Below are 226,781 nucleotides of genomic sequence, written 5' to 3'. Positions count from 1 at the left end.
TGGCCGGCGGCGCATCGGCCGCGACGATGATCGCCGAGGCATCGGTCCCGGCATCGGTCGCCCCGGTGCGGCCGGACGTGGTCTACGTGCGCGGCTTCGACGCCGACGCGCGGCAGGTGAAGGTCGACGACACGATGGTCCACCGGCTCAAGGCGATGGCCACGGGCGACAACGCCGGCAGCGAGTCGACGCAGGCCGCCGACACCGCGCGCAACGCCACGGCCGACGAGATCGTCAAGCAACTCCAGGCCCGGGGCCTGCACGCGGTGCGCCTGGACGGCTTGGTGCCGGCCGACGCCAACGCGGTGATCGTCGAGGGCCGCTTCGACCGGATCGACGAAGGCATGCAGCGCCGCCGCACGCTGATCGGGCTGGGTGCTGGCCAGAGCGACGTGTCGGCGTCGGTGCAGGTGCTGTACCAGCCGGCCAACGCCGCCGCCGTGCCGCTGGCGCTGTTCGACACCCATGCCGACAGCGGCCACATGCCCGGCATCGCCGAAGTGGCCGGCGTGGGCGCCGCCGCCAGCCACGTGGCGCTATCGGCCGCGTCCGGCGTGGGCGTGCATGGCGCCACCGAACTCAAGCGCGACAGCGTGCAGGCCGAGGCGCGGCGCGTGGGCGATGCGGTGGCCACCCAGGTGCTGGCCGTGCTGGGCCAGGCGCCGGCCGCAGGTGCCGCGCGGCTCTGAAACCCGCGCCCCGGCAGGCAAAAGGGACGCCCCGGCGTCCCTTTCCTTTTCCTGATCGCTCAGATACATTGGCGTCTCGTGATCTGTCTGAAATGCCGTGAAACACTACACACGCGAAAATTTCCAGCTTACGCAAAGTGTTGGCTTTCACCTGAACCGGGCGCGCAACGGCCTGCTGATGGAGATGGATGCCGCGCTGCGCCCGCTGGACATCACCGCCCAGCAGATGGGCATCCTGCTGTCGCTGCTGCGCGGGGTGGCCAGCACCCCGCTGGAGGTCAGCCGGCTGCTCGGCATCGACACGGGCCTGATGACGCGGATGCTGGACAAGCTGGAAAACAAGGGCCTGCTCAAGCGCGAGCGCAGCGAGGACGACCGGCGCGTGATCCACCTGATCCTGTCGCCCAAGGGCAGGGCGGTGGCCGCCCAGGTGCCCGAGATCGCGCCCGAGGTGCTGAACCACCGGCTGCGCAATTTCTCCGTCGACGAATTCAACGAGTTCATGCGGCTGCTGCGCAAGTTCGCGGACGGCGAGTAGGCCGTCCGCACGCGGTCAGGCTGCCGGGGCGGGCTTGCGCACGGTGAAGTCGGCCGCGAACGCCACCGCCATCGCCACCGCGCCGCAGGCAAAGATCAGCGCGTGGTTCTCGTGGGTGTGCGAGAACAGCCAGGCGTAGCCATAGCCGCCCACGGCCTGGAACAGCGCGAACGACGCGGTGGCGCGGCTCCACGCGGCGCGTTGCGCCACGGGGTCGTGCGGCAGCAGTTCCTGCACGCGGCCGAGCACCATCGGCACGATGCCGGTGGTGCAGGCGCCCAGCACCAGCGTGGCCGTCCAGAGCGCGGCCGGCGCATGGCACAGCGCCAGCATCGCGGCGGCCAGCCCCTGCAGCGCCATCGCGATGCGGTAGCCGTTGCGATAGCCAAGGCGCGGCCCGATCCAGCCGGTCAGCAGCGGCCCCGCAATGGCGGCCACGCCGTACAGCACCCAGTAACGCGCGCCCACCGCCGCACCCTGGCCCAGCCCGCGCGCGACGAAATCCACGAGCAATACCATCGCCGGCACCAGCCCGAGCGCGTTGGCCGCGTACTGCACGTAGATCACGCGCAGCGCGTGGCGCTGGCCGGACAGCGCGCCGTCCGCCGCATGGTGTCCGGCCGCGGTGGCGGCGGGCATGGCCGGCGGCGTATCGGCGGCGAACCAGCCCGTCCAGCTCAGCGCGGTGAGCACCAGCGCGACGGCGCCGAGCCCGAACCACGTGGCGCGCAGGCCGAGCGTAAGCAGCTCCGGCACCAGCGTGCCCGACGCGGCAATGCCGAGCCCCAGCCCCAGGAAGATCATCCCGCTGACCAGCCCGCGCCGGCCCGGGGCGATGTGCGGCAGGATGGCCGTGGCCACCAGCACCATGATCGCGCCGCCCGACAGCCCCGACAGGAAGCGCCAGACGAAGAACCACCCCACCGACACCGGGAACGCGCACGCAAAGAACGCGGCGGTGGCCGCGACCATCAGCCAGCGCAGCGCGTGGCGGTTCGACAGCCGCGCGGCCAGCGGCCGGCCCAGCAGCGCACCAGCCAGGTAGCCGGCAAAGTTGGCCGCGCCCAGCGCGACCGTATCGGCGGCGCTGAACCAGTGGGCCTGGATCAGCGACGGTATCAGCGGGGTATAGGCAAAGCGGGCCAGGCCGATGGCGACAAGGCTGGCGCACAGGCCCGCAAATGCGGCGTGCAGGGCGCGGGCGTCGAGCGTGCGGCCATCGGGCACGGGTGGATGGGAAGCGGTGGCGGGGGCATCGGCGGACATGGGGTTCCTTCGGCTGGGTCGGGACGAGTGCCCGCGCCACGTGGCGGGTGGCCGCGCGGGACGTGCACGTCGGGATAGGGGGAGTGGAGGCTAGCGGGCCGGCAGGCCCAGCGACGCCAGCGCGGGCCGCACCGCCGCCTCCAGCAGCGCGCGGTCCGGCATCACGCGCGACAGCACGCGCATGCCCACCTGCAGCGACAGCAGCATCGCGGCCGCCTCGTCGGGGTCATGGCCGGGCGCGATGGTGCCGTCGGCCTGCGCGCCGCGCACGGCGCGGGCAAAGAAGTCGCGCAGCAGCGACAGCTCCTGCGCCACGGCGGCCTGGAGTTCGGGATCGTCGTTCGAGGCTTCCAGCGCCGTGTTGATCAGCATGCAGCCCCGGTTCGGCAGCTCGGTGGCGCCGCGCTCGACGCTTTCGGCAAAGAACTGCACCAGCGCCTGCGCCGGCGCGAAACCGGCCTCGATGCGCGCGATGCGCTCGCGCAGCGTGCGGTTCAGGTAGTCGTCCAGCGCCTGCAGGAAGAGCTGGCGCTTGTCGCCGAACGCGTTGTACAGGCTGGGCTGGGTCAGGCCCATCGCCTGCGTCAGCTCGCGCGTGGACGTGGCGTGGTAGCCCTTGGCCCAGAAGGTGTGCTGGGCGGCCGACAGCGCGGCGTCGGCGTCGAATTGGCGGGGTCGTGCCATCGCATCCCTCGTTTTGTATCGATCAGTATGAAACCGTGGAAGCGATTATAGATCGCTCGATACAAAACGCAAGGCGGAGGCAGTGACCCCGCCGGCGGCAGGGGCAAGGCAGGGTCAGCCGCCGATGGCCACCTGCCGCGCGGCCACGTTGCGCGCCAGCGCCGCGTCGTGCGTGACCAGCATCAGCGCGCAGCCGCGTTCGGCCGCGGCCTCGACCATCAGGTCGATCACCTCGCGCTGCGTGAGCGGGTCCAGCCGCGACGTGGGCTCGTCGGCAAACAGGAAGACCGGGTCGACCAGCAGCGCACGCAGCAGCGCAAACCGCTGCAGCTCGCCGCCGGACATGGCCGTCGGCCGCCGCTCCAGCAGCGCCGGGCGCAGGTGCATGCGCGCCATCAGCGGTGCGATCCGGCTGGGCGGCATGCGGTGGCGCGCGCACAGGTCGTGCAGCGCGCGGCCCATCGTGCGCGCCGGCGCAAAGGCCGAGGCGGGGTCCTGGTACAGCTTCTGGAAGCGCTCGCGCGCCACCTGCGGCGCGCGGCGCACGGTGCCGGCATCGGCGGGCAGCAGGCCGAGCAGCACGTTGCCCAGCGTCGACTTGCCGCTGCCGCTCGGGCCCGTCACGGCCAGCCGCTCGCCGGCGCGCAGCGTCAGGTCGATCTGCCGGAACAGCGGCCGCCCGCCAAGCTGCTTGGCGAGGCCGCTGGCGTGCAGCACCGTGTCGCCCGTGGCGGGATGGGGCCGCGCCGGCCACGCGTCGGGCGCGGCGGCCAGCAGCGTGCCCGTGTACGGATGGCGCGGCGCGCGCAGCAGGTCTGCGGCGGGCCCCTGTTCGACGATCTGGCCGTCGCGCAGCACGGCCACGTCGCCGCCCAGCGCGCGGGCCACGGCAAGGTCGTGGGTGATGGCCAGCACGGCGCAGCCGTCGCGCAGCGCGGCCTGTAGCTGGGCGATGACCGCGTCGCGCCAGTGCGGATCGAGCCCCTTCGTCGGCTCGTCGACGATCAGCACCGGCGCGCGGCCGGCCCGTGTGATTGCCAGCGCCGCGCGCTGCGCCATGCCGCCGGACAGCGTGCCCGGCCAGGCGTCGCCGGCCTGCGGCATGCCCAGCGCGGCCAGGTCGTGCGCGGATTGCTGCCACGCCGCGCGCCAGGACTGGCCGCCGACCAGCGCGTGCGTCTCCGCCAGTTGGCGGCCCAGCCGCATGGTCGGGTCCAGCGCCAGCGCGGGCTCCTGCGGCAGCAGCGCCAGCCGCCGGCCCCAGGCGGCACGGCGCGCGCGTACGTCCATCGCCGCGAATTGGCGCTCGCCCAGCGTGATCCGGCCGTCCGCGCGCAGCCCGCGCGGCAGCGTGCCGAGGATGGCGTGGGCCAGCAGGCTCTTGCCCGCGCCGCTTTCGCCGATCAGCGTCAGCGCGCGGCCGGCCACGAGGTTGAACGAGAACGGCCCGATGCGCGGCCCGGTGGCGCTGCCGACGGTGAGCGCGTCCACGCGCAGCAGGATGTCGGACGCCGGCGTCATGGCACGTCTCCCTGCGCGTCGTCGCGCCCGCTCAGCATCACCAGCGCCAGCGTGGCCAGCGTCAGCACGACGATCGGGCTGGCGATGATCCACGGCGCCTCGGCCGCGTAGGGCAGCAGTTCGGTCATCATCAGTCCCAGTTCGGCCTGCGGCGGCTGCGCGCCGAGCCCGACAAAGCCCATGGCGGCCAGCGCCAGCACCGCCGCGCTGGCGCCAAAGCACATCAGCGTGGCCAGCAGCGGCAGCAGCGCTGGCAGCACGTGGTGGCGCAGGATGTAGGCCGGCCCGAAGCCGAGCAGCCGCGCCGCTTCCACATGCGGACTGGCCAGCACCACGCGCGCGGTGGCGCTGGTCAGCCGGAAGTATTCGACCCAGAGCACCAGCGACAGCCCCACGTAGAGCGGCCAGTACGCGCCCGGCGCAAACGCGCTGAGCAGCAGCACCAGCAGCAGGCCGGGCAGCGCCAGCACCGTGTCGGCCAGCCCGTTGGCGATGCGCAGCAGCCAGCCGCCGCGCCACGCGGCAGCCAGGCCCAGCAGCGTGCCCGGAATGGCCGCCGACAGCGCGCTGGCCAGCGCCAGCCCCAGCGACAGCCGCGTGGCACTGGCCAGCCGGGCCAGCATGCTGCGGCCCAGGTGATCGGTGCCCAGCGGCTCACCCCACGCCGGCCCCTGCAGGATCGCGTACAGGTCCTGCTCGAACGGCGCGCGCGCCGCCAGCCATGGCGCGGCCACCGCGAACGCCAGCAGGCAGAGCAGCAGGCCGATGCCCAGACGGCGGCGCGTCACCATGACGCCCCCCGCGCAACGCGCACGCGCGGATCGATCCACGCGCAGGCCAGGTCGACCAGCGCATTCAGCGCGACGAACAACAGCCCCATGACGATGGCCGTGCCCTGGATCATCGGAATGTCCCGCCCGAAGATCGCGTGGACCAGCGCATGGCCAATGCCGGGCCACGCGAACAGTGTCTCGATGACCACCACGCCCTCCACCAGGTAGACGAGCTGCACGCCCAGGTAGGCCACCAGCGGAATTGCGGCGTTGCGCACGCCATGGCGGTACAGCGCCTGCGCGTCGCCCAGGCCCTTGGTGCGGGCAAACTGGAAGTAGGGCGCGGCCGTGACCGACGCCATCGCGTGGCGCGCCACGCGCATCGCCGTGGCCGACAGCCCCAGGCCCAGCGTCAGCGCCGGCAGCAGCAGCGTGCCGTGGGTGTCGTGGCCGCCGGCCGGCACGAGGTTCCATTCGATGGCCAGCACGCTGACCAGCACGATGCCCAGCACGAATGGCGGCAGCGCGCGCAGCAGCACCGACGCCACCAGCGTGGCGCGGTCCGCCAGCCCGCCCGCGCGCAGCCCGGCCGCAAAGCCCAGCGGCACGGCGATGGCGCACGACACGGCCAGCGCGGCCAGCGCCAGTTGCAGCGTATGGCCGAGCTGATGCGCGATCTCGTCGGCCACGCGCGCGCCGGTCACCACGGACACGCCCAGGTCGAACCGCAGTAGCTGGCTCCACCATTGCAGCAGTGCGTGCGTCCACGGCTGGTCCAGCCCCAGCTCCGCGCGCACGGCCTCGGCGGCGGCCGTGGTCACCATGTCGTAGCCATAGCGGCCGGCGGCGATGCGGTAGGCGATATCGCCCGGCAGCAGCCGCATCATCAGGAAGCCCAGCGTGCCGACCAGCGCGGCCACGACCAGCGCCTGCATCGTCCGCTGCAGCACGATGCGGCCGACCAGCGATCCGGGCGCCGCCATGGCGCGCGGCTGGTCCGAGGGTTCGCCCGGCAGGGCCGCCACGCGATCGGTCATCGGTTCCACTCCATCTGTGTCAGGCGGTACGTGCGTTCGAACGGGTCGATCGACACGCCGCGCAATTGCGGGCTGGCCGCCAGGGTCTGGCGATACCAGACCACGGGAATCAGCGGCAGGTCGCGCTGCAGCGTGCCGGCGACGGTGCGGCGCAGCGCGGCCGCGTCGGCTTCGCTGGCGGCGGGCAGGGCGGCCAGTGCATCGGTCACGTCGGGTGCGCGCCAGTGCATCGGGCCCCAGTCGCCGCCGTCGCCGGCCGGGCCGCCGAGGTCCTGCGCCACGGTGCCGAATGCGTCGGGCACCACGCCGTAGTTGCGTGACATCAGCGCCATCTCCAGCGAGCCGTCGCGGTGGCCCAGCGGAATCTCGCTGGAATTGCCGACCGCCACGCGCACGGCGATGCCGACCTGGCGCAGTTGCTCCTGGATGGCCGTGGCGATGACCGGCAGTTCGGGGCGGTCCGGGAACGAGCGCAGCGTCAGGGCGAAGCGATCGTCACCGCGCCGCAGCGTGCCGTCGGGCCCCGGGCGCCAGCCGGCGGCGGCAAGCAACGCGCGGGCGCGGACGGGATCGGTCGGCAGCGGCGGCAGCGCCGGGTCGTGCCAGCCGGGCAGCGCGGGCGGGAACAACTGCGCCGCCGCCAGCGACCGGTCGCGCAGGATGGCCGTGGCGATGCCGGCACGGTCGAGCGCGAGCGACATCGCCTGCCGCACGCGCACGTCGGCCAGCAGCGGGTGGGCCGCATTGAGCTTGAGCACGGTCGTGCGCGGCAGTGTCACCGCGTGCAGCCGCACGCTGGCGCGCTGCGCCAGCCGCACCACGCTGCCCGGATCGAGCCCGTAGGCCAGGTCGGCCTGGCCGCCCTCGGCCATCAGCGCGCGCATCTCGGCACGACCGACGGACAGGTAGCTGGCCCGCGCGATGGCCGGACGCGCGCCCTGCCAGCCGTCGAACGCGGCCACGGCAAAGCGCTGCGGCGGTTCCAGTTCGACGATCCGGTACGGCCCGCTGCCGACGATCGTGCGCACCGTGCCGTCTGGCCCGAACGCGGACGGCGCCAGCACCTGCGTGCTGCTGTGCGACAGCAGCGCCGGCAGCGGCGCGAAGGGCCGGGTCAGGCGGATGCGGATGGTTTCGGCGGGCGTGTCTGCCGCCGCGATGGCGGCGATCGGTGCCACGCCCAGCACGCCGGCCGCGTGGCGGGCGCGTTCCAGCGCCGCCGCCACGTCGGCTGCACGCACCGGCGCGCCGTCATGGAAGCGTGCGCCGGGGCGCAGCGTGAACGTCCACAGCAACTGGTCGGCGCTGACCGTCCACTGCCGGGCGAGCCCCGGCGCGGGGCGTCCGGCCGCGTCGTAGTCGACCAGCGTCTCGGTGACCTGCATCCGCGAGAACAGGTAGCCGTTGCGCAGCGGGTCGAGGCTGGACAGCTCCCACGGGCCGATCACGCGCAGCGTGCGGTCGGGCGCTACCGTGGCGCGGCCCGGGGCTGTGGCCAGCCACGGCGCCAGCGCGGCGGCGCCCAGCAGGCGGCGCCGCCGGGGGGATCGGGGCGGCATCGGCATCAGTAGCTGAGCCGCAGGCCCAGCCGCACCGTGCGGCCTTCGCCGGGGGCGATCCAGACGTTGCTGTACGAGCTGGCGTAGTAGGTGCGGTCGAACAGGTTGTTGACGTTCAGCGTCACGCGCACGGCCTTGCTGTACTGCCAGTAGGCCAGCACGTCGGCCAGCGTGTAGGCGGGCAGCGAGAAGGTGTCCTGCGTGTCGCCGCTGCGCGCGCCCACGTAGCGCACGCCGGCGCCCACGCCGTAGCGCTGGCCCACGGGCGCGCGGTCCTCGTAGATCGCCATCAGGCTGCCGCTGGTGCGCGGCACGTTGGCCAGCGGCGTGCCGGCGGCCAGCCGGGCGTCCTGGGTGACTTCGGCATCGGTGAACGCAAAGCTGCCGGTCACGCGCCAGTGGTTGCCGATGCGGCCGGCCACGTCCAGTTCCACGCCCCGGCTGCGGGCCTCGCCGGCGGCGATCTGGAACGACGTGTTGGCCGGATCGGTGGTCAGCACGTTGCGCTTGCGGATGTCGAACAGGGCCAGCGTGGCGGTGGTGCGCTGGTCGGCGGAGACGTACTTGACGCCGGTTTCGGCCGCGCGGCCGTGCTCGGGCGAGAACGCGTCGCCGCTGGCGTCGCTGCCGGGGTTGGGCCGGAACGACTTGCTGGCGTTGGCGAACAGCGACACCGTGGGCGTGGCCAGGTAGGTCACGCCGATGCGGGGCGAGAACGCGGTCTGGTGCTGGCTGGCGGTGGTGGCGCGCAGGCGGTTGTCGAGCGACTGGTTGTAGATGTCGAAGCGCGCGCCGGCCAGCACGCGCCACCGGTCGCCCAGCCGAAGCTGGTCCTGCGCGTACAGGCCGACGTTGGTCTGGCGCTCGTAGGTGCTGGTGTTGGGCAGCAGCGACGGCGGCGTCTGGCCGTAGACCGGGTCGTAGATGTCGATGGCGTACGGCGCGGCCGCCGTGGGGTTGCGCCGCAGCATGACCTGGGTGTTGCTGAAGCGGTAGGTATCCACGCCCAGCAGCAGTTCGTGGCCCACCGGGCCGGTGTCGAAGCGGCCGGTCACGTCGGCCTGCAGCGACAGGTCGTCGGACTGGAAGTCGCGGTAGCGGCGCTGGCGCGTCAGCGTGCGGTTGTCGGGCAGCAGCGCGGTGGCCTCGGTGGAGTAGCCCTCCAGCGAACCGCCGCGGTAGGCCATGGCCACGCGGCCCTTCCACCGGTCGGAAAACTCGTGCTCGACCGAGAGCTGGTGTGACTGGCTGTCCAGCCGGATGTCGCCGTCGCCGGGCTCGCCCAGGAAGCGCGAGCGCGGCAGCGCGTCGAGCCGGCCCGCGACGGCCACGATGCCGCGGTCCAGCGGCACGGTGTAGCGCTGGAACTCGGCGGTGTACTGGATCACGGTGCGCGGGCCGAGCATCCACGTGAACGACGGCGCCAGCAGGAAGCGGCGGCTGTTGACGAAGTCGCGCGTGCTGCCGTCGTGCTCGGCCACGGCGATCAGGCGGCCGGCCACGTCCTGGCCCAGCGCGCCGGTGACGTCGGCCGACGCGCGGTAGCGGTCGTGGTTGCCCACCTCGAAGCCATAGGTCTGCGCCGGCTTGAACTGCGGCGTCCTGGTGACGAGGTTGATGACGCCGCCGGGGTCCGCGCTGCCGTAGAGCGACGATGCCGGGCCCTTCAGCACCTCGATGCGCTCGATGGTGGCCGTGTCGCGCGGGGCGGTGTAGCCGCGGTTGGCGGCAAAGCCGTTGACGAGGTAGCCCGCGCCGGTGTTCTCGTTGCCGGTGAAGCCGCGGATGGCGAAGTTGTCCCACAGGCCGCCCAGGTTGTTCTGGCGCGACACGCCGCTCACGTAGTCGAACGTGTCGTCGAGCCGCGTGGCCGCGGCGTCATCGATCAGCGTGCGCGGCACCACCTGTACCGACTGGGGCACCTCGCGCAGCGGCGTGTCGGTGCGCGTGGCGCAGGTGGCGTAGGGCGTGGCGGCGGCGCGGACCGATACCTCGGGCAGGGTTTGATCCTCCGCGGCGCCGGCGAATGGCGAGGTGGCGGCGGTGGCGGCAAAGAAAAAGGCGGGCGGGAGGCGGCGTCCGGACATGGGCAGGCGAGGGCGTCGTTATTGCAACAGTGTTGCATTATTAACGAGACGCCCGCGTCACGCCAGCTTTTTTTGTCTTCAGCAAGGCCGGCATCGCGCCGGCCTTTTTTTTGCCTGTCACCACACAGAAAGATCAAGCAAATGTGACGTTGTGGGAATTGTCTTACGAATGTTTCAGCAGCGGACTTCTGCTTTGGCAAGGTCGCAAAACATAACCTGCAACTACAGCAGGGCCACAACGCAATCCAGTGCAAGTCACACGGAGATTGCCGGGCCTGATCAGTATCCACCTCGAGAAAAGGAGCACGACATGATTGCAAAGAAGTGGCTGAGTGCAGCAGTTTGTTCGCTGATGGTTGCCGCCCCGGTGGGCGTGGCGTACGCACAGGCCGGCTCCAAAGCCGACTATGACGCCGCCGTGAAGCAGGCCGACGCGGACTACAAGACCGCCAAGAGCCGTTGCGACGGCCAGTCGGGCAACGCCAAGGACGTCTGCAAGGCTGAAGCCAAGCGTGACCACGACGTGGCCAAGGCCAACGCCGAAGCCAAGCGCGACGGCACCGAGAAGGCCCACGCCAAGGCCCTGAAGACCAAGGCCGACCGTGACTACGACGTCGCCAAGGAAATGTGCGACGACAAGAAGGGCAACGACAAGGACGTGTGCGTGAAGGAAGCCAAGGCTACCCACGAACGTGCCCTGAGCAGCGCCAAGGTCGAGAAGGCTGCCGCCACCGGCACCAGCACCGACGTGGCCGAGGCCCGCGCCGACGCCCGCAAGGACACCGCCGACGCCGCCTACAAGGCTGACAAGGAAAAGTGCGATGCCATGTCCGGCGATGCCAAGGACAAGTGCCAGGCCAACGTGAAGGCCAAGTACAACAAGTAATCCGTCATCCACAGTCCATCGCAAGGCGCCAGTCGGACGGCTGGCGCTTTGCATGATCCGCAGTCCACTGACACGAAGGAGCCAGATATGAACTGGGACCAGATCGAAGGCAAATGGGACCAAGCCAAGGGCAAGGTCAAGGAAAAGTGGGGCAAGCTGACCGACGACGACATCGCGGTCATCAACGGCAAGCGTGACCAGCTCGCCGGCCGTATCCAGGAACGCTACGGCTACACGAAGGAACAGGTCGAGGACGAGATGAAGGCCTGGGAGCGCGACACGCGCTGGTAAGCCACCGGGCCCGCAAGGGCCGGCTGGATGTCGTGCGCGGACACGCATGGCATGCACCAAGGGCGGCGGAGCTTCGGCTCCGCCGCTTTTCGTTTGTCTCCGCCCATGTCAACGGCTTGTCAAATTTGTAACGGCGTCAACGCGGAATATTTCGGCGCGTTACGAATGATTACGAGCGGGCCTGCTTCCCCACGACAAGAAAAAACGGCAGGCCGCCGGCTGCACCCGGCTTCGGGTCGCGGCACGCAGGGTCTACACCACGCGACCAGGTTCCGCAGAAGGACCGGCGCGCCAGACAGGGGAGCAGTCAGTCGTGCATGGGCCAGTATCGTGTCTGCAAGGGCTTGCAAAAGCCCGGGCAGGGGGAATCTTTGACTTTTTTCCGAGCCAGTACGTCCGTTACCTGACAGCCGTGGCGTCGGTTTCCAGGTTTTGTTATCCGGTGGGCAGCCGCAAATGGCTGTCGCGCCGCATCAAGCTCGTCGCGCTGTCGGCGCTGCACGGGCGGATCGCGCGGCCGTGGCTGCGGGCGGCGGCGTCGTGCGCGCTGCTGCAGCGCGTGGTGACCGCGCGGCCGGTGCTGCTGGAACGGCCTTACCGGCCGCTCGGCGCCAACGGGCTGTGCTTTGCCGAGCGGGCGCGGCTGGTGCTCGATCACTACGCGGCCGTGCGCGACACGCTGCCCGTCTGCGTTTGCGACAGCGTCTACCTGTCCGGTGGCATGACACGGTCGTTTGCCGAGGGCGCCTACACGCTGCGGCTGGCCGATGCCGGACAGAACACGCGCGAGGGCGAGCTGGCGTTCTACTGGACCGATACGGCGACCGGCGCCTGCCTGTCGCAGCTCTCCTTCTATCTGCGGCGTGGTGCCGACGGCCCCGAGATCTACATCGGCGGCCTGCAGGGGCCGATGCATGACGCCAGCCTCGACTGGATCCGCGCGTCCACACGTGCCTGCGAAGGGCTGCGGCCCAAGGATGCGGTGATGCAGGCGCTGTTCGGGTTTGCCCGGCGCATTGGCGCGCGCCGCATCGTCGCGGTCTCGCGCGCCAACCACGTGGGACGGCACCGGCTGCACGCGCGGCAGATCCAGTGCGACTACGAAGGCTTCTGGGCCGAGTACCACGGCGTGGCGCTGCCCGATGGCAACATCGAGATGCCGGCGCAGCCGCCCGAGCGCGACATTGCCGAAATCGCCTCGAAGAAGCGGTCGGCGTGGCGGCGCAAGCAGGCGCTGGCGGCGTTGATCCGCGATACGGTGGCCGATGCGCTGCACCCGGCATCCCACGCCGCCGGCAACGACGACGGCCTGCCGGCCATCGTCCCGGCCGCCTGATCCCTGGCGGCCTGCAGGGCGAAACGGCGCGGCGTAAACCCTAGTAGTCTAGCTACCTAGACTTTTACTAGAGTCCGGTATCGGCCCTCCCGCCACGCGTGCCGCGTGCGGCGGGGGGCTGCCTGCCGCCACCGATGCCGGACGCCAACGAACTCCTTTCCCGCAGCCGCGAACCCGTCTACCTGCAGCTCGCCACGATCTTTCGTCGACAGATCGAAAGCGGCGCGTGGCAGCCGGGCGAGCAGATTCCGTCGCTCGACGCGCTGTGCCGCCAGTACGGCGTGGCGCGCATGACGATGCACCACGCGCTGTCCCAGCTCGATGCCGAGGGCCTGGTGGACCGCGCGCGCGGCCGGGGCACCTTCGTCAAGGCCGCCGGCCGGGCGCGCCGCCCGATGGCGCTGCCGACGAGCTGGCACGAAGCCGTGGCCGTGGGCGGCCAGCTATCGACCGAAGCCATTGTCGAGTCGACGGCCGACGTCAGCCTGCCCACCGACCTGGGCATGCCCTGCGACTTTCGCCGGGCCGACGCCTACCACTTCCTGCACCGCGCGCACCGCGTGGACGGGCGGCCGTTCGCCGTGGGCGAGGTCTACATTGCCGCCGATGTCTTTGCGCGCGAGCCCGAGGCGTTCCGGCAGGGCGCGTCGGTGCCGGTGCTCGACCGGTTTCCGGGCCTGACGGTCAGCGCGGCGCGCCAGCGGCTGACCATCGTGCCGGCCGGCGCCGAGGCCGCGCGCGCGCTGGCGCTGGCCGTGGGCGCGCCGGTGGCCGAGCTGCGCCGCTTCGCGTGCGTGGACGACGTCATCGTCTATTACGCACGCATCGAATTCCCCACCGAGTACGTCTGCCTGGACTTCGACCTGCTCGCCAACCCTTCCTGACACCGCCAACCCGTACGGATACCCAGATGGAGACTCAAGACAAGATGAACGGCGCGGAAAGCCTGGTGAAGACGCTGCTGGCCTGCGGCGTGGACACCTGCTTTGCCAACCCCGGCACCAGCGAGATGCACTTCGTGGCCGCGCTCGACCGCATTCCCGGCATGCGCTGCGTGCTGGGGCTGTTCGAAGGCGTGGTCACCGGCGCGGCCGATGGCTACGCGCGCATGGCCGACAAGCCGGCCGCCACGCTGCTGCACTGCGGCCCGGGGCTGGCCAACGGGCTGGCGAACCTGCACAACGCGCAGCGCGCGCAGACGCCGATCGTCAACATCGTCGGCGACCAGGCCACCTACCATCGCCCGCTCGATGCGCCGCTCACGGCCGATACCGAGGGCTGGGCCCGCCCGGTGTCGGTCTGGACGCGCACCGCGACGCACGCGGCGTCGGTCGGTGCCGATGCGGCCGCCGCCGTGCAGGCCGCGCGCGGCGCGCCGGGCGGCATCGCGAGCCTGATCCTGCCGTCCGACGTGTGCTGGGACGACGGCGGCCAGGTGGCCGGGCCGCTGCCCGCGCTGCCGGTGCCGAAGGTGTCGCCCGATGCCGTGCAGAAGGCTGCGCGCGTGCTGCGCAGCGGCCAGCCGACGCTGATCGTGCTGGCCGGCGCGGCGCTGCGCGAAGCGGCGCTGGCCGATGCGCACCGCGTCGCCGCCGCCACGGATGCGCGGCTGATCACGCCGATGTCGAACGCCCGCGTGACGCGCGGCCGGGGCCGGCTGGCCGTTGACCGCATTCCGTATTCGGGCGACGCGGCGCGCCAGAAGCTGGCTGGCATCCGCAACGTGATCCTGGTGGGCGCGCCGCCGCCGGTCACGTTCTTCGCGTATCCGGGCAAGTCGCCGCGCCCGTATCCCGAGGATGCGGTGATCCACGTGCTGGCCCGCGCCGAGGAAGACCTGGGCGAGGCACTGGCGCGGCTGGCCGATGAAGTGGGCGCACGGGGCGCGGCGCTGCCCGCGTCCACGCCCCCGGTCACGGAAGTCGCGCGCGGCGCGATCACGTCGGAAGCGGTGGCGCAGTCGCTGACCGCGCTGCTGCCCGAGCAGGCCGTGGTGGTGGAGGAAAGCGTGAGCTTTGGCCGCGCGTTCTATCCGGGCACGGTGCACGCGGCGCCGCACGACTGGCTGCAGCTGACTGGCGGCGCCATCGGCGCGGGCCTGCCGCTGGCCACGGGCGCGGCCATCGCGTCGCCGGGCCGCCGCGTGGTGGCGCTGCAGGCCGACGGCTCGGGCATGTACACGCTGCAATCGCTGTGGACCATGGCGCGCGAGCGGCTGGACGTGACCGTGGTGCTGCTGGCCAACCGCAAGTACGCCATCCTGCTCGGCGAGCTGGCCGGCGTGGGCGCCAATCCCGGCAAGACGGCGATGGACATGCTGGACCTGGGCAACCCGGACCTGGACTGGGTGGCGATGGCCAACGGCATGGGCGTGGAGGCCGCGCGCGCCGATACGATGGACGCGTTCAACGACCTGTTTGCCAGCGCCAACCAGCGCAAGGGGCCGTTCCTGATCGAACTGGTGATCTGACCGCGCGCCGATCCACCTGATCCAGCGTCTTCCATTGTGGCAACCGTTGGCGCCCCCCAGCATGGGGGCACCCCAACGGCCACAACGGAGGTCATCATGAGGCAGGCATGGATTGGCTTGGCGGCGCTGGCGAGCCTGCCGGGCTTGCCCGGCTGCGTGCACACGCCACCGCCCACGCAGACGCTTACCGACGGCAGCAACAACATCGTCTGCAATTTCTCGCACCGGCTGCCCGACGACCCCATCGTCTATCCGGGCCAGCCGGGCATCTCGATGCAGCACGACTTCTTCGGCAACACCACGGCCAACGCGTACACCACGGCCAGCACGCTGCAGCGCGTGTCCGGCACGACCTGCGAGAACGCGGCCGATGCGTCGGGCTACTGGGCGCCGTCTCTGCGGCTGCCGGACGGCACCGTGGTGGCGCCGATGTACCAGAAGACCTACTACACGAACCAGGCCGTGCCTTCGAGCCGCCGGGTGACGGTGCGGCCGTTCCCGCTGGGGCTGCAGATGATGGTCGGCGACCATTCCGGCAGCGGGCCGAACCCGCGCGTCTCGTTCCTGTGCACGGGCCGGGGCTACACCAACACGATCCCGACCAACTGCAAGCCCGACCCGGAGACCGGCACGCAGTTCAACATCGGCATGAACTTCCCCACGTGCTGGGACGGCCGGACGCTGGCGCCGGTGATGGGCGGCCGCGACAACATGGCCTACCCGGACAACGACGGCAACTGCCCGGCCGGCTACCCGGTGCACCTGCCCGAGGTGAACATGAACATCGCGTACCGGCTGGGGCAGATCACGGACCTGACGAACGTGCAGCTTTCGCTCGATCCGGAGCTGGATGCGCAGGGCAACGTGGTGCGCCAGCGCTGGGGGTCGCTGTACACGGCCCATGGCGACTTCTTCATGGGATGGCGCGAGCAGGCGGCGCGGTTCATGGTCGAGTACTGCATGAACAAGGGCCGCGTGTGCAACCGGGAGGTGGCCTACGCCTATGACGAGGTGGCCGAGGATGCCACCGTGCGCAGCGGCGACGCCACCAACCGGGGCGGGGAGCCCGCGCTGTACGCCGAGCAGGCCAGCGGCACGACGCCCGAGTCGACCATCTACATCAAGGTGCGCTTCCCGTCGGGCGCGGCGGCGCTGCCGCCGGACTTCGCGGCGCGCTACGTGCTGCTGGTGGACGGCGGCAACGTGACCGACACGTCGGCCGTCAACATCCACGCGTACAGCGTGTCCACGGCGTGGTCGGAGCAGACGATCTCGGGCACTAACGCGCCGGCGTGCAGCGGCACCAGCGCCGCGCTCTACCTCGACAACACGATGCAGTACCGGGGCTTCACGGTCACCCAGGCCGTCAACGAGGCGCTGGCCGCCGGGCGGAACACCGTGGCGTTCTGCATCCGCGGCGCGGGCGCGGGGCGGGTGTTCCAGTTCAGCAGCCGGGAGAGCGCCAACAAGCCCGTGCTGTACCTGATCGCCGTGAATCCGCTGCCAAGCTGAGCGTCAGCGGTCGACCTCGGCCCAGGCCGACATGGCCTGGCCGCCGGCGTCGTCGCCGGTCCAGAGCACGACCTTGCCCGGTGTGGCGGGGTCGTCCATGCCGCCGACGGTCACCGTGTCCTGGTGGAACAGCGGCGCCACGCCCCGGAAGCCGAAGCGGCGCACGCGGGCGTGGGGCCGGGCCTGCCGCAGCAGCTCCAGCGTCAGCATGGCCTGCAGCGGGCCATGGACGATCAGGCCCGGATAGCCTTCCACGTCGCGCACGTAGTCGAGGTCGTAGTGGATGCGGTGGCCGTTGAACGTCAGCGCCGAGAAGCGGAACAGCATCACCGGATCGGCCTGGAGCGTGCGGCCGAACTGCGCCGCATGCGGCAGGCGGGGGCGCGGCGGCTGGGGCTGGCCGCGCTCGGGCATCGCGCGGTAGACGATGTCGTGGCGCTCGGTCAGCCGGGTTTCGCCGTCGACCGTGTACTGGTGGTCGATGCCCACGAACCACAGCTCGCCGGTGCGGCCCGACTTGTGCTGGACATCGGCAATCGTCGACGTCTTGGTGACCGTCTCGCCGACCGACAGTCCCCGGTGGAACGTCAGCTCGCCGCCGGCCCACATGCGGCGTGGCAGCGGGACGGGCGGCAGGAAGCCGCCCAGCGCCGGGTGCCCGTCCGGGCCCAGCGTGTGCTGCGGCGCGCGCGGCAGGAAGTAGAGCCAGTGCCAGAGCGGCGGCAGCGGCTGCGCGGCGATGGCGGGGCCGTCGAGGTCGAAGGTGGCGGCCAGCGCGTGCACGGGTTCGGCGGCGAGCGTCTCGGTGCGCGTTTCCGAGCGGCCGATCCATTCGCGCAGGTGTTCGAGCGTAGGGGTGGTCATCGTGGCTCCAGAGGTCATTGGGCGGCGGGCAGCCAGTCGTTGACGTGCGCCTCGCGGTCCAGGCGCCAGACGCGCGCGATGATGGCGCGCATCTCGGCCTCGCTGGCGCCGTGGCGGAACGCGCCAAGCTGCACGGCCTTGGCTTCCAGCTCGGGCCGCGACAGCGTGTTGTCGGGGTCGCCCTTGGGCACGTCCACGCGCGCTTCGAGCGTGCGGCCGTCGGTGGTGCGCACGGTCACGCGGCCAATCCACTGGCGCGGATAGGCGGCGTTGATCTCGTCGTCGAGCGCCATCGACACCCGGTTGCAGAATGCGGCGATGCGCGGGTCCTGCAGCGCGTGCTGCTCGAACTCGCCCAGGCCGGCGTGCGCATGCACGGCCACCAGGCCCAGCACCGTGCCCATCGAGAACTTGGCCTGGTGGATCGTGACCGGGTTGACCACGGGGCCGAGCACGTCGATGGCGCCCTGGTGCACGTGGGCCGTCACGGCGTCGATCTGGTCGGCCTGCAGCCCCTCGCGCAGCATCAGCGCCTTGAGCGCGTCGGCGGCGGGGTGGGTGTGGCGGCACGACGCGAAGAACTTGAACGACGTCTCGGCCGTGGCCCAGCGCGTGCCCAGGCCGTCGGTCAGCGCGGCGGGGTTGGCGTCGCTGGACATGCCGGCGGCCATGCCCTGCGCGCCTTCGAGGATCTGCTTCGCCCCGGTAAAGCCGGCGCGCGCCAGCCAGGCCGATTGCAGGCCGTCAGCGGCGGCCTTGGCCGTGTGGAGCTGCTTGGAATCGGCGGCATCGCGCAGGAATTCCCACAGGCCGGCGGCCTGCGTGCCGGCGGAGCCGAGCGCCTGGTTGATGCCTTCGGCGTCCAGCCCGTAGAGCTTGGCCACCGCCGCGGCGGCGGCCAGCGTGCCGACGGTGCCCGTGGTGTGGAACACGCGGTAGTGCGAGCGGCCCATGAATTCGCCGATGCGGATGCCGGCCTCGTAGCCGGCGATCGAGGCCAGCAGCACGTCGGCGCCGGTCTTGCCCTCGGCCTGGGCCGCGGCCACCACGGCCGGGAACACCACGGCGGCCGGGTGCAGCACCGAGCCGTTGTGCACGTCGTCCTGCTCCACCACGTGCGACGACGCGCCGTTGATCAGCGCGGCGAAGTAGGGCGAGGTGCGGCGGCGGTCGACAAAGACTTCGGCGTCGCCGGTGGACGGACCCATCGCGGCGGCGAATTCCTGGATGCGGCGGATGGCCGGGGCGTCCTTGCCGGCGATGGCGGACGCGATCCAGTCGAGGAACAGGTCCTGCGTGCGCGCCACCACGGGCGCGGGTACGTCTTCGAGCTTCAGGCGCGCCAGGAAGTCGCAGAGCTGGCGGGTCGGGTAGAGGTCGGTGGGCATGGGCAGTGGGGCGGAATCAGAACGAACGCGGCAGGTCGAGCACGTGCTCGGCCACGTAGGACAGGATCAGGTTCGTCGAGATCGGCGCCACCTGGTAGAGCCGGGTCTCGCGGAACTTGCGCTCGATGTCGTATTCGGCGGCAAAGCCGAAGCCGCCGTGCGTCTGCAGGCAGACATTGGCCGCTTCCCACGAGGCATCGGCCGCCAGCAGCTTGGCCATGTTGGCTTCCTTGCCGCAGGGCTTGCCGGCGTCGAACAGCTGCGCTGCCTTGTAGCGCATCAGGCTGGCCGCTTCCACGTTGACGTAGGCGCGCGCGATCGGGAACTGCACGCCCTGGTTCTGGCCGATGGGGCGGTCGAAGACGATGCGCTCGCGGGCATAGCCGCTGGCGCGCTCGACGAACCAGTAGCCGTCGCCAATGCACTCGGCGGCAATCAGGATGCGCTCGGCATTCAGGCCGTCGAGGATGTACTTGAGGCCGCGGCCTTCCTCGCCGATCAGGTTCTCGGCCGGGATTTCAAGGTTGTCGAAGAACAGCTCGTTGGTCTCGTGGTTGACCATGTTGCGGATCGGCTGCACGGTCAGGCCGTTGCCGATGGCCTCGCGCAGGTCCACGACGAACACGGACAGGCCCTCGGACTTCTTCTTCACCTGGTCCAGCGGCGTGGTGCGGGCCAGCAGCAGCATCAGGTCAGAGTGCTGCACGCGCGAGATCCACACCTTCTGGCCGTTGATCACGTACTTGTCGCCCTTGCGGACGGCGGTGGTCTTGAGCTTGGTGGTATCGGTGCCCGTGGTGGGCTCGGTGACGGCCATCGACTGCATGCGCAGTTCGCCCGAGGCGATGCCGGGCAGCCAGCGCTGCTTCTGGGCGTCGGAGCCGTGGCGCAGCAGGCATCCCATCACGTACATCTGGCCGTGGCAGGCGCCGGAGTTGCCGCCGTTGCGGTTGATTTCCTCCATGATCACGGACGCGGCCGTCAGCGGCAGGCCCGAGCCGCCATACGCCTCCGGGATCAGCGCGGACAGCCAGCCGGCCTGGGTCAGGGCCTGGACGAATTCCTCGGGAAAGCCGTTGTGTTCCTCGATCCGCTGCCAGTAGGCGGAGTCGAACTGCGCGCAGAGGTCGCGTACGGCCTCGCGGATTTCGGGGTAGAGCTGGTCGGGGTCCTGCGCTGCTTGCATGGCGATGTCCGGTCGATGTCGGGGAGTGGGGGCCATTATTCCCCGAGCCGCCCCGGCCGCCCTATTCGGATTTGCTGAAGCGCGGCTTTTGCGGGGCTTAGGGTTTGCCTGGGCCGGTCAGGGTTATCCCGTGGCTTTTCCGGCGCCGTGTCCAGCCTTCGGCAAATCGGAATTGTGTGCGGCGGCGTTTGCTTTCACGCTGGCACCTGGATGATTTCGCAGCCCGAACGAGAGACGCGCGACACGCGCGCAGACCGGAGACGACGCATGACCCGCATGATCCGCATGATCCCTTTCCCCACCCTGATCCCCCGGATGCCCGCCTGGCTGGCCTGGGCCGCCATGAGCGTGGCCGCCGTGGCGGTGACGCCAGGCACGGCGCGCGCGGCCGACCCGTATCCGTCGCGGCCCATCACGATGGTGGTGCCGTTCGCGGCCGGCGGCCCCACCGACGTGGTGGCGCGCTCGGTGGCCGCGGCGATGTCGAAGTCGCTGGGCCAGAGCGTGGTGGTCGAGAACCGGCTGGGCGCGGGCGGCACGGTGTCGGCCGCCTACGTGGCCAAGTCGGCGCCGGACGGCTACACGATCCTGATCCACCACAACGGCATGGCCACCGCGCCGGCGCTCTATTCCAAGTTGCCCTACAAGCCGCTGACCGATTTTTCGTTCGTGGGCCAGGTGGCCGACGTGCCGATGACGCTGCTGGGCCGCCACGACCTGCCGGCCAGCACGCTGCCCGAGCTGGTCAGCTACATCAAGCAGAACCAGACCAAGGTGAACCTGGCCAATGCGGGGCTGGGCGCGGTGTCGCAGTTGTGCGGCATGCTGTTCCAGAAGGCGATCGGCGTGGACCTGCAGACCATCCCTTACCAGGGCACGGCGCCGGCGCTGACCGCGCTGCTGGGCGGGCAGGTGGACATCCTGTGCGACCAGACCACGCAGACGCTGCCCCATATCAAGTCCGGCAAGGTCAAGCTGTACGGCGTGACCACGACCGAGCGGATTCCGGCGCTGCCGGACACGCCGACGCTGCGCGAGGGCGGGCTGAAGGGCTTCGAGGTCAAGGTCTGGCACGGCATCTACGCCCCCAAGGGCACGCCGCCGGCCGTTATCGACAAGCTCAACGGCGCCCTGCGCGCGGCGCTCAAGGACCAGGCCGTGGTAACCCGCATGACGGAACTGGGCGCGGTGATCGTGCCGGCCGACAAGCAGACCCCCGAAGGGCTGCACACGTGGCTGGCATCGGAGATCGACAAGTGGTCGCCGATCATCAAGGCCGCGGGGGTGAAGGCGGATTGATGGGTTGAACCGGCCAGGGAGCAACGAGGCAGCGGCAGCCGGTTTCTACACCGGCTGCCTTGCCGCTTCCGCCAGGTACTGGATCAGGGTTTCCGCGAACTGCGGCAGCTCGCGGCCGGGGCGGCGCACCAGGCGCAGCTCGCGGCGGGCCCAGTCGTCTTCCAGCTTGATGAACCGCAGCACCTTGCGGCTGGCGTAGCGGCGCGCGCAGCTGTTCGGCACGATGGCGATGCCCGCGCCGGCTTCCACCATCCGGCACACCGCGTCGAAGCTGCCGACCTGAATGCGCAGGCTGATGCGCTTGCCCATGCCGCCGGCAATGCGGTCCAGAAACGACTGGATCGCCGATGACTGGTTCAGGCCCACGAAGCGGCAGGTATCGAGCAGATCGGCGAAATGCAGCGCCTTGAACGCCGGCAGCGCGTGGTTGACGGGCGCGATGACGATCAGTTCGTCGGTGCACAGGTGCATGGCGTCCAGGTCGGCCGTGGCCACTTCTCCGGCCACGATGCCCAGGTCGGCGGCGCCGGCGCCCACCGCCGAGACGATGTCGGCCGACAGGTGTTCTTCCAGCTCGACATCGACATCGGGGTTCTCGGACAGGAAGCGCGACAGCCCGTGCGCCAGGAACGAGTTGGTGGCCGTGGTGTTGGCCAGCAGGCGGACGCGGCCCTTGACGCCCTTGGCATAGGGCCGCAGGTCGGCGTGCAGGCATTCCAGCTGGCGGAACACCTCGCGGGCGTGGCGCAGCAGTTCGTCGCCAGCGGGCGTCAGGCGGACGCCCTTCACCTGGCGGATCAGCAACTGCGTCTGGAACGCTTCCTCCAGTTGCTTGATGCGGGAGCTGGCGGCGGGCAGGGACAGGAAGCTGCGTTCCGCGGCGCGGGTCAGGTTCTCGGTTTCCCCGACATTGAGGAAGAGGCGCAGGTCGGTCAGGTCGTAGTGCATGGGTTCAGCGGGCGTGAAGCCCGCTTTTGTCATTCGAGAATTCCACAAACGGCGCCGCCAATTTATCGTATCCGCCTCGGCAATAGAACGGGGGCCAGTCCGGACCCCGGTAATCCGGCAGCCAAGGAGGCAAAGATGAGTGGAATGATGGCAGGCAAGGTCGTGGTGGTGACGGGCGCGGGCGGCGGCATTGGCCGTGGCATCGCGCTGGGCATGGCCGCTGCCGGCGCGCGCGTGGTGGCGAACGACCTTGGCGTATCGATGAGCGGCGAGGGCGGCGACGCCGGCCCGGCGCAGCGCGTGGTCGAGGAGATCCGGGCCGCCGGCGGCGAGGCCGTGGCCAGCACCGACAGCGTGTCCACGTGGGCCGGCGCCAATGCCATCGTGCAGTGCGCGATGGACAATTTCGGCCGCATCGACGCCGTGGTCAACAACGCCGGCAACCTGCGCGACCGCATGTTCTTCAAGATGAACGAGGAGGAATGGCGGTCGGTGATCGACGTGCACCTGCACGGCACGTTCTTCGTCAGCCGGGCGGCGGCCAGCTATTTCAAGGACCAGGAGGGTGGGGCGTTCGTGCACATGACGTCGACCTCGGGGCTGATCGGCAACCTGGGGCAGGCCAACTACTCGGCGGCCAAGCTCGGCATCGCGGCGCTGTCCAAATCGATCGCGCTGGACATGCAGCGCTTCAACGTCCGGTCGAATTGCATTGCACCATTTGCCTGGAGCCGGATGACCAGCTCGATCCCGGCCGAGACGCCCGAGGAAAAGGCGCGCGTGGCCCGGCTGCAGAAGATGGAGGCGGGCAAGATCGCCCCGGTGGCGGTGTTCCTGGCCAGCGACGCGGCGCAGCAGGTGAACGGCCAGATCTTTGCCGTGCGCGCCAACGAGATCATGCTGATGAGCCAGCCGCGCCCGGTGCGCTCGGTCCATACCAGCGAAGGCTGGACGCCCGAGACCGTGGCCGAGATCGCCATGCCGGCCATGCAGGGCAGCTTCTTCAAGCTCGAACGCTCGCCCGATGTGATCAACTGGGATCCGATCTGATCCACCGGAGTCACCCCGGGCGCCGCAGCCGCCGCATTCCACGTGCGGCACCACACGCTGCGGCGCAACAACGCCAGTGCGTGGCACGCAACCTGCTCATTCGGCCCTCATCCGGGCTTATTCGACTTTCGTGATGTCGGCCAGGCGTTTGGCGCCGGCCCCGCGCACCTCGACTGTGCGGCGTGGCGGGCCGGGACGCATGGCGGTGCATGCGCGCGCCAGGCAATGTGCGTGACGCGGGCTGGCACTCTCGCGCCGACAGTGCTGGTGCGACGCGCCGCGCGTGCGGCATCGGGTCGCATGCCGCGATGACGCCGGCGGCGACGTTGCCGGCCGGCAGACTTTCCATGTCGCGCACAGGGTCATGCGTGCATGATGGTGCGGCGGCGAACATGCCGCGACGCTGGCTCGCCGCGCATGCGCGGCGCGCGCTTCGATATGCGAAAAGCGGGGGAAATCATGCGTTTGCACGATGTCGGCGGCGGCATCGTTCATGCATCGCGCCGCGCTGACTGTAGGAGCGCAGCCGACAGTTGCTGTCAGATGTTTCCGGATTTGATGGGCCGTTACACAACACGCTGTGCATCATCCGCGCTTAAGGTGTAATGTGTGTCACAAGCATGGTCAATGGCCCGTCGCAGCGGGGTGATGACGCGAGGGTTCGGTGAACGGCGTGCACGTCATGAGCGTGCGTGTCGGCGACCGAACCGACCGGCAACAGAAGCGGTCAACTCCGGATTCACGTTCGCCGTTATTTGACTATGATGAAGTAAAGACTTCGCAACTTGGCAACTCCACCAGGCCGGGGTGGTGGACCAGCAAAGTTGCCGCGAAGATCTTAGGGGAGTAGAACTACCTTCGCCTCGGACGTGGGACTCTGACGGGAGTGAGGTATGGACATTTTTGGCCACTACGCCACGCGCTTCGAAGCTCGCAAGGAAGAGGAATACAGCATCCAGGAGTACCTGGAGATCTGCAAGAAGGATCCTACTGCCTACGCGACCGCTGCCGAACGCATGCTCGCCGCAATCGGACAGCCCGAACTGGTGGACACCCACCACGATCCGCGCCTGTCCCGACTGTTCTTCAACAAGGTGATCCGGGTCTACCCGGCGTTCCGCGACTTCTATGGCATGGAGGACACGATCGAGCAGATCGTCTCGTTCTTCAAGCACGCGGCGCAGGGCCTGGAAGAGCGCAAGCAGATCCTCTATCTGCTGGGGCCTCCCGGAGGCGGCAAGTCGTCGCTGGCCGAGAAGCTCAAGGCGCTGATGGAAGAGATTCCCATCTACGCACTGAAGGGCTCGCCCATCCATGAATCGCCGCTCGGCCTCTTCTCTCCGGAAGAGGACGGCAAGATCATGGAGGAAGACTATGGCATTCCCATCCGCTACCTGAATACCATCCCGTCGCCGTGGGCCGTCAAGCGGCTGCACGAGTTCAACGGGGACATCACCAAGTTCCGCGTGGTGAAGCTGCGGCCGTCGGTGCTGGCGCAGATCGCCATCTCCAAGACCGAGCCGGGCGACGAAAACAACCAGGACATCTCGTCGCTGGTGGGCAAGGTCGACATCCGCAAGCTGGAAGACTTTCCGCAGGACGATCCGGACGCGTACTCGTATTCGGGCGGGCTCTGCCTGGCCAACCGCGGCCTGCTGGAGTTCGTGGAAATGTTCAAGGCACCGATCAAGGTGCTGCACCCGCTGCTGACCGCCACGCAGGAAGGCAACTACAAGGGCACGGAAGGCTTTGGCGCGATTCCGTTCGATGGCGTCATCCTGGCCCACTCGAACGAGGCCGAATGGCAGACGTTCAAGGCGGACAAGAACAACGAGGCATTCCTGGACCGGATCTACATCGTCAAGGTGCCGTACTGCCTGCGGGTGTCCGACGAGGTGAAGATCTACGACAAGCTGTTGCGCAGCAGTTCGCTGTCGGCCGCGCCCAACGCCCCGAACACGCTGAAGATGATGGCGCAGTTCGCGGTGCTCACGCGGATCAAGGAGCCCGAGAACTCGAACATCTTCTCGAAGATGCGCGTCTACGACGGCGAAAGCCTCAAGGACGTGGACCCGAAGGCCAAGTCGTACCAGGAGTACCGCGACTACGCCGGCATCGACGAAGGCATGAACGGGTTGTCCACGCGCTTCGCGTTCAAGGTGCTGTCCAAGGTCTTCAACTTCGACAACACCGAGGTGGCCGCCAATCCGGTGCACCTGCTCTACGTGCTCGAACAGCAGATCGAGCGCGAGCAGTTTCCGCCGGAGCAGGAAGCCAAGCTGATGTCGTACATCAAGGAGTACCTGACCACGCCCTATGTGGAGTTCATCGGCAAGGAGATCCAGACGGCGTACCTGGAATCGTATTCCGAGTACGGGCAGAACATCTTCGACCGCTACGTGGTGTTTGCCGACCTGTGGATCCAGGACCAGGAGTACCGCGATCCGAACACCGGTGAAATCCTTGACCGTAACGCACTGAACGACGAACTCGAAAAGGTGGAGAAGCCGGCGGGCATCTCGAACCCGAAGGACTTCCGCAACGAGATCGTCAACTTCGTGCTGCGGGCGCGTGCCAACAATGGAGGCAAGAACCCGGTCTGGACCAGCTACGAGAAGCTGCGGATGGTGATCGAGAAGCGCATGTTCTCCACCACGGAGGACCTGCTGCCGGTGATCTCGTTCAACGCGAAGTCGTCGCGGGAGGACCAGGACAAGCACGAGAACTTCGTCAACCGCATGGTTGAGAAAGGCTATACACCCAAGCAGGTTCGGCTTCTGGTGGAGTGGTATCTGCGCGTCAGGAAATCGTCGTAATCACACCGGACGCGGTCTTTTTCCACGGCGCTGACTTTTCTGGCGTCTTAACAGGCGGGCGAACGGCATATGGCTACGGTCATCGATCGGCGCGAGAACGGCGGCAATAAAAGCGCCGTCAATCAGCAACGCTTCATCAAGCGCTACCGCGAGCAGATCCGGCAAGCGGTGGCGAAGGCGGTGTCCGGCCGGAAGATCATGGACATCGAACAGAGCGGGCAGGTGTCCATTCCGGTCAAGGACATCTCCGAGCCGATTTTCCATCACGGCCAGGGCGGCAAGCGGGAGTGGATCCACCCGGGCAACAAGAAGTTCGTCAAGGGTGACAGCTTCGACCGCCAGCAGCAGGGCAGTGGTGGGACCGGGTCGCGTGCCAGCGACAGCGGTGAGGGCGAGGATGAGTTCGTCTTCACGCTGTCGCGCGAGGACTTCCTGAACTTCTTCTTCGAGGACATGGCGCTGCCGGACCTGGCCAAGCGCCACCTTGCCAAGATTGCCGAGGTGCGCAAGGTGCGCGCCGGCTACTCCATCGACGGCACGCCTTCGAACCTGTCGATCCTGCGCACGATGCGCAGCTCGCTGGGGCGGCGCATCGCGCTGTCGAGCCCCTACATGAAGCGCCTGCACGAACTGGAAGCCGAGTACGGCGAGGTGCTGGAGAAGGAGGGCCCGTACTCCGAACGCGCCGAGGCGCTGATGGAAAAGATGCGGCACCTGCGCGCGCAGGTGGACCGCGTGCCCTTCATCGAAAAACTGGACCTGCGGTACAACAACCGTGTGCTCAAGAAGCGGCCCCAGGCCCAGGCGGTGATGTTCTGCCTGATGGACGTGTCGGGGTCGATGGACGAAAGCCGCAAGGACCTGGCCAAGCGCTTCTTCATGCTGCTGTACCTGTTCCTGAAGCGGAACTACGAGCGCATCGACGTCATCTTCATCCGGCACCACACGGTGGCGAAGGAAGTGGACGAGGAAGATTTCTTCCATTCGCGGGAGTCCGGTGGTACCGTGGTTTCGAGCGCGCTGAAGCTGATGGTGGAAGTGATCCACGACCGCTATCCGCCGAGCCAGTGGAACATCTATTGCGCCCAGGCGTCGGACGGCGACAACTGGGCCGGCGATTCCGAACTGTGCGGCAGGCTGCTGCGCGAGTCGATCCTGCCGCTGGTGCAGTACTACGCGTATGTGGAAGTTGCATCGGAGGAACCGCAGAACCTGTGGGAGGAGTACCTGACGGTGAAGAGCCAGTTCGAGCACTTTGCGATGCAGCGCATCATCGGTGCCGACGAGATCTACCCCGTCCTGCACGACCTCTTCCAGAAGCGCGCGGCGTGACACGTCACTGGGGAAGTCCATGGCTTATCTATCGACGGGCTCGGAGTGGACCTTCGAGCTGATCCAGCGTTATGACCGGGAGATCGCCCGCATCGCCGGCGAATTCGGCCTGGATACCTATCCGAACCAGATCGAGATCATCACGGCGGAGCAGATGCTGGACGCCTACGCGTCGGCCGGGCTGCCGGTGGGCTACAACCACTGGTCGTACGGCAAGCACTTCCTGTCGTCGGAGCGCAGCTACCAGCGCGGCTACATGGGGCTGGCCTACGAGATCGTCATCAACTCGAACCCGTGCATCGCCTACCTGATGGAGGAGAACACGATGCCGATGCAGGCGCTGACGATCGCGCATGCCTGCTACGGCCACAACTCGTTCTTCAAGGGCAACTACCTGTTCCGCACGTGGACCAATGCGGACGCCATCATCGACTACCTGCTGTTCGCCAAGAACTACGTGGCCGAGTGCGAGCAGCGCTACGGCGAGCAGGAAGTGGAACTGCTGCTGGATTCCTGCCACGCGCTGCAGAACTACGGCGTGGACCGCTACAAGCGGCCCAAGAAGCTGTCGATCACCGAGGAGCAGGCCCGCCAGGCCGAGCGCGAGAACTACCTGCAGATGCAGGTGAACGACCTCTGGCGCACGCTGCCCAAGCACCGCCCCCACGCGCTGCGCGAGGAGGAGGAAGCGGCGGAAATGGAGGCCAGCTTCCCGCCCGAGCCGCAGGAGAACCTGCTGTACTTCATCGAGAAGAACGCGCCCAAGCTGCAGCCGTGGCAGCGCGAGATCGTGCGGATCGTGCGCAAGATCGCGCAGTATTTCTATCCGCAGCGCCAGACCAAGGTGATGAACGAAGGCTGGGCCACGTTCTGGCACTACACGATCATCAACAAGCTCTACGAGGAAAAGCTGGTCAACGATGCGTTCATGCTGGAGCTGCTGCAGGCCCACACCAACGTCATCTACCAGCCGCCGTACCACAGCCCGTACTACAGCGGGCTGAACCCGTACACGGTGGGCTTCCTGATGTTCCAGGACCTGCGCCGCATGTGCGAGGACCCCACCGAGGAAGACCGCCGCTGGGCGCCCGAGATTGCCGGCAGCGACTGGCGGGAGACGCTCGACTTTGCGATGCGCAACTTCAAGGACGAGAGCTTCCTGCTGCAGTTCCTGTCACCGCGCGTGATCCGCGAGCTGAAGCTGTTCTCGGTGCTGGACGACGACCGCGAGGGCAAGCTCCGCGTGACGGCGATCCATGACGATGAAGGCTACCGCGAGATCCGCCGCCTGCTGGCCACGCAGTACGACCTGTCGAACATGGAGCCGAACATCCAGGTGACCAACGTCGACATCGGCGGCGACCGCTCGCTGACGCTGCGGCACCTGCAGCAGGACCGCCGGCCGCTGGCACAGAACTTTGATGAAGTGGTGCGGCACGTGACCCGCCTGTGGGGCTTCACGGTGCGGCTGGAAGTGGTTTACGAAGATGGCCGACGCGAACTCAAGTACGAGTGCAAGCCGGAACGCCGGCACCACCAGCATCGGAAGGCGGCGTAGAGGTAGGTTTGCTACGTGATTGTTGCTCCCCTCTTCCACCTGTGGGAGAGGGGAGAAAGCATCGAAACGGTACCGAAGCCCGTTACCGCCCCCGCTCCTGTCCCCGCGGCCTTGCCGTCGAGCATGCGCCCGCCCGTTCCAGATCCACGCCAGGCAGCAGATGCAGCAGCCGCACCAGTTCCGACTGGCGGTGCGTGCCGGTCTTGCGCAGCGTATCGCGGATATGCACGCGCACGGTGTGCGGCGACAGGAATTCGCGTTCGGCGATCTCGTTGAGCGTTTCGCCGGCCGCCAGGCGGATCGCGATGATGCTTTCCTTGCGCGACAGCCCGAACAGCGACGTCAGCACGCCGGCGTCAAGCACCGAGCGCGACTCCGAGTTGCCGAGCAGCATCATCGCCATCGGCAATTGCCACGGCCCCTCCACGGGCTGGCGCGACACCAGCGGCATGACGATGATCGGCACCGGCTGGCCGCCCGAGGTGATGTGCATCCACGACCCCGCCGCGGCGCCGCCATGGCGGCCGCCGTGCACGGCGTTGTCCAGCAGCTTGCGCAGCGTGGCCTGCAGCGATTCGGGCTGGGCGCACAGTACGCCGTTGTCGAGCGCCAGGTTGGCGTCGGCCTGCACCAGCGCCTCGGCCCAGCTATTGGCGTAGCGCACGCGCATGTCGGCCTGCAGGGCCATGACGCCAAAGTCGAGCGTGTCCAGCCCGGCCAGGCCCAGCGACGCCAGGCCGCTCAGTTCGAAGTTGCGATGCTGCATGCGCGCCGCGCGCGCCCAGTGGGGCATGACCTGCGCCACGCGGCGGTTGCAGTCCAGGCCGTGGCAGTCGTCGCAGCCGGGCGTGGCGCTCATCCAGACGCAAACGTCATGGGTATCGAACAGCCGGATGCCATGGGCCAGCCCGTTGCAGTCGAACGGCATGGCGTCGGCGGGATGGGTGTCGACGAGCATCCCGGCGGTGGCGCGCGGGGCGATGGCGGCGTGCGATGGCAGCGTGCGCATGCTTTCGGGCATGTTGCCGGCGCTGGTGTAGCAGCCGTGACGCGTGACGCCCAGGCGGGCCTGCCCGGCGAGCTTGTCCCATATCAGGTAGCTCGGGCTGGCGGAACACGTGTAGCGGGAAAACAGGTCCAGGGCGGCCGGCATGGCGGCCACGTCCATGGCGGACTCATAGATGCGATCGACCAGACGATCGAAGACGTCGTCGGCAGACAAGTGTTCGCCCATTTCTTTTTTCCCCGGTGGCAAACGCCTTTTCCTCAAGGCCGCTGCGTCGGTGCGCGACCCTTCTTTTGTTGTGGTGACAGTGCCGTGCTCCCGTTGTCCGGGATCGCCTCCACGACGGCCGTCCGTGCAACGATGATCGCGCATGAACTGGCCGGGGGAATATCCCGCCAAGGGAGGGGGCATGTCCGGCATTGCGGCGCCACGCCTGCCTTTCCGGCCGTCCGGCGTGGCGGCGAGAGCCGCTGCGACAGATGGCCGAGATAGTAATGCCGTGACCCGCGTATTTCAAACGATTCGGCGCCCCGGGCCGGCGTCCGCATTGCGCAAATGCGACAACGGACGCCGTGGCGCGCATCGCCCGGCACATTGGCCGACCGTTATCGTGGTCTTCCCTGAGCCGAGGTGACGAGTTCGGCGCCCGCGCCGGCGGCCGCGCTCAGCCCCGCTTCGGCGGCAGCCTGAGCGGCCGCGCCATTGCCGCCATCGACCTGCACGGTCACGTACGGCGCCGCCATGCGGATGCCCTCGGCGTCGAAATTGCGCTTGAGCCGGGCGTTGAACGCGCGCGAGATCTCGGCCTGCGTCAGCGGCCGGGTCTTGAACTGGGCCAGCACGACCTGGCCGTTCGGATCGAAGCGGTCCAGCCCCAGGATGTCCAGCCCGGACAGCAGGTTGCGCGAATAGCGGTGGTCGCGCGCTACCTCGGCGCCGGTCTCGCGGATGATCTCCAGCGCGCGGTCGAAGTCGCTCTGGTAGGCAATGGAGATGTTGAACACCGCGAACGCATAGTCGCGCGACAGGTTCTTGACCGCCTTGATCTGGCTGTACGGCAGCGTGTGCAGCGCGCCCTTGCCGTCGCGCAGCCGGACCGTGCGGATGGTCATGCCCTCCACCACGCCGGCGTGGTCGGGCAGTTCGATCGAGTCGCCGATCGCGATGGAATCCTCGATGACGATGAACAGCCCGGTGATCAGGTCCTGCACCAGGCTTTGCGCGCCAAAGCCGATGGCCAGGCCGACCACGCCGGCGCCGGCCAGCAGCGGCGTGACGTTGACGCCCAGGTTGGCCAGCACCGCGATCATCGCCACCACCAGCAGCGCCACGAACGACGCATTGCGCACCAGCGGCAGGATGGTCTTGGCCCGCATGCTCGGCTGCGCGGCGCGCGTGGACGACGGCGTCAGGGACTGCGTGATGGCCGTATCGATGACCAGCCATACCAGCCACGCCAGCAGCACCACGCCAATCACGCTCAGCACGGACTCGGTGATGTGCCGGCCCAGCACGGTCGAATCGGCAAGCTGGATCAGCGACGTGCCCCAGATACGTGCATTGAATTCCAGGAACGCCAGCCAGATCACCACGCGCATCAGCGCCACGCCAAAGCGGGCAAAGCGCTGCAGGTAGGCCGAGCGGCGGCGGTCACGCAGCCGGGGCGCCCGCACGGTGGCCTTGGGCGAGCGGCCCGCTACCAGCGTCAGCAGGATGGCCGCCACGAACAGCGCCACGGTGACCACGGCGCGCCGCAGGAATTCGTCGGCCCGGCCGGTGGCCATGACCGTGCCGATGACGGACGCCGCCACCACGGCCAGCATCGGCAGGTACCACGCCTGCCCGGCCATGCGCAGCAGCTCCATCAGCGCCGGGTGTTCCTGCCGGAACGCGAACGGCCGGAACGCGATGAGCTGGCCGATGGCCCGCCGGAACCGCACGGCAAACACGCCGATCAGCATGGCGGCCAGGATATTGGCAAAGGTGCTGATCAGCGCCGACAGGTTCACGCCCAGCGCCGCAATCACGCGCGTATCGTTATTGGCCTCGCCGAGCGCGGCCAGCGCGCCGGTGACGAACAGCAGCATCGGCGAATGGAGCAGCAGGTCGCGCACCGCGTGCTTGCGATGGCCGGACTGGAACAGCGCGAAGATGACCTGGCAGACCGCCGACATCAGCGCGCCGGCCAGGATGGCATAGGCCACCAGCACCGCGCCCATGCTCGCGGGCGTGCGGCCGAAGACCTTGTAGGCCAGCAGTATGGTCAGCGCGAAGGCCGCGATCCACGGCCCGATCCGCCGCAGGAAATAGATGCCGACATCCACCCAGGACGGCACCACCGGCAGCGCCGTGGAGCGCTTGGGCCGGATGCGGCTGCGATGGAGCCGCCGCGACAGCTCGAACAGCAGCCAGCCCGTGAGCGCCCATCCCGCCAGCACGATGCCGAACTCGCGCCACGACTCCATCGCGGCGCGCGTCTTGCCCACCGTCACGGCCTCGCGCAGCTCCTCGCCGGCAAACCGCATGCGCCAGCGCCAGTACTGCCATGGCCCGCGATCCTTGTGCGGGCCATTGTCGATTTCCTGCAGCGCCTGGGCGACGGCGCCGATCAGCCCCGTGGCCGGCTCGCTGGCGGCCGCGGCTGGTGCCGACGCGTCCAGCCCCTGGCGCAGCGTCTGCAACTGCGCCACCAGCGCCTGGCGTTCGGCATCGTTCTGCAGCGTGCCGATGACCTGGTCCAGGGACTTGGCCAGCGCCGCGCTGGCCGGGGGCGCAGAGGCGGCGCCGTTGGCCGGGGCCTTGACGGCGTTGAGCAGGGGCGAGCCGGCGCCCCATGCCGTGCCGCTGAGCAGCAGCATCAGGCACAGGGCTTGGAACCAGGCCAGAACCAGTGGACGGGGGCGCGAGCAATACATGAAGAAAGGGGCGCGGGCGGTGGATGTCGCCGTCAGATAGCCAGCATGCGCGTCACTGTAGCGCATTGGCCATGCCGGCTGCAGCAAGTCGGCTCGGGAGCGCTTTCGCGGACTGGCAACGAAAATCAAAAAATTTGAATAACTCGTCCGCGAATGCGTCACTAACAGGCCGGGGCTGAAGCCTATAGTTCTGTTCATGGACAGCGCGCAACGCTGAACCGGCCAGGCAGACGAGCAGCGACGCAGCCGGGACCATTCACAACAACTGAACAAATTTTTGATCGAATTCGGAGAGAAATCATGACCAAGACCACCGCCCTCAAGATTGCATCGACCCTGGTTCTGTCGCTGGCCGCGCTGGGCGCCGCCCAGGCCGAGACGGTTTCCGCAGACAAGTATGGCTACACGTTCCGCACGACGGCCTCGGCCGACACGTACGGCTACGGCTTCCGGACGCACGACGCCTTCACCGACGGCGCCCGCACCGGCAAGCCCGACGCCTTCACGGACGGCGCCCGCACGGTAGCCGGCCTCGACAGGGCAGGCGTGTCGGCTGCCCCGGGCCGCACGGCCGATCCGTACCTGGACGGCGCCCGCAACGCCGATCCCTATACCGATGGCGCCCGCTTCGTGGCCGGCCGCGATCGCGTCGGGGTGTCGGCCGAACCGGCCCGCAGCTTCGACCCGTACCTCGACGGCGCCGGTGCATGATCGATGTCACCCGCATCCCGCAAGGCGTTACGTAACCCGTAACGCCTTTTTTGTTGGCGGAGCGCCTGCCGACCGGCCCGTCCGGCACTGTTTTGCGCCCGACTGAAGTGGGGTAACGCGGCGTGGAACGTCCGCCTGGCGCGGGCTGGCGGCCGGCCGATTGAAACGGGGGTATGGCAACGCGCGGCGCGTGCCGATATTGGCATGTCGTTTGCAGACTATCCCGGCAAACGCGGCGCCACCGTTGCGCCAGACTTGCCGACCGGGAGACCACCATGTTCCAGAACCTCGCTGCCTCCGTCCATGATGTGATCGTCCGCGATGCCGCCATCGTCGCGGCCATCGACGCCGCCATGCTTGGCCGTCGCGCCGACTATGCCGGCCAGCCGATGGCGTGGAAGATGTTCTGCGAGGCGTCGCACGTGGCGACGCTGAACGACGTGCTGCGCCACGCCTTCATCGAGCGCGTGGCCAACGAGCGCGGCGCCGACGTGGCGCTGCGGCTGAAGGCCAAGGCCGAGTCGATCCGCGCCGAAGCCATCGCGCGCCTGCGCTGAGGCGCCGGCCCGGCGGCATTGGGCTACCATGGCGGCTTTGCCGCCGGAGCCGCCATGCCGCCGATCGAGACGCTGCTGCCATTCCTGGGAATCGCCCTGTTGCTGAGCCTGGCGCCGGGGCCGGACAACATCTTCGTGCTGCTGCAATCGGCCATGCACGGCACGCGCGCCGGGCTGACCGTGGTGCTGGGCCTGTGCACCGGCTTGCTGGTGCATACGGCCGTGGTGGCGGTGGGGCTGGCCGCGCTGTTGGCGGCGTCGGCCGTGGCGTTCACGATCCTGAAGGTAGCCGGGGCGCTCTACCTGGTCTATCTCGCCTGGCAGGCGTTCCGGGCACCGGTCGGGCAGGTTGGCACGCCCGGGCACGCCGCCCGGCCGGTCCGCAACATGTATCTGCGCGGCGTGGTCATGAACCTGACCAATCCCAAGGTCGTGATCTTCTTCCTGGCCTTCCTGCCGCAGTTCGTCAACCCGCAACAGGGCCACGTGGCGGTCCAGCTCATGGTGCTGGGCTTCGTGTTCATCGTGGCCACGCTGCTCGTGTTCGGGTCGATCGCGTGGTTTTCGGGCGTGTTTGGCCGCGTGCTGATGCGCTCGGCGCGCGTGCAGCGGGCGGTCAACTGGTTCGCGGGCACGGTGTTCCTGGCGCTGGCCGGCCGGCTGGTGCTGTCCCAGCGCTAGCGACGCCGTTCAGGCAAACGTGATGGCGCGGCGCCGCTCCGGGTGTTCCAGGTGCGGCACATTGTTGAAGCTCAGCAGCCGCTGCGTGCCGCGTCCCACAATCAGTTCGCAGAAGCCGGTGTTGCGGAACTGCAGGTTCAGCTCGATGGCCGTCTGCGTGGGCGCGCCGAGCAGGTCGGCAATAGCCCGGCCAATCGCGCCGCCCGAACTCACCACCAGCAGGGCATCCTCGCGCGCGGCGCCCTCGGTGGCCGTGGCCAGCGCCGCCTGCATGCGGGCGCCGAACGCCGCCCAGGTCTCGGGCATGCCGGGCAGCCCGTCCTGTGTCCACGCCGCAAACGCGGCCCGGAACGTGCGCCAGTAGTCCTGGTAGTCGCCGTTCTGGTGGGCGCGATGGTCGGCGCCGTTCGTAAAGCTGCGGTAGAGCGATTCGCCGTCGTACTCGTTCAGTCCGGCGTGGGTCTCCACGGCCACGCCGCCGGCGCCCATCCCGGCCAGGATTTCAGTCGCCGTGTCCTGCTGGCGCACCAGCGACCCGGCCACCACGCGCCGGAACTGCAGCCCGCGGTCCCGGAAATACTCCCCGAGCCAGCGTGCCTGCTGGCGGCCGACGTCCGACAGGCAGTCGTAGTTGGCGGCGCCAAAGGAGGCTTGTCCGTGACGGACGAGGAAGAGCGTGGCCATGATCGGGTGGGGGCGTGGGGAAGGAATGCCGCGATTCTAGATCGGGCGATTCCGGCGGAGCCAGCAGGCCCCGCCGGAATTCATGACGGCCATGGTTTCGCTGCATGCCGTGCAGCGGCGCGCCAGGCCGGGCGAGGCGAAAGTCAGTCCAGCGTCACGCCGGTGTCGGCGGTCAGCTTCAGCACCACCGGCAGGTAGGCCTTGTACGCGCGCTCGGCCTCGGCCGGCGTGTTGCCCACCGGCTCGGCGCCCATCTCGTCGATTCTGGCCTGCATCTCCGGCGTGCGAATCAGCGCGGACACCTCGCGGCCCAGCCGTTCGATCACCGCATCGGGCGTCTTGGCCGGCGCCAGCAGCGTGGTCGGGCCGACGATCTTGTACGCCGCGTCGCCATAGCCGGCTTCGGCAAACGTCGGCACGTCGGGCAGCGCCCTGGCGCGCGTGGTGCCGGCCACGGCCAGCGGACGCAGCTTGCCGGTGGCCAGGTGCTGGCGCAGCGTGGTGATCGACCCGATCGTCACGTTGACCTGCCCGGCCAGCAGGTCGCTGACCATCGGCCCCTCGCCACGGTAGGGCACATGCAGGATGTCGACGCCGTAGGTCTTGTCCATGTACGCCTGGATCGTGTGCGGCTGGGTGCCGGGCCCCCAAGAGCCCATGCGCAGCTTGCCGGGTTCCTTCTTCGCGTAGGCCAGCAGTTCGTTGACCGTCTTGACCGGCACGCTGCTGTTGACGGCCAGCACCGTGCGCGCCAGGGCCACGTCCGAGATCGGCCGCAGGTCGGTGCGCGGGTCGTACGGCAGCTTCTTGTAGAGCGCCAGGTTGGCCGTGATCGGGCCCGGAATCGTCATCAGCAGCGTGTAGCCGTCCGGCGCCGACTTGGCGACGAAATCCGTGCCGATGATGCCGCCCGCGCCGCTCTTGTTTTCCACCACCACGGGCTGGCCCAGCCGCTTGGACAGCGCGTCGGCCACCTGGCGTGCCAGCGTGTCGGTCAGCCCGCCGGCCGGGTAGGGCACCACCAGCCGGACCGGCTTGGTCGGGTAGTCGCCCTGGGCCGATGCCGCGAACGGCAGCAGCGACAGCGCCGCGCAGGCAACGCGTGTCGCCCACCGCCGGCGGGGCGGCGTGGATTGCTTCATGGTGTGTCTCCTCTTTGGAGCCCGGCCTGTCAGGCGTGCCGCTTTTGGCTGCGGCTGTGCGGGCGGTTGGTGGGTGTCGGGCGAGGGATCAAACGCTTCAGTTGTCGATGCCCAGGTAGCCGCTGACGATGCGCGCCATTTCCACGGGCAGGCGCTCGTCGTCCAGCCTCAGCGGGCCGGGGTTGTTCAGCACCGCGTTGACCAGCATGCCGAACACCATCTGCATGGCAAACCGCACGCGCAGCTCGGCCTCGTCGGCCGGGCCGGCCAGCCGGGGCACCAGCAGCGTCACCAGCCGCTCGATCAGCGCCTGACCGTTCTGCTGGTGCGGCAGCCATTGCTCGGGATGGGTCGTGGCGTGCTTGAGCGACGCGCGGATGATGCCGCGGTTGTTGCGGCAGCCGTTGACCATGAAGCGCATGGTCTTCTCGATGATCTGGCGCGCCGGCGCCTCCTGCCAGCGGTGCTCGGCCATGTAGCGCGCCACCGACTCGTCGGATTCGGCCATCACGGACGCCCGCAGCGCGTCGAAGTACGCCATCTTGTCTCGGAAGCGGCCGTAGAACGCGCCCACCGACACCTGGCAGGCGGCCGCGATCTGCGCCACCGACACCGCCGTGAAATCGCGCTCGGCCAGCAACTGGCGGCCCGCCGACAGCAGCGCGTGCTCTGTCTCGCGGGCGCGGCGCTGGCGCGGCGGCTGGAGGATCGACGTCGTGTCGACTTGCGGAAAGCCGGTAGCCGCGGCGGGGGCGGCGTTGTCGGCACTTTGGGGCGAGGCTGCTTGCATGGTGCGTTTCCGTATTCGAATTCGGATTCGGTTTTGCACCTTACTTTTGGCCCTGGAATGCCGTCAAGTCAGGGTTTACGCGCCGGATTTCCAATATCTGGAAATTGATTCCACCTTTTGACACTATCGCCGGCAGGCGCCCACACTGGAATCAGGAGACGACATGCCCATGAACACCCCGGTCGAACAATTCATTGCCGAACGCCGCCGCGAAGATCCTTCGTTCGGCGGGCTGCTGGCCAAGGGGTTTGCGCTGCTGCGCTGCTTTGTCGACGATCCGCGCCCGCTGGGCAACGGCGAGCTGTCGCAGCGGCTGCAACTGCCGCGCGCCACGGTGTCGCGCATCTGCCGCACGCTGTTCGAACTGGGCTACCTGGACTGGGACCCGAAGCTCGACAAGTACTTCGTCGGCGCGCAGGTGCTGGCGCTGGGCTATCCGTACCTGGCCGGGCTGCCGGTGCGGCACCTGGCGCGCCCGCTGATGCAGGCGCTGGCCAACGAGGTGGAAGGCGCCGTGTCGCTGGGCGTGGCCCACCGGCTGGACGTGACGTACCTGGAATCGTGCACGCACCTGGAAGGCACCTCGGCACGGCCGGCGGTGGGCGCGGTGCGGTCCGTGATGACCACGGCGATGGGGCGGGCGTTCCTGTGCACGCTGTCCAAGCGCGAGTTCGAGCAACTGATGATGCAGGCGCGCACCGAACGGCCCGACGAGTTCGCCGTTTGCTACGACACCGTGTGCCACAACGTCGCCCATTACCCCAAGCGCGGCTTCACGCTGAACGAGGGCGACGCCGGCGAGGGCATCCACGGCGTGGGCGTCTATTCGCGCATCACCTACCTGAACCGGCCGCTGCTGTTCAACTGCGCCATCCCGGGCCTGCGGGTACGGCGCGGCATGATGGAAAAGCGCGTGGCGCCGCTGCTGCGCGAGATGGTGCGGTCGATCGAAAACATGGCTGGCGTGGGACGCTAGCCGCCGGCGCGGGCCCGGTACGCCCGCATGGACAGAACGCCGTGGCACGTACCCGGCGTCATCAACGGAGACACCATGCTGGATCTGCAGCCCCTGCTGTGCCCGCGTTCGATCGCCGTGGTCGGCGCGTCGACGCAACCCGACAAGGTGGGCGGCGTGCCCGTCCGCCTGCTGGCCGAACTGGGCTATGCCGGCCCGGTGTACCCCGTCAATCCCGGCGCCGCCACCGTACAGGGCCTGCGCGCCTACGCCTCGGTGGCCGATATCGGCGCGCCGGTGGATCTGGCCATCGTGGCCGTGCCGGCGCCCGCCGCGCCCGACGTGATGGCGCAACTGGGCCAGGCCGGCACGCGCGCCGCCGTGGTGTTCACCTCCGGGTTTGCCGAAGTCAGCGGCGGCGACGCGCTGCAGCACGCGCTGGCCAGCCAGGCCCGCGCACACGGCGTGCAGTTGCTCGGGCCCAACTGCCTGGGCGCGATGAACCTGCGCGAGCGGATGTTCGCCACGTTCTCTCCCATCCCGTTGAGCGGCCTGCCGCCGGTGGGCGACGTCGGGCTGGTCAGCCAGAGCGGCGCGTTTGGCGCCTACGCGTTCGCGCTGGCCCGCGAGGCCGGGCTGGGCCTGAGCCATTGGGTCACCACCGGCAACGAGGCCGGCCTGCAGGTGGCCGACGTGATCGAGTGGCTGGCCGACGACCCGCAGACGCGCGTGATCCTGGCCTATATGGAAGGGGCGCGCGACGGCCTGCGCCTGCGCCGCGCGCTGGCTGCCGCGCGCCGGGCCGGCAAGCCGGTGGTGATCGCCAAGGTGGGCACCACGGCGGCCGGCGCCAGTGCCGCGCAATCGCACACGGCCAGCCTGGCCGGCGAGGACGCGGTCTATCAGGCCGTGTTCGACGAATACGGCGTGCATCGCGCGCATACGCTGGAAGCCTTCTTCCGGCTCGGCTACACGCTGGCGCGCGGGCGCCGGACGGCCGTGTGGCAGGCGCCGTCGGGCATGCCGGCCGATGCGGTGGCGCCGCTGGCCATCGTCACGGTCTCTGGCGGGGTCGGCATCATGATGGCCGACAGTGCCGAATCGCAGGGGCTGCCGCTGCCGCCGATGCCAGACGCCGCCGCGCAGGCGCTGCGCACCGCGATTCCGTTTGCCAGCACCGCCAATCCCATCGACGTGACCGGGCAGGTGGTGGCCCAGCCGCAGGTGTTCGTCGATGCGCTGGGCAGCGTGGCGCGCTGCGGCCAGTACGGCGCCGTGGCTGCCTTTGTGGCCGGCGCCGCCAACGCGCCGCGTGTGTGGGGGCCGCTCCAGGATGCCGTCACCGCGCTGCACGCCGATCCGCAGGCCGCGCCGCTGCTGATCTCGGGCGTGATGGACGACCAGAAGCGCGCCTGGCTGGAAGCGCGCGGCTGCCTGGTGTTCCGCGAGCCGGCGTACACCGTGGAAGCCGTGGCCGCGCTGGCCAAGGCGGCCGCGCTGGAAGCCGCCGCGGGCGCGCCCGATGACGCCGACGGCTCGCCGCTGGCGCCCGTGCAGGTGCCGGCCGAAGCCAGCGCGCTGTCCGAAGCCGAAGCCATGGCGCTGCTGGCCGATGCCGGCGTGCCGGTGGTGCGCCACGGCGTGGCCGGCGATGCCGATGCGGCGGTGCGCATTGCCGAATCAATCGGCTTCCCGGTGGCGGTCAAGCTCTGCTCGCGCCACATCCTGCACAAGAGCGACGTCGGCGGCGTGGTGCTGAACCTGCAGGACGCCGCCGCGGTGCGCGCCGCCTTTGCGCGCGTGCAGCAGGCGGCGGCCGAAGCGCGCGATGCGCAGGGCGGCCCGGTGCCATTCGAAGGCGTCATCGTCGCGCGCATGGCGCGGGGCTGGGGCGAGATCATGGTGGGCGTGCGGCGCGACCCCGTATTCGGGCTGGTGGCGCTGGCCGGTATCGGCGGCACGGCCGTCGAGATCTTCCGGCAGATGGCGTTCGGCCTGGCGCCGCTGTCGCGCCCGCGCGCCCGGACGATGCTGGAACAAAGCCGCGCCGCCGCGCTCTGCACCGGGCACCGGGGCCATCCCGCGCTCGACCTCGATGCCGTGGCCGACGTGCTGGTGCATGTGTCGCGCGCCGCCGCCGCCATCGGCGACCGGCTCGACACGCTCGAAATCAACCCGTTCATCGTCGGCCCGGACGGCCTGGTGGCGGCCGACGCGGTAATCACGCTGCGCTGAACGGGCCAGCCCGCCCAACACGGAGACAACCGATGCGATCGATCTTTCGCAGGATGCGCCACGTCATGGCGTTCTGGATGGCCGCCGGCATGGCCGGCGCGACGCTGATGCCGGCCGCGACGGCGGCGCCGGCCTGGCCCGACCGGCCGATCCGGCTCGTGGTGCCGTTCCCGCCCGGCGGCGGCACTGACGTGATCGGCCGCATGCTGGCCGCGCGGCTGTCCACGGTGCTCAAGGGCACCGTGGTGGTCGAGAACGTCGCCGGGGCGACTGGCACGATCGGCGCCGCGCAGGTGGCCCGCGCCGCGCCGGACGGCTACACGCTCGTGCTCGGCATCTCGGCCACCCATGCCATCGCGCCGGCCATCTTCCCGAAGCTGCCGTACGACCCGCTGCGCGACTTCGTGCCCATCGGCCGCATTGCGTACGGCGGCAACGTGCTGGTTGCGAACCCGACGTTCCCGGCGCATGACCTGCGCGCGCTCGTCGCCATGGCCCGCCAGCCCGGCGCGGACCTGGCCTATGGTTCCTGGGGCCAGGGCTCGGGCGGCCATCTCGCCGGCGAGAGCATCAACGTGTCGGCCGGCATCCGCCTGCGCCATGTGCCGTACAAGGGCGTGGCGCCGATGCTGAACGACGTGATGGGCGGCACGGTGCCGCTGGCCATGTCGGACCTGGCCGGCACGCTGCCGCTGATCCGCGCCGGCAAGGTGCGGCCGCTGGCCGTGACCGGCTCCGAACGCTCGGCGGCGCTGCCCGAGGTGCCGACGCTGGCCGAATCGGGCATCGCGTTCAAGGTGGATAGCTGGTTCGCGCTGTTCGCCCCGGCGCGCACGCCGGCCGCCATCGTCGAGCGGCTGGAAGCGGCCACGCACGAGGCGATGCAGGACGGCGCCATCCAGGCGCAGATCGCCACCATGGGCATGCGCTACGCGCCGATGTCCCGCGCGCGGTTCACCGAGCAGATGCGCGACGACGCCCGCGCGTGGGCCGCCCTCGTCAAGTCCAGCGGCGCCGCGCTGGAATGAATCCACGACACCAACCAGAGGCTATTCCATGAACCATCCCGCGACGCCCCCCTTGGCCGCATCGCTGCACACCAGCCCGCAGGAGGCGCTGGTCGCCGCCGCCGCCGTGCCGCTGGTGCTCTACGGCTATCCGCTGATCGAGACGCTGCGCACGTGCCGGCTGCAGACGTCGGTCGACGCGCCCACGTGCTACGGCCGCGCACCCATGAACACGCTGTCCGCCAGCGAGCGGCCATGGACGCACGAGGACCGCGACATCGTCACGCCGGCCAACGACCTGCTGTACTTCTGCGGCTGGCTGAACCTGGCCGATGGCCCGGTGACGCTGCGCGTGCCCGCGCTGCCGGACGCGGACCGCTACTACGTGGTGGAACTGCTGGACGCCCACACCAACAACTTCGCCAACCTGGGCCCCCGCAACGTGCCGGCGGCCGGCGCCGACGTGCGCATCGTCGGCCCGGGCCAGCAGGCCGACGGGCCGCACGTGGTGCAGGCGCCCACGTCGCTGGTCTGGGTACTCGGGCGCGTGCTGGTGACGGGCGCCGAAGACCTGCCGCAGGCCCATGCCTTCGAGCAGGGCTTCGAAGTGGTGCAGCACCCCGGCACCGCGCAGCCCGCCAGCGTGGCGCGGTGGCAGGACACCGGCGACGCCGGCGTGGACTTCTTCCAGAACCTGTTCCGGGCGATGCGCGACTTTCCGCCCGCTCCGGCGGAGGCCGGCCTGTTCACGCTGCTGCGCAAGGTGGGGCTGCGGCTGGAGGACGAGGTGGAGATCGCCACGCTGCGGCCGGCCATCGTCGACGGCCTGCGCAGCGCCTACGCGCAGGGCATGGCGCTGATCGAGGCCCATACCCGCAGCCAGGGGCACAAGGCGTGGGGCTACAGCCTGCGCCTGGGCACCTATGGCGACGACTGGATGCTGCGCGCCTGCACGGCCATGAAGGGGCTGGGCGCGCTGCGGGCCGACGAGGCGGTCTACGCGATGGCCGATTTCGATGCCGGCGGCGAGCGCCTGCACGGCCGGCATCGCTACGTGCTGCGCTTTCCGGCCGGCATGCTGCCACCGGCCGACGCCTTCTGGTCGGTGTCGCTGTACGGGGAGGACCGCTATTTCACGGCCAACGCGATCGGCCGCTACGCCATCGGCGATCGAACGCCGGGCCTGCGCCGCGAGCCGGACGGATCGCTCGCGATCGACATCGGCCACGCCCGGCCCGCCGACGACACCAACTGGCTGCCGGCGCCCGACGGCGTCTTCTACCTGATCCTGCGGCTCTACCACCCGACGCCGGGCTTCATCGCCGGCGAGTACCGCATCCCGGCCGTGCAGCGGATCGGCTGAAGACCCCTCTAACAATAATCAGGAGACACGAGACATGCCGCACCCCACCGACGACGTCCAGCAACTGGCACGCGACGCCGTGCTCTACACGCTGCCGCTATACGAGATGGCCCGCATGCGCGCGGCCACCTGCCCGCGCCGCGACCGGGCCGGCCGCTTTGCCGGCGACGGCCCCGAGAGCACGCTGCGCTGGATCAACCACCTGATCCACACGCGCGAACTGCTGGGGCCGCAGCATCGGCAGGTAGTCACGCCGAACAACGACACGCTGTACACGAACGCCTGGCTGGACTTGTCCCGCGAGCCGGTGGTGCTGGACGTGCCTGACTTCGCTGGCCGCTACTACGTGCTGGGCCTGCTGGACGCCTATACCAACCCGTTCGGCTACATCGGCAGCCGCACCACGGGCACCGGTGCGGGCCAGTTCCTGCTGCACGGTCCGGGCTGGCATGGCGAGGTGCCGGCCGGCATGCGCGCGGTGCCGTGCCCGACCGACGCAGTCTGGATGATTGGCCGGCTGCTGGTCGATGACGACGCCGACCTGGCGGCCGCCCACGCGCTGCAGAACGCCATCGCGCTGAAACGGCTGGACGGTGCGCCGGCCGCGTGTGCCTTCGACGTCGGCATGCAGCCGCGCGAGCACCTGGGCGATCCGGCGCGCTTTGCGGCGGTGGTCAACGCGATGCTTGCGCACAACCCGCCGCCGCGCGACGAGGCCGGCATGGTCGCGCGCCTTGCAGCGGTGGGCATCGGCGCGGGGCTGACGCCCACGGCGGCGCAGGCCGAGGCGCTGGGCGCCGCGCTGCTGGCCGTGCTGGACGAGCTTGGCGCGCCGCAGGCGTCGGACATGGGCGGCGGCTGGACCATGTCGGTCGACGTGCGGGAATCGTATGGCCGCCACTACTTGCAGCGGGCGCTGGTGGCGCGCAACTACATCGGCGCGCTGGGCGTGCAGGAGGCCATGTACATCATGGCCGACCGCGACGCCGACGGCGCGCCGCTGGACGGCAGGCGCGCCTACCGGCTGCATTTCGCGGCCGACAACCTGCCGCGCGTGGACGCGTTCTGGTCGCTGACGATGTACGACAAGAGCGACTGCATGCTGGTGCCGAACGCGATATCGCGCTACTCGCTTGGCGACCGCTCGCCCACGCTGGCGCGCAATGCCGACGGCAGCCTGACGCTCCATCTGTCGGCCACGCCGCCGGCCGACCACGCCCGCCACGGCAACTGGCTGCCGGCACCAGCCGGCTCGTTCTACGTGGCGCTGCGCCTCTACGTGCCGCAGCCCGCGCACCTGGACCGCACCTACCGCTATCCGGCCATCGAGCCGGTCAAGGAGCCATCATGACGCCCTCGCAACAGACCCGTCGCCGCCTGCTGGGCGCGCTGGCACTGGCCGGCATGGTGCCGCGCGCGTTCGGCGAGGCATGGCCCGCCAAGACGGTGCGGCTGGTGTCGCCATACGGGCCTGGCGGCTCGAACGACACGTCGGCACGCGTCTGGCCGAAGCGCTGAGCCGCAAGTACGGCCAGCAACTGGTGGTCGAGAACAAGCCGGGCGCCGGGACGCGCGTGGCCAGCGAGTCGGTGGCCCATGCGCCAGCCGACGGCTACACGCTGCTGTGGGCCGCCGCGCCGTTCGCGATCAATACCGGGGCCGGGCTGAGCCAGCGGTTCGACATCCACAAGGATTTCGTGGCCGTCGGGCCGCGCGTGCTGGGCCCGATCTTCCTGATCGTCAACGCCGCGTCGCCGGTCAGGACCGTGGCGGACTTCGTCAAGATGGCAAAGCAGAAGCCGGGCGGCGTGACGTTTGCGTCGCCGGGCGTCGGGTCCGGCCCGCACCTGACGGCCGAACTGTTCGCCGCGCAGGCGGGGTTCAAGGCGCTGAACGTGCATTACCGCGGCGATGCCACGGCGTACACCGAGCTGCTGGCCGGCCGCGTGGACGCGACGCTGACCGCCATCACCACCGCGCTGCCATTCATCCAGGCCGGCAAGCTGCGCGTGATTGCGGTGGCGGCCGACGTGCGCACGCCGGTGTATCCGGACGCGCCGACGTTTGCCGAGCAGGGCGTGGCGGAGGTGGTCGGCTACGGCTGGTTCGGGATCGTGGCCCCGGCTGGCACGCCGCCAGCCATCGTCCAGCAGATCAACCACGATGCCAGCCAGGCGCTGGGCGACCCGCAGGTCAGGCAGAAGCTGCTGGGACTGGGGCTGCAGCCGGCGCCGGGCAGCAGCGCGGACTTTGCCGGTTTCATCGACGCCGAGGTCAAAAAGTGGGGCGCGCTGGTCAAGGCGCGCGGGATCGTGCTGGAGTAGCGCGCGTCAGCCCTGGCCAGCGGGCTTGCGGGCCAGGGTTGCGCACTGGCCGATCACGCGCTGGACGCAGCAGGCGGTGCCGCTCCATTCGCCCCGGCTGACGTTGCCGTCGGCGCCGGCTACCAGCTTGCGCTGGCATTGGGCCACGCGGGCCGGCGGCTCCAGCCCGGCGTCGCGCGGGCCGCTGCCGGGTGGGCGTGCCACCGGCATCTCTTCGGTCCAGACATAGGCCGTACCACCCGGCACGGTCTGCACGGCCTGGGGCGGCCCCCACTGGGCCTTGGCCTGCTCGACGGGCGCGCCTTTCCAGGAATCGACGATTCCCTGCATGGCGTTCGACTCGATGCTGGCGCAGGCCGCCGCCAGGGCAACGGTGCCGGCGGCGAGCAGAATGGCGAGGAATGAGGGCGGGCGGGGCGACGCGGGCATGGCGGCTCCATCGAGAGGGCGGGGCTCCCGTGGCAGCCTAGCTGACGCGGGCGGCGGATGGCAATGTCTGGATGTGCGCAGCCGCACCGATTTTTCAGCCGAACAGCGACGGCTGGCCGAGCGCGCGGGGCGGCTCCCGGCGGGCGGCCGGGCGGGGCAGGGCGGATCGGTCGGCACGCAGCGGGGCGGGCTCGGGGGCGGTCAGCGCAAATTCGCGCACGGCGGCCAGCGGCACGGCTGTGGCCTGCAGCCGTGCCAGATGCGGCGCCAGTATCTGATAGGTATCGATGTCGAAGCGGGCCGGGGCGGCCGTCAGCGCCTGGGCGTCGTCCAGCGTCGCGGCCGTGCCCAGGTAGCACCAGTCCTCGATGACGTGCCATGGCTGCCCGGGCTGCTCGCCTTCGCGCCACGCCACGGCGCCGCCGAACGGCCACGGCGTCAGCGCCAGCGCGTGCATCGCGGCAGCCAGGCGCAGCCGGTGGTCGGCGCGCGATTCGTGGCCCGTGCACGCGCCCGCGCAGCGGTGAAGTTGCCGGGCGAAGCACGGATTGCCGCGCCGCGCGGTGGGTTCCATCATCAGCGTGACCTGGCAGAGCTGCTCGGTCTCGGCCAGCTCCCGCAGCCGGGCCTGGGCGCCGGTACGCGTGGCGAATACGCCATAGAGGGCGGCATGGCGGCTGAAATCGACGTGGCGGTCCGAGCGCAACCGCGGCGCGGGCAGGCCATCGACCAGTTCCCAGGCGAACAGTTCGCCCGCGTGGCGTAGCTGCTGGTTGTGCAGCGGCCGCAGGGCCTTGACCAGATGGGCCTCCAGCAGCAAGGCGCCGATCTCGCCGCCGGTTTCGCGCCAGTCCACGCGGCGCACGGTGCGCGCGATCCGCATTTCCTTCGGATTGGCATGGTCGCCGGAAAAGTGGGCGCGGATGCGCTGGCGCAGGTGGATGCTCTTGCCGACATAGAGCGGCGCGTCGTCGTCGCCATAGAACAAATAGACGCCGGGGCGGTCTGGCACGTCGTCGAGCGCCGTCTCGCTTAGGCCCGCCGGCAGGCTGGCGTGCTTGACCAGCGCCTTGACGGCCGATTCCACCAGATCGACCGAATAGAGACCGTGGATCTTCTGCCAGAACTGCCAGAGCAGCTCGGCATCGGCCAGCGCGCGGTGCCGGCCCTTGGGCACGAGGTTGAACCGGGCGATCAGGGCGTCGAGGCCGTGGCGCTCCACCGACGGGAACAGCGAGCGGGACAGGCGCAGCGTGCACAGGACGTCGGCCCGGAAGGTCACGCCGGCCCGGCGGAACTCGTTCTTCAGGAAGCCGTAGTCAAAGCGGGCGTTGTGGGCAACGAAGAGGCGGCCCTGCAGGCGCTCGGCTAGCAACTCCGCAATCGACGCAAAGGTGGGCTGGCCGCGCACCATGTCGTCGGTGATGCCGGTCATCCCCTGGATAAAGGGCGGGATGCTGGCTTGCGGGTCGACCAGCGTGTCCCACTGGTGGATGCCGTCAGGGCCCACTTCGACCACGCCGATTTCGGTGATCCGGTCGCGCTGGGCGTCGGGGCCGGTGGTTTCCAGATCGACAAACGCAATGGGGCGCGCAAGCGCGGCCGCCAGCGCGTGGGCGTCGAGGGCGCCCGCGTCGCGGCTGGGCAGGCGTTCGGGGAGATAGGTAGCGGGTTCCGCGGGCGTCGTCATGCGGCGATTCTACGGGATCGGAAAATTCTTTTGCGAAACCCCTTGCGCAGGTCGCCGGGCTCCTCTAATATTCGCCCCCTCGCAACACAAACCGCGCTGCAAACGCAGCAGCGACAAGGGTTGCGGGGTCGGTGGGGGTTGGAGTTGGCGGGGTTTGCCAGCGCCGGCCGGCAGAAAAAAGTTCTGCGAAACCTGTTGACGAAACGTTGAATGCTCTGCATAATCTCGTTTCTCCGCTGCGACGAAATACGCAGCGACAGCGAACGGCGAAGCCGGCCCGCTGAAGTTCTTTAACAACCAAACAACCGATAAGTGTGGGCGCTTGATGGCGAACGCCGCGGCGGACTTCGGGTCTGTCGTGTTGCTTCAACAGTATCAAGTGCTCGCACAGTAAAACATGTTGGTTTGGCTCTTCGGAGTCAAGCCAGTCAGTTTTCTGAGAGTGAGCGACCGCTCGAAAGAGCGAGCCCTTCGGGGCACACAGAGATTGAACTGAAGAGTTTGATCCTGGCTCAGATTGAACGCTGGCGGCATGCCTTACACATGCAAGTCGAACGGCAGCGCGGACTTCGGTCTGGCGGCGAGTGGCGAACGGGTGAGTAATACATCGGAACGTACCCTGTTGTGGGGGATAACTAGTCGAAAGATTAGCTAATACCGCATACGACCTGAGGGTGAAAGCGGGGGACCGCAAGGCCTCGCGCAGCAGGAGCGGCCGATGTCTGATTAGCTAGTTGGTGGGGTAAAGGCTCACCAAGGCGACGATCAGTAGCTGGTCTGAGAGGACGATCAGCCACACTGGGACTGAGACACGGCCCAGACTCCTACGGGAGGCAGCAGTGGGGAATTTTGGACAATGGGGGCAACCCTGATCCAGCAATGCCGCGTGTGTGAAGAAGGCCTTCGGGTTGTAAAGCACTTTTGTCCGGAAAGAAAACGTTCTGGTTAATACCTGGGGCGGATGACGGTACCGGAAGAATAAGCACCGGCTAACTACGTGCCAGCAGCCGCGGTAATACGTAGGGTGCGAGCGTTAATCGGAATTACTGGGCGTAAAGCGTGCGCAGGCGGTTTTGTAAGACAGGCGTGAAATCCCCGGGCTTAACCTGGGAATTGCGCTTGTGACTGCAAGGCTAGAGTGCGTCAGAGGGGGGTAGAATTCCACGTGTAGCAGTGAAATGCGTAGAGATGTGGAGGAATACCGATGGCGAAGGCAGCCCCCTGGGACGTGACTGACGCTCATGCACGAAAGCGTGGGGAGCAAACAGGATTAGATACCCTGGTAGTCCACGCCCTAAACGATGTCAACTAGTTGTTGGGGATTCATTTTCTCAGTAACGTAGCTAACGCGTGAAGTTGACCGCCTGGGGAGTACGGTCGCAAGATTAAAACTCAAAGGAATTGACGGGGACCCGCACAAGCGGTGGATGATGTGGATTAATTCGATGCAACGCGAAAAACCTTACCTACCCTTGACATGCCACTAACGAAGCAGAGATGCATCAGGTGCCCGAAAGGGAAAGTGGACACAGGTGCTGCATGGCTGTCGTCAGCTCGTGTCGTGAGATGTTGGGTTAAGTCCCGCAACGAGCGCAACCCTTGTCTCTAGTTGCTACGAAAGGGCACTCTAGAGAGACTGCCGGTGACAAACCGGAGGAAGGTGGGGATGACGTCAAGTCCTCATGGCCCTTATGGGTAGGGCTTCACACGTCATACAATGGTGCGTACAGAGGGTTGCCAACCCGCGAGGGGGAGCTAATCCCAGAAAACGCATCGTAGTCCGGATCGCAGTCTGCAACTCGACTGCGTGAAGCTGGAATCGCTAGTAATCGCGGATCAGCATGCCGCGGTGAATACGTTCCCGGGTCTTGTACACACCGCCCGTCACACCATGGGAGTGGGTTTTGCCAGAAGTAGTTAGCCTAACCGCAAGGAGGGCGATTACCACGGCAGGGTTCATGACTGGGGTGAAGTCGTAACAAGGTAGCCGTATCGGAAGGTGCGGCTGGATCACCTCCTTTCCAGAGGCTTGTGTTCACAAGTCAAGCGTCCACACTTATCGGTTTGTTTGAGTGTTACAGCCAAGGGTCTGTAGCTCAGGTGGTTAGAGCACCGTCTTGATAAGGCGGGGGTCGTAGGTTCAAGTCCTACCAGACCCACCAAGTTATCCGGGGGATTAGCTCAGCTGGGAGAGCACCTGCTTTGCAAGCAGGGGGTCGTCGGTTCGATCCCGTCATCCTCCACCACTTACCTTGGGGTAGTTGTCAAAGAGAAGCGCTCGGTTGCGAGTGTTTGTCTTTGGCTGTTGCCATCGAGCATGTTTGCTCGGCTGTTCTTTAACAATATGGGATGTAGTAAAGGTGTCGCGAGTGCGTTGATGAGGCGCGCTGCAGTACGCGATACCGGGTTGTGATTGTATCAACCAAAATGTATTTAAGTGATCGAAAGATGACTTGGAATACGGCACAAACGCGAGAACTCAGACCTGTAATGGATGTGGAGACACACTCGTTATAGGGTCAAGCGAACAAGTGCATGTGGTGGATGCCTTGGCGATCACAGGCGATGAAGGACGCGGTAGCCTGCGAAAAGCTTCGGGGAGCTGGCAAACGAGCTTTGATCCGGAGATGTCCGAATGGGGAAACCCGGCCCGTATGGGTCATTCCTTGCTGAATACATAGGCAAGGGAAGCGAACGCGGCGAACTGAAACATCTAAGTAGCTGCAGGAACAGAAATCAACCGAGATTCCCAAAGTAGTGGCGAACGAAATGGGAAGAGCCTTGTACTCTTTAGCAGCATTGTTAGCAGAACGGGATGGAAAGCCCGGCCATAGCAGGTGATAGCCCTGTATGCGAAAACAGCGTTGTGGAACTAGGTGTACGACAAGTAGGGCGGGACACGTGAAATCCTGTCTGAAGATGGGGGACCATCCTCCAAGGCTAAATACTCGTGATCGACCGATAGTGAACCAGTACCGTGAGGGAAAGGCGAAAAGAACCCCGGGAGGGGAGTGAAATAGATCCTGAAACCGCATGCATACAAACAGTCGGAGCCTGGCAACGGGTGACGGCGTACCTTTTGTATAATGGGTCAGCGACTTACATTCAGTGGCAAGCTTAACCGATTAGGGAAGGCGTAGCGAAAGCGAGTCCGAACAGGGCGTTGAGTCGCTGGGTGTAGACCCGAAACCAGATGATCTATCCATGGCCAGGTTGAAGGTGCGGTAACACGTACTGGAGGACCGAACCCACTAACGTTGAAAAGTTAGGGGATGAGCTGTGGATAGGGGTGAAAGGCTAAACAAATCTGGAAATAGCTGGTTCTCTCCGAAAACTATTTAGGTAGTGCCTCGTGTCTCACCTTCGGGGGTAGAGCACTGTCATGGTTGGGGGTCTATTGCTGATTACCCCGCCATAGCAAACTCCGAATACCGAAGAGTGCAATCACGGGAGACAGACATCGGGTGCTAACGTCCGGTGTCAAGAGGGAAACAACCCAGACCGCCAGCTAAGGTCCCCAAGATTGGCTAAGTGGGAAACGAAGTGGGAAGGCTAAAACAGTCAGGAGGTTGGCTTAGAAGCAGCCACCCTTTAAAGAAAGCGTAATAGCTCACTGATCGAGTCGTCCTGCGCGGAAGATGTAACGGGGCTAAGCCAGTCACCGAAGCTGCGGACGCGCGCAAGCGCGTGGTAGGAGAGCGTTCTGTAAGCCTGTGAAGGTGTCTTGTAAAGGATGCTGGAGGTATCAGAAGTGCGAATGCTGACATGAGTAGCGATAAAGGGGGTGAAAGGCCCCCTCGCCGTAAGCCCAAGGTTTCCTACGCAACGTTCATCGGCGTAGGGTGAGTCGGCCCCTAAGGCGAGGCAGAGATGCGTAGCTGATGGGAAGCAGGTTAATATTCCTGCACCGTCGTATGATGCGATGGGGGGACGGATCGCGGAAGGTTGTCCGGGTGTTGGAAGTCCCGGTCCCTGCATTGGAGAAGGCGCTTAGGCAAATCCGGGCGCGGAATTCAAGGATGCGGGGCGAGCGGCCTAGTGCTGCGAAGCAATTGGAAGTGGTTCCAAGAAAAGCCTCTAAGCTTCAGTCATACGAGACCGTACCGCAAACCGACACAGGTGGGCGAGATGAGTATTCTAAGGCGCTTGAGAGAACTCGGGAGAAGGAACTCGGCAAATTGGTACCGTAACTTCGGGATAAGGTACGCCCTGGTAGCTTGACTGGCCTGCGCCAGAAGGGTGAAGGGGTTGCAATAAAATGGTGGCTGCGACTGTTTAATAAAAACACAGCACTCTGCAAACACGAAAGTGGACGTATAGGGTGTGACGCCTGCCCGGTGCCGGAAGATTAAATGATGGGGTGCAAGCTCTTGATTGAAGTCCCGGTAAACGGCGGCCGTAACTATAACGGTCCTAAGGTAGCGAAATTCCTTGTCGGGTAAGTTCCGACCTGCACGAATGGCGTAACGATGGCCACACTGTCTCCTCCCGAGACTCAGCGAAGTTGAAGTGTTTGTGATGATGCAATCTCCCCGCGGCTAGACGGAAAGACCCCATGAACCTTTACTGTAGCTTTGCATTGGACTTTGAACCGATCTGTGTAGGATAGGTGGGAGGCTTTGAAGCGTGGACGCTAGTTCACGTGGAGCCGTCCTTGAAATACCACCCTGGTTTGTTTGAGGTTCTAACCTTGGCCCGTGAATCCGGGTCGGGGACAGTGCATGGTAGGCAGTTTGACTGGGGCGGTCTCCTCCCAAAGTGTAACGGAGGAGTTCGAAGGTACGCTTGGTACGGTCGGACATCGTACCTAAAGTGCAATGGCAAAAGCGTGCTTAACTGCGAGACCGACAAGTCGAGCAGGTGCGAAAGCAGGACATAGTGATCCGGTGGTTCTGAATGGAAGGGCCATCGCTCAACGGATAAAAGGTACTCTGGGATAACAGGCTGATACCGCCCAAGAGTTCATATCGACGGCGGTGTTTGGCACCTCGATGTCGGCTCATCTCATCCTGGGGCTGTAGCCGGTCCCAAGGGTATGGCTGTTCGCCATTTAAAGAGGTACGTGAGCTGGGTTTAAAACGTCGTGAGACAGTTTGGTCCCTATCTGCCGTGGGCGTTGGAATCTTGACGGGGGCTGCTCCTAGTACGAGAGGACCGGAGTGGACGTACCGCTGGTGTACCTGTTGTCTCGCCAGAGGCATCGCAGGGTAGCTATGTACGGAAGAGATAACCGCTGAAAGCATCTAAGCGGGAAACTCGCCTGAAGATGAGGATTCCCTGGAGGCTTGACCTCCTTGAAGGGTCGTTCGAGACCAGGACGTTGATAGGCTGGGTGTGGAAGCGCAGTAATGCGTTAAGCTAACCAGTACTAATTGCCCGTAAGGCTTGATCCTATAACCAGTGTGTTTTACCTGGTGTTCCGCTGTGCCACAGGCATACAGCACAACCCCATATCTTTACTACACCCAGATTCGCCCGCGCTGACCACACGTCAGCGCCGGCAACCCCTCATGCCTGGTGACCATAGCGAGTTGGAACCACCCCTTCCCATCCCGAACAGGACCGTGAAACGACTTTGCGCCGATGATAGTGCGGACTACCCGTGTGAAAGTAGGTCATCGCCAGGCTCTTATACCCAGAACCCCCAAGCCCAAAAGCTTGGGGGTTTTGCTTTGGCAGCGGCGGAATTCATTACCGCGCGGTTGTAAAAGCGCCAGCCTCTCGCTGTTCAAACGCCCGCATTTTGTGGATGATCGTCCGCAAATTTGCCCGGCACGCCTTTCGCTCTTGTGTGGACACAGGGGATGGCAGCCCGCCATCCCTCCGCATTCAGGAGGTGTCCATGCAAAAGCTTCGACCCCGACATATGCTGGCAGCCGGTGCGCTGGCGTTGATTTCGGTCTCGGCACTGGCCCAGACGACGCCGGGCCCGCGCGATCCATATACCCAGGGTAGCGCCGCGCCGATCAGTGGTACCTACGATCCGAACACCAGCGGTGCCCGTGCCGGCGACAAGTTCGACCCGTACTCGCAGGGTGCCGATCGCGCGACTCGCCAGGATCTTGCTCCGCAACCGCAGGCCCAGACCTACCAGCGGCAGTCGTATCAGAACACCGTTGCACCGCCGGCCCGACCGGACCGGATGGCAGGTGCCTATCGCGGCGACATGCGCTGGAATGGCCCGCTGCTCGGTAACCGCCTGGGGCCGCGTAGTCTTTATCTAGACGGCGCCTGAGTGCCGCCGCGTCAACTGATTGGGAACCCCGCCAAATCGGCGGGGTTTTTTGTTTGGCAGACCCCCCACTGTCTCATCTCCGCAAAACACTTTTCCGCAAGATGGCCAACACGGCACCAATCCTTTGGGATTCTGCGTGGCGGTTTCCGATTCCCACGTGGCAATGAAGCATTCCACTTCATTACAAGGAATTTTCTGTCATCCTGATTCAACTTCGACCTGTTAGCATAGCGAAATTCGCAAGCATGCTTATTGAACTGTTTGCCAGGCAGACTGCTCAAATGCTGCATTGCCGCAGACGCCGGACGCCCGGCCCGCCTTGGAGGAGGGGGCCGCGCAGGACCCAGCCAAGGGTGCCGGTTGTGTGAATGACGCCACAAGACAGGTGTGCGTCAGCAGATATCGGAGAAACCGATTATTGTTGTCGACCGGTAAGACGATGCCCACCCTAGATCGGCGCACGGCTTGCATGCAGCAGTAATCCCGATCATCCAAGGTCGAGCAGGAATTTTGAGAGTACGGGGAGCAGGGCAGCCCAGCCAGGGCAGTCCTGTGCCGGATGCGCGCGCGGCGTGTCTGGTGTTCAGTTTTCCTCCAGGCCGGCAGAGCCGGCGAAAGCAGGGGCCCATGGCGACAATCCGCTGAATCCGTTAGCCGACACGTGCCTGTCGTGGGCACGCCAATCGCGTCCACGCGCGCCGTGACGCCCGCCTGGCTTGAGCCAGGACCAAGAAGAATTCAATCCGTTTCATCCTCGAGGAAATCGCTATGCAAGCAACGCGCGCCAAGCGTGCTTTGATTCCAGGCATGCTGGCTCTTGCCGTGGTGGTGCTGTCCGCCTGCGGCAAGAAGAACGAAGCCCCCGCGGCCCAGACGCCTGAAGTGAAAGTGGTCACGCTGAAGAACGAGGCCGTCACGCTGGACACCTCGCTGCCGGGCCGGACGCTCGCGTACCGGATCGCCGAAGTCCGCCCGCAGGTCAATGGCATCATCCAGAAGCGGCTGTTCGTGGAAGGCAGCGACGTCAAGCAGGGCCAGCAGCTTTACCAGATCGACCCGTCGACGTACGAAGCCACGGCCAAGAGCGCCGAGGCCACGCTGGCATCGTCCAAGCTGCTGGCGGAGCGCTACGGCCGGCTGGTGGGCGATGAGGCCGTCAGCAAGCAGCAGTATGCCGAGGCACAGGCGTCGTACCTGCAGTCCAAGGCCGCCGTCGACCAGGCACACATCAACCTGCGCTACACCAAGGTGCTGGCGCCGATCTCGGGCCGCATCAGCCGCTCGCTGGTCACCGAAGGCGCGCTGGTCACCAATGGCCAGGCCAACGCGCTGGCCACCATCCAGCAGCTCGATCCGATCTACGTCGACGTGACGCAGCCGTCCGCGTCGCTGCTGCGCCTGCGCAAGGAACTGGCCAACGGCCAGCTCCAGGGCGCCGGCGCCAACGCCGCCAAGGTCATGCTCCAGCTGGAGGATGGCAGCACCTATTCGGAACCGGGTCGCCTGGAGTTTTCGGAAGTGGCCGTCGACCAGAGCACCGGCTCGGTCACGCTGCGCGCCGTGTTCCCGAATCCCCGCAACGAGTTGCTGCCCGGCATGTTCGTGCACGCCCGCCTGGCCGAAGGCGTCCGCCAGTCGGCCATTCTTGCACCGCAACGGGGCGTCACGCGCGACCTGAAGGGGCAGCCGACGTCGCTGGTGGTCAACGCCAACAACGAGGTGGAACTGCGCGTGCTCAAGACGGACCGCACGATCGGCAACAACTGGCTCGTCACCGATGGCCTGAAGGCCGGCGACCGCGTGATCGTCGAGGGCCTGCAGTTCGTCCGCCCCGGCGCCAAGGTCAAGGCCACCGAGGCCACCGCGGCCCAGTCCGGCCTGGCCCCTGCCTCGGCGCCCGCCGCCGCCTCGGCGCCGGCCGCCAAGTCCTGATCGGGACCGACGCATAAGGATTCGCCATGTCTAATTTCTTTATCGAGCGCCCGATCTTTGCGTGGGTGATCGCGCTCGTGATCATGCTGGCGGGCGTGCTGTCGATACGCGCGCTGCCGGTCACGCAGTACCCCGCCATCGCGCCGCCCACCATCGCCATTTCCGTGGCCTACCCGGGCGCCTCGGCGCAGACGGTGCAGGACACGGTGGTGCAGGTCATCGAGCAGCAGCTTAACGGCCTGGACCGCCTGCGCTACATCTCGTCGGAATCGAACTCCGACGGGAGCATGACGATCACGGCCACGTTCGAGCAGGGCACCAACCCCGACATCGCGCAGGTGCAGGTCCAGAACAAGCTGGCCCTGGCGCAGCCACTGCTGCCGCAGGAAGTGCAGCAGCAGGGCATCCGCGTGACCAAGTCGGTGCGTAACTTCCTGATCATCGTGGGCCTGATCTCCACGGACCCCAGCACGACGCGGGAAGACCTCTCGAACTACATCGTCTCGAACCTGCAGGACCCGATCTCGCGCACCTCGGGCGTCGGTGACTTCCAGGTCTTCGGTTCGCAGTACGCGATGCGGATCTGGCTGGACCCGGCCAAGCTGAACAGCTTCCAGCTGGCACCGCTCGACGTCAGCACCGCGATCAAGGCGCAGAACGTGCAGGTGGCCTCGGGCCAGCTCGGCGGCCTGCCGGCCGTGCGCGGCCAGCAGCTCAACGCCACGGTGGTCGGCAAGACGCGGCTGCAGACGGCCGAGCAGTTCGGCAACATCCTGCTGAAGGTGAACCCCGACGGCTCGCAGGTGCGCCTGCGCGACGTGGCCGACGTGGGCCTGGGCGGCCAGGACTACTCGATCAACGCCCAGTACAACGGGCGGCCGGCGTCGGGTATCGCGATCCGGCTGGCTTCGGGCGCCAACGCGCTGGAAACGGTCAAGAACATCCGCAACACGCTGAACCAGCTCGAACCGTCGTTCCCGCCGGGCATCAAGGTGGTGTTCCCGTACGACACCACGCCGGTGATCTCCGACTCCATCCACGAGGTGGTCAAGACGCTGCTCGAAGCCATCGTGCTGGTGTTCCTGGTGATGTACCTGTTCCTGCAGAACTTCCGCGCCACGCTGATCCCGACGATCGCCGTGCCGGTGGTGCTGCTGGGCACGTTCGGCGTGCTGGCCGCGTTTGGGTACTCGATCAACACGCTGACGATGTTCGGGATGGTGCTCGCCATCGGCCTGCTGGTGGACGACGCCATCGTGGTCGTCGAAAACGTCGAGCGGGTGATGGCCGAGGAGGGCCTGGGGCCCAAGGAAGCCGCGCGCAAGTCGATGGGCCAGATCCAGGGCGCGCTGGTGGGCATTGCGCTGGTGCTGTCCGCGGTGTTCCTGCCGATGGCGTTCTTCGGCGGCTCCACGGGCGTGATCTACCGCCAGTTCTCGATCACGATCGTCTCGGCGATGGTGCTCTCGGTGCTGGTGGCGCTGGTGCTGACGCCGGCGCTGTGCGCCACGATGCTCAAGCCAATCGAGAAGGGCGACCACGGCGAGCACAAGGCCGGCTTCTTCGGCTGGTTCAACCGCAGCTTCATCCGCACCACGCAGAAGTACGAGGGCGGGGTGGTCGGCATCCTCAAGCGCCGCGCGCCGTTCCTGATCATCTACGTGCTGATCGTGCTGGCGATGGGCTTCCTGTTCACGCGGATCCCCACCTCGTTCCTGCCGGAAGAAGACCAGGGCGTGCTGTATGCCCAGGTGCAGACGCCGCCGGGGTCGTCGGCCGAGCGTACGCAGGCCGTGCTGGATCAGATGCGGAACTACCTGCTCAACGACGAAGGCAAGATCGTCGAGTCGCTGTTCACGGTCAACGGCTTCAACTTTGCCGGCCGTGGCCAGAGCTCGGGCCTGGCGTTCATCCTGCTCAAGCCGTTCAAGGACCGCGAGGGTGACGCCACGAGCGTGTTCGACCTGACCAAGCGCGCGCAGGCCAAGTTCAGCACGTTCCGGGATTCGCTGGCCTTCGCGTTCGCGCCGCCGGCCGTGCAGGAACTGGGCAACGCCACCGGCTTCGACTTCTACATGCAGGACCAGGCCGGCCTGGGGCACGAGGCGCTGATGGACGCGCGCAACAAGTTCCTGGCGCTGGCCGCCAAGAACCCGGCGCTGCAGCGCGTGCGTCCGAACGGGCTGAACGACGAGCCGCAGTACGTGCTGGAGATCGACGACGAGCGCGCCCGCGCGCTGGGCATCTCGCTGTCGGACATCAACAGCACCGTGTCGATCGCCTGGGGTTCCAGTTACGTGAACGACTTCATCGACCGGGGCCGCGTGAAGCGGGTGTACCTACAGGGCCGTCCCAATGCGCGGATGAACCCCGAGGACCTGAACAAGTGGTTCGTGCGCAACGACAAGGGCGACATGGTGCCGTTCTCGGCGTTCGCGTCCGGCAAGTGGGGCTACGGTTCGCCGAAGCTCCAGCGCTACAACGGCGTGCCGGCCGTGGAAATCCTGGGCGAGCCGGCTGCCGGCAAGAGCTCGGGCGAGGCCATGGCGGCGGTCGAGGAGATCATGAAGCAGATGCCGACCGGTATCGCGTACTCGTGGACGGGCCTGTCGTACGAGGAGCGGCTGTCGGGCTCCCAGGCGCCGGCGCTCTACGCGCTGTCGCTGCTCGTGGTGTTCCTGTGTCTGGCGGCGCTCTATGAAAGCTGGGCCATCCCGTTCTCGGTGATGCTGGTGGTGCCGCTGGGCGTGATCGGGGCGCTGATGGCGACGCTGGCGCGCGGACTGTCGAACGACGTGTTCTTCCAGGTGGGCCTGCTCACCACGGTGGGCCTGTCGGCGAAGAACGCGATCCTGATCGTCGAGTTTGCCAAGGACCTGCACGACCAGGGCAAGGGCGTGGTCGAGGCGGCGGTCGAGGCCTGCCGCATGCGTCTGCGGCCCATCATCATGACGTCGCTGGCGTTCGTGCTGGGCGTGTTCCCGCTGGCCATCTCGCAGGGCGCGGGCTCGGGCAGCCAGCACGCCATCGGTACCGGCGTGATCGGCGGCATGATTACCGCCACCGTGCTGGCCATCTTCTGGGTGCCGCTGTTCTTTGTCGTGGTGACGTCGCTCAAGGAACGCCGCCGCAAGTCCGGACCTTCCTCCCTGGAAACGGGAGCCCAAGCATGAGACAGACGCTACTTTGCCTGGCCGCCGCCGCAGCGCTTGCGGGCTGCAGCCTGATTCCGAACTACGAGCGGCCCGCCGCGCCGGTGGACGCCGCCTATCCCCAGGGCGACGCCTACAAGGCCGGCACGGGCGCGGCACAGGCGCCGTCCGCGGCGGAACTGGGCTGGCGCGACTTCTTCTCGGACCCGCGGCTGCACCGGCTGATCCAGCTTGCGCTGGAGAACAACCGCGACCTGCGCGTGGCTGCGCTCAACGTCGACGCCTACCGCGCGCAGTACCGCATCCAGCGCGCGGACCTGTTCCCCGAAGTGGGCGCCACCGGCCAGGGCACGCGGCAACGTGTGCCGGCCGACCTGTCGTCGACGGGCCAGCGGGTCATCAGCAGCCAGTACGGCGTGTCGCTGGGCACCACCGCGTGGGAGCTGGACCTGTTCGGCCGCCTGCGCAGCCTGAGCCAGGCCGCGCTGGAGCAGTACTTCGCCAGCGAGGAAGCGCGCCGCAGCACGCAGATCGCGCTGGTGGCCAGCGTGGCCAACGCGTACCTGACGCAGCGCGCCGACGAGGCCAACCTGGCCGTCACGCGCGATACGCTGAGCGCGTACGAGCGGACCTACAACCTCACCCGGCGCAGCTTCGAGGAAGGCATCGCGTCGCGGCTGGACCTGCGCCAGTCGCAGACGCAGGTGGAGAACGCGCGCGCGTCGCTGGCCCGCTATACGCGGCTGGTGGCGCAGGACGCCAACGCGCTGGCGCTGCTGGTCGGCACCAGCCTGCCGCCCGACCTGCCCGCCGGGCTGACGCTGGACCAGAACCTGCTGGCCGAGGTACCGGCCGGCATGCCGTCCGACCTGCTCCAGAACCGGCCCGACATCCTCGAAGCCGAGCATCGCCTGAAATCGGCCAACGCCGATATCGGCGCGGCCCGCGCGGCGTTTTTCCCGCGCATCCAGCTTACGGCGTCGGGCGGTACGGCCAGCCGCCAGCTGTCGGGGCTGTTCGATGCCGGTTCGGGGACGTGGCTGTTCCAGCCGCAGATCACGCTGCCGATCTTCACGGCCGGCAGCCTGCGCGCCAGCCTGGACTACGCCCGCATCCAGAAGGACATCAACGTGGCCACGTACGAGCGCACCGTGCAGTCGGCGTTCCGCGAGGTGTCCGATGGCCTGGCCGCGCGCGGCACGTTCACCGACCAGGTGGCGGCCCAGACGCGGCTGGTCGAGGCCAGCTCGGACTACTACCGGCTGGCCGAGGGCCGCTACCGCACCGGCGTGGACAGCTACCTGACCGTGCTCGATGCGCAGCGCCAGCTTTTCACGGCGCAGCAGGCGCTGATCGAGGCGCGGCTCAACCAGTTGACCAGCGAGGTGAACCTGTTCAAGGCGCTGGGCGGCGGGCTGAACGAGGCCACGGGCGCGCCCGCCCCCGACGCGGGCACCACGACCACGGGCAGCACGTCGGGCAACACCCCGGCCAACCCGACGGCCAACGTCCGCCAGGCATCCTGAGTCCAACCGGACCCGGCAGTCACGACGGAGGCAGCTTCTGGCTGCCTCCGTTTTTTCATGCGCGCTCGCTGCGGCGCCTCTGACTGCGCGCGCCCTGTCTGCGGCGTCAGAGCGGTATCGACATAAACGCGGTGGAATACCGCGGACCCCTGTTCCCCGAAAGATTTCACTTCGGTGACGCCTGCCTGTGCACGATAGTCAACGCATCCGATGGTATCGAAGGAGGCGACTGATGGCACCCACGCAATCCGCATCGATTTCCCCGGTCCGGCCCGTGCAACTGGGCGGGGCCCACGCCTGGTGGGTCTGGGCGCTCTCGGTCCTGTTCGTGATCTACCTGTTCAGCGTGCAGACCGGCTATTCGATCGTCAACCCCGACATCGCGCGCGACGTGTCGCTCAGCGTGACGCAGGTGAGCACCATCGCCGCCGTCTACACATGGGTGTTCGCCGTCTGCCAGTTCTTCGGCGGCGCGCTGCTGGACCGGCTCGGCGCGCACAAGGTGCTGCCGGCGTCGGTCGTCCTGGTCATGGCCGGCGTCTTCCTGTTCGCCAATGCGGAGAGCTACGGCATGCTGGTGCTGTCGCAGTTCGTCATGGCCGTGGGTGCGTGCACGGGCTTCGTGGGCGGCGGCTACATCGGCGGGCAGTGGTTCGGCATGGCGCGCTTCAGCTTCATGTTCGGGCTGGTGCAGTTCTGCGCGTCGCTGTCGTCGGCGTTCTCGGTCAACGCGCTCCAGTTCGCGCTGGAGCGGATGGACTGGCGCACGCTGTTCAACTACGTTGGCGCCGCCGGCGTGGTGCTGGCCCTGCTGGCGTTCGCGTACCTGCGCAATCCCACGCCGGTGCCGTCGTCGGGCCAGGGGCCGGTGGCGTTCGTGCGGTCGGTGCTGTCGGCGCTGGCCGATGTGGCGCGCAACGGCCACGTCTGGGTGTCGGCGCTGATCTGCGCGGCGCTGTTCGGCAGCCTGCTGGCCGCCGGGGTGGTGTGGATGCCCAAGCTGATGGCGGTGCGCGGCGCGTCGCCGGAGCTGGCGGCGTTCAGCGCGTCGCTGCTGTGGCTCGGGCTGGCGGCCGGCTGCCTGGTCGTGCCCGCGTGGTCTGACCGCATCCACCGGCGCAAGCTGCCGATCATCGCCGGCTGCGTCGTGCAGCTTGTGTGCGCCGGCGTGACGCTCTACGTGCCGGGCGTGCCCGTGTGGCTGGTGCTGGTGCTCAGTTTCTGTTTTGGCTTTGCCAACGCGGCGCATATGCTGACATTCAGCAGTGCCGCCGATGTGGTGCCGCCGCAGTTGATCGGCACGTCGGCCGCGTTCGTCAACGGCCTGGCCTTCATCGCCGGCGGCATCATGATCGCGCGGCCCGGTGCGCGCGTGGCACTGGGCGAGGCCCACGGCCTGCCGGCCCACACGCTGGCGCTGGCCCAGTACGCCGCGGTGCCCATCGTGGCGGCGCTGGTGGTGGCGCTGGTGCTGGCGCTGCTGATGCGCGAGACGTACCCGGCGCCGGCCGCCGCCACGGACGGACAGCCTTAGAGAGGGAGCAACCGACATGGCCATCTCCGCCATCCGCGCCGCCGCGGTGACGTTCCGCGGCGACCCGTTCCTGCAGGAGCCCGCGTCCTGCCTGGTCTACGAGCCCGACGCGCTGATCGTGATCGACGCCGGCCGCATCCGCGACTTCGGCCCGGCAGAGACGGTACGCCAGCGTCTGCCGGCCGGCACGCCCGTCACGCACTATGCGGATGGCATCGTCAGCGCGGGTTTCATCGACACCCATATCCACTATCCGCAGACCCAGATGGTGGCCGCGTACGGCGAACAGTTGCTCGAATGGCTCGACAAGTACACCTTCGTGGCCGAGCAACAGTTTGCCGACGCGGCGCACGCGCAGGGCGTGGCCCGCGTGTTCCTGCGCGAACTGCTGCGCAGCGGCACCACCACGGCCATGGTCTATTGCACCGTGCATCCGCAGTCGGTGGACGCCTTCTTCGAGGAGTCGGCCCGCTTCAACACGCGGATGATCGCCGGCAAGGTGATGATGGACCGCAACGCGCCGCCCGCGCTGCTGGACACCGCCGAGACCGGCTACCGCGACAGCGTGGCGCTGATCGAGCGCTGGCACAAACGGGGCCGCCAGCACTACTGCATCACGCCGCGCTTTGCGCCCACCAGCACCGACGCCCAGCTCCAGGCCTGCGGCGCGCTGCGCGAAGCGTATCCCGATGCCTACGTGCAGACGCACCTGTGCGAGAACCTGGCCGAGATCGACTGGGTGATGTCGCTGTTCCCCGAGCGCCGTGGCTACCTGGACGTCTACGCCCACGCGGGCATCGTCGGCGCGCGGTCGGTCTACGGGCACGGCATCCACCTGACCGAGCAGGACTTTGCGCTGTGCCACCAGACCGGCGCCGCGCTGGCCCATTGCCCGACGTCGAACCTGTTCCTGGGCAGCGGCCTGTTCCGGCTGTTCGATGCGCGGCTGGCCAAGCGGCCCGTGCGCGTGGGGCTGGGCACCGACATCGGCGCCGGCACCAGCTTCTGCCAGCTCCAGACGCTGAACGAGGCGTACAAGGTGGCGGCGATGAACGGCACGCGGCTCAACGCCATCCAGGCCTACTACCTGGCCACGCGCGGCAGCGCCGAGGCGCTGTACCTGGACGACACGATCGGCACCATCGCGCCGGGCTTCGAGGCCGATCTGGTCGTGCTGGACCGCAACGCCACGCCGCTGCTGGCGTTCCGCAGCGGCTACTGCAACGACATCGTCGAGCAACTGTTCGTGCTGATGACGCTGGGCGACGACCGCGCCGTGCGCGCCACGTATGTGGCCGGCGAGCGGGTCTACGACCGCGACACCGGGTGCGACCCGTTCCGCTATCCGGCCGGCGCTGGCGCCGCGTGACTACAGTGTCGACTTGCCGAACAGGCTCTCCAGCAGTTCCACCACCAGTTCGGCCGTCTGGTTGTGCACGTCGCGCGCGGGATTCAGTTCGAGCACGTCGAGCGAGCCGAGCGCGCCGGTGTCCTCGATCATCTCCAGTGCCAGGTGCGCCTCGCGGTAGGTGGGGCCGCCCCGCACGGGCGTGCCTACGCCGGGCGCGATCTGGCTGTCCAGGAAGTCGACATCGAAGCTGACATGCAGGTGGGTGTCGGCGTCGATGCCGGCCAGCGCGCGCTCCATGGTCTGGCGCATGCCGTTCTCGTCGATATAGCGCATGTCGTAGACGGTCAGCCCCAGCTCGCGCAGGCGCAGCTTTTCCTCGGCGTCCACGCTGCGGATGCCCACCTGCCGGATCTGCTGGGCCGACATGGCCGGCGTGACGCCGCTCAGGGCCGTGAGCGGCGCCGGGCCGTCGCCGCACAGGCAGGCCACCGGCATGCCGTGGATGTTGCCGGTGGGACTGGTGCTGCCGGTATTGGCATCGGCATGGGCGTCCAGCCACAGCACCAGCAGCTTCTTGCCCTGCTCGCGGCAGTGGCGCGCCGCCGCGCTGACCGACCCGATGGCCAGGCAATGATCGCCGCCCATCAGCAGCGGCATGTGGCCGGCCGCCAGCGTCGCGTAGGCGGTCTCGAACACCTGCTCGTTCCACGCCAGCACTTCCTGCAGGTGCCGCATGCCATCGACCGGTGGCTGCCAGGGGTTGCCCGGCCCGCCCAGGTTGCCAAGGTCGTGGACCTGCAGCCCGGTGCGGGTCAGCGCGCCGGCGATGTCTGCCACGCGCAGCGCGTCCGGCCCCATCGACGCCCCGCGGATGCTCGCGCCCACGTCGGTCGGCGCCCCTATCAACGTCACTGGCTTCATGCCACCTCCTGGTAAGGGATGTCCGGTGCCATGATCGCACCGATCCAGATTGACATCGGAAAAGCGCCAAAAATCTCCTGCAGGACGGCATCGCCCGCCCTATAATTCCTGAATCGTTGATTGAGCAATGATTGATCGGGCAATAGAAAATGGCATCGGAATCGCGTGGTGTGGAGCATGAGCCACTGACTGGCAATGCCGGGCAGGTGCTGCCGTTTCGGGAGTCGCTGCTGGCGATGCTCGGTATCGCGTTCGTCGTGATGCTGGTGGCGCTGGACCAGACCGTGGTGTCCACGGCGCTGCCGACCGTGGTGGCCGAGCTGCAGGGGTTCGAGTACTACGCCTGGGTGGCCACGGCCTACCTGCTGACGTCGGTCGTCACCGTGCCGGTGTTCGGCAGGCTTGGCGACTACTACGGGCGCAAGCCGTTCGTGCTGGCGTCGATCATCGTGTTCCTGGCCGCGTCCGTGCTGTGCGGGATGGCCACGAGCATGCCGTTCCTGGTGGCCGCGCGGGCGCTGCAGGGCATTGGCGGCGGGATGCTGGTGGGCACCGCGTTCGCGTGCGTGCCGGACCTCTTTCCCGATTCCCACGTCAGGCTGCGCTGGCAGGTGCTGATGAGCACCGCGTTCGGCATCGCCAACGCGGTGGGGCCGTCGCTGGGCGGCCTGCTGACCGAGTGGTACGGCTGGCGCGCCGTGTTCTATATCAATGTGCCGGTGGGGCTGCTGGGGCTGGTGTTCGCCTGGCGCTACCTGCCGCACCTGCGGCAGCAGCGGCACGAGGGGCCGGTGCGGATCGACTGGTTCGGCGCGCTGCTGATCGCGGTGGGCCTGGGCAGCCTGCAACTTTCGGTGGAATGGCTGCCCGAGCGCGGCTTTGACCTTGTGACGTGCGGGCTGATGCTGCTGTCGTGTGCGTCGTTTGCGGCGCTCTGGCAGTGGTCGCACCGCTGCGAAAACCCGATCCTGCCGCTCGACATGTTCCGCAATCCCGCGCTGGCGCCGCTGTTCGTGCTCGGCGTGCTGGGCGGTTTCACGATGTTCGCGCTGCTGCTCTATGCGCCGCTGCTGTTCCAGGGCGGGTTCGGCTATTCGCCGAAGCAGGCGGGCCTGCTGGTCACGCCGCTGGTGGTGTGCATCACCGTGGGCAGCATCGTCAACGGGCGGATCATCACGCGCATCCCGCAGCCAAACAGCATGCTCTACGCCGGCTTTGCGATGCTGGCGCTGGCGCTGCTGGGCCTGTCGCAGGCCACGCGCGGCATGCATCACAATCTGCTGCTCGCGATCATGCTCTGCGCGGGGCTGGGCCTGGGGTTCGTGCTGCCCAACCTGACCGTTTTCGCGCAGCAGACGGCCGGCCGCTCGCACCTGGGCATTGCCACCGCCATGTTGCAGTCACTGCGCATGGTGGGCGGGATGGTCGGCACGGCGCTGGTCGGCACGCTGGTCACGCGCAGCTATACCGCCGGCGTCAACGCGTCGCTGGCCTCGGCCCATGCGACGGACTGGGCCGGCCGGCTGACCGACCCCCAGATCCTGATCGACAAGGCCGCGCAGGTGGAATTGCTGACCAACCTGCAGCAGGCAGGGCACAATGGAGCCCTGCTGCTGGAGCAGGCGCGGGTGTCGCTGGTGAGCGCCATCCATCTGGGCCTGCTGCTGGCGGCCGTCGCGGCCCTGGTGGGCATCTGGCGGGTACGCCGCGTGCCGCCGATCAAGCTGGTCCGGGTACATGAGCCCGTGATGGCCGCGGACTGACATTCGCCAAACTGGAGACTGGATTTGGAACTGGAGCGACAAAGCCTGGCCGTGCTGCAACAGTTCGGACGCACCTACCGCGCCTATGCCGCCGCGTTCGAACAGCGTATCGGGCATCCGTTGCCGCGCTGGCGCATTCTGTTTGCCCTGCACGGCCACGAGGGCCCGATCGCGCAAAAGCCGCTGGCCGACCGCGTGGGCATGGACCCCGGCGCGCTGACGCGCCAGCTTAAGGCCCTGCAGGAGCTGGGCTGGATCGAGCGCTCCACGAGCGAGCGCGACAACCGCATGACCAACGTCACGCTGACCGACCTGGGCCGCGAGATCGTCGACCAGGCCCTGCCGCGCCGCTCCGCGTTCCTGCAGGACGTGCTGGCCAATGTGTCCGACACCACGATGCACAACCTGTCGAAGGGCCTTGCCCAGCTTGAGGCCGGCATCGCCGACGCCGTGGCCCGCACCGAACGCGACGCCGCCTGAGCGTTTCCGCCCCTACGGCGTCCGCTACGTCGCCCCGAACAGCCGCGCCACCGCCACCGGGTTCGAGGGGAAATAGAAGTGGACGTACGACGCGGTCAGGCTGCCGGCCTGGTACACCGCCTCGCCCTGGCTGCCGTCGCGCGGCGACGTGGCCCGCGCCGCCGGCGCCCATGACGTGGCCGCCCGCGAATAGTGGAAGGTGTGGCCGCGCAGTACCTCGCCCGTGCCGGGCATCGTCACGGATTGATGGCCGATCGCCGACAGCCGGCGCTGCATCGTGACCGTCCCCGGCAGCACGCCGGCCATCGCATGGCTGGTCCCGTCCTTGTCCACCAACTGCTCGAACAGCGCCATCATCCCGCCGCATTCCGCCAGCATCGGCACGCCGCGCGCGCAGGCGTCGCGCAGCGCCTGCCGCATCGCCGTGTTGGCGGCCAGCGCGGCGGCATGGAGCTCCGGATAACCACCCGGCAGCCAGACCGCGTCGCACGGCGGCAGCGCCGCGTCCCGCAGCGGCGAGAACCACGCCAGGTGCGCGCCCAGCGCGCCGAGGGTTTCCAGGTTGGCCGGATAGATGAAGCGGAAGGCGTCGTCGCGCGCGATGGCGATCCGCTTGCCGGCCAGCAGCCGTGGCGGCGGCGCGATGGCGGCGCCGGCAAACGTCACCGGCTCGGGCAGGTGCGACAGCGGCAGCGCCGCCAAGGCATCGGCAAGCACGTCGAGCCGCGTCATCAGGTCTGGCAGTTCGTCGGCGCTGAACAGCCCCAGGTGCCGCGCCGGCAGGCTGGCCGCCGCGTCGTGCGCCAGCGCGCCGGCCCAGGCGATGCCGGGCGGCAGGCTCTCGCGCAGCATGTCTGCGTGGCGCGTGCTGCCGACGCCGTTGGCCAGCACGTGCATCGCGTGGAACGGGTCGCCGTAGTGCGCCAGGCCATAGGCCAGCGCGCCGAAGGTCTGGGCCATCGCGCCGGCCTGGATCACGGCCAGCACGGGCAGGCCGAACAGCCGCGCCACGTCCGCGCTGCTTGGCGTGCCGTCGTGCAGGCCCATCACGCCTTCCACCAGGATCAGGTCCGCTTCCGCCGCTGCCTCGGCCAGGCGGGCGCGCGCGTCGGCTTCGCCGGTCATCCACAGGTCGATCGACTGCACCGGGGCACCGCTGGCCGCTGCCAGCAGGGTCGGATCCAGAAAGTCGGGGCCGGTCTTGAACACGCGCACGTGGCGCCCCTGGCGCGCATGGAGCCGCGCCAGCGCGGCGGTCACGGTGGTCTTGCCCTGGCCCGACGCCGGCGCGGCGATCATCAGCGTGGGCACCGCGCGGGCGCGGGCGGCAAGGGGAGCGGAGGAAGGTTGCGACATGGGTGTAAGCATCGTGGCGGGCCGTCCAGCGCCCGGCGGTGGTCTGAGGCGGGCCGGCTGGCGCGGCCGATTATAACGAGCGGTCCGCATGGCCATCAGCATCGCGGCAGCACCATGCCCTGCAGCGCCGCGCACTCGAACAGCTCGCGGTCGTTGCTGACGCCCAGCTTGTGCATGGCGCAGTTCTTCTGGCGGCTGATGGTCTTCACGCTGCGGCACAGCGTGGTGGCGATCTCGGTGACCGTGCGGCCGGTCAGGTACAGGCGCAGCACCTCCATCTCGCGGGCGGACAGGCGCTGCATCGTGTCGCGCCCCAGCGGCGCCATCGTGCGCACCTCGGCCGGGGCCAGCGCCCGCAGTGCCGACTTGCCGATATAGGTGAAGCCCCGCTGCGCGCGGGCAATGGCCGTGACGATCTCCGGCAACTGGCTGTCCTTGAGCAGCAGCCCCTGCACGCGCACGTCGAGGATGGTCCGCAGCACCAGCGGATTGGTAATCATCGTCAGCACCATGATCGACATGGTCGGATATCGCCGCCGCAGGGCCGTGAGCAGGCGCATGCCGTCAAGCTGCGCCGGGCCGGGCATGTGGAAATCGGTCACCACCACATCGGGGCGCAGCAGTTCGGTCTGCTGGAGCAGCTCGGTGGCGGTGGCAATCTCTCCACAGACCTCCCACCCGGTCTGCGACTGCAATCTGGCTCCGATCGCCGCCGTAATGACGGGGTGATCGTCTGCCAGCAATATCCTCAACGTCATCCATCGACTCCTGTCCTGTACCCGAGGCTCAGCGTTAGGCTGCCCGCTGACGTCAAAAAAGCGCCGCACGCGCCCAGGGGCGGTGCGGCGCAACGACGCATGACTGCGTCCTCGCGGCGGTGCGGGCCAAATGGGGTAAGTCCCGCCACGCAACGATGCCCAGCGAGGTTAATGCGCGGCGGCGATGAAGGGAGTGAGAGGATTCGCAAAATGCATGGATCGACCATGCATTCGCGCGGAGCTGGCCGGACGGGGACGAGGCCCCGCCGGCAGACGGGGTCAGGCGATGGCGAGCGGGCGGGGGCGGTGCTCGGCGTGGTGGCGGCTGTCGATGGCCTTGAGCGGGTCGCGCAGTACCGATGCGCCCACGTCCATGATGTCGCGCAGCGCGGTGCGGTCCGGCGCGCGCTGCGGCATCCAGAAATGCAGCGCGGCCCAGGCCGGGAACGCCGCGGGCGGCGGCAGCAGCCGTGTCTTGCGGTCGCGCGTCACCAGCGGCACGTTGAAGTCGAGCACCGGGCAGACCCCGCCGGCCGCGTGCAGCAGCGTGATCTGCGTGTGCCACGACGGCACCACCGTCTCGCGATGGCCAGGCGTGTTGGCCCGGCGCGCCAGAAACGCATGCAGCGGGCTGTGGCGCTCGCAGTCTTCCTGCAGCAGGATCCAGTCGGTCTCGGCTTCTTCCTTGCTGGCGCCCCGCGCGGCGCTGACCAGCCGGCGCGGCGTGGCCAGGATGCTATGCGGGATGACGCTGTCCGGCACGTTGGCCCCGTCGACGACGAACGCGCAGTCCAGGTCGCCGGTGTCGAGCGAGTCGCCCAGCGCCGCATCGGCGATCACGGGGCGGGTGATGAAGCTGTCGCGCGGAAAGCGCTCGCAGAGCGCGGTCAGGATTTCCGTGATGACAGGGTCGCCGATGGACGGCGAGAAGCCGATGGAGATGCGCCGGCCGCTGCTGGCCGGCAGGGCGTCGGCATCCTGGGGCTGGACCAGCTGGTTCCAGCGCGCCAGGATCTGCCGCGCGGTGCGCTCCAGCCGCAGCGCGTGCGGCGTGGGCTCCAGCGTGCCGTTGCGCTTGACGAACAGCGCGTCGCCGGTGATCTCGCGCAGGCGGGCCAGGCTGTAGGCCACGGTTGGAATGCGGCCCTGGGTGCAGGCCGCTACCGCGCTGAGATCGCGGTACTCCATGAGCAGGACGAACACATGCAATAGCTTGGTGCTGACATGCCGCATACTGACTTCTCCCGATCCGAGACTTCTGGTTTTTTCTTGTTGTGGCGAAGCATTACAGCTTCAGGCGGCGTCACCGGCCAGGGCCGGTGGCGACACCGCGCAACGACTGCGACCAATACAGCTCGACTACGACAAGGGGCGGGGACAAATCGATACGCCCGGGCATTGCGGTCCATGTGTTGCGCATGGACTGCTCCACGAAACCGCGCTTCTTCGACGCTGCGTCGAAGGCATGTGCGGTGCGGCAGTGGCTCCTCTTCCTCAGGCCCGGACCCGGCCTGGCGCGCGCATCGGCAAACGTTGCCGTGGCGTGCCGCCGGTCGCCTGTCTGCTACGCCAGGAGGCGTGCCTTGCAGGCATTCTGAAACTTAGTTGATGCGAAGGAAGCTTAATACAACATTCAGAAAACTACTAGAACACGTTTGGATACCGACACGTTCGCGCCGCGCTAGCACGCGTTGTTCATACATGCAGACATGGCGGAATGCCGCATGGGACGGGCGTTTTGCGGCCGTCCGCCCGCGCCGGATGCAGCGCGTCGTGGCCAGCACGGCGCGCGCCGCATGGTTTGAAGCGACTGACCGAACCTGGCGTGGGCACGAAATGTTCCAAGTTGGAAAAACAAAATTTGACGTAGCCGAGGCGGCTGCCCCATATGGGGGTCGGCACCACCATGGCGCGCGCCCGGCAGGCAGGCTTGCCGTAGCGGCAAGCCCTTTCTTTTTTGCTTAACTCGTCCCGCGAAGACACTGAATTCCTTTTGTCCGGGGGGTGGGCTACCTTACGGGCACCAGCGGCACACAAGCGCTGCACAAGCGCGCCATCGGCAGCGTGACCGGCAGGCTGCCGGGTGCGCCGCACCCGCAGCCGACGAGCGGAGGCATCGGTGAACAGACGCTATTCGGAGGAACAGATCCGCATGTACCTGGCCGAGGCCGCGAGCGGCGTGCCGGTGCGTGAGCTGTGCGCGCGCTACGGGTTCAGCGATGCGTCGTTCTATGGCTGGCGTGCCCGGTACGGCGCGCCGCGGCAGGGCGATGCCGTCGACACGCGACGCCTGCGCCAGCTGGAGGAAGAAAACGTGCGGCTCAAGAGTATGCTTGCGGATGCGCTGCTGCAACTGGAGCTGCTGCGCAACCGTGGCGGCAGGCGTGGCAACGGCAAGGCGGACGCGTGACGCCGGGCCGGCCCGCGCGGGCCGCAGCTTTTCGCCCGGGCAATGCGTGGCATTGCCATCGAATTCTGGAGTGTTTCTGGTGAGAAAGGTTTTCGCTGCCATCGCCGCAGCAGGATGCATGGTTTCGCTCGCCGCCCACGGGCAGACGCCGCCGGCGGATCCGTCGGCGCCGATGATCGCGCCGCTGCCGCCGCGCATGCTCGATCCCGCCACGTCCACCGTGGACGATCCGGGCGGTACGCCGGGCACCTCGCAGCGCGAACACTGCCGGCAGTTGCTCGACAAGATCAATGCGCTGCCCGCCGGGCCGCAGTGGTCGCAAGGACAATCCACGGTGACCACGGCCGACGGCCGCAAGTACTCCACGCTGGAACGCGCGCCCGAGCGCAAGCGGCTGGAGGAAACCTACCGGCAGCAGTGCGCACAGGCCCGCAAGTAGCCGGCGCGGCCCGGGCCTGACGGCCGGGCAGGCGAGCCGTGGTCGTTTTTCGTCATGGAAGGAGCGATCATGTTGCGCGTGCAACGAATCCTGGCCTGGATGCTCGGGCTGACCCTGCTGGCGGGCGCCGGCGGCGCCTGGGCGCAGGCCCGGCTCGACAAGCCCCAGCTTGACCAGCTGCTGGCGCCCGTGGCGCTCTATCCCGATGCGCTGCTGTCGCAGGTGCTGATGGCGTCGACGTATCCCGCCGACGTGGCGGCCGCCGCGCAGTGGTCGAAGTCGAACGCGAGCCTGTCTGGCGATGCCGCCACCAAGGCCGTGGCCAGCGAGCCGTGGGACCCGAGCGTGCAGTCGCTGGTGGCCTTTCCGTCGGTGATGGACATGATGGGCCGCCAGCCGCAGTGGGTGCAGTCCGTGGGCGACGCCTTCCTGGCGCAGCCCGACGACGTCATGGATTCGGTGCAGCGCCTGCGCCTGCAGGCCCAGCAGGCCGGCACGCTGAAGACCACCGAGCAGCAGAAGGTGGTGACGCAGCAGACCGGCGGCACCACGGTGGTCCAGATCGAGCCGGCCAATCCGCAGGTGGTCTACGTGCCGAGCTACAACCCGACCGTGGTCTATGGCACGTGGCCGTATCCGGCCTATCCGCCCGCGTACTATCCGCCGCCGCCGGGCTCGGTGTTCGCCACGGCGCTGGTGTCGGGCATCGGCTTCGGCCTTGGCGTGGCGGCCGTGGATGCGCTCTGGGGCGGGTTCGACTGGGGCGGCCACGACGTGAACATCAACGTCAACCGCTACAACAACATCAACGTGAACCAGCGGCTCGACGTGAACCGGGCCAACGTGAACTGGCAGCACAATGCCGCGCATCGCGGCAACGTCCCGTACAACAACCCGAATGTCGCGAGCCGCTTCGACGCGCAGCGGCAGCAGGGGCTGGCCAATCGCCAGCGCCCGGGGCAAGGCGGCGTGCAGGGCCAGCGGCGGCTGGGCCAGGACGGCGGCGGCGTGCAGAACCGCCAGAGCCGCGACGCCGCACGCGAGCGCGCCGCGCAATCGTTCGAAGGCCGCACCGGCCAGTCGATCGCGGGCCATCACGCACCGGGGGTCAACCGCCAGGGCGGCGGACAGAACCCGCGTCCCGCCGGCGCCGACCGGCAGCGCCTGGACCAGCACGAGGCGCGCAACCGGGCGCGCGACACCAATCGCAACAACGCATTCCGCGATGCCGGCAATGGCGACCGGATGCGCCAGCAGGCCAGCCGCGGCGGCAGCAGCCTGCAACGCGTGAACGCCGGCCAGACGCCGCAGCGCGCGATGCCGGCACGCACGGGCGGCGGCTTCCAGGGCGCGGGCGGCGGTGGTGGCCACTTCGGCGGCGGAGGCGGGGGCGGCGGTCATTTCGGTCACGGTCGGAGATAACGATGAAGCGCAACCAGACAACGGGCCGCATCGGCGGGGCATGGCAGGCGTTGCGCGTGCTGGCCGTGGCGGCGCTGCTGGCCGCGCCGGCCGCGATGGCGCAGCAGGTGTTCCCGACGCCCGAGGCCGCCATGGACGCGCTGGGCGACGGCGTGGCCCGCAGCGACCCCGACGCGCTGCAGCGCGTGCTTGGCGCGCAGTACCGCCGCATCGTGCCGCCGCAACTCGACCAGCAGGACCTTTACGATTTCCTGGGCGCGTGGGCCAGCCACCATGCCGTGCGCAAGGACGGCGACGACGCGGCCAGTGTGGAAGTGGGCGGCAGCGGCTGGACGTTTCCGGTGCCGATCGTCCGGCGCAAGGCTGGCTGGCAGTTCGACCTGGCGGCCGGCGAGCGCGAGGTGCGCGTGCGGCGCATCGGCCGTAACGAGATCGTCGCCATGGACACGCTGCTGCAACTGGCCGACGCCCAGCAGCGCTATGCCGAGCAGGTCGGCCACGGCAGCTACGCGCGGCAACTGGTTAGTACGCCGGGCAAGACCAACGGGCTGTACTGGCCGTCCGCCTCGGCCGACAACGACAGCCCGCTGGGGCCCGACGCGCTGGCCATGGGCCCGGAGACCCCGCCCGACGACGCGTACTACGGCTACCGCTACCGGATCATCGCCCCGCCCAAGGGCAGCAATGCGAAGTTCGCGTTCGTGGCGTGGCCGGCCCGCTATGGCGAATCGGGCGTGCATGCGTTCATGCTCAACAGCGAGCGGCGGTTCTACGAGCGCGACCTGGGCAAGGGCACGGCGGCCCGAGCCGGCGCCATCCGCACGTTCGCGCCCGACGGCTGGCAGGAAGTGTCTAAGGAATAGCCGGAGGGCCCGCTTGGGCGGCCGCTGGCGGTGCGGGCGCCGCGACGGCGTCGCCATCGGCATGCACGGCGGCCAGCCCGTCCGGATCGACGATGCGGAGCTTGCGCTGCCGCACGATGATCAGCCCGGCGGCGCCGAAGCGCGACAGCAGCCGGGAAACCGTTTCCAGCGTGAGGCCGAGATAGCTGGCGATGTCGTTGCGCGTCATCGCCAGCGTCAGCACGCCGTCCGCCACGCCCCGGCGCGCCTGTTCCGCCGCCAGGTCCAGCAACAGCATCGCCAGCCGCTGGGCCGCCTTCATCGACCCGATCGCCACCAGCAACTCGGCCTGCCGGCGCGCGTGGCGCCGCTGCATCGCCACCACGGCGGCGCGGATGCCGGGGTCGTCCCGCAGCATCGGCCGCAGTGTTTCCACCGCAATCGCACAGCATTCGGTGTCCTGCAGCGCGATGACCGTGGCGTCGTGGGCGTCGGCCTCGTGCGCTTCCAGTCCGCATACGTCGCCGGGTTGCAGGAAGCCGCTGACCTGCCGCCAGCCAATCCCCGTCTCGAAAACCTGCTTCACCCCGCCAGCGCGGATCGGATAGACCGCGCGGGCGGCGCGTCCCTGTATGTAGAGCACGTCACCTGCGCGCAGCGTGACCGTGCGCGGCATCAGCGATGCCGCATTGCCGCAGGCCAGCCTGCACGCCGGACGGAACGGGCAAAGGGTGCAGCATGGGGCGCTTGAGGTGGAAAGTTGCGGCGGCATCGCGGCGCGGATCGATCCGGTTCGGGGCGTACTGCCGAGTATAGGCCGCCGCCAACTTCGTTCATCGGGCATCGTTCTGCATTCTTTTATCGTCTGCGATAAGCAATTTGAGCCCGGCATCCCGCGATCGGGTGAGGGCGACCGGCCGGTCGGCGTTGTTTCGCTATTTCATGTTGCATCTTGCAGACAATGCCCCCAATCCATCACGCCGGCTGTGCTATGCTGCGTTGCACAATACAGGAGGGGACTCGTTCCTAGATGAGCAGGAGTTCTCATATGGCCAAAAGCCTTTCTCCGGTTTGGGATGCGCAACTGCGGCAAATTGGCCGTGCGCAGCACCGCACCGGGAAGCAATTCCGATCCTGGCTGGCGCGTCTCGATCCGGCGCTGCCGGCTGCACGCCGGCCACTGGACCCGGCCCCGGCCGAACTGCCGGGCGTCTGGCAGTCCCACAAGCTGGCACTGGCGCCCATGCCGGGCGAACTGGTGCCGCAGTTGTCGTACCGGCTCTATATGCCTTCCGGCGCCAAGGGGGCGTTGCCCGTGGTGGTAATGCTCCATGGCTGCCAGCAGACGCCCGAAGACCTGGCCGCAGGCACGCGCATGAACGCGCTGGCGGAGCGCGAGGGCTTTATCGTCGCCTATCCGCAGCAGCCGCTGCGCCGGTCCGTGCACCGTTGCTGGCAGTGGTTCGACCTGGGCGCCGGCGAGGGCGGACGCGAGGCGCAGGCCGTGGCGATGCTGGTCGACGAACTGGCTGCCCGGCCAGACGTCCGCCGGGGTGAAATCTATCTGGCGGGCCTGTCGGCCGGCGCGGCCATGGCGGCCGTGGTGGCGCTGCGCTATCCAGAGAAAGTGGCTGCAGTGGGTTTGCATTCGGGCGTCGTGATCGGTGCCGCCGACAATCCGCGTGCCGGGCTGCGGGCCATGCGCCATGGCGCAGAGTCCGAGCCGGCGCTGCTGCTTGATGCCGCCGGCGTGACGCCGGGCGGGCCGGAGATGCCGGCCATCGTCGTCCATGGCATGACCGACGACGCCGTGAACCCGGTCAATGGCCGCCTGCTGGCGCGCCAGTTCCTGGCCTACAACGGGCTCTACGACAAGCTGGGCACCCGCATGGATTGCGCCAATGACGCGCCCCCGCTGGCCGACGGCGACTATCGCGAGGCCCGTTTCGGGCGCTGGAATCGCGATCTGGTGCGGCTTGTGGAAGTGGCGGGGCTGGACCACGCCTGGAGCGGCGGCGATGCCAGCGTGCAGTATCACAGCGACATCGGCCCCGACGCGAGCTGGCTGATGTGGCAGTTCTTCCGGCAGCATCGCCGGGTGGCCTGACGCCCTGCGGCGACGGGCCAATGAAAAAGGGGGAAGGCTGGTGGCCTTCCCCCTTTTTTTGCGCGCGGCGCGGCGTCAGGCTTCGCGCTTGCGGATGAACAGGGCGGTAATCATGCCCATGATGCAGACGGCCACGACGTAGTGCGCCGGGGCCAGCTTGTCCGTCTTCAGCATCAGCGACACGATGACCGGCGTCAGCCCGCCGAAGATCGCATACGAGACGTTGTACGAGAAGGACAGGCCCGAGAACCGCACCTGCGCCGGGAAGGCGTGCACCAGCACGAACGGCACGGCGCCGATGGTGCCGACGAAGAAGCCGGCCAGCGCGTACAGCGGCAGCAGCAGGTCCGGACGCGCGCCGATGGTCGTGTACAGCAAGTAGGCCGTGCCCGCCAGGAAGGCGCCGCCGATGGACAGCGTCAGCCGGGCGCCGATGCGGTCGGCCAGCACGCCGGCCACGATGCAGCCGATCGACAGGCACAGCGTGGCGGCGCTGTTGGCCACCAGTGCCGTGCGGGCGTCGAAGCCGAACAGCGTCTGCAGGTAGGTGGGCGTCAACAGGATCACCACGACGATGCCGGCGGACAGCATCCACGTCAGCAGCACCGAGATCAGCACGGCGCCGCGATGGTCGCGCACTACGGCCTTGAGCGGCATTTCGGCGGCCAGCGCCTTCTTCTGCTGCAGTTCGGCAAAGACCGGGGTCTCGTGCAGCCAGCGCCGCAGATACATCGAACCCACGCCAAACACGCCGCCGAGCACGAACGGCAGGCGCCAGCCGTGGTCGAGCAGGGCCTGCGGGTCGAACATCGCGTTGATGCCGGTGGCCACCAGCGAGCCCAGCAGGATGCCGGCCGTCAGGCCCGCCGTCAGCGTGCCGCAGGCGTAGCCGATATGGCGCCGGGGCACGTGCTCGGACACGAACACCCAGGCACCCGGCACTTCGCCACCCACGGCCGCGCCCTGCAGGATGCGCAGCACCAGCAGCAGCATCGGCGCCAGCAGCCCGATGGACGCATAGGTGGGCAGCAGGCCCATCAGCAGCGTCGGCACGGACATCAGCAGGATGGACAGCGTGAACATCTTCTTGCGGCCCAGCAGGTCACCGAAGTGCGCCATGATGATGCCGCCCAGCGGGCGCGCCAGGTAGCCGGCGGCAAAGATGCCGAACGTCTGCAGCAGGCGCAGCCAGTCCGGCACGGACGCCGGAAAGAACAACTGGCCAATGACCTTGGCAAAAAAGACAAAAATAATGAAATCGTAGAACTCAAGCGCGCCGCCCAGTGCAGCAAGGGCAAGCGTCTTGTAGTCCTGACCGGTCAGCGGGCGGGCGGCGGGGCCGCCTGGCGCGCCCATTGCCCCGGCAGTACTGCTGGAGGTGGACATGGAAAGACTCGCATGGATACATTCACATGCGAAGCGCGCAACACGGATGGCGTGGAGGGGGACGGTCGTGGGGATGACGACACGAACTTGGCGAACCGGGCCGGCGGGTAAGCTGGCGGGCACGACGGGACGCTTCGCAAAGGCGTAAAGATACCAGAACGACGCTGGGCGACTCCGACGCTGATCATATTCATTACGCATTCGCACGGTGGGCTGCCATAATCCGTCTCCATCATGCATGACAAGTGAAATCCGGGGCACAAAGCGCGACGGGCGCGGGGTCATATTTTCCGAGGTGACATGGCTTTCAAGGATTCGATCCAGGCTGCGACAGGGGCGGCCATGGCAACGCCGCGCCGGCGCATGGCGTGGCGCGTGGCGGGCGGGGTGGTGGCCGCGGTGGCGCTGTTTGGCCTGGCCGGCTATTTTGGCGGGCCGCCGCTGATCAGGTATCTGGTCGAAAAACACGCCACCGAGGCCCTGGGCCGCAAGGTCACGCTGGGCGCCGCGCACGTGCGGCCGTTCGAACTGGGCGCCACGCTCAACGACCTGACCATCTTCGAGCCCGACGGCAAGACCCCGATGCTGAAGCTGGGCCAGGTGGAGGCCGATGCGGCGGCCGCGTCGATCTGGCGCCTCGCCCCGGTGGTCGACTTCCTGCACGTGGACCGGCTCAGCGTGCACGTGGTGCGCAATGCGGCGGGCAAGATGAGCTTTGCCGACATCCAGGACCGCTTTGCCGCGCAGCCGCCCAAGCCGGCCGACAGCGAGCCGGCCAGGTTCTCGGTCAGCAATATCGCAGTGACCAACGCGAGCTTCGTCTACGAGGACAAGGCGCTGGACACCCTGCAGCGTGTGGAAAATTTCACGCTGACGCTGCCGTTCTTGTCGAACCTGCCGCACGACGCGACGATCAACACGCGCCCGACGCTGTTCGCCAAGATCAACGGCACGCCGCTGGCGCTGGCCGGCACGTCGCAACCGTTTTCCGATACGCGCCAGACCGACCTGAACGTCAATCTCGACGGGCTGGAGGTGGCCCGCTACATGGCGTTCGCGCCCAGGCTGAAGGACGCGCAGGTCAAGGGCGGGCTGCTCGATACGCGGCTGAACGTGGGATTCCGGCAGGACAAGGATCGCCAGGACCTCTATGTGTCCGGCACGCTGACGCTGCGCGAGGCCGATGTGGTAACCCGCGCCGGTGCGCCGCTGATCCGCGCGGGCCGGCTGGCCGTGGACCTGGCGCGCGTGGAGCCGCTGGCCCACAAGGCGCAGGTCAGGCGCATCGACCTGGAAGGGTTCGATCTGCAAGCGCTGCGCCGCGCGGACGGATCGCTGAACCTGGCCACGGCTTTCCTGCCCGAGGCCGCACCGGTGCCAAAGGCTGCGCCGGCTGCTGCTGCTGCGCCGGCTTCCGCGCCCGTGGCAGCGGCATCGGCGCCGGCGGCGTCGGGCGTTCAGGCGCCGCCCAAGGCCGGCGAGGTGCCGTGGTCGTATGCGGTGGAGCGCGTGGTCCTGAAGGACGCCAAGCTGGGATTCGTCGACGAACTGGCGCCTTCCGGCCCCGGCAAGCTCGATATCGGCCCGGTCAATGTCGAAGTGGCCGGGCTGGCCAGCAGCGGCGACAAACCTGCCAGGCTTGACGCGAATATCACAATCGCCAATGGGCAGATGATCCGCCACAGCGGCGAACTGGCGCTGAACAAGGGCACGCTGTCTGGCACGCTGGAGACGGCCGGCCTGCAGCCGCAGGGCTTCTCGGCCTGGTGGCCGCGCGAACTGCAGAGCCAGTTCGGCAAGACGGCGGTCAACGCCGAGCTGCACTATGCGATGGCGTGGTCCCAGCCGGTCTTCCAGTTCACGCTGCAGAAGTCGCGCGTGGAGCTGTCGCCGGTGTACGTGTCGACGCGCGAGCCGGTGAAGATGCCTGCCACGCCGGCCGCCGCCGCGAACGAGCGCGACGACCGCGCGGGGCTGACCGTCGCGGCGCCGCGCCAGGGCGCACGGGGCGGCCGTGCGGTACGGGTGGCGCGCGCGCCGGACACCGAAGGCGCCAGCCTGCCGCTGCTCAAGGCCGACAAGCTGGTGCTCGATGACATCCAGCTCGACCTGGCCAGGCAGACTTTCGAGGCCGGACAGGTGGCGCTGGTCAAGCCGGCCATCTCGGCCACGCGCGACCATCGCGGCCAGTTGCTGGAATCGGCGCAAATCTGGGCCACGCAGTCCGCCCAGCAGAAGGCCGCCGATCAGAAGGCGGCAGCCCGCCCCGGCGCCGCGCCGGCCAATGGCGCTGCGGCGCCGGGCTGGAAAGTGCGCGTCGGCAAGGTCGCCGTCGATGGCGGCGAGGCGCGGCTGGCCGACTATGCGCCGGCCGCGGCCAACCGTGGCCGTCCGGTCATCCACCAGTTCCGCAACATCGGCCTGACCACGGGCACCGTGACGTGGCCGCTGTCGCCGGGCGCGCTGCCGATGAAGTTACACGCAGAAAGCGGCCGCAAGGGCGTGATGACCATCGACGGGCAGGTGACGCCGACGGGGCCTGCCGCGCAGTTGCAGCTCGATCTGCGCGAGCTGGACATGGCGCCGCTGCAGCCGTACCTGGCGGACCGCCTCAACGCGGCGCTGCGCAGCGGCACGATGACGCTCAAGGGCAAGCTGGCCTACGATGCGCCGCCCGGCAAGCCGATAGCCGTGCGTTTCACCGGCAACGCGCTGGCCGGCAATGTGCGCACCGTCGACCGCATCTCCGGCGACGACTTCCTGCGCTGGCGCGCGCTGTCGGTCAACGGCATCGACTTCAACATGAACGACGCGCGCGGCCCGATGCAGGTGGGAATCCAGAACGTGGCGCTGAACGATTTCTATGCGCGCGTGATTCTCAATGCCAACGGCCGGCTGAACCTGCAGGACGTGATGGCCGGCGGCGCCGAGAAGGGCGAGGCCGCGCCGTCCACCAGCCTGACGCAGGCCAGCCCGGCGTCAGCGCCCGAGGCCAGGCCCGCTGCGCCGCCGGCGCAGGCCAAGGCCGCCGAGCCGGCCGGGCCCAAGCCGCAGATCCGCCTGGGCGGCGTCACCATCAACAAGGGCAACATCAATTTTTCCGACTTTTTCGTCAAGCCCAACTATTCCGCCAATCTCACCGACATGAAGGGGTCGGTGTCCAAGGTGTCGTCGGCGGACCCGACGCCGGCAGACCTGGTGCTCAACGGCCGGCTCGACGATGACGCGCCGGTCAGCATCAGCGGCAAGCTCAATCCGCTGGGCGAGCAGCTCTACCTGGACATCGCGGCCAAGGCGGCCGGCGTGGAGTTGACACGGCTGACGCCATACGCGGCCAAGTACGCGGGGTATCCGATCACCAAGGGCAAGCTGACGGTGGACGTGGCGTACAAGATCGAGAACGGCAAGCTCGATGCCCGCAACCACCTGTACCTGGACCAGCTCACCTTCGGCGAGCGCGTGGACAGCCCCGACGCGGTCAAGCTGCCGGTGCTGCTGGCCGTGTCGCTGCTCAAGGACCGCAACGGGGTCATCGACATCAACCTGCCGGTGTCGGGATCGCTGTCGGACCCCGAGTTCAGCATCGGCGGCGTGATCCTGCGCGTGATCGTGAACCTGCTGACCAAGGCCATCACGTCGCCGTTCTCGCTGATCGCGTCGGCGTTTGGCGGCGGGGGCGAGGAACTGGGCTACATCGAGTTCGCGCCGGGGTCGTCCACGCTGTCCGACGAGGCGCGCAAGAAGATCGAGACCGTGGGCAAGGCGCTGAACGACCGGCCATCGCTGCGGCTGGAGATCAGCGGCCGCATCGACCCGGCCACCGACGCCGACGGCGCGCGCCGCGTATGGCTGGACCAGCGCGTGGCGAACGCCAAGCAGCGCGAGCTGCGCCGGTCCGCGCAGGCGGGCGAGCAGGCCGGGGAAGGCGAGGGCGGCGACCAGGGCGCGCGCGTGACCGTGTCGAAGCAGGAGTATCCGAAGTACCTGGAAGCCGTGTACAAGCGCGAATCGTTCAAGAAGCCGACCAACTTCATCGGCCTGAACAAGTCGCTGCCGCCGGCCGAGATGGAAAGGCTGCTGCTGCAGAACGCCCCGGTCACCGATACCGAACTGCGGGCGCTGGCGGACCAGCGCGCGCTGGCGGTCAAGCAGTCGCTGGAACGCGACGGCAAGGTACCCGACGCCAAGCTGTTCCTGACCGCGCCCAAGCTGACGGCCGACGGCATCAAGGACAAGGGCGCGCCGAACCGCGTCGATTTCTCGATCCGGCAGTAGCCGGGCGGTCCACTGGCGTCCGGGCGAAACCACGTATCATTCGGCCCGGACGACCAAATGGATTTCACAGGAGCAAGTGTTGGAGCAGGAAGCGATCGCCTACAAGACGTGGGTTTGCCTGATTTGCGGCTGGGTGTACGACGAGGAACAGGGCTGGCCCGACGACGGCATCGCCCCGGGCACGCGCTGGGAAGACATCCCGGACGACTGGCGTTGCCCCGAGTGCGACGTCTACAAGGCCGATTTCTCGATGATCGAGATCTGAAGCAGGCTTTCAGTGTGATGGGGCGTGCCTGCGCGCCCTGCCAAGCCCGGCCCGGCGGCGGGCACAGCGCCGGTACCGCATGCGATGCGGATGGCCGCAGCGCCACAGCGCCGCGCCGATCGTCAGCACGAGCAGTGCCGCCAAGGCGGCTGCCAGCAGCGTCAGCAACATACGCGCCGCCTTCTCCCGAAGGCGCCTCTCTCTCTCGAAACAGCGGCCGCTAGATCAGCAGCGGCAGCGCCTCCAGCACCAGCACCCCGAGCAGCACACCGATGATCGCGCCCGCGCAACGGCAACTGATGCGCAGCGCCTTGGCGGCCACCGGAATCGCACCCATCGCCAGCAGGCCAACGAGTGCCATGGGGATCAAAAACACAAGATCATGCGCCTGGACGTGGATCATGGCGGTCTCCTGTCTTGCTTCCTTGTGCATCCAGTATAGGCCGTGTGTGGCGAATACAAGGCCGGGGCGCTCAGGGTTGTCCCGCGGTGTTTGAAACGCGTCACGTGCGAGGCGGGCGGCCAGGTATCGCATCGGAGACATGGGCTTCGGCAGGCTTCTGGTGTGGCGCCGGGCGTCCCTCGCTTCTGGCGGCAGGTGTCCTATGCTGGACGCATGATGGCCATCATGCGCCACCGGCCTCCAGGAGGAAGCTATGGAACTGCACATGCATTCGCACCACTACGTGCGTCGTCTGCCGGACTGGTCCGCCGCGGCGGTGTCGGGGCTGGCCGCCGGGGCGCTGCTGCTTGTCGTCGAGCTGTTCTGGTCGTCGATGGTGGCCGGCGTGCATCCGTGGGGCACCACGCGCATGATCGCGGCCATCGTGATGGGGCGCGAGGTGCTGCAGACCTCGATGTTCAGCGTCAGCACCGTCGCCGTGGCGCTGGTCATCCACTTCGTGATCGGCGCGATACTCGGCTGCGTGCTGTGCGCCATCATCGCGCCGTTCCAGCTCGACTCCAGCATTGGCATGTCGATGCTGGTGGGTGCGGTGTTCGGGCTGGTGGTCTACCTGTTCAACTTCTACGTGATGACGGCGGCCTTTCCCTGGTTCGTGCAGGCGCGCGGCTGGCACACGCTGGTGGGGCACCTGCTGTTCGGCATGTGCATCGCGCTGTGCTACTGGAAGCTTGAATCGCGCGATGTCGTGCACTAGGCGCGTGCGCCCGCGCGTACCCACGGGCGACCATGTCGCCTTGCAGTGACCTGAGTCGATGCACTAGGCTTATTCCACGTGCGTGAACGGGCGCACTTGCCGGCCCGTTTCCTTGCGTACGCGAGGGAGGGGACATGGCGATCGCAATCGTGCTCGTCATCATGGTTGCCGCTTCGGTGCTCTTTCATTTCCTGAGCCCCTGGTGGCTGACACCGCTGGCGTCCAACTGGAAGCAGATGGACGACACGCTGATCATTACCCTCGTCATCACCGGCCTGTTCTTCGTCGTCATCAACCTGCTGCTGGGCTACATCGTCTGGCGCTTCCGGCATCGTGACGGCCACCGCGCCGCCTACCAGCCCGAGAACCACCGGCTGGAGCGCTGGCTGATCGGCCTGAGCGCCGTGGGCATCATGGCGCTGCTGGCGCCGGGCCTGATCGTCTATGCCGACTACGTGCGCCCGCCGCGCGAGGCGATGGTGCTGGAAGTGGTGGGCCAGCAGTGGCAGTGGGGGTTCCGCTTCCCCGGCAGGAGCGGCGAACTGGGCACCACCGACGCGCGCTTCGTCAGCGCCAGCAATCCGCTGGGGCTCAATCCCGAGGACCCGAACAGCCAGGACGACATCGTGATCGCCGGCCCCGAGGTGCACCTGCCGCTGAACCGGCCGGTCAAGGTGCTGCTGCGGTCCAAAGACGTGCTGCACGACTTCTACGTCCCGCCGTTCCGCGCGCGCATGAACATGGTGCCCGGCATGGTGACGTCGTTCTGGTTCACGCCCACGCAGGCGGGGCGGTTCGACATCCTCTGCGCCCAGCTATGCGGCGTGGGCCACTACAACATGCGCGGCCACGTGGTGGTGGAGGACGGGGCCGCATTCGACGCCTGGCTGGCGAAACAGCAGACCTTCGCGATGGCCCAGGCACGCGCGGCGCAGCCAGCCGCCGCGCCGGGCACGGGCACCGGCACCGGCCCCACGGGTGGCGGCGACCTGGCCGAGCAGGGCCGGGCGCTGGCGCAGGGCAAGGGCTGCGTGGCCTGCCACAGCGTGGACGGCGGCGCCAGCGTCGGCCCCACCTGGAAGGGCCTGTACGGCACCACGCAGCAGTTTGCCGACGGCAGCAACGCCACCGTCGACGACGCCTTCCTGAAGAAGGAAATCGAGGACCCGCACGCGCGCCTGATCAAGGGGTTCGGCCCGCTCATGCCGAAGACGCCGGTGACCGATGCCGAGGTGGCGGCGCTGTCCGCCTACATCCGGTCGCTGGGCACGGGCGCCACGGCCAAGCCGCAGGCCGGCAAATAGGAGCCCGAGGAGGATACGATGGCCTACGCCGACGACGCCGCGCACCACGGCCCGCAAAGTTTCTGGACCCGCTACGTCTGGAGCCAGGACCACAAGGTGATTGCCGTGCAGTACACGCTGGTGGCCATCTTCGTGGGGCTGGTGGGCGTGGCGCTGTCGAACCTCATGCGCATGCAGCTGGGCTTTCCGGGAAAGTTCGATTTCATCGACCCCAACCGCTACTACCAGTTCGTCACGATGCACGGGATGATCATGGTGATCTACCTGCTGACGGCGCTGTTCCTGGGCGGCTTCGGCAACTACCTGATCCCGCTGATGGTGGGCGCGCGCGACATGGTGTTCCCGTTCCTGAACATGCTCAGCTTCTGGGTCTACTTCCTGTCCGTGATCGTACTGCTGGCCAGCTTCTTCGTGCCGGGCGGGCCCACCGGCGCGGGCTGGACGCTCTATCCGCCGCAGGCCATCCTGCCGGGCACGCCGGGCCACGACTGGGGCATCATCCTGATGCTCGTGTCGCTGCTGATCTTCATCGTCGCGGCCACCATGGGCGGCCTGAACTACGTGACCACGGTGCTGCAGGCGCGCACGCAGGGCATGACGCTGCTGCGCATGCCGCTGGCCGTCTGGGGCATCTTCATGGCGACGATCCTGGCGCTGCTGGCCTTTCCGGCGCTGTTCGTGTCCGGCCTGATGATGCTGCTGGACAAGACGCTGGGCACCAGCTTCTTCATGCCGGCGATGGTCTCCATGGGCCAGCAGCTCAACTACAAGGGCGGCAGCCCGCTGCTGTTCCAGCACCTGTTCTGGTTCTTCGGCCACCCCGAGGTGTACATCGTGGCGCTGCCCGCGTTCGGCATCGTGTCGGATCTGGTCAGCGTGCATTCGCGCAAGAGCATCTTCGGCTACCGCACGATGGTCTGGGCCATCCTGGCAATCGGGCTGCTGTCGGTGGTGGTGTGGGCGCACCACATGTTCGTGAGCGGCATGAACCCGTATTTCGGCTTCTTCTTCGCCACCACCACGCTGATCATCGCGGTGCCCACGGCGATCAAGGTCTACAACTGGGTCATCACGCTGTGGCGCGGCGACATCCACTTCTCGGTGCCGATGCTGTTCGCCATCGCGTTCATCAGCACCTTCGTGATCGGCGGCCTGACCGGGCTGTTCCTGGGCAATGTCAGCGTCGACATTCCGCTGTCGAACACGTACTTCGTGGTGGCCCACTTCCACATGGTGATGGGCGTGTCGCCGATCCTGGTGGTATTCGGCGGCCTCTACCACTGGTATCCCAAGGTCACCGGCCGCATGCTCGACGACACGATGGGCCGCATCCACTTCTGGGTCACCTTCGTCGGCACCTACGCCATCTTCTTCCCGATGCACTACCTGGGCATCCTCGGCATGCCGCGCCGCTACTACGCCTGGGACAACTACAGCTTCATCCCCGAATCGGCGCACGCGATGAACATGTACATCTCGATTGCCGCGTTCGTGGTGGCCACGGCGCAGCTGCTGTTCGTCTTCAACCTGTTCTGGAGCCTGCGGCGCGGGGCGGTGGCGGGGCCCAATCCGTGGCGCGCGGCGTCGCTGGAATGGCAGACGCCGCAGACGCCGCCCGTGCATGGCAACTGGGGCCCGCAACTGCCGGTGGTCTACCGCTGGGCCTACGCGTACAGCGTGCCGGGCGCCCAGGAAGACTTCATCGCCCAGAACGCGCCGCCCGATGCCGGCGGCGCCGAGCCTGAACCGTATTCGAGCCGGGGAGCGATCGCATGACAGCCGAAACCCTCGCACAGACGGGCGCCGCCGTCTTCCGCGCATCGCCGGAGTCATCGGGCAGCGGGCCCGGCGGCGATGCCGCGCACGGCCACGGCCAGCGCGCGCCGGGCAGCACGGGCCTCTGGGTGTTTATGGGGGTGGTCACGTCGCTGTTCGCGCTGTTCCTGACCGCCTACGTGATGCGCATGGACAGCCCGGACTGGCAGCGCATCGCGTTGCCGTGGCAGGTGTGGCTCTCCACCGCGTTGCTGGCCGCCGCCAGCGTGGCGATGGCCATGGCGGCGCGCGCGGCGCGGCGGGGACGGATGCCGCGTGCCCGCACGGCGCTGCGGCTGGGCGGCCTGGGTGCCGTGGCTTTCGTCGCCTCGCAGCTCTGGGCCTGGCAAGCGCTGTACGCGGCGCACGTGGTGCCGGCCAACAATCCCGCCGGCAGCTTTTTCTACATGCTGACGGCGATGCACGGCCTGCACATGATCGGCGGACTGATCGGCTTTGCGTTTGTGGCGCTGGATCGCGGCAGCGGCAGCCGCACGCTGATGCGTATCGGCCTGTGCGCGCGGTACTGGCACTTCCTGCTCGCGGTGTGGGTGGTGCTGCTGGGCGTGCTGGGGTGGCTGACGCCCGAGGTTGTCGACTACCTCTGCGGCAGACGATAGGGAGGGGCGCCATGAGTTCGCAAGTCGCTGTCGAACCGGCCCACGGCCATCCGCCCGGGGGGCTGCGCGGCCTCGTCGCGGACTGGGCCTCTGACGAGCGTGCCTTCCACGTGTCGTGGGGCAAGGCGATGATGTGGATCTTCCTGCTGTCCGACACCTTCGTCTTCAGCTGCTTCCTGGTGGGCTACATGACGGTGCGGATGTCCACCACCGTGCCATGGCCGAACCTGAGCGAGGTGTTTGCCATCGACGTGGGCGGGCATCCGGTGCCGATGCTGCTGATCGCCATCATGACGTTCACGCTGATCACCAGCAGCGGCACGATGGCCATGGCGGTCAACTGCGCCTACCGGCGCGACCGCCTGGCCTGCGCCAAGCTGATGTTCGTGACCGCGTGGCTGGGCGAGGTCTTTGTCTGCATGCAGGCGTACGAGTGGACCAAGCTGATCGTCGTCGAAGGTATCCGGCCATGGGGCAATCCGCTGGGCGCGGCGCAGTTCGGCTCCACGTTCTTCATGATCACGGGCTTCCACGGCTTTCACGTCACGTGCGGCGTGATCTACCTGCTGTTCATCGCCAGCAAGGTGCTGCGCGGCCACTACGACCTGAGCGGCAACTACCAGCCCGTGGAGATCGCCGGCCTGTACTGGCACTTCGTGGACCTGGTCTGGGTCTTCATCTTCGCGCTGTTCTATCTCTGGTGAGGCGAAACATGGCGTCGACTCCCACCCAGGCATCCCCGCATGCCGAACCGGCCGCCGAGCATGGCGGACAGGCCCACCCGATCGGGGTCTACCTGAAGGTCTGGCTGCTGCTGTTCGTGCTGTCCACGCTGTCGTACATGGTGGACTACTACCACCTGACCGGCTACCTGCGCTGGTCGCTGATCCTGCTGTTCATGGCGCTCAAGGCCGGGCTGATCATCGCCGTGTTCATGCACATGGCCTGGGAGCGCATGGCACTGATCTGTGCGATCCTGCTGCCGCCGCTGTGCCTGCTGGTGCTGGTGTGGCTGATGGCGGCGGAAGCGGATTACACTTTCCTCACGCGCGGCGCTTTCTTCCGCTGACGTCGCCATGCGGGCGGCGTGCGCCGCGACGTGCCATCCTGGACCTCGCCCATGCACGCTGCCACCGAAAGCATCCTGATCTACAACCACGGCCGTGACCCGGACCGGCTCACGATGAAGCTGGCCGCGCTGGCGGCCGAGCCGTTCGCGTTCTTCCGCGGCACCAACCATCTCTACGCCGCCGCCCTGCGCGGCGAGATCGGGCTCGACGCGCCGTTGAGCTATGTCTGCGGTGATCTGCACGTGGAGAACTTCGGCTCGTTCAAGGGCGACAACGGGCTGGTCTACTTCGACCTGAACGATTTCGACGACGCGCTGGTGGCGCCCGTTACCGTCGACGTGGTGCGCATGCTGTCCAGCGTGCTCGTGGCCGGGCAGCAGTACCGGCTGTCGGAGGCGGATGCCCGCGTGGCCTGCGCCAACATGCTGTCCGAGTACACGCGGACGCTGCGGGCCGGCAAGCCGCGCTGGATCGAGCGGTCGACCGCGACCGGGCTGGTGGCCACGATGCTGCGCCAGGTGAAGCGTCGCAAGCGCGGCACGCTGCTGGCATCGCATACCGAAACGCGCAATAGCCGGCTGCGGCTGGACCTGGACAAGCACGCGCAGCGCGCCAGCCGTGCGCAACGCGAGCGGGCCGCGCATATCGTCGCGGTCTACTCGCGCCAGACGCATCACGGCCACCGCTTCGTCGCGGAGGACGTGGCTTCCCGCGTGGCGGGCGTGGGCAGCCTGGGGCTGGAGCGCTACGTGGTGCTGGCCCACGAGATGCACATGCCGACGTCGCGCCGGCTGCTCGACGTGAAGCGCGCGATGCCGAGCGCCTGGGAAAGCCCGCGGCACCAGCAGCCGCACTGGGGCAGCGACGGGCAGCGGGTGGCGACGGTGCAGCAGGTCATGCAGGCGGCGTCGCCGGCGCTGCTGTCGTACGTGGCGCTCGACCGGCGCGAGTCGTTCCTGGTCAAGAGCCTGCAGCCGAGCACCGATCGCGTGGACCTGGCGCATTGCCGCGACAAGGCCGCGCTGATCGACGTGCTCACCACCATGGCGCGCGCCGCCGCATGGGCTCACCTGCGCGGCTGCGGCCATCAGGCGGCCGACCGGATCGAGAAACTGCAGGATTTTGCCGCCGGCGGGCGCTGGCAGTCGATGGCGCTGCGCCTGGCGCGGCACGGCCGCGACGTATCGCTGGCGCAGTGGAAGGCGTTTGCGGAAGACTACAGGAAAGCGAGGGGGCTGAAGGCTTGACGGTGGCCCTCTCCCGCGCGGCGGGAGAGGGCCCGTCCGATCAGATCTGCGTGATGAACTTGGTCACCAGGTAGCCATCGAAGGTCTCCTGGCCGCCTTCGCTGCCGATGCCGGAGTCCTTGATGCCGCCAAACGGCGTTTCGGACAGCGCCATGCCGAAGTGGTTGATGTTGACCATGCCGGCCTCAAGCCCGCTCGACACCTGGTGCGCCGTCTTCAGCGAATTCGTGAACACGTACGACGCCAGGCCGTACGGCAGGCTGTTGGCGCGTCGCAGCACTTCGTCAGTGTCCTTGAAGCGCGTCACGGGCGCCACCGGGCCGAACGGCTCGTCGACCATCAGCTTGGCGTCGTCGGGCAGGTCGGTGACGACGGTCGGGGCAAAGAAGAAGCCCTTGTCGCCGATGCGCGCGCCGCCGGCCACGATCTTGCCGCCACGGTGGCTGGCGTCGTCGAGGAACTGCTCCATCGACGCAATGCGGCGCTCATGCGCCAGCGGGCCCATCTGCGTGCCATCGTCCAGGCCGTTGCCCACCTTGATCGAGCCGATCACCTCGGTAAAGCGCGCCAGAAAGCGGTCGTACGCCTTTTCCTGCACGTAGAAGCGGGTCGGCGACACGCACACCTGGCCGGCATTGCGCAGCTTGAAGCGCGCCAGCATCTCGGCTGCCGGCTCGATGTCGGCATCGTCGAACACCAGCACCGGCGAATGGCCGCCCAGCTCCATCGTCACGCGCTTCATGTGGGCGCCGGCCAGGGCGGCGAGCTGCTTGCCCACCGGCACCGATCCCGTGAACGAGATCTTGCGCACGATCGGCGATTCGATCAGGTAGGTCGAGATGTCGCCCGGCACGCCCCAGACGATGTTCAGCACGCCCGGGGGCAGGCCGGCATCGTGGAACAGGCGCGCCAGCGCCACCACGGCGCTGGGCGAATCCTCGGGGCCCTTCAGGATCAGCGTGCAACCGGCGCCGATGGCCGCTACGATCTTGCGGATGGCCTGGTTGAACGGGAAATTCCACGGTGTGAACGCGGCGCAGACGCCAATCGGCTCGCGCACCACGATCTGGCGCACGGCCGGGTTGCGCGGCGGAATCACGCGGCCGTAGATGCGGCGGCATTCCTCGGCATGCCATTCGGCGTGCTCGGCGCAGATCGTGACCTCGGCCACGGCCTCGGCCAGCGGCTTGCCCTGGTCCAGCGTGATGTCGCGGCCGATTTCCCGGGCGCGCGTGCGGGTCAGTTCCGCCACGCGGCGCAGGATGGCCGAGCGCTCCATCGGCGACGTCTTCTTCCAGCTCTCGAACGCGCGCTGCGCGGCCGCCAGCGCGCGGTCCAGGTCTGCCGTGGTGGCGTGGGGCAGCTTGCCCAGCAGTTCCTGCGTGGCCGGATTGATGACGTCCTGCTCGCGCCGGTCGCCTCCCTTGACGAATTCTCCATCGATGTAGAGGGCGAGATCCTGATACACCATGCCTGTCTCCTGTGCGGGGGTGGGACGGCGCGCCGGGGGCGGCGGCCGCGAACGATCGGTCGGAAAAACGCAAGCTTAACGCGTCGGCCCGGAACGCGCACAGAGATCATGTCGGCCGATTATCGGCCGCCGCTGTCGGCGCAACGCCGCTGGCCGCCGTCACGGGCGGGGACTAGACTGACACGTCCGAAACCATGCCGTTGCTGCAGTGCGGAAGAATTCCACCCGATGAAGCCAGACGCCAGACTCACCACCGGCCCGATTGGCCGGACGCTGCTGTTGTTCTCGCTGCCCGTGCTGGGCAGCAACATCCTCCAGTCACTCAATGCCTCGATCAATTCGATCTGGGTCGGCCGATTCCTGGGCGAGGCGGCGCTGACGGCCACGTCCAACGCCAACATCATCCTGTTCTTCCTGCTGGGGGTGGTGTTCGGCATCAGCATGGCCAACACGATCATGATCGGCCAGGCGATTGGCGCGCGCGACGTCGACGAGGCCCGCCGCGTGGTGGGCACGAGCACCACGTTCTTTGTCGCGCTGTCGGTGCTGGCGTCGGCGCTGGGGTTTGCGTTCACGCCGCAGATCCTGGCGGCCATGCATACGCCGGCCGACGCCGCGCCGCTGGCCGTGATCTACCTGCGCATCATCTTCGTGGCGCTGCCGTTCATGTACTTCTACAACTTCGTGATGATGACGCTGCGCGGCGCCGGGGATTCGCGCACGCCGTTCTACTTCATGCTGTTGTCGGCCGTGCTCGACGTCGTGCTCAACCCAGTGCTGATCTTCGGCATCGGGCCGATTCCGGCGCTGGGTATCGCCGGCTCGGCGCTGGCCACGCTGATCGCGCAGCTCACGAGCCTGGCGGCGATGATCGCGCTGCTCTACCGGCGCAAGCACTTCCTGCTGCTGCACCGCTCGCAGCTCGCGCTGCTCAGGCCGGACACGGCCATCCTGCGCGCGCTGGTGGCCAAGGGGCTGCCGATGGGGCTGCAGATGGTGGTGATCTCGTCGTCGGCCATCGTGATGATGTCGCTGGTCAACACCTACGGCTCGCAGACCACCGCCGCCTACGGCGTGGCGTCGCAGCTCTGGACCTACGTGCAGATGCCGGCGCTGGCCGTGGGCGCGAGCGTGTCGTCGATGGTGGCGCAGAACGTGGGCGCCGGGCTGTGGGCGCGCGTGTCGCGCATCACGCAGGTGGGGCTGCTGTTCAACGTGCTGATGACCGGCGCGCTGGTGGCGCTGATCTACCTGTTCAACCGGCATTCGCTGGGGCTCTTCCTGGGCGACGACGGTGTGGCCATCGAGATCGCCCAGCACATCAACCGCGTGGTGCTGTGGTCGTTCATCCTGTTCGGCTTCACGATCGTCGTGTTCGGCACGGTGCGCGCCACGGGCGCCGTCATGGCCCCGCTGGTGATCCTGTTCGTCTCGATGTGGGTGATCCGGCTGCCGTTCGCGTGGATCCTCGGGCCCCGCATCGGCGCGGAATCGATCTGGTGGAGCTTTCCGCTGGGCTCGGTCGTCTCGGTGGTGATGGCCTTCCTGTACTACCGGTACGGCAACTGGAAGCGCAGCCATATCCTGCCGGCGGCACCGCATCCCGCTGCGGTCGGCCAGGCGCCGGACACCAGCATGGGCACCCCGTGCGAGGACGCGGAGCCGGTGCGATAGCGCTCTGCAGGCACGCCGGCGCAAGCAGCCCGGCGTCGCCTGCATGCTGCACACATTCAACGGCATTTCGTATGACCGGACATACGACCTCTGCGCGTTCCAACGTCCCCCGTCCGTAAGCCTTCAGAAAGCTCCGCCCGCCCCATTCGCCGCGCGCCCGCGCGGCGCCGGGCCGCTGCCTTTCACGTTCCTTTCGGTCTCATCTTTCAACTCACTTTCAATGCGCCGGGATTTACATCATGTTGTGATGTAACGACGTCGACCCGCATACGTATGGGAAATCGGGAAATACCCTGAACCCAGACAAATGAAAGGCGCCTGAAAGATCGCGTTCTTATCGTTCGCCCCATCGCGTCGAACGTGTCTGCATTCGCGCGTTCGCAGCGTGGTGCGTCAGAGCCGGCGAGCCGCGCGATACCGCTTTCACTACTTTGAGGAGAATCGTTTTGCGCATACGCAGCCAAAAGGACTTTGCCTCCGGCCTGATGTTCATCCTGGTCGGCCTGGGCTTTTCCTTCGTCGCGCGCGGCTATTCCATGGGGACAGCCGCCAAGATGGGTCCCGGATACTTCCCGTTCCTGCTCGGGCTCGTGCTGGCGCTGCTGGGCGCGGTCGTCACGATCGGTGCCCTGTCGTCCAAGGGCGAGGCAGACCAGCTTGCCCGCTGGGACCTGAAGATCCTGCTGTGGATCCTGGGTTCGGTGGTGCTGTTCGGCCTGCTGCTCAAGCCGCTGGGCATGGTGCTGTCCGTGTTCGTGCTCGTGATCGTCTCCTCGATGGCCAGCCACGAATTCAGCTGGAAGGGTGCGCTGCTGAACAGCGTGGTGCTGGTGCTGATCAGCATGGGCGCGTTCGTGTACGGCATCAACCTGCAGATGCCGGTGTGGCCTGCGTTCATCACCGGTTAAGGAGCCGCCTTCAATGGAATTGTTCGATCACCTTGCCCTGGGCTTCTCCACGGCATTGAACCTGCAGAACCTGGCGTATGCGTTCCTGGGCTGCGTGCTCGGCACGCTGATCGGCGTGCTGCCGGGCCTGGGCCCGCTCGCCACCATCGCCATGCTGCTGCCGGTCACGTACTCGCTGCCCCCGGTGGCGGCGCTGATCATGCTGGCCGGTATCTACTACGGTGCCCAGTACGGCGGCTCCACCACGGCCATCCTGGTGAACCTGCCGGGCGAATCGTCGTCGGTGGTGACCACGATCGACGGCTACCAGATGGCGCGGCGCGGCCGGGCGGGGGTGGCACTGGCCACGGCGGGGCTGGGCTCGTTCTTCGCCGGCTGCGTGGCCACGCTGATCCTGGCCGCGTTTGCCACGCCGTTGTCGGAACTGGCGTTCAAGTTCGGCCCCGCCGAGTATTTCTCGCTGATGGTGCTGGGCCTGATCGGCGCCGTGGTGCTGGCGTCGGGCTCGCTGCCGAAGGCCGTGGCAATGATCGTGCTGGGCCTGCTGATGGGCCTGATCGGTACCGACGTGAACTCCGGTGCCGCACGGTTCTCGTTCGACGTGCCCGAGCTGACCGACGGCATCGACTTCGTCGCGCTGGCCATGGGTATGTTCGGCTTCGCGGAGATCATCGCCAACCTGGAACAGAAGGAAGCGCGCGAGACCTTCACGAACAAGGTGACCAACCTGTTCCCGACCAAGGAGGATTTCAAGCGGATGATCCCCGCCGTGCTGCGTGGCACGGCGCTGGGTTCGGCGCTGGGCATCCTGCCGGGCGGCGGTGCAGCGCTGGCGTCGTTCGCGGCGTACTCGCTGGAGAAGAAGACCTCGAAGTTCGCGCATGAGTTTGGCAAGGGCGCCATCGAAGGCGTGGCGGGTCCGGAATCGGCCAACAACGCCGCGGCGCAGACGTCGTTCATCCCGCTGCTGACGCTGGGCATTCCGCCCAACGCCGTGATGGCGCTGATGGTGGGCGCGATGACGATCCACAACATCCAGCCGGGCCCGCAGGTGATGACCAGCAACCCGTCGCTGTTCTGGGGCCTGATCGCCTCGATGTGGATTGGCAACCTGATGCTGATCATCCTGAACCTGCCGATGATCGGCATCTGGGTGAAGCTGCTGACCGTGCCGTATCGCTTCCTGTACCCGGCCATCCTGACGTTCTGCTGCATCGGCGTGTACTCGGTCAACAACCAGACCTTCGATGTCTTCATGGCGGCGGGCTTCGGCGTGATCGGCTACCTGTTCCTGAAGCTCAAGTGCGAGCCGGCGCCGCTGCTGCTGGGCTTTGTGCTGGGACCGATGATGGAAGAGAACTTCCGCCGCACGCTGCTGCTGTCGCGTGGCGAGTTCACCGTGTTCTTCACCCGTCCGCTGTCGCTGGGGCTGCTGATCGCGGCCGCGGCACTGGTGGCCGTGGTGGCGCTGCCGTCTATCAAGGCGAAGCGCGAAGAAGCGTTCCAGGAAGAATAACGCTCCGTGGCGTTCCTGAACCACCGCGCCGCCCCGGCGGCGCGTCACTAGCAAGCTTTCGGGGTGCCCTGCGTGCACCCCGTTTTTTTGGTAATCCAGCATGAAGAGAGGCCCAGCTGCCGCAATGGCCCAGGGCTGCGCACGATGATCAGAATTCCCGCACCTCTGGCTGCGTCTCCTGCGCCCATGAAGACTCCCTCGCTCGACCGGATCGTCTCCCGGCTCTATATCCTCAAGCTCGTCCAGGCGAGCCCGTCCACGGTATTCAACCTCGTGGAGCGCCTGCGCGAACGCGGCATCGACAAGAACATCCGTGCGCTGCGGCCCGTGCTGCGCAGCCTGATGATGGCGCGCGCCATCACCGCCGAGCTGGTGGAAGGCAACGGCCGCGTGTACACGATCACCGACGAGGGGCGCGCAGAGCTGGACGCCTACCTGTCGCACCTCGACGTGCTGCAGCGCGACGTCGAATCGCCGCAACCATGAGAAACGCCCCGGCACCTTGCGGTACCGGGGCGTTGCCTGGTCAGGCGGGCGGCGCGCTTACTGGGCGGCCGTCTGCGACACCAGTTCCTGGGCCGTCGCGTTGCTGGTGTTGCTCTGGGCCACCAGCACCTTGATGCGGTTCGGCACCACGGCGCCGATGCCGTCGGCCGGGATCGTCGTGATCAGCCAGTCGGCGTTCCGGTTCAGCGTCAGCGAGCCCGAATCGAAGATCACGGTCTTCGTGCCGGCCGTGGTGATGCGCAGGCGGTACGTGCCGCTATCCAGGTATTGCGAGTCCGCGCCCGACGCCGGCACCGCGTTCTTGTACTGCACCGAGGCCATGTTCGGCGACACCGAGTTCAGGTCGGCGGCCGGCGTGGTCAGGTACACGTCCACGTTCTGGGCGTTGATCGAGGCGTTGAAGGTCCGCACGCGTGCCTGCGTGTCGACCAGGCCCTTGCCGTACGGGTCGTCGATCTGGGCGACGTCGGCCGACGTGGTGCCCGGCAGCGCGATGACCGTGTACTTGTGGCCCGTGCGGGCGTCAACGGTGGTCGAGCCGATCTGGGTCGACGTACCGGTCAGGTTGAACGCGAACAGGTTGTTGCCGGTCGACACGTCGAAGTAGCCCGACACGGTCTTGTACGGCACGTTCTGCAGCGACGTCAGCGCGCCATTCTGCAGCACGTCGACGTTCGGGCCCGCCGTCACGGCGTGGATCACGCGCACGGCCGGCTTGCTCAGGCCGATACGGTCGTCGATGCCGTCGTCGCCGCCGCCGCAGGCTGCCAGCACGGCCGTCGTGGCCAGCGCCATGCCCAGAATGATCTTGCGTTTGAATTGCGTCATGTTTTCACCTTTACCGTTGGATCAGGAACGCGCGCGGCATGCACGTTCTTCTTGCTTCGTGGAGTGCAAGGGAGACCGCGCGCGGCATTCGTGCATGCTGAACTGCTGGCAGGCCGCTGTTTGTGCGTGCCGTGATGGAACGATAGGCATCGCGGGCAGGCCAAGGCAGCCGCGCCGCGCCGAAATGACTGTCGGAGAAATCCCACAATTCGGTTGCAAGGCTGACACACGGGTGTACCCGGCGAACATGTACGGTTTGCACGGCCGCGTAGTGCGGCGCTGCATCGCTCGGTGTACCGCCGAGTCCTGACAAGGGCTCGGCCGCCATTCCGGCGCCGCATGCGCCGCCTGTTTGCATCGCCTGCATGGTTTGTAAAAACGACGATGGGCCATGCGGCGGCGCAGGAGTATCTCCGTGCGCATCTGACCGGGCAGGCAGTCCTAGAGTCAGTCCTCTACTGCCGACCGCCCCTTGCGCGAGGCGAGAACGCCCGGGTCATGCCCGGGCGTTTTGCAGTGCGGTCTTGTCGGGCGCTGCCGTTCAGATGGTGCCGCCGACGTTGGTCCAGTACGGCTCGCGGCCGTAGTACTCGTGGACCGTGGCACCCCACTGCGGGTCGGCCATGCGCGGCCAGCTATCCTTGTTGAAGCCCGGGGCGTCCTTGATGCGGTCCGCGGTCAGGCCCAGCCGGAAACACTTGGCGTCGGTGTCCATGACCAGCGCGCTCCACGGAATTGCGTGCAGCGTGTCGCCGATGCCGAGGAAGCCGCCGGTGGTCAGCACCGCATAGGCCACGCGGCCGCTCTGCACGTCGATCATGATCTCCTTGATCTCGCCGACGTGCTCGCCATCTGACGCGTAGACCTTCGTGTCGTCGAGGCTCGATGCGGCCATCACTTCCGGGCCCGGGCCGTCGCCGACGCCGGAGCCCACGATGCCCGCGCCCTGGCCGGATTGAAGATTGGGTTCCATTGCCTGTCTCCTGTGTGTGCAATCGGAACCCTCAGCGGCGCAACAAGCGTGCCCGTGCCGATGTCAGGCCGGGCCGCCGATTTCCAGCGCATTGCGGATCTCGCGGCCGGGCAGGGTCGATTCGGCGATGTGGCCAATGCGTGCTTTGGTTTCGGCGTCGCGCACGCGGCCGCGCAGCACGCAGACGTGATCGTCGAGTTCCACCTTCACCGTGCCCGGATCGACGTATGCCGCCAGCCGTTCGTCCAGCACTTCGCGCTGCTGGACGTCGCCCAGCGGCGCCACGGGGCGCATGTCGTCGTTGTCGTACTGGCCCAGAGACGCCGGGCCCGGCAGCGGACGCGTGCTGTCGGCCAGCGGCGCGGACGGCCCACCGGCGGGCGCGGTGCCGTACATGCCGTGGCGCTCCACGCCAGCCGGTTCGTTGCCGCCGCGCGCGTCGTAGGGCGGGGTGGGCGAGTTGTCGAGGTGGGCCGGCATGGCCTGTTCGTACTCGACCTTGCTGTGGTCGTCGCTGACGGCGCTGTGGCCGCCGTAGCGGTGGTTCGAAAGCGATGGCTTGCTGGGTTCGGACATGGCGGTCTCCAGGAAATCGATGGCGACAAGCGCGACAAGACGCTTCAGGGATGGAAGCGATGCATCGGCCATGCCAGCTTTCAGGGCGCCGTCGTGCGCCGCAGCACGTCCGCGGCCTGTACGGCTGGCGAGTACATTCGGCGCTCCGCATGCGCTTTTTACTGCCTGGGCGTTGCATCGTGTACATGGCGCTCGCACGCGCCGCCCGTCCAGCGCGGTCGCCCAATCCGGCACGCGGGTTGCAAGCGTCTTGTCGTCATCCACAGCTTTCGACAGGAGTACCCGCCATGAAGCGATTCGAGGACAAGGTCGTCATCGTCACCGGTGCCGGCTCCGGAATTGGCGCAGCGGCGGCGCGCCGCTTTGCGCAGGAAGGTGCGGCCGTGGTGCTGGCCGGCCGCACCCGCGAGAAGCTGGAAACCGTGGCGCGTGACCTGCCCGACGACCGCTGCCTGGTGCAGGTCACCGATGTCAGCCAGCTCAACCAGGTAGAGGCGCTGGTGCGCGCGGCCGTGGACCGCTTCGGCAAGCTCGACGTGATGGTCAACAACGCCGGCGTGGCACCGGACGGCCGCGCGACCGAAGCTTCGGTCGAGGACTGGCGCGAAGTGATGTCTATCGACCTCGACGGGGTGTTCTTCGGCGCCCGCGCCGCGCTGCCGCACCTGATGCGCTCCAAGGGCTGCATCGTCAATACCGCGTCGGTGTCGGGGCTGGGCGCGGACTGGAAGCTCGGCTTCTACAACGCGGCAAAAGGCGGCGTGGTCAACCTGACGCGCGCGCTCGCGCTCGATTATGGGCGCGACGGCGTGCGCATCAACGCCGTCTGCCCGACGCTGACCCGCACCGACCTGACCGAGGACATGTTCCAGGACGAAGCGCTGCTGGCCAGGTTTCGGGAGCGCATCGCGCTGGGCCGCACGGCGGAGCCCGAGGATATCGCCGGGGCCATCGTGTTCCTGGCCAGCGACGATGCGCGCTATATCACCGGCGTGAACCTGCCTGTCGACGGCGGGCTTACCGCGTCGAACGGGCAGCCGCCGCAGTAAGGCACGGCCAGGACCGCGCGCATGGCAAGCAGCAAGCCCACCCCCAACGATGCCGGCAATGCCGACGCCGCCCACGACGTCCGAACGGGGCAGGTGACGCAGAAACTGTCGCGCGAGGCGTTCCGCGAGCGCTTTCGCGCGCGGTTCTACGATCCCGCCTTTCGTGCCGAGGACGCCGCCATCGACCGGCTCGAAGCCATTGCCTGGGACGCCTACAGCAAGGGTCGCAAGGCGCCGCTGACCGAAAAAGCCGGGCCGGGTGCCGCCGACCCCGACTATGACGTGTCCGTCGAATGGAAGCAGGCGCGCGACGCCATCGCGGCAGCCCAGCGCGCGCACGACGACGCCAACGCCGCGTCGCGGGTGCTGCTGGTGGTCGGTGCCGCGCGCAACGACTACACGTGCCCCGGCGAGATGTCGAAGTCGTGGCGCATGGCCAGCATTGCCCGCGCGCGGATGGAGGCGCTGGGCATGGAGGTCGACACGCTCGATCTCAGCGTGCTGACGTCAGACCCCGACAAGCACATCCATCCGTGCAAGGGCTGCGTGTCGACGGCCATGCCGCTGTGCCACTGGCCGTGCAGTTGCTATCCGAACCACTCGCTGGGCCAGGTCAATGACTGGATGAACGCGCTCTATCCACGCTGGGTGCGCGCGCATGGCGTGCTGATCATCACGCCGGTCTACTGGTACCAGGCCACCAGCCCGCTCAAGCTGATGATGGACCGGTTGGTCTGCGCCGACGGCGGCAATCCCGACCCGAGCAGTACCCACGGCAAGAAGGTGCCTGAAGCCAAGGCGCTGGAACTGCGCGGCTGGCATTACCCCAAGCACCTTGCGGGCCGTGTGTTCGGCGTGGTCGTGCATGGCGACGTGGCCGGCATCGAAGGCGTGCGGCGCTCGCTCAGTGACTGGCTCGGCTGGATGGGCCTGATCGAGGCCGGCCATCCGGCGCGGCTCGACCGGTTCATCGGCTACTACGCGCCGTATGCGACCTCGCACCGCGCGCTGGACGCTGACACGGCCGTGCAGAAGGAAGTGGAAAACGCCGGCGCGGCAGTGGCGCAGGCGGTACACCTGCGCCGGCGCGGCGAACTGCCAGCGGTCGGCGACGATCTGGCGCCGCCCCGTCCCAAGTGATCGGCACGGTTTTTGCGCCTCCCAGGCTATCCCCGCAGCCTTGAGGAGTGCATCATGTTCGATTTTTTCCGCCGGCACCGGCAAGACGACGCACGCGGTGAGCGCGAGCGCGATGCGGCCGACGATGACATGCGGCGGCGGCAGCAACCGTCAGGCGCCGAGAACTGGCGCGCGCTGTCGCAGCGCGACCAGGCGCAGCGGCGCGATGAGCCGGGCTACGGCGGCGCCGGCTATTTCGGCAGCAGCGACAGCGGCGGGCAATCCTTCAATGGGGCCCAGCGGCTGTATCCGGGCGACCCGGGCTACCGCGCCCATCCGACCCGCCCCGACATGCCCGCCCGCGCCGGCGCTATCCGGCCGCACGGCCCGCGCAACTACCAGCGCGCCGATGCGCGCATCCGTGACGATGTCTGCGAGCGGCTGACCATGCACGACGCGATCGACGTCTCCGAGGTTTCGGTCGACGTGGAAGGCGGCGTGGTCAAGCTGTCCGGCACAGTCGCGGACCGCTACGCGCGCCGCGCCATCGAGGACATCGCCGAAGCGGTGTTCGGCGTGCAGGACGTGGAAAACCACATCCGCGTGCAACGTGGCGATGCGCTGGACCCGTCGGAACGAACGCTCAACCTGAGCTGACCCGCAATCGCTGCCGAGCGAAACCCCTTCCCGGTGCGGGAAGGGGTTGCAGCATCGACAGCGTACCGGCCTGTCAGACCGGGATCTTCAGCGCGTCGGGGCGCTGCCACCAGCGATGCTCGCCCACGGCGTCGAGGAACGCCTGGTGCGTCTTGGCGTCCTCGGCCTTGCCGATCACCACGCCCGGGCCCGCAAAGCCTCCCTGGATGCCCACGCGCCGCGCCGCCTCGGCTACCAGCAGCGCACCGCTGCCACCGGCGCCCACGGCCTTGTAGTGCTTGTAGGATTCGGCGATGAACAGCAGCGCGTTCGGGTCAGGATCGGCGGGCGGGTTCTTGCCGTCCGGCACGTACACGGCATCGAACAGCACCGAGCCCACCGACGACAGCGCAAAGTCCACCGGCAGCGCGGCGCCGCCGGCCGTGGTCACGCTGCTTGCGCGCGGGCCGACGATCTTGGCGCTGGCCCGCATGCCCTCGGCCAGCGCTTGCAGCGACTGGATCGCGGCGTCGTCCACACCGTCGTTGACTAGCACTGCGATCTTGCGCCCGGTGATATCGCCCTTGGGCTGCGCGTCCAGGCTCAGCGCCGGCGATGTCTGCACGCCGTAGTCGTTGATCTGCACGGCCGGGCCCACGGGCTCCACCGGAATGCCAAGCTGCGCGGCCACGCCATCGGCCAGTTCCTGCGCGATGTGCACGATCTGGCCCACCACGCGCGCGCGGATGGCCGGGTCCGACACCTTGGCCAGCTCGAAGCTGTAGGCATCGATGATCTGCTTCTTCTCCACGTCCGACTGGCTGCGCCAGAACAGGTTGGCCTGCGAGAAGTGATCGGCAAACGTCTGGCTGCGGATGCGCACCTTGACCGCGCCGTCCTCGGCCGGCGCCGGGAAGTGGCGGTAGGCGTCCTTGTCGCCGGCCAGGAACGGGCAGCCGCCGCTCACCGAGTTCGGCTGGTAGCTTTCCTTGCCCTGCACGATGGTCTGGCGCATGAAGCCGTCGCGCTGGTTGTTGTGCACCGGGCAGAGCGGACGGTTGATCGGCAGCTCATGGAAGTTGGGGCCGCCCAGCCGCGTGATCTGCGTGTCGATGTACGAGAACAGCCGCGCGTGCAGCAGCGGATCGTTCGTGAAGTCCATGCCGGGCAGGATGTGGCCCGGGTGGAATGCCACCTGTTCGGTCTCGGCGAAGAAGTTGTCCGGGTTGCGGTTCAGTACCATCCGGCCGATGCGCTTCACCGGCACCAGTTCCTCGGGGATAATCTTGGTCGGGTCCTGCAGGTCGAAGCCGAGCTTGAGCATGTCGGCCTCGGGCACGAGCTGCACGCCGAACTCGTACTCGGGATACTGGCCCGCCTCGATCGAGTCCCACAGGTCGCGGCGGTGGAAGTCGGGGTCCTTGCCGTTGATCTTGAGCGCCTCGTCCCAGATCAGCGAATGCGCGCCGCCCACCGGCTTCCAGTGGTACTTGACCAGCGTCGGTTCGCCGCGCGCGTTGATCAGCCGGAACGTGTGGACGCCAAAGCCCTCCATGGTGCGGAAGCTGCGCGGGATGGCGCGGCCGGACATCGTCCAGAGCACCATGTGCATCGATTCGGGCTGCAGCGAGACGAAGTCCCAGAACGTGTCGTGGGCAGAGGCGGCCTGCGGAATCTCGTTGTGCGGCTCCGGCTTCACCGAGTGGACGAAGTCCGGAAACTTGATGCCGTCCTGGATGAAGAAGACCGGCATGTTGTTGCCGACCAGGTCGAAGTTGCCCTGGCGCGTATAGAACTTGGTGGCAAAGCCGCGCACGTCGCGCGCCAGGTCGGCCGATCCGCGTGACCCGGCCACCGTCGAAAAGCGCACGAAGACCGGCGTTTTCTCGCCCACGCGGGTGAACAGCTCGGCGGTCGTGTAGTCCTCCAGCGACTCGGTCAGTTCGAAGTAGCCGTGGGCGGCCGCGCCGCGCGCATGGACCACGCGCTCGGGAATGCGCTCGTGATCGAAGTGCGTAATCTTTTCACGCAGGTGGAAATCTTCCAGCAGCGTGGGGCCGCGCAGGCCCAGCTTCAGCGAGTCGTCGTCCTCCGGAATCTGCAGGCCCGAGTTGGTGGTCAGCGTCTTGCCGGCGTTGGAGACGAGGTTGCCGACGCTCGGCGAGCCCAGCGTGCCGGGGCGGGGCGACAGCCGGTCCGCTACCGCCTTCTCGTAGGTGCCGTCGTTGTTGCTGCCCGATGCGCGGTCCTGGCTCGGGTTGTCGCCCGAGTGCTGCGGCGTGGACTGGCCGCCCTGTGGCGTGGCGGAAGACGATGACGGCTTTGGCGGGGTTTGCTTCGGCATGGCGGATTTCCTCTCTCGAACGATGACGATGTGGAATCGTCCGTTCTGCAGGTTGTGTGCCAAGCCGGAAAGCCGCGCCCACGCTGGGCGCGAAGCAGGATGCGCGCACCGCCGCGCGCGCATCCGTGCAGAAACTACACCATCACCACCTGGTTGCGGCCGTTGCGCTTGGCCTGATAGAGCCCCGCATCCGCCGCTTCCACGAGCTGGCTGAACGGCCCCTTGCCGTCGGGCACCATCACGGCCCCGCCCACGCTGACCGTGACAAAGCCGCTGGTGGGCGACCCGCTGTGCGCAATGCGCAGCGTCTCGATGGCGCGCCGCACCTTCTCGGCCAGCAGCCGCGCGCCCCCCGGCGACGTGGCGGGCAGGATCATCGAGAACTCCTCGCCGCCAAAGCGCGCGGGCAGGTCGGCCGGCCGCGCGCAGTTGTCGCGGATCACGGTGGCCACGCGGCGCAGCACCTCGTCGCCGGCCACGTGGCCGTAGGTGTCGTTGTAGGCCTTGAACGCATCCACGTCCATCATCAGCAGCGCAAGCTGGGTCTGCTCGCGCTGCGCGCGCTTCCACTCGGCGCCCAGGTACTCGTCGAAGTAGCGCCGGTTCGACAGGCCAGTCAGCCCGTCGGAGTTGGTCAGCCGCTGAAGCTCCAGGTTGGTCTCCAGCAGTTGCTGCTGGCTTTGCCGCAGCGCGCGGTACGCCTCGTCGCGCTGCAACAGGTTCAGGTACGAGCGCGAGTGGTAGCGGATGCGGGCCACCAGCTCGATCGTGTCCGGCAGCTTGACCAGGTAGTCGTTGGCGCCGGCGGCAAAGGCCGCGCTCTTCATCGTCGGCTCTTCCTTGGTGGACAGCACGATGATCGGGATGTCGCGCGTGCCGGGGTTCTCGCGGTAGCGGCGCACCAGCGTCAGCCCGTCCGTGCCGGGCATCACCAGGTCCTGCAGGATCACGGTCGGCTGCGTGCGTTCGGCCACGGCCACCGCCTGCTCGGGATCGGCGCAGTAGTGGAAGTCGATGTCGGTCTCGCCGGCCAGCGCGCGGCGGATGGCTTCGCCGATGATGGCCTGGTCGTCCACCAGCAGCACCATCGCCAGGTATTCGTTCGCGGCGGCCGACGGATCGGCCGGATTCCCCTGTCTTGCCATGTTGCTTACCCCTTTTGTCTTGTTGTCTCGCCGCCGCAGGCCCGCACCAGACGTGGGGCGATCCGCGGCAGCGGCAGGATTTCCTGGGCCGCGCCCAGCGTGGCGGCCGCCTTGGGCATGCCGTAGACGGCGCTGGTGGCCTGGTCCTGCGCGATGGTCAGGAAACTGCGGTCGCGCATCGCCTTCAGCCCCTGCGCGCCGTCGCGGCCCATGCCGGTCAGCAGCACGCCCACCGCGTCGCCGCGCCAGTGTTCCACCACGCTCTCGAAGAACACGTCGATGGACGGCCGGTACAGGTAGTCGCCCGGCTCGGGCGTGTAGGCCATGCGGCCGCCGGCCACCAGCCGCAGATGATCGTTGGTGCCGGCCAGCAGCACGGTGCCGGCCTGCGGCGGCTCGCCGGCGCGCGCGATGCGTACCGGCAGCGCGCATTGCGCGTCGAGCCATTCGGCCATGCCCTGCGCGAACGCCTCGTCCACGTGCTGCACGGCGACGATGGCGGCGCCGAACGTGCCGGGCAGCGCGCCCAGCAGCGTCGCCAGCGCGGCCGGCCCGCCCGCCGACGCGCCGATGGCCACCAGCCGCGGTGCGGCCGGCGCGCACGACGCGGCCGCCAGCGCGGGCGGTGCCTGCGTGCGCCCCGCCAGCAGCCGCCCGATATTGCGGATCTTGCGCAGCAGCGGCCCGGCTGCGAGCGTCGCGTCGGACTGCGTCAGCGTGGGGGTGTCCACCGCGTCGATGGCACCGTGGCCCATCGCGTCGAACACTTTGTTTGCGTTGCGGCCCAGGTCCATCGTCACCACCACGATGGCGCACGGCGTGGCCGCCATGATGCGGCGCGTGGCTTCCACGCCGTCCACCACCGGCATCAGCAGGTCCATCAGGATCAGGTCCGGCGTCTGCGCGGCGGCCATCTGCACGCCGCGTTCGCCGTCGCCGGCCACCCAGACGATTTCCAGCGTGCTGTCCAGCGCCAGCGCGCGCCGTAGCGCCGCTACGGCCAGCGGGGAGTCGTTGACGATGCCGATCTTCATGTGCGTGCCTCGCCGATCAGGTCCCGCACGGCGTCCAGCAGTGCGGTATCGTGGAAACTGCCCTTGGCCAGGTAGTAGTCCGCGCCGGCCTGCATGCCGCGTTCGCGGTCCTGCTCGCGGTCCTTGTACGACACGATCATCACCGGAAGCTGCGCCAGCCGCGCGTCGCCCCGGATGCGCGTGACCAGCTCGATGCCGTCCAGGCGCGGCATGTCGACGTCGGTGATGACAAGGTCGAACGGTTCGGCGCGCAGCACGTTCCAGCCGTCCATGCCGTCCACGGCCACGCTGACGTCGTAGCCGCGCCCGGCCAGCAGCTTGCGCTCCAGCTCGCGCACGGTCAAGGAATCATCCACCACCAGCACGCGGCGGCGGCGCGCGGCCGTGGCGTCGGTGCCGGCCTGCCGCACGCGCTCGATCCGGCCCTCGGAGACCAGCTTTTCCACGGACCGCTGCATGTCCTCGACGTCGAAGATCAGCACGGGCGTGCCGTCGTCGGTCAGGCTGCCCGCCGCGATGTTCTTGATCTTGCCCAGCGCCTGCGCCAGCGGCTGCACCACGAGCATGCGCTCGCCCACGAGCCGGTCCACGGCGATGCCGTAGACGCGGTCCTGCTCGCCGACCACCACCACGGGCACGCTATCGCCCTCGATCGGCGGCTCCGGACGCTGCAGGATCTGCGCCGCGCTGACCAGCCCCACCGGGCGGCCTTCGTGGCGGAAGTGCTGGTGCCGCTCGGTCTGCTCGATCTCGTCGCGCCGCACCTGCACGGCACGCTGCACCAGCCCCAGCGGAAACGCATACGCCTCGCCAGATACCTCCACCAGCAGCGCGCGCACCACCGACAGCGTCAGCGGCAGTTCCAGATGGAAGTGCAGGCCGCTGCCGGGCTGCTGCGACAGCTTCAGGCTGCCACGCACGGCGCGCACCATGTCCTGCACCGCATCGAGCCCCACGCCACGGCCCGAGACCTCGGACACCGTCTCGCGCAGGCTGAAGCCCGGCAGCAGCAGGAATTCCAGCAGTTCGGCCTGCGACAGCCGCGCGGCCGTGTCCGGCTGCGACAGGCCGCGCCGCACGATGGCCGCGCGCAGCGCGTCGAGGTCCACGCCCGCGCCATCGTCGGCAATCTCGATCACGAGCCGGCCCGCGTTGTGGCGCGCGGCCAGCGTGATGCGCCCGGTCTCGGGCTTGCCGGCCGCGCGGCGCACGTCGGGGGCCTCGATGCCGTGGTCCACCGCGTTGCGCAGCAGGTGGGCCAGCGGCGCGTCGAGCTGTTCGAGGATGTCGCGGTCCACCTGCGTCTGCTCGCCGGACAGCACCAGCTGCACCTGCTTGGCCAGCGAGCGGCCCAGGTCGCGCACCATGCGCGAGAAACCGGTCATGCCGTCCGACAGCGGGCGCATGCGGCACGACAGCGCCGTGTCGTAGAGCCGCCGCGACAGCCGCGTGGCACGATGGTCGTACTGGTCGAACTCCTCCACGCGCTGGGATAGCTGGCCCTGGCCGTCCTCCATCAGTTGCCGCAGTTCGGCCAGCGCGGCGCGCAGGCGCGGCACGGCCACGTCGGGCGTGTCGAGCAGGCCCTGCACGCCGTCCAGCGCCTGCAGCGCGCGCATCTGCTGGCGCCGCGCCTGCTGCATGGCGCTGCCGAACGGGCGCAGCCAGTGCGATTCGACCATCGCCTCGCCGGCCATCGCCAGCAGGCGGTCCAGCCGGTCGGCGTTCACGCGCAGCATGCGCTCGTGCGATTCGGCAGCCGCCGGCAGCTCGGCCGAGGCAACGGGCTGTGGCGACGGCGCGGCCGGCTCCGACGGTGCGGCGGGTGCGGCCGGGGGCGCTGGCGGTGCCACGTCCTCGCCATCGAGCAGCCGGTTCATCTGCACGATCCACGCATCGATCTCGGCGCGGCCGTCCAGCTCGGGCCAGTGCAGGTTGCCGTCCGGCGGATGGCCGATGCGCTGGAGCAGGTCGGTGCCCTGCAGCAGCGCGTCGATATGGGCCGGCGTCAGCACGATGCCGCCACGCTGCGCGGCAACCAGGCAGTCTTCCATCACATGGGCCACGCGCACGCCGCCATCGAGCCCGACGATGCGCGCCGCGCCCTTGAGCGAATGCGCGGCGCGCATGCAGGCTTCGAGGTGCGTGGCGGCCGTGGGGTCGCGTTCCAGCGCCAGCAGCCCCGCGTTCAGCACCTCGGCCTGCGCATCGGCTTCGAGCGCGAACAGGTCCAGCATCGAGGCATCGCGCAACTGTTCGGGGTTCATGCCAGGCTCCGCGACAGGGCCTGGCGCAGCAGGTCCGCATCGAGCAGGCCCACGCTGTGGCCCGCATGTTCGAACAGCGCCTGCGTGTAGCGTGCCGACGCCCGCGTCAGCGTGGCCGGCAGCGGCAGCAGCGCGCGGCGCGGCACGTGCTCGACGCCGGCTACCTCCGCCACGGGCAGCGCGATGGCGCTGCGCCCCTGGCCGAGGATCAGGAAGCGCGCCGGACGGGCGTCATCGCCCTCGGGGGCATCGCCGAACAACTGCGCCAGCGAGACGCAGGTCAGCAGGGTGCCGCGCACGGCGGCCACGCCCAGCAGCGCCGCGTGGCGGCGGTGCGGCAGCGTGTGCACGGGCGCGGGCGCGGTGATCTCGCCGAGCGCGATGGTCGGCAGTGCCAGCCATTCCTCTCCCACGCGGAAGACCAGCACCGACTGGCCGGCTTCGCGGGTCTCCGCGTGCTCGGCGGGCAGCGTGTCCGTCATGGCCCCGCCGAGGCTGCCAGCGGCCAGCGCGTCGAGCACGGTCACGGCCGCCTGCGCGTAGACCGGGCAATTGCGGCAGCGCAGGTACGTGACGAGTTCCGGGCAGGACCGGTCGCCGCCGGTGCCGATGCGGCGCCAGCAGTCGTACACGGTGCCGGCGGCCAGGCCGGGCAGGGTGGCGGGCGCGGCGTGGACGATGGAATCAGCCATGGCTCAGTCGGGCATGACGCTGCGCGCGCTCGCGCACGCGATGGGCGCCGGTGGCATCGCCCTCGCTGTCGAGCAAGGCAGCCAGGTGGTAAAGGGCCTCTTCATGGCCGGGGTCCAGATAGACGGCCTTGCGATAGGCGGCGTGCGCATCGGCGATATGGCCGGCCGCATCGTTCAGCACGCCCAGCAGGCACCAGCCGTCGGCCGACGACGCATGGGCCGCCAGGAACGCGCGGCAGGCATCGGTGGCGGCCTGCAACTCGCCCCGGTCGGCCAGCGCCGAGATCGACGCCAGCGGCTCCTCCGGCTTGGCAGTCGCCACGGCCGGAGGCGGAGGCATCCGCACGGGACGCACGGCGGGCGGCGTGGCGCGTGCCATGCTCTGCAATACCGGCGGCGCGACGGGCGGCCGGACGGATCGCACGACCGGCACGACTGGCTTGCTGACCGGCTCGGGATGGAACGCGAAGGCCAGCGGCACGCCGGCGCTGGCCAGCCCCTCGCGGGTCAGCAGGCTGGCCTCGGCCGGACCGACGAAGATCAGCCCGCCGGGCTGTGCCAGCCGGCGCAGCGTCTGCACGGTCCGCTGCTGCGTGGCGACATCGAAATAGATCAGCAGGTTGCGGCAGAACACGAAGTGGTAGGGCGGTTCGCTGGCCAGCAGGCCCGGCGCGACAAGATTGCCCTGCAACAGCCGCACCTGGCCGCGCACCTTCTCGGAGAGCTGGTAGCCGCCCGGGGCCGGCGCGAAATAGCGGTCGCGGAAATCGAGCGGCACGCCGCGGAACGCGTTGCTGCCATACAGGCCGGCGCGGGCGCGTGCCAGCGCGCGGGCGCTGACGTCCACGGCATCCACGCGGAAACGGTCGGCCGGCAGCCCGGCGTCGAACAGCGCCATCGCGATGGAGTACGGTTCCTCGCCGGTGGAGCACGGCAGGCTCAGCACGCGCAGCAGGCGCTCGCCGTCGCCGAACACGCGCTGCGCCGCGAACGTGCCCAGCGCCAGCAGCGCTTCACGGTGGCGGAAGAACCACGTCTCGGGCACCACCACGGCCTCGATCAGCGCCTGGAGTTCGTCGGGCGTGGCGTGCAGCACGTTCCAGTAGGCGGCCGGATCGGCGGCACCCACGGCCAGCCGGCGCGTCTCCACGGCGCGGGCAATGACGGCCGGGCCGATGGCGGTCGCGTCCAGGCCGATCCGCTCCTTGAGCAGCGTTTCGATCTGCGTGGGGGGATGGGGCAGATCCGTCATGCGGGCAGGGCGTCGGGGAACAGCATCGTATGCACGGCTTCGGGCAGCAGGTCGGCCACCCGGACCCACTGCACCAGCCCGCGCGCGTCGTGGCGCACCGGGCCCAGGTAGCGCGCCTGGCCGGGGTCGATGCCGCTGTCGACGAACGATGCCGGGTCGCACCGCAGCGTGTCGGTCGCATATTCGAGCCGCAGCCCCAGCAGCCGCGCGGCCGGCGCGGTTTCGGCAGCGGTGGCGGGATCGGCTTGATCGATGAAATCGGCAGTTTCGGCGGTTCTGGACATCGGTGCGGGTCGACGGTAGTTAACCAGCACGGTCCGGGTACTGGTGCGTGCGCCGGCCGGAGTGCCCGTGGCCAGCGCGGTCACGTCGATCACGGGCACCGGCTGCCCGGCGCGCACCATCAGGCCGCAGACCCAGGCCGGGGCGCCGGGAATCTGCTTGGTGGCGGTCAGCGGCAGCACCTCGGCCACCTCGCCGCTATCGATCGCGTAGTAGTCGGGCCCGATGCGGAACAGCAGGAAGAGCGCCATGGCGAAGGGCGGCCGGCCCGCTCAGACCTTGAAGCGCGAGACGCCGCTGCGCAGTTCGTTGGAGACCAGCGTCAGCTCGTCGATGGCCTGGCTAGACTGGCGCAGCGATTCCACGGTCTGCTGCGCGGCCTCGGAGAGCTGCATCAGCGCCTGGTTGATCTGCTCGGCGCCGCCGGCCTGGGCCTGCATGCCCTCGTTGACCATCTGCACGCGCGGCGCCAGCGACTGCACCTGGCCGATGATCTGCGAAAGCTGGTCGCCCACCTGGGTCACCTCCGACATCCCGCGCCGCACTTCCTCCGAGAACTTGTCCATGCCCATCACGCCGGCGGACACGGCCGACTGGATCTCGCGCACGATCTGCTCGATATCGTAGGTGGCCACGGCGGTCTGGTCCGCCAGCCGGCGGATCTCGGTGGCCACCACGGAGAAGCCCCGGCCGTACTCGCCGGCCTTCTCGGCCTCGATGGCGGCGTTCAGCGACAGCAGGTTGGTCTGGTCCGCCACGCGGGCGATGGTCGTGACCACCTGGTTGATGTTGCCGGCCTTCTCGTTCAGCGTGGCCAGCCGCGCGTTGACGGACCCGGCGGCCTCCATCACATGGTGCATCGTGCCTTCCATGCGCGACAGGCCCACCTGGCCCGTGCCGGCCAGCCCGGCGGTCTGCTCGGCCGCGTGCGATACCTCGTTCATGGTGCGGACGAGGTCGCGCGCCGTGGCCGAGATCTCGCGCGACGTGGCGCCGATCTGCGTGGTCGTGGCGGCCGTCTCGGTGGCGGTGGCCTGCTGCTGGCGGGCCGTGGCGGCAATCTCGTTGACCGACGTCGTGACCTGGATGGCCGACCGCTGCGCCTGGCCGACCAGCGACGTCAGCTCGCCGGCCAGCTGGTTGAAGCCTTCCTCGACGGCCCGGAACTCGTCGCGCCGGTTCAGCGTCATGCGCTCGCGCAGGTCGCCGCCGCGCATGGTGTCCAGCAGCGCCACGATCGATCGCATGGGGCTGTTGATGGCGCGCAGCAGCAGGAAGCCGCAGACCAGCGCGGCCAGCACGGCGATGGCCAGCGCTACCTCGATGCTGACCTTGGCCGTGTCCACGGCATCGACGATGCCGGCGGCGGCGCTGTCATTGACCTTGCCGTTGTCGTCCACCAGACCCTGCAGCGCCTTGCGGCCTTCTATCCAGATCTCGTGCGCACTGCCGCGCAGGGCGGCCTCGGCGGCGACGGTGTCCTTGCCGCGAACGGGGTCAAGGTAGGGCTGGGCGGCCTGCTCGTATCGGCTGCGCAGTTCCAGGAACGCCTGGAACCGGGTGCGATCGACGTCACGCTGGATCGAATCCGCGTACAGCTTCTGCAGCCGGTCCAGCCGGCGCGTGGCGTCCTCGGTCTGGGCGTGCAGCCGGGCGCGCTGCGCCGGGTCGGCCGCGGTCACCGTCTGCCAGGCCAGCACGTAGAGCTCGCCCCAGACGCCGCGCATGCCGGCGCTGTAGTTCAGGCCGGGCAGCGCGTCGGTGCGCATGATCGTGGTTTCGCGCTCGATGGCCGTCAGCCGGTTATAGGCCGCCAGGCTCATCATCGTCATGACCAGCAGGATGAAGGTGAAGCTTGCCAGGATGCGCGTGCGGATGGTCCAGTGGTTCACGGTCGATGGAGTCTGGTTGGGCCGGGACGGGGGCGGCGGGGGCGGCGGGGCCGGCCCGGGCCGCCGGCCGGGGCACGCCCACCGGACCCTGGGGAATCCCACGAACGGGTGGTAGGCGTTTGCGGCGTAGGGTACTGTAACGCCCGGGCCATTTCAACGGCGGCCCGCTACCCGCCAGGCCGCGCCGTTGCGCGGGAGCGGCGGGAATTTGAAGCGCTTGCTTTTTTCAAGGTTTTCGTCACACTTGCCAAATAGCTTGAGCGGGAAACATGTTCATCACAACTGATAGGGCAGGGATGGTGGCCAAGTCGGAGGCGCAGGCGACTGGCGCCTTGCCGCCGGCGGACCTGGATCCGCTGACCGGCGTGGTCGTCCGCCAGGCGTTCTTGAAGCGGGTGGAAGCGCGTCTGCAAAGCGAGACGACGCCCCGTTTCGCCCTGTTGCTGGTGGGTATCGACGATTTCCGCGCTTTTAACGACATGCACGGCCATGCCGAAGGCGACGCCGTGCTGCAGCAGGTGGCCCGCCGCCTGCGCGATGCGTCGCCGCGCGACGCCGTGGTGGGCCGCGTGGGCGGCGACGAATTCGGCGTGCTGCTGACGTCGATCTCGGACCCCACGCTGGTGCGCCATGTCAGTGCGGCCATCCTGTCGATGCTGTCCGCCCCCTTCGAACTCAACGGCAACCGCCACCACGTGCTGGCCAGCCTGGGCGCGTGCGTGATGCCCGCCGGCGGCGACAGCACGGCCGACGTGCTGGCCGCCGCCAGCCTGGCGCTGGCCCGGGCCAAGCACGACGGCGGCCGCACCATCCGCTTCTTCAAGCCGCAGATGCGGGCCGACGTGACCACGCGCCTGTCTTTGGTGCAGGCCCTGCGCGAAGCCTACGCCCAACGCCAGTTCGAACTGCTGTACCAGCCGCAGGTGGACCTGCGGGACGGCCGCGTCAAGGGCGCCGAGGCGCTGATGCGCTGGCGCCATCCCACGCTGGGCCTGCTCACGCCGGCCGCGTTCATCGACGCGCTGGCCGCCAGCAGCGTGGCCGCCGACGTGGGCATGTGGCTGCTGCACACGGCCTGCGCCCAGGCGCGGGCATGGTCGCTGACGTTCGAGGACGCGCCGCGCGTGGCCATCAACCTGTTTGCCGCCCAGTTGGCCGAAAGCCGGCTGCTGACCGAGGTGCGCCACGTGCTGCGCGCGCTGGAGCTGCCGCCCGACCGGCTGGAAATCGAGATTACCGAGACCATCGCCCTGCAGCAGGGCGACGAGGTGTCCGACCAGCTTCAGGCGCTGCGCCGCGACGGCGTGACGCTGACCTGCGACGACTTTGGCACCGGCTACGCGTCGCTGAGCTTCCTGAAGACGTTTCCAGTGGACCGGCTCAAGATCGACCAGTCGTTCATCCGCAACGTCACGCAGGACAATGTGGACGCCGCCATCGTCCGCTCGGTCATCAACGTCGGCCAGAGCCTGCAGATCGGCGTGGTGGCCGAGGGCGTGGAAACGCCCGAGCAGCGCGATTTCCTGCTGGCCCACGGCTGTGTGGAGGCGCAGGGCTACCTCTACGGCCGCCCGATGCCGGCCGACCGGCTGACCGACTTCCTGCGCAACCAGCCGCGCTGAGCGGCGGCGCCTGCCGCACCGCAGCATCGTCCCGCCCGGTGGCGGGGCGGCCCCCCAACTGCAAGACTTGTATCCGGCTTTGTCCCGCAAGCCCCGCCGGGCATGCCGGGAAATAAGTCCTTACAAAGACCGGTGCACAGACCGGTCCGCCTGCCGTTATCCGGGATACGGTGGCAGCGGGTGCGTGCCGCCATGCTCGCCGGCACACCCGCCGGACTCAGGTACTGGATCATGCAACCCCGTTATCGCCTCGTCATCGTGCCCGCCGTCGGGCTGGCCGCGCTGCTTGCCCAAGGGCAGGCTGGCGCACAGGACTACAACTCTGCCGTGCCGCCTGGCTATGTCGAACGGGCGCCCGACGACGCCAATGTGCTGGGCGATCCGTCCGCGCTGGCCGCCGACCCGCCGTCGCGCATCGCCACCGTGACCGACATGGCCGGCGGGCTCAGCTTTGCACCGGGCGGCTCTGACGAATGGGCGCCGGTGGGGCTGAACCGGCCGATGACCACCGGCGACCGGCTCTGGGTGGACCCCGGCGGCCGCGCCGAACTGCACGCCGGCACCACGGCGGTGCGCCTGGGCGGCGGCACGGCCGCCACGATCCTGAACCTGGACGACCGCGCCACGCAGGTCAAGCTGACGCAGGGCACGCTGCAACTCCGCGTGCGCGCGCTGCCGCCCGACCAGCAGGTGGAGGTCGACACGCCCAACCTGGCGTTCGTGCCGCGCGAGCCCGGCGACTACCGGATCGACGTCTCGCCTGATGGCACCACCACGCTCGTGACGATGCGCCATGGCAGCGCCGTGCTGTATGGCGACACCCGCGCCATCGAGCTGACGCGCGGCCAGCGCATGCGCTTTGCCGGCACCGACCTGGCCGACGCCGGGCCGGGCAACTATCCGGGCGCCGACAGCTTTGACCAGTGGACCGCCGCCCGCGACGCGCGCGAGGACGCGTCGCCGTCCGCCCGCTACGTGCCGGCCGACATGACCGGCTACACCGCGCTGGACGACTACGGCGACTGGCAGCAGGACCCCGGCTACGGCGCGGTGTGGTTCCCGCGCACGGTGGCGGCCGGCTGGGCGCCGTACAGCGCGGGCCACTGGGCCTGGGTGGCGCCGTGGGGCTGGACGTGGATCGACGACGCGCCGTGGGGGTTTGCGCCATCGCACTACGGGCGCTGGGCGTACTTCGGCAACCGCTGGGGCTGGGTGCCGGGGCCGGTGGCGGTGCGGCCGTGCTACGCGCCGGCCGTGGTCGGCTTCATCGGTGGCGCCAGCATCCGCATTGGCGGCGGGCCGGGCGTGGCGTGGTACCCGCTGGGACCGCGCGACGTCTACCGGCCCGTGTACCGGGCCAGTCCGCGCTACATCACGCGCATCAACAACATCACCGTCAACAACACATGGATGCGCGGCGGCGACCGTGACCGCTGGGTCAACCGCAACGTGCCCGGTGCCATCACCGGCATGCCGTCGCGCAACTTCGTGGAAGGCCGGCCCGTGCCGCGCGGCAGCCATCGCGACGAATGGCGCACGCTGCCCGTGGGCGAGGGGCGTGGCGGGCCGATCATCGCGCCGGTCAAGGCCAGCCTCTGGGGCGGCGGCGCGCGGCCGCAGGGCTTGCCGCCGATGGCGCGCCAGGGCTTTGAACGGCAGGCCATTGCGGCACGGCAGCCGGGGCGGCTGGGCAGCGACGACCTGGCACGCCGCTTTGCGCGCGAGGGCGGCACCGCCGGGGCCGGTCCGGCGTGGCGGGGGCCGCAGCCGGGCCAGGAAGGCCGCGGCCAGCAGGCCGGCCGCGATGACCGCCGACGCGGCCCGCAGCCGGCGCAGGCGCTGCCATGGCAGCCCGACGTCCGCATGAGCCAGGCGGCGCAGGCCGGGCGCGGACCGGGCGGCTGGTCGGGCGGCCAGCCGCGCGCGGGCATGCCGGACGCGCAGCGCCAGCAGTTCGTGCAGCAGCGCCAGCTCGACGACCAGCAGCGGCAGAGCGCCGACAACCAGCGTCAGCAGCAACAGGCGTTGCAGCGCCAGCTCGACAGCCAGCAGCGGCAGATGCAGGGCCAGCGGTGGCAGGGCGAAGACCAGCAGCGGCGCCAGCAGTTCGAGCAGCAGCGGATGATGCAGGACCAGCAACGTCAACTGGACGACCAGCGACGCGAGGCGATGAACCGGCAGCAGTTCGACCAGCAACGCCAGCAGCAGGAGCGTCAGCAGCAGGATATCCAGCGTCAGGCACAGGAGCGCCAGCGGCAGTTCGACCAGCAGCGCCAGCAGCAGGATCGGCAGCAGCAGGATGTCCAGCGGCAGGCGCAGGAGCGCCAGCGGCAGTTCGACCAGCAACGCCAGCAGCAGGATCGGCAGCAGCAGGACGTCCAGCGTCAGGCGCAGGAGCGCCAGCGGCAGTTCGCCGACCAGCAGCGGCAGGCGCAGGAGCGGCAGGCTGACATGCAGCGGCAGGGGCAGATGCGCGACCAGCAGCGGCAGTTCCAGGAGCAGCAGCGGCAGCAGATCGACCAGCAGCGGCAGCAGGCGGCGCAGCGCCAGCAACTGGAGCAGGCCCGCCAGTTCCAGGAACAGCAGCGCCAGCAGTTCGAGCAGCAGCGCCAGCAGGCCATGCAGCGCCAGCAGATGATGGAGCAGCAGCGCCAGGCGCAGGAGCAGCAGCGGCGCGTGCACGAGCAGCAGCAACAGCAGGCGCAGCAGCAACAGCAGCACATGCAGCGGCAGGCGCAGGAACAGCAGCGCCAGTTCCAGGAGCAGCAGCGCCAGCAGCAGGACCGCCAGCGCCAGTTCCAGCAGCAACAGCAGCAACAGCAGCAACAGCAGCAGCGCGGCCAGCAGGCGCGCAACGACGACCGGCGCTAGCGCCGGGCCTGACCGGCGGCGGCAAAGACAAAGGGCGTCCGGTGGTGCCGGACGCCCTTCGCTTCTCTCCACGTCGACTGTTTTGACTGCCTTGTCGATGCTGGCTGCCCGCCAGCCGGGTACTGCCCCCTCCGCCTCTCTCTTTTGCGGCGCCTTACTTCGCCAGTTCCGACAGGCGCACCGGTTCGATCTTGCCCTTCTGCACCCAGCCGACCACGGTGTCGGCCTCGGAGCCGCCCTTGGCGTCGATGCCGTCCACCTCGTTCGGATTCACTTCCTTCGGCAGCGCCTTGACCGCATCGGGCATCTTTGCCCGGATGGCCGCCGCGTCGGTGGTGGTGCCGGCCAGCTTCATCGCGTTGGCCAGCGCCCACGTCATCGTGTAGTTCAGCGACATCTCCGTGGTGGCGTCGCGGCCGTCATGCAGTTTCTTGTAGCGGGCGTTGTACGCCTGCGCGGCCGGGCGGGCGTCGTTGACCAGCGGCATCACGCCGATGGAGCCTTCCAGCATGCCCAGCCCGTTGGTGACCTTGGCCATCTCGTCCATCTTGGCCTGGTCCATGATGATGAAGCCGCCCTTGAAGCCCAGCTCGCGGGCCTGCTTGACCACCAGCGCCGTCGGCTCCGACGGGCCGCCCACGAACATCACGTCCGGCTTGTCGGCGATGGCGCGCGACACGCCGGTGTAGAAGTCGGTGGCCTTGGTGTACGACATCGGGTTGTTGCCGACGACCTTGCCGCCCGCGCCTTCCCAGGCCGGCACAAACGCCTGCACCCACGCCTTGGCGTAGTCGTGGTCGGCCGGCACCAGCGCCACGTTCTTGCCGTAGCGCTTCATCTGCGCCTTGACGAACGGCTCGATGTAGCCGGTGTAGGCCGGCGGGATGCGGATCGTCAGCTTGTTGCCGGCGTCGGTAATGCGCGGCACGCTGGAATAGGCCATGACCAGGAACTTCTCCTGCTCGTTGAACGCCTGCAGCGCGAAGATGCCACCCGAGTGCGGCACGAACACGGCCGGCGTCTTGTGCTGCTGCACCAGCCGGCGCGCATTGATCGCGGCCTCGGCCGGCGCGTACTTGTCGTCCAGCGCCACGACTTCGAGCTTCACCTTCTTGCCGCCCACCTGCAGGCCGCCCGCGTTGATCTCGTCGACGGCCATCTGGATGCCCGACAGCACGTTCTTGCCATAGAGCGCGGCACCGCCCGACAGCGGGCCGGTATAGCCGATCTTGACCACTTCCTGCGCCAGCGCGGGCGAGGAAGCCAGGACTGCCGCCGCGGCGCACGCGGCAAGCGCGAAGAAACGACCCAGTGTTTGGTGGTGCATGTGCTGTCTCCTTGTCTGTTCTGGTTTCGATAGCCAATTGTTTTCTCCCCTCTCCCGCCTGCGGGAGAGGGGCGGGGGAGAGGGCAGGACGTTCCAGATGCGACGGTCGCGATTTGGACCGCAACGCCCTCTCCCCCAACCCCTCTCCCGCGAGCGGGAGAGGGGAGCAAACCTTTCCACTACCCCCCGATATAAGCCTTCCGGATTCCCTCATCCTTCAGCAGCGCGTCGCGGTCGCCTTCCATGACGATGCGGCCGCTTTCGATCACGTAGGCGCGGTGGGCGATGCCCAGCGCCGCGTAGGCGTTCTGCTCGGCCAGCAGCACCGTGGTGCCGGCGCGGTTGATGCGCTGGATCACCTCGAACATCTGCTTGACCACCAGCGGCGCCAGGCCCAGCGACGGCTCGTCGAGCAGCAGCGCGCGCGGGCGGCCCATCCGCGCGCGGCCCAGCGCCACCATCTGCTGCTGGCCGCCCGACAGCGAGCCGGCCGGGTCGTCCTTCTTCTGGCGCAGGATCGGGAACATCTCGTAGACCTCTTCCAGCGTGGCGCGGATGCCGGCGCGGTCGCGGCGGTGCACGTAGGCGCCGAGCGTCAGGTTCTTCTCGACGCTCATGGCCGGAAACAGCTTGCGGCCTTCAGGGCAGTGCACGAGCCCGGCCTGCACAATCTGCGACGGCTTCATGCCGCCCAGCTCGCGGCCGTCAAAGCGCATGCTGCCGCCGCTGGTGCGATGGATGCCGCTCATCGCCAGGAAGATCGAGCTCTTGCCGGCCCCGTTGGCGCCCAGCAGCACCACCAGTTCGCCGGCGCCGGCGTGGAGCGTGATGTTGTCCAGGGCGCGGAAGCTGCCGTACGACAGCGAGACGCGTTCAAGCTGCAACATGGTCGGCTCCCAGGTAGGCTTCGATGACGCGCGGGTCCTGCTGGATCTGCGCGGGCGTGCCCTCGGCGATCTTCTCGCCGTAGTTGAGCACCATGATCTTGTCGGCCAGCCGCATGATCATGTCCATCTTGTGTTCGATCAGGCAGACCGTCTTGCCGTGCCGCACCATCTTGCGGATCAGCTCGGCCAGGCCCACGGTTTCCTCCGGGTTCACGCCGCCGGCCGGCTCGTCGAGCAGCAGCAGGTCGGGGTCGGTGGCCAGCGCCAGCGCAAAGGCCACGCGCTTGCGTGCTTCCTGCGTGATATCGGCGGCCACCTCGTGCGCCAGATGGGTCAGGCCGACGAAGTCCAGCGCGGCTTCGGCCTTGTCGCGGCACAGGCGTTCTTCCTCGCGCAGGCGGCGCGTGTTCAGCAGCACGTCGGCCAGGCCGGACTTCGTGCGCAGGCGGTGGCCGACGATCAGGTTGTCCAGCACCGTGGCGCGGTCGAACAGCGCGGTGGCCTGGAACGTGCGCGCCACGCCCAGCCGCGCGATCTGGTCGGCGCGCAGGCCCGCCACGTCCTGGCCCTTGAACAGCACCTGCCCGGACGAGGGCGCGTGCGTGCCGGCGATCAGGTTGAAGAACGTGGTCTTGCCGGCGCCGTTGGGGCCGATGATCGCGTTGATGTGGCCGGCCTCGAACGTCACGGACACGTCGTGCACGGCCGTCAGGCCGCCAAACTTCTTGGTCAGGTTGCGGATCTCAAGCATTCTCGGCTCCCGGGCGGCGCGTGGCGATGGGCTGGGCGTTGCGCGCGGCGGCCAGTTCGCCCCGGCGTTGCGCGGCGGCGCGGCGCGCCTGGCGCTTCAGGTAGGACCCCACGATGCCGTCGGGCACGAAGATGATCAGCAGGATCAGCACCGGGCCGAACACCAGCATCCGGTAGTCCTGCAGGAACTGCAGCGTCTGGGTGACCCACGGCACCAGCACGGCGCCCAGCAGCGGCCCCAGCAGCGTGCCCGTGCCGCCCACGAGCATCGACATGACCATGTCGAACGTGATGTCGGTGCGCGCGATGTCCGGGCCCAGGAACCGCACCTGCCCCGCGTAGAGTGCCCCGGCAAAGCCCGCGTAGGCCACCGACAGCACGAACGACAGCACCTTGGTGCGCATGAGGTTGATGCCCAGCGCCTCGGCCAGCGCGTCGCTGTTGCGCACGGCCATGAAGCCGCGCCCCAGCAGCGAGCCGACGATGCGGTGCATCACGAACGTGCCGATCGTCAGGAACGCCAGCACCAGGTAGTACTGGGCCTGCACGCTGTCGAAGGCGAGCGGGCCGATGGCCGCCGGCACCGGGATGCCGATCAGGCCGACGGCGCCGTGCGTGAGCCCCTCCCACTTCTCGATCACCAGGTAGATGATGTAGCCCACGCAGAGCGTGAAGATCGAGAAGTAGTGACCCTTCAGGCGCAGCGACACCACGCCCACGCCGTAGCCCAGCACCATGCAGACCACGCCGGACAGCGCGAACGCCAGCCAGAACGGCACCTGGTGGTCGACGGTCAGGATGCCGAGCGTGTAGGCGCCGATGGCCATGAAGCCGCCGTGCGCCAGGTTCAGCTGGCCCGTGTACCCGGTCAGCAGGTTCAGGCCCAGGGTGGCGATGGCGGTGATGAACGCGAGCGTCATCACGGTCAGGAAGTAGCTGTTGGGAACGGCCAACGGAAACGCGATGGCGGCGGCCAGCAGCAGCGCCCAGCCTGTCTTGCCTTGCAGTGCTTTCATGTCGGTGTCTCCTCAGGCGGCCTTGCCGGCGAACAGGCCCTGCGGACGCACCGACAGGATGATCACGAGCAGCAGGAAGGCGATGATGTCCTTGTAGTCGGTGGAGATGTAGAACCCGCCGAAGCTTTCGGCCATGCCGATGATCAGCCCGCCGACGATGGCGCCGGGAATGCTGCCCATGCCGCCCAGGATGATGATGACGAACGCCTTGGTGATCACCAGGTTGCCCATGCTCGGGTACACGAGGTTGATCGGCGCGTAGAGCGTGGCGGCGATGGCGGCCAGCGCGCCGGAGATGGCGAACACCAGCAGCGTGACGCGCGTGGCGTCGATGCCCACCAGCGCCGCGCCCTCGCGGTTCTGGGCCATCGCCATGATCGTGGAGCCGGTGACCGTGCGCGTGAGGAACAGGTGCAGCAGCACCATCAGGCCAAACGCGGCCACGATGATCAGCACGCGCTGCAGCGGCGCGGTGAGCCCGAAGATGTCCACCATCTGGCCGTACGGCGTGGGCATGCGGTGGAAGTCGGCGCCCCACAGCGCCTGCGCCCCGGCTTCCAGGAACAGCAGGATGCCGATGGCCGCGATCATGTCGTGGATCTCGGGCGCGTTGCGCAGCGGATGGAACACCAGCCGGTCGGCCAGCATCGACAGCACGGCCACCACGGCGGCCGCGGCCAGCATCGCCAGCCAGTAGTTCAGGCCCAGCGTGGTCATGGCGTAGTACGACACGTAGGCGCCGGCCATGTACAACGCGCCGTGCGCGAAGTTGGGTACGTGCAGGATGCCGTAGACAAGGGTCAACCCCAAGGCCACCAGGCTGTAGACGCCGCCCAGTGTCAAGCCATTGAGGAACTGCTGGAAAAACAGTGCCATGCGTTTGTCTCCTTGCGATGGTGTGCCACCGGGGCACCCGCGCTGTGTCCGACGCCGTGTCGCGTTCTCGCACGGTCGTTCTTTTTCGGCGACTTTGCATAGCGTTTCAGCGAGCGTCAAGCGATCAGACGTAGTATTCCGATACGCGAAATAGCACGCCCGCAACGGGCCGCAAACCGTCCGTGTATTCCCTGATTTCAGCGTGCAAGCTGCTGCGGGGCGGGCCAGCAGGCGCATATTTACGGGGCCTATGGCTCCTATGTTTTCCCTACATACCGGCGCTCGCCGGGCATGGAAACTGATATCAATCGCTCATGAAACGCACCACCTCGATTCCGCAGCCGCTCGATGCCGCACTGGTGTCGGCGGATGTCGCGTGTCCGAACGATGCCGAGGACCGCAATTTCGTGACGGCGCTGGCGCGGGGGGTGGAATTGCTGCGTGCGTTCGGGCCCGACGACGACTTTCTGGGCAACGCCGAGTTGTCGCGCCGTACGGGTATTCCCCGACCGACCGTGTCGCGGCTGACCTACACGCTGGCCAGCCTTGGCTATCTGGTCTACGTGCCGGCGCAGGAGAAGTACCGCATCGGCCAGGGCGCGATGCTGCCGGGCCAGCGGTATCTGTCGGGTGCCGGCATCCGCCATATCGCGCAGCCGCTGATGCAGTCGCTGGCGTTCGCCACCGGTTGCACCGTGGCGCTGGCGGCGCCGGACCGGCACGACATGCTTTACCTGGAAGTCTGCCAGCCGCGTGGCGCGCTGGTGATGCGGCTGACGCCGGGGTCGCGGTTGCCGATGGCGACCTCGGCGATGGGCCGCGCGTGGCTGGCCGGGCTGCCGGCGCCGCGCCGCGTGGCGGTCATGGCCGAGCTGGAGCGCCACCACGGCGCGCGCTGGTCGGCCGTGCGGACCAAGCTGGAACGGGCGATGCGCGAACACGCGCGGCGCGGCTTCTGCGTGGCCCATGCCGAATGGGACCGCTCGGTCAGCGGCGCCGCCGCGCCCGTGCGGCTGGCCGACGGCTCCGAGGTGCTGGCGCTCAACATTGGCGGCGCATCCACGCGCCTGTCGCCCGAAGTGCTCGAAGGCAACCTGGGCCCGCGCATCCGCGAACTCGCCGATACGCTGGCCGCGCGGCTCTGGCAGCCCGCCTGACCGATTCCGAAAACCTGCAAGGAGAGAGAGATGGAGATTCGCAACAAGACCGTGATCGTCACCGGCGGTGGCACCGGCATCGGCCGCGCACTGGTGCTGGCGTTTGCGCAGGCCGGCGCCCGTGGCGTGGCGGTGGCCGACATCGACGCGGCGGGCGCTGCACAGGTGGCTGCCGAGGCCGCCGCAGCCGCGCCGGACTGCCAGGTCTTCTCGCAGCGCGTGGACGTGGCCGATGCGGCCGCCGTGCAGGGGCTGGTCGACGTGGCCACGCAGCGCTTTGGCCAGGTGGACGTGTTCTGCTCGAACGCCGGCATCATCCTGCGCAAGGGGCTGGAAGCCTCCGCCGACGACTGGCAGCGCATCTGGGAAATCAACGTCATGGCCCACATCCACGCGGCGCGGGCCGTGCTGCCGCAGATGCTGGCGCGCGGCGAGGGGTACTTCGTCAACACGGTGTCGGCGGCGGGCCTGCTGTCGCAGATCGGCTCGGCGCCGTACGCGGTGACCAAGCACGCCGCGATCGGCTTTGCCGAGTGGCTGTCTATCACCTACGGCGAGCGTGGCATCAAGGTGAGCTGCATCTGCCCGCAGGGCGTGCAGACGAAGATGCTGTTCGGCGACGACGGTGAGCGCAAGGGCTTCCTGCAGGCGGGTTCGGTCACGCCGGAGCACGTGGCCGAGAAGACGCTCGAAGGCGTGGCCAACGAAAGTTTCCTGATCCTGCCGCACCCCGAGGTGCTGGAATACTATCGCCGCAAGGGCCAGGACTACGACCGCTGGCTGCGCGGCATGCGCCGGCTGCACGAGCAGGTCACCCAGGAATTCGGCAATATCGCCGTGTAGCAGCAAATCCGACAAGAACGATTCAGGAGACAGACATGCGTGCTCGACTGTTCCGGCGCCGGCAGGTGCTGGCGATACTGGCCGCCACGGCCGCAGTGATGACGGCGCCCGCGGTGCAGGCCGCCGATGCCTACCCGTCCAAGCCGATCCGGATCGTGGTGGGCTTTCCCAGCGGGGGCGCGCCGGACATCCTGTCGCGCATCTTCTCCGAGAAGGTGTCGCTGGGCCAGCCCGTGGTGGTGGACAACAAGCCCGGCGCGGGCGGCAACATCGGCGGCGAGATCGTCGCCAAGGCCCCGCCCGACGGCTACACGCTGGCGCTGGGCACGGTCGGCACGCATTCGATCAACGGGGCGCTCTACAGCAAGATGCCCTACGACATGGTCAAGGACTTCGTGCCCGTGATCCTGCTGGCGTCCACGCCCAACGTGCTGGTCGTGCATCCGTCGGTGCAGGCCAGGAACGTGCAGGAACTGATCGCGCTGGCCAAGTCCAAGCCGGGGCAGTTGACGTTCGGCACGCCGGGCGTCGGCACGTCGCTGCACGTGGCGGGCGAGCTGTTCAACACGATGGCCGGCACGAAGATCGTGCACGTGCCGTACAAGGGCCGGGCGATGGCCATTCCGGACCTGCTCGGCGGCCATATCACGATGATGTTCGACAACCTGCCCTCGGCGCTGCCCGTGGTGAAGGAGGGCAAGCTGCGCGCGCTGGGCGTGACCAGCGCCCAGCGGTCGGCATCGGCGCCCGACATCCCCACCATCGCCGAACAGGGCCTGCCGGGCTACGACGCCACGTCGTGGTTCGCGGTGTTCGCGCCGGCCCACACGCCCAAGGACGTGGTGGCCCGGCTCAACGCCGAGCTGAACCGGATCTTCACGTTGCCGGACGTGCAGGCCAAGCTCAAGACGCTGGGGCTGGACCCGGTGCTCGGCCCGCCCGAGAAGCTGGCCGAGTACCAGCGCAGCGAGATCGCCAAGTGGGCCAAGGTGGTCAAGGACTCGGGCGCCAAGGCGGAATAGCCGGCTGGGCGGGCGGCGGCTAGCGTTCAGAAGGCGCGCGCCGCCGCGCCAGTCTGGGAACGAAAGCGGTAGCCCACCTTGGGCACCGCCGAGACGCAGCTGTCCAGGCCCAGCGGATGCAGCGCGCGCCGCAGCCGCGACACCAGCTGCGTCAGGCAGTTCTCGTCGACCATGGCCTGCGGGCCCCAGACCGCCGCGATGATCTGCTGGCGCGACATCACGGTCTCGCCATGGTCCTTCAGCACGATCAGCAGCCGTAACTCGAAGCGCGTGAGCTTGGCGATGACCCCGTTGCACGACACGATGCCCTGCGACTCGTCGATGTGCAGCGCGTCGTCGATATCGGCGAACGACACGGGCGCCGACGACGTGGAGATCGGCACCCCCAGCCGTGCCAGCACATGGGCCAGCCCGCGCGCCTGCTCGATGCCCGATTCCATCGGCTGGGCCGGCTGGACGGGCTGGGCCGCCTCGGCGGGCGGCACGGTGGTCGTGTAGGGCACGGGGATGAACCGGTACCCCTGGCGCGGCACGGTGACGATGTGGGCGTCCAGGCTGACCGGGCTCAGGGCCTTGCGCAGACGGTAGACCAATTGCACCAGGTATAGCTCGTCGACCAGCGCCGCGCGTTTTCCCCAAACGCCCTTGAGCAGGGAATCGCGGGATTTGACCGGTGCTTTTCCTTCCACCAGCAGGCGCAGCAGTTTCTTTTGCTGGCCGGTTATTTTCGCCACCACGCCGCCGCGCAAAACTCGGTCGGTGTCCCAATCGAAAAATACAGAATCGCCATTCCGGATCATTTGGATTACCCCTGTCGTCTGCGATGGACGACAAGCGTATCGACCCGCAGAAATAGCTCCCATGGAAGATATTTCTCTCGGTATCTGACCCGCACGGGTGACAGCTCAACGCCGCTCTATGCCGTATATCGCCAAATATGGAAACAATGGCGAGCATCGAATGCCCGTCTTCTTCGCGCGAATAAGGAATGGCTGTCAACGCTGACCGGTTGTCACTACATCAGGACGTGACAGGATTAAAGACGGCTGGCGCGGCATTCCGCCTGCATCATAACCCATACGGGTATGCGTTTCGGATATCGACGAGACTGTTCAATCCGATGGATTTCCCGGAATCCACGTCATCCATTTGGCGTGGTGGATCAGTGCCGATCCATATCGATTAATCGCCGGGCATTGGCGGCGGGGTGAAATGCCAAATGCCGCGCCAAATGCGGCCGGCTATTCGGATGGAATGGTTATGACCGCCGATATTCCACGTTGAATCCATGTCATTGCAGGCGGCACGGGAGAAAGATGCGTCTGGCCGCCGGTGCCGCAGTCCGGATGAGAGGGGCTCCCAGGGCGCCGGCGGCATTCAAACCATTCTGCAAGGACAGATGTCATGACAAAGAAAACGTGTGACAGCAAGGACCAACCCGCAGGCCAGGCGACGCAGGGACGCGCCGGGCTGCTTGGCCGGACGTACCGCAGCGGCGACCCGTCGGATCCGGAACCGCCGCGCACACCGCGCCGCCGCTTCAGCAACGTGCGCGCCAACCTGGGCGCCGGCCGTACGAACAGCAAGCTCGTCTACGCGGAGGATCCGGGCGATCCCGCCATCTCCGGCACGGCGGGCGCCACGGAACGCACCTACCGTCAGAACAACTTCGACCCGTCGACCGAGGTGCAGAACTACTCGTACACGTCGACGCGCGTGGCCAAGCGCGTGTACAACAAGTACGGCGCCCCGCAGCAGGGCACGGAAGTGTTCGGCTACTACACGGACTGGTCGCAGTACGACGGCCGCCTGGATGGCAATTACACCAACAGCGCCGCCGGCCGTGGCACGGACCTGATGCTGCTGGACGCCGCCGCCTACGACCGCCTGATCATCGGCTTTGCCGGCATCGTCGGCGATCCCGGCGAGAAGCAGTACGCGATCGACGAGGCCGCGCGCCAGTTCGGCCGCAAGCTGAACGAGGCCACCTTCACCGACCCGTGGGGCGACGTGGCGTCGTACCGCAACGTCGGCTTCTCCGGCTGGGTCAGCGACGACTACAAGTGGCTGTTCGACCAGAGCCGGGCACAGGGCATCCTGGGCGGGCTGGCCAAGCTCAAGCAGAAGAACCCGAACCTGAAGCTGTCGTTCAGCCTGGGCGGCTGGACCATGAGCGGCGGGTTCCACGCCGTGGCGGCCGACCCCACCCGGCGCCAGACGCTGATCGAAAGCATCGCCTACATCTTCGATCGCTTCCCGATGTTCACCGAGGTGGACGTTGACTGGGAATACCCGGGCATGCCGGGCGCCGGCAACCCGCACGGCCCCGAGGACGCCGCGAACTTTCAGGCGCTGGTGCGCGGCATCAAGCAGCGGCTGCCGAAAGTGCGCGTCAGCATTGCCGCGGGCGCGTCGATGGACACCATGATCGCCGCCGACATCCCCGGCATGCTCGAAGCCGGCGTCGAGGGCATCAACCTGATGACCTACGACTTCTTCGGCACGCCGTGGGCGCCCGCGCTGGCGCACCACACCAACCTGTACGACTACGCCGACAGCGCCTTCAGCATCGACCGCTCGGTGAAGTACCTGCTGAGCGTGGGCGTGCCGTCGAAGAACATCTTCGTGGGCTACGCCGCGTACAGCCGCAGCGCGCGCAATGCCGTGATCGAAAGCTGGTCGCCGCTGGTCGGCACGTACAGCCCGGGCACCGGCACCACCACCGGCTCGTACGAATCGGGCGCGAGTGAGTTCTACGACATCCTGTACAACTACCTGGACCTGGAGAACCACACCGGCATCAACGGCTTCAACCTGTACACGGACAAGGAGGCTGACGCCGACTACCTGTACAACCCCGAGTCCGGGCTGTTCCTGTCGATCGACACGCCGCGCTCGGTGCTGGAAAAAGGCCGGTACGTGCTGGAGAACAACCTCGGCGGCCTGTTCACGTGGACCATCGACATGGACAACGGCGTGCTGCTAAACGCCGCGCGCGAAGGGCTGGGTGCCCCGATCCAGAACGAAGTGATCGACATGGACCCGCTGTACTTCGAGGGCATCAACACCGAGAACATGGACACCACGGTGGCCGTGATCGAGGGTCCGACCGAAGCGTTCGAAGGCGCCACGGTGTCGTTCTCCGGCCTGCGGTCGTGGGGCGCCGAGCCGCTCACCTACAAGTGGAGCGCGCCGGGCCTGACGTTCCTGGACGGCAAGACCACGGCGGTGGTGGAAGGCACGCTGCCGCTGACCACGCGCACCTACACGGTGACGCTGACCGTGACCGACGCCGACGGCGACACGGCCACGGCCACCCAGTCGCTGGTGGTCAAGAAGAAGACACAGGAACCGCCCACGTCGCGGATCACGGTGATGCTGGAATCGGGCACGCCGTACGCGCTGTCCGCGGAAGCATCGTTCGACCCGGACGACAACGCGCTGACCTACAGCTGGGACGCCCCGGACCTGTCGTTCGACGGCAGCACGGCCGAACTGGTGGAAGGCACCGCACCGGCGGTGACCGAGCCCACCGACTTCTGGGTCAAGCTGACCGTGAACGACGGTACGGAAACCGACCAGAGCGCGATCTTCCTGACCGTGGTGCCCGCTGAAGTGGAAGAAGGCGACGTGAAGGCCGTCATCACCGGCCGTACGCAGATCGAAAGCGGCGCGCCGATTCAGCTCTCCGCCACCGAGTCGAGCGGTCCGCCCCCGCTGCTGTTCTCGTGGTCGGCGCCGGGCCTGTCGTTCGACGGTGCCGATTCGGTCTCGGTCAGCGCCAATGCACCGCTGGTCGATCGCGACACGATCATCGAGGTGACCCTCACCGCCACGGGCCTCGCAGGCACCGGCGACGAGGATACCGCCACGGTGGAACTGCGCATCCTGGCCGGTGGCAGCGCGGAGACGGAAGGCACGTGGCGTCCGCAGGGTTATGGCGAAGGCTCCGAGGTGACCAACAGCTACCTGGGCCAGGGCCTGCGCAAGTATCGCGCCAAGTGGTGGGCAGAAGCCTCGGAGGAGCCGGGCAACCCGCTCTACACGACCACGCTGGCCGATGGCGACAACCGCGTGTGGCTCGACCTGGGTCCGGCCTGAGTTGACCGGGAGGTCCCCAGCCGGCGGGTAAGCCGGTAGCGGTTCCGGGCAATGCGCCGTCAGGCAGGACGGCGTGTTGCCCGGTCTTTTTCATTGGGCCGGGTGCCCGGAGAGGCGCGAATCATGCTGAAGCGAACGGTGCGCGGGCTGGCCGCGCTGGCCTTGATGCTGACGGGCTGCACGGTGATTTCGGTCGAAGGCGACCACAACCGGATACGCGATGCCGGCGGGCACGGCGGCGTGGCGCTGCCGGAGCGGGACGACGGCGCGGCGACGTGGCTGGAACGCCTGGAACGGATCGAGAAGGCGATGGGCATCGCCCACCGTGACGGCCAGCGCTGACGCGCGGCCGACTTATCGCTGGCGCAGCCGGCTCAGGCTGACCAGCGCGCCGACCGACGCCACGGCAGCCGCCACGTACAGCGCCGTGCGGGCCGCGCCGGCGCGGTCCAGGCTGAACAGCAGCGCCACCACGGCCGTACCCGTGGTCTGCCCCAGCAGCCGGGTCGTGGCCTGCGCGCCGCTGGCGCCGCCGCTGCGCTCGTGGGGCGTGGCGCTGATCATCGCCCGGTTGTTGGGCGACTGGAAGAACCCGAAGCCGGTGCCGCACAGCGCGGTGCGCCAGGCAATGTCCAGGCTCGACGCGTCCGGCCCGAGTATCGCCAGGCTCACGAGTCCGGCGCCCAGCATCAGTAGCCCGCCGCCGGCCAGCACACTGGCCGGATAGCGGTCGGAAAGCCGGCCCGACAGCGCGGCCATCACCGCCACCATCAGCGGCCACGGCGTGATCAGCAGGCCGGTCTCCTGCAGGCTGCGCCCCAGCTGGTATTCGAGATAGAACGGCAACGCCACGAACGCCAGCATCTGGGTCATGAACGAGCAGAACGACGTGGCAACGGCCAGCGTGAATGCGCGGCTGGCGAACAGGTCCACCGGCACCAGCGGGGCGGCCTGGCCCTGCTGGCGGCGCACCAGGACCCAGCCCAGCGCCAGGGCCAGCACCAGTCCGCAGCCGCCGGCAATGCGCAGCGGCGCGTGGCCCAGCGCGTCGACGCCCAGGATGAACATGCCGATGACCACTGCGGACAGCACCGCGCTCGGATAGTCGAATGCGCGCGGCTGCGGCGGCGTCTCGGGCAGCGCCCGGCGCGCCAGCGTCAGCGCGAACAGCGCCACGGGCACGTTCACCGCAAACAGCCACGGCCAGCTGGCAATGCCCAGGATCAGCGCGCCCAGCGACGGCCCCACGGCAATCGTCACCCCCACCACCAGTGCGTTCAGGCCGATGCCGCGCCCCAGGCGCGTTGGCGGGTAGATGACCCGTACCAGCGCGGTGTTGACGCTCATGATGCCGGCCCCGCCGATGCCCTGGATCACCCGCGCCGCCACCAGCATCGGCAGGTTGACCGAGATCGCGCAGAGCAGCGACCCAACCAGGAACGTGGCCAGCCCCACGCGATACACGCGCTTGTAGCCGAGGATGTCGCCAAGCGAGGACAGCGGCAGCAGGCAGACCGTGACGGTCAGTTGATAGGCGTTGACGACCCAGATCGTCCGCGCCGGGTCGCTTTGGAGTTCCCGGGAGATGGACGGCAGGGCGATGTTGGCGATCGATCCGTCCAGCACGGCCATGATCAGGCCGCAAAACACTGTCAGGATGGCCCAGGTACGCTGGGGGCGCGGAAGACCTTGATGGGACTGCATGGAGGCGGGTCGGGCGGCTTGCGCTGTTCTTGGAAAGCCCGGACCCCGCGGAAGATGACAATTCTGTCAGGATCGGACGCGCCATTATCGTCCGGCGCGCCGCCCTGTGCAAATGCGTGGCGCATCCGCGCTACGGCGCCGTGGCCGCCGGCACCCCGCCACCGGCCGGATCGCCGGCGCCGTCCTGCTGGAACGCCAGCACGGCCGCATGCAGCGCGCCGCCGGCCTCCGCGATGGCTTCCGACCAGCCCTGCTCCTGCTCGCACAGCGCCTCCACGGCCCGGCACAGCGCCACGGTGTCGTGCTCCGCGACGATCAGGAACGCGCCCGCCGAGCGGTGCGCCCAATGCTGCAGCGCCACCGGATCGTGCCGCAGCAGGATGTCGGCCAGCTCCGGCTCGTCGGCCAGCAGATGCTGGCGCAGGATGCCCCGGTAGCGGGCCAGTTCGGCGGGCGGGATCGGCGGGTCATCGTCGGCCGGGTCGGCGTAGTCGGCAAGGTCGGGGGATTCCACCGGGGCCGGGATGGCCTGCAGCGCCTGTTCCAGCGCCTTGAGCGACGCGGGTTTGGCGACATGCCCGGCGAACCCGCGAGCGCGCCAGTCCTCGGCCTGATCGCTGGTCGTCACGGCGCTGAACGCCAGCACCGGCAGCGACGGATGCGCGGCCCGTATCGCGCCCAGCAGCGCATAGCCATCCATCACCGGCATGTGGATGTCGGTCAGCACGGCGTCGAACCGGGCGTGCTCCAGCGTCGACAGCGCCTGCCGGCCATCGCCGACGACCACCGGGTCCCAGCCCAGCGTGTCGAGCTGTTCCGCCACCAGCATCTGGTTCAGCACGTTGTCCTCGGCCACCAGGATGCTGCGGCGGGGCAGGGCGGGATCGCGGGCGGGCGCCACCGGCGCCGCGTCCGCCGCCGTCAGGGCCGGTGCCGCCTCGTCGTTCAGCGCCGCGAGGGTGCCGGCCAGGATCGCGTCATGGCTGAACGTCGACACCTCGTAGACGCCATCGCCGCGCGCCGCGGGTTGTTCCGGGCCGTCGCGCGTCACCCAGACCACGTTGGCCGGATGCTGCCGACGCAGTGTGTCGAGCGTGTCGCGCCCGTACTCGCCCGTGACCACGAGGATGTGGGGCCGGTTGGCGCGCAGCCATGCCTGCGCGGTGTCGAACCGGTGGAACGTATCGACCCGCCAGCCCGCGCGCTCCAGCCAGGCCTGCAGCACGGTCCCAGATTCGGTTTCCTGGCACAGCACCATCGCGCGCGTGCCCCGCGCCACCGGCTCGGGCGCCGGCAGCGCCGCGGCGGCGGCCCCCAGCGGCACGGCCATCGTGAACGCGGTACCCACGCCTTCCACGCTCTCCACGGTGATATGCCCGTTCATCAGCTCCGTTAGCCGCGCGCAGATCGACAGGCCCAGGCCCGTGCCGCCATAGCGCGCCGACGTACTGGCCTCGCCCTGCACGAACGGGTGGAAGATGCGCGCCACCAGCGCCGGCGGCATGCCGATGCCGGAATCGCGCACGCGGCAGACCAGCACGCTGCGCTCCTGCGTGTCCGTGGTCATCTCCGCGCTCAGCGTGATCTTGCCGCACGACGTGAACTTGAACGCGTTGCTGAGCAGGTTGTTGACGATCTGCGCGATGCGCGTGCGGTCTCCCACCACCATCGTGTCCAGCGACGGCGACAGATGCACGTAGAAGCGCACCGGCTTGTCCTGCACCATCGGCGCGTACGACATCGCCAGGCTTTCCAGGTCGGCGATGGGCCGGAACGGCTCGTTGACCAGCTTCATCTCGCCGGCATCGATCTTCGAGAAATCGAGGATGTCATTGACGATGCGCTGCAGCCCTTCTGAGGCCACCTGCAGCGCCCGCAGCCGCGCCGCGTGGGGTGCCAGGCCGTCGGCGCGCGTCAGCAGTTCGATATTGCCCAGCAGCGCGTTCAGCGGCGTGCGGATCTCGTGGCTCATCGACGCAAAGAAGTTCGACCGCGCCCGCATCATCGACTCGGCCGTCTCACGCGCCGTGCGTAGCTGCGATTCGAGCTGGTGCTGCGCGGTGATGTCCTGGACGGCGCAGAACAGCACCGCCTCGTCCCGGTACGTGGCCGGGGCGCAGGTCACCTGCAGGAACTGGGTGGCCGATTCGGCCGGCGCGAACGCAGCGGGCACGGTCACCTGCGTGATCGACGCCGCCGGCTGCCTGTCCGCCGGCGCGCGGCGCCGCAGCGCATCCATGATGTGGGCCGGCATGCGCGCGCCCTGGCCGTGGCCCAGCAACTGATCGGCCACCGCGTTCGACGTCAGGATCGATTCGTCCTGCTGCCGCACGATGCACAGGCCCACCGGCGTGGCACTGACCAGGATATGGCTGATCGTCTCGCTTTCCAGCGCCCGCGCGGCTTCGGCGTGGCTGCGCCGCAGCAGGTGGATGTCCCAGTAGCGCGCCGTCAGCACGATGCCGGCGATCAGCAGCAGCCCCGCGCCGAGGATCACGGCCAGTTCCGTGGCAATCGATCCGAACAGCGTGCCATAGGGCAGGAAATAGACGAGGGAGCCGAAGTCCGGCTTGAGCGGCTGCACGAGCAGCAGGCCGTCGCGGGTCAGCGCGGGCGCGTCCGATGTCGAGTCGCCCGCATGTTGCAGCACACGCGCCGCCACGGCGGGCTTCACGGTCGGCGAGACGTCGATGATGGCGTTGTCGCGGTTCCGCAGCCACAGGACGGCAGGCATGTCCGGCCGTTCCAGGCTCGCCAGGAACGACGCGGCGGGCAGGCTGACGGCGGCCAGCGGCAGCGCACCGGTCGCGCCGGCCCGCGCGCCCAGCACGGCGATCACGGCGGGCCCGTGTACCGTCGGATCGTCGACCGGACCGACCCAGCGCGGACCGGCATCGGCGCTGCCCGACTGGCCGGCGTGCCGCACCAGGCTGTCGCGCAAGGCGGCTACCTCGCCGGCCTGCGGCTGTTGCGCTGCCGGAAAGCCGGACGGCGACAGCAGGATCGCGTACGCCCCGCCGGGATCGACGACATAGGCGCGCTGGTCGAGCTGGAACGCCATTTGCGTCGTCAGCGTGGCCGTGGCGATCTGCTGGAGCTGCCAGACCTTGCGCGGCAGCGCGTCGCCCCATTCGCGGCGCGTGGCCTCGGGCACCAGCAGCACGTATCGGCCATCGGCCGACCGTGCCGAGCCCGACTGCCGCACCTGCGCCAGCAGGGCCGCGTCCGGCGGCGCGTCGATGCTGGCGCCCAGGTAGTAGTCGATCGTCAGCGCCGTGCGGCGCAGGAACGATGCCTGGCTCTGTAACTGCAACGAAATCGTGCTGACGTACTGCGCGATCTGCCCGCGCCGGACGTCGAGGTGCCGCGCCGCTGCCAGCCCGGCCAGCAGCAGGCCGGACACGATGACGATGGCGATCAGCAGGCCGACCGTGGCGTAGTAGAGGTGCTGCTGGCGGCGGGCGTTGCGGGCGAGGGAGGCAAAGGCTTGCGCAAGGGATTCCTGCGTGCGGTCGAGAATCTGCTGCATGGCGCGTCAGATCAGTCCATTCTCGTAGGCGTAGCGGATCAGGTCCGTATTGGTCTGCACGTTGAGCTTGCGCATTGCCACGGTCTTCTGGCTGGAGATCGTGCTGACCGACCGGCCCAGCTTGTTGGCAATCTCGCTGAGCTGGAAGCCTTGCGCGTACAGGCGCACCACCTCCAGTTCGCGCAGCGTCAGTTCGGTATTGGGGGCGGCGGAGGCCACGCCGTCCAGCACGGCCCGGATGGAGGGAGAGTAGAAGTTGCCGTGGCTGACCGTCACGTGGATGCAGGCGCGGACGATCTCGTCGAGGTCGTCTTCCTTGCTGACGAAGGCGCGGGCGCCGAGCTTCATGGCGCGCACGATGACGCCGGGGTTGTTCTGCGCGCTGACGATCACGATGCGCGTATCGGGGTAGAGCCGCGTCAGCCGGCGCAGCAGGTTGAAGCCGTCAAGCGAGGCATCGCCGTGCCCCATGCTGAAATCGGTGACCGCGACATCCACCGGATTCTGGGCCAGCGCGCCAATCAGTTCGCTGCCGTTCGTGCATTCGCATTTGACCTGGAAGCCCGGTGTGCGCTGAAGGCAGTCGCGCAGGGCTGTGACGACGAGCGGATGGTCGTCCGCCAGTGCGACCCGGATGGTTTTTGCAGGCATGCCTCGGTGTCCTTTTCGCAGACAAGGTGGCGCACCCGCCGGCGCGCAACCTGAGTTCGTGCTTTCGCAAGCATAGGAATAACTCCATCTCGAAGACGCGCACGATCACGCGATGCGAACGATTGAGCGCGCAGTATTCGATGGAGCCGGAGAAGCTATCGTGGATATCGTTGAAACAGCGTAAATCTACGAGTAAAACCCCGTGACGGAACGATAGCGTATTGGCAGCAAATCGAGCCGTGCATCGGATCTGTCGCATTCTGATGTTTCAGCGACGCGAGAGAAATCGCAATTCAACTAGTTTTCGCCGATGCGTGCGTCACAGGATCGGTTCCTGCAAATGCCGCGACTGCTTGGCCAGCGAATCGGTCAGCCCGCGGTACTGCGGCAGGACGCGGCTGACACGTTCGATAAAGCCGGCGCAGCGCTGCGAGCGCACCGGCGCGCTGGGCCGCACCAGCATCGCGGCCGGATGCGACATGGCCGGATGCTTGGCCAGCGCGTCGGGCAGGCGGTCCAGCCCGCGCAGGCGCATCAGCATCAGCAGCTCGATTGGCATGGTCTGTTCGACGGGATGATCGAAATCAAAAAGCGACTCGTCGCTATCGCGGCTGGTCTGCATCAGATGCCGGTCGGCCAGCTCGAAAGCCAGCGGCATGAACACCTCGTCCGGGGCCTGCCATTGTTCGACGATGCGCGCCAGCAGCGCATCGCACTTGTGGAACACGGTCTGGGGCACCGTCACGTCGAGCGCCTGGCCGGCCACGCCGACGATCATCCCGGTCATGCCGCCGAGCGGGTGGGGCGCGGCGCCCTCGGCATCGACGCCGAACCAGGACTTCAGCGCGAACGCCGCAAGGTCCTGCCAGTCCAGCGCGAGCAGCATCGCCAGTTGCAGCGACATGTCGCGCTCGTAGGTCTGCCGGCGGGTCGGGCCGCTCCATTGTTCCTTGTGCAGCGCCAGGGCATGGGTGCCGGCCAGCGACTCCACGACGCCAAGCTGCAGCGACAGCCAGTTCGGCGCCGGACAGGTCTCCGTCCGGTTCAGTTCGATCGCGCGCCACTGCCGCAACCGGCCCAGCCAGAACATCGCGCGCGCCGCGCGCGGCACCGGCACGGCGGCCGGCGTGGTCATGAAGACTGTGAGCGTGTCCCGGTACATCCCATGCAGGGCATCCGCCTGCGCCTGCGCCGTATGGAAGAGGCTCTGACGCCGTTGCTCGCCTTCAATTTCGTGAGTGGTCTTCTTCCGCATTTGTCGTGCCCGTGAGGATGGAGATAGGGAATGTCGACACTACGAGTGGAGGCAAATCGGGTCTATCGGCATTTGTTTAAATTCACCGCAAAGCGTGCGGCCGCCGTCCACCATGGGTCACGAACACGACAGATTTCCGGCCGGCCCGGAGCCACCCGACGGCGGAATTTAAGGAAACGGTTAGGTGGAAAAGCCCCAGCCGAAGTGGCGCCGACGGATCAATACATCCGGTGGCCGCAGGGTCTTTCGCAGTGCGTCACGGCCACGCGCGAAAAGTGGCATGCTGGGGCCGGCGGGACCCGGAGCGGAGGTGTGCCATGACGATGCGTCGATTCGAGGAGTTTCCCCCCGAGGAACAGCAGGACGTCGAGGCCGTGTTCAGGCAGGTGGGGATGGCGATGCAGGAATTCGAGATTTCCGATGCCAATGGCAGCGCCGCCCGCCAGGTGACGGTGCGCCGACAGCGCACCGGGGCGGAGAGCGTCTACGACGCCGGCCCAGGCACGTCGTGGATCGAGGAATTCGAAAGCGACCTGGAATGCGGCCTGTTCGGCCAGCTCTCTCAGTAGGGCGCGCTGGGCGCCGCGCGGCAAGCGGCGGGGTCAGCCCCGCCCGCGCTCGTGGCTGCGGCCCACGATCGACGCGCCCGCGATCAATTCCTGCAACAGCGCCAGCGACGCCGCGCCGGGCATCCGGTACGGGTCGAGCTCGCCCTGCGCCGAATACTTGAGCAGCGTGGCCGCGTTGATCTTGCCGGCGTTGACGCGGCCCATCGACCACCCGGAGAACGCACGCTCGGCGATCTCCTCGTAGTGCAGCAGCACCACGTCATGGTGGCGGGCGTCCTGGCCGATGTTCAGGTAGAGCCGCGACACCGCCTCGCGGCTGCCCTCCAGCGCCTGCAGGAAGATGCTGTTGCTGTGGCACAGCACGCCGGTCACGCCGTGGCGCGGGTTGTTGGCCAGGCTGGTTTCGAGGATGGCATCCAGCACGTCGGCGCTCAGGGGCTCCCTGGCGCGGCTGGCGTAGAGCAGGCGAACTAGCATCGGTCGGCCTCTTGCGGTTCCGGGCGGGTCAGCGCCGGTTCAGGTTCAGCAGCGTCAGGAATTCCCGGCGCAGCTTGTCGTCCTTCAGGAACGAGCCGCGCATCACGCTGTTGGTCATCTTGGCGTCGGTGTCGCGCACGCCGCGCCAGTGCATGCAGAAGTGCTCGGCCTCCATCACGATGGCCAGCCCGTCCGGGTTCATCTTTTCCTGGAGCAGGTCCGCCACCTGGGCCACGGCCTCCTCCTGGATCTGCGGGCGGCACATCACCCACTCGGCCAGCCGCGCGTACTTGGACAGGCCGATCAGGTTCGAATGCCGGTTCGGCATCACGCCCACCCAGAGGCTGCCGATGATCGGGCACAGGTGGTGCGAGCACGCGCTGCGCACGCGGATGGGGCCGACGATCATCAGCTCGTTGAGCTGCTCGACGTTTGGAAACTCGGTGACCTGCGGCGCCTTGGCATAGCGGCCCGCAAAGATCTCCTTGAGGTACATCTTGGCCACGCGGCGCGCGGTCTCACGCGTGTTGTGGTCCTGGTCGACATCGATCACCAGCGTGCGCAGCACTTCCTCCATGCGGGCCTCCACCTCGGCCTGCAGGGCGTCCAGTTCGCCGTGCTCGATATGGCGGGCGATGTTGTCGTTGGCGTGGAAGCGTTCGCCGGAGGCGGCGATGCGGGCGCGGATGCGGTCCGATACGGGCGTCGGGGTGGCGGGCCTGGCCCCGTCGGGGTGTTCCTTGTGTGACATGTGCGGCGCCGATGGTCAGGCGGATAGGGCGCTCGGTGCGCGGTGCTTCACTATAAGCGAAAACGGTACGCCGGGGCTCAGCGCAGCACGGCCAGCGCGGGCAGCAGCGCCAGCGGCATCACGATGGCGCCGGTCTTCAGGAACGTGCCGGCGCCAATGGCATGGCCCTCGCGGCGCAGCGCGGTCAGCCACAGCAGCGTGGCCAGCGACCCCGTGACCGACAGGTTCGGGCCAAGGTCCACGCCGATCAGCACCGCCGCCGTCACCGTGTCCGACGCATGGCCGGCGGCCAGCGCCGACGCCGCGAACAGCCCGGCCGGCAGGTTGTTGACGATGTTGCTGACCACACCCACCAGCGCGCCCGCCACGCCGGCGCCCAGCACGGCGTCGGAGCCGTGCCGGGCCGACAGTTCGCGCACCCAGTGCGCGAGTTGATCGGTCAAGCCGGTCTGCGCCAGGCCGGCCACCAGCACGAACAGGCCGGCGACCATCGGCAGCACGCCCCACGACACCTCGGCCAGCGCCGGGCGCAGCAGCCGGGGCTGCGTGGCGCAGACGGCCAGCAGCGTCGCCGCGCCGCTCAGGAACGTGGGCCAGCCCAGATCGCGGCCCAGCAGCGACGCGGTCAGCAGCGCCACGCCGGTCAGCACGATGCCGGCGGCCGTCAGCCACGCCTGAACGGACAGCGGCGGGGTCTCGACGTCCTGGGCAATCGGCTCGTCCAGCGCCTTGCGCTGCGTCCAGTACAGCGCCAGGAACGTCATGACGATGGCGACGACCGACGGCAGCGTGAAGCGCGCCAGCCAGCTCATCAGCGGCGGCATGCGCTCGCCGAACAGCACGAGGTTGGCCGGGTTCGAGATCGGCAGCACGAAGCTGGCCGCGTTGGCGATGAACGCGCAGGCGTAGAGGTAGGGCAGCGGATGCCGCACGCGCGCCGCGCGCGTGGCGGCCAGCACGGCCGGCGTGAGCACCACGGCGGTGGCGTCGTTCGACATGAACGCGGTCACCGCGATGCCAAAGCCGTAGACCAGCACAAACAGCCGCCGGGCCGACCCCCGCGCGCTGCGCACGGCCAGCGCGGCCACGTGGTCGAACAGGCCGGTCTTCCGCGCCAGCTCGGAGATCAGCATCATGCCGGCCAGGAAAAGGTAGACGTCGTTGCCGCGCGCCACGGCTTGCAGCGCGTCGCGCCACGGCAGCAGGCCGGCCACGCACAGCAGCACGGCGCCCGCCATGGCCCAGAACGGCTCGGGCAGGCGGAACGGGCGGAACAGCACGCCAGCGGTGGCCAGCGCGGCAACCGCCCAGATCATCGGTGTGGCGTATGCGGCCGATGCGGTCATGACAGCCTTCAGAGAGCAGGTGCGAGCGGAGCGCTGGCGGCCGCCGGTGCGCCGAGCGCGGCCGGCGTGGGCGTGGCGAGGGATGGAGTGCCGGGCATCGCGCCCGTGGCAGGCACGTCCGGCACCGCAGGCGGCGGCGGGAAGCCGAGCGAGGCCAGGCCGTGCGACCCGTCGGCATTCTCGGCATAGGCCCAGTCGTTGTTCATCCGCGCCAGTTGCGGCGGCGCCGGAAAGTCGGTCGTCGGCACGCCGGCGAGCCGGCCTTCCATGTAGGCGGCCCAGATCGGCAGCGCGGTGGTGGCGCCGAATTCGCGGCGGCCCAGGCTGCGGTTGTCGTCGTAGCCCATCCAGGCCACCGTGACCACCTGTCCGGCGTAGCCCGCGAACCAGCCGTCGACCGAATCGTTGGTGGTGCCGGTCTTGCCCGCCACGTCGTCGCGCCGCAGATAGCGGCGCACACCGGCGCCGGTGCCTTCGTCCACCACGCTCTGGAGCAGGCTGTTCATGACGAACGCATTGCGCGCCGAAATCACGCGCGGCGGTTCGGCGGTATCGGCGGAGAACAGCACGTTGCCGTCGCCGTCGGTGATTTTCTCGATCAGGTAGGGCTCGATGCGGTGGCCCTGGTTGGCGAACACGCCATAGGCGGCGGCCAGACGCAGCGGCGACGTGGTGCCGGTGCCCAGCGCCATCGGCAGGTATGGCGGCAGCTTGCGAGCCGAGAAGCCGAACTTGCCCGCGAAATCGATCGCGTACGAGATGCCGATGGCCTGCAGCGTCCGGATGGCCGGCAGGTTGCGCGACTCGGCCAGCGCCTCGCGCATGGTGATCGGCCCGACAAAGCGCCCGTCGTCGTTCGACGGCTGCCAGCGTGGCGAGTTTTCGAGCGGCGCGTCGTTGATCAGCGTGCCTGGCGAGATGCCGCGCTCCAGCGCCGCCGAGTAGATGAACGGCTTGAACGTCGAGCCCGGCTGGCGCTGCGCCTGCGTGGCGTGGTTGAAGCGGCTGGTGGCAAAGTCGGTGCCGCCGACCATCGCCTCGATGGCCCCGGTGCGGGCGTCCAGCGAGACCAGCGCGGCCTGCGGCATCGGCACCGTGGCGGCCTTGCCGGTGCCATGGCGCTTGCCGTAGCGCTCGATGCCGGCGCGCACGGCGTCGTAGGCCATGGTCTGGTGCATTGCCGAGACCGTGGTGTAGACGTTCAGGCCGCGCGTGTAGGCGTCGTCGCCAAAGCGGTCATGCGCGAGCTGGCGCGCCAGTTCCGCCACGTACCCGGCGTGGCCGTCGAAGCGGCCGTTGGCGTCGCGGTTGACCACGATCTGCGCGTTGCGCGCGTCGCGGTACTCGTCCTGCGTGATCATGCCCAGCGCCAGCATGCGGCCCAGCACGTACTCCTGCCGGCGCTTGGCGCGCGGCAGGTTGACCATCGGGTTCATCGTGGAGGGCGCCTTGGGCAGGCCGGCCAGCATGGCCGTCTCGGCCAGCGACAGCCGCGCCAGCGGCTTGCCGAAGTAGGTCTGCGCGGCGCTGCCGAAGCCGTACGCGTGCTCGCCCAGGTACACCTGGTTCATGTACAGCTCCAGGATGCGGTCCTTGGACAGCGAGCGGTCGATCTGGAACGCCAGCAGAATCTCGTACCACTTGCGCGCCAGCGTCTTCTCGCGGGACAGGTAGAAGTTGCGCGCCACCTGCATCGTGATCGTGGACGCGCCCTGTGCGTAGCCTTCGCCGATATTGGCCAGCGCGGCCCGGACCAGCCCCGCCACGTCGACGCCGACGTGGTGGTAGAACTGGTCGTCCTCGGCCGCCAGCAGCGCGTCGGACATCCGTTTGGGCATCTGCTCGATCGGGATGAACTCGCGGTGCTCGGTGCCGAATTCGCCGATCTGCACGTCGTCGCGCGTGAAGATGCGCAGCGGCACCTGGGGGCGATAGTCGCGCAGCGCGTCGACCGGGGGCAGTTGCCGCAGGCTGACCAGCGCGGCGAAACCGGCCACCAGCACGCCGGCGGCAGCCAGCGCCGCCGTGACGCCCGCCGCCTTGACTACGATTTTTTTCATGGCGCGCATTCTACCGCGCGGCGGAAAGCGGCAACGGCATGCCGGTATCGGTCAGGTCGGCCGGCGGCGGCTGGGGCACCCGCTGCGGTGGCTGATGCGGCACACCCTGGGCAAACTCGCAGAGCGCCACCCAGGTTTCGGGCCGCTCGACAATCGTGTAGTGGTCGGTGCCGGCGATGGTCTGCACGGCCACCGGGCCCGGCCAGGCGGCCATCAGGCGCTCCGAGCACTCGTGCGGCACCACGTCGTCGATCTCGGCCAGCAGCACCTTCGTGCTCTGCACCACCTTCTTGCAGTGGGAAATCGAATCGAAATGGTGGCGCATGAGCTGGCGCAGCGGCACTAGCGGAAAGCGCTTGCGCACGATTTCCAGCAGCGAGTCGTAGGGGGTGATGAGCTGCAGGCTCTCGAAATCCTGCAGGTCGGCAAGCTGGATCGCCACGCCGGTGCCCAGCGAGCGGCCCACCACGTGCACCCGCACGCCGGGAAACGCGCGGCGGATATGCAGCAGGAACTGGCTGGCGTCGGCCACGGCGGCGGCCTCCGACGGCATGCCGTCGGAATGGCCCAGCCCGCGGTAGTCGAACGTGGCGAAGCCCATGCCGGCCGGCAGCCATTTCATGAACTGCAGCGTGTCCAGCACGTCCTCGCCGCGCCCGGGCAGGTAGAACAGCAGGTCGCGCACGCCCTCGTGGTCGGCGTGGTAGGTGTAGCCGCGGAACAGCCCGCCCGGCACGGGGTGCGAGTAGGCGTCGATGCCTTCGGGCAGGTCGCGGGGCGGGCGGCGGCGCGCGTCGAACAGCAGCCGCTCCTGGTTGACGGCGAGATAGGTCCAGTAGCAGGCGAAGCCGCCGGCGGTCAGCAGCGACGCGGCCAGCGTTCTGCGCAGAAACGACGATGACATGGGGGCGTGAAGGAGGTCATGGGCGCGGACGGTCATGCGCGTCCAGCGTACCCGAAAATCCGGCAATGCGGCGTTGGACCCGGCCGGCCGGCCGCAAGTTCTTGTACGATATGCCGCATATCGAACCAAGGCCGCCGGGGGGCTGTTGCATGAACGACGAACAGAAACGCGCCGAAGAGGCGCAGGCGATGGAGCGCGTGGTCAACGCCACGCGCCAGGTGCAGGTGGCGTTCACCGCGCTGCAAGGCCAGTATCCGCCGCAGGGTAGCGGCAAGCCGTCGAAGATCGCGCTGCAGACCTTCGACGCCGCGCTCCAGGCGCTGGAAGACGCCCAGGCGGCGTTCGACGAGGTGCTGAACGACCTGCTCGACGGCAATCGCTGAGGCGCGGGTCACTCCAGCGTGAACCTTGCCTCCTTCACCGTCGCGGAGTCGAGCCCGACCTGGACGTTGAAGTCGCCGGGCTCGGCCACGTAGTCGAGCCGGGCGTCGTAGAACTTGAGCATCGCCTCGTCGATCGGGAATTCGACCACGCGCGATTCGCCCGGCGCCAGCATGACCTTGCGGAAGCCCTTGAGCTCCTTGAGCGGGCGCACGGTTGACGCCATCACGTCCTGCACGTAGAGCTGCACCACGGTCTCGCCCGCGCGGTCGCCGGTGTTGCGCACGGTCACGCTGGCGGTCAGGCGGCCGTTGCGGGCCAGCTTGCCGGCCGACAGGCGGATGTCCGACAGGCTGAACGTCGTGTAGCTCAGGCCGTAGCCGAACGGGTAGAGCGGCCCGTATTCTTCCTCGAAGTACTGCGACGTGTAGTTGGGCGCCTTGCCCGGCGTGAACGGCCGGCCGATGCGCGGCGCGTTGTAGTACGTCGGGATCTGGCCGAGCGAGCGCGGGAACGTGATCGGCAGCTTGCCGGACGGGTTGGCGTCGCCGAACAGCAGGTCGGCGATGGCGTGCCCGCCCTCGGTGCCGGGGTACCACGCTTCCAGGATCGCGTCGGCGTTTTCCTTCTCCCAGTTGATCGTCAGCGGGCGGCCGTTCATCAGCACCACCACCAGCGGCTTGCCGGTGGTCTTAAGCGCCTTGAGCAGCGTGAGCTGGCTGCCGGTCAACCCCAGGCTGGAGCGGCTGGACGCCTCGTGCGACATGCCGCGCGTCTCGCCCACGGCCACCACGATCGTGTCGGCGCCGCGCGCCACGCGTACCGCTTCCTCGATCATGTCGCCGGCCGGGCGCTTGTCCTGCACCACTTCGGGGTTGTCCCAGTTCAGGAAGTTCAGGTAGCCCACCACGCGCGGGTCGTCGGTGATATTGGCGCCGCGCGCGTAGACGACCTGGCCCTTGCCGGCCAGCGCGTCGCGCATGCCCTGCAGCAGCGTGACCGACTGTTTGGCCACGCCCGCCGCCGACCAGCTTCCCATCATGTCGATCTGCGCGTCGGCCAGCGGGCCGATCACGGCCACGGTGCCGGCCTTCTTCAGCGGCAGCGTGCGGTTGCGGTTTTCCAGCAGGACCATCGACTTGCGCGCGGCGTCGCGGGCCTCGGCGCGGTGCAGGCGGCTGTCGGCGTTGACGTCGGCCGGGTCGGTCTGCGCGGTGCCGATGCGGCGGAACGGGTCATGGAACAGGCCCATGTCGTACTTGGCGCCCAGCACCTCGCGCACGGCGTCGTCGAGCAGCGCCATCGGCACCGCGCCGGACTTGACCAGCGTGGGCAATTGTTCCAGGTAGCGCGTGTCGGCCATGCTCATGTCGACGCCGGCCTCGATGGCCCGCTGCGCGGCCTCGCGGCCGTTGCTGGCCACGCCGTGGCGCAGCAGTTCGTCGATCGCGCCGTGGTCGCTCACGGTCACGCCCTTGAAGCCCCATTCCTTGCGCAGCAGGTCGCGCAGCAGCCACTTGTTCGACGTGGCCGGTTGGCCGTTGACCGAGTTCAGCGCGATCATCACGCCGCCGGCGCCGGCATCCAGCCCGGCCCGGTAGGGCGGCAGATAGTCGTTGTACATGCGCTGCGGGCTCATGTCGACGGTGTTGTAGTCGCGTCCGCCTTCCACGGCGCCGTACAGCGCGAAATGCTTGACGAAGGCCATCACGCTGTCCGCGTTGGCCGGCGAGCTGCCCTGGAAGCCCTTGACGCTGGCCCGCGAGCACTGCGAGACCAGGAACGGATCTTCGCCAAAGCCCTCGGACGTGCGGCCCCAGCGCGGGTCGCGCGAGATGTCGACCATCGGCGCAAACGTGGCGTCCAGCCCGTCGGACGCGGCTTCCAGGCCAGAGATGCGCGCGGCCTGCTCCACCACGCCCATGTCCCAGCTCGATGCCAGGCCCAGGCTGATCGGGAAGATGGTGCGATGGCCGTGCACCACGTCGTAGGCAAAGAAGATGGGAATCTTCAGGCGGCTGCGCGTGGCGGCTTCCTGCAGCGGGCGGTTGTCCTTGCGCGTGACCGAGTTGAACGTGCCGCCCACGCGGCCGGCCGTGATTTCCTCCATCAGCTTCGCGGCCGGCATCTCGGGGCCGATGCTGATGAGCCGGAGCTGGCCCACCTTCTCGTCGAGCGTCATGCGGGCGACGAGGTCGTTGACGAACGCCTGCTTGTCGGCCAGGGCGGGCGCGGCGGTGGTGTTGGCAGTGGCAGTGGCGGCGGCGGCGGGCGCGGCGCCGGCAAACAGCGGCGCGCAGGCAAGGCTGGCCGCGGCGGCCAGCAGGGAAAGCATTCGCATTGTTCGTTGTCTCGGATGGGCGCAGCGCCGGGATGTTCGCCCCGCCATGGTGCGGCAGGGCCGAATGCCCGACTGTCGCCGCGTGTCTGACAGGCGCGTCAGGCGAAATCGGTTATGTTTCTGAACTGCGCCGCAAGTTTACAGCCTTACCGTGCCGGGAATGGCTTGTTTGTGGCTTTTTCCCCATTCCAACCGCTGTCAACCTGGAGATCGCCTGGTGGTTACTGCCTTCGCCGCGCGTCGCGTCGCATCGTTTCGTAACAGGATGCAAATTGTCTTGCCGGGCCTGGCCCTGGCCTGCTGCCTGGTCGGTATCGCCCCGGCGCACGCCTTTTCCCTCGATGACGTGACGGCGCGCGCCCGCAAGCTGTCCGAGCAGCCGTACGCGGCGCCTGCCAGCAACCTGCCCCCCGTATTCGCCCAGATGCAGTTTGGCGACTACATCAAGATCCAGCCGAAGATGGAGAACGTCGAGTGGAAGGGGCAGGGCACGCCGTTCAAGCTCGGCTTCTACCACCAGGGCATGCATTTCAGCACGCCGGTGCGTATCAACGAGATCGTCGACAGCCGCGTGCAGGAGATCAGGTACGAGCCCAGCCGCTTCGACTTCGGCGACCTGAAGCTCGACAAGGCCGCCACCAACAAGCTCGGCTACGCCGGCTTTCGCGTGCTGTACCCGATCAACCGCGCCGACAAGCTCGACGAGGTCATGAGCGTGCTGGGCGCCAGCTACTTCCGCGTGATTGGCAAGGGCCAGGTGTACGGCCTGTCCGCGCGCGGGCTGGCGATCAACACCGGGCTGTCCGAGCCCGAGGAATTCCCGGCCTTCCGCGAATTCTGGATCGAGCGGCCGAAGCCCCAGGACAAGCACCTGGTGTTCTACGCGCTGCTGGACTCGCAGAGCGCCACGGGCGCCTACCGGTTCGAGCTGCGGCCCGATTCGGACGCGGTGCTCAAGGTGCAGGCGCGCGTGTTCATGCGCGGGCCGGTCAAGAAGCTGGGCATCGCGCCGCTGACCAGCATGTTCCTGTTCGGGCCGCAGCAGATGCGCGACGCCAACAACTTCCGCCCGGCGCTGCACGATTCCAATGGGCTGTCGATCCACACCGGCAGCGGCGAATGGCTCTGGCGCCCGCTGAACAACCCGCGCTACGTGGCGCTGAGCATGTTCCAGGTGGACAACCCGCGCGGCTTCGGCCTGATGCAGCGCGGCCGCGACTTCGCGCAGTATGAGGACCTGAAGGACCGCTACGACCTGCGCCCCAGCGCCTGGATCGAGCCGCAGGGCGACTGGGGCCGTGGCAAGGTGGAACTGGTGGAAATCCCCACGCCGGACGAGACCAACGACAACATCGTGTCGTTCTGGACGCCCGACCAGTTGCCGCCCAAGGGCACGCCGATCAAGGCCGACTACACGATCCACTGGACCATGGACGAGCGTGGCGTGTTCGCCAAGGACCTGGCCTGGGCGCGCCAGACGCTGCGCACGGCCGGCGAGATCACGCAGAAGAACCTGATCCGCCATCTGGACGGCAGCCTGGGCTTCGTGATCGACTTCGAGGGCGGCCCGCTGGCCAGCCTGCCGGCCAATACGCCGGTGCAGGCCCAGTTCAGCGTGGGCGACAACGCCGAGGTCATCGAGAACGTGCTGCAGCCGAACCCGGTGACCAAGGGCTATCGCGTGACGCTGCGCATCAAGGTCAAGGACCCGGGCAAGGTGGTGGAAATGCGCGAGGCGCTGGTGGTCAACGGCAAGCCGGTCAGCGAGACCTGGAGCTACCAGATCCCGCCGGGCACCGCGCACCTGCCCACGCCGACGCAGGCGGCGAAGTAACGCCGCGCCGCCGCGCACGCCGCAAACGCCGCACAGGCAAGCCCCCGGACCGCTCAGCGGCCGGGGGCTTTTTCACGCAGGGGATTCAGCAGGTGCTTCAGGCCGTTGTGGTCAAGTTCGTGCATCAGCGCCAGCAACCGGCCGATTTCGCCGGGCGGAAAGCCCTCGCGTGCAAACCAGTTCAGGTAGTTGCCGGGCAGGTCGGCGATGACCGTGCCCTTGTGCTTGCCGAACGGCATCTCGCGGGTCACGAGCAGGCGCAGCGCGTCGTGGTCTGCCAGCATGGCGGGGGCTCCGGATCCAGGGAGCCGGCATTGTAGCGCCGCCCATCCGCCGGCACGCCGCGGCGGCCGGGACACAGGCCGCCCGCGAGGCGCGCACGCCACAGGCGCCCTGGCCGCGCCGCCTCGGCGGCGGGGCGCGGGAAACTTACCGGCCGCCCTGGCCGTCGAAGCCGGATTCACCACGATCCGGGCCCACCTCATGCGCGTCCTTTGCAGCACCTTTGGCATCCTTCTTCTTGCGGCACTGGCGCAGGGCTGTACCACGGTCTCCGAGACCGGCGAGCGGCAGTCCAGCGTTACCGCCTACGGCACCGTCGATGCCGGTGTCAGCGTGACGCGCGACCGCTAGGCGCCTGGCGCGGCCGATGCCAGGTGCGCCGCGTAGCCGGTCTGCTCCGGCGCGATGTCGGCCCGCAGCGTCAGCGCCGGAATCTCGTAGGCGCCGCCGTTCTGTGGACGGAAGGGTAGCGGCGCGGCCGTGAACAGGTCGTCCAGCCGCTGGCCCAGCGCCTCGGTGGTGGCCGCGAAGCGCGCCGCACCCATCTTGCCGGCGCGAAAGACCACGAACGGCGGCACCACGTCGAAGCCGGGGTAGTACAGGATGCCGTGATGGATCGGGAAGAGGATGTCGGCCATCGGCCCGTTGATGCCGCGCGCGCTGTAGTGCGATGCCCAGCCGCCGGTTGTCACCACCAGCATCGCCCGCTTGCCTGCCAGGTTGCCCTCGCCATACCGGTCGCCCCAGCGCGCGTCCGAATGCTCGCCCACGCCGTAGGCAAAGCCGCACGCATAGACGCGCTCGACCCAGCCCTTGAGGATGGCCGGCATCGAGAACCACCAGAGCGGAAACTGCAGGATCACGGCATCGGCCCAGCGCAGTTTTTCCTGCTCGGCCGCGATGTCGGGGCTCTGCAGCCCGTTGGCGAACGCGAACTGCGAGTCGAGCGAGGGGTGGAACGGCGCGTCGCCGGGCCGCCGGGCCAGCGCGTCGCCGGCATCGAGCGGCGCCTTCCATTGCATCGCGTAGAGGTCGGACACCTGCACGCGGTGGCCGGCGTCCTGCAGCCGCTGCACGGCGAAAGCACGGAGCGACCCGTTCAGCGACGTCGGTTCGGGATGGGCGTAGACGATCAGTACGTTCATGGCTGCCTCCTGCAAGGCGAATCGATGGGGATGGCTGCAGGATAGGGACGGCCACGGTATAGGAGAAATGAATTGTCGGGATAGCAGGTATTATCGAAGCCTATGCCAGGCCCCCTCGATACCGCCATGATCAACCTGCGTCGGCTCGACCTGAACCTGCTGGTCACCCTGGATGTGCTGCTCTCCGAGCACAACGTCACGCGTGCGGCCCAGCGCCTGCACTATTCCCAGCCTTCGGTCAGCGTGCATCTGGCCCGCCTGCGCGAGATCTTTGATGATCCGCTGCTGCTGCCGGGCCCGCGCGGCATGCGGCCCACGGCGCGCGCCGAATCGCTGCGCGAGCCGTTACGCGAGGCGCTGGCCGCGCTGGAGCGCGCGGTGTCGCCCGAGCAGCCGTTCGACCCCGGCGCGGCCACGCACACCTGGCGCATCGCCGCCAGCGACCACAGCGAATTGACCGTGCTGCTGCCCGCGTTGGCCACGCTGCGTCAGGCGGCGCCCGGCACGCGCGTGGCCGTGGTGGAGATGGTGCCGTCCCGGCTGGCGCGGCAGGCGGAGCAGGGCGACATCGACCTGGCCTTCCACACGACCGAAGGCGCGCCGGCCGCGCTGCATCGCCAGTCGCTGTTCACCGAGCGCTACGTGCTGGTGGGCCGCGTGGGCCATCCGCGCCTGAAACGCAAGCCCACGGCCGCGCAGTTCTGCGCGCTGGAGCACGTGATCGTGTCGCCCGATGGCGGCGGCTTCCTTGGTGTCACCGACGAGGCGCTGGCCGCCGTGGGGCTGTCGCGTCGCGTGGTGCTGTCGGTCCCGCATTTCCTGTATGTGGCGTCGGTCGTGGCCAGCACCGACCTCGTGGCCATGCTGCCGGCCCGGCTGGTGCGCGACAACGCCGCGCTGCAGGCGGTGGACGCGCCCGTGGACGTGCCCGGCTACGAGATGTCGATGCTCTGGCACGAGCGCGCGCACCGCGATCCCGCGCACCGCTGGCTGCGCGAGCAGATCGCGGCGGCGGTGGCGTAGCGCGGGCCGCCTTCGTCAACTAGTTGCAGACGATGCCCGGCACCGGCTTGCCAGAGTTGGTGAAGCCGCGGCAACTGTCGCCCGCCATCAGCGGCGCATCGCCCGACTGCAGCGGTGCCATGCGCAGCTTGCCAGCCACGGTGCAGCAGCTTTGCGGCACGCTGACCTGCTGCTGCGCGCCCTGGGCCTGGTGTTGCGGCGACATCTGCGCGGGCGGCGGCGATGCCGGCTGCGGCGCGGGTTGCGGCTGCACCTGCGACGGCGGCGATTGTGGCGATACGGGCGACGGTGCCGGCGATGCCTGCGGCGCAGGCTTGGGCGAGAGCCGGATCGTCGGCAGCGGCTTGGAGGCCGGGGCCGACGAGCCAGACGAGGTGGACGACGACCCCGTGGCCGGGCTGTCCGAGCCGTCGGCATCGGCGGCCATGCATACGCCCTGGTTGCATATGCGGTCGCCCTTGCATTGCATGTCGTGCTGGCAACCCTGCCCGAAGGCGGGGACGGTCCAGGCCAGGCCAATGGCCGATAAAAGCAGTGCATTCCGCAGGGACATATCCCCTCCCACACGACGATACGCGCGGCATCCGGCACCGTGCTTCGTGGGCTCGATGCCCAGGCGCCGCATGTCTTCAGCATAGGGCGGCCATCGCGGCGCCCGCAATGCTCGTTGTGCCCTATCCCACAGTGCCAGGGGCCCCAGTGGATACCTGCGGATACAGTACCCGCGCGCAGGGGCTTTGCGGCGCGCCCGGCAGCGTCCGCCGTTTTGGCCCACAATAGCGCCCTCGCGCGTAGGCGTGCCGCCCCGGCGGCACTGCGTGGTACTACGCAGCCGAACGCAACGCATCGCCGCAACCGGAGCGCGCTGGAGCCCCCGAGGCAGGACGCAAGATCCCGCCCGCCAGTGCGCGGCGCCGCCATGAAAAATATTGCCTGCTTCTCGCCTCATGACCGCTCCTTCCGGAAATTTTGACAACCTTCCCGATCTGCCGGGCTCGTCCACGGCCGACGCGCCGCGCGACCGTGCCGCCGACCGCCGCGCGCTGCTGGCGCTGGGCGTCGGCAGCTTTGGCATCGGCACCGGCGAATTCGTGATCATGGGCCTGCTGCCCGACGCCGCCCGCGACCTCGCCATCACCATCCCCGAAGCCGGCCACCTGATCAGCGCCTACGCGCTGGGCGTGGTGATCGGCGCCCCGCTGCTGGCCGTGCTGGGCGCGCGCTGGCCGCGTCGCAACCTGCTGATCGCGCTGATGGCGTGGTTTGCCATTGGCAACGTTGCCAGCGCGCTGGCGCCGGACTACCTGTCGATGCTGGCGCTGCGCCTGCTGACCGGCTTTCCGCATGGCACCTACTTTGGCGTGGCGGCGCTGGTCGCGGCCAGCCTGGTGGCGCGGGAACGCCGCGCGCAGGCGGTGGGGCTGGTCATGCTCGGGCTGACCGTGGCGACGCTGGTGGGCGTGCCGATCGCGGCCGGCATCGGCGCGTGGCTGGGCTGGCGCGCCGCGTTCATGATCGTCGGTGCCATCGGCGCGCTGACGGTGCTGCTGGTCTGGCGCTGGGTGCCGTTCGTGCCGGCCGATCGCCACGCCAGCCCGCTGCGCGAGCTGTCCGCGCTGGCGCGCAAGCAGGTGTGGCTGACGCTGGGCATCGGCGCGATCGGGTTTGGCGGCATGTTTGCCGTGTTCAGCTACGTCAAGCCGACGATGCTGGAGGTGGCGCACCTGCCGGCCAGCGGCATTCCGGTCGTGCTGGCGCTGTTCGGCGTGGGCATGGTGGCGGGCAACCTGGCTGGCGCCAAGCTGGCCGACCGCGCGCTGATGCCGACAGTCGGCGGCGTGCTGGTCTGGTCGGCGCTGGTGCTCGGTGCGTTCGTCTTCACGGCGCACCACGCGTGGCTGGCGTCGCTGAACGTGATGCTGGTGGGCACGGCCGTGGCACTGGGGCCGCCGCTGCAGATCCGGCTGATGGACGTGGCCGGCGATGCGCAGACGCTGGCTGCCGCGCTGAACCACTCGGCCTTCAACCTGGCCAACGCGCTTGGCGCGTGGCTGGGTGGCGTGACCATCGCCGCCGGCATGGGCTGGACGTCGACGGGCTGGGTTGGCGCGCTGCTGGCGCTGGGCGGCCTGGCGGTGTTTGCGTGGTCGCTGGCCAGCGCGCCGCGCCGCGACGTCACGGTGCCGGCGTAGCGCCGGCCGCCAGCCGGTGGGCCGCATGCTCGCGCGCTGCGGCGTCGATCACGCGGTGCACGAATTCGAGCTTGGCGACCACCGTCGGCGACAGCGTGAACGGGTAGCTGTCCGGCGCGCCAAGGCTGCGGTTCAGGCTGTTGAGCACGTAGGTCAGCGGAAACCAGCGGTTCATCAGGCTGCGGAAGCTGGCGTCCTCCACCGGCGTCTGGTCGGTCAGCGTCGGCTCCTGCGGGCTGTCGGGCTTGAGCACGAGCCCGCAGGACACGGCCGTGTCGAGCGTATCGACCATGTGCAGGTAGTGCGCCCAGGTCTCGGCCCAGTCTTCCCACGGATGCATCGTCGCGTAGGCGCTGATGTACGACGCCTGCCAGTCGGGCGGCGCGCCCTGTTCATAGTGGCGCTTGAGCGCCTGGCCGTAGTCGGCGCGTTCGTCGCCGAACAGCTTGCGGAATGGCTCCAGCCGCCGCGTGTCGGCAATCAGCAGGTTGAAGTAGAAATGCCCCACCTCGTGCCGGAAGTGGCCGAGCAGCGTGCGGTACGCCTCGCCCATCTTGTTGCGCGTCTGCTCGCGGTGCGTGTCGTCGGCCTCGGCGATGTTGATCGTGATGCGGCCGTTGTCGTGGCCGGTCATCGCGCGCGAGTGGGGGCCGGCATCGGCCAGGAAGTCGAACTGCAGGCCGCCCTGCGGATCGTCGCCGCGCGAGATCACCGGCAGGCCCAGCGCCAGCAGCGTATAGAGCAGCCGCCGCTTGGCCGATTCCAGCCGGTACCAGTACAGCCGGTTGCCGGGCACGTCGAGGTTGGGGATCGTGTGCGTGAGCTGGCAGGCGTCGCACAGGGGGCTGGCGTCGCCGGCCGGCACCATCCAGTTGCAGACCGCCTCGGCGCGGTAGTTGTGGCAGCGGCGGAACATCTGGTCCGGGGCGTCCGGATGCAGGCTGCGCCAGCCGCTGTCGTCGTCGCCCTCGAACGCGGCAATCTGCGAGATGGCCGGTAGGAAGCCCAGCACCGCCTGGCAGCGCTCGCAGGCGACGTTTTCGAAGAACACCAGGTTGCCGCAGCGGTTGCAGTGGAAGGTCTTCATGGCGCCGGCCGGGGGCTGGGCAGATTGGGCACGATGGGCTGATCGTGCCCCGGCGCGGGCGCCCGTGCAACCGGGCGCCGTCCTACAACCGCGGGGTGGGGGTCAGAAGAACGACGAGTCGTCGTCCTGGCCGGCATCGACGTAGTCGTCCAGCCCGTTGTCGAGGTTGCCGTTGTCGGCCAGCAGCGCGTTGTCCCGCTGGCCGCCCGAACCCGCGTCATCGCCGTAGAAGTTGTTGACGACGGTCTCCGAGCCAGAACCCGACCCCGAACCCGAACCCGACCCCGTCTGGTTGCCGAAGAAGCCGCCGCCGCCGTTGCCGTGGTGGAACAGGTTCTCGATGCCCTGGAACAGCATCGCGCCGCCGGCCACGCCGGCCGCCGTGGTGGCGATGGTGCCCAGCGTGCTGCCGAATCCGCCACCCAGGAAGCCGGGGCGGGCCGCCTGCGCCGGCTGCTGCGCCATCGGCGCCTGGCCGGGCGCGGCCTGGTAGCCGGCCGGCGGGTACTGCGGCGCCGGCTGGTAGGCCGGGGGCTGCGGCGCGCGGCCGGCGCTGTGGCCCCAGGCGTTGTCGTTGTCGACAAAGCTCCGGCCTGCGCCGCCCTGGGCGGCCTGCAACTGGTTCTGCAGCGTCACGATCTGCGCCTGGGCGTTCTGCAGCGCGCGGTCCAGCAGCATCGACCGCTGCACCAACAGATAGGCGGCGTCGGGCTGGCGGGCCGCGGCGTCGGCGATCATCGCGGCGGCCTGCGGGTCCTTGCTGTCCACGCGCGCCTGGGTCAGTTGGGTCAGGAAGGCTTCCAGAGCCTGCACGTCTTGGGGAGTCATGGCATCACCTCTTGCGGTTCGGTTGCGTCGTTGCGGTACGGCTCCAATCTAGGGCCGAAGACTTAAACGAGACTTAAGGCGAAACTTAGCGGCAATCGGCCCGCGCCGGGGCTACACTTTTGTTTCGAATGATCTCGCCACGCAACATTTCATGTCCGCCCTGCGCACCCTCTATCCCGACATCGAACCCTACGAGACCGGCACGCTCGACGTGGGCGACGGCCATGTGCTGTACTTCGAGCGCGTAGGCACGCGCGGCGCCAAGCCGGCCGTGTTCCTGCACGGCGGCCCGGGCGGCGGCATCTCGCCCGACCACCGGCGCCTGTTTGACCCCGCCCGCTACGACGTGCTGCTGTTCGACCAGCGGGGCTGCGGCAAGTCCACGCCGCACGCGTCGCTGGAGGCCAACACCACCTGGCACCTCGTCGACGACATCGAGCGGCTGCGACAGTTGATTGGCGTGGAACAGTGGCTGGTATTCGGCGGCTCGTGGGGCTCCACGCTGGCGCTGGCCTATGCCCAGACCCACCCGCGCCGCGTGAGCGAACTGTTGCTGCGCGGCGTGTACACGGTGTCGCAGGCGGAGCTGGACTGGTACTACCAGTTCGGCGTCTCGGAAATGTTCCCCGACAAGTGGGCGCGCTTCCAGGCCCCGGTACCCGAGGCCGAGCGCGGCGACATGATGGCCGCCTACCGCCGGCTGCTGACCGGCGACGACCGCGAGAAACAGCTGGCAGCGGCCCGCGCCTGGAGCGTCTGGGAAGGCGAGACCATCACGCTGCTGCCGAACCCCGACAACAGCGCCAAGCACGACGAGGGCCATTTCGCGCTGGCCTTCGCCCGCATCGAGAACCACTACTTCACGCACCGTGGCTGGCTGGAAGATGGCCAGCTGATCCGCGACGCCCACAAGCTGGCCGGCATCCCCGGCGTGATCGTGCACGGCCGCTACGACATGCCGTGCCCGGTGCGCTACGCCTACGCGCTGCACCAGGCCTGGCCCGACGCCGACTTTCATCTGATCGAGGGCGCCGGCCACGCCTGGACCGAGCCCGGCATCATGGACCAGCTGCTGGCCGCCACGGACCGCTTCGCCACACAGCCGAACGGCTGATGCCGGGCGGGCGGGGCGGCCGGTCGAGGAAATCGTCTATCGGCCGGAAAGCCCGTGGCGACCGCACGATCGTGCGCCTATACTGACTTTCTGTTGCGCTGCAGCAATGTCTGCTTTTGCATCTTTTGCGAAAAGGGCGGCCGTCGCTGTTGCGGTGTCCGAAGTCAGAGTTGGAGAGCACCATGGTTCCTTGCGAACTCTGCAAGAACCTGCTGGGTCGTCCCGGTCATGTTCCGCCGCATCCGCGCCTGGCCAGGTCAGGCGAGACGCAAGTTCACGCCGGCCGGCAGGTCTTTGTCTACACCTGCCAGCACTGCCACCAGAAGGTCGTCCTGTCCACGCACGACGACGGCGCCGACTACTGGACCGGCCACGCGCCCGGCACGCACTAGCGCCGGGCCGCGCGCTCAGGTGCCCAGCGCGGCCGCCATGTTCTCCACCCGCAGCGTCTGCGGCTCGGACAGCGAGATATTGGCCGCCCGCAGCCGCTTGAGGATATCGAACAGCAGGTCGCTCTTGGTGCCGGCCGCGATGCGCGGGCTGGATACGTAGCCCGTCACGCTCAGCGTGATGCCATTCGGCGCCAACTGGCTGAACGTGACCGACGGCGCCGGGATGTCGAGGATGGTGTCGTTCTCGCGGTAGACGTCGAGCAGCAGGTCGCGCACCGCCTCGGGGTCGGTGTTGAGCGGGAAGGTGAGCTGCAGCGTCGCCACCCCCTGCGTGCTGTTGCTCATCGTCACGTTGCGCACGTTCTGCGAGATGAGCTGCGAATTCGGCACGATCACCGTGGAGCGGTCGCCAAGCTGGATTTCCGTCGCCCGCACGTTGATGCGGCGGATGTCGCCCTCCACGCCGGCCAGGCTGACCATGTCGCCCACCTTGACCGGGCGCTCGGTCAGCAGGATCAGGCCGGACACGAAGTTCTTGACGATTTCCTGCAGGCCAAAGCCGATACCGACCGACAGCGCGCTGACGATCCACGCCAGGTTTTCCCACGTCACGCCCAGCAGCGACAGCGTCAGCAGCACCAGCAGCACGTAGCCGACGTTGCTGAACAGCGTGATCAGCGACGCGCGCAGGCCGGGCTCCGAGCACAGCTTGGGCAGCAGTTCCGCGTCCAGCCAGCGGCGCACGGTGCGCAGCAGCCAGATGCCGACGATCAGCGCGATCACGGCGTTCAGTATGCGGTCCGGCATGATGTTCATGCTGCGCAGCTTCTCGCCGCCCAGCACGGTCAGCAGGCTGTTCAGCAGGTCTGCCGGCGTGGTGCCGAAGCCGCCGGTCAGCAGCGCCAGCACGGCCAGTAGCAACAGCACGCTGGCGCCCAGGCCGGACAGCACGGTCGACACCTGTTCCAGATGGCTGTCGCCCACCCCGAACAACTGCTTGATGATGCGCCCGCTGCGGTGGTTGGCCGAGAACAGCGCCTCGCAGACGTCGCGCGTGAGCTGGGTCAGCAGGTACAGGCTGCACAGCACGATGTCGAACCAGACCAGCTCGTAAGTCAGGAATCGCGCAAAGCTGATGTAGCCGATCAGCAGCGCCACGAACGACACCGCCACGATCACCGTGACGGCGGCGTGGATCAGCCCGGCCAGCGTGGCGCGTTCCTCGGGCCGCTCGCCGGCCGCCACCAGTTCGCTGCGGACCTTGTTGGCGCGCAGCAGCGCCGCGCCAATCGTCAGCACCACCACCAGCGACACCAGCCCCCGGCCCAGCAGCGTGACCTGCACCGTGGTGTCGGCCATGCGATTGAGCTGCTCCAGCGTGCCCGCCAGCAGCAGCAGGCCGGCCAGCACGGTCGGGAACGGCTTCATCGCCAGCGCCACGGGATCGGCCAGCGCGGGCAGCCGCCAGCTCGGATGCCGGGTGCACAGCAACGCACGTCCCAGGCCGGCGATCAGCGCGCTGGTCATCGTCAACTTGACGATCTCGTTCATCAGGTCCTGCAGCGCCGGCGCGATCTCCTCGCCGCCCGTGAACGCCGCATAGACGATGCGCACCGCGAAGGCGGTGGTGACGACCGTGGTCAGCGCCGTGGCCAGCGCCAACGCGCTGCGGCGCAGGCGGGTCTCGGGCAACTGCGTCAGGCAGAACCACGCCAGCCCGCGTTCCAGCAGCCGCCGGCCCAGTGACCAGACGGCCAGTGCCACGGCCAGCAGGATCAGCGTCTTGCCGCGGTTGGACGGGTGCCAGGCGTCGCGGATCATCGGCCCGATGTCGTCGGTGAAGTTGCCCAGCCGTTCCTTGTCTTCGTCGGACACCTTGAACAGCGGCGTCCAGAAGGCCGGATTCAGGATGCTGTCCGAACGCAGCGCCAGCTGGTCCTTGAGCCGGCTGCGCTGGAGCTTGGCCAACTGGTCCTGCAGGTGGGCGATGTTGTCCTTGCTGTCGGCCGCCTGCTTCATTTCGTCATCGAGCTGCGCCACGCGGGCCTTCAGCTCGGCGCGCTGCCTGACCACGGCCGGCGCTTCCTTGGTGGTGCCGACCTCGGGCGGCGGGCCCAGCAGGTCCACCTGGGCCTGCACCTGGGCGCGCTGCGGCGTCAGCGACGCGGTCAGCTTGTCGACATCCTCGTCGAGCGTCTTCAGGGCGTCGTTGAGGTCGCCAAGCTTGGTATTGCCCGACGCGCTGGATGCCTGCTGCTTCACCCGATCCTGCTCGGATTGCAGGCGCTTCAGTTCGGCAACGGCTTCGGCGTGGGTCAGGACGGGAACTTGCTGCGCTTCGGCCTCGGAGGCCGGATCAGCGGCGAATGCCGGCACCTGGAGCAGTGCGGCAATGACAAGGCTCATGACGAGCCAGATGATTCTGCGCATGAGGGGGGGCGCGGTGGTTGACCGGCCCGGCAGTATAAAAGCCGCCCTTTCAGCGCCCGGTGTACAGTACGCCTTCCACTGCACAGCCTCACATGCTGTTACATAAAACGGCGCCCACAGCGCTTTTCCTCGGAGGTTTGCTTTCATCGCCCGCATCGCCGGAGAGCGGCCGGGGGAGAGGGCAAGGCCTTTTCATCGCCCGCCACGCATCATGAAGTTCGCCGTCCCCCTGGCCGTTCTGCTCGCCCTTCCAACCACCCCCACCCAGGCCGCCGATATCGAGAAAGGCCGCCAGATCTTCACCACCCGCTGCGCGTCGTGCCACCAAGTTGGCCCCTCCGCCCGCGCCGCCTTTGGCCCGCACCTGAACGGCATTTACGGCCGCAAGGCTGGCAGCACCGCCGACTACCGGTATTCCGAGGCGATGAAAACGTCAAACGTGGTCTGGAACGACGAAACGCTGCGAGCCTTCGTCAAGTCGCCGGACAAGGTCGTGCCGGGGACGAAGATGCGTTTCTGGGGGATGGGGAATGCGGGACAGGTGGAGGATTTGCTGGGGTATTTGAGGGGGCAGGTCGGAGACCGGTGAAGAGGCTTCAGAAAAGAAAAAACCCCTGGGGAAAGGCCAGGGGTTTTTTGCAGGCTAAGGCTATCGTGCGACTTACGCGCCGCCCGTGCCCGTGCCCGTGCCGCCGCCGGTGCCAGCCGTGGTGCCAACCGGGCAGCTCGTAGGAGCGTAGGAATCCTTCCAACCATTAGCCGCCGTGCCGGCAGTCACGGCGCAGGTCCAGCTACCCGCTGCATTGCGCGACCAGGTGACCTTGGCGCCTGCAATCGATGCAGAGGCGGAAGCGCCGAGCGTTGCGGCGATGCTGGAACCGGATGCCGCGAGGGTGACGGTCGGCAGGCCGTTATTGTCGCTGATGAGGGTCGACTTGGTCAGGCCGGGATTGCACTCGGTAGGTTGGGGTTCACCCGTGACGACCGTAGTACGGCCTTCGTTCAGGCAGGCTTCCGCCGCCGTACGCAGTGCCGACGTTTCACCGATCACACGCGTCACCTGCGACTTCGCCACATACGACTGATATTGCGGAATCGCAATAGCAGCCAGGATACCGATGATCGCGACCACGATCATCAGTTCGATCAGCGTAAAACCCTTCTGGACCCGTTGGATTCCCATCCGTGCTTTTTTCATGGAATTGACCCCTTTGATTAATTTGGAAACAGCAGTTGCTGTCGGGTGCATAGAGAGCAACAGGTGTGCCAGCCCTGAAACCGGCCAGAATTCGTAGAAATGTGAGAATTCTTGTCACCTGTAACCAGATGTATCTGTCAAAAGTTGTCACCCCACTCTGGGAGGGAGCGTCTCAAGAAACACCTGGTGACGGTTTTTGTCAGCGAGAGGTGGCGATTAAACCGCCTCCGGCGTCCATTTAACGCGGCTGAAAGACGATCACGGCCATGCCGGCGACCGCGATTGTGACACCTGTCACATCCCAGACCGTGGGCCGCAGGCCGTCGACGAGCCAGAGCCAGCCGATGGCCACTGCTATATAGATACCGCCGTAGGCGGCGTAGACCCGGCCGGAGGCGTCCGGGTGCAGCGTCAGCAGCCAGGCAAAGACGGCCAGCGAGATGGCGCCGGGAATCAGCAGCCAGGGGCTGCCGTGCTGCCGCAGCCAGAGGTAGGGCAGGTAGCAGCCGAGGATTTCGGCCAGCGCGGTCAGCAGGTAGAGGGCGATGGTTTTCATAGGGTTGTGGCTTCTATCAAGCGGCGTCTGGCGTTGGGTGCGCAAACCGGAAGCAGGCAGGCGCCATCAACTGACCGCCCGCTGCAGCGCCGCCACCAGCGGCAGCACCAGTTCATTGGCTTCCGATTCCCGGCGCCACATCACGCCCACGGGCGGCAGGTCCCAGCTCAGCGAGAACGGTAGTGCGGCGGCGTCGCCCAGTTCGATCAGTTCGGCGGCCACGGCGCGCGGGACGATGGTGATGGCGTCGGGCTGGCTGCGCAGCAGCGTGGCCATCGGCTTGACCGAGTAGGTCTCCACAATCGGCAGCGGCGGTGCCACGCCGGCCACCGCGAACATCGTATTGATCGTGCGGCGCACCGGGGTGTGCGGCGGCGGCAGTATCCAGTCGAGTTCGGCCAGCCGCTTCCAGTCCAGCCCGCCGCGGGCCAGCCGCGCCTTGGCCCGCGACGGTACCACGAGCACCGGCTCTTCGCGGTAGAGCGGTTGCTGGGCGATGTCCTCGCCGGCCAGGTAGAACGACCGGGCGATGGCGCAGTCGAGTTCGTGCTGCCGCAGCGCGCCCACCAGTTCGTCGGTGGTCCCCTCGCGCACCAGCACGGTCAGGCGCGGCGACTGGTCCAGCGCATAGGCCAGCGCCGCGTCCAGCACCGCCCGCGCCGTGTACGGAATCACGCCCAGCCGCAGCCGGCCGCGCTTGCCGGCCTCGATCACGGCCAGCTGGCGGCCCAGCGCCTCGGCGTCGGCCATCGTCATCCGGGCGTGGGTCAGCACGGCCGCGCCCGTGGCGGTGGGCTCCAGCCCGTTGCGCGTGCGGGTAAACAGCGGCGTCATGAAGATGTCCTCGATCTCGCGCAGTGCCTTGGTCACCGCCGGCTGGGACAGGTTCAGCTCGGCCGCCACGCGCGACACCGAGCGCTGCCGCTCCAGCGCCAGCAGCAGCGGCAAATGACGCAGGCGCAGGCGCGACACGATCTGGTGCAGCAGCTTGTCGGTGGCAATCGGCATGGGAAAGGCAGGTCCGGGGCAGGTATAACCGGATGGTAATACAACGATAAGAAATTCGATGTTGGCAGTTATCCCGGCTGCCTATACTCGAATCACGTTGCAAATGCCTGCAAAAGGAGTCATTCCCTCATGTTCACGACACGCCCCGAGATCGTCGGCACCTTCGGCGTCGCCGCTTCCACCCACTGGCTGGCCACGCAGACGGCGATGGGCGTGCTGGAACGCGGCGGCAATGCCTTCGACGCGGCGGTGGCGGCGGGCTTCGTGCTGCAGGTGGTGGAGCCGCACCTGAACGGCCCCGGCGGCGAGGTGCCGATCCTGTTCTGGAGCGAAAAGGACCGCGCCGTGCGCGCGGTCTGCGGCCAGGGCCCGGCCCCGGCGCTGGCGGACCCCGAGGCACTGCGCCGCCAGGGCATGGAACTGATGCCCGGCATCGGCCTGATGCCCGCCACGGTGCCCGGCGCGTTCGGCGCATGGCTGACGATGCTGCGCGACCACGGCACGTGGTCGGTGGCCGACGTGCTGGCGCCCGCCATCGGCTACGCGCGCAACGGCTTTCCGCTGGTGCCGCGTATCTCGCAGGCCATCCTGGCCGTCGAGTCGCTGTTCCGCGACGAATGGCACAGCTCGGCCGATACCTGGCTGCCCGACGGCAAGGTGCCGCGCCCCGGCGCGCTGCACACGCTGCCGGTGCTGGCCGATACCTACACGCGCGTGGTGGAGACCGCCATGGCCGCCAGCGACAGCCGCACCGGCCAGATCGACGCCGCGATGCAGTGCTGGTACCGCGGCTTCGTGGCCGAAGCCATCGACGCCTACTGCCGCGACACCCCCGTGCGCGACACCACGGGCGAAAAGCACACCGGCCTGCTGCGCTACGACGACCTGGCGGGCTGGACGCCCACGGTCGAGGCGCCGGTCTCGCTGGACTTCGGCCGCTACGCGGTGGCCAAGTGCGACATCTGGAGCCAGGGGCCGATGTTCCTGCAGCAGCTTGGCATGCTGCGCCACGCTGGGCTGGACGCCCACGCGCCCACGTCGCCCGAATTCGTGCACAAGATTGCCGAGGCCGCCAAGCTGGCGATGGCCGACCGCACCGCGTGGTACGGCGATCCGCTGTTCACCGACAGCCGCCTGCGCGCGCTGCTGGACCCGCAGTACCTGGCCGCGCGCGCCGCGCTGATCGGCGACCAAGCGTCGACGGCGATGCTGCCCGGCGCGCTGGGCGGCCTGGCGCCGCGCATGCCGGACCTTGGCGTGGCCGAGCGCACGCTGGCCGTGGCCGACACGCGCTTCGGCATCGGCGAGCCCACGTTTGCCGCGCTGCCGCCGGTCAGCGAATGGGCCGAGCGCGAGGTCTTTGTCGGCGATACCTGCCATATCGACGTGATCGACCGCCACGGCAACATGGTGGCGGCCACGCCGTCGGGCGGCTGGCTGTCGTCGAGCCCGACCATCCCGTCGCTGGGTTTCGCGCTGAACACGCGGCTGCAGATGACGTGGCTGGAACCGGGGCTACCCAACACGCTGGCACCGGGCAAGCGCCCGTGCACCACGTTGTCGCCGTCGCTGTGCCTGCGCGACGGCGAGCCGTACATGGTCTTCGGCACGCCCGGCGGCGACCAGCAGGACCAGTGGTCGCTGGCGTTCTTCATGCGCCACGCGGTGCACGGCATGAACCTGCAGGAGGCGATCGACGCGCCCGCGTGGCATATCGACCATTTCCCGCAGTCGTTCTGGCCGCGCCAGACGACGCTGAACCGCATTACCGTCGAATCGCGCTTCCCGGCTGCCACCGTGGACGCGCTACGCGCGCGCGGGCACGAAGTTCGCGTGGGTGAAGACTGGTCGGAAGGCCGCATGTCGGCCTGCACGCGCGAGCGCGACGCGCGCGGCCGGCTGGTGCTGCGCGCCGGCGCCAACGCGCGCGGCATGCAGGGTTACGCAGTGGGCCGCTAAAGCCCGATTACATCGAGAAGTCCGAAGACAGAAGGGGAGTTGCATCATGAGGTCCGTATTCAAGAGCCTGCTGTGCGGTGCCGCCGCACTGGCGATGTCGTTCGCCGGCCACGCCGGTGCCGCCGACGCCTATCCGGCCAAGCCCGTCACGCTGATCGTGCCCTGGGCCGCCGGCGGGTCCACCGACATCCTGGCGCGCGTGCTGTCCGAGCACCTGACGAAGTCGCTGGGCCAGCCGGTGATCGTCGACAACAAGCCCGGTGCGTCGGGCAACATCGGCTCGGCCATGGTCGCGCGCGCGCAGCCGGACGGCTACACGCTGCTGATCGGCTCGATGAGCACGCACGCGATGAACCCGGCGCTGATGGCCAACATGCCGTTCAAGGGCGTGGACGACTTCACGCCGCTGGGCCTGCTGGCCTACGTGACCAACACGATGGTCGTGAACCCGTCGGTGCCGGCCAGCAACGTCAAGGAACTGATCGCTTACGCCAAGGCCAACCCCGGCAAGCTGGCCTACGCCAGCGCCGGCCCGGGCTCCACCAACCACCTGAGCGCCGTGCTGTTCGAGAAGATGGCCGGCGTGCAGATGCTGCACGTGCCGTACAAGGGCGGCGCCCCGGCCGTGGTGGACACCGTGGCGGGGCAGACCCAGTTGCTGTTCTCGGCCGGCACGCAGACGCTGCCGCACGTGAAGGGCGGCAAGCTGAAGCTGCTGGCCGTGACGGAGGCCAAGCGCTCGCCGCTGCTGCCCAACGTGCCGACCGTCGGCGAGACCATTCCCGGCTACGAGCTGTCGGTCTGGTACGGCGCCTTCGGCCCGAAGAACATGCCCGCCGACCTGGTGGCGCGCCTGAACCGCGAGATCAACCGCGTGATGACGCTGCCCGAGGTCAAGGCCAAGATGGATGCCATCGGCGTGGAAACGGCCACGTCGACGCCGCAGGAATTCGGCAAGATCCTGCGCCGCGACGCGGACCGCTACGGCAAGCTGATCAAGGACCTGGGCATCCACGGGGAATGAGGATGGAAAGCGTGGATACGCTGGGCCACTGGCAGGCGCACCTGCACCCGCTGTTCGACCGCCTGCGCGCGGCCGCCACGCCGCAGGCCGTCATGGACGCGGTGGGCCAGGCCACGCTCGACATCGTCGGGCCCGGCCTGCTGACCATCAACGCCTGGGACGTGCCGACCCGCGAAATCCGCCGGCTCTGGTCGTCGGACCCGGCCGCGTACCCGGTGGGCGGCAAGAAGGTCAAGGGCGACACCGCCTGGACCCGCCAGCTGCTGGAACGCGGCGAAGTCTTCGTCGGCGAAGGCGACACGGCCCTGGCCGCCGTGTTCGACGATATCGCCACCATCCGCAACCTGGGCCTGAACGGCGTGGTCAACGTGCCGCTGTGCCACGGCGGCACGGTGATCGGCACGTTCAACTACCTGGCTGCGGTGGAGACGTGGACCGCCGAGGACCTCACCGCGCTGCGGATGCTGGCGCAGTGGGTGGCCGGGGCGGTGCGGGAAGCGACAGGCGGGTGAGACCCGCTCCCACGATTCCAGACGCTGCGCCCTGAATAGCGCTGTGTTTTCTCCCCTCTCCCGCCCGCGGGAGAGGGGCCGGGGGAGAGGGCACCGAGGTGCAATTTGCGACCTGTCCCCGCCAGTACCCCCCCAGCCAATCCGCCCACCCCTCAACCCCAGCTCCCCGTCGCCAGCGCCTGCGGTGACGCGCCGTCCGGGTCGATGTCCCAGCGCAGCGGCAGCGCCGAATCGCGGCGGATGACCTGTTCCGGCACAAAGCGCCACAGCCGCTGGGCGCCCTCGAAGCGGGCGATGTCCGGCGAATCGGTCAGTACCTCGGCACGGCCGGTCATCTGCAGCAGGTCGCCCGTTGCGTAGCTGACGAATACCAGCCCCGCCACCGGGTTGGCCACGATATTCCCCAGCGTGTTGAAGAACGTATTGCCGGCGAAGTCCGGGATGGTCAGGCCGCCGTCGTCGTCCACGCGGACAAAGCCGGGCTTGCCGCCACGGTGCGACACATCCACCTGGCGCTGGCCATCCGGCAGGTCGACATAGGTCGCCACGAAGAACGAGTCGGCGTGGCGGATCAGCGTGCGCGCGCGGGGGTCCAGCGCGTTCAGCACCTCGGGTGCCACCGGGGCCGGCGTGTCGGCGTCGCGGATAAAGATCGGCGCCCGTTTCTGGATGTACTGCGGGCAGTTGCCAAAGCTCTGGCCCACCGCCACATGAAAATGCCGCGCGTCGGCGCGATGCACGGCGCCGTTCATCCGGTTGCGCCGCCGCGTGGCCGGCTGGATGCCGAGCAGGCCGATGGCGTTGCCGTCCTCCATGCCTGCGTCGGCCGGGTCGTCGGCGTCGCGCACCAGTGTCACGTCCAGCCGGCGCGGATCGGGCGAATGCAGGAAGCCCGGCTGGCCGGCGCGCACCGTGGCCCACGGGCGGCCATCGGGCGCCACCGTGCCGATCACGATCGACGGCAGCATCGCAAAGAAGTCGCGGTGCTGGTCCGGCATGTAGTCGCGCACCACGCGCGGCCCCACCTCGGCCAGCCGCGTCTCCACGCCGATGCTGGCCTGGAGCTGGCGTTCGCCGGTATGCCAGGGCGTACCGGGCTGGATGGCGGCGTGGGCGGCGGGATGCGGGGTCATGGCGGGCTCCTTCGGCAACGGGGCGAATCGGAACGGTTAAGGCTCAGGCGGCAAGGCCGACGGCGGTCTGCTGGAACGGCACGAAGCCCGGCAGCGCCTCCACGCGGGCCAGCCATTGGCGCACGTTGGGATATTCGGCAAGGTCGACGAAGCCTTCCGGCGCGCGGGCGGTGTAGCTGTAGAGCGCCACGTCGGCAATGGTCGGATGGTCGGCGGCGATCCACCCTGTGGCGGCCAGCGCGTCGTCCATGCGCCTGAGCAGGACGTGGGCACGCGAGATGGCGTCCTCGCTGTCCAGCGGGGCCTTGAACACGGTCACCAGCCGCGCCCGGGCCGGCCCGAACGCCAGGTCGCCGGCGGCCACCGACAGCCAGCGCTGCACGGCGGCGGCCTGGGCCGGCGCTTCCGGCAGCCAGTCGGTGCGGCCGAGCTTGTTGCTCAGGTAGACCAGGATCGCGTTGGAATCGTTGACGACCGTGTCGCCATCCACCAGCACCGGCACCTGGCCGAACGGGTTCATGGCCAGGAATTCGGGCGTCTTGTGGGCGCGGGCCAGCAGGTCGACGTCGACCCATTCGGCCGGCTGGCCGAGCAGTGAGAGGTACAGCCAGGCGCGGTGGGCGTGGCCGGAGAGCGGGTGTCCGTAGAGTTTCATGATCGGGGGTCCTGGGTCGATTGTTGCGGCACGGAGAAGCCGTGCCGGGTACGGATCGACTATAGACAGCCCGATCAGGCGGAAAAACGGGCGGCCGCCGAAGGGACTCTTGTGGATTCCAGAAGAATGCGGCCGGGCGGCGCTCAGCCGCCGTTCAGCGACGCCGTGCCGCGCAGCGTATCGACAGCCAGGTCGATGAAGGCCCGCACCTTGTGCATCGCGTGGCGGCCTTCGCGGTGGATGATGTGGATGGGCAGCGGCGGCGGCTCGAAGTCGGCCAGCACGATCCGCAGGCGGCCGTCGCGCACTTCGTCGGCAATCTGGTAGGACAGCACACGTACCAGCCCGAAGCCGGACACGGCCGCGGCGATGGCCGAGTCATTGGTCGTGGTGGCCATGCGCGGGGTCAGCCGCACTGGCATCGGCTCGCCGTTGTGCTGAAAGCGCCACTCCGGCGCGGTCGAGATGCCGGTGGTCTGGATCACGGCATGGGCCGCCAGGTCATCGGGCGAACCCGGCGTGCCGTAGCGCGACAGGTAGTCGGGCGCGGCGCAGACCACCCGCCGCACGCGGCCCACGGGGATGGCCTGCAGCGACGAACTCGGCAACTCGCCAATCCGCACGCCGACGTCGATCCCCTCGTCGATGAAATTGACGATGCGGTCGATGAACAGGCAGTCGACGTCGACCTCGGGGTAGCGCCGCAGGTATTCCACCACCACCGGCGTCACGAAGCGGCGCCCGAACAGCACCGACGCGGTGATCGACAGCCGCCCGCGCGGCGCCTCGTGGCTGCCGGCGGCGGCCAGTTCGGCCTCGTCGATCTCGGCCAGGATGCGGCGGCAGTTCTCGTAGTAGGCGGCGCCGGTGGCCGTGGGCCGCACCACGCGCGTGGTGCGCGTCAGCAGCCGCACGCCCAGGTGGGTCTCCAGGTCGGTAACGATGCGGCTCACCACGCTCAGCGACGCGTCCAGCCGGCGCGCGGCCGGCGTGAAGCCGCCGCATTCCACGACGGCCACGAACGTCTTCATCGCCTGGAGTCGGTCCATGGTCGGGCGCCCGGGTCAGTGCAGGTCGGCCGGGTCCTCGGTGTTGTTGAGGTCCCAGCAGGCGATGAACAGCGCCGCGATCAGCGGGCCGATGACAAAGCCGTTCAGCCCGAACAGCGCCATGCCGCCCAGCGTGGAAATCAGCACCACGTAGTCCGGCATCTGCGTGTCCTTGCCGACCAGGATGGGGCGCAGCACGTTGTCCACCAGGCCGATCACCAGCACGCCGAAGCCGATCAGGATGCAGCCCTTGAGGATGGCGCCGGTCAGCAGGAAGTAGACCGCCACCGGCGCCCAGATCAGCCCCGCGCCCACGGCCGGCAGCAGCGACAGGAAGGCCATCACCACGCCCCACAGCAGCGCGCCCTGGATGCCGAGCACGGCAAAGATGCCGCCGCCCAGCACGCCCTGCACCACGGCCACGGCGATATTGCCCTTGACCGTCGCGCGCACGACGGTGGTGAACTTCTGGATCAGGTGCTGCTTGTGGCTGGCGCTGAGCGGCACGGCCAGCCGCAGCTTGCGCGACAGCACGGGCCCGTCGCGCAGCAGGAAGAACAGCAGGTACAGCATGATGCCGAAGCCGATCATGAACTGGGCCGTGTTCTGGCCGATGCTGAGCGCCCGGGTGGCCACGGCCTGGCTGGCCACCAGCGCGCTGGCGCTGAGCTTGTCCTTGAGGTCGGACACGCTGGCCAGGTTGGCGCGGGCCAGCATGTCGCGCACGAACGGCGGCAGCGCGTCGGCGGCGGACTGGAAGTAGTGGCCAAAGTTGATCTGGCCCGAGCGGATGCTGTCGTACAGGTTCACGCCTTCCTGGATCAGCGACATCGTGATGACCGTGACCGGCAGGATGACCAGCACCAGTACCAGTATCAGGGTCAGCAGCGCGGCCACGTTGGTGCGGCCGCGCAGCGTGTTGACCAGCCGCCGTTGCAGCGGCGCGAAGATGATGGCCAGCACGGCGCCCCAGAACACGGCGCCGTAGAACGGCAGCAGGATCCAGAAAAATGCGATGGTGACCATCGCCAGCAACAGCAGGAATGTCTTGTGATGCAGACCGTCACGATCGGCCATGGGTGAACCCCGGGGTTGCCAAGTAATTGGCCATTCTACGATGGAAGGGTGGCTGGCCGATGCCAGACAGCCACTGGCAGACCGCTTCCGTTACTCCCACAGGGGGCCGGGCGGCAGCGAGGCGTCGCAGGCGTCCGGGGCATCGGGGCCTTGCGGAGCCTGGGGAGAGCGCTGGGATTGCGAGGCGTCGTGCGCAGATCCGCCGGTCAGCGTGTCCCACATGTCCAGCAGGCGCACGGCACACGGATACAGGCGATCGGCGGCGGCCGTGGGCGACATGGCCGAGGGGGAGCGGTTGAACAGCGCCGTGCCCAGCCGTTCCTCCAGCCGCTGCACCGCATAGCGGATCGACGCGGCCCGGACGCCCGTGTAGTGCTCGGCCGCCACGGCGGACTCGTATTGCATCAGCAGCACAAAGCGGCGCAGGTGCGTGGTGCTGACGTGCCGGGCGGGCGGGGCGGGGCGGCATTCCTCGGGCGCCCGCACCGGCAGGGCCAGCGCCAGACGGCCGTGCCGCGGTTCGCTGCCTGCCGCCGCGCCGCATTCCGGCGCGTATCGTTCCCTGTTCCGTTTCGCTGTCACTGTGGCCGACGCCCAAATTGCGGCATTGTGGCGGCATTCACTTTCGGGCCACTTGTCGGCAGACAAGGCGAGGCGTTTCCCGGAACGGGATGCGCTAACTGCAACCTTTTCGTGGCAGATGCAATGAATTCCGGACGATGTGGCGCCGTGCCGCAGGTTCAGCGCGGCGTGGCGGCATTGGCCGGCGCCCCGGCGCCCTGTGCCGCCGCGATATTGGCGGCGATGCGCGTGGCGGTCTGGGAATCGGGCGGCAGCAGCCGGTACAGCCGCTGCCAGTAGTCGATGGCCTGCGCCACGTCGCCGCGCTGGGCGGCGGCGCTGGCCGCCAGCGCCAGGCCCTTCGGGTCTTCCGGGTCGTGGGCCAGCGCGGCGCGGATCTCGGTCATCGCCCGGCCTTCGAGCGATCCATCGTCCAGGCTCGCCAGCACGTCGGCGTAGTCGGAATGGAGCGAGGCCACGCCGGGCGCCAGCGCAATGGCCCGGGCGTAGGCCGAGGCGGCATCGTCGAACCGTTCGAGCACCGTGTACGAGCGCGCGAGCATGGTCCAGCCCGTGGCGTCGTCGGGCTTGGCCTGCAGCCGGCGCGCGAGCTGGTCCAACATGGCCTCGATCTGGCCGATCTGGGGCGCGTGCGTGTCGCCGGACAGGTCGTGCGCATCGGCCCGCTGCCAGACCGCCGACGGGTTGCCCAGGTGCAGGTAGATCGCCGCCGCGGCCGGCGGCAGGCACAGGCACAGCGCGGCCGACGTCCAGCGCGCGCCGGCGCGGCGGGGCGGTGGCGGTTCTGCCGGCCGGGGCGGGAGGATTTCGCCCGCCGCCAGCGCGGCCGTCGCCGTGGCCCGCCGGCGCCGCCACAGCATCGCCACGATGCCGGCCAGCAGCGCGAACGGGCCGAGCCACAGCGCCCACGTGGCCGGCTTGAACGGCGGATCGTAGAGCACGAAGTCGCCGTAGCGCTGGACCAGGAAATCCTTGATCGCCATATCGCTGGCGCCCTGGGCCATCTGCGCGCGGATCTGCCCACGCAGGTCCACGGCCAGCGGCGCGTTGGAATCGGCCAGCGTCTGGTTCTGGCAGACCATGCAGCGCAACTGCTGCGCCAGCGCGTGCACGCGCGCGTCCAGGGCGGGGTCGGGCGCGGCGGCGTCCGCCGGGCCCGCCAGCACCGCCAGCAGCACCAGCAACGTGCGCAGCGTGTGCCAGCGGCGGCTAGGCATGGCCATCTCCGCGCAACTGGTCGAGCAGCGGCTGGATGCGATGCTCCAGCACGTCGCGCGTGAGCGGACCCACCTGGCGGTAGCGCACCACGCCCTGGGCGTCGATCACGTAGGTCTCGGGCACGCCATAGACGCCGAAGTCGATACCCGCGCGGCCATCGGCATCGACCAGCGACTGGCGGTACGGATCGCCCATCTCGCGCAGCCACGCCAGCGCGGCGGGCGGCGTGTCCTTGTAGTTCAGGCCGTAGACCGGCACCGGCGAGCGCGCCGCAAAGTCGACCAGCAGCGGATGCTCGGACCGGCACGCCGCGCACCACGACGCCCAGACGTTGAGAATCCACACCTTGCCGCGCAGGTCCGCGGTGGTCACCGTCCGGGGCCCATCCTGCGCGGCCAGCACCGGCAACGCAAATGCCGGGGCGGGTTTGCCGACCAGCGCCGACGGCAGCTCGCGCGGATCGTGGCGCAGGCCGGCGCCCAGCGCCAGGACGATTGCCAGGAACAATGCCAGCGGCAGCAGGAAGCGGGTCATGGCGTGGCTCCCGGCACCGGTTGTCCTGCCTTGGCCTGCGAGAGCGGCGCCAGCCGGCCGTCATCGGCCCCGGTCACGTCCGCAACTTCGGCCACGCGCCGCCGCGCCCGGTAGCGGCGGTCGCCAGCGGCCACCAGTCCGCCCAGCGCCATCAGCCCGCAGCCGGCCCAGATCCATGTCACGAACGGCTTGACGTAGATGCGCACCGCCCAGGTCTTCTCGCCGGCGGCCTCGCCCACGGCCACGTAGAGATCGCGCGTGAAGCCGGTGTCGATGGCGGCCTCGGTGGTGGGCATGTCCTGGCTGCGGTAGATGCGCCGCTCGGTGCCCAGCGTCGTGACGGGCCGGCCGTCCCGCGTCACCGTCAGCACCGCGCGCAGCGCCTCGTAGTTCGGCCCGGCCACGGGCAGCACGCCGTCAAAGCGGAACGCGTAGCCGTTCACGGTCACGCTGTCGCCGGGCCGCATCGGCAGCTCGCGCAGGGTCTCCTGGCTGCCCACCAGCGTCACGCCGACGATGAACACGCCCACGCCCGCGTGGGCCAGCAGCATGCCGCAGTAGCCGGCCGGTAGCTGGCGCAGCGCCGCCAGCCAGCCGGGCCGGTGCCGCAGCCGGTCTGCCAGGCTGGCCAGCGCGCTGGCGATGCACCACAGCGCCAGCGTCAGCCCCAGCCCGGTCAGCGCGGAGCGGTGGCGCAGCACCAGCAGCAGGCCCAGCGCGATGACCACGCTGGCCACGGCCGCCCAGCGCAGCCGACGCGCCACGGGCGGCCAGTCGCCCCGGCGCCAGCGCGCCAGCGGCGCCGCGCCCATCAGCAGCACGGCGGGCGCCATCAGCGGCACGAACACCTGCTCGAAGTAGGCCGGGCCCACCGACACCTTGCCAAGGCCCATCACATCGAGCAGCAGCGGATAGAGCGTGCCGAGCAGCACCGCCGACGCCGCCACGGCCAGCAGCACGTTGTTGGCCAGCAGGAACGTCTCGCGCGACGCCAGGCTGAACGCGGTGCCGCGCCGCAGTTGCGGCGCGCGCCACGCAAAGATCGCCAGCGCCAGGCCCGTGACCAGCGCCAGCAGCGTCAGGATGAATACGCCGCGCCGTGGGTCCACCGCGAATGCGTGGACCGACGTGAGCACGCCCGAGCGCACCAGGAACGTGCCCAGCAGGCTCAGCGAGAACGTGAAGATGGCCAGCAGCGCGGTCCACGCGCGGAACGCGCCGCGTTTTTCGGTAACGGCCAGCGAGTGGATCAGCGCCGTGCCGGCCAGCCACGGCATGAACGACGCATTTTCGACCGGGTCCCAGAACCACCAGCCGCCCCAGCCCAGCTCGTAGTAGGCCCACAGGCTGCCCAGCGCGATGCCGACGGTCAGGAACGCCCACGCCAGCGTGGTCCACGGCCGCGACCAGCGCGCCCACGCCGCGTCCAGCCGGCCTTCCAGCAGCGCCGCCAGCGCGAACGCAAAGGCCACCGCAAAGCCTACGTAGCCCATGTAGAGGAACGGCGGATGGAACACCATGCCGGGGTCCTGCAGCAGCGGGTTGAGGTCGCGGCCTTCCATCGTGCGCGGCAGCAGCCGCACGAAGGGGTTCGACGCGAACAGCAGGAACAGCAGCAGCCCGGTGGAGATCGCGCCCATCACGCCCAGCACGCGCGCCACGAACGCCAGCGGCAGGCGCCGGCTGCACAGCGCCACGGCCAGCGACCAGCCCGCGAGCATCAGCGTCCACAGCAGCATCGACCCCTCGTGCCCGCCCCAGACGGCGGCCAGCCGGTACACCAGCGGCAGCGCGCTGTTCGAGTTGCCGGCCACGTAGCGCACGCTGAAATCGTTGTCGACGAACGCCCACGTGAGCGTCAGGTACGCGGCCAGCACCAGCACGCACTGGATGACCGCCGCCGGGCGCGCCAGCGCCAGCCACGGCACGAAGCCGCGCGGCGCGCCAGCCAGCGGCAGCACGCCCTGCACCAGCGCCGCGAGCAGCGCGCAGATCAGCGCGAAGTGGCCCAGTTCGACGATCATCGCTGCGCCTTCGCGCCGGGGGCGCTGTCGTTGGCGGCCCGCTTCAGGGCCTCGGCGGCCTCCGGGGGCATGTAGTTCTCGTCATGCTTGGCCAGCACCTCGCTGGCCACGAACGTGCCGCTGGCATCGAGCATGCCGCGCGCCACCACGCCCTTGCCTTCGCGGAACAGGTCCGGCAGCAGGCCGCGATAGACCACGGGCACCGTGTGCCGCGTATCGGTGACGATGAAGCGGATGGTCAGGCTCTCGCCCTCGCGCCGGATGGAGCCGGGCGCCACCAGCCCGCCCAGCCGGAACGCCCGCGCGGTGGGCGCCTCCTGCGCGGCAATCTGGCTGGGGCTGAAGAAGAACACCAGGTTCGACCGGAACGCATTGAGCACAAGCGCCAGCGCCACGCTGCCGCAGACCAGCGCGGCAAGCAGCAGGCCCAGGCGCCGCTGGCGCGCGGTCATCATGGCGCGTCGCTCCGCCCGTCAGCCGTGCCGCGCCGGCGCCGCCGCGCCAGCCAGCCCAGTTCCAGCACGATGGCGGCCAATGCCACGCCGAACGCGCCGACGATGTACGCCGTATGACCGCTCATGCTCGCAGCCTCCCCACTTCGCCGCGCTCGCGCAGGATGCAGCGCACGCGCACCAGCGCGACGGCAATCGTGTACAGCCAGCAGGCCAGCGTCATCGCCAGCATGCCGGCCAGCATCGTCGCGGCCATGGTCGGCGCGGCCGTCAGGCTCACCGACGCGCCCTGGTGCAGCGTGTTCCACCATTGCACCGAGAAGTAGATGACCGGCAGGTTCACCACGCCCACCACGGCCAGCACCGCGCAGGCCCGCTCGGCGCGGCGCGGCTCGTCGATGGCCGATTCCAGCGCCAGGAAGCCGAGGTAGAGGAACAGCAAAATCAGCTCGGACGTCAGCCGCGCGTCCCAGACCCACCATGTGCCCCACGTCGGCTTGCCCCAGAGCGCGCCGGTCCAGAGCGCCAGGAACGTGAACATGGCGCCCGTGGGCGCCAGCGCCGACGCCATCATCGCGGACAGGCGCGTGCGCAGCACCAGCGACAGCGCGCCGTAGATGGCCATCACCAGGTAGATGAACATCGACATCCACGCAGCCGGCACGTGGATGAAGATGATGCGGTAGACCTCGCCCTGCTGGGCGTCGGTGGGGGCCACGACAAAGCCGAGCCAGAGCCCCACCGCGAGCCACACGGCCGCCAGCGCGAAGCACCACGGCGCCAGCCGGCCGGCCAGCGGATAGAAGCGCACCGGCGCGGCCAGCGCGGTCCAGCGCAGGCGCGCGGGCGGCAGCGGACAGGCGGCGGGCGATGGCGAGGCGTCGGGCAGCGAGGCGTGGCGGGTCATCGTGTCACTCCATGGCGATGCGCAGGCCGGCCGCCGCCGCCAGCGGGCAGAGCAGCAGCGACAGCGCCAGGCAGGCGCCCAGCAGCGAGAAATGCGGCGCCACGCTGAGCCCCGCGTCGGCGGCCGCGCCGGCGCTGGCGCCGAACACCAGCACCGGGATCGACAGCGGCAGCACCAGGATGCACAGCAGCACCGCGCCGCCGCGCACGCCCAGCGTCAGCGCCGCGCCCACCGCGCCGATCAGGCTCAGCGCGGGCGTGCCGACCAGCAGCGACGCGGTCAGCAGCAACGTGGCCGCGCCGGGCAGGCTGTATTGCTGCGCCAGCAGCGGCGTCAGCACCAGCAGCGGCAGGCCGCTGGTCAGCCAGTGCGCGCAGATCTTGCCCAGCACCAGCAGCGCCAGCGGATGGGGCGAGAGCAGCAGCTGGTCCAGGCTGCCATCGGCGTATTCCTGCGCGAACAGGCGCGACAGCGACAGCATCGACGCCAGCAGCGCGGCCACCCAGAGGATGCCCGGCGCCAGCGCGCGCAGTTGCTGGGGGTCGGGGCCGATGGCCAGCGGAAACAGGCTGCAGACGATCACGAAGAACACCACGCTGGCCAGCAGGCTGGTGCGGCGCCGCCACGCCAGCGACAGGTCGTGCGCGACCACGGCGCCGAGCACCCCGGTGGTGGCGATCATGATGGCCGCCCCTCGGCGCCGCGCAGCGCCAGCACCGCGCCACCGGGTACGTCCAGCGGCTGGTGCGTGGCGACTACCGCCATGCCGCCGTCGGCCAGGTGCGCGCCAAGCATCGCGTGGAAGCGGTCGGCGGCGTCACGGTCGAGCGACGTCAGCGGCTCGTCCAGCAGCCACAGCCGGCGCGGCGCCAGCGCCAGCCGGGCCAGGCTGACGCGCCGCCGCTGGCCCTGCGACAGCGCCCGCACGGGCGTTTCGGCCACGCGATCGAGCCCGAGCCGCGCCAGCGCCTGCCGCAGCGCGGCCGTATCGGGCCGCAGCCCGGCCATGCGCGCGGCGAAGCGCAGGTTGTCGAGCGGGCCAAGGTCGGCGTCGATGCCGTTGGTGTGGCCGACGTAGGCCAGGCTGGCCAGGTAGTCGGCATCGCCCGCGCGCACCGGGCGCCCGAGCCATGCAAGCTGGCCCGCGGCCGGCTGCAGCAGGCTCGACAGCACGCGCAGCAGCGTGGTCTTGCCCGCGCCGTTGGGGCCGACGACCTGCAGCAGCCCGCCCGGCGCCAGCGCCACGCCGACGTCGCGGAAGATCGTCCGGCCCATGCGCCGGACGGTCAGCTCGCTGGCCTCCAGCGCGGCGGCCATGGCGCTACGGCTCCTGGGCCTTGGCCACGTCGGGCAGCCGGTGCGCAATGCCCTTGTGGCAGTCGATGCACGTCTTCTCCTTGTTGGCCAGGTAGGTGGAATGCATGGCCTGCGCGCGCGGGCTCTGGCGCGTGAAGTCCATCGACTGGTAGTCGTGGCAGTTGCGGCATTCGAGCGAATCGTTGGCCTTGAAGCGCGCCCATTCGTGCTGCGCCAGCGTCAGGCGGTGGGCCTGGAACTTCTCGCGCGTGTCGACGGTGCCGAAGATCTTGGCCCAGACTTCCTTGGACGCCTGCATCTTGCGCGCCATCTTGCTGGTCCAGTTGTGCGGCACGTGGCAGTCCGAGCATTTGGCGCGCACGCCGCTGCGGTTGGTGAAATGGATCGTCCCCTGCAGCTCCTGGTACACGTTGTCGCGCATCTCGTGGCAGCCGGTGCAGAACTGCTCGGTGTTGGTCAGCTCCAGCGCCGTGTTGAACGCGCCCCAGAACAGCACGCCGGCGATGAAGCCGCCCACGGTCAGGAAGCCCAGGCTGAAGTACGCGCTGGGCCGGTTGATGGTGCGCCAGTACCGCTTGATGAGATCCCAGAATCTGCCCGTCATCGCTTGCCCCGGTCGGTGCGGCCGTGTGGTTACTTGGTGCTCGTGGTGCCCGCCCGGGCGTTGCCGCCCTTGGCCCCTTTCTCGCCGCCGGCACGCCTCAGCATGGTCTCCACGTCGACGAACGAGTTGCCGACCAGCGGCTTGGCGTCGGCCTGCGGCACGTGGCACTGGGTGCAGAAGTAGCGCCGTGGCGAGACCTCGGCCAGCACGTTGTTGTCGCGGTCCATGTAGTGCGTGATGCTGACCGGGATGGCGCCGGTTTCCTCGGTCTTGGTGCGCGCGTGGCAGAACATGCAGCGGTTGAAGTCCTTGTCGAGCTGGTAGCCGTCGATCTTGTGCGGGATCGTGGGCGGCTGCATCGTGTAGTTGCGCGTGCGGCGGATGTCCTTGTTCTCGGTGGGGTACAGCAGCGGCGCCTTGGCCTCGTCGCCGACCGGGGTGGGGCCGCGCATCGCGTCGACCAGCCCCTGCGCGCCGGCCGGCGGCACCAGCAGCGTGACCAGCGCGACCAGCAGCCAGGCGGCGAACACCAGCCACGTGGCGCGGTGCCGGCTGGCTTTCAGGGCGTCTGCTTCCATGGCGTCTCCTTGGTGGCCGTCGGTCAGACCTTGACGATCTTGACCGCGCACTTCTTGAAGTCGGTCTGCAGCGAGATCGGGCAGGTGGCGTCCAGCGTGACCTTGTTGATGAGCTGGCTGGCATCGAACCACGGCACGAACACCAGGCCGCGCGGCGGCGCGTCGCGGCCCCGGGTCTCGATGCGGGTGCGCATGCGGCCGCGCCGCGACACCACCTCCACCTCCACGCCGCGCCGCAGGCCCATCGCGCGCGCATCTTCCGGATGCATGAAGCACACCGCGTTCGGGAACGCGCGGTACAGCTCCGGCACGCGGCGCGTCATCGAGCCCGAGTGCCAGTGTTCGAGCACGCGGCCCGTGGCCAGCCAGAACGGGTACTCCTTGTCCGGCGCCTCTGCCGGCGGCTCGTAGGGCAGGGCGAAGATCACGGCCTTGCCGTCGGGATTGCCGTAGAACTGATAGCCGTTGCCGGCCTTGACGTACGGGTCGCTGCCCTCGCGGTAGCGCCAGCGCGTTTCCTTGCCGTTGACCACGGGCCAGCGCAGCCCGCGCGCCTCGTGGTAGGCGTCGAACGGGGCCAGGTCGTGGCCGTGGCCGCGCCCGAACGCCGCGTATTCCTCGAACAGTCCCTTCTGCACGTAGAAGCCGAAGACCTTGGCCTCGGCGTTGTTGTAGCCGCTGTTGGTCTCCTTGAGCGGGTACTTGTCGACGTTGCCGTTGCGGAACAGCACGTCGAACAGCGTCTTGCCGCGCACGTCGGGCTGCTTGGCGATCAGGTCGGCGGGCCAGACGTCCTCGATCTTGAAGCGCTTGGAAAACTCCATGAGCTGCCACAGGTCGGACTTCGCCTCGCCCGGGGCGTCCACAAGCTGGTGCCAGAACTGCGTGCGGCGCTCGGCGTTGCCGTAGGCGCCTTCCTTTTCCACCCACATGGCGCTGGGCAGGATCAGGTCGGCCGACAGGGCCGTGACCGTGGGGTAGACGTCGGACACGACGATGAAGTTGTCCGGGTTGCGGTAGCCGGGCAGCCCCTCCTGCATCATGTTGGCGGCGGCCTGCATGTTGTTGTTGACCTGCACCCAGTAGGCGTTGAGCTTGCCGTCCTTGAGCATGCGGTTCTGCAGCACGGCGTGGTAGCCCACCTTGTCGGGGATGGTGCCGGCGGGCAGTTTCCAGATGCGCTCGGCTTCCGCGCGGTGCTTGGGGTTGGTCACGACCATGTCGGCCGGCAGCCGGTGGGCGAACGTGCCCACCTCGCGCGCGGTGCCGCACGCCGACGGCTGCCCGGTCAGCGAGAACGGGCTGTTGCCCGGCGTGGCGATCTTGCCGGTCAGCAGGTGGACGTTGTAGACCATGTTGTTGACCCACGTGCCGCGCGTGTGCTGGTTGAAGCCCATGGTCCACAGCGACATGACCTTGACGTTCGGGTCCGCGTACAGCTCGGCCAGTTGTTCGAGCTTGTCCTTCGGCACGCCGGAAAGCTTGCTGACGTAGTTGGCGTCGTACTTCGAGACGAACTTCGCAAATTCGTCAAAGGTGATCGGTTTGGCGTCGGTCGGGTTGCCGGCATTCCTGGCGGCCTTCTGCAGCGGGTTGTCCGGCCGCAGGCCGTAGCCGATGTCGGTCACGCCCTCCTTGAACACCGTGTGCTTGTTGACGAAGTCCTTGTTGACGCGGTTGGTCTGGATGATGTGGTGGGCGATGTAGTTCAGCATCGCCAGGTCCGTCTGCGGCGTGAAGATGATCGGCAGGTCGGCCAGGTCGAACGACCGGTGCGTGAACGTGGACAGCACCGCCACGCGGGTCTTCGGGTGGCTCAGGCGCCGGTCGGTGATGCGGGTCCAGAGGATCGGGTGCATCTCGGCCATGTTCGAGCCCCACAGCACGAAGGCGTCGGCGGCCTCGAAGTCGTCGTAGCAGCCCATCGGCTCGTCCATGCCGAAGGTACGCATGAAGCCGGTCACGGCCGACGCCATGCAGTGGCGCGCGTTCGGGTCGATGTTGTTCGAGCGGAACCCGGCCTTCATCAGCTTGGACGCGGCGTATCCTTCCCAGATCGTCCACTGGCCCGATCCGAACATGCCGACCGCCGTCGGGCCCTTGTCCTTGAGCACGCGCTTGAACTGGCGCTCCATCTCGTCGAACGCCTGGTCCCAGCTCACGGGCGCGAATTCGCCGTTCTTGTCGTACTTGCCATTCTTCATGCGCAGCAGCGGGCGGGTCAGCCGGTCCTGGCCGTACATGATCTTCGACAGGAAGTAGCCCTTGACGCAGTTCAGCCCCTTGTTGACCTCGCACTGCGGGTCGCCCTGTGTGGCCACCACCTTGTTGTCGCGCACGGCCACGGTCACGCCGCAGCCGGTGCCGCAGAAGCGGCAGGGCGCCTTCGACCATTTCAGCTTGGTGACTTCGCTGTCGGTGACGAAATTGGCGGCCTCGCCAGGCACCGGGATACCCGCCACGGAGGCGGTTGCCGCGATGGCCGTCTGCTTGATGAAATCACGGCGCGTGACTGACATCGGCAATCTCCTCGTGCATGGCTGCGGCGTCTTCGTTGTGCTGGTAGACCAGCGTGGCGGATACCACGCCTTCCAGTTGGTGCAAGCAGGTGAGCTGGGCGACGATGGCCTGCGAGGTGGGGGCCTCGGCGGTCACCACGAGCTTGCCGGCGTCGCTGACGGCGTGGACTTCGACCCCGGTCATGGCGTCGATGGCATGGCGCACGCGCTCAAGCTGGCCCGGCTGGGCAAAGACCATGATGCCGGCGATATGCCACTCGTCGTCCGGGGCGGCCGGCTGGATGGGGATGGAACGTCTTTCAGGCATGCGTCGACTCCTGACAAGACTGCTTTTGCAGGTTTTCTTCTCGATGGCAATTGGACTTTGGGCCAATTCTGCCGAGGCTGTGCTTTCTGGCGGTCCTGTTAATGCGTGGGCGGGCCGCTGATGAGCTGGCTCATCCAGACGATGAAGCCGTAGCCGGCCACGATGATCACGGACAGCACCGGCACCATCACGGCCGTCAGAAACAGAAAGCTGCGCACCTCTTCCTTCTTGCGCTGGGGATCGTCAACGCTGCGCGGGTCCATGATCTCCTCGGCCTGTGCTCGGGAATGCGTACTCATTAAAGGAATGGCTACGCCGAGTGTCAAGACATGCACCCGGGCCGCAGATGCGGACAAGTTCGGCTCTGACTGGGGGTCATGCGCCGTCAGCCTGAATCGCGGCGCGCACCGGTATGGCGCCGCGATGCTGTCACGCCGTGATCTGAATTTCTTCTGGGTCGTCCTGAAAGAAATCGAAGCGCGGGTCGCGGGTGCCGCCCGGTCGACACCGTCGCCCCGCCGCTATTCCTTGGCCAGCCGCTGCGCCACCGCGATAAAGCGCTGGACATGGCGGTCGTCGGCATCCTGCTGCGTGGCTAGCGCGATGCCGATGCGGGCCGCCGGCCGGGGGCTGGACAGCCGCAGGAAGCGCACCCGCCGCGTGGTGTACCGCGCCGTGACGCCCGGCACCAGCGCCACGCCCAGCCCGCTTTCCACCAGGCTGACGATGGTCTGCACCTGCACGGCCTCCTGGGCGATGCGCGGCACGAAGCCGGCCTGCTGGCACAGCAGCATCGCCACGGCCCGCAGGTTGGGCACATCGGCATGGGGATGCATGATGAACGGCTCGGCGGCCAGCGCCTTCAGCGCGATGCTGTCGTGCGCGGCGTACGGGCTGTCGGCCGGCACGGCGGCCATGAAGGTGTCCGATTCCAGCGGCAGTAGCTGAAACGGGCCGCTGTCGAGGATCGGGAACCGCACCAACCCGGCGTCGAGCTGGCCGCGCCCGATCCGCTCCAGGATCGACGCCGAGGTCGATTCGTGCAGGATCAGTTCGATGCCGGGATGGGCCTCGCGGAAGGCCGGGATCAGCCGCGGCAGCAGCGCGTAGGTGGCCGAGCCGACAAAGCCGATGCGCAGCGCGCCGCGTTCGCCGTGCGCGGCGGACTGCGCGGCGGCCCGCACCTGCGCGGCGTGGAACAGCGCGCGCCGGGCGTCGTCCAGCGCGGCCTCGCCGGCCTGGGTCAGCCGCACGCCGCGCGTGGTCCGCAGGAACAGCGGCGTGCCCAGCGACGCCTCCAGCTTGCGGATCGAGATCGACAGCGGCGGCTGCGCCATGTGGAGCTGCTCGGCCGCCCGGTGGAAGTTGCCGGTCTCGGCGAGCACGACGAATTGCTGGAGCTGGCGCAGGTCCATGGCGATACTGTCGGGATATCGGTTCCTAAAAAAGGAATATTAGACGCAAGCGCCGCGCGGGGCTACGCTGGGGTCCATTCGATTCCAGAAACAAGGAGACCCCCGCGATGCTGCCCCTGTCCGGTATCCGCGTCATCGACCTGTCCACGGTCGTGATGGGCCCCTATGCCAGCCAGTGGCTGGCCGACCTTGGCGCCGAGGTGATCAAGGTGGAAACCCCCGATGGCGATTCCACGCGCCGCACCGGCCCGGCCACCGAGGAAGGCATGTCCGCGATCTTCCTGGGCGTCAACCGCAGCAAGAAAAGCGTGGTGCTGAACCTGAAGCAGCCGGCCGCGCAGGCCGCGCTGCACCGGCTGCTGGATACGGCCGACGTGTTCCTGCACAGCATGCGCCCGCAGAAGCTGGGCAAGCTGGACCTGGACCCGGCCAGCGTCATGGCGCGCCATCCGCAACTGGTCTACGTCAGCCTGCTTGGCTTTGCCGAGGACGGCCCGTACGGCGGCCGGCCCGCCTACGACGACATCATCCAGGGCCTGTGCGGCAATGCCGCGCTGATGGCCGCGCAGACCGGCACCGTGCGCTACTTCCCGACGATCGCGGCCGACAAGACCAGCGGCCTGGTGGCCGCGCTGTCGATCTCGGCAGCGCTGGCCGGCCGCGCGCGCAATGGCGGGCAGGGCGGCATGGTGGAGGTGCCGATGTTCGAGTCGATGGTGGCGTTCAACCTGGTCGAGCACCTGTACGGCCAGCATTTCGACCCGCCGCGCGCGCAGGCCGGCTATCCGCGCGTGCTGGCGCCGCTGCGCCGGCCGTACCAGACCGCCGACGGCTACGTCTGCATGATGCCGTACACCGACGCGCACTGGCGCGACTTCTTCCGCGCGGCCGGCCGCGACGACCTGGCCGCCGACCCGCGCTTTGCCGACATCGCCGCGCGTACGCGCCATATCGAGACGCTTTACGAGATCACCGGCGAGCTGGTGCGGGCGCGCGACACCGCCGACTGGATCGAACTCTGCGAAGGACTGCAGATCCCGGTGGCCCGCGTCAACGGCCTGGACGAACTTGTCGACGACCCGCACCTGCGCGCCACCGGCTTTTTCGATGCGGTGCAGGACCCGGCCATGGGCACGCTGCGCTTTCCGGGGGCGCCGGTGCGCTTTGACGGCCAGCGCGCCCATGCCGGCGTGCCGCCCCGGCTGGGCGAGCACACGCGCGAGGTGCTGGGCAGCATCGGACTCAGCGACGACGAGATCGCGGCGCTGGGCTGACCCCTGGGCCGACTCACAACAGGAGACACGCATGACACAGCCGCAACCGCAACGCCTGGGACAGGGCTACTACTGGCAGGACATCGAGACCGGGCAGGTTTTCGAGACGTTCCGCCGCACCGTGACCGAGACCGACCTCGTCAACTTCATCTCGGTGACGGGCATGCTGGAGGCCATCTTCATCGAATCGGGCTACGCGGGCGGTGCGATCAAGGGCCGGCCCGTGCCGGCGGCGCTGACGTACGCGCTGATCGAGGGCTTCATCCTGCAGACGATGATCCAGGGCACCGGGCTGGCGATGCTGGAACTGACGCAGCAGATCCACGCGCCGGTGCTGGTTGGTGACACCATCCGCGCCCGCGTGACCGTGACCGGCATCCGCCCCACGTCGAAAAGCGGCCGCGCCGTGGTCGATTCGTCGATCGAGGTCTTCAACCAGCGCGACGAACGGGTCATGACGTACACCGCGCGCCGGCTGCTGGCGGGGCGCGAAGCCTAGGCGCCCGGCGCGCACGGACGCCAGCGGCGGGGACACGCCGTCGGCGCCAACGGTATTCACCGGAGGAGACAACCATGCCAATACCACGCATCACCGCCCGCCGCCTGCCGCTGTCGGCGCTGGCCCGCAAGGGGCTGGCCGCCGTGGCCGCCTGCAGCCTGGCACTGGGCGCCATGCCCGCGCACGCCGCCTATCCCGACAAGCCGATCCGGCTCGTGGTGCCGTTTCCGCCGGGCGGCCCCACGGACCTCGTGTCGCGCGTGATCGCCCGGAAGATGTCGGAAGAACTGGGCCAGCAGGTGCTGGTGGACAACCGGCCCGGCGCCAACGGCAACATCGGCAACGAGATCGTCGCCAAGGCACCGGCCGACGGCTACACGGTGCTGTACAACACGTCGTCCATCGCGCTGAGCCCGGCGCTGTACAAAAAGCTGCCCTACGACGTGCGGCGCGACCTGCTGCCCGTGGCGATGACCGCCAACGTGCCGCTGGTGCTGGAAGTGAACGCGCAGGTGCCGGCCAGCACCGTGCCGGAGTTCGTGGCATGGCTCAAGGCGCATCCGGGCAAGATGACGTACGGATCGGCCGGCAACGGCAACGTCACGCACCTGGCCGCGTTCCTGTTCCTGCAGGCCAACGGGCTCGACGCGGTGCACGCACCGTACAAGGGCAGCGCGCCGGCGCTGACGGACCTGGCCAGCGGGCAGGTGCAGTTCATGACCGATACGATCAACTCGTCGCTGCCATTCATCCGCGACAAGCGCATGAAGGCGCTGGCGGTGACCAGCGCCACGCGCAGCGCGCAGTTGCCCGACGTGCCGACGCTGGCCGAATCGGGCATGCAGGGGTTCGAGGTGGGCGCGTGGCAGGGCATGATGGTGCCCGCCAGAACGCCGCCCGAGATCGTCCAGCGGCTCAACGCGGCCGTGACCAAGGCGCTGGCATCGGCCGACGTGCGCGGCAGCCTGGCCGCCCAGGGCGCCGAGCCGCGCGGGTCCACGCCCGAGGCGTACGGCCGCTACGTGGCGCAGGAAATCGACCGCTGGGGCAAGGTGGTCAAGGACTCGGGCGTGACGCTCGACTGACCGCCGCCCATCGCCGCCCATCGCCGCCCATCACCACGCTTAGCCGCCAGGAGTCCACATTGCATCCGCTGTTTGGCACGTTCGCGCTGACCGCGCTGCCGGGCCCCGCCGCCGCGTTGCGGCAGGAGGTCAAGGCGTTCCTTCGGGAGCATCTGCCCCCCACGCCGCCCGACGTGCGGGCGCGTTCGTGGATGGGCTTCGACGCCGGCTTCAGCCGTGCGCTGGCCCGGCGCGGCTGGGTCGGCATCACGCTGCCGACGCAGTACGGCGGCGCGGGGCTCGACGCGTTCTCGCGCTTCGTGCTCGTGGAGGAAATGCTCGCGTGCGGCGCGCCGGTGTCCGCGCACTGGATCGCCGACCGCCAGAGCGGCCCGCTGATCCTGCGCTACGGCTCCGACGCGCAGCGCGCGCACTACCTGCCGCGCATCTGCCGTGGCGAGGCGTTCTTCTGCATCGGCATGAGCGAGCCAAACGCGGGATCGGACCTGGCCAGCGTGACCACGCGCGCCGCGCCGCTGCCCGATGGCGGCTGGCGGCTCAGCGGGCGCAAGATCTGGACGACCAATGCCGACCGCTGCCACTACATGCTGGCGCTGGTGCGCACGTCGGGCGATGCGGGCGACCGGCAGCGCGGGCTGTCGCAGGTGATCGTCGACCTGTCGCTGCCCGGCGTGACGGTGCGGCCGATCCGCGACCTGGCCGGCGACGCGCATTTCTCGGAAGTCGCGTTCGATGACGTCCACCTGCCGGCTGACGCGCTGGTCGGCCAGGAAGGCGCCGGCTGGGAACAGGTGAACGCGGAACTGGCGTTCGAGCGCAGCGGCCCGGAGCGGCTGTATTCGAGCGTGGTGCTGCTGGACGCCTGGCTGGCGGCGCTGCGCGACCTGCCGCCCGCTCGGCGCGACACGGTGGCCGTCGGCCAGATCCTGGCGCGGCTGGCGGCGTTGCGCGCGATGTCGCTGGCGGTGACGGCGCGGCTGGCCGCGGGGAAGAGCCCGCTCGTCGAGGCGGCGCTGGTCAAGGACCTGGGCACCGAGCTGGAACAGTCGATCGGCGCGCTGGCGGAGGCCGCGCTGGGCGACGACCCGGCGCTGGCCGCCAATGCGGACCTCTATCGCACGGCCGCCTACGTGAGCCAGATATCGCCGACGTATTCGCTGCGCGGTGGCACGCGCGAGATCCTGCGCGGCATGATCGCGCGCGGGCTGGGGCTGCGCTGACATGGAGAGCGGAATGGACAACCTCTACGCCGACGCGCTCGAAGCCGTGCTGCGCGACCACTGCGGGCCGGCCATGGTACGCGCCATCGAGGCCGGTGGCGACGCCGCGCCGCTCTGGGCGCGGCTCGACGCCAGCGGCTTTGCCGACAGCCTGCGGCCCGACGCGGGCCTGTCCTTATCGGATGTGCTGCCGATGCTGTCGCTGGCCGGCCAGTACGTGGTGCCGCTGCCGCTGGCGCAGACGATGTTCGCGCGCGCGCTGCTGGACGAGGCCAAGCGCGAGGTGCCGGACGGCCCCATCGCACTGGCCTGCCTGGACGGCCAGCCCCGCGCGCAGGTTGCCGATGGCGCGGCGGCGCGCTGGTTCCTGGCGCAGGATGCAGACTGGGCGTGGCTGGTGCCGCGCGACGCCGCCGACGTGGCGCCGACCGGCGTGCATGGCGACCTGACGGTCAGCGTGGCCTGCCCGGCCGCCGCGACGTTCGCGCTGGCGCCCGGCACGCTGCGCACGGTGGGCGCGGCGCTGCACGCGGCGCAGATGGCCGGCGCCATCGCGCGCGTCTTCGACATGACGCTCCAGTACGCCAACGACCGTGAGCAGTTTGGCCGGGCCATCGGCAAGTTCCAGGCCATCCAGCACCAGATCAGCGTGATGGCCGAGCAGGTGGCGATGGTGCGGATGGCCGTGCAGCTGGCGTTCGGCGGCCCCGGCACGCGCCCGTCGCGCATGGACGCGGCCATCGCCAAGTGCAACGCCAGCGACGCGGTGGGGCCGGTCACGTCGATGGCCCACGCCGTGCACGGCGCCATCGGCATCACCGAGGAATACGACCTGCAATTGCTGACGCGACGCCTCCACGCCTGGCGCGTGGCCGATGGCTCGGAACGCTACTGGGCGCGGGAAATCGGCCAGGCCGCGTGCGACGCCGGGGGCGGCACCATCGACCTGCTGCGGCGCTGGAGCGGCGAGGCGGCCTGACGGCCTAAAGGGGGGCGGCTCAGTGGGCCGCCATTTCCACGCGGCACTGCATGTCGGGCTTGCCGGGCAGGGTCAGCAGCGCGTCGGGTCCCTTGTCCCAGAACAGCGCTTCACCATCCTTGAGCGTCGCGGCGTAGCGCGCGCCGGATGCCGCCGGCGTCTGCCGCAGCACCACCTGTTGATCCAGCCAGCGCAGATAGGCATAGCCGGGATCGGTCTGCACGAAGGTGCCCGCGATGACCGCGTCCACGCCCCCGCACCGGATATTGAACGGCCCCCGGCTGATGCCGCGATCATCCTGCGTGCGGGCGCCCGCGTAGCCATGGCGCAGGTCATAGATCCGGCGCAGGTAGGTGGTGGCGATGCAGTTGGGCGCGTCGTCGGCCTGCGCGCAGTCGTTGCGGCCCTTGACCCAGCCACGTTGCTCGGCCAGCAGCGTCTTCTTCTGCGCCGTGGGCAGTGAGCGGGCATCGAGCGCCAGGCCATAGAGCCGCGTGGTCTCGCGGTCGAGCCGGGCCAGCGTGGTGTCCTTGCAGACCAGCTGCTCGACCTGTCCTTCCGCCTTCTTGCAGTCGAAACTCGGCGTCACGGCCACGGGCCGGGCCGGCAGGGGCGCGGAGGCGGCAGGCGGCGCGGCTTCCTGTGCCGGCGGTGCCGACGGATTGCCCTGCGCGAACGCGGCCGGGCCGGGCGCGGCAAGCGCTGCGAAGGTCGTCAGGGTGGCGAGGGCGCGGGACGCGGCAAGCGGGACGGCGGCACAGCTTGGCATGGCAGGGGCTCCTGCGGGCCGGCTCAGCCCGCGTTGCGGTCGATCACGACGAAATGCTTGCGGACGGTTTCGATGACCTCGAACACGCCTTCGAAGCCCGCGGGAATCACGCAGGCATCGCCCGGCCCGAACTCGCGGGCGTCTCCAGTATGGCTGGTGATCCGCAGCCGGCCACTGATCACGTGGAAAAACTCTTCCTTGCCGGCCGGAAAGGCAATGCGCCACGCGCCCGGTTCGCACCCCCAGATCCCGCAGTCGAAATCCCCCTGGGCCGCGCTGTAGTGCGTCCACGTGGTGCGGTCGGGGTTGCCAGTCACCAGCCGGTCCGGGCGCGGGTTGTCGTGGGTGGGCGCGGGATCGGCGCGGAAGTCGATCAGGGAGGCAGGTGATGTCGGCTGCATAAATCGAGAAATCTGGATACCCGGCCAGTCCGGGAAGCCGCCAGTGTAATCGGCCGAACTGGGCCACACCCACGCGTCGGTCATTGGCCTGACGGGCGTCTATCACAACCTGCTGCGGCGCTGGGCGGACGCGTGGGGCAGGTTTGCCGCCCCAAAAAGAAATACCCCGACGCGCGGGATCGCCGGGGTAGTAAGAGTTGCCAAGTCGTTTAGGGTCGTGTCGAATGACCCTCCGGCTAGTGTGAGGGCCGGCGGCGGATGCGCCAATAACTCATGTGAGTTATTGGCGTTTCAGGAACAGTCGCCAGCATTTGCCGCAGTGCATTGTCGAATTCTGAACAAAGGAACGCGATTCCGAATGTCGACGTCGGCGCGGGGTTCCGCCGCCCGTTCCACCGCCCGCTCAACCCGCCGGCGCCGGCTGGCCCGCCCGGCTGTGGCGGGCCGGATCGGCCGGGTACAGCGCCAGCAGCGCGCTGACCACGCCGTTGGTCCAGCCAAAGCCGTCCTGCAGCGGATACTCGCCGCCCCCGCCGCCTTCGGCGCTGCCGGACCTGCGCCGCTGCAGCCGGTATTTCTCCACGAGCTTGTATTCCGATGCATAGAGGCTGCCGACCGTGCGCAGCCAGCGTTGGGCGATGTCGTCGGCCAGCGCGTCGAAGCCGTACTTCCGCAGCCCGATGATGCCTACCCACTGCAGCGGCGCCCAGCCGTTGGGGCGGTCCCATTGCTGGCCGGAGTCGATCTCGGTCGTGGCCAGCCCGCCTTCCTCCAGCAGCCGGGCGGATACCGCGTCGGCCACGCGCGCCGCCTGTGCCGGCGTGGCCACGCCCAGGAACAGCGGCATCAGCGTGGCGGCGCTCAGGTGCGGGCGCGCCGTGCCGCGGTGCCAGTCGAAGTCCGTGAACGCGCCGGCGCCGTCGTCCCACATGATGGCGGCGATGGCCTGCCGCCTGCGTTCGGCGGCCTCGCGGTAGCGCGCGGCGGCGTCAGCGTCGCCGGACCGCTCGCTCAGTTCCGCCAGGCGGCATTCGGTGTACCAGAGCAGCGCGTTCAGGTCCACGGGCAGGATGGCCGTGGTGCGGATGGTGGCCAGGTCGCAGGCGGCCTGCCCGGCCACCGGGTCGGGCTCGCACCAGCGCGAGCTGAAGTCCCAGCCCGATTCGGCCGCCGCGCGCAGGTCCCGGAACACCAGGTGGGCGGGCCGGCTGGCGCGGCGCGCCGTGTCGACATCTTCCAGGTAGGCTTCCTCGCGCGGATGGGCGCGGTCGTCCCAGTAGCGGTTCAGGTACGCGCCGTCGGGCAGCCGCACCAGCCTGCGGTGCGCCTGGCACGGCTGCAGGTGCCCCACGCCGTCCATCCAGAACGCATACTCGCGCGCCAGTTGGGGCAGGTAGCGCACGGCCGCGTCCACGCCCTGGTCCTCGAACAGGCCCGTCATCAGGGCGAACACCGGCGGCTGCGACCGGCTCAGGTAGTACGTGCGCGTGCCGTTCGGCACCAGTCCGTAGGTGTCCAGCAGGTAGGCGAAGTTGTCGGCCATCGCGCGCAGCAGGTCGTGCCGGCCGCTGGCGGAAAGGCCCAGCATCGTGAAGTACGAATCCCAGTAGTACAGCTCGCGGAAGCGGCCGCCCGGCACCACGTACGGCCGGGGCAGCGGCAGCAGCGAGCACAGCGGCGGATGCTCGGCGGGCTCGCGCGTCAGCACGGGCCAGAGGCCGTCGATATGCTCGCGCAGCGAGTTGTCCGGGTTCGATTCGTAGTGGTCGTCCGGCACCGTCTCGCGCGCGAAATAGGTGCGCACGAACGCTTCGAGCGAGAACCCGGCCGCGTCGCGCTGCTCGCGGTAGCAGGCCAGGATGGTCTCGGGTGGCGCCAGCGGGATGCAGTCCGGAAACGTCTTGCTGTCGGCGAACATGCCACTGGACTGCACGTCGACGAACAGCTCGGCGTAGCGCTCGGCCGGCGACACCGTATCCGCGTCGTGGCAGCCCGGCAACGTGCATGGCGCAGGCGTGGGCAGGTGGGTGATGGACGGCGCGTGCGCGTGGCAGTGCGTCAGCCGGGGGGCCGTGCCGGCGTCGCTGGCGGCGGGGCGCGGCGTGGCGTCAGCCTGGGCCGGCGCGGTGCGCGCGGCAACGTGCGGCACGCGGCCGGCGGGTGGGGCGTCATTGTTCCGCATAGTTCCAGAGGAGTCCGCCATCGATGACGAGCGTGGCGCCCGTGATGTAGTCCGCGTCGGCGCTGGCCAGGTAGGCCACCAGCCCGGCCACTTCCTCGGGCTGGCCCAGCCGGCCCAGCGGGATATTGGTCAGCAGAGACTGCAACTGGTCGGGGCTGGCCATCAGCTTGCGGTTGATCGGCGTCTGGATCGCGCCGGGCGCGATGTTGTTGACGGTGATGCCAGCCGGCGCCAGTTCGATGGCAAGGTTGCGCATCATCATCCGCAGGCCGCCCTTGCTGGCGCAGTAGCTTGTGAAATGCGGGAACGGCAGGTCCTCGTGCACCGAGCTGATGTTGATGACCTTGCCGCCCAGCTTGCGGTCCAGCCGGTGCCTGACGAAGCGCTGGGTCAGGAAGAACGGGCCCTTGAGGTTGGTGTCGAGCACGCGGTCGTAGTCGGCCTCGGTCACGTCGGCAAACGGCGCGCGCACCTCCACGCCGGCGTTGTTGACGAGGATGTCGAGGCTGCCCGACGGGGCCACCGCCTGCACGGCAGCGTCGACCAGCGCAAACGCCTGCGCCACGTTGCCGATGTCGCCGGCCACCACGTGGGCGCGGCGCCCGGCGGCGCGCACGCCGTCGGCGGTCTCGTCGGCATCGGCGTCATGCCGGTGCACCGCCACCACCACGTCCGCCCCCTCGCGCGCCAGCCGCAGCGCAATGGCCCTGCCGATACCGCCCGCGCCGCCCGTGACCAGCGCTGTCTTGCCTTGCAGTTGCATGGTGAGTCTCCGTGCCGTGTTCCCCGTCAGAGCGGCGTGGCCGGCGCGAAGTTCAAACCGGGCGCCGTGCTGCGCAGCGCCCGTGGCGCCGCTGTCGGCGGGCGCCGAAAACGCTGTCGGCCGATGGCTCAATCGTGCGGCGCGGGGTCGGTGGCAGGGTGGGTGGCGGCGTCGGGCGACAGCTCGGCATCGAACGGGATGGCGGCGGCCAGCCCAAGCTGGGCCAGCACGCTGGCCGCGGCCTGCGCCACGGTGCCGGCGTGGGCCGGCATGATCAGGTGGGCGATTTCACGATAGAGCGGATCGCGCTCGCAGAACAGCGCCTCCAGCCGCGCGCGCGGGTTTTCCACCTGCAGCAGCGGACGGTTGCGGTTGCGCCGCACGCGCCGCCACAGCTCGGGCAGCGCGGCGTCCAGGTAGATGACGTGGCCGCGCGTGCGCAGCATCTCGCGGTTCTCGGGGCGCGTCACGATGCCGCCGCCCGTGGCCAGCACGATGCCGCTGCGCCGCGACAGGTCGTCGAGCACGCGCGTTTCGCGGCGGCGGAATCCTTCCTCGCCTTCCAGCTCGAAGATCGTCGTGATGCGCACCCCGCAGCGCGACTCGATCTCGTGGTCGGTGTCGAAGAATGGCCGGCCCAGGTGGCGCGCGATGGTGCGGCCGATCGTCGTCTTGCCGGCGCCCATGAAGCCGATGAAGAAGAGGTTGCCCGAGTCGGAAGGGGAGTCCACGTGTGTGCGCCGCAGCGTGCCGTGCCGATGCGTCACGGTAGCACGTAATGACGGACTACGCCGCCCCCGTCATGGCTGGCGCCGGCGGCGATGCGGCGGATGGTCTCGGCCAGCGCCTCGGCCAGCGGGCCCGGCGTGCGGTCGGCCCGGCGCAGCAGGCCGATCGGTTCCTCGGTGCCGTGCGTGTCGATGGGCAGCCGCGCCAGTTCGCCGGCGGCCACCGCGCGCCGCGTGGCGGACAGCGGCGCGGCCCAGACGCTGTCGCCCTGCTGCACGAGCAGGCGGCCCAGGTAGGCGTCGGCGGTCTCCAGGCAGCCCGGCGGCAGCGTGAAACCGTGCCGCGCCAGCAGGCTTTCGGTGCTGTGCCGCGGGATCGATCCGACGGCGGGCACCACCAGCGGCCACGCCAGCACGTCGGCCATCGTCGGGCGGGGCTGGCTGGCCAGCGGATGGCCCGCGCGCACGGCCAGCACCAGCGGCTCGGCGGCCAGCGACTCGAACCACAGGCCCTCCATCGCGGCGGGGTCGTCCATGCGGCCGATCACCACGTCCAGCACGTCGGCCTTGAGCAGGTCGATCAGCGTGCGGTTCATGCCGCTCTGCACGGCCAGGCCCACCTCGGGATGGCTGGCGCGAAACGCCGCCACGGCGTCCACCAGCAGCGCCGGCACGATGCTGGGCAGGGCGCCCATGCGGATGCGTTCGTGCCGCGGGGCGTCGCGGCCGGCCACGCTGTCTGCGGCGGCGTCCAGGTCTTCGATCACGCGCAGCGCGTGGCGCAGGAAGCGCATGCCGGCCGCGGTCAGTTCCGTGCCAGCGCGCTGCCGCACCAGCAGCCGCGTGCCGACCAGATCCTCCAGTTCGGTCAGCGTCTTGGAAACAGCGGGCTGCGTCAGGCCAAGCTGATCGCCCGCGCGGCCAAGGTGCTGCGTGCGCGCGACGGCCACGAAGCAGTGCAGGTGGCGCAGGCGGACGCGGCTGCGGAAGGCATCGGCGGATGGGATAGAGGGGGCGGGAGCAGGGGGCGGGGGCGGCCGTTGCATAACGGAAATTCATCGTTGTCACGCAAGAACTCAATTTACATGAATTCTGGTGCGCCATACAGTCGTGCCCATCGACCCCACCCATACCGGAGACAGCGCGATGCCCCCACGCCCTGGCCGCCCCGCCCAGTACCGCCGTCCGTACTGGAACACCCAGCCCGACTACCGCTTCGACCCCTACGCCTCCACGCAGCTTCGCGCGCCGGCCCAGCCGCTGATCGCGCTGCCGCAGTCGCTGTCCGAGGTCACCGGCCCGACCTTCGGCCCCGAATTCGTCCGTGAAGGCGACAACGACCTGACCGTCGGCCACGGCGGCGAGCCCATCGGCGAGCGCATCCTGGTGACCGGCCGCGTGCTCGACGAGAACGGCCGCCCGGTGCCCCACGCGCTGATCGAAATCTGGCAGGCCAATGCCGCCGGCCGCTACACGCATCCGCGCGACCAGCACGACGCGCCGCTCGACCCGTATTTCTCGGGCGAAGGCCGCACCATCACCGACGCCAGCGGCCACTACCAGTTCAAGACGATCAAGCCCGGCGCCTATCCCTGGCGCAACCACCACAACGCCTGGCGGCCCCAGCACATCCACTTCTCGCTGTTCGGCAATGCCTATGCCACGCGGCTGGTGACGCAGATGTACTTCCCCGGCGACCCGCTGCTGGACTACGACCCGATCTTCCAGTGCGTGCCCGACGACAAGGCGCGCAACCGGCTGGTGGCCGCGTTCGACTGGGAGACCACGGCGCCCGAGTACGCGCTGGGGTACCGCTTCGATATCGTGCTGCGCGGCCGCGATGCCACGCCGATGGAGTAACGCCATGCTCTACGCCACCGCTTCGCAGACCGTCGGCCCGTACCTGCATATCGGCCTGACCGCGCTGAACTGCGCCGACCTGACCGCCGACGCCCCCGACCTGGCCGCCCAGCGCATCGTGATCGCAGGCCGCGTGCTCGATGGCTTGGGCCAGCCCGTGCCCGACGGCATGGTCGAAATCTGGCAGGCCAACCCGGCCGGCCGCTACCGCCATCCCGACGATGCGCGCGAACTGCCGCTGACCGCCGGTTTTACCGGCTTCGGCCGCGTGCCGACCGGCCCCGACGGCGCGTTCCGTTTCACCACGGTCAAGCCGGGCGCCGTGCCCGATGGCGACGGGCGCCCGCAGGCGCCGCATATCGTCGTGTCGGTCTTCACGCGCGGGCTGGTGCGGCATGTGTCCACGCGGCTCTACTTCCCCGAAGACGTCGCCGCGCACGGCGCCGATGCCGTGCTGGCGCGCGTGCCGGACGACCGGCGTGCAACGCTGGTGGCGCAGGCCGATGGTGCGGGGCAATATCGCTGGGACGTCGTGCTGCAGGGCCCGCGCGAAACCGTGTTCTTCGACATCTGACGCACGCCCGGCGCCGGGAAACACCGGCGCCGGGATTTGCAGCAAAATCGCATTCGACGAGCGGTTCGCCCCCAAACCGACCATGCCTACCTTTTCACGCCTGACCGACCCGATGTCCGGCAGCCCCGCCGTGCTGGCAATCTTCTCCGATGCCGGCACGGTACGCCGCATGCTCGACGTGGAAGCCGCGCTGGCCCGGGCCGAGGCGCAGGCCCGCGTCATCCCCACCGCCGCCGCCGACGTCATCGCGCAGGTGTGCGCCGACGCGGGCGTCATCGACCTCGACGCGCTGGCCCACGATGCCGATGCCGCCGGCAATCTCGCCATCCCCTTCGTCAAGCAGCTCACGGCCGCCGTGACCCGGCGCGATGTCGAGGCGGCCCGCTACGTCCACTGGGGCGCCACGAGCCAGGACATCATCGACACCGCGCTGGTGCTGCAACTGGCCGACGCGCTGCACGAGATCGACGCCGGCCTGCTGCGGCTGGGCGATGCCTGCGCGGCGCTGGCCACCGCGCATCGCGACACGCCGATGGTGGGCCGCACCTGGCTGCAGCACGCGCTGCCCGCCACGTTCGGCCTGAAGGCGGCGGGCTGGCTCGATGCGCTGCGCCGCCACCTGGCACGGCTGGATGCGGCGCGCGCCCAGGCCCGCACGCTCCAGTTCGGCGGCGCGGCCGGCACGCTGGCCAGCCTGGGCGACGATGCCCCGGCCGTGGCCGGCGCGCTGGCGCAGGCGCTGACGCTCGATCTGCCGGCGCTGCCGTGGCACACGCACCGCGACCGCCTGGCCGAGGTGGCGACCACGCTGGGCCTGCTGGTCGGCACGCTGGGCAAGATCGCGCGCGACATCTCGCTGCTGATGCAGACCGAGGTGGCCGAAGTGGCCGAGCCATCGGCCCCCGGGCGCGGTGGATCGAGCACGATGCCGCACAAGCGCAACCCGGTCGGCTGTGCCGCCGTGCTGACGGCCGCCGTGCGCGTGCCGCCGCTGGTGGCGACGATGCTGGCCGGCATGACGCAGGAGCACGAACGCGCGCTAGGCGGCTGGCAGGCGGAATGGGACACGCTGCCGCAGATCGTGACACTGGCCGCCGGCGCGTTGCGGCAGATGGGCGACGTGGTGGCCGGCCTGCAGGTGGACGCCGCGCGCATGCGGGCGAATCTCGATCTCACGCGGGGGCTGATCCTGGGCGAGGCGGCGATGCTCGAACTGGGCCGGCGCATCGGCCGACTGCCGGCCCATCACGTGGTCGAGCAGGCGTCGCGCCGCGCGGTGGCCGACGGCACCACGCTGCGCGACGCGCTGGCGCGCACGCTCGACGAAGATCCCGCGCACCGCGGCTTGCTGGACGCCGCCACGCTCGACCGCCTGAGCGACCCGGCCGCCTACGCGGGCCAAGCGGCGCCGTTTGCCGATGCCGCCGTGGCCGCGTGGCGGCAGGCGCGCGCATCACGACAACAAGACTGACTGGAGACAACCTTGCCCTACCTCGACCACGCCGGCGCCCGGCTGTTCTACACCGTCGACGGCCCCGATACCGCGCCCGTCATCGTCTTCTCGAACTCGATGGGCACCGACCACACGATGTGGCAGCCGCAGGTGGACGCGCTGGCCGGCCGCTTCCGCGTGGTGCGGCACGACATGCGCGGCCACGGCCGCTCGGTGACCGATGCCACGCAGACCACGGTGGACGTGCTGGGCGGCGACGTGCTGGCCATCCTCGATGCGCTGGGCGTGGAGCGGGCCGTGTTCTGCGGGCTGTCGATCGGCGGGCTGATCGGCCAGTGGCTGGCGGCGCGGGCGCCCGAGCGCTTCTCGCACGTGATCGTGGCGAACACGGCGCCCCGGATCGGCACGGCCGAGTCGTGGGCCGCGCGCATCGACGGCGTGCTGCGTGACGGCATGGGGCCGCTGGTGGACGCGTCTCTCGGGCGCTGGTTTACCGAGGATTTCCGGCGCACGGCCGGCCCGGCCATCGCCGACCTGCGCGCCGTGCTGGCGGGGCTGGACCCGCGCGGCTACGCGCTGGGCTGCACGGCGCTGCGCGATGCGGACCTGCGCGAGGCGGTCAAGACCATCGGCGTGCCGGTGCTGGTGATTGCCGGCCGCGACGATCCGTCGACCACGGCTGCCGAAGGCCGGGCGCTGGCCGAGGCGATTCCCGACGCGCGCTACGTGGAGCTGCCCGCCGCGCATCTGTCGAACCGCGAACAGCCGGGCCGCTTCACGGCGGCGGTGCTCGATTTCGTGCTGGGCCGGCTGCCGGTGACCGACGACCACGCGCGCTACGACGCCGGGCTGTCGGTGCGGCGCGCGGTGCTGGGCAGCGCCCATGTCGATCGGTCGCTGCAGAAACTCACGCCGCTGAACGAGGAATTCCAGCACCTGATCACGCGCTATGCCTGGGGCGAGATCTGGACGCGCGAGGGCCTGCCGCGCCATACGCGCAGCCTGGTCACGATTGCGATGATGGTGGCGCTGAACCGGTCCGAGGAGCTGAAGCTCCACCTGCGCGCGGCCGCCAACAACGGCGTGACGCGCGACGAGATCAAGGAGGTGTTGCTGCAGACCGCCATCTACTGCGGCGTGCCGGCGGCCAATTCGGCGTTCCACATGGCCGGGGAAGTCTTTGCCGAGATCGATGCCGGGCGCGGCTGAGCGGTCCATCCCAGGAGACGCCATGGCCGCCAACGGCTCCACTTCCACACGGGTCGCCATCGTCGGCGCCGGCCCGGCCGGGCTGCTGCTCGGCCAGTTGCTGACCGTGGCGGGCATCGACAACATCGTCATTGAGCGGCGCAGCCCGGAACACGTGCTGGCCCGCATCCGTGCCGGCATCCTCGAATGCGGCACCGTGGACGCGCTGGCGCGCGCGGGCGTGGATGCGCGGCTGCGCCGCGAAGGGCTGGTGCACCACGGTATCGAGCTGTCGTTTGGCGGCGCGCGGCACCGTATCGACTTTCACGCGCTGATCGGACGCGACGTCACCGTGTATGGCCAGACCGAGGTCACGCGCGACCTGATGGCCGCGCGGCAGGCCAGCGGCATGCCGACCGTCTACGACGCCGAAGAGGTGTCGCTGCACGACTTCGACGCCCAGCGGCCGCGCGTGCGCTATCGCAAGGCCGGCGCCATGCACGAGGTAGCGTGCGATTTCATCGCCGGCTGCGACGGCTTTCATGGCGTCAGCCGCGCCAGCGTGCCGGCCACCGCCACACAGGTGTTCGAGCGGGTATATCCGTTCGGCTGGCTTGGCGTGCTGTCCGACACGCCGCCGGTGGCCGACGAACTGATCTACGCCAGCCATCCGCGCGGGTTTGCGCTGTGCAGCATGCGGTCGAAGACGCGCAGCCGCTATTACGTGCAGGTGCCGTCCACCGAGCAACCCGAGGCGTGGTCCGACGCGCGGTTCTGGGACGAACTGCGCCGCCGGCTCGACGCGCCCGCCGCCGAGGCGCTGGTCACGGGGCCCAGCATCGAGAAGAGCATCGCACCGCTGCGCAGCTTTGTGTGCGAGCCGATGCGGTTTGGCCGGCTGTTCCTGGCGGGCGATGCCGCGCATATCGTGCCGCCCACGGGCGCCAAGGGGCTGAACCTGGCCGCCAGCGACGTGGTGTACCTGGCCGACGGCCTGGCGGCCCACTATCGCGACGGCGACCCGCGCGGGCTCGACCAGTATTCCGAGACCTGCCTGCGGCGGGTATGGAAGGCCGAGCGCTTCTCGTGGTGGATGACGTCGCTGCTGCACTGGTTTCCCGACGCCGACGCGTTTGCGCACCGCATCCAGCAGGCCGAACTGGACTATCTGGTGGGCTCGGAGGCCGCGTGCCGGTCCCTGGCGGAGAACTACGTCGGGCTGCCACGCTAGTCGCGGCGGCCGGCGGCCACTCGCAGATCCATATGTAGTCCATATGGATACGTGATCCGGCATATATTTTACGTGGCCCCTCCCCGGTGATACCGTCTCGCTCCAGCATGCCGGCACAAGTACCGGCTGCACTGGAGGAGACAACTGATGACATCCCGAATCCATGGCCGCCGCACGTGGCGGCTGGCTGCCGCATGCGCGACGGCGGTGCTGCTGGCGGCCTGCGGCGGTGGCGACGATGCGCCGGCCGCATCGAATGGCGGCAGCGGCGGCAGCGGCGGGCAGGGCGGCGACCCGGCCAACCCCGGCAACCCGGCCACGCCGGTACTGAGCGCACTGGAAGCCTGCAACGCGCTGAACGGCGTCAGCCTGCCAGCATCGAGCCTGGCCCTGCCCACCAGCGGCGCCAGCGTCACCAAGGCGACGCTGATCGCGGCCGATGCCACCGGCAACACGCTGGGCGAGTACTGCCAGGTGCGCGGCGCGATTGCGCCGGTCGACGGCTCGTCGCCCAGCATCAACTTCGCGGTGAACCTGCCGACCCAGTGGAACGGCAAGGGCATCCAGTTCGGCGGCGGCGGCTTCGACGGCACGCTGATCGACGGCACCGAGACCGTGCGCTTTGCGCTGCCCGACGATCCCGCGCCGCTGTCGCGCGGCTATGCCACCTGGGGCGACGATTCGGGCCACCAGAGCACCAGCATCACCGATGGCCGCTTTGCCACCAACGACGAGGCGCTGACCAACTACGGCGGCGATACGCTCAAGAAGACCCATGACGTGGCGCTGGCGCTGATCCAGCAGCGCTACGGCAAGGCGCCCACGCGCGCCTACTTCCTGGGCACGTCGACGGGCGGGCGCGACGCGCTGAGCTACATCCAGCGCTGGCCGGCCGATTATGACGGCGTGATCGCCAACGAACCGGCGCTCAACTACACCGGCACGCGGCTGTCGAACGTGGCCGTGGGCCGCGCGCTGTACCTGAACGGTGGCGCGGGCTGGCTCAACATCAACAAGACGCTGCTGGTGCAGAAGGCCGCGATGGATGCCTGCGACACGCTGGACGGCGTGGCCGACAAGATCGTCAGCAACGTGGAAGGCTGCCGCGTCGGCGCGATGCAGGTGCTGGCCAGCCTGCGCTGCGTGGGCGGGGCCGACACTGGCGACACCTGCCTGTCCGACGCGCAGATCGCGACGGTCAAGACCATCGAGCAGCCGCTGCAGCTCAACTATCCGCTGGCCAACGGCGTGACCGTGGCCGGCGGCTACAACCTGCTGGAAGGCGCGCTGGTGGCGGGACCGTTCACCACGCGCGACCTGGGCACGCGGGCGGTGCCCGGCAACCCGGCCACCACGGCCGACGCGAACATGTACGTGACGGGCGACCAGTGGGTCAAGTTCTTCGTCACGCGCAACGCCACGTTCGACGCGCTGACATTCGACCCGGCCAGCCCGGGTAGCTGGACGTCGCGCGTGCAGGCGGTGTCGGCGCTGACCGACGCGACCAACCCGGACCTGTCGGCGTTCCTGGGTAAGGGCGGCCGGCTGATCATGCTGCACGGCCTGGCCGACGAGGTCATCAGCCCGAACTCGACCATCGCCTGGTACAAGGCCGTGATCGCGCGGGTTGGCCAGCCGGCCGTGGACCAGGGCATCCGGTTCTACACGGTGCCCGGCATGGGCCACGGCACGGGCAGCTTCCTGCCGGCGTGGAACTCGCTGACCGCGCTCGAAAACTGGGTCGAGATGGGCGTGGCGCCGGGCACGCGCGAGGTGATGGACACCAATGCCGGCACCTACGGGCGCACGCGGCCGCTGTGCCAGTACCCGTCGTGGCCCAAGTACAAGGGCACCGGCAGCGCCGACGCCGCGGTGAACTACACGTGCGAAGGCGCCTCGGGCATCGTCCAGTCGTGCCTGAACCTGCCGTCGGTGGCTACCACGTGGAAGGGCGGCAACACCAACGGCGAGGAACTGTCGGTGCGGATCGATCCGGCCACGCTCAAGTACACGGTGACCATCGACGCCAGCGCCCAGCGCGCGGCGGCCACGGCGTGGACCGGCCAGCTGGTCTCGCAGGGCGGCTGCACCTACGCCAGCGACGAGAACGGCGCGCAGTTCACGCTCACCGGCGGCGGCGTGCTGGCGGGCGGCGTGCGGCCCGTGTCGGGCGGCAGCTTTCTGCCGATGGTGGCGTTCCAGAACGTGTCGGCCGACTACAAGCAGGTGGCCGACATCTACAACGTGAACGGCGTGCAGACCGCCGTGGCCGATGGCGCGGTCACGGTGCGCACGGGGTCGGCGCGGCTGCGGTCGTCGGCGGCCACGTGGCAGACGTGCTCGGCGGGCGCGGGCGGCGGCTTCATCGTCTACGACGCGGCCTGCACCAACACCACCAAGGGCTATATCGTCTGGAATGCCGCGCGCAACGCGTTCGACTACTTCGTGGGCGGCACCATCGCCGCCGGTGACGGCGTGCTGAGCGGGTCGCTGATCAGCGGCATGGTCAACGGTACGCCGGTGCCGGTGATCCTCACGCGCTCGGCCACGGCGTATGGCATGAACATCTACGCCCAGCAATCGGCGTCCGGGCTGCCGGCGGGCGCGGCCGACGGCGCCTACCGCATCGTCGCCACCGACGGCGCGCAGGTCGACGCCAGCCTGAACGGCACGGCCATCGTGCGCAACGGGGCATCGGGCACGCTGACGTACAACACGCCGGTGCCGGGCGTGCTTGGCGCCACGGGCGGCGTGGTGGCATCGTACCTGTACAACGGCGGCCTGCTCATCGGCACCGCCACCGGCCGCTTCGAGGTTGGCCTGCTGCACTGACGCCGCCGCTTGCCGCATGGGATCGCCCCGGTGGTTGCGGGGAAGGGGCGATCCCGCGCGCGGCTAGGCGTCGTCCTGCCCCTTCTTGCGATGGCGCGCCGCGATGCGATGCGTCAGCGCCACCAGCGCCGCCAGCGCGGCGTCGTCCTGGCCCTCGCGGTAGCCGAGCGTCAGCGGCGCGCGCAGGCGATCGGCCTCGACCATCCGGCAGTAGGCCACGCCATGGCGGTTCAGCCCGGCCATCGACGCCGGCACCACGCTCACGCCCGCGCCGGCCGCCACGAGGTTCAGGTTGGTCAGCATGCGTTCCACCTCGGCGCCGATGCGCGGCGTGAAGCCCAGCGCCTCGCATTCGCGCAGCAGGTCGCCATACATGCCGGGCGCGCCGGGCCGGCGCACGAGGATGAACGGGTCGGACGCCAGTTCCTTCAACGATACCGGCGCGGTGGCCGCCTGGCCCCGCAGGGCGCGGCGGCGCAGCAGCGCGTGGTCCAGCGGCAGCGCGATCACCATCTCCTCTTCCAGCAACAGGTCGAACCGCACGCCTTCCGGGTGCTGCACGGGCGCGCGCAGCAGCGCCGCGTTCAGCGTGCCGTCGGCCAGCCGCTCGATGGCCTCTGCCGCGTTGCATTCGGTCAGCGACAGCGCCACGCGCGGAAACTGGCGGCGGCAGGCGCGCAGCACCTCGGGCGTGAGCTTGTGCGCGGCGGCCGAACTGGTGAAGCCGATGGCCAGCGACCCCTCGTCGCCGCGCGCCATCCGCGCCATGCGTGCGCGCATCTGGTCGATCCGCGCGAACAGGTCGACGGCATCGGCATGCAGCGCGGCGCCGGCCGGCGTGAGCGTCACGCCGCGCGGCTGGCGCTCGAACAGCGTCACGCCCAGCTCGGCCTCCAGCGCCTTGAGCTGCTGCGACAGCGGCGGCTGCTGGATGCCGAGCTGTTCGGCGGCGCGCGTGACCGATCCGGTCTCGGCCACGGCCAGGAAGTAGCGCAGGTGTCTGAGCTCCATCGATATATCCGTCGTATATGGGAATGCGGGAAAGCATATATTTTACGTGCCGCCCCTGGCGCCGTAGTATTGGCGTTTCGCCCGATGCGCCGGCAGGCGGCCGGGCGGCCTTGCCGACCCATACCCACCCATACCGACAACGACAGGAGACGCCCATGCTTTGCCAACCCCGCATCCGACCGATTCCGGCCGTGGCGCTCGCCGCCGTGGTGGCCGTCACCGCGCTGGCCGGCTGCGCGAGCCCGTCCGCCAGCCCCTCGGCAGGCGCGTCCGCAAGCCCGTCCGCTGCGGCCAGGCCGCAATGGCAGCGCGTGCACCTGGGCACGGGCGCCGGCTACGACTTCCCGGTCTATGCCAACCACGCGCTCGGCGGCGACCTGCGCGGCATCCGCGAGGTGGTGTTCGTCCAGCACGGGCTGCAGCGCAATGGTGACGACTACTACGAAGCCGGCGCGGCGCTGCTCAAGGCCAGCGGCCGGAATCCGGACGAGGTGCTGCTGATCGCGCCGAACTTCCCCGGCACGCCGGACGCGGCCAAGCGCTTCGACAACATGCCGGTGTGGACGGTGCAGGGCTGGATCGGCGGCGAGGACGCGGTGTCGGGGCCCGGCGCTGGTGTGAGTTCGCTGCAGGTGCTGGACGATCTGCTGGCCTACGTCACCGACCGCCAGCGGCTGCCGATGGTCCGCAAGGTCACCGTGGCCGGCCATTCGGGCGGCGCGCAGATCGTGCACCGCTACGCGGTGCTCAACAACGTGGACGAAAAGGTGCGCGCGTCGGGCATCGACCTGCGCTACGTGGTGGCCAATCCGTCGTCGTACCTGTACTTCACGCCGGACCGGCCCGTGGCGCCCGACTACCGGCGCTTTGCGCCGTACAGCACCGCCACCTGCGCCGATTACGACAAGTACCGCTACGGCATGCGCGACATGGTGGCGTACGCCCGGGGCGCGGACGGCATGACGCTCTATCGGCGCTACATGCAGCGGCAGGTGACGTACCTGGTGGGCAGCGAGGACAACGACCCGAACCATCGCGTGCTGGACAAGGCGTGCGGCGCCGAGGCCGAAGGTCCCACGCGGCTGCAGCGCGCGCGGGCGTACTGGCGCTACGAGCAGGTGCTGGCGGGGCCGGGGCAGGCCAGCGCGCACCGGTCGATGGAAGTGGTGGGCGTGGGCCACGACCAGGCGCGCATGTTCGGATCGCAATGCGGCGCGCAGGCCGTTTTCGGCATGGACCCGGCCGCCAACGCCAGCGGCGCCGCCTGCCGCGCGCCGCAGCCCTGAGCGGCTGTTCCGAGTACCTGGCGCCGGGTGACATCGCGGCCCGGGCCGGGTGGGTTTGTCCGGGCGGCGGGCGCGGACGGGCGGTGCTACGATGCGCGCAGCCTTTCGTCCAGTCTTGCCGCCTTCATGTCTGTTCCCGTCCGCCGGCGCCTCACGGCCGCATTGCTGATGCTGCCGCTGGCGCGCCCCTGGCCATCCGCCCACGCCGCCGCGCCGCTGCACCTGCTGGTGGGCTATGGCGCGGGCGGCGGCGCGGACCACGTGGCGCGCATCGTGGCCGACAGCCTGTCCGCCGATGGCGAGCCGGTGATCGTCGACAATCGCCCCGGTGCGGCCGGGCAGATCGCCATGCACGAGGCGGCGCGCGCGGGCAATGAACGGCCCACGCTGCTGCTGGGCACGGTGGGCTCGGTCAGCATCGGTCCACTGCTGGCCGGCACGCCCGAAGCGCCGGCGCGTCCGCTGCATCCGCTGGCTATCGTCGCCAGTACCCCCCATGTCCTGCTGATCGCCGGCGACGGCACGCGCGCCCGCGCCGACGATGCCCGCGCTAGGCTGCTTGGCCTGATTGCCGAGGCACGCCGGCGGCCGGGCGAGATCGCGTACGCGTCGCTGGGGGTCCATTCCAGCGCCCACCTGGTGGGCGAACTGATGTGCCGGCAGGCGGGCGTCTCGATGGCGCACGTGCCGTACCCAGGCAGCGCACGTGCGCTGGTGGACCTGCAAGGCGGCCATGTGGCGGTGCTGGTCAGCACGCTGCAGGCCGCGCTGCCGCTGATGCGGCAGGGCCGGGTGCGCGCGCTGGCGGTCACCGGCAAGTCGCGCAGCCCGCTGGCACCGGCCGTGCCGACCTTCGCCGAATCGGGCATCGACGGCATGGGGCAGGACGCGTGGTACGGCGTGCTGGCATCGTCCGGCATCCCCGAACCGCGCCGCGCCGCGCTGTCCGACAGGCTGACCCGCGTGCTGCGCGACCCGTCATTGCGCCAGCGCCTGGCCCAGGACGGCGCCGAACCGCTGAGCCTGACCGGCCCGCAGGCCGTGGACTACCTGGACCGGCAACGCGAGGTATGGCGCCAGGCGATCGCGGCGGTGTCGGGGCGGTTGGGGTGAGCCATCACGCAAGAAGCCGGAACACCCTTGCGGATGTTCCGGCCGGTGGGCCCGCTCCTGTGAGGCACGCCTTGACTTCAGGCGTGATGTGACAACCGTGGAGATGTCACTGCGGGGCCCGGAAAGCCGTGCGTGTGGGCACGCGGGTTACTGGCGGTCCTTCTGTTGTTGCTGCTGCTGGGAACCTTGCTGGCCCTGCTGCGAACCACCTTGCTGACCACCCATGCCGCTTTCCTGCTGGGGCTGGCCGGACCCTTTGTCCTGGTTGCCCATCTGGCCGCCGCCTTGCTGACGCTGTTGGTCCTGGCCGCCTTGCTGCTGGTTTCCGCGCTGGCCGGACTGCTGCTCTTGCTGCTTCTGTCCCGGTTGGGATTGGCTACCTTGTTGGCCACCTTGGCCTTGCTGCTGTCCCATTGCTGTCTCCAAGTCGCGCGGCGGGGGGTGCCGCATGGAGGATTGAGCAATGCGCGTGCCACGGCCGGCGTGCGTCGGCAATGTGGGGCGTATGGCATCTGCGGGATGCAAACGTAGCGGATGCACGACTTGCAGCGGCTGTGGCAGGCCTTCCCGATTTACAACGGATGCATGCTTTTCATACGCCGGCGCGGCGGCCGGCATGCCCAAAACCTTGCCGGGCCGCGCCAGCAAAGGCTTCGCCGCTTTGGAACACTCCTTGCAAGTGATGGATACCGGTGTCCGTACGGACACCACGCGAAAAGCTTGATTCATCGCGATTCAAACGCTAACAAGGAGAAAAGGGCCATGACCCACGCTGTAAAGACGCTTCGCATTGCCACGATGATTGCCGCGCTTGCCACGGCGGGCGGCGCCTATGCGCTGGACAACGGCGGCTTCATGAAGGTGGCCGATGCCACGGGCAGCACCGTGACGCAGGCGAATCCGACCAATACGCCGTCGGGCATGCCGGGCCGTTCGGACGGCGACAAGGAAAAGCTGCCGGCGGCCACGTCGGGCGCGAAGGTTGACGCGAACGTCGACAACGCCAAGCAGGCGGTGACCGACAGCGCGCTGACCACGAAGGTCAAGACGAAGCTGCTGGCGACGAAGGACCTGAAGTCCACCGGCATCCACGTCAAGACCAAGGATCGCGTGGTGAACCTGACGGGATCGGTGCCGAGCGCCGAACAGCGGCAGATGGCCGTGGAAACGGTGCGGTCGGTGGAGGGCGTGAGCTCGGTCGATGACCACCTGAAGGTGTCGTCGCGCTAAGCAGGCGCCATGCCGCATGACCGGCCACGCCCAATGGCGTGGCCGACCTCGAAGATGACTGGAGGTACAGGTTTTCTGGCCAGCGGATTGACAGACTCACTGACCCAACCGGTTGATGATGCGCGGCGACCCTGGTCGCCCCTGCGCTGAGCCGCGACTCTCCCACGTGTCGCGGCTCTTTTTCTTTGGGAGGGCGGGAGAGGCTAGGCGGCCTTGCGGCGCTGGGCGGCCGCGGCCGGGGTCTTCTTGCTGGCGCGCTTGGTCGCCGGCTTGGTTGCCGACTTGCTTGCCGACTTGCTGGCCGGCTTTGTGGCGCCGGCCTTGGCCGAAGCCTTTGAGGCCTTTGCCGTGGATTTCGACGAAGTCTTCGCCGAAGCCTTGCCCGACGCCTTCGCCGCCGCCCGCCGCGACCCCTTGCGCGGCGCCGCGTCGCTCTCGTTGGCGCTATCGTTGGCGGTATCGTTCGCGCTATCGTCCCCGCTCCCGTCCACCCTGTCGCCGCCACGCTTCCCGCGTGCGCCCAGGCTCTGCTTGAGCAGCGCCATCATGTCGATGACCTTGGCGCCCTTGCCGGTGCGGGCGGCCGGCTCGTCCGACGCCGGCGTCAGCAGGTGTGTCTTGCCAGCCTTGACCTTGTCGTGGATGCGCGCGAGCAGGTCTTCGCGGTAGGTGTCATGGTACTGCTCGGGCTTGAAGTCCTCGCTCATGTCTTCCACGAGCTTGGTCGCCATCTGCACCTCGCGCGGGCTGGCCGTGTTCTTCTTGCCGCCGGGCAGGCTCAGTTCGGCCACGGGCACCACCTCGTCGGCAAAGCGCATCGTGTTCAGCACCAGCGCCTTGCCGGCCACCATCAGCGCGGCCAGGTGCTGGCGGTTGCGCAGCACCACCAGCGCCAGCGCGGCGCGGCCGGTCTTGCGCATGGTCTCGTGCAGCAGCGCGTAGCCGCGCTCGCCGCGCTTGTCCGGCTCCAGGTAGTACGGCGTGTCGAAGAAATAGGGCGGAATGGCGGCCGCGTCGACAAAGCTGACGATGTCCACTGTCTGCGTGGCCTCGACGTTGGCCTGCCGGAAATCCTCGTCGCTCAGCACCACGTACTCGTCCTTCTCGTACTCGTAGCCCTTGACGATGTCGTCGCGCTCCACGGGCTTGCCCGTGTGCTTGTTGATGCGCTGGTAGCCCACCGGGGCCATGTCGCGCTTGTCGAGCAGGTCCAGGTCTAGCGAATGCGTGCGCGACGCGGGCTTGACGGCGATGGGGATGTTCACCAGCCCGAAGCTGATGGCGCCCTTCCAGATGGCACGGGACATGGCGACGCCCGGCTAGGCCGCGCGCTGCGGCGGGGGCGGCGGCATGTCGCCCGGGGGCGGGTCGTTCACCGGCTCCGGCGTGTTGTCGGGCGGCTCGGGCGGCGGCATCTCCGGCTTCGGGGGCGTGATGTCGGGTTCGGGGGTGATGTGCATGGTGTTCCTCGTCCAGGCGCTCGGCGGTCAGGCGTCCAGCTCGTCCAGCAGCCGCGTGAGCGCGTTGAGATCCGCCGGCTTGACCAGGTGCAGGTCAAAGCCGGCGGCACGGGTGCGGCGCCGGTCGTCGGGCTGGCCGAAACCGGTCAGCGCCACCAGCCGCGCGTTGCGCAGCTCGGGAATCTCGCGCAGCCGGCGGGCGGTCTCGAAGCCGTCCATCGTCGGCATGCCCAGGTCCAGCAGCACCACGTCCGGCCGCACGCTGGCGGCGCGGTCGATGGCGCTCTGGCCGTCGGCCGCGGTCACCACGGTGTGGCCCAGCGTTTCCAGCGTCATCGTCATCGCTTCCAGCGCGTCGACGTTGTCGTCGACCAGCATGATCGTGTGCGTGGCCGACGACTGCGCGCGCGTCTTGCCGCTGGTCGGGTGCCAGTTCTGCCACGGCTCCACGGGCAGTTCCACCGTGAACGTGCTGCCCAGGTTGCGGCCCGGGCTTTCGGCGCTGACACGGCCGCCGTGCAGCGTCACCAGCTTCTGCACCAGCGTCAGGCCGATGCCGGGGCCCTCGCGTGCCGCAAAGTTGTCGGGGTCGGTAAAGGCGTCCTGCGGCACCGGCGGCCGGTCGTCGTGCTCGCCGCCCGCGGCGCCATCGGCCGCGCCCACCTCGGGCGCCAGCGGATCGAACAGCTGGCGCTGCAGCGCTGGCGACAGGCCGTTGCCGTTGTCGCGCACGCGCACGAACACCTTGCCGTCCGATACGGTGGCCTCCACCGTGATCTGGCCGCCTTCGGGCGTGTACTTGGCCGCGTTGTGCAGCAGGTTGGCAAAGATCTGGGTCAGCCGGACCATGTCGCCGCGCACCGGCAGCGGCTGCTCCGGCAGCGACAGCCGCAGCGTGTGCTGGCGCGATTCCAGCAGCGGCCGCACCGTTTCGACGGCCGTGTTCAGCGCGCCGCGCAGTTCCACCAGGTCGCGCCGCAGCGTGATCTTGCCCTGGTTGAAGCGCGACACGTCCAGCAGTTCGTCGACCAGCCGGGTCAGGTGATGAAGCTGGCGGCCGATGATGTCGCGGGCGCGGAACATGTCCTCGCGCGACGGCGAGAACTGCTGCAGCAGGTCCACCGCGCTGCGCATCGGCGCCAGCGGGTTGCGCAGCTCATGCGCCAGCATCGCCAGGAATTCGTCCTTGCGGCGTTCCTCGTTGTACAGCGTGCGTTCGGCGCGGTTGTGGCGCGTCACGTCCTGGCAGATGCCGGCCACGCGCAGGCAGCGGCCGTCGGCGCCCCGTACCGGGAACGCCCGCATGTGGACTTCGCGGATTTCGCCGTTGGGGCGTTCGAGCTGGAAGCCGGCGTCGAGCCGGCCGTCGCGCAGCATGCTCTGCCATTCGGCTTCCATGCGCGGGCGATCCTCGGGCGAGACCCATTGCAGCCACTGCGTCGGGTCCTGCTTGACGATGTCGGCCGGCCGGCCCCACAGCGCCTCGAAGGCCGGGCTGACGAACAGGAAGCGCTGGGCGGCCGGATCGAGGATCCAGACCACGTCGGCCAGCGCCTCGGCCAGCTGGCGGAACAGGTCTTCGTTCTCGTGCAGCGCCTCGGATGTGCGGCGGTAGGCATCCTCGGCGCCGCGCATGCGCAGCAGCGCGTTGATGTTCGAGATCAGCTCCTCGGGCTCCACCGGCTCCACCAGCAGGCTGTCGGCGCCGCTATCCAGCGCCTGCACCCGGCGGTGCGAATCGGTCACGCCGGGCGAGGTCAGCAGCACCATGGTCCGGGCGGTCTGCGGATCGCTCTTGATCAGGCGGCAGACGTCGAGCCCGTCGATGTCGGACAGCTGGCCCGACAGCAGCACGAGGTCTGGCGCGTGCTGGCGCACCAGCGACAGCGCGGCCTGGCCGTCGGAGGCTTCCAGGACGGAAAACTCGGCACGGTTCAGGATGCGGCTCTTGACGTAGCGCGGCCCCTCGCGGCCCTCGACGTTGAGGACCAGCGGGCGGCGCGTCGGATGGGGCACGGTCGAAGCGTTCATGGCTGGCAGGCGGCAAGCGGCGCCGCTTTGGTAATGGCGGAATCTGAAGCGATCAGGGCACGAAGCGGCACGGCGCCATCCCCTGCAAACCGCGCAAGTGGCGCCAAAGGATCCTGAATTGTATTTTTTACCTGCATTCCACCCATGGCATTTGTATTTTCGACGTAACGTCCCGAAGGCCCGGCGGGTCCGTTCATCCACTTCATGGCGCCACCGCGCCATGCGGCGCGCGCAGCCCGGCGGCACCGGCATCGGCCGGCGAAGCCAGCATCCAGGCCAGTGCCAGCATCAACACGCCGATGACGGCGCGCTGCCAGAATTCGCTCGAATACCAGGGATCGGGGTCTTGTCTCATCGGTTCCATCAGCTCTCGGCGGCCCTTTTCGGCCGTGTTCTGGGAGCATCGTGGCAAGAACCGTGCCGCTTATGGCCAAGCGGCTGACAGACGGACGCCTACAGCGCGCCGCGCGCGCCATGGCGTGGGGGATACACGGGCGGCGGGGGCTGGTTTCAGCCGTCGCCGAGCAGCTTGCGGGCGCGCGTCAGCGTCTGGCGAACCTTGTCGTGGCCGGCCCAGGGGTCGTGGCGGGCCAGTTCGGCCAGCCGGTCTTCGACGTTGGCGATGGTCCACTGGGCGGCGCCGGTCAGGTCGTCCAACTCGTCCCAGCTCACCGGGATCGAGACGCCCAGGCCGGGCCGGGCGCGCGCCGAAAATGCGGCCGCCGTGGTAGCGCCGACACCGTTGCGCAGGTAATCGATGAAAATCTTGCCAACGCGGTTGCGGGGGCCGCTCTTTGCTACAAAGCGGTCCGGAATCGTGCTGGCCATGTGGTTCACCACGTCCTGCGAGAAGTCGCGCACCTCGTCCCAGCCGGCCCGCGCGGCCAGCGGCACCACCACGTGCAGGCCCTTGCCGCCGCTGGTCTTCAGAAAGCCCTGCAGGCCCAGTTCGTCGAGCATGGCCTTGACCAGCGTGGCGGCTTCCTGGATCTCGCGCCAGGTCACGCCCTCGCCGGGGTCGATGTCGAACACGATCTGGTCCGGCTTGCCGATATTGCGCGCCAGCGCGTTCCAGGTGTGGAATTCCACGACGTTCAGCTGCGCGGCCTCGACGATGGCGTCGGCGCCGGTGATTTCCAGCAGCGGCGGGTGGCCGGGCCAGAGCGCCGGGTCCAGCGCCCGCACGCCTTTCAGCTTCAGCGTGTCGCCGTGGCGCTGGAAGAACTGCTCGCCGTCGATGCCGGCCGGCGCCCGTACCAGTGCCAGCGGCCGGCCCTTCAGGTGCGGCAGCATCAGCGCGGCGGCGCGGGCGTAATAGGTGACCAGGTCGCCCTTGGTCAGCCCGGTGGATTTGTCGATCACGCGGTCCGCATGGCTGACGGCCACGTTGCCGATGGCGGTCTTGCCGGACGTCTTGCGGCCAGTTGCCGTCTTTGCGGCTGCCTTGGCCGCCGCCTTCGGCGCCTTGTCGGCGGGCTTGGCCGGTTTTTCCAGCGTCACGGCGGATGCTGGCTTGTCCGTGCGCAGCGCATGGAAGACCGAGTGGCGGATGCGGCCCTCGCGGGTCCAGGCGCCAAACGTGACCTCGGCCACCAGCTTGGGCTTGACCCAGTGGCCCTTGATGCCGCGCGGCAGCGGGTCGAACGGGGTCTTGTCGGCGGCCAGCCCGTCCAGTTGCTTGCGCAGCGCGTCCAGCATGGCCGTGTCGAAGCCGGTGCCCACGTTGCCCACGTAGCGCAGCTTGCCGTCCGGATCGTGCAGGCCCAGCAGCAGCGACCCCAGCCCGTTGCGGCTGCCCTTGGGATCGGTGTAGCCGCCGATCACGAATTCCTGGCGGTTCTGGCACTTGAGCTTGATCCACGTGCCGGCGCGCGTACTGACGTACGGCGCATCGGCGCGCTTGCCGATGATGCCTTCGAGCTTCATGCGGCAGGCCGCGTCCAGCATGTCTTTCGGGTCGCCCTCGAAGTTGTCGCTGAAGCGCACCCGGCCGGACTTGTGGTCGGCCAGCAGCCGGTACAGCAGCGCGCGGCGCTCGGCCAGCGGCACGGCGCGCAGGTCGTGGCCGGCGTAGTAGGGCAGGTCGAACGCGTAGAACTGGATGGCCTCGGCGTGGGCGGTCTCGAAGGCGTTCTGCAGTGCCTGGAAATCGGTGATGCCCTGGGCGTCCACGACCACGATCTCGCCGTCGAGCCAGCCGTCGGGCCAGCCCAGGCCGGCAATCTCGGCCGCCAGCGGGCGCAGTTTCGACGTCCAGTCGTGCCCGTTGCGCGTGAACAGCCGCACGTCGTCGCCGTCGATGCGGGCCACGATGCGGTAGCCATCGAACTTGATCTCGTACTGCCACGCGGTGGGGTCGGCCGGCGGGGCTTCGACCAGCGTGGCCAGTTGCGGCGTCAGCGCCAGCGGCAGCGCGGCCGGATTCGCCTTTTCGGGCAGTTCGATGGCGGCGGTGCGCTTGCCGCGCGCGGGCTTGGCCTTGGCGTCGGCCTTGGCGGCGCCGGCTTTCTTCTTGCCCGGCCTGGCCGTGCCGGCCAGCACGCTGTCGGGCATGGCCTCGACCACGTCGAATTCGGACGCTGGCCGCGCAAAGGCGTCGCGCTCCTTGATCAGCAGCCAGGCGTTGTCGTCGCGCGCCTTGCGGCCGCCCATGCGCACCAGCGTCCAGTGCCCCTGCAGCTTTTCGCCGCGCAGTTCGAACTTGAGCTTGCCGGCGCGGTAGCCGGCCTCCGGGTCTTCGTCCGGAATCCAGACGCCCCGGTCCCAGACGATGACGGTGCCCGCGCCGTAATGGCCGGCCGGAATCACGCCCTCGAAATCGGCGTAGTCGAGCGGGTGGTCTTCCACATGCACGGCCATGCGCTTGTCGGCGGGGTCGAAGCTCGGGCCCTTGGGCACGGCCCAGCTCTTGAGCGTGCCGTCGAGTTCCAGCCGGAAGTCGTAGTGCAGCCGCCGGGCCGCGTGCTTCTGGATGACGAACGCGTGGGCGCCGTTGGCCGCCGCGCGGCGCCCGCGCGCGGTCTTGCCGCTGGGCTCGGGCGTGGCGCCGAAGTCGCGCATGTCCTGGTACTTGCCCAGGGCGGCGTCGGCCGGCTTGCGGGAGGCGGGGCGGGTGGCGGAGGCGGTCTTGGCCATGGCAGCGGGTGGTGGCGTATTGCGCGAAGCGCGCAAAGCGGGGTCCGTTCCAGCTTATGCAGCCCACGTCGCGTGCGAAAGCAGTAGCCGTCCTACATGGATGGCGGACTTTTTACCGCGTTTGTAAATCCTGGCCGGGATTGCTGCGGCGCACATCGGCGTCTCCCGCCGGCTGGCCGGGCACGGGATGTGCGACGTCACCCTGGCTTCGATCCCGATCCAACTCAGCCAAGAGAGGCAAGATGAAGACGCACAAGAAGGTGGGCTCGCAGGTCATCGTGCTGACCGGGGCCACGAGCGGCGTGGGGCTGGTGACGGCCCGCAAGGCGGCTGCCAGGGGGGCCAGGCTGGTGCTGGTGGCGCGCGGCGAGGATGCGCTGCACAAGCTGGCCGAGGAACTGCGCGAGCACGGCACCGAGGTCATCACCGTGACCGCCGACGTGGGCCGGCACGAGGACGTGGCGCATGTCGCGCAGTCGGCCATCGAGCGCTTTGGCGGCTTCGATACGTGGGTCAACAACGCCGGCGTGACGATCTTCGGCCGCCACGACGACGTGCCGCTGGAGGACCATCGCCGGCTGTTCGAGACGAACTACTGGGGCGTGGTGCATGGATCGCTGGCCGCCGTGGCGCACCTGCGGCAGGAGGGCGGGGCGATCATCAACATGGGCAGCGAGTCGTGCGACTGCCCGCTGCCGCTGCAGAGCGCCTACGCGGCGTCGCAGCACGCGATCAAGGGATTCACCGACACGCTGCGGCTGGAACTGGAGCAGGAAAAGGCGCCGGTCTCGGTCACGCTGATCAAGGCGGCGGCGCTCGATACGCCGATCGTCACCCACGCCAAGAACTTCCTGCACGTGGAGCCCCGGCAGGCGCCGCCGCTCTACGATCCGGCCATGGCGGCCGACGCGATCCTGTTTGCCGCCGAGCATCCGCGCCGCGACATGTTCGTGGGTGCCGCGGCCAAGGCGTTCTCGGCCGCGGCCTACCACGCGCCGCACACGTTCGACCGCTTCATGCGGCGCTTCATGGGCCGCGCGCAGCAGACCGACACGCCGGCCGGCCCGCGCGATGACAACGCGCTGCACGCGGCCGGCAACAGCCTGGTCGAGCGCGCCGGGGATCGTCGGGCGCTGAAGTCGTGCCCGTACACGGCATCCACGCGCCACCCGATCCTGGCGACGGCGCTGGTGCTGGGCGCCTCGGCGGCCATGGCGGCGATGATGCGCCACCGGCGCAGCTAGCCGATGGCGGCTACCCCGGCCGTCAGATGATCGTATCGACCACGCCGCCGTCGACGCGCAACGCCGCGCCGGTGGTGGCCGACGCCTGCGTGGAGCAGGCGTAGACGATCATGCTCCGGAGGGGTAGGGGTGGAGGGTACGGCCCGTCCAGTGTAGGAAGCGGGGCGCATGGCGCCAAGGCGCGGCGCCGGAATGCTGCGTTCCGGTGGCGCGGGCCAAAAAAAAAGGCCGCGAACGTGTCGCGGCCTTTCTGCGGATGGGTGGGCGCTTACTGGAACAGCTTGAGCGCCTGGGTGATCGTGTTGGACACGCCCCACACCAGCGGGATCAGCACGTAGAGCCAGAAGACGGCCAGCAGGCCCTTGTTGGTCGGATGTGCGTTCAGGTTCTGGTTTTGCATTCGAAAGACTCCTTGTCGCGGGGGCGGCCGGTCAGTGGGCCGCGCCGGCGCTGGCGCCAAGGCGGGCCACGTCGGCATCGCTCATGTGGTGCTTGGCATTCACGCGCGACACCAGCAGGTTGCAGAGGAAGCCGACCACCAGCAGCGCGGCCATGATGTGCAGCGTCATCGCATAGGCTTGCGCGCCGGTCACGCCGTGCGCCACCTGGTATTCGCGGATGTAGTTCACGAGCACCGGGCCGGCAATGCCGGCGGCGGCCCAGGCGGTCAGCAGGCGGCCGTGGATGCCGCCCACGAAGGCCGTGCCGAACATGTCGGCCAGGTAGGCCGGGATGGTGGCAAAGCCGCCGCCGTACATCGACATGATCACGCAGTAGCCCAGCACGAACAGCGCGATGTTGCCGCTGGCGCCCAGTTGCGGCACCAGCCAGTACAGCACGGCGCCCAGCGCGAAGAACACGAAGTAGGTGTTCTTGCGGCCGATCCAGTCCGACGACGACGCCCAGAAGAAGCGGCCGCCCATGTTGAACAGCGACAGCAGGCCCACGAAGCCGGCCGCGGCGGCCGGGGTAACGCTGCCCTTGAAGCTTTCCTGAATCAAGAGCGACGCCTGGCCGAGCACGCCGATGCCGGCGGTCACGTTCAGGAACAGCACCAGCCACAGCAGGTAGAACTGCGGGGTCTTCAGCGCTTCGTCGATGTGCACGTGGTTGCGCGTGATCATCTTGTTCTCGACCACGGGCGGGGTCCAGCCTTCCGGCTTCCAGCCGGGCGGCGGGACGCGGATGGCCAGCGAGCCGATGGCCATCGAGATGAAGTAGCCCACGCCCATGACCAGGAAGGTCTGGGTCACGCCCACCGAGGTGGCGCTCTTGAAGTAGTTCATCAGCGCCACGGACAGCGGCGCGGCGATCATCGCGCCGCCGCCAAAGCCCATGATGGCCATGCCGGTGGCCATGCCGCGGCGGTCCGGGAACCAGCGGATCAGCGTGGACACGGGCGACACGTAGCCCAGGCCCAGCCCGATGCCGCCGAGCACGCCGTAGCCCAGGTACAGCAGCACGATCTGGTGCGTGTAGACGCCCAGCGCCGAGATCAGGAAGCCGCCGCCGAAGCAGCAGGCCGCCGTGAACATCGTCCTGCGCGGGCCCACGCGCTCCAGCCATTTACCGGCGAACGCGGCCGAAATGCCCAGGAAGAAAATCGCCAGCGAGAAGATCCAGCCCAGCGTGGTCAGCTTCCAGTCGTCCGGCGCCGATTCGGTAATGCCGATGACCTTGGACAGCGGTGCATTGAACACCGAGAAGGCATAGGCCTGGCCGATACAGAGGTGAACCGCCAGCGCGGCGGGCGGGACCATCCAGCGGGAAAATCCCGGCTTGGCGTAGGTCGCTTCCTTGGAAAAGAACGGCGCCGGCCCGCGGGACGGGTTGCCGCCATCATTGATGACACTGCTCATTGGACTTTCTCCAGTCGTGGATCCTCGGTAATCCGCCCATGCAGTCTGGCGCGTCCGCCGGTCTGGTCGGCCGTCGGTGACCCCGTCACACCCCGGGTCGGATTACCTCCAGAGGTTGTGCGCCGGACCGGGCTTTGGGAGGCGTTATTGCCCGGTCGTGGCGACGGTTGCTACGAGGTTGCTACAAAACGGACAGGCGGAATCGGGCGCGCGGACGCGCGCCGGCGGGACCCGGCAAGGCGGGGCATGAGGGCGGCTGGAGACGCGGTGCGTCCCGGAATGGATCGGTTCATTGTTTTTCCGGCTGGGGCGAACAATATATGCTCGGATTTGCATATATTGCCGTGGAAAATATTATGCGCAGAACCATAGCCGTCCAGATTGACGACTTCAATAGGCTAAAGATGACATATTCCCGACCGGCCTGAATTTCTGGTGCTGATGAGAAAAAATCCGCAGTGGTTTGGTTTTCTCCGTTTGATTTTCACCACACTCGGGCAGCCCGGAGGGCGGACATCGTCGCGCGTTGCTGGCTGACTCCATGTCCGGACAGGCTGTCATGAAATCGACATGGCCGGTCTCTACGATCGGTTTCCGTGGCGGTTCCTCTGCCATGAAAGGCCAAGCCGGTAGAACCAGTAATGGGGTGCAACGCGCGACATAGTGGGTGTCGCACGGACCGGCGCATTGATGCGCTGCGGCCAGCACCTGGCTGCGGCGTTTTTTTCCCTCCTCCGCGATTCTCGTGGCCCGACCTGCAGCCATGCAAGTGCCTGCGGGGATGTGTGCCATTCACGCCGTCTTCAACCTGTTGTCATAAACGACACCTAGCATTCGTTCCCGCGTGCTTTGTGCCGCCAACCTCACAGGGGCCTGAACCGTCCGCGCCAGTCCGGCGCCGGTCGCGTTCGATAACTATCAGACGGGAAACTTTCCAGATGTACGAGAAACCTGATGCTTCGCGCCGCAAGGCACTGAAATTCCTGGCCGGCGCTCCGATGCTGCCGCTGGGCCTGGCTTCCACCTCGCTGCTGGCCGGTTGCGGCGGCGACGACGATACCCCGCCGCCCGCCACCACCACGCCGGGCGGTGGCACGACCACCCCGCCGACCGTGACGCCGACGTTTGCCTCGGCCGAGTTCACGAGCATGCCGGCCCCGGCGCTGAGCAACCCGGCCTCGATGGCCACCACGACGGTGGGCTCCAGCCTGACCGTGAAGCTCAGCGACGGCACCAGCCAGACGTACAAGCTGGCCTACCAGCCGTTCTTCATCACCGGCGACATGGTCCCGGACGGCAAGGGCGGCCAGATCCTGGCCGGCGGCTACTACAACATCAACAACAGCCCGATCATCGATCCGTCGGTGTCGAAGCAGTTCTTCTCGGATTCGCCGGACGGCACGTCGCTGCTGAAGGTGGAAGGCGCCAAGGTCGACGGCGTCAAGGGCAACCCGGTCTTTGCCGTGGTCCAGTTCGAGTACACCACGTGGGACGCGGTCAAGGTCAAGGACATGTACGGCCGCCTGCCGTCGCCGATCGCCGTGCTGACGCTGGACCAGGACCCGAACACCGGCAAGCTGACGCTGGTGAAGTACCACAACGTCGATACCTCGGGCGCCAACGGCCTGTGGATCACCTGCGGCGCCAGCCTGTCGCCGTGGAACACGCACCTGTCGAGCGAGGAGTACGAGCCGGACGCCCGTACCGCCGCCACGAACCAGCAGTGCATCGACTTTGCCGCCAACCTGTACGGCACGGCGTCGGTCCCGTTCAACCCGTACCTGTACGGCCACCTGCCGGAAGTCACGGTCAAGCCGGACGGCACCGCTTCGATCAAGAAGCACTACTGCCTGGGCCGCATTTCGCACGAGCTGGTGCAGGTGATGCCGGACAACCGCACGGTGCTGATGGGCGACGACGCCACCAACAGCGGCCTGTTCATGTTCGTGGCCGACGTGGAGAAGGACCTGTCGGCCGGCACGCTGTACGTGGCCAAGGTGGGCACGGGCTTCTCGGTGGACCCGGCCGCCGCCGGCGCCGACCTCACCTGGATCAAGCTGGGCCACGCCACGAGCGCGCAGGTCGAAGCCTGGGCCAAGTCGCACACGTTTGCCGACATCATGGACTTCTCGGCCACCGACCCGGCCGACACGACGTACACGAAGATCATGTACAGCGGCGCGGCCCAGTGGGTGCGCGTCAAGGCCGGCAAGGAACTGGTTGCCGCGTTCCTGGAAACCCACCGCTACGCGGCCCTGAAGGGCGGCAGCATGGGCTTCACCAAGATGGAAGGCACGACGGTCAACATCAAGGACAAGATCGCCTACTCCGCGCTGCAGAACATCGTCGACTCGATGGTCGTCAACAACACGGCCAAGGGCTGGTATGCCGAGAGCAACATCGGCGTGCCGGCGGCCGTGAACTCGGGCGGCGTGATGCAGCACAAGCTGGCCGGCGGCCAGGCCGACACGACCGGCGCGGCCATCAACAGCGAATGGGTGCCGGTGCATACCAAGGCGCTGCTGGTGGGCAAGGACATCACGGCCGACGCGCTGGGCAACACGTCCGACCCGGAAACCATCGGCAACCCGGACAACCTCAAGTTCTCCGAGAAGCTGCGCACGCTGTTCATCGGTGAAGACAGCAGCCGCCACACCAACAACTTCCTGTGGGCGTACAACGTCGACACGAAGAAGCTGTCGCGCCTGCTGTCGGTGCCGGCTGGCGGCGAATCCACGGGCCTGCATGCCGTGGACGAGCTCAACGGCTGGACGTACATCATGAGCAACTTCCAGCACGCCGGCGACGGCATCAAGACGCAGGTCAAGACCGCCGTCGAGCCGCTGGTGTTCGCCAACTACAAGAATGGCCTGGGCGCCGCGGTGGGCTACCTGACCGCCGACCCGACGAGCATGAAGCTGGGCAAGTAATCCCCGGCCCTCCGGGGCTGGCAGGGCGCCGCGGGCCGAAGGGTCCGCGGCGCCTTTTTTCGTTGGGCGGCGTCAGAACGCCTCGTTGATCTGGAAGTAGGCGCCCTTGGTGTTGCTGCCCACGCCCACGTCGAAGCGCACGTTCACGCGCGGCTTGAACTCGAACCGGTAGCCCACGCCGACGTTCGGCAGCCAGTGCGCCGACGCCAGCGCGCCCGGGTTTCCGGCGATGGCGCCGGTGCCGGCCCAGAACACCATCCCCTGCCGCCCGGCGATGTGCCAGCGGTATTCCACCTGCGCCGTCAGCAGCGCCTTGTCGCGGTACTGGCCCATGAAGTAGCCGCGCATGCGCCGGCTGTCGCCAAGCTTGGACATCATGCTCCAAGGCACATCGCCCCAGTTGAACTTGCCGTAGACGTCGAAGGCCAGCACGTCGCGGTCGCGCATGCGGAAGTACCGGTCGTAGGTAATCTCCAGCGTCTCGAAGTCGTTGTCGCTGCCAATGGCGCGCCGGTAGACCGTGCCGTTGAGCAGCAGCGCCTGGCCCCGGTACGGGTTGGGCAGGAAGTCGCGCGTGTCGTACGAGAAATGGGCCGTCAGGCCGCTGCTCAGCACGCGCGTGCCGTGCGGGTCGGTGGCCAGCGCGCTGTCGGCGCCGCGCTGCAACTGGGCGGCGTTGTCGTACTCGAAGTCGTAGCCGCCGCCGATGTAGACGTTGGGCCGCACCCGCACCATCATGCGCGGCTGGATCACCACGCCGCGCCGCGTGTAGTCCTCCTTGTTGGCCGGGTTGGCCGCCTTGTCGTAGCCGATGCCCCAGTACGCGGTGGGCATGTTGATCAGGCCGCCGCTGAAGACGAAGCGGTAGCTGTCGTCGGCAAAGAAGGTGTTGTTGTCCACGCCAATGCCCACGGCGCCGGTGGTGGTCAGGAAACCGGTCAGCGTGAGCGTGGAAAGCTGCGTGTCTTTCTCGGCGTTCTTCGGCTTGTACAGGCCGATGGCGGCCGCGCCCACGCCAAATCCCATCTCCGGGTTGTAGAACGGCCCCGGCAGCACGCCCCAGTCGATGCCGTGGCTCAGGTCCACCTCTTTCGACGCGCCCAGCTTGTTCAGCATGCGGTCGATCCAGCCCGGCTGCGCGGCCCCGGCTGGCGGCCCGGCAGGATCGGTGGCTGCGGTGGCTGCGGTGGGTGCTGCGGGTTGGTCAGCATCTGCGCCACGAGCCGGCGGCGTGGCCAGCACGGCGCAGGCGGCCGCCAGCAAGGCGAGGGGCAGGGGAGAGGGCAGGGCGGCGCGCATATCGTCGGGACGGAAGCCGCCGCGCGGGACGGCCGGGCCTTCGAATGTTCGTTCATCGGCGGCCCGGCCCGAAGTGAATGTTTTCGTTGGCTGCGTTTAGGCGAAGGCGCACGCCGCCCCGGCGCCGCCGCCTGTGGCGCACCGGTTACTTCGCGGCGCGGCGATGGCGCACGGCCTGGCTCAGCGTCTCCAGCACGGCCACCGAGTCATCCCAGCCGATGCAGGCATCGGTGATGCTCTGCCCGTAGGTCAGGTTGCAGGGGTCGTGCGTGCCCGGGGTGAACTTCTGCGCGCCGGGCAGCAGGTGGCTTTCCACCATCACGCCGAAGATCGACGCGCTGCCGCCGCCCACCTGCTTCGCCACGTCCGCCGCCACGTCGATCTGGCGCTGGTGCTGCTTGCTGCTGTTGGCGTGGCTGCAGTCGACCATCAGCGCGTGGCCCAGCCCGGCCGTCTCCAGCTCCCGGCACGCGGTGGCCACCGAATCGGCATCGTAGTTCGGCGCCTTGCCGCCGCGCAGGATCACGTGGCAGTCGGGGTTGCCCTTGGTATGGACGGTGGCCACCTGGCCGTTCTTGTGCACGCCCAGGAAATGGTGCGGGCGCGACGCGGCCTGGATGGCGTCGATGGCGATGCGGATATTGCCATCGGTGCCGTTCTTGAAGCCGATTGGCGCCGAGATGCCCGAGGCCAGCTCGCGGTGCACCTGGCTCTCGGTGGTGCGCGCGCCGATGGCGCCCCAGCAGATCAGGTCGCCGATGTACTGCGGCGAGATCACGTCCAGAAACTCGCCGGCGGCCGGCAGGCCCAGCCGGTTGATGTCCAGCAGCAGGCTGCGCGCGATGCGCAGGCCCTCGTCGATACGGTAGCTTTCGTCCAGGTACGGGTCGTTGATCAGCCCCTTCCAGCCCACCGTGGTGCGCGGCTTCTCGAAATAGACGCGCATCACCACCTCCAGCGTGTCGGCATAGTGCGCGCGCTGGGCCAGCAGCCGCCGCGCGTATTCCAGCGCGGCCTGCGGGTCGTGGATGGAGCAGGGGCCCATGATCACCAGCAGGCGGTCGTCGTGGCCGTGCAGGATGCGCGAGATGCGCTGGCGCGTCTGCGTGACCAGCGCCTCTACCGGCGTGCCGCGGATCGGGAAGAAGCGGATCAGGTGCTCGGGCGGCGGCAGCGGGATGATGTCCTCGACATGGGCGTCGTCGGTCACGCTGGTGCGGTCGGGCGGCGCCTGCCAGCCCTCGGCGATGGCCGGCGGCGACTTCTGTGGATCGGTCATGGCAGGCTCCTGGGGGATCGGGTAAGGCGGCAGTGGGCTGCCGGCGGATGGCCGAGATTCTAATGGACCCCGGCCCCGCCCGCCGCCGGACGGCCCCCGTTTGGGAACCTTTTCCGGCGGCGGGGCGTCGCTATAGGCATCTTTCGAATAATGCGCACAGATCAAGGGTTTTGCACATGGACATGGCAATCGTGGTACGGCATCCCTGGTTCGGCACGGCGATGGGCGCCGTGGCAGCCATCCTGCTCGGGCTGCTGGCCCACCGGCTGGGCGGGCTGCTGCTGTTGCGGATGACGCGGCATACGCCGGTGCTGCACATGATGGTGCTCAAGGCGCGCGCGCCGGCCAAGGCCGTGGTGCCGCTGGTGCTACTGCAGACCACATGGCAGGCCGCGCCGGACCAGCTGCCGTGGATCGACAGCTTCCGGCACCTGAACGGGCTGCTGCTGATCGTGGCCGTGACGTGGCTCGTGGTGCGGATCATCGCCGGCTTTGCGCAGGGCATCCTGGACCAGCACCCGGTCAACGTCGCGGATAACATCGCCGCGCGCCGCATCCACACGCAGACCCGCGTGATCTCGCGGATCGCAATGACGCTGGTGATCGTGATCGGCGTGTCGATGCTGCTGATGACGTTTCCGGGCGCGCGGCAGGTGGGCGCCAGCCTGCTGGCATCGGCCGGCGTGGTCGGCCTGATCGCCGGTTTTGCGGCCAAGCCCGTGTTCAGCAACATGATCGCCGGGCTGCAACTGGCGCTGACGCAGCCGCTGCGGCTGGACGACGTGCTGATCGTCGAGGGCGAATGGGGCCGCGTGGAGGAAATCACCAGCACCTACGTGGTGCTGCAGATCTGGGACGAGCGGCGGCTGATCATCCCGCTGCAGTACTTCATCGAGAAGCCGTTCCAGAACTGGACGCGCAACAGCGCCCAGATCATGGGATCGGTGTTCTTCCATGTCGACTACAGCATGCCGCTGGCGCCGTTGCGCGAGGCGCTGGAGCGCATCGTCAAGTCGCGGCCCGAGTGGGACGGCCGCTTCTTCAACCTGGTGGTCAGCGATACCACCCAGACGACCATGCAGCTCCGCGTGCTGTGCACGGCCGCGTCGTCCGGCTTGGCCTGGGACCTGCGCTGCGCCGTGCGCGAGGGCCTGATCGATTTCATGCAGCGCGAATACCCGCAGGGCCTGCCGAAGCTGCGGATCGAAGGGGATGCCGCGCCCGCCACCCCGGCCGGGCCACTGGCCGCCACGCCCTGATGCGCGCCGGCATGGTGCACTGCAAAAAATCAGACGATGACTGACACGGGCGTGGGGCCGGGGGCGCTACAGTCGTCGGCAGGTTGTAGCGACCCTTCCGGCCCGAACCATCTCCAGTGGCGGGCTATTTTTTTTTGTTTTCCGGCAGAAGCGGTGGGTGTCTGACGGCCGGTCAGACGGCCGACGTCCCCCTGCCCAATGATTGAAGTCAAGCGGCGTTTATTCTGGCCCACGAAGCGATTCAAAACCGCGTAACGTCCCGCTCCGAGCGATTGATGCATCTTCAGTGACGGATCGCACAGCGATGTCGATCCCACGGGAAACGGAGCAAGGACGATGGCTGGTGTGGTCGATGGACTGAAGGCGTTGGGCGAAGGGCTGCGGCGGGCGACTGCCCATCAGTCATACTTTCTTGAAGTGCCGGCGGCACCGAGCGCCGTGGCGCTGTCGGTGGTCTCCTTCGACGCCGTCGAGCGACTGGGCGAGCCCTACACGGTGACGGTCCGCGTCACCCACCCCCTGCCGCTGGACCGCCACGAGTACCTGCGCAAGGACGCCACTTTCTCGATTGATCCCGGCGATGGCTCGCCGCCGCGCCAGTTTTCCGGCTGCATCTTCCGATTCTCCAGAACCCGCCAGACCCGCGACTTCCACGCCTACGAGCTGGAAGTCCGCCCGAAGGTGGCGCTGCTGACCCTGACCAAGGCAAGCCGCGTCTACCAGCACCAGACCGCGCCGCAGATCATCGAGTCGATCCTGCGCCGGCACGGGCTCGAAGGCAGCCAGTTCGCGTTCCGCACCCGGCGCGCCTATCCCGAGCACAAGTTCCGACTCCAGTATCGGATGTCCGACTGGGACTACATCCGGCTGCTGATGGAGCAGGAGGGGCTGTACAGCTACTTCGTGCCCGGCAAGTTCGGATCCCACTTCGGCGACGTGTTCCAGGTCTGCGACGACATCGACCACTACCTCTACCAGCCCGCCCTGCGCGTGCCGTACCGGGAAACGGCCGGCCTTGAGGCCGGGGTCGAGACCGTCTTCGATATCCAGACGCACGTGCGGACCGTGCCCGAATCGATCCGCGTGGCCGACTACAACCCGGAAAGCGCCTACGAACGCCTTGCTGCCGAGGCCAATGTCGCCCGCAAGGAGAAGGCCAACTACGGCCAGTCCTACCTCTATGGCACCCACCACCTGGATGCGGCCAGCGCCACCTGGGAGGCGCAGCTTCGGCACGAGGCGGCGCTGGCCGGGCAGATCGTCTACACGGGGCAGAGTAACGTCATCGGACTGTGCCCGGCACGGATTCTGCGGCTGGACATGGCGCTCGACGACGCGCCGAACGGGCAGGTCATCACCGAGGTCGTCCATTCCGGGGCGCGCGACGAGGCCTATCGCAATACCTTCAAGGCGATTCCGTCGGACCGCCGCTTCCGCCTGCCGATCGACGAAAGCCAATGGCCGCGGATCGCCGGCACGCTGAGCGGCCGGGTGACGTCGCCCGGCGACTACCAGTACGCCTACCTGACGCAGCAGGGCCTGTACGTGGTGCGCCTGGACCTGGACTTCGACGACTGGCCCAAGGGCAGCGAAAGCGTGCCGCTGCGGCTGGCCAAGCCGTTCGCGGGCGCGCGGCAGACCGGCTTCCACTTCCCGCTGATCGACGGCACCGAGGTCGCGGTGGCGTTCCGGGACGGCGATCCGAACAAGCCGTATATCGCGCACGCCCACCACCACAGCGAGCACGCGGACCTGATCACGAACCAGGACCGCTGGCTGTCGCGCAACGTCATCCGGACGCAAAGCAACAACAAGCTGCGATTCGAGGACTGGGAGGGCGAGGAAGGCGTCAAGCTGTCGACCGATTACGGCGGGAAAAGCCAGTTGAATTTGGGCTATCTGGTCGACGGACAGAGGAAGAAGCGCGGGGAAGGGTTCGAACTGCGGACGTCGGGGTGGGGGGCGATCCGCGGTGGGAGGGGGGTGTTTATTTCTGCCGATGACCAGCCTGGGGCTGGGGGGCAGCAATTGGCGATGGGCGCGGCCGAGGCCGTTCTTTCCGAAGCGCTGGAGCAAATGCAGCGGCTCAATGATTGCGCCGCCGTCGCGAAAGTCCAGCTTGCTGATATCGAGCGTCAGCGCGACCTGATGGAAGCGAGGCTGCAGGACCTGCAGCAGGCCGTCATCCTGGCCAGTGCGCCGGCGGGCGTCGCCATCGCCACAGCGCAGAGTATCCAGCTTGCAGCCAATGGCAACGTCGTCGCCTCGGCTCGCTCTCATCTGGACCTGGGCGCTGGCAAACACGTCACCATCGCCGCGGGACAAGGCGCGTCGATCTTCTCGCAAGAAAAAGGCATCCGGCTCGTGGCCGCCAAGGCGGACTTCTCCGCTGCAGCGCATTCCGGCTTGATGCAGTTGATGTCATCCCAGGACATGAGCCTGTCCAGCGTCAACGGCAAGCTGACAGCAGTGGCCGCGGAAACCCTCACATTGGCCAGCCAGGGTGCCTATATCAAGCTGGAAGGCGGCAATATCGAACTGGGCTGTCCTGGCAGCATTACTTTGAAGACAGGCAGCTTCACGTGGACGGGCCCGGCAAGCCTCAACCCGCCCCTGCCAGATCTTCCCGTGGGGGCGTGTCGCGACTGCCTGCTGGATGCACATCGTGGTGTCGAGGCAATGACCGAGAAGGCATGAGCATGAAACTCAGCGATGACCGGCCATTGACGGCTCCATCGGATCAAGACACCGGCAGTCTTGCCGCTCAAGTCCTTGCAGCCCGTCATAGGCTGGACCGGCACGACGCTGGTACAGCCGTGTCGCTGTTTGCATTGGTGGATACACGCGAATTCCCCGAACTGCGGGCGGCCATCGAGCGGCATGGCGGGATAGCGTTCGCGGCCCTGTGGGACGGCACCGATCTCGCTCCGCATCGTGACATCTCTCCACTGTTGATTACCGTCGTGGACGGCGCCAAAGGCATCAAGAGCTACGAGGACAAGGACGACGGCGACGGCGACGACGGATCGCTGCCCCTGCTGAACCGGCTTGCAGAACTCCCTGCCGATGGGTTCATGGTGACGTGGTTGTGGAGTTTCTGTTCACTGCCGGAAGTCGCGGCGCATCTGCGGGGCTATTGCGAGTACGCACTGCCCGATCGGCGCGCGTTTTATCTTCACTTCTACGACAACCGCGTGCTGGAGCGACTGCGGAAGGTCTGGACACCGGAGCAGTGGTCTGCATTCGCAAGCATCGCGTGCGAAATCTGGTATCGGGACCGATCGGGCGCGCCGGTCGTCGACGCTCAGCATCCGGTACCAGTCGAGTCCCTGACGGCGTCGGCGCCAGTCATGACCGCAGAGCAGCACGCGGCGCTGCTCGAACTTGGCTATGCGGACAAGATCGCCCTGCAACTGCGAGACGTGTATGGCACGCACCTTGATCCGCTATCGCCTGATGCGCTCTACGGCGCCGTGCAAACGCAGATGGAAAGGGCCGCAGCGTATGGCATCACGAGCGAGGCCGACATGCTGCGCTATGTTGCCAAAGGTCTGCTCGTGTCTCCCGAGTTCGATCAACACCCCGAGATTCACAGACGTTTGCTGTCTGCAAAGTACGGCGACCTTCCTTTTGCCGTGGTCCTGTCCGATGTCGGAACCGCTGAGACGCCGGATACGACGGATATGGAAAGATGAGACGCCGGAACCTATGCAACCTGCTGCTCGCGGCGACATTCCTGGTCGGCTGCGACGCCTTGCAACCTGCGCCTACCTACGGCGGCCTGAGCATCGCTGGGTTCAACTACACCCCTTACAACCTGAGCCGCTTTGTCATCACCGACCGGTATGGCAACCGCGCAAGCGGTGGAGGTGACCTGATGCCCGGCTCTGGCGAGGGCACACTCAGTTGCTGCTACAAGTTGAAGGGAACGGAGTTCACGGTGAAATGGGAGGTCTATGACGCCGACGAGGCCATCAAGGATCTCTACGCGCCCATCAAGAAGCTGCATAAGGAGGCGACGATCCATCTGCCACGGACTCAAGTCGAGGGTGGCGTGGGGACAAGAGTACTCGGCTTGCACTTCTACCCCGATGACCACGTCGAGTTCGAGTTCCGGACGGATCTGCGAGGTACGCGAATTTTCTACGACGACGTCTGGGACTGGCTTCGCAAGACTCACGGACCGCTTCTCAATCCCCGTCAAGAGGATGAAACAACCGTGGTGTTTCGTCGAGCCGCAAGGCTTGCGGCAGAAGGCTGGAACAAGTACCGATTCACCGATACAGCGGATCTGCAGCAGTACGCCTACTTCACGCTGTTGAATCCGAACTTCGACCAGCATCCGGCGGTACGGCAGATCATCGAAGAGACCAAGGGTCGGCCGGGCGCGTTCGGCGAGGCCATGGAAGCTTTGCCCGCATCGGTCGTGGCGGCCCTGAGGCGTAGCAACGTGGAACAGGCGGCACCAAGGAGCAAGCCATGAATAGAAGACTAAGAACCGCGATCGCTGCCCTCGGACTCTTGGTCACGATAACGCTGGCCGGCTGTGATGCGCTGTCTACGGAGCCCACCTACGGTGGTTTGAGCATCGCGGGGTTCAACTACACCCCGTACAACCTCGATCGATTCGTCATCACCGACCGGTATGGCAACCGCGCAAGCGGTGGAGGTGACCTGCCGCCCGGCTCCGGCGAGGGCAGACTGAGCTGCTGCTACAAGCTGAAAGGGACGGAGTTCACGGTGAAGTGGGAGGTCTATGACGCAGATGAAGCAATTCTTTCCCTCCGCGCTAAGCAGCCGATCAAAGTCAACCAAAAGAGCGCGGCAGTTCGCATGCCGCCCACCAAGATTTCGGGTGATTTGGGCTCACTCGTACTCGGCTTGCACTTCTACCCCGATGACCACGTCGAGTTCGAGTTCCGGACGGATCTGCGGGGTACGCGCATCTTCTACGGCGCCATTGATGAATGGCTGCTGAAGAAGCAAGGGAAGTCGTTCAACGACACGATGGAAGACTGGGTCGCATTCCGCAGAACCGCAAGGATCGCCGGGGAAGGATGGATCAAGTACCGGTTTGCCAACACGGAGGATCTCAAGCAGTACGTGTACTACACGCTTCTGGTGAATCCGAACTTTGACCAGCATCCGGCGGTACGGCAGATCATCGAGGAGACCAAGGGTCGGCCGGGCGCGTTCGGCGAGGCCATGGAAGCGTTGCCCGCATCGGTCGTGGCGGCCCTGAGGCGTAGCAACGTGGAACAGGCGGCACCAAGGAGCAAACCATGAATAGAAGACTAAGAACTGCAATCGCTGCGCTCGGACTCTTGGGCACGATAACGCTGGCCGGCTGTGACGCGCTGTCTACGGAGCCCACCTACGGTGGTCTGAGCATCGCTGGGTTCAACTACACCCCTTACAACCTGAGCCGCTTTGTCATCACCGACCGGTATGGCAACCGAGCAAGCGGTGGAGGTGACCTGATGCCCGGCTCCGGTGAGGGCTCACTCAGTTGCTGCTACAAGCTGAAGGGGACGGAGTTCACGGTGAAGTGGGAGGTCTATGACGCCGACGAAGCGATTCTTTCCCTCCGCGCTAAGCAGCCGATCAAAGTAATCCAAAAGACCGCGGCAGTTCGCATGCCGCCCACCAAGATATCGGGTGATTTGGGCTCGATCGTACTCGGCTTGCACTTCTACCCGGATGACCACGTCGAGTTCGAGTTCCGGACGGATCTGCGGGGTACGCGAATTTTCTATGACGACGTCTGGGACTGGCTTCGCAAGACTCACGGACCGCTTCTCAATCCCCATCAAGAGCATGAAACAAGCGTGGTGTTTCGTCGAGCCGCAAGGCTTGCGGCCGAAGGCTGGAACAAGTACCGATTCACCGATACAGCGGATCTGCAGCAGTACGCCTACTTCACGCTGTTGAATCCGAACTTTGACCAGCATCCGGCGGTACGGCAGATCATCGAAGAGACCAGGGGTCGGCCGGGAGCCTTTGGCGAAGCCATGGAAGCGTTGCCCGCGTCGGTCGTGGCGGCCCTGAGGCGTAGCAACGTGGAACAGGCGGCACCAAGGAGCAGGCCATGAATAGAAGACTAAGAACCGCGATCGCTGCCCTCGGACTCTTGGTCACGATAACGCTGGCCGGCTGTGACGCGCTGTCTACGGCGCCCAACTACGGCGGCCTGAGCATCGCAGGGTTCAACTACACCCCTTACAACCTGGTCCGCTTTGTCATCACCGACCGGTATGGCAACCGCGCAGGCGGTGGAGGTGACCTGCCGCCCGGCTCCGGCGAGGGCAGACTTAGCTGCTGCTACAAGCTGAAGGGGACAGAGTTCACGGTGAAGTGGATTGTCTTCGATCAGGATGAATTTCTGAAGGATCCATACGGACCTCTCCAGAAGATTCACAAGACCACCGAAGTACACCTGCCGCCCACCAAGATATCGGGTGATTTGGGCTCGATCGTACTCGGCTTGCATTTCTACCCCGATGACCACATCGAGTTCGAGTTCCGGACGGATCTGCGTGGTACGCGAATCTTCTACGACGACGTCTGGGACTGGCTTCGCAAGACTCACGGACCGCTTCTCAATCCCCGTCAAGAGCATGAAAGTGTGGTGTTTCGTCGAGCCGCAAGGCTTGCGGCCGAAGGCTGGAACAAGTACCGATTTGCCGATACAGCGGATCTACAGCAGTACGCCTACTTCACGCTGTTGAATCCGAACTTCGACCAGCATCCGGCGGTACGGCAGATCATCGAAGAGACCAAGGGTCGGCCGGGCGCGTTCGGCGAGGCCATGGAAGCGTTGCCCGCGTCGGTCGCGGCGGCCCTGAGGCGTAGCAACGTGGAACAGGCGGCACCAAGGAGCAAGCCATGAATAGAAGACTAAGAACTGCAATCGCTGCGCTCGGACTCTTGGTCACGATAACGCTGGCCGGCTGTGACGCGCTGTCTACGGAGCCCAACTACGGCGGCCTGAGCATCGCTGGGTTCAACTACACCCCTTACAACCTGGTCCGCTTTGTCATCACCGACCGGTATGGCAACCGCGCAAGCGGTGGAGGTGACCTGCCGCCCGGCTCCGGCGAGGGCAGACTGAGCTGCTGCTACAAGCTGAAAGGGACGGAGTTCACGGTGAAGTGGGAGGTCTATGACGCAGATGAAGCAATTCTTTCCCTCCGCGCTAAGCAGCCGATCAAAGTCACCCAAAAGAGCGCGGCAGTTCGCATGCCGCCCACCAAGATATCGGGTGATTTGGGCTCACTCGTACTCGGCTTGCACTTCTACCCCGATGACCACATCGAGTTCGAGTTCCGGACGGATCTGCGGGGTACGCGCATCTTCTACGGCGCTATTGATGAATGGCTGCTGAAGAAGCAAGGGAAGTCGTTCAACGACACGATGGAAGACTGGGTCGCATTCCGCAGAACCGCGAGGATCGCCGGTGAAGGGTGGACCAAGTACCGGTTCACCAACACGGAGGATCTCAAGCAGTACGTGTACTACACGCTTTTGGTGAATCCGAACTTTGACCAGCATCCGGCGGTACGGCAGATCATCGAGGAAACCAACGGTCAGCCGGGCGCCTTTGGCGAAGCCATGGACAACATTGCACCGAAGATCCTGGAAGAACTGAAAGGCGACCAGTTTAAGCCGTCCCCGGCAGGAGACTTTGATGACTAACACGACGTCACTCGACTCAGTAGACCGAACGCCGAGCCGAGTATTGGACGGCATGATGGCCGCCCATAAGCCCTACAAGGCGGACGACTGTATTCCGTGCGGCGCAGTCGCAAGGATGGGGTTCTTCTTCGACGGTTTCGGGCGCCATCGCGACATCGACGATCCGGCAACATCTCGCTACTCGAACATCTGCCGCCTATGGGAAGCGCATCGCGATAATCTGGATCGGCGTCGAGAGAAAATGCCGAATCAGTTTTGGTATCCCTTTTACTACTCCGGACTCGGTACGCCGCTAAACAAGGACGCCGAAAACAACGAGATAGTGTCAGCCGCAGCCAAGGCTGCGGCCGGATCGGCGGGAGCGGCCGCGGACATACTCCAGAAAGCCGCGCGGGACGTCAGC

At 68.5% G+C, this 226,781-nt stretch carries 194 protein-coding genes, 2 tRNA genes, 3 rRNA genes and 3 pseudogenes (2 of these 202 only partly in view); 100 read left to right on the top strand and 102 right to left on the bottom strand.

What is annotated here, in order from left to right; all coding sequences use genetic code 11:
* Both EHF44_RS20425 and EHF44_RS20420 read left to right on the top strand, forming a co-directional pair.
* A protein-coding gene (locus tag EHF44_RS20425; protein ID WP_124685545.1) for a DUF4410 domain-containing protein crosses the window boundary here: on the top strand, window positions 1-689 show its 3' portion. 79 nt of this gene lie to the left of the window's left edge; only the last 689 of its 768 coding nucleotides appear in the window; the start codon falls outside the window, past its left edge; the stop codon is at window positions 687-689.
* A gap of 97 nt (window positions 690-786) precedes the next feature.
* A complete protein-coding gene (locus EHF44_RS20420) occupies window positions 787-1,227 on the top strand; it encodes a MarR family winged helix-turn-helix transcriptional regulator (RefSeq protein ID WP_124685544.1) in 441 nt (146 codons plus the stop codon).
* Between the two features lie 15 nt (window positions 1,228-1,242).
* On the opposite strand, the gene EHF44_RS20415 is transcribed toward EHF44_RS20420, so the two are convergent.
* The 8 genes and pseudogenes from EHF44_RS20415 to EHF44_RS20385 form a co-directional block, all read right to left on the bottom strand.
* Window positions 1,243-2,493 carry a YbfB/YjiJ family MFS transporter gene (locus tag EHF44_RS20415; RefSeq protein WP_124685543.1) on the bottom strand — a complete coding sequence of 417 codons (1,251 nt, stop codon included), beginning with the start codon at window positions 2,491-2,493 and terminating at the stop codon, window positions 1,243-1,245.
* A 90-nt stretch (window positions 2,494-2,583) separates the two neighbouring features.
* The gene (locus tag EHF44_RS20410) at window positions 2,584-3,177 is read right to left on the bottom strand and encodes a TetR/AcrR family transcriptional regulator (protein ID WP_124685542.1); all 594 of its coding nucleotides are present in this window, start codon (window positions 3,175-3,177) and stop codon (window positions 2,584-2,586) included.
* Window positions 3,178-3,291: 114 nt separating this feature from the next.
* The gene (locus EHF44_RS29065; RefSeq protein ID WP_437340352.1) at window positions 3,292-3,801 is read right to left on the bottom strand and encodes an ATP-binding cassette domain-containing protein; all 510 of its coding nucleotides are present in this window, start codon (window positions 3,799-3,801) and stop codon (window positions 3,292-3,294) included.
* A 162-nt stretch (window positions 3,802-3,963) separates the two neighbouring features.
* Window positions 3,964-4,698: pseudogene (locus EHF44_RS29060) on the bottom strand (ATP-binding cassette domain-containing protein); the annotation flags it as partial.
* Window positions 4,695-5,489 carry an ABC transporter permease gene (locus EHF44_RS20400; protein WP_124685540.1) on the bottom strand — a complete coding sequence of 265 codons (795 nt, stop codon included), beginning with the start codon at window positions 5,487-5,489 and terminating at the stop codon, window positions 4,695-4,697. The pseudogene EHF44_RS29060 and the gene EHF44_RS20400, both read right to left, overlap by 4 nt.
* On the bottom strand, window positions 5,483-6,454 hold the full coding sequence (locus tag EHF44_RS20395; protein ID WP_253700335.1) for an ABC transporter permease: 972 nt from the start codon (window positions 6,452-6,454) through the stop codon (window positions 5,483-5,485). The genes EHF44_RS20400 and EHF44_RS20395 overlap by 7 nt, the downstream gene beginning before the upstream one ends.
* Before the next feature lie 50 nt (window positions 6,455-6,504).
* On the bottom strand, window positions 6,505-8,073 hold the full coding sequence (locus EHF44_RS20390) for an ABC transporter substrate-binding protein (RefSeq protein WP_124685539.1): 1,569 nt from the start codon (window positions 8,071-8,073) through the stop codon (window positions 6,505-6,507).
* On the bottom strand, window positions 8,073-10,154 hold the full coding sequence (locus tag EHF44_RS20385; RefSeq protein ID WP_124685538.1) for a TonB-dependent siderophore receptor: 2,082 nt from the start codon (window positions 10,152-10,154) through the stop codon (window positions 8,073-8,075). Before EHF44_RS20385 ends, EHF44_RS20390 begins: the two co-directional genes overlap by 1 nt.
* A gap of 313 nt (window positions 10,155-10,467) precedes the next feature.
* Here EHF44_RS20385 and EHF44_RS20380 point away from each other — a divergent pair, with 313 nt between their 5' ends.
* The 6 genes from EHF44_RS20380 (at window position 10,468) to EHF44_RS20355 (ending at window position 16,649) form a co-directional block, all read left to right on the top strand.
* Window positions 10,468-11,040 carry a hypothetical protein gene (locus EHF44_RS20380; RefSeq protein WP_124686696.1) on the top strand — a complete coding sequence of 191 codons (573 nt, stop codon included), beginning with the start codon at window positions 10,468-10,470 and terminating at the stop codon, window positions 11,038-11,040.
* An 87-nt stretch (window positions 11,041-11,127) separates the two neighbouring features.
* The gene (locus EHF44_RS20375) at window positions 11,128-11,331 is read left to right on the top strand and encodes a CsbD family protein (RefSeq protein ID WP_124685537.1); all 204 of its coding nucleotides are present in this window, start codon (window positions 11,128-11,130) and stop codon (window positions 11,329-11,331) included.
* Window positions 11,332-11,773: 442 nt separating this feature from the next.
* Window positions 11,774-12,667, top strand: coding sequence for a DUF535 family protein (locus EHF44_RS20370; protein ID WP_253700278.1), 894 nt, complete (start codon window positions 11,774-11,776; stop codon window positions 12,665-12,667).
* 134 nt (window positions 12,668-12,801) lie between these two features.
* A complete protein-coding gene (locus tag EHF44_RS20365) occupies window positions 12,802-13,551 on the top strand; it encodes a GntR family transcriptional regulator (protein ID WP_124685535.1) in 750 nt (249 codons plus the stop codon).
* A 44-nt stretch (window positions 13,552-13,595) separates the two neighbouring features.
* On the top strand, window positions 13,596-15,137 hold the full coding sequence (locus tag EHF44_RS20360) for an acetolactate synthase large subunit (protein ID WP_124686695.1): 1,542 nt from the start codon (window positions 13,596-13,598) through the stop codon (window positions 15,135-15,137).
* Between the two features lie 96 nt (window positions 15,138-15,233).
* The gene (locus EHF44_RS20355) at window positions 15,234-16,649 is read left to right on the top strand and encodes a DUF1996 domain-containing protein (RefSeq protein WP_124685534.1); all 1,416 of its coding nucleotides are present in this window, start codon (window positions 15,234-15,236) and stop codon (window positions 16,647-16,649) included.
* Between the two features lie 3 nt (window positions 16,650-16,652).
* Here EHF44_RS20355 and EHF44_RS20350 read toward each other — a convergent pair whose 3' ends face one another.
* From EHF44_RS20350 to EHF44_RS20340, 3 genes are read right to left on the bottom strand one after another with little or no spacing between them, the layout of a single operon-like run.
* Entirely contained in the window at window positions 16,653-17,513 is an 861-nt protein-coding gene (locus tag EHF44_RS20350; RefSeq protein WP_124685533.1) for an FAS1-like dehydratase domain-containing protein, read from the bottom strand.
* Between the two features lie 14 nt (window positions 17,514-17,527).
* A complete protein-coding gene (locus tag EHF44_RS20345; RefSeq protein WP_124685532.1) occupies window positions 17,528-18,901 on the bottom strand; it encodes an MmgE/PrpD family protein in 1,374 nt (457 codons plus the stop codon).
* Between the two features lie 16 nt (window positions 18,902-18,917).
* A complete protein-coding gene (locus tag EHF44_RS20340) occupies window positions 18,918-20,087 on the bottom strand; it encodes an acyl-CoA dehydrogenase family protein (protein ID WP_124685531.1) in 1,170 nt (389 codons plus the stop codon).
* Window positions 20,088-20,354: 267 nt separating this feature from the next.
* On the opposite strand from EHF44_RS20340, the gene EHF44_RS20335 reads away from it, so the two are divergent.
* Complete coding sequence (locus EHF44_RS20335) at window positions 20,355-21,386, top strand: tripartite tricarboxylate transporter substrate-binding protein (RefSeq protein WP_437340345.1); 1,032 nt, start codon at window positions 20,355-20,357, stop codon at window positions 21,384-21,386.
* 45 nt (window positions 21,387-21,431) lie between these two features.
* Here EHF44_RS20335 and EHF44_RS20330 read toward each other — a convergent pair whose 3' ends face one another.
* Entirely contained in the window at window positions 21,432-22,334 is a 903-nt protein-coding gene (locus EHF44_RS20330) for a LysR substrate-binding domain-containing protein (RefSeq protein WP_124686693.1), read from the bottom strand.
* Between the two features lie 135 nt (window positions 22,335-22,469).
* On the opposite strand from EHF44_RS20330, the gene EHF44_RS20325 reads away from it, so the two are divergent.
* Window positions 22,470-23,384, top strand: a complete 915-nt coding sequence (locus EHF44_RS20325; protein ID WP_124685530.1) for an SDR family NAD(P)-dependent oxidoreductase — start codon at window positions 22,470-22,472, stop codon at window positions 23,382-23,384.
* 117 nt (window positions 23,385-23,501) lie between these two features.
* Here EHF44_RS20325 and EHF44_RS20320 read toward each other — a convergent pair whose 3' ends face one another.
* Window positions 23,502-23,879, bottom strand: coding sequence for a hypothetical protein (locus EHF44_RS20320; RefSeq protein ID WP_124685529.1), 378 nt, complete (start codon window positions 23,877-23,879; stop codon window positions 23,502-23,504).
* A gap of 398 nt (window positions 23,880-24,277) precedes the next feature.
* Here EHF44_RS20320 and EHF44_RS20315 point away from each other — a divergent pair, with 398 nt between their 5' ends.
* The 3 genes from EHF44_RS20315 to EHF44_RS20305 all read left to right on the top strand — a co-directional run bounded on the left by EHF44_RS20315 (window position 24,278) and on the right by EHF44_RS20305 (window position 29,090).
* Complete coding sequence (locus tag EHF44_RS20315; RefSeq protein ID WP_124685528.1) at window positions 24,278-26,200, top strand: PrkA family serine protein kinase; 1,923 nt, start codon at window positions 24,278-24,280, stop codon at window positions 26,198-26,200.
* A gap of 69 nt (window positions 26,201-26,269) precedes the next feature.
* The gene (locus EHF44_RS20310) at window positions 26,270-27,532 is read left to right on the top strand and encodes a YeaH/YhbH family protein (RefSeq protein WP_124685527.1); all 1,263 of its coding nucleotides are present in this window, start codon (window positions 26,270-26,272) and stop codon (window positions 27,530-27,532) included.
* Between the two features lie 19 nt (window positions 27,533-27,551).
* Window positions 27,552-29,090, top strand: coding sequence for a SpoVR family protein (locus EHF44_RS20305; protein WP_124685526.1), 1,539 nt, complete (start codon window positions 27,552-27,554; stop codon window positions 29,088-29,090).
* Window positions 29,091-29,172: 82 nt separating this feature from the next.
* Here EHF44_RS20305 and EHF44_RS20300 read toward each other — a convergent pair whose 3' ends face one another.
* Window positions 29,173-30,324: a helix-turn-helix transcriptional regulator gene (locus EHF44_RS20300; protein WP_124685525.1), complete on the bottom strand. Its 1,152-nt coding sequence runs from the start codon at window positions 30,322-30,324 to the stop codon at window positions 29,173-29,175.
* A gap of 377 nt (window positions 30,325-30,701) precedes the next feature.
* Window positions 30,702-32,954 carry a mechanosensitive ion channel family protein gene (locus EHF44_RS20295; protein WP_253700275.1) on the bottom strand — a complete coding sequence of 751 codons (2,253 nt, stop codon included), beginning with the start codon at window positions 32,952-32,954 and terminating at the stop codon, window positions 30,702-30,704.
* Window positions 32,955-33,311: 357 nt separating this feature from the next.
* On the opposite strand from EHF44_RS20295, the gene EHF44_RS20290 reads away from it, so the two are divergent.
* The 3 genes from EHF44_RS20290 (at window position 33,312) to EHF44_RS20280 (ending at window position 34,960) form a co-directional block, all read left to right on the top strand.
* Entirely contained in the window at window positions 33,312-33,722 is a 411-nt protein-coding gene (locus EHF44_RS20290) for a hypothetical protein (protein ID WP_124685524.1), read from the top strand.
* Between the two features lie 275 nt (window positions 33,723-33,997).
* Complete coding sequence (locus EHF44_RS20285; protein ID WP_124685523.1) at window positions 33,998-34,279, top strand: DUF7696 family protein; 282 nt, start codon at window positions 33,998-34,000, stop codon at window positions 34,277-34,279.
* Between the two features lie 54 nt (window positions 34,280-34,333).
* Window positions 34,334-34,960: a LysE family translocator gene (locus EHF44_RS20280; RefSeq protein ID WP_124685522.1), complete on the top strand. Its 627-nt coding sequence runs from the start codon at window positions 34,334-34,336 to the stop codon at window positions 34,958-34,960.
* A gap of 9 nt (window positions 34,961-34,969) precedes the next feature.
* Here EHF44_RS20280 and EHF44_RS20275 read toward each other — a convergent pair whose 3' ends face one another.
* From EHF44_RS20275 to EHF44_RS20265, 3 genes are all read right to left on the bottom strand, one after another.
* The gene (locus EHF44_RS20275) at window positions 34,970-35,644 is read right to left on the bottom strand and encodes a histidine phosphatase family protein (protein ID WP_124685521.1); all 675 of its coding nucleotides are present in this window, start codon (window positions 35,642-35,644) and stop codon (window positions 34,970-34,972) included.
* A gap of 143 nt (window positions 35,645-35,787) precedes the next feature.
* A complete protein-coding gene (locus tag EHF44_RS20270) occupies window positions 35,788-36,786 on the bottom strand; it encodes a Bug family tripartite tricarboxylate transporter substrate binding protein (protein ID WP_124685520.1) in 999 nt (332 codons plus the stop codon).
* A gap of 97 nt (window positions 36,787-36,883) precedes the next feature.
* Window positions 36,884-37,576: a TetR/AcrR family transcriptional regulator gene (locus tag EHF44_RS20265; RefSeq protein WP_124685519.1), complete on the bottom strand. Its 693-nt coding sequence runs from the start codon at window positions 37,574-37,576 to the stop codon at window positions 36,884-36,886.
* Between the two features lie 169 nt (window positions 37,577-37,745).
* Between EHF44_RS20265 and EHF44_RS20260 the strand changes: the two genes are divergently transcribed.
* The 6 genes and pseudogenes from EHF44_RS20260 to EHF44_RS20235 all read left to right on the top strand — a co-directional run bounded on the left by EHF44_RS20260 (window position 37,746) and on the right by EHF44_RS20235 (window position 45,460).
* Window positions 37,746-38,552 (top strand): IclR family transcriptional regulator, encoded by an 807-nt coding sequence (locus tag EHF44_RS20260; RefSeq protein ID WP_124686691.1) that lies wholly within the window; start codon window positions 37,746-37,748, stop codon window positions 38,550-38,552.
* Window positions 38,553-38,627: 75 nt separating this feature from the next.
* A complete protein-coding gene (locus tag EHF44_RS20255; RefSeq protein ID WP_124685518.1) occupies window positions 38,628-40,766 on the top strand; it encodes an acetate--CoA ligase family protein in 2,139 nt (712 codons plus the stop codon).
* A 32-nt stretch (window positions 40,767-40,798) separates the two neighbouring features.
* Window positions 40,799-41,794, top strand: a complete 996-nt coding sequence (locus tag EHF44_RS20250) for a tripartite tricarboxylate transporter substrate binding protein (protein ID WP_253700273.1) — start codon at window positions 40,799-40,801, stop codon at window positions 41,792-41,794.
* Window positions 41,795-41,822: 28 nt separating this feature from the next.
* Window positions 41,823-43,136, top strand: coding sequence for a DUF1254 domain-containing protein (locus tag EHF44_RS20245; protein ID WP_124685517.1), 1,314 nt, complete (start codon window positions 41,823-41,825; stop codon window positions 43,134-43,136).
* A gap of 34 nt (window positions 43,137-43,170) precedes the next feature.
* The gene (locus EHF44_RS20240) at window positions 43,171-44,487 is read left to right on the top strand and encodes a DUF1254 domain-containing protein (protein ID WP_124685516.1); all 1,317 of its coding nucleotides are present in this window, start codon (window positions 43,171-43,173) and stop codon (window positions 44,485-44,487) included.
* Window positions 44,484-45,460: pseudogene (locus EHF44_RS20235) on the top strand (Bug family tripartite tricarboxylate transporter substrate binding protein). The gene EHF44_RS20240 and the pseudogene EHF44_RS20235 overlap by 4 nt, the downstream one beginning before the upstream one ends.
* Before the next feature lie 6 nt (window positions 45,461-45,466).
* Here EHF44_RS20235 and EHF44_RS20230 read toward each other — a convergent pair.
* Both EHF44_RS20230 and EHF44_RS20225 read right to left on the bottom strand, forming a co-directional pair.
* Entirely contained in the window at window positions 45,467-45,889 is a 423-nt protein-coding gene (locus tag EHF44_RS20230; protein WP_124685515.1) for a hypothetical protein, read from the bottom strand.
* Between the two features lie 94 nt (window positions 45,890-45,983).
* Complete coding sequence (locus EHF44_RS20225) at window positions 45,984-47,579, bottom strand: exonuclease domain-containing protein (protein ID WP_124685514.1); 1,596 nt, start codon at window positions 47,577-47,579, stop codon at window positions 45,984-45,986.
* 489 nt (window positions 47,580-48,068) lie between these two features.
* Between EHF44_RS20225 and EHF44_RS20220 the strand changes: the two genes are divergently transcribed.
* The 11 genes from EHF44_RS20220 (at window position 48,069) to guaD (ending at window position 63,327) form a co-directional block, all read left to right on the top strand.
* Window positions 48,069-49,600 (top strand): 16S ribosomal RNA (locus EHF44_RS20220).
* A gap of 64 nt (window positions 49,601-49,664) precedes the next feature.
* A tRNA-Ile gene (locus EHF44_RS20215) sits at window positions 49,665-49,741 on the top strand.
* 8 nt (window positions 49,742-49,749) lie between these two features.
* Window positions 49,750-49,825 (top strand) — tRNA-Ala (locus EHF44_RS20210).
* Between the two features lie 271 nt (window positions 49,826-50,096).
* Window positions 50,097-52,972 (top strand): 23S ribosomal RNA (locus tag EHF44_RS20205).
* Window positions 52,973-53,092: 120 nt separating this feature from the next.
* Window positions 53,093-53,206 (top strand): 5S ribosomal RNA (rrf, locus tag EHF44_RS20200).
* The 16S, 23S and 5S rRNA genes sit together here with 2 tRNA genes alongside, the layout of an rRNA operon.
* A gap of 215 nt (window positions 53,207-53,421) precedes the next feature.
* Window positions 53,422-53,814: an endonuclease gene (locus EHF44_RS20195; RefSeq protein WP_124685513.1), complete on the top strand. Its 393-nt coding sequence runs from the start codon at window positions 53,422-53,424 to the stop codon at window positions 53,812-53,814.
* Between the two features lie 768 nt (window positions 53,815-54,582).
* On the top strand, window positions 54,583-55,746 hold the full coding sequence (locus EHF44_RS20190; RefSeq protein WP_124685512.1) for an efflux RND transporter periplasmic adaptor subunit: 1,164 nt from the start codon (window positions 54,583-54,585) through the stop codon (window positions 55,744-55,746).
* Window positions 55,747-55,772: 26 nt separating this feature from the next.
* Window positions 55,773-58,919, top strand: coding sequence for an efflux RND transporter permease subunit (locus tag EHF44_RS20185; RefSeq protein ID WP_124685511.1), 3,147 nt, complete (start codon window positions 55,773-55,775; stop codon window positions 58,917-58,919).
* Window positions 58,916-60,424, top strand: coding sequence for an AdeC/AdeK/OprM family multidrug efflux complex outer membrane factor (gene adeC, locus EHF44_RS20180; protein ID WP_124685510.1), 1,509 nt, complete (start codon window positions 58,916-58,918; stop codon window positions 60,422-60,424). Before EHF44_RS20185 ends, adeC begins: the two co-directional genes overlap by 4 nt.
* Window positions 60,425-60,656: 232 nt before the next feature.
* Window positions 60,657-61,958, top strand: coding sequence for an MFS transporter (locus tag EHF44_RS20175; protein ID WP_124685509.1), 1,302 nt, complete (start codon window positions 60,657-60,659; stop codon window positions 61,956-61,958).
* Window positions 61,959-61,974: 16 nt separating this feature from the next.
* Window positions 61,975-63,327 carry a guanine deaminase gene (guaD, locus tag EHF44_RS20170; RefSeq protein WP_124685508.1) on the top strand — a complete coding sequence of 451 codons (1,353 nt, stop codon included), beginning with the start codon at window positions 61,975-61,977 and terminating at the stop codon, window positions 63,325-63,327.
* Here the strand turns inward: guaD and rocF are convergent, their stop codons facing one another.
* Window positions 63,328-64,230 carry an arginase gene (rocF, locus tag EHF44_RS20165; protein ID WP_124685507.1) on the bottom strand — a complete coding sequence of 301 codons (903 nt, stop codon included), beginning with the start codon at window positions 64,228-64,230 and terminating at the stop codon, window positions 63,328-63,330. It lies immediately after the preceding gene.
* A 149-nt stretch (window positions 64,231-64,379) separates the two neighbouring features.
* Between rocF and EHF44_RS20160 the strand changes: the two genes are divergently transcribed.
* Both EHF44_RS20160 and EHF44_RS20155 read left to right on the top strand, forming a co-directional pair.
* Complete coding sequence (locus EHF44_RS20160) at window positions 64,380-65,993, top strand: MFS transporter (protein WP_253700270.1); 1,614 nt, start codon at window positions 64,380-64,382, stop codon at window positions 65,991-65,993.
* 24 nt (window positions 65,994-66,017) lie between these two features.
* The gene (locus EHF44_RS20155) at window positions 66,018-66,473 is read left to right on the top strand and encodes a MarR family winged helix-turn-helix transcriptional regulator (RefSeq protein WP_124685506.1); all 456 of its coding nucleotides are present in this window, start codon (window positions 66,018-66,020) and stop codon (window positions 66,471-66,473) included.
* A gap of 24 nt (window positions 66,474-66,497) precedes the next feature.
* Here EHF44_RS20155 and EHF44_RS20150 read toward each other — a convergent pair whose 3' ends face one another.
* The 3 genes from EHF44_RS20150 to EHF44_RS20140 form a co-directional block, all read right to left on the bottom strand.
* Window positions 66,498-67,829, bottom strand: coding sequence for a cobyrinate a,c-diamide synthase (locus tag EHF44_RS20150; RefSeq protein ID WP_253700268.1), 1,332 nt, complete (start codon window positions 67,827-67,829; stop codon window positions 66,498-66,500).
* A 95-nt stretch (window positions 67,830-67,924) separates the two neighbouring features.
* Entirely contained in the window at window positions 67,925-68,587 is a 663-nt protein-coding gene (locus tag EHF44_RS20145; RefSeq protein ID WP_124685505.1) for a response regulator, read from the bottom strand.
* A 279-nt stretch (window positions 68,588-68,866) separates the two neighbouring features.
* Window positions 68,867-69,820, bottom strand: a complete 954-nt coding sequence (locus EHF44_RS20140) for a LysR family transcriptional regulator (protein ID WP_124685504.1) — start codon at window positions 69,818-69,820, stop codon at window positions 68,867-68,869.
* An 886-nt stretch (window positions 69,821-70,706) separates the two neighbouring features.
* On the opposite strand from EHF44_RS20140, the gene EHF44_RS20135 reads away from it, so the two are divergent.
* From EHF44_RS20135 to EHF44_RS20120, 4 genes are all read left to right on the top strand, one after another.
* Window positions 70,707-70,997 (top strand): transposase, encoded by a 291-nt coding sequence (locus EHF44_RS20135; RefSeq protein WP_124685503.1) that lies wholly within the window; start codon window positions 70,707-70,709, stop codon window positions 70,995-70,997.
* A gap of 118 nt (window positions 70,998-71,115) precedes the next feature.
* On the top strand, window positions 71,116-71,436 hold the full coding sequence (locus EHF44_RS20130; RefSeq protein WP_124685502.1) for a hypothetical protein: 321 nt from the start codon (window positions 71,116-71,118) through the stop codon (window positions 71,434-71,436).
* Between the two features lie 69 nt (window positions 71,437-71,505).
* Window positions 71,506-72,858 carry a DUF3300 domain-containing protein gene (locus EHF44_RS20125; RefSeq protein WP_124685501.1) on the top strand — a complete coding sequence of 451 codons (1,353 nt, stop codon included), beginning with the start codon at window positions 71,506-71,508 and terminating at the stop codon, window positions 72,856-72,858.
* A gap of 2 nt (window positions 72,859-72,860) precedes the next feature.
* On the top strand, window positions 72,861-73,721 hold the full coding sequence (locus tag EHF44_RS20120; protein WP_124685500.1) for a DUF2950 domain-containing protein: 861 nt from the start codon (window positions 72,861-72,863) through the stop codon (window positions 73,719-73,721).
* On the opposite strand, the gene EHF44_RS20115 is transcribed toward EHF44_RS20120, so the two are convergent.
* Entirely contained in the window at window positions 73,711-74,376 is a 666-nt protein-coding gene (locus EHF44_RS20115) for a Crp/Fnr family transcriptional regulator (RefSeq protein ID WP_253700266.1), read from the bottom strand. The two genes, EHF44_RS20120 and EHF44_RS20115, sit on opposite strands and share 11 nt — an antisense overlap.
* A gap of 372 nt (window positions 74,377-74,748) precedes the next feature.
* Between EHF44_RS20115 and EHF44_RS20110 the strand changes: the two genes are divergently transcribed.
* Window positions 74,749-75,807 carry an extracellular catalytic domain type 1 short-chain-length polyhydroxyalkanoate depolymerase gene (locus tag EHF44_RS20110; RefSeq protein ID WP_124685498.1) on the top strand — a complete coding sequence of 353 codons (1,059 nt, stop codon included), beginning with the start codon at window positions 74,749-74,751 and terminating at the stop codon, window positions 75,805-75,807.
* Window positions 75,808-75,882: 75 nt separating this feature from the next.
* On the opposite strand, the gene EHF44_RS20105 is transcribed toward EHF44_RS20110, so the two are convergent.
* Window positions 75,883-77,193 carry an MFS transporter gene (locus EHF44_RS20105; protein ID WP_124685497.1) on the bottom strand — a complete coding sequence of 437 codons (1,311 nt, stop codon included), beginning with the start codon at window positions 77,191-77,193 and terminating at the stop codon, window positions 75,883-75,885.
* A 300-nt stretch (window positions 77,194-77,493) separates the two neighbouring features.
* Here EHF44_RS20105 and EHF44_RS20100 point away from each other — a divergent pair, with 300 nt between their 5' ends.
* Window positions 77,494-81,468 (top strand): DUF748 domain-containing protein, encoded by a 3,975-nt coding sequence (locus tag EHF44_RS20100; RefSeq protein WP_124685496.1) that lies wholly within the window; start codon window positions 77,494-77,496, stop codon window positions 81,466-81,468.
* Window positions 81,469-81,547: 79 nt separating this feature from the next.
* The gene (locus tag EHF44_RS20095) at window positions 81,548-81,733 is read left to right on the top strand and encodes a rubredoxin (protein WP_124685495.1); all 186 of its coding nucleotides are present in this window, start codon (window positions 81,548-81,550) and stop codon (window positions 81,731-81,733) included.
* A gap of 220 nt (window positions 81,734-81,953) precedes the next feature.
* On the opposite strand, the gene EHF44_RS20090 is transcribed toward EHF44_RS20095, so the two are convergent.
* Window positions 81,954-82,136, bottom strand: a complete 183-nt coding sequence (locus EHF44_RS20090) for a hypothetical protein (RefSeq protein WP_092602616.1) — start codon at window positions 82,134-82,136, stop codon at window positions 81,954-81,956.
* Between the two features lie 253 nt (window positions 82,137-82,389).
* Here EHF44_RS20090 and EHF44_RS20085 point away from each other — a divergent pair, with 253 nt between their 5' ends.
* The 7 genes from EHF44_RS20085 to EHF44_RS20055 all read left to right on the top strand — a co-directional run bounded on the left by EHF44_RS20085 (window position 82,390) and on the right by EHF44_RS20055 (window position 88,949).
* The gene (locus tag EHF44_RS20085; RefSeq protein WP_124685494.1) at window positions 82,390-82,893 is read left to right on the top strand and encodes a hypothetical protein; all 504 of its coding nucleotides are present in this window, start codon (window positions 82,390-82,392) and stop codon (window positions 82,891-82,893) included.
* 134 nt (window positions 82,894-83,027) lie between these two features.
* Entirely contained in the window at window positions 83,028-84,197 is a 1,170-nt protein-coding gene (locus tag EHF44_RS20080; RefSeq protein WP_124685493.1) for a cytochrome c oxidase subunit II, read from the top strand.
* An 18-nt stretch (window positions 84,198-84,215) separates the two neighbouring features.
* Complete coding sequence (ctaD, locus tag EHF44_RS20075; RefSeq protein WP_124685492.1) at window positions 84,216-85,973, top strand: cytochrome c oxidase subunit I; 1,758 nt, start codon at window positions 84,216-84,218, stop codon at window positions 85,971-85,973.
* Entirely contained in the window at window positions 85,970-86,632 is a 663-nt protein-coding gene (locus EHF44_RS20070; RefSeq protein ID WP_124685491.1) for a cytochrome c oxidase subunit 3, read from the top strand. The genes ctaD and EHF44_RS20070 overlap by 4 nt, the downstream gene beginning before the upstream one ends.
* An 11-nt stretch (window positions 86,633-86,643) precedes the next feature.
* Window positions 86,644-87,336, top strand: coding sequence for a heme-copper oxidase subunit III family protein (locus EHF44_RS20065; protein WP_124685490.1), 693 nt, complete (start codon window positions 86,644-86,646; stop codon window positions 87,334-87,336).
* Window positions 87,337-87,344: 8 nt separating this feature from the next.
* Window positions 87,345-87,701, top strand: a complete 357-nt coding sequence (locus EHF44_RS20060) for a cytochrome C oxidase subunit IV family protein (protein WP_124685489.1) — start codon at window positions 87,345-87,347, stop codon at window positions 87,699-87,701.
* 51 nt (window positions 87,702-87,752) lie between these two features.
* The gene (locus EHF44_RS20055) at window positions 87,753-88,949 is read left to right on the top strand and encodes a DUF2252 domain-containing protein (RefSeq protein ID WP_124685488.1); all 1,197 of its coding nucleotides are present in this window, start codon (window positions 87,753-87,755) and stop codon (window positions 88,947-88,949) included.
* Window positions 88,950-88,989: 40 nt separating this feature from the next.
* Here the strand turns inward: EHF44_RS20055 and EHF44_RS20050 are convergent, their stop codons facing one another.
* On the bottom strand, window positions 88,990-90,417 hold the full coding sequence (locus EHF44_RS20050; protein WP_124686687.1) for an NAD-dependent succinate-semialdehyde dehydrogenase: 1,428 nt from the start codon (window positions 90,415-90,417) through the stop codon (window positions 88,990-88,992).
* Window positions 90,418-90,648: 231 nt separating this feature from the next.
* Here EHF44_RS20050 and EHF44_RS20045 point away from each other — a divergent pair, with 231 nt between their 5' ends.
* From EHF44_RS20045 to EHF44_RS20030, 4 genes are all read left to right on the top strand, one after another.
* Window positions 90,649-92,094: an MATE family efflux transporter gene (locus EHF44_RS20045; RefSeq protein WP_124685487.1), complete on the top strand. Its 1,446-nt coding sequence runs from the start codon at window positions 90,649-90,651 to the stop codon at window positions 92,092-92,094.
* A gap of 446 nt (window positions 92,095-92,540) precedes the next feature.
* Window positions 92,541-93,002, top strand: coding sequence for a tripartite tricarboxylate transporter TctB family protein (locus EHF44_RS20040; RefSeq protein WP_124685486.1), 462 nt, complete (start codon window positions 92,541-92,543; stop codon window positions 93,000-93,002).
* A gap of 13 nt (window positions 93,003-93,015) precedes the next feature.
* Window positions 93,016-94,518, top strand: coding sequence for a tripartite tricarboxylate transporter permease (locus tag EHF44_RS20035; protein ID WP_124685485.1), 1,503 nt, complete (start codon window positions 93,016-93,018; stop codon window positions 94,516-94,518).
* Window positions 94,519-94,704: 186 nt separating this feature from the next.
* On the top strand, window positions 94,705-95,004 hold the full coding sequence (locus tag EHF44_RS20030) for a PadR family transcriptional regulator (RefSeq protein ID WP_124685484.1): 300 nt from the start codon (window positions 94,705-94,707) through the stop codon (window positions 95,002-95,004).
* Window positions 95,005-95,061: 57 nt separating this feature from the next.
* Here EHF44_RS20030 and EHF44_RS20025 read toward each other — a convergent pair whose 3' ends face one another.
* From EHF44_RS20025 to EHF44_RS20015, 3 genes are all read right to left on the bottom strand, one after another.
* Window positions 95,062-95,853: a DUF4397 domain-containing protein gene (locus EHF44_RS20025; RefSeq protein ID WP_124685483.1), complete on the bottom strand. Its 792-nt coding sequence runs from the start codon at window positions 95,851-95,853 to the stop codon at window positions 95,062-95,064.
* Window positions 95,854-96,394: 541 nt separating this feature from the next.
* Window positions 96,395-96,826, bottom strand: a complete 432-nt coding sequence (locus EHF44_RS20020; RefSeq protein WP_124685482.1) for a PRC-barrel domain-containing protein — start codon at window positions 96,824-96,826, stop codon at window positions 96,395-96,397.
* 63 nt (window positions 96,827-96,889) lie between these two features.
* Window positions 96,890-97,402 carry a BON domain-containing protein gene (locus EHF44_RS20015; RefSeq protein WP_172966141.1) on the bottom strand — a complete coding sequence of 171 codons (513 nt, stop codon included), beginning with the start codon at window positions 97,400-97,402 and terminating at the stop codon, window positions 96,890-96,892.
* A 287-nt stretch (window positions 97,403-97,689) separates the two neighbouring features.
* On the opposite strand from EHF44_RS20015, the gene EHF44_RS20010 reads away from it, so the two are divergent.
* From EHF44_RS20010 to EHF44_RS20000, 3 genes are read left to right on the top strand one after another with little or no spacing between them, the layout of a single operon-like run.
* Window positions 97,690-98,451 (top strand): SDR family NAD(P)-dependent oxidoreductase, encoded by a 762-nt coding sequence (locus EHF44_RS20010; protein WP_124685480.1) that lies wholly within the window; start codon window positions 97,690-97,692, stop codon window positions 98,449-98,451.
* A gap of 21 nt (window positions 98,452-98,472) precedes the next feature.
* Window positions 98,473-99,591 carry a flavodoxin family protein gene (locus EHF44_RS20005; protein WP_172966140.1) on the top strand — a complete coding sequence of 373 codons (1,119 nt, stop codon included), beginning with the start codon at window positions 98,473-98,475 and terminating at the stop codon, window positions 99,589-99,591.
* Window positions 99,592-99,645: 54 nt separating this feature from the next.
* Complete coding sequence (locus EHF44_RS20000; protein WP_124685479.1) at window positions 99,646-100,227, top strand: BON domain-containing protein; 582 nt, start codon at window positions 99,646-99,648, stop codon at window positions 100,225-100,227.
* A gap of 73 nt (window positions 100,228-100,300) precedes the next feature.
* On the opposite strand, the gene EHF44_RS19995 is transcribed toward EHF44_RS20000, so the two are convergent.
* The 8 genes from EHF44_RS19995 to EHF44_RS19960 form a co-directional block, all read right to left on the bottom strand.
* On the bottom strand, window positions 100,301-102,550 hold the full coding sequence (locus EHF44_RS19995) for a catalase (RefSeq protein ID WP_124685478.1): 2,250 nt from the start codon (window positions 102,548-102,550) through the stop codon (window positions 100,301-100,303).
* A 134-nt stretch (window positions 102,551-102,684) separates the two neighbouring features.
* Window positions 102,685-103,695, bottom strand: a complete 1,011-nt coding sequence (locus EHF44_RS19990; RefSeq protein ID WP_124685477.1) for a response regulator — start codon at window positions 103,693-103,695, stop codon at window positions 102,685-102,687.
* A gap of 5 nt (window positions 103,696-103,700) precedes the next feature.
* Window positions 103,701-104,729, bottom strand: coding sequence for a chemotaxis response regulator protein-glutamate methylesterase (locus EHF44_RS19985; RefSeq protein ID WP_124685476.1), 1,029 nt, complete (start codon window positions 104,727-104,729; stop codon window positions 103,701-103,703).
* A complete protein-coding gene (locus tag EHF44_RS19980; protein ID WP_124685475.1) occupies window positions 104,726-106,996 on the bottom strand; it encodes a hybrid sensor histidine kinase/response regulator in 2,271 nt (756 codons plus the stop codon). The genes EHF44_RS19985 and EHF44_RS19980 overlap by 4 nt, the downstream gene beginning before the upstream one ends.
* Window positions 106,993-107,688 (bottom strand): chemotaxis protein CheW, encoded by a 696-nt coding sequence (locus EHF44_RS19975; RefSeq protein WP_124685474.1) that lies wholly within the window; start codon window positions 107,686-107,688, stop codon window positions 106,993-106,995. Before EHF44_RS19975 ends, EHF44_RS19980 begins: the two co-directional genes overlap by 4 nt.
* Window positions 107,681-108,940, bottom strand: a complete 1,260-nt coding sequence (locus EHF44_RS19970; protein WP_124685473.1) for a CheR family methyltransferase — start codon at window positions 108,938-108,940, stop codon at window positions 107,681-107,683. Before EHF44_RS19970 ends, EHF44_RS19975 begins: the two co-directional genes overlap by 8 nt.
* Window positions 108,937-109,473, bottom strand: a complete 537-nt coding sequence (locus EHF44_RS19965; protein ID WP_124685472.1) for a chemotaxis protein CheW — start codon at window positions 109,471-109,473, stop codon at window positions 108,937-108,939. The genes EHF44_RS19970 and EHF44_RS19965 overlap by 4 nt, the downstream gene beginning before the upstream one ends.
* Before the next feature lie 21 nt (window positions 109,474-109,494).
* Window positions 109,495-111,114 carry a methyl-accepting chemotaxis protein gene (locus EHF44_RS19960; protein WP_124685471.1) on the bottom strand — a complete coding sequence of 540 codons (1,620 nt, stop codon included), beginning with the start codon at window positions 111,112-111,114 and terminating at the stop codon, window positions 109,495-109,497.
* A 296-nt stretch (window positions 111,115-111,410) separates the two neighbouring features.
* Here EHF44_RS19960 and EHF44_RS19955 point away from each other — a divergent pair, with 296 nt between their 5' ends.
* Together EHF44_RS19955 and EHF44_RS19950 are read left to right on the top strand one after the other, a co-directional pair.
* Complete coding sequence (locus EHF44_RS19955; protein ID WP_124686685.1) at window positions 111,411-112,736, top strand: putative bifunctional diguanylate cyclase/phosphodiesterase; 1,326 nt, start codon at window positions 111,411-111,413, stop codon at window positions 112,734-112,736.
* A 231-nt stretch (window positions 112,737-112,967) separates the two neighbouring features.
* Window positions 112,968-115,607, top strand: a complete 2,640-nt coding sequence (locus EHF44_RS19950) for a DUF6600 domain-containing protein (RefSeq protein ID WP_124685470.1) — start codon at window positions 112,968-112,970, stop codon at window positions 115,605-115,607.
* A gap of 154 nt (window positions 115,608-115,761) precedes the next feature.
* Here EHF44_RS19950 and EHF44_RS19945 read toward each other — a convergent pair whose 3' ends face one another.
* The 5 genes from EHF44_RS19945 to EHF44_RS19925 form a co-directional block, all read right to left on the bottom strand.
* Window positions 115,762-116,934: an ABC transporter substrate-binding protein gene (locus EHF44_RS19945; RefSeq protein WP_124685469.1), complete on the bottom strand. Its 1,173-nt coding sequence runs from the start codon at window positions 116,932-116,934 to the stop codon at window positions 115,762-115,764.
* A gap of 179 nt (window positions 116,935-117,113) precedes the next feature.
* Window positions 117,114-117,821 carry an ABC transporter ATP-binding protein gene (locus tag EHF44_RS19940; RefSeq protein ID WP_124685468.1) on the bottom strand — a complete coding sequence of 236 codons (708 nt, stop codon included), beginning with the start codon at window positions 117,819-117,821 and terminating at the stop codon, window positions 117,114-117,116.
* A complete protein-coding gene (locus EHF44_RS19935) occupies window positions 117,808-118,572 on the bottom strand; it encodes an ABC transporter ATP-binding protein (protein ID WP_124685467.1) in 765 nt (254 codons plus the stop codon). The genes EHF44_RS19940 and EHF44_RS19935 overlap by 14 nt, the downstream gene beginning before the upstream one ends.
* Complete coding sequence (locus EHF44_RS19930) at window positions 118,565-119,587, bottom strand: branched-chain amino acid ABC transporter permease (protein WP_124685466.1); 1,023 nt, start codon at window positions 119,585-119,587, stop codon at window positions 118,565-118,567. The genes EHF44_RS19935 and EHF44_RS19930 overlap by 8 nt, the downstream gene beginning before the upstream one ends.
* Before the next feature lie 12 nt (window positions 119,588-119,599).
* Window positions 119,600-120,463, bottom strand: a complete 864-nt coding sequence (locus tag EHF44_RS19925) for a branched-chain amino acid ABC transporter permease (RefSeq protein WP_124685465.1) — start codon at window positions 120,461-120,463, stop codon at window positions 119,600-119,602.
* 314 nt (window positions 120,464-120,777) lie between these two features.
* Here EHF44_RS19925 and EHF44_RS19920 point away from each other — a divergent pair, with 314 nt between their 5' ends.
* From EHF44_RS19920 to EHF44_RS19910, 3 genes are read left to right on the top strand one after another with little or no spacing between them, the layout of a single operon-like run.
* Window positions 120,778-121,620 (top strand): IclR family transcriptional regulator, encoded by an 843-nt coding sequence (locus EHF44_RS19920; RefSeq protein WP_124685464.1) that lies wholly within the window; start codon window positions 120,778-120,780, stop codon window positions 121,618-121,620.
* Between the two features lie 30 nt (window positions 121,621-121,650).
* Window positions 121,651-122,463 carry an SDR family oxidoreductase gene (locus tag EHF44_RS19915; protein WP_124685463.1) on the top strand — a complete coding sequence of 271 codons (813 nt, stop codon included), beginning with the start codon at window positions 121,651-121,653 and terminating at the stop codon, window positions 122,461-122,463.
* Window positions 122,464-122,498: 35 nt separating this feature from the next.
* On the top strand, window positions 122,499-123,485 hold the full coding sequence (locus tag EHF44_RS19910; protein WP_124685462.1) for a Bug family tripartite tricarboxylate transporter substrate binding protein: 987 nt from the start codon (window positions 122,499-122,501) through the stop codon (window positions 123,483-123,485).
* Between the two features lie 26 nt (window positions 123,486-123,511).
* Here EHF44_RS19910 and EHF44_RS19905 read toward each other — a convergent pair whose 3' ends face one another.
* Window positions 123,512-124,219 carry a winged helix-turn-helix domain-containing protein gene (locus EHF44_RS19905; RefSeq protein WP_172966139.1) on the bottom strand — a complete coding sequence of 236 codons (708 nt, stop codon included), beginning with the start codon at window positions 124,217-124,219 and terminating at the stop codon, window positions 123,512-123,514.
* A 670-nt stretch (window positions 124,220-124,889) separates the two neighbouring features.
* Here EHF44_RS19905 and EHF44_RS19900 point away from each other — a divergent pair.
* Window positions 124,890-127,586 (top strand): glycoside hydrolase family 18 protein, encoded by a 2,697-nt coding sequence (locus tag EHF44_RS19900; RefSeq protein ID WP_124685460.1) that lies wholly within the window; start codon window positions 124,890-124,892, stop codon window positions 127,584-127,586.
* Window positions 127,587-127,709: 123 nt separating this feature from the next.
* Window positions 127,710-127,928 (top strand): hypothetical protein, encoded by a 219-nt coding sequence (locus EHF44_RS19895; protein ID WP_124685459.1) that lies wholly within the window; start codon window positions 127,710-127,712, stop codon window positions 127,926-127,928.
* A gap of 12 nt (window positions 127,929-127,940) precedes the next feature.
* Here EHF44_RS19895 and EHF44_RS19890 read toward each other — a convergent pair whose 3' ends face one another.
* The 4 genes from EHF44_RS19890 to EHF44_RS19875 form a co-directional block, all read right to left on the bottom strand.
* Entirely contained in the window at window positions 127,941-129,290 is a 1,350-nt protein-coding gene (locus EHF44_RS19890; protein ID WP_124685458.1) for an MFS transporter, read from the bottom strand.
* Between the two features lie 130 nt (window positions 129,291-129,420).
* Window positions 129,421-132,819, bottom strand: coding sequence for an ATP-binding protein (locus EHF44_RS19885; protein ID WP_124685457.1), 3,399 nt, complete (start codon window positions 132,817-132,819; stop codon window positions 129,421-129,423).
* A 6-nt stretch (window positions 132,820-132,825) separates the two neighbouring features.
* The gene (locus EHF44_RS19880) at window positions 132,826-133,470 is read right to left on the bottom strand and encodes a response regulator transcription factor (RefSeq protein ID WP_124685456.1); all 645 of its coding nucleotides are present in this window, start codon (window positions 133,468-133,470) and stop codon (window positions 132,826-132,828) included.
* A gap of 319 nt (window positions 133,471-133,789) precedes the next feature.
* Window positions 133,790-134,725 carry a hypothetical protein gene (locus EHF44_RS19875; protein ID WP_172966138.1) on the bottom strand — a complete coding sequence of 312 codons (936 nt, stop codon included), beginning with the start codon at window positions 134,723-134,725 and terminating at the stop codon, window positions 133,790-133,792.
* Between the two features lie 317 nt (window positions 134,726-135,042).
* Between EHF44_RS19875 and EHF44_RS19870 the strand changes: the two genes are divergently transcribed.
* The gene (locus tag EHF44_RS19870) at window positions 135,043-135,294 is read left to right on the top strand and encodes a hypothetical protein (protein WP_124685455.1); all 252 of its coding nucleotides are present in this window, start codon (window positions 135,043-135,045) and stop codon (window positions 135,292-135,294) included.
* 33 nt (window positions 135,295-135,327) lie between these two features.
* On the opposite strand, the gene EHF44_RS19865 is transcribed toward EHF44_RS19870, so the two are convergent.
* The 5 genes from EHF44_RS19865 to EHF44_RS19845 all read right to left on the bottom strand — a co-directional run bounded on the left by EHF44_RS19865 (window position 135,328) and on the right by EHF44_RS19845 (window position 140,832).
* Window positions 135,328-135,771 (bottom strand): BLUF domain-containing protein, encoded by a 444-nt coding sequence (locus EHF44_RS19865; RefSeq protein WP_124685454.1) that lies wholly within the window; start codon window positions 135,769-135,771, stop codon window positions 135,328-135,330.
* A gap of 28 nt (window positions 135,772-135,799) precedes the next feature.
* Window positions 135,800-136,522, bottom strand: a complete 723-nt coding sequence (gene folE / locus EHF44_RS19860) for a GTP cyclohydrolase I (protein WP_124685453.1) — start codon at window positions 136,520-136,522, stop codon at window positions 135,800-135,802.
* A 77-nt stretch (window positions 136,523-136,599) separates the two neighbouring features.
* Window positions 136,600-137,868, bottom strand: a complete 1,269-nt coding sequence (locus EHF44_RS19855) for an arsenic transporter (RefSeq protein WP_124685452.1) — start codon at window positions 137,866-137,868, stop codon at window positions 136,600-136,602.
* A gap of 8 nt (window positions 137,869-137,876) precedes the next feature.
* Complete coding sequence (locus tag EHF44_RS19850; protein WP_437340344.1) at window positions 137,877-139,928, bottom strand: penicillin-binding protein 1A; 2,052 nt, start codon at window positions 139,926-139,928, stop codon at window positions 137,877-137,879.
* 10 nt (window positions 139,929-139,938) lie between these two features.
* Complete coding sequence (locus EHF44_RS19845) at window positions 139,939-140,832, bottom strand: alpha/beta hydrolase (RefSeq protein ID WP_124685450.1); 894 nt, start codon at window positions 140,830-140,832, stop codon at window positions 139,939-139,941.
* Between the two features lie 149 nt (window positions 140,833-140,981).
* On the opposite strand from EHF44_RS19845, the gene EHF44_RS19840 reads away from it, so the two are divergent.
* Window positions 140,982-141,215, top strand: coding sequence for a hypothetical protein (locus tag EHF44_RS19840; protein ID WP_124685449.1), 234 nt, complete (start codon window positions 140,982-140,984; stop codon window positions 141,213-141,215).
* Between the two features lie 8 nt (window positions 141,216-141,223).
* On the opposite strand, the gene bglX is transcribed toward EHF44_RS19840, so the two are convergent.
* The gene (gene bglX, locus EHF44_RS19835; RefSeq protein ID WP_172966194.1) at window positions 141,224-143,548 is read right to left on the bottom strand and encodes a beta-glucosidase BglX; all 2,325 of its coding nucleotides are present in this window, start codon (window positions 143,546-143,548) and stop codon (window positions 141,224-141,226) included.
* A gap of 271 nt (window positions 143,549-143,819) precedes the next feature.
* Here bglX and EHF44_RS19830 point away from each other — a divergent pair, with 271 nt between their 5' ends.
* Window positions 143,820-145,388 carry a glucan biosynthesis protein G gene (locus tag EHF44_RS19830; RefSeq protein ID WP_172966137.1) on the top strand — a complete coding sequence of 523 codons (1,569 nt, stop codon included), beginning with the start codon at window positions 143,820-143,822 and terminating at the stop codon, window positions 145,386-145,388.
* Between the two features lie 53 nt (window positions 145,389-145,441).
* Here EHF44_RS19830 and EHF44_RS19825 read toward each other — a convergent pair whose 3' ends face one another.
* Window positions 145,442-145,672: a DUF3820 family protein gene (locus EHF44_RS19825; protein WP_124685447.1), complete on the bottom strand. Its 231-nt coding sequence runs from the start codon at window positions 145,670-145,672 to the stop codon at window positions 145,442-145,444.
* 199 nt (window positions 145,673-145,871) lie between these two features.
* Here EHF44_RS19825 and EHF44_RS28425 point away from each other — a divergent pair, with 199 nt between their 5' ends.
* Entirely contained in the window at window positions 145,872-146,021 is a 150-nt protein-coding gene (locus EHF44_RS28425) for a hypothetical protein (protein ID WP_172966136.1), read from the top strand.
* Here the strand turns inward: EHF44_RS28425 and EHF44_RS19820 are convergent.
* A complete protein-coding gene (locus EHF44_RS19820) occupies window positions 146,018-146,815 on the bottom strand; it encodes an NAD(P)H-dependent oxidoreductase (protein ID WP_124685446.1) in 798 nt (265 codons plus the stop codon). The two genes, EHF44_RS28425 and EHF44_RS19820, sit on opposite strands and share 4 nt — an antisense overlap.
* Window positions 146,816-146,941: 126 nt before the next feature.
* Between EHF44_RS19820 and EHF44_RS19815 the strand changes: the two genes are divergently transcribed.
* On the top strand, window positions 146,942-147,838 hold the full coding sequence (locus EHF44_RS19815; RefSeq protein ID WP_124685445.1) for a LysR family transcriptional regulator: 897 nt from the start codon (window positions 146,942-146,944) through the stop codon (window positions 147,836-147,838).
* A 19-nt stretch (window positions 147,839-147,857) separates the two neighbouring features.
* Here EHF44_RS19815 and EHF44_RS19810 read toward each other — a convergent pair whose 3' ends face one another.
* Window positions 147,858-148,391, bottom strand: coding sequence for a hypothetical protein (locus tag EHF44_RS19810; protein WP_124685444.1), 534 nt, complete (start codon window positions 148,389-148,391; stop codon window positions 147,858-147,860).
* Between the two features lie 394 nt (window positions 148,392-148,785).
* Here EHF44_RS19810 and EHF44_RS19805 point away from each other — a divergent pair, with 394 nt between their 5' ends.
* A complete protein-coding gene (locus EHF44_RS19805) occupies window positions 148,786-150,030 on the top strand; it encodes an MFS transporter (RefSeq protein WP_124685443.1) in 1,245 nt (414 codons plus the stop codon).
* Here the strand turns inward: EHF44_RS19805 and EHF44_RS19800 are convergent.
* Together EHF44_RS19800 and EHF44_RS19795 are read right to left on the bottom strand one after the other, a co-directional pair.
* A complete protein-coding gene (locus EHF44_RS19800) occupies window positions 150,014-151,117 on the bottom strand; it encodes a zinc-binding metallopeptidase family protein (RefSeq protein ID WP_124685442.1) in 1,104 nt (367 codons plus the stop codon). The two genes, EHF44_RS19805 and EHF44_RS19800, sit on opposite strands and share 17 nt — an antisense overlap.
* Before the next feature lie 102 nt (window positions 151,118-151,219).
* Entirely contained in the window at window positions 151,220-151,945 is a 726-nt protein-coding gene (locus EHF44_RS19795; protein WP_124685441.1) for a DUF2076 domain-containing protein, read from the bottom strand.
* Between the two features lie 151 nt (window positions 151,946-152,096).
* Between EHF44_RS19795 and pip the strand changes: the two genes are divergently transcribed.
* The gene (gene pip / locus EHF44_RS19790; protein WP_124685440.1) at window positions 152,097-153,059 is read left to right on the top strand and encodes a prolyl aminopeptidase; all 963 of its coding nucleotides are present in this window, start codon (window positions 152,097-152,099) and stop codon (window positions 153,057-153,059) included.
* Between the two features lie 182 nt (window positions 153,060-153,241).
* Window positions 153,242-153,451, top strand: a complete 210-nt coding sequence (locus tag EHF44_RS19785) for a hypothetical protein (RefSeq protein WP_124685439.1) — start codon at window positions 153,242-153,244, stop codon at window positions 153,449-153,451.
* Window positions 153,452-153,466: 15 nt separating this feature from the next.
* Here the strand turns inward: EHF44_RS19785 and EHF44_RS19780 are convergent, their stop codons facing one another.
* Window positions 153,467-155,881, bottom strand: coding sequence for a DUF3772 domain-containing protein (locus EHF44_RS19780; protein ID WP_124685438.1), 2,415 nt, complete (start codon window positions 155,879-155,881; stop codon window positions 153,467-153,469).
* Between the two features lie 211 nt (window positions 155,882-156,092).
* On the opposite strand from EHF44_RS19780, the gene EHF44_RS19775 reads away from it, so the two are divergent.
* The gene (locus EHF44_RS19775) at window positions 156,093-156,470 is read left to right on the top strand and encodes a c-type cytochrome (protein WP_124685437.1); all 378 of its coding nucleotides are present in this window, start codon (window positions 156,093-156,095) and stop codon (window positions 156,468-156,470) included.
* Window positions 156,471-156,542: 72 nt separating this feature from the next.
* On the opposite strand, the gene EHF44_RS19770 is transcribed toward EHF44_RS19775, so the two are convergent.
* From EHF44_RS19770 to EHF44_RS19760, 3 genes are all read right to left on the bottom strand, one after another.
* A complete protein-coding gene (locus tag EHF44_RS19770) occupies window positions 156,543-157,064 on the bottom strand; it encodes a pilin (RefSeq protein WP_437340358.1) in 522 nt (173 codons plus the stop codon).
* Window positions 157,065-157,317: 253 nt separating this feature from the next.
* Window positions 157,318-157,635: a YnfA family protein gene (locus EHF44_RS19765; protein ID WP_124685436.1), complete on the bottom strand. Its 318-nt coding sequence runs from the start codon at window positions 157,633-157,635 to the stop codon at window positions 157,318-157,320.
* Window positions 157,636-157,701: 66 nt separating this feature from the next.
* Window positions 157,702-158,643: a LysR substrate-binding domain-containing protein gene (locus tag EHF44_RS19760; protein WP_124685435.1), complete on the bottom strand. Its 942-nt coding sequence runs from the start codon at window positions 158,641-158,643 to the stop codon at window positions 157,702-157,704.
* 129 nt (window positions 158,644-158,772) lie between these two features.
* Here EHF44_RS19760 and EHF44_RS19755 point away from each other — a divergent pair, with 129 nt between their 5' ends.
* The 3 genes from EHF44_RS19755 to EHF44_RS19745 are packed head-to-tail and all read left to right on the top strand — an operon-like array spanning window position 158,773 to window position 162,138.
* Window positions 158,773-160,602: a gamma-glutamyltransferase family protein gene (locus EHF44_RS19755; RefSeq protein WP_124685434.1), complete on the top strand. Its 1,830-nt coding sequence runs from the start codon at window positions 158,773-158,775 to the stop codon at window positions 160,600-160,602.
* A gap of 46 nt (window positions 160,603-160,648) precedes the next feature.
* Window positions 160,649-161,626 (top strand): Bug family tripartite tricarboxylate transporter substrate binding protein, encoded by a 978-nt coding sequence (locus EHF44_RS19750; RefSeq protein WP_124685433.1) that lies wholly within the window; start codon window positions 160,649-160,651, stop codon window positions 161,624-161,626.
* Complete coding sequence (locus EHF44_RS19745; protein WP_437340343.1) at window positions 161,623-162,138, top strand: GAF domain-containing protein; 516 nt, start codon at window positions 161,623-161,625, stop codon at window positions 162,136-162,138. Before EHF44_RS19750 ends, EHF44_RS19745 begins: the two co-directional genes overlap by 4 nt.
* 152 nt (window positions 162,139-162,290) lie before the next feature.
* Here the strand turns inward: EHF44_RS19745 and EHF44_RS19740 are convergent, their stop codons facing one another.
* The 19 genes from EHF44_RS19740 to EHF44_RS19650 form a co-directional block, all read right to left on the bottom strand.
* The gene (locus EHF44_RS19740; RefSeq protein WP_124685431.1) at window positions 162,291-163,271 is read right to left on the bottom strand and encodes a pyridoxamine 5'-phosphate oxidase family protein; all 981 of its coding nucleotides are present in this window, start codon (window positions 163,269-163,271) and stop codon (window positions 162,291-162,293) included.
* 43 nt (window positions 163,272-163,314) lie between these two features.
* On the bottom strand, window positions 163,315-163,926 hold the full coding sequence (locus EHF44_RS19735; protein WP_124685430.1) for a glutathione S-transferase family protein: 612 nt from the start codon (window positions 163,924-163,926) through the stop codon (window positions 163,315-163,317).
* Between the two features lie 143 nt (window positions 163,927-164,069).
* A complete protein-coding gene (locus EHF44_RS19730; RefSeq protein ID WP_124685429.1) occupies window positions 164,070-164,975 on the bottom strand; it encodes a LysR family transcriptional regulator in 906 nt (301 codons plus the stop codon).
* A 15-nt stretch (window positions 164,976-164,990) separates the two neighbouring features.
* Window positions 164,991-166,052 carry an AI-2E family transporter gene (locus EHF44_RS19725; protein WP_124685428.1) on the bottom strand — a complete coding sequence of 354 codons (1,062 nt, stop codon included), beginning with the start codon at window positions 166,050-166,052 and terminating at the stop codon, window positions 164,991-164,993.
* 90 nt (window positions 166,053-166,142) lie between these two features.
* Window positions 166,143-166,634 carry a LysR family transcriptional regulator gene (locus EHF44_RS19720; RefSeq protein WP_124685427.1) on the bottom strand — a complete coding sequence of 164 codons (492 nt, stop codon included), beginning with the start codon at window positions 166,632-166,634 and terminating at the stop codon, window positions 166,143-166,145.
* Window positions 166,635-166,792: 158 nt separating this feature from the next.
* Window positions 166,793-167,851, bottom strand: coding sequence for a cytochrome c-type biogenesis protein CcmH (locus EHF44_RS28990; RefSeq protein WP_124685426.1), 1,059 nt, complete (start codon window positions 167,849-167,851; stop codon window positions 166,793-166,795).
* A complete protein-coding gene (locus tag EHF44_RS19710) occupies window positions 167,844-168,386 on the bottom strand; it encodes a DsbE family thiol:disulfide interchange protein (protein WP_124685425.1) in 543 nt (180 codons plus the stop codon). The genes EHF44_RS28990 and EHF44_RS19710 overlap by 8 nt, the downstream gene beginning before the upstream one ends.
* Window positions 168,383-170,410, bottom strand: a complete 2,028-nt coding sequence (locus EHF44_RS19705) for a heme lyase CcmF/NrfE family subunit (protein WP_124685424.1) — start codon at window positions 170,408-170,410, stop codon at window positions 168,383-168,385. Before EHF44_RS19705 ends, EHF44_RS19710 begins: the two co-directional genes overlap by 4 nt.
* Complete coding sequence (gene ccmE, locus EHF44_RS19700; RefSeq protein WP_124686681.1) at window positions 170,407-170,862, bottom strand: cytochrome c maturation protein CcmE; 456 nt, start codon at window positions 170,860-170,862, stop codon at window positions 170,407-170,409. Before ccmE ends, EHF44_RS19705 begins: the two co-directional genes overlap by 4 nt.
* Window positions 170,862-170,990 carry a heme exporter protein CcmD gene (gene ccmD, locus EHF44_RS19695; protein WP_124685423.1) on the bottom strand — a complete coding sequence of 43 codons (129 nt, stop codon included), beginning with the start codon at window positions 170,988-170,990 and terminating at the stop codon, window positions 170,862-170,864. The genes ccmE and ccmD overlap by 1 nt, the downstream gene beginning before the upstream one ends.
* Window positions 170,987-171,769: a heme ABC transporter permease gene (locus tag EHF44_RS19690; RefSeq protein ID WP_124685422.1), complete on the bottom strand. Its 783-nt coding sequence runs from the start codon at window positions 171,767-171,769 to the stop codon at window positions 170,987-170,989. The genes ccmD and EHF44_RS19690 overlap by 4 nt, the downstream gene beginning before the upstream one ends.
* Window positions 171,770-171,773: 4 nt before the next feature.
* Complete coding sequence (gene ccmB, locus EHF44_RS19685; RefSeq protein WP_124685421.1) at window positions 171,774-172,451, bottom strand: heme exporter protein CcmB; 678 nt, start codon at window positions 172,449-172,451, stop codon at window positions 171,774-171,776.
* Window positions 172,448-173,086 carry a cytochrome c biogenesis heme-transporting ATPase CcmA gene (gene ccmA, locus EHF44_RS19680; protein ID WP_124685420.1) on the bottom strand — a complete coding sequence of 213 codons (639 nt, stop codon included), beginning with the start codon at window positions 173,084-173,086 and terminating at the stop codon, window positions 172,448-172,450. The genes ccmB and ccmA overlap by 4 nt, the downstream gene beginning before the upstream one ends.
* Before the next feature lie 4 nt (window positions 173,087-173,090).
* Window positions 173,091-173,690 carry a NapC/NirT family cytochrome c gene (locus EHF44_RS19675; RefSeq protein WP_124685419.1) on the bottom strand — a complete coding sequence of 200 codons (600 nt, stop codon included), beginning with the start codon at window positions 173,688-173,690 and terminating at the stop codon, window positions 173,091-173,093.
* A 29-nt stretch (window positions 173,691-173,719) separates the two neighbouring features.
* Window positions 173,720-174,268 (bottom strand): nitrate reductase cytochrome c-type subunit, encoded by a 549-nt coding sequence (locus EHF44_RS19670; protein ID WP_253700263.1) that lies wholly within the window; start codon window positions 174,266-174,268, stop codon window positions 173,720-173,722.
* A gap of 23 nt (window positions 174,269-174,291) precedes the next feature.
* Entirely contained in the window at window positions 174,292-176,787 is a 2,496-nt protein-coding gene (gene napA, locus EHF44_RS19665) for a periplasmic nitrate reductase subunit alpha (protein WP_124685418.1), read from the bottom strand.
* Complete coding sequence (locus EHF44_RS19660; RefSeq protein ID WP_124685417.1) at window positions 176,768-177,094, bottom strand: chaperone NapD; 327 nt, start codon at window positions 177,092-177,094, stop codon at window positions 176,768-176,770. Before EHF44_RS19660 ends, napA begins: the two co-directional genes overlap by 20 nt.
* Before the next feature lie 98 nt (window positions 177,095-177,192).
* Window positions 177,193-177,357, bottom strand: coding sequence for a periplasmic nitrate reductase, NapE protein (gene napE / locus EHF44_RS19655; RefSeq protein ID WP_124686679.1), 165 nt, complete (start codon window positions 177,355-177,357; stop codon window positions 177,193-177,195).
* Window positions 177,358-177,615: 258 nt separating this feature from the next.
* Window positions 177,616-178,509, bottom strand: coding sequence for a LysR family transcriptional regulator (locus EHF44_RS19650; protein WP_124685416.1), 894 nt, complete (start codon window positions 178,507-178,509; stop codon window positions 177,616-177,618).
* A gap of 107 nt (window positions 178,510-178,616) precedes the next feature.
* Here EHF44_RS19650 and EHF44_RS19645 point away from each other — a divergent pair, with 107 nt between their 5' ends.
* The 5 genes from EHF44_RS19645 to EHF44_RS19625 all read left to right on the top strand — a co-directional run bounded on the left by EHF44_RS19645 (window position 178,617) and on the right by EHF44_RS19625 (window position 183,566).
* Window positions 178,617-179,783, top strand: coding sequence for a CaiB/BaiF CoA transferase family protein (locus EHF44_RS19645; RefSeq protein WP_124685415.1), 1,167 nt, complete (start codon window positions 178,617-178,619; stop codon window positions 179,781-179,783).
* 31 nt (window positions 179,784-179,814) lie between these two features.
* Window positions 179,815-180,282: a MaoC family dehydratase gene (locus EHF44_RS19640; RefSeq protein WP_124685414.1), complete on the top strand. Its 468-nt coding sequence runs from the start codon at window positions 179,815-179,817 to the stop codon at window positions 180,280-180,282.
* A 74-nt stretch (window positions 180,283-180,356) separates the two neighbouring features.
* Entirely contained in the window at window positions 180,357-181,367 is a 1,011-nt protein-coding gene (locus tag EHF44_RS19635) for a Bug family tripartite tricarboxylate transporter substrate binding protein (protein ID WP_124685413.1), read from the top strand.
* Between the two features lie 59 nt (window positions 181,368-181,426).
* A complete protein-coding gene (locus EHF44_RS19630; protein ID WP_124685412.1) occupies window positions 181,427-182,587 on the top strand; it encodes an acyl-CoA dehydrogenase family protein in 1,161 nt (386 codons plus the stop codon).
* A gap of 13 nt (window positions 182,588-182,600) precedes the next feature.
* Window positions 182,601-183,566: an acyl-CoA dehydrogenase family protein gene (locus EHF44_RS19625; protein WP_124685411.1), complete on the top strand. Its 966-nt coding sequence runs from the start codon at window positions 182,601-182,603 to the stop codon at window positions 183,564-183,566.
* 19 nt (window positions 183,567-183,585) lie between these two features.
* Here EHF44_RS19625 and EHF44_RS19620 read toward each other — a convergent pair whose 3' ends face one another.
* The 6 genes from EHF44_RS19620 to EHF44_RS19590 all read right to left on the bottom strand — a co-directional run bounded on the left by EHF44_RS19620 (window position 183,586) and on the right by EHF44_RS19590 (window position 189,455).
* The gene (locus tag EHF44_RS19620; RefSeq protein WP_253700261.1) at window positions 183,586-184,335 is read right to left on the bottom strand and encodes an MliC family protein; all 750 of its coding nucleotides are present in this window, start codon (window positions 184,333-184,335) and stop codon (window positions 183,586-183,588) included.
* A gap of 23 nt (window positions 184,336-184,358) precedes the next feature.
* The gene (locus EHF44_RS19615; RefSeq protein WP_124686677.1) at window positions 184,359-184,736 is read right to left on the bottom strand and encodes a cupin domain-containing protein; all 378 of its coding nucleotides are present in this window, start codon (window positions 184,734-184,736) and stop codon (window positions 184,359-184,361) included.
* 403 nt (window positions 184,737-185,139) lie between these two features.
* Window positions 185,140-186,918, bottom strand: a complete 1,779-nt coding sequence (treF, locus tag EHF44_RS19605; RefSeq protein ID WP_124685410.1) for an alpha,alpha-trehalase TreF — start codon at window positions 186,916-186,918, stop codon at window positions 185,140-185,142.
* Window positions 186,905-187,681 carry an SDR family NAD(P)-dependent oxidoreductase gene (locus EHF44_RS19600; RefSeq protein ID WP_124685409.1) on the bottom strand — a complete coding sequence of 259 codons (777 nt, stop codon included), beginning with the start codon at window positions 187,679-187,681 and terminating at the stop codon, window positions 186,905-186,907. Before EHF44_RS19600 ends, treF begins: the two co-directional genes overlap by 14 nt.
* Before the next feature lie 128 nt (window positions 187,682-187,809).
* The gene (locus EHF44_RS19595) at window positions 187,810-188,367 is read right to left on the bottom strand and encodes a shikimate kinase (RefSeq protein ID WP_124686676.1); all 558 of its coding nucleotides are present in this window, start codon (window positions 188,365-188,367) and stop codon (window positions 187,810-187,812) included.
* Between the two features lie 77 nt (window positions 188,368-188,444).
* A complete protein-coding gene (locus EHF44_RS19590) occupies window positions 188,445-189,455 on the bottom strand; it encodes a LysR substrate-binding domain-containing protein (protein WP_124685408.1) in 1,011 nt (336 codons plus the stop codon).
* A 100-nt stretch (window positions 189,456-189,555) separates the two neighbouring features.
* Between EHF44_RS19590 and pcaH the strand changes: the two genes are divergently transcribed.
* The 6 genes from pcaH to EHF44_RS19560 all read left to right on the top strand — a co-directional run bounded on the left by pcaH (window position 189,556) and on the right by EHF44_RS19560 (window position 197,547).
* The gene (gene pcaH / locus EHF44_RS19585; protein ID WP_124685407.1) at window positions 189,556-190,269 is read left to right on the top strand and encodes a protocatechuate 3,4-dioxygenase subunit beta; all 714 of its coding nucleotides are present in this window, start codon (window positions 189,556-189,558) and stop codon (window positions 190,267-190,269) included.
* A gap of 4 nt (window positions 190,270-190,273) precedes the next feature.
* On the top strand, window positions 190,274-190,843 hold the full coding sequence (gene pcaG / locus EHF44_RS19580; RefSeq protein ID WP_124685406.1) for a protocatechuate 3,4-dioxygenase subunit alpha: 570 nt from the start codon (window positions 190,274-190,276) through the stop codon (window positions 190,841-190,843).
* 112 nt (window positions 190,844-190,955) lie between these two features.
* Window positions 190,956-192,314, top strand: coding sequence for a 3-carboxy-cis,cis-muconate cycloisomerase (locus EHF44_RS19575; protein ID WP_253700396.1), 1,359 nt, complete (start codon window positions 190,956-190,958; stop codon window positions 192,312-192,314).
* A 12-nt stretch (window positions 192,315-192,326) separates the two neighbouring features.
* Window positions 192,327-193,505, top strand: coding sequence for a bifunctional 3-oxoadipate enol-lactonase/4-carboxymuconolactone decarboxylase PcaDC (pcaDC, locus tag EHF44_RS19570; protein ID WP_124685404.1), 1,179 nt, complete (start codon window positions 192,327-192,329; stop codon window positions 193,503-193,505).
* A 22-nt stretch (window positions 193,506-193,527) separates the two neighbouring features.
* Window positions 193,528-194,715 (top strand): 4-hydroxybenzoate 3-monooxygenase, encoded by a 1,188-nt coding sequence (pobA, locus tag EHF44_RS19565; protein WP_124685403.1) that lies wholly within the window; start codon window positions 193,528-193,530, stop codon window positions 194,713-194,715.
* Window positions 194,716-194,862: 147 nt separating this feature from the next.
* Window positions 194,863-197,547 carry a tannase/feruloyl esterase family alpha/beta hydrolase gene (locus tag EHF44_RS19560; protein WP_124685402.1) on the top strand — a complete coding sequence of 895 codons (2,685 nt, stop codon included), beginning with the start codon at window positions 194,863-194,865 and terminating at the stop codon, window positions 197,545-197,547.
* A 63-nt stretch (window positions 197,548-197,610) separates the two neighbouring features.
* Here EHF44_RS19560 and EHF44_RS19555 read toward each other — a convergent pair whose 3' ends face one another.
* Entirely contained in the window at window positions 197,611-198,558 is a 948-nt protein-coding gene (locus tag EHF44_RS19555) for a LysR family transcriptional regulator (protein WP_124685401.1), read from the bottom strand.
* A 155-nt stretch (window positions 198,559-198,713) separates the two neighbouring features.
* Here EHF44_RS19555 and EHF44_RS19550 point away from each other — a divergent pair, with 155 nt between their 5' ends.
* Window positions 198,714-199,844 (top strand): alpha/beta fold hydrolase, encoded by a 1,131-nt coding sequence (locus tag EHF44_RS19550; RefSeq protein ID WP_124685400.1) that lies wholly within the window; start codon window positions 198,714-198,716, stop codon window positions 199,842-199,844.
* A gap of 126 nt (window positions 199,845-199,970) precedes the next feature.
* A complete protein-coding gene (locus tag EHF44_RS19545) occupies window positions 199,971-200,957 on the top strand; it encodes a Bug family tripartite tricarboxylate transporter substrate binding protein (RefSeq protein ID WP_124685399.1) in 987 nt (328 codons plus the stop codon).
* 147 nt (window positions 200,958-201,104) lie between these two features.
* Here EHF44_RS19545 and EHF44_RS28420 read toward each other — a convergent pair whose 3' ends face one another.
* Entirely contained in the window at window positions 201,105-201,686 is a 582-nt protein-coding gene (locus EHF44_RS28420) for a hypothetical protein (protein ID WP_172966135.1), read from the bottom strand.
* 33 nt (window positions 201,687-201,719) lie between these two features.
* Between EHF44_RS28420 and EHF44_RS19535 the strand changes: the two genes are divergently transcribed.
* Window positions 201,720-202,187: a BON domain-containing protein gene (locus EHF44_RS19535; protein ID WP_124685398.1), complete on the top strand. Its 468-nt coding sequence runs from the start codon at window positions 201,720-201,722 to the stop codon at window positions 202,185-202,187.
* A gap of 203 nt (window positions 202,188-202,390) precedes the next feature.
* Here the strand turns inward: EHF44_RS19535 and EHF44_RS19530 are convergent, their stop codons facing one another.
* The 6 genes from EHF44_RS19530 to ligD all read right to left on the bottom strand — a co-directional run bounded on the left by EHF44_RS19530 (window position 202,391) and on the right by ligD (window position 208,813).
* Complete coding sequence (locus tag EHF44_RS19530; RefSeq protein ID WP_124685397.1) at window positions 202,391-203,494, bottom strand: Ku protein; 1,104 nt, start codon at window positions 203,492-203,494, stop codon at window positions 202,391-202,393.
* 12 nt (window positions 203,495-203,506) lie between these two features.
* Window positions 203,507-203,647 (bottom strand): hypothetical protein, encoded by a 141-nt coding sequence (locus tag EHF44_RS28415; RefSeq protein ID WP_172966134.1) that lies wholly within the window; start codon window positions 203,645-203,647, stop codon window positions 203,507-203,509.
* Between the two features lie 27 nt (window positions 203,648-203,674).
* The gene (locus EHF44_RS19525) at window positions 203,675-205,678 is read right to left on the bottom strand and encodes a response regulator (protein WP_124685396.1); all 2,004 of its coding nucleotides are present in this window, start codon (window positions 205,676-205,678) and stop codon (window positions 203,675-203,677) included.
* Window positions 205,675-205,884: a hypothetical protein gene (locus tag EHF44_RS19520; protein WP_124685395.1), complete on the bottom strand. Its 210-nt coding sequence runs from the start codon at window positions 205,882-205,884 to the stop codon at window positions 205,675-205,677. Before EHF44_RS19520 ends, EHF44_RS19525 begins: the two co-directional genes overlap by 4 nt.
* Window positions 205,881-206,042 (bottom strand): hypothetical protein, encoded by a 162-nt coding sequence (locus EHF44_RS28410; protein ID WP_172966133.1) that lies wholly within the window; start codon window positions 206,040-206,042, stop codon window positions 205,881-205,883. The genes EHF44_RS19520 and EHF44_RS28410 overlap by 4 nt, the downstream gene beginning before the upstream one ends.
* Window positions 206,043-206,188: 146 nt before the next feature.
* Entirely contained in the window at window positions 206,189-208,813 is a 2,625-nt protein-coding gene (gene ligD, locus EHF44_RS19515; protein ID WP_124685394.1) for a DNA ligase D, read from the bottom strand.
* 242 nt (window positions 208,814-209,055) lie between these two features.
* Here ligD and EHF44_RS19510 point away from each other — a divergent pair, with 242 nt between their 5' ends.
* Entirely contained in the window at window positions 209,056-210,057 is a 1,002-nt protein-coding gene (locus tag EHF44_RS19510) for an SDR family oxidoreductase (protein ID WP_124685393.1), read from the top strand.
* 22 nt (window positions 210,058-210,079) lie between these two features.
* Here EHF44_RS19510 and EHF44_RS19505 read toward each other — a convergent pair.
* From EHF44_RS19505 to EHF44_RS19495, 3 genes and pseudogenes are all read right to left on the bottom strand, one after another.
* Window positions 210,080-210,172: pseudogene (locus EHF44_RS19505) on the bottom strand (oxidoreductase); the annotation flags it as partial.
* Window positions 210,173-210,325: 153 nt separating this feature from the next.
* Entirely contained in the window at window positions 210,326-210,457 is a 132-nt protein-coding gene (locus EHF44_RS19500) for an MFS transporter small subunit (RefSeq protein WP_124685392.1), read from the bottom strand.
* A 31-nt stretch (window positions 210,458-210,488) separates the two neighbouring features.
* Entirely contained in the window at window positions 210,489-211,916 is a 1,428-nt protein-coding gene (locus EHF44_RS19495; RefSeq protein ID WP_124685391.1) for an L-lactate MFS transporter, read from the bottom strand.
* A gap of 938 nt (window positions 211,917-212,854) precedes the next feature.
* Between EHF44_RS19495 and EHF44_RS19490 the strand changes: the two genes are divergently transcribed.
* Complete coding sequence (locus EHF44_RS19490) at window positions 212,855-214,846, top strand: PhoX family protein (RefSeq protein WP_124685390.1); 1,992 nt, start codon at window positions 212,855-212,857, stop codon at window positions 214,844-214,846.
* 72 nt (window positions 214,847-214,918) lie between these two features.
* Here EHF44_RS19490 and EHF44_RS19485 read toward each other — a convergent pair whose 3' ends face one another.
* A complete protein-coding gene (locus tag EHF44_RS19485) occupies window positions 214,919-215,962 on the bottom strand; it encodes a BamA/TamA family outer membrane protein (RefSeq protein WP_253700259.1) in 1,044 nt (347 codons plus the stop codon).
* A 328-nt stretch (window positions 215,963-216,290) separates the two neighbouring features.
* Entirely contained in the window at window positions 216,291-217,424 is a 1,134-nt protein-coding gene (locus EHF44_RS19480; protein WP_124685388.1) for a 3-deoxy-7-phosphoheptulonate synthase, read from the bottom strand.
* A gap of 176 nt (window positions 217,425-217,600) precedes the next feature.
* Here EHF44_RS19480 and EHF44_RS19475 point away from each other — a divergent pair, with 176 nt between their 5' ends.
* The 9 genes from EHF44_RS19475 to EHF44_RS19435 form a co-directional block, all read left to right on the top strand.
* On the top strand, window positions 217,601-218,683 hold the full coding sequence (locus EHF44_RS19475) for a mechanosensitive ion channel family protein (RefSeq protein WP_124685387.1): 1,083 nt from the start codon (window positions 217,601-217,603) through the stop codon (window positions 218,681-218,683).
* 336 nt (window positions 218,684-219,019) lie between these two features.
* Window positions 219,020-221,380 (top strand): type VI secretion system Vgr family protein, encoded by a 2,361-nt coding sequence (locus EHF44_RS19470; protein ID WP_124685386.1) that lies wholly within the window; start codon window positions 219,020-219,022, stop codon window positions 221,378-221,380.
* Window positions 221,377-222,378, top strand: coding sequence for a DUF4123 domain-containing protein (locus tag EHF44_RS19465; RefSeq protein WP_124685385.1), 1,002 nt, complete (start codon window positions 221,377-221,379; stop codon window positions 222,376-222,378). The genes EHF44_RS19470 and EHF44_RS19465 overlap by 4 nt, the downstream gene beginning before the upstream one ends.
* Window positions 222,375-223,166: a DUF3304 domain-containing protein gene (locus EHF44_RS19460; protein ID WP_124685384.1), complete on the top strand. Its 792-nt coding sequence runs from the start codon at window positions 222,375-222,377 to the stop codon at window positions 223,164-223,166. The genes EHF44_RS19465 and EHF44_RS19460 overlap by 4 nt, the downstream gene beginning before the upstream one ends.
* On the top strand, window positions 223,163-223,969 hold the full coding sequence (locus tag EHF44_RS19455) for a DUF3304 domain-containing protein (protein ID WP_124685383.1): 807 nt from the start codon (window positions 223,163-223,165) through the stop codon (window positions 223,967-223,969). Before EHF44_RS19460 ends, EHF44_RS19455 begins: the two co-directional genes overlap by 4 nt.
* Window positions 223,966-224,775 carry a DUF3304 domain-containing protein gene (locus EHF44_RS19450; protein ID WP_124685382.1) on the top strand — a complete coding sequence of 270 codons (810 nt, stop codon included), beginning with the start codon at window positions 223,966-223,968 and terminating at the stop codon, window positions 224,773-224,775. The genes EHF44_RS19455 and EHF44_RS19450 overlap by 4 nt, the downstream gene beginning before the upstream one ends.
* Complete coding sequence (locus EHF44_RS19445) at window positions 224,772-225,572, top strand: DUF3304 domain-containing protein (protein WP_124685381.1); 801 nt, start codon at window positions 224,772-224,774, stop codon at window positions 225,570-225,572. Before EHF44_RS19450 ends, EHF44_RS19445 begins: the two co-directional genes overlap by 4 nt.
* Entirely contained in the window at window positions 225,569-226,378 is an 810-nt protein-coding gene (locus EHF44_RS19440) for a DUF3304 domain-containing protein (RefSeq protein ID WP_124685380.1), read from the top strand. The genes EHF44_RS19445 and EHF44_RS19440 overlap by 4 nt, the downstream gene beginning before the upstream one ends.
* Window positions 226,371-226,781, top strand: the start of a protein-coding gene (locus EHF44_RS19435; RefSeq protein WP_124685379.1) for a DUF2235 domain-containing protein. Its footprint extends 1,845 nt past the window's final position; 411 of the gene's 2,256 nt are visible here — the first part of the coding sequence; its start codon is at window positions 226,371-226,373; the stop codon falls past the right edge of the window. The genes EHF44_RS19440 and EHF44_RS19435 overlap by 8 nt, the downstream gene beginning before the upstream one ends.

The sequence above is a fragment of the Cupriavidus pauculus genome (assembly GCF_003854935.1).
In the GTDB taxonomy this organism is placed as follows: Bacteria; Pseudomonadota; Gammaproteobacteria; order Burkholderiales; family Burkholderiaceae; genus Cupriavidus; species Cupriavidus pauculus_C.
Note: the sequence above shows the minus strand (reverse complement) of the source record. Positions and strands in the feature narration are given on the sequence as shown.

What these genes read in the sequence shown, in the direction of transcription:
- EHF44_RS20415 (WP_124685543.1), bottom strand. Translation starts at nt 2,493, where the DNA reads ATGTCCGCCGATGCCCCCGCCACCGCTTCCCATCCACCCGTGCCCGAT.
- EHF44_RS20410 (WP_124685542.1), bottom strand. Translation starts at nt 3,177, where the DNA reads ATGGCACGACCCCGCCAATTCGACGCCGACGCCGCGCTGTCGGCCGCC.
- EHF44_RS20400 (WP_124685540.1), bottom strand. Translation starts at nt 5,489, where the DNA reads ATGGTGACGCGCCGCCGTCTGGGCATCGGCCTGCTGCTCTGCCTGCTG.
- EHF44_RS20395 (WP_253700335.1), bottom strand. Translation starts at nt 6,454, where the DNA reads ATGGCGGCGCCCGGATCGCTGGTCGGCCGCATCGTGCTGCAGCGGACG.
- EHF44_RS20390 (WP_124685539.1), bottom strand. Translation starts at nt 8,073, where the DNA reads ATGCCGATGCCGCCCCGATCCCCCCGGCGGCGCCGCCTGCTGGGCGCC.
- EHF44_RS20385 (WP_124685538.1), bottom strand. Translation starts at nt 10,154, where the DNA reads ATGTCCGGACGCCGCCTCCCGCCCGCCTTTTTCTTTGCCGCCACCGCC.
- EHF44_RS20375 (WP_124685537.1), top strand. Translation starts at nt 11,128, where the DNA reads ATGAACTGGGACCAGATCGAAGGCAAATGGGACCAAGCCAAGGGCAAG.
- EHF44_RS20365 (WP_124685535.1), top strand. Translation starts at nt 12,802, where the DNA reads ATGCCGGACGCCAACGAACTCCTTTCCCGCAGCCGCGAACCCGTCTAC.
- EHF44_RS20360 (WP_124686695.1), top strand. Translation starts at nt 13,596, where the DNA reads ATGAACGGCGCGGAAAGCCTGGTGAAGACGCTGCTGGCCTGCGGCGTG.
- EHF44_RS20355 (WP_124685534.1), top strand. Translation starts at nt 15,234, where the DNA reads ATGAGGCAGGCATGGATTGGCTTGGCGGCGCTGGCGAGCCTGCCGGGC.
- EHF44_RS20350 (WP_124685533.1), bottom strand. Translation starts at nt 17,513, where the DNA reads ATGACCACCCCTACGCTCGAACACCTGCGCGAATGGATCGGCCGCTCG.
- EHF44_RS20345 (WP_124685532.1), bottom strand. Translation starts at nt 18,901, where the DNA reads ATGCCCACCGACCTCTACCCGACCCGCCAGCTCTGCGACTTCCTGGCG.
- EHF44_RS20340 (WP_124685531.1), bottom strand. Translation starts at nt 20,087, where the DNA reads ATGCAAGCAGCGCAGGACCCCGACCAGCTCTACCCCGAAATCCGCGAG.
- EHF44_RS20335 (WP_437340345.1), top strand. Translation starts at nt 20,355, where the DNA reads ATGACCCGCATGATCCGCATGATCCCTTTCCCCACCCTGATCCCCCGG.
- EHF44_RS20330 (WP_124686693.1), bottom strand. Translation starts at nt 22,334, where the DNA reads ATGCACTACGACCTGACCGACCTGCGCCTCTTCCTCAATGTCGGGGAA.
- EHF44_RS20325 (WP_124685530.1), top strand. Translation starts at nt 22,470, where the DNA reads ATGAGTGGAATGATGGCAGGCAAGGTCGTGGTGGTGACGGGCGCGGGC.
- EHF44_RS20320 (WP_124685529.1), bottom strand. Translation starts at nt 23,879, where the DNA reads ATGAACGATGCCGCCGCCGACATCGTGCAAACGCATGATTTCCCCCGC.
- EHF44_RS20315 (WP_124685528.1), top strand. Translation starts at nt 24,278, where the DNA reads ATGGACATTTTTGGCCACTACGCCACGCGCTTCGAAGCTCGCAAGGAA.
- EHF44_RS20310 (WP_124685527.1), top strand. Translation starts at nt 26,270, where the DNA reads ATGGCTACGGTCATCGATCGGCGCGAGAACGGCGGCAATAAAAGCGCC.
- EHF44_RS20305 (WP_124685526.1), top strand. Translation starts at nt 27,552, where the DNA reads ATGGCTTATCTATCGACGGGCTCGGAGTGGACCTTCGAGCTGATCCAG.
- EHF44_RS20300 (WP_124685525.1), bottom strand. Translation starts at nt 30,324, where the DNA reads ATGGGCGAACACTTGTCTGCCGACGACGTCTTCGATCGTCTGGTCGAT.
- EHF44_RS20295 (WP_253700275.1), bottom strand. Translation starts at nt 32,954, where the DNA reads ATGCTGCTGCTCAGCGGCACGGCATGGGGCGCCGGCTCGCCCCTGCTC.
- EHF44_RS20290 (WP_124685524.1), top strand. Translation starts at nt 33,312, where the DNA reads ATGACCAAGACCACCGCCCTCAAGATTGCATCGACCCTGGTTCTGTCG.
- EHF44_RS20285 (WP_124685523.1), top strand. Translation starts at nt 33,998, where the DNA reads ATGTTCCAGAACCTCGCTGCCTCCGTCCATGATGTGATCGTCCGCGAT.
- EHF44_RS20280 (WP_124685522.1), top strand. Translation starts at nt 34,334, where the DNA reads ATGCCGCCGATCGAGACGCTGCTGCCATTCCTGGGAATCGCCCTGTTG.
- EHF44_RS20275 (WP_124685521.1), bottom strand. Translation starts at nt 35,644, where the DNA reads ATGGCCACGCTCTTCCTCGTCCGTCACGGACAAGCCTCCTTTGGCGCC.
- EHF44_RS20270 (WP_124685520.1), bottom strand. Translation starts at nt 36,786, where the DNA reads ATGAAGCAATCCACGCCGCCCCGCCGGCGGTGGGCGACACGCGTTGCC.
- EHF44_RS20265 (WP_124685519.1), bottom strand. Translation starts at nt 37,576, where the DNA reads ATGCAAGCAGCCTCGCCCCAAAGTGCCGACAACGCCGCCCCCGCCGCG.
- EHF44_RS20260 (WP_124686691.1), top strand. Translation starts at nt 37,746, where the DNA reads ATGAACACCCCGGTCGAACAATTCATTGCCGAACGCCGCCGCGAAGAT.
- EHF44_RS20255 (WP_124685518.1), top strand. Translation starts at nt 38,628, where the DNA reads ATGCTGGATCTGCAGCCCCTGCTGTGCCCGCGTTCGATCGCCGTGGTC.
- EHF44_RS20250 (WP_253700273.1), top strand. Translation starts at nt 40,799, where the DNA reads ATGCGATCGATCTTTCGCAGGATGCGCCACGTCATGGCGTTCTGGATG.
- EHF44_RS20245 (WP_124685517.1), top strand. Translation starts at nt 41,823, where the DNA reads ATGAACCATCCCGCGACGCCCCCCTTGGCCGCATCGCTGCACACCAGC.
- EHF44_RS20240 (WP_124685516.1), top strand. Translation starts at nt 43,171, where the DNA reads ATGCCGCACCCCACCGACGACGTCCAGCAACTGGCACGCGACGCCGTG.
- EHF44_RS20230 (WP_124685515.1), bottom strand. Translation starts at nt 45,889, where the DNA reads ATGCCCGCGTCGCCCCGCCCGCCCTCATTCCTCGCCATTCTGCTCGCC.
- EHF44_RS20225 (WP_124685514.1), bottom strand. Translation starts at nt 47,579, where the DNA reads ATGACGACGCCCGCGGAACCCGCTACCTATCTCCCCGAACGCCTGCCC.
- EHF44_RS20195 (WP_124685513.1), top strand. Translation starts at nt 53,422, where the DNA reads ATGCAAAAGCTTCGACCCCGACATATGCTGGCAGCCGGTGCGCTGGCG.
- EHF44_RS20190 (WP_124685512.1), top strand. Translation starts at nt 54,583, where the DNA reads ATGCAAGCAACGCGCGCCAAGCGTGCTTTGATTCCAGGCATGCTGGCT.
- EHF44_RS20185 (WP_124685511.1), top strand. Translation starts at nt 55,773, where the DNA reads ATGTCTAATTTCTTTATCGAGCGCCCGATCTTTGCGTGGGTGATCGCG.
- adeC (WP_124685510.1), top strand. Translation starts at nt 58,916, where the DNA reads ATGAGACAGACGCTACTTTGCCTGGCCGCCGCCGCAGCGCTTGCGGGC.
- EHF44_RS20175 (WP_124685509.1), top strand. Translation starts at nt 60,657, where the DNA reads ATGGCACCCACGCAATCCGCATCGATTTCCCCGGTCCGGCCCGTGCAA.
- guaD (WP_124685508.1), top strand. Translation starts at nt 61,975, where the DNA reads ATGGCCATCTCCGCCATCCGCGCCGCCGCGGTGACGTTCCGCGGCGAC.
- rocF (WP_124685507.1), bottom strand. Translation starts at nt 64,230, where the DNA reads ATGAAGCCAGTGACGTTGATAGGGGCGCCGACCGACGTGGGCGCGAGC.
- EHF44_RS20160 (WP_253700270.1), top strand. Translation starts at nt 64,380, where the DNA reads ATGGCATCGGAATCGCGTGGTGTGGAGCATGAGCCACTGACTGGCAAT.
- EHF44_RS20150 (WP_253700268.1), bottom strand. Translation starts at nt 67,829, where the DNA reads ATGTCGCAACCTTCCTCCGCTCCCCTTGCCGCCCGCGCCCGCGCGGTG.
- EHF44_RS20145 (WP_124685505.1), bottom strand. Translation starts at nt 68,587, where the DNA reads ATGACGTTGAGGATATTGCTGGCAGACGATCACCCCGTCATTACGGCG.
- EHF44_RS20140 (WP_124685504.1), bottom strand. Translation starts at nt 69,820, where the DNA reads ATGCGGCATGTCAGCACCAAGCTATTGCATGTGTTCGTCCTGCTCATG.
- EHF44_RS20130 (WP_124685502.1), top strand. Translation starts at nt 71,116, where the DNA reads ATGGTTTCGCTCGCCGCCCACGGGCAGACGCCGCCGGCGGATCCGTCG.
- EHF44_RS20125 (WP_124685501.1), top strand. Translation starts at nt 71,506, where the DNA reads ATGTTGCGCGTGCAACGAATCCTGGCCTGGATGCTCGGGCTGACCCTG.
- EHF44_RS20120 (WP_124685500.1), top strand. Translation starts at nt 72,861, where the DNA reads ATGAAGCGCAACCAGACAACGGGCCGCATCGGCGGGGCATGGCAGGCG.
- EHF44_RS20115 (WP_253700266.1), bottom strand. Translation starts at nt 74,376, where the DNA reads ATGCCGCGCACGGTCACGCTGCGCGCAGGTGACGTGCTCTACATACAG.
- EHF44_RS20110 (WP_124685498.1), top strand. Translation starts at nt 74,749, where the DNA reads ATGGCCAAAAGCCTTTCTCCGGTTTGGGATGCGCAACTGCGGCAAATT.
- EHF44_RS20105 (WP_124685497.1), bottom strand. Translation starts at nt 77,193, where the DNA reads ATGTCCACCTCCAGCAGTACTGCCGGGGCAATGGGCGCGCCAGGCGGC.
- EHF44_RS20100 (WP_124685496.1), top strand. Translation starts at nt 77,494, where the DNA reads ATGGCTTTCAAGGATTCGATCCAGGCTGCGACAGGGGCGGCCATGGCA.
- EHF44_RS20090 (WP_092602616.1), bottom strand. Translation starts at nt 82,136, where the DNA reads ATGATCCACGTCCAGGCGCATGATCTTGTGTTTTTGATCCCCATGGCA.
- EHF44_RS20085 (WP_124685494.1), top strand. Translation starts at nt 82,390, where the DNA reads ATGGAACTGCACATGCATTCGCACCACTACGTGCGTCGTCTGCCGGAC.
- EHF44_RS20080 (WP_124685493.1), top strand. Translation starts at nt 83,028, where the DNA reads ATGGCGATCGCAATCGTGCTCGTCATCATGGTTGCCGCTTCGGTGCTC.
- ctaD (WP_124685492.1), top strand. Translation starts at nt 84,216, where the DNA reads ATGGCCTACGCCGACGACGCCGCGCACCACGGCCCGCAAAGTTTCTGG.
- EHF44_RS20070 (WP_124685491.1), top strand. Translation starts at nt 85,970, where the DNA reads ATGACAGCCGAAACCCTCGCACAGACGGGCGCCGCCGTCTTCCGCGCA.
- EHF44_RS20065 (WP_124685490.1), top strand. Translation starts at nt 86,644, where the DNA reads ATGAGTTCGCAAGTCGCTGTCGAACCGGCCCACGGCCATCCGCCCGGG.
- EHF44_RS20060 (WP_124685489.1), top strand. Translation starts at nt 87,345, where the DNA reads ATGGCGTCGACTCCCACCCAGGCATCCCCGCATGCCGAACCGGCCGCC.
- EHF44_RS20055 (WP_124685488.1), top strand. Translation starts at nt 87,753, where the DNA reads ATGCACGCTGCCACCGAAAGCATCCTGATCTACAACCACGGCCGTGAC.
- EHF44_RS20045 (WP_124685487.1), top strand. Translation starts at nt 90,649, where the DNA reads ATGAAGCCAGACGCCAGACTCACCACCGGCCCGATTGGCCGGACGCTG.
- EHF44_RS20035 (WP_124685485.1), top strand. Translation starts at nt 93,016, where the DNA reads ATGGAATTGTTCGATCACCTTGCCCTGGGCTTCTCCACGGCATTGAAC.
- EHF44_RS20030 (WP_124685484.1), top strand. Translation starts at nt 94,705, where the DNA reads ATGAAGACTCCCTCGCTCGACCGGATCGTCTCCCGGCTCTATATCCTC.
- EHF44_RS20025 (WP_124685483.1), bottom strand. Translation starts at nt 95,853, where the DNA reads ATGACGCAATTCAAACGCAAGATCATTCTGGGCATGGCGCTGGCCACG.
- EHF44_RS20020 (WP_124685482.1), bottom strand. Translation starts at nt 96,826, where the DNA reads ATGGAACCCAATCTTCAATCCGGCCAGGGCGCGGGCATCGTGGGCTCC.
- EHF44_RS20015 (WP_172966141.1), bottom strand. Translation starts at nt 97,402, where the DNA reads ATGTCCGAACCCAGCAAGCCATCGCTTTCGAACCACCGCTACGGCGGC.
- EHF44_RS20010 (WP_124685480.1), top strand. Translation starts at nt 97,690, where the DNA reads ATGAAGCGATTCGAGGACAAGGTCGTCATCGTCACCGGTGCCGGCTCC.
- EHF44_RS20005 (WP_172966140.1), top strand. Translation starts at nt 98,473, where the DNA reads ATGGCAAGCAGCAAGCCCACCCCCAACGATGCCGGCAATGCCGACGCC.
- EHF44_RS20000 (WP_124685479.1), top strand. Translation starts at nt 99,646, where the DNA reads ATGTTCGATTTTTTCCGCCGGCACCGGCAAGACGACGCACGCGGTGAG.
- EHF44_RS19995 (WP_124685478.1), bottom strand. Translation starts at nt 102,550, where the DNA reads ATGCCGAAGCAAACCCCGCCAAAGCCGTCATCGTCTTCCGCCACGCCA.
- EHF44_RS19990 (WP_124685477.1), bottom strand. Translation starts at nt 103,695, where the DNA reads ATGGCAAGACAGGGGAATCCGGCCGATCCGTCGGCCGCCGCGAACGAA.
- EHF44_RS19985 (WP_124685476.1), bottom strand. Translation starts at nt 104,729, where the DNA reads ATGAAGATCGGCATCGTCAACGACTCCCCGCTGGCCGTAGCGGCGCTA.
- EHF44_RS19980 (WP_124685475.1), bottom strand. Translation starts at nt 106,996, where the DNA reads ATGAACCCCGAACAGTTGCGCGATGCCTCGATGCTGGACCTGTTCGCG.
- EHF44_RS19975 (WP_124685474.1), bottom strand. Translation starts at nt 107,688, where the DNA reads ATGGCTGATTCCATCGTCCACGCCGCGCCCGCCACCCTGCCCGGCCTG.
- EHF44_RS19970 (WP_124685473.1), bottom strand. Translation starts at nt 108,940, where the DNA reads ATGACGGATCTGCCCCATCCCCCCACGCAGATCGAAACGCTGCTCAAG.
- EHF44_RS19965 (WP_124685472.1), bottom strand. Translation starts at nt 109,473, where the DNA reads ATGGCGCTCTTCCTGCTGTTCCGCATCGGGCCCGACTACTACGCGATC.
- EHF44_RS19955 (WP_124686685.1), top strand. Translation starts at nt 111,411, where the DNA reads ATGGTGGCCAAGTCGGAGGCGCAGGCGACTGGCGCCTTGCCGCCGGCG.
- EHF44_RS19950 (WP_124685470.1), top strand. Translation starts at nt 112,968, where the DNA reads ATGCAACCCCGTTATCGCCTCGTCATCGTGCCCGCCGTCGGGCTGGCC.
- EHF44_RS19945 (WP_124685469.1), bottom strand. Translation starts at nt 116,934, where the DNA reads ATGCACCACCAAACACTGGGTCGTTTCTTCGCGCTTGCCGCGTGCGCC.
- EHF44_RS19940 (WP_124685468.1), bottom strand. Translation starts at nt 117,821, where the DNA reads ATGTTGCAGCTTGAACGCGTCTCGCTGTCGTACGGCAGCTTCCGCGCC.
- EHF44_RS19935 (WP_124685467.1), bottom strand. Translation starts at nt 118,572, where the DNA reads ATGCTTGAGATCCGCAACCTGACCAAGAAGTTTGGCGGCCTGACGGCC.
- EHF44_RS19930 (WP_124685466.1), bottom strand. Translation starts at nt 119,587, where the DNA reads ATGAAAGCACTGCAAGGCAAGACAGGCTGGGCGCTGCTGCTGGCCGCC.
- EHF44_RS19925 (WP_124685465.1), bottom strand. Translation starts at nt 120,463, where the DNA reads ATGGCACTGTTTTTCCAGCAGTTCCTCAATGGCTTGACACTGGGCGGC.
- EHF44_RS19920 (WP_124685464.1), top strand. Translation starts at nt 120,778, where the DNA reads ATGAAACGCACCACCTCGATTCCGCAGCCGCTCGATGCCGCACTGGTG.
- EHF44_RS19915 (WP_124685463.1), top strand. Translation starts at nt 121,651, where the DNA reads ATGGAGATTCGCAACAAGACCGTGATCGTCACCGGCGGTGGCACCGGC.
- EHF44_RS19910 (WP_124685462.1), top strand. Translation starts at nt 122,499, where the DNA reads ATGCGTGCTCGACTGTTCCGGCGCCGGCAGGTGCTGGCGATACTGGCC.
- EHF44_RS19900 (WP_124685460.1), top strand. Translation starts at nt 124,890, where the DNA reads ATGACAAAGAAAACGTGTGACAGCAAGGACCAACCCGCAGGCCAGGCG.
- EHF44_RS19895 (WP_124685459.1), top strand. Translation starts at nt 127,710, where the DNA reads ATGCTGAAGCGAACGGTGCGCGGGCTGGCCGCGCTGGCCTTGATGCTG.
- EHF44_RS19890 (WP_124685458.1), bottom strand. Translation starts at nt 129,290, where the DNA reads ATGCAGTCCCATCAAGGTCTTCCGCGCCCCCAGCGTACCTGGGCCATC.
- EHF44_RS19885 (WP_124685457.1), bottom strand. Translation starts at nt 132,819, where the DNA reads ATGCAGCAGATTCTCGACCGCACGCAGGAATCCCTTGCGCAAGCCTTT.
- EHF44_RS19880 (WP_124685456.1), bottom strand. Translation starts at nt 133,470, where the DNA reads ATGCCTGCAAAAACCATCCGGGTCGCACTGGCGGACGACCATCCGCTC.
- EHF44_RS19875 (WP_172966138.1), bottom strand. Translation starts at nt 134,725, where the DNA reads ATGCGGAAGAAGACCACTCACGAAATTGAAGGCGAGCAACGGCGTCAG.
- EHF44_RS19870 (WP_124685455.1), top strand. Translation starts at nt 135,043, where the DNA reads ATGACGATGCGTCGATTCGAGGAGTTTCCCCCCGAGGAACAGCAGGAC.
- EHF44_RS19865 (WP_124685454.1), bottom strand. Translation starts at nt 135,771, where the DNA reads ATGCTAGTTCGCCTGCTCTACGCCAGCCGCGCCAGGGAGCCCCTGAGC.
- folE (WP_124685453.1), bottom strand. Translation starts at nt 136,522, where the DNA reads ATGTCACACAAGGAACACCCCGACGGGGCCAGGCCCGCCACCCCGACG.
- EHF44_RS19855 (WP_124685452.1), bottom strand. Translation starts at nt 137,868, where the DNA reads ATGACCGCATCGGCCGCATACGCCACACCGATGATCTGGGCGGTTGCC.
- EHF44_RS19850 (WP_437340344.1), bottom strand. Translation starts at nt 139,928, where the DNA reads ATGAAAAAAATCGTAGTCAAGGCGGCGGGCGTCACGGCGGCGCTGGCT.
- EHF44_RS19845 (WP_124685450.1), bottom strand. Translation starts at nt 140,832, where the DNA reads ATGTCATCGTCGTTTCTGCGCAGAACGCTGGCCGCGTCGCTGCTGACC.
- EHF44_RS19840 (WP_124685449.1), top strand. Translation starts at nt 140,982, where the DNA reads ATGAACGACGAACAGAAACGCGCCGAAGAGGCGCAGGCGATGGAGCGC.
- bglX (WP_172966194.1), bottom strand. Translation starts at nt 143,548, where the DNA reads ATGCTTTCCCTGCTGGCCGCCGCGGCCAGCCTTGCCTGCGCGCCGCTG.
- EHF44_RS19830 (WP_172966137.1), top strand. Translation starts at nt 143,820, where the DNA reads ATGCAAATTGTCTTGCCGGGCCTGGCCCTGGCCTGCTGCCTGGTCGGT.
- EHF44_RS19825 (WP_124685447.1), bottom strand. Translation starts at nt 145,672, where the DNA reads ATGCTGGCAGACCACGACGCGCTGCGCCTGCTCGTGACCCGCGAGATG.
- EHF44_RS28425 (WP_172966136.1), top strand. Translation starts at nt 145,872, where the DNA reads ATGCGCGTCCTTTGCAGCACCTTTGGCATCCTTCTTCTTGCGGCACTG.
- EHF44_RS19820 (WP_124685446.1), bottom strand. Translation starts at nt 146,815, where the DNA reads ATGAACGTACTGATCGTCTACGCCCATCCCGAACCGACGTCGCTGAAC.
- EHF44_RS19815 (WP_124685445.1), top strand. Translation starts at nt 146,942, where the DNA reads ATGATCAACCTGCGTCGGCTCGACCTGAACCTGCTGGTCACCCTGGAT.
- EHF44_RS19810 (WP_124685444.1), bottom strand. Translation starts at nt 148,391, where the DNA reads ATGTCCCTGCGGAATGCACTGCTTTTATCGGCCATTGGCCTGGCCTGG.
- EHF44_RS19805 (WP_124685443.1), top strand. Translation starts at nt 148,786, where the DNA reads ATGACCGCTCCTTCCGGAAATTTTGACAACCTTCCCGATCTGCCGGGC.
- EHF44_RS19800 (WP_124685442.1), bottom strand. Translation starts at nt 151,117, where the DNA reads ATGAAGACCTTCCACTGCAACCGCTGCGGCAACCTGGTGTTCTTCGAA.
- EHF44_RS19795 (WP_124685441.1), bottom strand. Translation starts at nt 151,945, where the DNA reads ATGACTCCCCAAGACGTGCAGGCTCTGGAAGCCTTCCTGACCCAACTG.
- pip (WP_124685440.1), top strand. Translation starts at nt 152,097, where the DNA reads ATGTCCGCCCTGCGCACCCTCTATCCCGACATCGAACCCTACGAGACC.
- EHF44_RS19785 (WP_124685439.1), top strand. Translation starts at nt 153,242, where the DNA reads ATGGTTCCTTGCGAACTCTGCAAGAACCTGCTGGGTCGTCCCGGTCAT.
- EHF44_RS19780 (WP_124685438.1), bottom strand. Translation starts at nt 155,881, where the DNA reads ATGCGCAGAATCATCTGGCTCGTCATGAGCCTTGTCATTGCCGCACTG.
- EHF44_RS19775 (WP_124685437.1), top strand. Translation starts at nt 156,093, where the DNA reads ATGAAGTTCGCCGTCCCCCTGGCCGTTCTGCTCGCCCTTCCAACCACC.
- EHF44_RS19770 (WP_437340358.1), bottom strand. Translation starts at nt 157,064, where the DNA reads ATGGGAATCCAACGGGTCCAGAAGGGTTTTACGCTGATCGAACTGATG.
- EHF44_RS19765 (WP_124685436.1), bottom strand. Translation starts at nt 157,635, where the DNA reads ATGAAAACCATCGCCCTCTACCTGCTGACCGCGCTGGCCGAAATCCTC.
- EHF44_RS19760 (WP_124685435.1), bottom strand. Translation starts at nt 158,643, where the DNA reads ATGCCGATTGCCACCGACAAGCTGCTGCACCAGATCGTGTCGCGCCTG.
- EHF44_RS19755 (WP_124685434.1), top strand. Translation starts at nt 158,773, where the DNA reads ATGTTCACGACACGCCCCGAGATCGTCGGCACCTTCGGCGTCGCCGCT.
- EHF44_RS19750 (WP_124685433.1), top strand. Translation starts at nt 160,649, where the DNA reads ATGAGGTCCGTATTCAAGAGCCTGCTGTGCGGTGCCGCCGCACTGGCG.
- EHF44_RS19745 (WP_437340343.1), top strand. Translation starts at nt 161,623, where the DNA reads ATGAGGATGGAAAGCGTGGATACGCTGGGCCACTGGCAGGCGCACCTG.
- EHF44_RS19740 (WP_124685431.1), bottom strand. Translation starts at nt 163,271, where the DNA reads ATGACCCCGCATCCCGCCGCCCACGCCGCCATCCAGCCCGGTACGCCC.
- EHF44_RS19735 (WP_124685430.1), bottom strand. Translation starts at nt 163,926, where the DNA reads ATGAAACTCTACGGACACCCGCTCTCCGGCCACGCCCACCGCGCCTGG.
- EHF44_RS19730 (WP_124685429.1), bottom strand. Translation starts at nt 164,975, where the DNA reads ATGGACCGACTCCAGGCGATGAAGACGTTCGTGGCCGTCGTGGAATGC.
- EHF44_RS19725 (WP_124685428.1), bottom strand. Translation starts at nt 166,052, where the DNA reads ATGGCCGATCGTGACGGTCTGCATCACAAGACATTCCTGCTGTTGCTG.
- EHF44_RS28990 (WP_124685426.1), bottom strand. Translation starts at nt 167,851, where the DNA reads ATGCCTAGCCGCCGCTGGCACACGCTGCGCACGTTGCTGGTGCTGCTG.
- EHF44_RS19710 (WP_124685425.1), bottom strand. Translation starts at nt 168,386, where the DNA reads ATGACCCGCTTCCTGCTGCCGCTGGCATTGTTCCTGGCAATCGTCCTG.
- EHF44_RS19705 (WP_124685424.1), bottom strand. Translation starts at nt 170,410, where the DNA reads ATGATCGTCGAACTGGGCCACTTCGCGCTGATCTGCGCGCTGCTCGCG.
- ccmE (WP_124686681.1), bottom strand. Translation starts at nt 170,862, where the DNA reads ATGACCGCGCGCCAGCGGCGCCTGGGCCTGCTGCTTGCCGCGCTGGTC.
- ccmD (WP_124685423.1), bottom strand. Translation starts at nt 170,990, where the DNA reads ATGAGCGGTCATACGGCGTACATCGTCGGCGCGTTCGGCGTGGCATTG.
- EHF44_RS19690 (WP_124685422.1), bottom strand. Translation starts at nt 171,769, where the DNA reads ATGACCCGCCACGCCTCGCTGCCCGACGCCTCGCCATCGCCCGCCGCC.
- ccmB (WP_124685421.1), bottom strand. Translation starts at nt 172,451, where the DNA reads ATGATCGCCACCACCGGGGTGCTCGGCGCCGTGGTCGCGCACGACCTG.
- ccmA (WP_124685420.1), bottom strand. Translation starts at nt 173,086, where the DNA reads ATGGCCGCCGCGCTGGAGGCCAGCGAGCTGACCGTCCGGCGCATGGGC.
- EHF44_RS19675 (WP_124685419.1), bottom strand. Translation starts at nt 173,690, where the DNA reads ATGACGGGCAGATTCTGGGATCTCATCAAGCGGTACTGGCGCACCATC.
- EHF44_RS19670 (WP_253700263.1), bottom strand. Translation starts at nt 174,268, where the DNA reads ATGGAAGCAGACGCCCTGAAAGCCAGCCGGCACCGCGCCACGTGGCTG.
- napA (WP_124685418.1), bottom strand. Translation starts at nt 176,787, where the DNA reads ATGTCAGTCACGCGCCGTGATTTCATCAAGCAGACGGCCATCGCGGCA.
- EHF44_RS19660 (WP_124685417.1), bottom strand. Translation starts at nt 177,094, where the DNA reads ATGCCTGAAAGACGTTCCATCCCCATCCAGCCGGCCGCCCCGGACGAC.
- napE (WP_124686679.1), bottom strand. Translation starts at nt 177,357, where the DNA reads ATGGACCCGCGCAGCGTTGACGATCCCCAGCGCAAGAAGGAAGAGGTG.
- EHF44_RS19650 (WP_124685416.1), bottom strand. Translation starts at nt 178,509, where the DNA reads ATGGACCTGCGCCAGCTCCAGCAATTCGTCGTGCTCGCCGAGACCGGC.
- EHF44_RS19645 (WP_124685415.1), top strand. Translation starts at nt 178,617, where the DNA reads ATGCTGCCCCTGTCCGGTATCCGCGTCATCGACCTGTCCACGGTCGTG.
- EHF44_RS19640 (WP_124685414.1), top strand. Translation starts at nt 179,815, where the DNA reads ATGACACAGCCGCAACCGCAACGCCTGGGACAGGGCTACTACTGGCAG.
- EHF44_RS19635 (WP_124685413.1), top strand. Translation starts at nt 180,357, where the DNA reads ATGCCAATACCACGCATCACCGCCCGCCGCCTGCCGCTGTCGGCGCTG.
- EHF44_RS19625 (WP_124685411.1), top strand. Translation starts at nt 182,601, where the DNA reads ATGGACAACCTCTACGCCGACGCGCTCGAAGCCGTGCTGCGCGACCAC.
- EHF44_RS19620 (WP_253700261.1), bottom strand. Translation starts at nt 184,335, where the DNA reads ATGCCAAGCTGTGCCGCCGTCCCGCTTGCCGCGTCCCGCGCCCTCGCC.
- EHF44_RS19615 (WP_124686677.1), bottom strand. Translation starts at nt 184,736, where the DNA reads ATGCAGCCGACATCACCTGCCTCCCTGATCGACTTCCGCGCCGATCCC.
- treF (WP_124685410.1), bottom strand. Translation starts at nt 186,918, where the DNA reads ATGCGGAACAATGACGCCCCACCCGCCGGCCGCGTGCCGCACGTTGCC.
- EHF44_RS19600 (WP_124685409.1), bottom strand. Translation starts at nt 187,681, where the DNA reads ATGCAACTGCAAGGCAAGACAGCGCTGGTCACGGGCGGCGCGGGCGGT.
- EHF44_RS19595 (WP_124686676.1), bottom strand. Translation starts at nt 188,367, where the DNA reads ATGGGCGCCGGCAAGACGACGATCGGCCGCACCATCGCGCGCCACCTG.
- EHF44_RS19590 (WP_124685408.1), bottom strand. Translation starts at nt 189,455, where the DNA reads ATGCAACGGCCGCCCCCGCCCCCTGCTCCCGCCCCCTCTATCCCATCC.
- pcaH (WP_124685407.1), top strand. Translation starts at nt 189,556, where the DNA reads ATGCCCCCACGCCCTGGCCGCCCCGCCCAGTACCGCCGTCCGTACTGG.
- pcaG (WP_124685406.1), top strand. Translation starts at nt 190,274, where the DNA reads ATGCTCTACGCCACCGCTTCGCAGACCGTCGGCCCGTACCTGCATATC.
- EHF44_RS19575 (WP_253700396.1), top strand. Translation starts at nt 190,956, where the DNA reads ATGTCCGGCAGCCCCGCCGTGCTGGCAATCTTCTCCGATGCCGGCACG.
- pobA (WP_124685403.1), top strand. Translation starts at nt 193,528, where the DNA reads ATGGCCGCCAACGGCTCCACTTCCACACGGGTCGCCATCGTCGGCGCC.
- EHF44_RS19560 (WP_124685402.1), top strand. Translation starts at nt 194,863, where the DNA reads ATGACATCCCGAATCCATGGCCGCCGCACGTGGCGGCTGGCTGCCGCA.
- EHF44_RS19555 (WP_124685401.1), bottom strand. Translation starts at nt 198,558, where the DNA reads ATGGAGCTCAGACACCTGCGCTACTTCCTGGCCGTGGCCGAGACCGGA.
- EHF44_RS19550 (WP_124685400.1), top strand. Translation starts at nt 198,714, where the DNA reads ATGCTTTGCCAACCCCGCATCCGACCGATTCCGGCCGTGGCGCTCGCC.
- EHF44_RS19545 (WP_124685399.1), top strand. Translation starts at nt 199,971, where the DNA reads ATGTCTGTTCCCGTCCGCCGGCGCCTCACGGCCGCATTGCTGATGCTG.
- EHF44_RS28420 (WP_172966135.1), bottom strand. Translation starts at nt 201,686, where the DNA reads ATGAATCAAGCTTTTCGCGTGGTGTCCGTACGGACACCGGTATCCATC.
- EHF44_RS19535 (WP_124685398.1), top strand. Translation starts at nt 201,720, where the DNA reads ATGACCCACGCTGTAAAGACGCTTCGCATTGCCACGATGATTGCCGCG.
- EHF44_RS19530 (WP_124685397.1), bottom strand. Translation starts at nt 203,494, where the DNA reads ATGTCCCGTGCCATCTGGAAGGGCGCCATCAGCTTCGGGCTGGTGAAC.
- EHF44_RS28415 (WP_172966134.1), bottom strand. Translation starts at nt 203,647, where the DNA reads ATGCACATCACCCCCGAACCCGACATCACGCCCCCGAAGCCGGAGATG.
- EHF44_RS19525 (WP_124685396.1), bottom strand. Translation starts at nt 205,678, where the DNA reads ATGAACGCTTCGACCGTGCCCCATCCGACGCGCCGCCCGCTGGTCCTC.
- EHF44_RS19520 (WP_124685395.1), bottom strand. Translation starts at nt 205,884, where the DNA reads ATGAAGTGGATGAACGGACCCGCCGGGCCTTCGGGACGTTACGTCGAA.
- EHF44_RS28410 (WP_172966133.1), bottom strand. Translation starts at nt 206,042, where the DNA reads ATGGAACCGATGAGACAAGACCCCGATCCCTGGTATTCGAGCGAATTC.
- ligD (WP_124685394.1), bottom strand. Translation starts at nt 208,813, where the DNA reads ATGGCCAAGACCGCCTCCGCCACCCGCCCCGCCTCCCGCAAGCCGGCC.
- EHF44_RS19510 (WP_124685393.1), top strand. Translation starts at nt 209,056, where the DNA reads ATGAAGACGCACAAGAAGGTGGGCTCGCAGGTCATCGTGCTGACCGGG.
- EHF44_RS19500 (WP_124685392.1), bottom strand. Translation starts at nt 210,457, where the DNA reads ATGCAAAACCAGAACCTGAACGCACATCCGACCAACAAGGGCCTGCTG.
- EHF44_RS19495 (WP_124685391.1), bottom strand. Translation starts at nt 211,916, where the DNA reads ATGAGCAGTGTCATCAATGATGGCGGCAACCCGTCCCGCGGGCCGGCG.
- EHF44_RS19490 (WP_124685390.1), top strand. Translation starts at nt 212,855, where the DNA reads ATGTACGAGAAACCTGATGCTTCGCGCCGCAAGGCACTGAAATTCCTG.
- EHF44_RS19485 (WP_253700259.1), bottom strand. Translation starts at nt 215,962, where the DNA reads ATGCTGAACAAGCTGGGCGCGTCGAAAGAGGTGGACCTGAGCCACGGC.
- EHF44_RS19480 (WP_124685388.1), bottom strand. Translation starts at nt 217,424, where the DNA reads ATGACCGATCCACAGAAGTCGCCGCCGGCCATCGCCGAGGGCTGGCAG.
- EHF44_RS19475 (WP_124685387.1), top strand. Translation starts at nt 217,601, where the DNA reads ATGGACATGGCAATCGTGGTACGGCATCCCTGGTTCGGCACGGCGATG.
- EHF44_RS19470 (WP_124685386.1), top strand. Translation starts at nt 219,020, where the DNA reads ATGGCTGGTGTGGTCGATGGACTGAAGGCGTTGGGCGAAGGGCTGCGG.
- EHF44_RS19465 (WP_124685385.1), top strand. Translation starts at nt 221,377, where the DNA reads ATGAGCATGAAACTCAGCGATGACCGGCCATTGACGGCTCCATCGGAT.
- EHF44_RS19460 (WP_124685384.1), top strand. Translation starts at nt 222,375, where the DNA reads ATGAGACGCCGGAACCTATGCAACCTGCTGCTCGCGGCGACATTCCTG.
- EHF44_RS19455 (WP_124685383.1), top strand. Translation starts at nt 223,163, where the DNA reads ATGAATAGAAGACTAAGAACCGCGATCGCTGCCCTCGGACTCTTGGTC.
- EHF44_RS19450 (WP_124685382.1), top strand. Translation starts at nt 223,966, where the DNA reads ATGAATAGAAGACTAAGAACTGCAATCGCTGCGCTCGGACTCTTGGGC.
- EHF44_RS19445 (WP_124685381.1), top strand. Translation starts at nt 224,772, where the DNA reads ATGAATAGAAGACTAAGAACCGCGATCGCTGCCCTCGGACTCTTGGTC.
- EHF44_RS19440 (WP_124685380.1), top strand. Translation starts at nt 225,569, where the DNA reads ATGAATAGAAGACTAAGAACTGCAATCGCTGCGCTCGGACTCTTGGTC.